The following is a 187,333-nucleotide window of genomic DNA, read 5'->3' on the forward strand; positions in this document are numbered from 1 at the left end:
GTGGTTTCGAAAGATTTACATCTTCCAGGCCGTGCTCCGGATGCTGGAATTTTCGCCATTTCGGGTTCCACCATGACCGAATCCGAACATTGCCGAAAATCAACTGCAGCCCGAGCCGAACCAGACCGGCAGTGACTTGGTCTTTTTTGCGCCATGGAGTCAATCCCAGCAGTGGCTGTACTTGCTCACCGCAATAGGTTGCCAGCAATTGCGGCAGGCGTGACTTGCTGAGAAAACCTTCTTCAGACTCGAACTGCATCCAGACTGCCCGAACCTTGCGTCCTTTCAGAAAGCGGGCAAGACATACGGTGCTCCGGTAGCGAACCCATTGCCATTTCCCGTAGAGGAAATCCCGCTGCCGGTGTTCAGGGAGCAGAGCAACCCGTGCTGCTGTATAGCGATCCCCGTATTTCCGTGGCCGCCCCCTACCGCGTTTTGGTGTTGGAGCATCATACAGAGCGGTATCCCGTCGGACCTGGCCGATGGAATGAAATCCGAGCGTCTCTGCCTGATCGAGATACAAACGCTTCATGTACCAGGAATCCACCAGTGTACAGGCTTTGACACTGTTGAAAACCGGGGCGACAATTTTCAGCAGCAGTACGGCGGCATCGAGTTTGGTCCGGGTTGTACCGGGCCGCATCAAGCGTGACAACAGGGGAACCGCCGCATGCGTCATGCCGCAACCGATAGACGGTGCCATACTGACCCAGCATTGTCCCCGGGCATACTTCGGACGATTGGTCTTGGCGCCATGCTGCCTGTAGATCGCACTGCCGGGTGCCTTCTTCGAGGCCCGGTAGACGAGTGTGTCGTCAAAGATCAGGTACCAGACAGGTTGCGGGAAAAATGTCACAACCAATCCGGCCAATTGCACCCCAAGTGCAACCCACGACCATTTCCCCTGCTGAAGCCACTTGTAGTAGGCGGTCCAGCTACGCAGGGGTTTGATCGCCAGCCAGGCTTCGGTAACAAAGCCGGCTGGGGTAATCATCGCTCCGACCAGCAGTTCGATAAAGGTCGGAACGGAACGAATCGGTAGAGCCCTGGCGAGAAATGTGATACTTTCAAGCAGGGTTCTGGGGATAGTCGCGTATTCCTTGTCGCCCATAGCGGCCTCCGGAAGAAGTGGTTGATCTTTTCTTCTAGAGGCCGCGCTTTCTCAGCGAATTCTGCCGAGAAAGCGCGGCTGCCGCCGATCTGTTGTCATGTCAATAGCTTATTTGTGTGTTTATACGTTTTTACCGCGTTTTGATTTTGCGGGGTTTAAAAACGTAGTTTCTGAAACTCTAAACTCCAGTGATTAGAGATAGGATGTCTATGATTGTGGACACTCAAAATCACGGATCCGCGAGATGCACCCATTCATCCTTTTCCGTTCCATTTTATCCTTGAAAACTCCTTTTGTTTTGAGTAACTAAATACTGGCCAGTCGGTATTGGTCGGCAGGCCATGATGGACCTCGGGAGCATGAGGCCAAACCCATGTAGCCATGAAGGAGCGGGATTTCATGACACCAGAGAGAGCGAACGTGATCACCATCACCCGCCAGTTGGGAAGCGGCGGGACCTCCTTGGGCCAGCGCGTCGCCCGGCAATTGGGATATGCTTACGCGGATCGCCAAATCCTTAAGCTGGCCGCGGAGAAATTGGAAGTCGACATCGAGGATTTGACTTACCGGGACGAACAGGTGCAAAGCTATTGGGACCGGCTGTTTCAGATTTTCTCCGTGGGAACCCCCGAATGCCCTTACACGCCGCCACCGCTCCGGGTGGTCTCCGACGAGCAACTGCTGGCTACCGAGCAGCGCATCATCAAGGACCTTGCCGGCCGCGGCTGCTGCGTGATTATCGGGCATGGGGCCTTTCACTTGCTCAAAGGCCAGGCGGGGGTATTGAACGTGTTCGTACATGCCGCGATGGATTTCCGTGTGGCGCGCGTCATGAAACTGTACCGGATGTCCTCGCGTGATGAAGCGCGCCAAGTTATTGAGCGCGCCGATCGCGAACGCGAAAAGTATATCCGCATCACTTCCGGTTGCAACTGGTTCGATGCCCGCAATTACCATTTGACCATGGATTTTGAGCGGATTGGATTTGAGGACGCGGAACGGCTTATTGAGTCGATCGCCATCCCCTCCGGCGCCGGGGCGCCGTTATCCGATCCCGCAGCCCTCCTTGAAGACACGGAACCTTGATCAAACAGGAGCCAGGATATGCAAGTTTTGGACGATCAGAAAAAAGAAACGATATTGGCGGCGGCGGCAAAACTGTTTGCCTCCGAACCTTTTCACAAGGTGCACTTGAGCGACGTCGCTAAAGCGGCAAAAGTCGGCAAAGGAACCCTTTATACCTATTTCAAAAATAAGGAAGACTTGTATCTGGCCGTGATTTCCCAGGGATTCGCGCATTTGTTGACCCGTCTGCGCGAACGGATCGTAAAGGATGCCCAGGACGCCCTGGGGGACCTTGCGATTTTGATTGAGGAATACGTAAATTTTGCCTTTAAGAATCCCTATTTTTCCGAGTTGATGCGTACGGTGCCGGAGATGACCTTCGGCCGCCCCCAAAGCGAGAAAAACGGTCAGGAACTAAGTCGACTGATTGAGTCACTGATCCGGCAGGGTATCGCTACCGGCCAATTCACGGATCCTCATCCGGAACTGACCACGAAATACCTTCAGGGCCTGCTGCGTTCTGTTTTTACGGGCGGCATGAATAAAGTCGAGCGGAAGGTTGTGACGGAACACATCACTCAATTTATCCGCAAGGGATTGAGCCGTAAGGATTCCTGATCCAAAGGAATGCTACGCGGGTCGCTTGCCGTTTTTATCGCCACAATATACCTTTCTTAAAGGAGTAGCTGTTGATCCATGACGCCCACACAAACTGAAACCTCCCCGCCGAGTCGGGAATCATCGGAGTCCTTCCCGGCGGCGCCACCCCACCACGACAAACCGCGCAAATTTCGCCAGATAATGCTGAAAGCGGTCATGGTCCTGATCGTTGTTGCTGGATGCGTGATCGGCATTCATTTTTATCTCCATGCCCGCGGCCATGAGTCCACCGATGACGCTTACATTGCCGGCCATATTATCGCGATCAGTCCCCGCGTCGCCACCCATGTGGCCAAGGTGCATGTGGATGACAATGAATGGGTCAAGGCCGGGGATTTGCTCGTGGAGTTGGCGCCGGAAGATTTTGCGGCTCGCTTGGGAGCCGCGCAGGCCGCTCTCGAGGCCGCACAGGCAACCTTTCAATCCAGCCGAATCGACGTGGATTTGACCACCGTCACGGCCACTTCGGCCAATGACGAAGCGGGGGCCAACGTCGAAACGGCACGAGCGCTGCTGGAAACCGCTCAGGCGCTGGCTGCCGCAAGTGCCAGTCAGCGCGATCAAGCCCGGGCGCAGATTGAATCGGCCACGGCCGCCCTGGCCCAGGCCGAGGCAGAAGTTGACGCAGCCAAGGCGCAGCAGCAGCGGGACGCGCTGGATCTTGGCCGCAATCGGAAACTGGCGGGTTCAGGAGCGGTCAGTCAGCAGGAGTTGGATCATGCCCTGGCCAGCGAACGGATGTCATCGGCGAACTTGGCCGCGGCTGAGAAGAAGGTGCAGACGCAACGGGCCATGGTCCGGCAAGCCGAAGCCAGCCTGAAGGCGGCCGAGGACAACATGCGCCAGGCGGGCGCGCAAGTGTCCGCGCGCAAGGCACAATTGGGCGAATCCCAAGCCCGGCTGAAAGGGGCGCGCACGGCCACGCAACAGGTGGCCAAAAGCCAGTCGCAGACGAAGGTTACCCAGGCGGAGATCGACAAGGCGCGGGCCGAGGTGGAGCAGGCCCGGCTGAATCTCTCCTACACACGCATTTATGCCCCCACGGACGGCTTTGTCACCGCCAAAGCGGTGAAACCGGGATCGTATGTCCAGGTGGGCCAGTCGCTGCTGGCGATTGTGCCGCATGAGCTGTGGGTCGTGGCCAACTTCAAGGAGACCCAACTGACGCGCATGCGTCCCGGCCAACCGGTGACCATCACCGTGGATGCTTACCCGGGCGTTCCCTTCTCGGGTCATGTCGATAGCGTCCAGCACGGCACGGGGGCGGCCTTCAGCCTGTTGCCGCCGGAAAACGCCACGGGTAATTTTGTCAAGGTGGTTCAGCGGGTGCCGGTCAAGATCGCCTTTGACCCGTCGGGCCAATCCCAGCGTTATTTGCTGGTGCCGGGCATGTCCGTGGTGCCCGAGGTGAATATCGCCGCCCCAGCCCGGCAAGCGGGGGACCGGTTGAACGCCCAAGTGGTTCCCAACCTGGCGACCCCGGTCCGTGAGCGGGCATGGCCGAGCGTCGGAGCCGGCAAAGCTGTCTCGCGATGAAAGATCCCGCCACTTTGAGTTCATCGTCCATCGGAGACATGAACGGCCCTTCCCACCGCTGGCTCATTACGCTCACGGTCATGACGGGCACGATCATGAGTTCGCTCGATACCAGCATTGTCAACGTGGCGTTGCCTTACATGCAAGGCAACTTTGGCGCTTCGGTGAGCGAAATCGCCTGGGTGGCGACCGCCTACATCCTCGCCAATGTCATCACCATGCCGATCATTGCGATGATCAGCGCGCGTTTCGGCCGCAAGAACTTTTACATGTTCAGCGTGATTCTCTTTGTGACCAGTTCGATGCTCTGCGGTTTGGCCTGGAACCTGCCTTCCATGGTGGTGTTCCGGATTCTGCAAGGCATCGGCGGCGGGACGCTCATTCCAGTTTCGCAGGCGGTCTTGCGCGAAACCTTTCCGCCCAAAGAACAGGGCATGGCCATGGGGATTTACGGTCTGGGCGTGGTTCTGGGGCCAGCCTGCGGCCCGGTGCTGGGCGGCTGGCTGACCGACAATTTTTCTTGGCCCTGGATCTTTTTTATCAATGTTCCCATCGGGATCGTCAATATCCTGATGGTCATGCGTTTCATTCAAGATCCGCCTTACTTAAAACGGGAGAAGGGCGGCCTGGACTGGTCCGGGCTGATCTGTATGGTAGTCGGCCTGGGTGCGCTGCAACTGATGCTGGAGAAAGGCGAGGAGAAGGATTGGTTCGAATCCCGCTTCATCGTCACCTTGGCGGTATCCGCCACAGTCGGCCTGCTCCTTTTCGTCTGGCGCGAATTGACCGCCGACAAGCCGGCGGTGGATCTGCGCATCCTGCGCAACATTCCCTTCGCTTCCGGCACGGCCATCGGCGGAATACTGGGCATGGGCCTCAATAGCAGCTTGTTTCTGATGCCACTCTTCTTACAGCAGCTTTTGGGCTACCCGGCGCTGGACGCCGGCTTGGCGCTCATGCCGCGCAGTCTGGCCATGGCCATCATTTTCCCCGTCGCCGGCCGGTTATATAACCGGCTCGGTCCCCGCCCGCTCATCGGTGGCGGCTTGCTGGTCAGCATCTATTCGTTTCTGGCATTGTCGTGGTTGTCATTGGACGTTAGTTTCTGGGACATTTTCATGCCGCAATTCATGCAAGGGATCGGCTTTGGACTAATCTTCGTGGCCCTGAGCACGGCCGCCCTCTCCTCCATCGAAAGACCCAAACTGACCGCCGCCACTGGTTTGTATAACGTCATTCGCCAAGTTTGCGGCAGCATCGGAATCGCCGTTTTTGCCACGCAACTGACGTCGGGCGCGACGCGCAATCGCGCCATGCTGGTCGGCCATATTTCCAATTTCAACCCGGTCAGCGTCAGCCATTTTGATTTGTTTCATGCCGCCATCGCCACCCGCCACGGGTCCGATCCGGTTGCCGCCCAGCTGGTGGCGATGAAGCTCATGGATCTGCAACTCACGCGGCAGGCCAGCATGCTCTCCTACAATCGAGTCTTTTTCCTCATGGCCGTTTGTTTCGTGTTGATCTTCCCGCTGATCCTGCTGCTGCGTGGCGGGCGCGGCACCCACGGCTCCCCCAAATCGAGGTGATAGAGCCGGGGAAACCGGCACTCCTCGAAACTCAGCTCCGCGACATTCTTCTCGAACAAGCGGCTCTGGCTGCGGCGGAAACGGTCTTCCGTCAGCTTCGGCCCCTGGAGGATGACGCCGGGGGTGCGCTGGACCTCGAACAGGTCATCCGGGAACACCAGCACGGTGTCCGGGTGGATGGCCTGCTTGGCCAGGCGGATCAGGGTTTCTGTGACGGTCTGTATCGTGCTCAAGGGACGTCTCCGTTTTCTGCCTGGTTACTTACCGGAAGCGCTGGCGATGTGTCGGAGGCTCAAAGCGCGGAGCGGATCGCCTCGCGATAGTTCTGGAGGATCTGCTCGCGGTACTTCTCCATCACCGGATGCAGAAAGGGTCTGGCGGGGATGATGATGGTCGCGCCGTTCGGATGTTTGATGGTGGCCCCGTACTCCATGACGGCACCGATGTTCACCATGTCTTCCCCGTCCTTGTTGACGGTGCCGCGCAGCAGGCCGACGAACGCCTTGTCGGCCATGATCTTCTGGGTGATGGGGTGTAGATTATCTCCCTCCAGTCCCTGAAATTCAGCCGAAATTCTCAAGTACCGTTACCTAATACGAGAAAGCCAAGACCAATGAAAATGAGAAGAACACGTATCCAGCCGAGCGGTGTGGGGTGGATAGCAGGAACCGCCCAATGCCTGGGATTCCTCCTCTCCCCCTTCGGGGGGGATAAGAGGGGGGATAGTGGTATAAATAGTATTTTCGCGAATAGTATCAACCACAACCAACCCCTCTTATGATGATCAGCCTATTAGAAATCGACAATTCACGCAAGCAAGAACCGTCAATTCGCTGCCCTCACTGCGCAACGAACTGTATTACCCGTTACGGAAGTTACCCAAGAGCTCATCCCAAGTTATCTTTTTTACAACGAATTCCACGATTTCGCTGTAAATCGCCAACCTGTCCCTGGAAGACCTTCTCGGTCTTGCCGCACCCGTTTTTACCGATTGTTCGTCATTTTTCGGAAACTATCCGGCGCTGTATGTCGGCCATCAGAGAGCAAAGCCAAGCGAGATGTACTCGGATCTTCGGTCTAAGCCGCGGGGTTGTCAAACGTCTGGTCGCTCTGGGAGCCAAGTTTCTGCCATGGTTCGACCATGAAAAGAAGATCGCCGGCCGGGGACCTGATCCTGACGCAATTCTACTCCTCTCATGGCCTGATTTCACCAGGGATTTCTCGCAAAGCTTGTACCCGAAGAGGTGGCTGATGCACGCGCCAACACAATAATTACCTATCTGTTTTCAGTAAGATATGGTGTCATAGCCGGGTTTTTCAACCTTTAACCCGGAGACATCCATGACAACAGAAAAAACAGACCAAGCCGTATGGCGATACGGCATCATCAGCCGTCTTCTTCACCCGAATGAAGAGGATGCAACCCTGCAAAACGAGCTCACCCGACTTGCCTCACGATCCTTTCGCAAACCGGACGGGAGAACTGTAACCTTTTCACCGGAGACCCTTCGGAAATGGCTCTATCGCTACCGACACGGAGGTCTTCCTGCACTGGAGGATTCGCCAAGGAAAAACCTCGGCAGCCACAACTCCGTTCCGAAAAAACTCGAAGACCGCCTTTTCGAGTTACGCGGAGAGCATCCACGATGGACTCTGGCCCGTCTTCTCAGTCAACTGATCAACGAGAAGCTTTGGGATATGGTAAATCCCTCCCGTGCAACCCTCTACCGCTTCGCGGCGACCGCAAATCTGCACCGTGACCCGCATCTCGAAACCGACCCGCCGGCAAGGGCCTTTGCCCATCAGGATTTTGGCCAGCTCTGGACCGCCGATTTCCTCCATGGTCCAAAGATCAGGGTGAATGGTCAGAAACGCAAAACCCACCTCACAATATAATAATTGACATTTTCTGGTCTCGATGGTTAATTGCTGTGTAATTTCAGGTGACTACATATCGAGAATACTATGCGCCCAAAATTCATACCTGCCAATAGAGATCAACAGCTCCTCTTCCCTCCATCGATCCAGGATTGGCTTCCGGAACAGCATCTGGCCAGATTTGTTGTCGATATCGTGTCACAGCTTAATTTGCAGCCTCTTGCGGAAACCTATGAGGGCAAGGGATTCAAGGCATACCATCCCGAAATCCTCTTGTCATTGTTGTTCTATGGCTATGCCACCGGAGTCTTTTCCAGCCGCAAGATTGAACAAGCAACCTATGATTCCGTGGCCTTTCGCTTTATCTCCGCCAACACCCATCCCGATCACGATACCATTGCCACGTTCCGCAAACGGTTTCTCGGACAACTCAAACCGCTTTTCGTCCAGATCCTGCTGCTTGCCCGGGAAATGGGACTGCTGAAAGTGGGGAAAATCAGCCTCGACGGGACCAAGGTAAAAGCCAATGCCTCCAAACATCATGCCTTGAGTTGGGAACATGCCTGCAAAATCGAGCAACAACTGCGGACCGAAGTCGAAGAGCTTATCCGTCTCGGCGAAGAAGCCGATTCCGAAAAAATTCCTGACGGGATGGATATCCCGGAAGAACTGTGCCGGCGTCAAGACCGGTTGCAAGCCATAGCGGCAGCGAAGGCGAAAATTGAGGAGCGGGCAGCCCAAAGATACGCCCAGGAGCAAAAAGAACACGAGGAGAAAATCGCTGCACGTCAGGTAAAGGCTGACAAGACCGGCAAGAAACCTCGCGGCCGGGGGTCCCAGACCGCCACCCCCGGGACCCAGGAAAAATGATCAGGTCAATTTGACTGACGAAGAGTCCCGCATCATGCCCTCTTCGGACAAAGGTTTTGTTCGGGCTTATAACGGCCAGGCAGCGGTTGACGTTGACACGATGTGTATTGTCGAAGCTCATATAAGCCAGGCTACGAACGACAAGCAGGAGATTGCCACAACCCTGGCATCCCTGAACGAGTTGCCGGAAAAAGTCGGCAAGGTTGACACCATGCTGGCTGATGCCGGCTATTACAGTGATGCCAATGTGGCATCCTGCGAGAAATCCGGAATTGAATGAACCGTTTATTCCCCCGAATCGGGACAAGCATAACCAGCCTCTTGCCGGTCGATTTTCTCATCCTGATCCTCTGCCGGAAGATGCGGAGCCGATAGACAAAATGAGGTACAAACTCGCGACCGTTGAGGGACGCAAGGTGTATGCGCAACGCAAGAGCACGGTTGAACCGGTATTCGGAATTATCAAACATGTCTTGGGCTTCCGACAATTCTTCTTGCGAGGCCTGGAGGCAGTCTCCGGCGAATGGACACTCGTGTCCATTGCCTGGAATTTGAAACGGATGTTTGCTCTGAAGAGCTAAAATATGTCAAAGAACAGGGCGACCTGAGAGTATTTCAAGCCAGGTTGGTAACGTATGGCCAGATAAATGACATATATTATCAAGTAGCTGAATTTATCAATCCATCCGGTTAGGATGGAATTGGCAGCGATAAGTCAAATCCGACAGACTCCTAGAGGCCGCGCTTTCTCGGCAGAATTCTGCCGAGAAAGCGCGGCTGCCGCCGATCTGTTGTCATGTCTATAGCTTATTTGTGTGTTTATACGTTTTTATGTTTGTACGTTTATATGTTTTTACCGCGTTTCGATTTTGCTGGGTTTAAAAACGTGATGGTTTCGTAAAAAGCCCATTTTAAGAAAGCAGCACCTAATAAATTCAATATGTTGCGATATCAAAATGGCCATTTTGAGACTTTTTACGAGATCATCATACTTGTACGTCAAGCAGCATTGACGTACTGGAATCAATGGATTCCTGACGACAGGATCGTGTATTTATAATTTAAACCATATAGTTAACTTATAAATCGCTCCGTATTTTTAAGTACGTATTACGTAGAATTTTTGACTGTCGAGAGATTATTCTAGTCGTTTTTTACCCACCAATTGGCTTCATTACGAGGATCGATACGTTGAACAACAAGATTTTCCTTATCATTCCGGCATTACCGAGCTTTCTCCCCTGTATCTGGCGCCTGTTCCGGCATGGATTGAACGAACCGGCCGGACTGCTGTCCGACGCCGCCATCGGTCTCGCCGTCTACCTGCTCGCCATCGCCAGCCCCCGCCTGGCCCGCTTCTTCCTGCTCCTGCTCTGGGCCCTCTTCCAGGCCGGATCACAGGAACTGTATGCGGCGATGCAGCGGCTTCCCTCGTGGCAGGATCTGCAGTACCTCGCCGATCCGGACTTCATCGGCAACAGCGCCGCCGGCATGCACCTGGCCTATCCGTTTTTCACCGCTATGCTGATCGGCGGCGCCATTCTCGCCGGCCTGATCAAGGTCCGCCGACCACGCCGGGCCGCCCTGGTGCTGGGGGCAGTGACCGTCGCCCTGCTGCTGGTCACCCAGGGCTATCTCAGCCGGCAGCTCTACGACAGGAGCATCGCCGCCCGATTCAATCCCCTGCACTGGTTCATCAGCGACACCGCCGCGACCTCTCTTCTCCCGAAGGAGGCGGAGCTGACGGTCGCCGACCTGCCCCCTTCCCTCCGCCAGATCGATCTCTCCGGCACCTTGCTGCTGGCCGGCCGCGGCAAGGCCAGAAACGTCCTGATCATCGCCCTCGAGGGAATTCCCGGCCTGTACCTGCCGGCGATCCGCGAGGCCTTCGACGTCCCGGCCGGACCATACCAGATGGAAGGTCTGGCGGCCGCCACCGCCGACGCCACCCTCGTCCCGGACTTCGTCGCCCACAGCCACCAGACCATCCGCGGCCTCTATTCGATGCTCTGCGGCGATTTCAGCAAATTTTCCTATGACATGTCGAAGGCCTTCGAGCTCCAGTTCAACCCCCAGCGGGCCCGGGAATGCCTACCGGCCCAGATGGCCGCCAACGGCTGGGATACCCACTACCTCCAGGCGGCGGGGCTGGCGTTCATGGGCAAGGACCAGGTCATGCCGAATGTCGGGTTCCAACAGGTCCACGGCAACGAATGGTTCACCGAGCCGGACCCCTACCCCTTCATGTGGGGCAAGACCGACCCGGTCTTCTTCCGCGGCGCCAGGCAGTATATCGCCGACCTGCGGGCCACGGACAAGCCCTGGCTCCTCACCCTGCTGACGGTCGGCACCCACCAGCCCTATGCGGTGCCGGATGACATCGCCGCCAAATACCCCAATCGGATGATCGCCACCGTCGCCATCCTCGACCAGGCGGTGGCCGATTTTCTCAAGGGGATCCGGGCGGACGGGGTCCTCGACGACACACTGGTGATCATCACCTCCGACGAGTCACACGGCGACGATATCGGCGAATGGGCGAGCAGCTGGGGGCTGATGGCGATCCTCGCCCCGGAAGGCCGGGATCTGCCCAGGATCAAGGGGGGCGGCTACGGTCTGGTCGACATCGAGGCCTCGGTCCTCGACTACCTCGGCCTTCATGCTCCGGCCTCGATCATCGGCCGCAGCATGTTCCGCGAGTATCGGCAGCCCCGGGAGATGGCCTCCTACACCAACAACAAGCTGCGCTGGCAGACCAGCGACGGGAGGCGGTTCGAGTGCTACCAGAACGGCAGCTGCGGCGTCGGCACTGCCACCAGCCTCATCGGCCCGCTGCCGCAGGATTTCAGTCGCGACGATCACAAAAACGCCCCGCGGCTGTATGCCCTCGCCACCGTCCTCGACCACAAGCTCGCCAGCCGGGAGAAATCGCAGGTTCTGCGCTTCGCCAACGGCGAGATCCGCCGGTTGCCGGAAAAAATCGTCAATGACTGGACCGACAATCTCGCCGGGGCCCAGTATCTCGATTTCCCGGCGGGATCGAAGGTCCATGTGTCGATCAGGATCAAGGCCCTCAAGGCCTCGGCCGAGGGGATCCGCCTCAAGCTGTTGATGCGTCAGTATGAATACGAGGTCGGCGGCATCGACCATCCCCCCTTTCCCGTGCTCCATGCCGGCGAGGAGGGGAGGATCGAATTCGACTTCGACAACCCCATTGCCAAACAGAAATTCTCCTTCCATCTCGTCGGCGAGGGCAAGGACGCCGAGATCAGGCTCGAGGAATTCGACGTGACGATCAATCGCGGCAAGGGGTGATAGTCGGGCGGGTTCTCCGACCGCTGTTGATGACGGCGATACCGGCCGCGATCAGGGCGATGGCGGCGATGATGTGCGGCGTCAGCGGTTCGTCGAGGAGAACAACGCCGAAGAACACCCCGGAGATCGGCATCACCAAAACGAAGGAGTTGAGGGCGGTGGCGCCGTATCGCCGAACCAGCGTGTTCCAGGCGATGAAACCGAAGGAGGCGGTGACCAGGGCCTGATACAGCAGGGCCAGGACGATCCCGGCATCGATCCGGCGGATCATACCGTCGTCCCACAAGGCCCCGGCGAGCAGGAAGATCGGCACTGCCGGCAGCATCGGATAGAGCGAGATCATCACCGGGTTGACCGTCGAACTGAGCCGTTTGGCATAGACCGCGCTCATCCCCCAGATAATCACCGCGCCGAGGATGAACAGGTCGCCGGCCTGGAGGTCGGCGGACATGCCCTGGCGGTCGAGGACCACCAGCAGGACGCCGATAAAGCCGCAGACGATGCCGGCCAGTTTGCGCCAGGTGATCCGGTCGCCGGGGATGTACCAGTGGGCAAACAGCAGGACCACAAAGGGCATGAGATTGCTGATCAAAACGCAATGGGAGGCGGTTGTCTGCGTCAATCCCAGGTAAAACAGGGCGATCTGGGACATGAAGAGCAGCGCCAGGATGGCGAGCCGTCCAGCCTGCCTTCGGTCGACCCCCAGGGGCTGGCCGGCGACGACGGCCCACAGCGAGATGGCGATGGCGGCGATCAGAAAACGCAGCCCGGCGGTGGTCAAGGCCCCCATCCCCTCGAGGCTGAACTTGATCGCCACGGCATTGCCGCCGAAGAGAATATTGAGGAATACCGAAAATACGGCCGGGACAATCGGCAGTTCCTGGTCGGCGGCCTGCTGGCCGCCGGACATCTCCACCATGCGCAACTCCTTTGAGATCATACAGGCACACGCCACCGCCCTGGTCGGCAGCGGCGACATGGAAACCGAATCGACGGGGCGGTCGTGCAATACCGGTACCATGGCCGGCCCGCCTGTGATACAATGCAGCAGCATGCCGTTCCCCACTCCTTTGCCAAGGACCTACGATGAACATCCTCGCCTTTCTCGCCGAACAGAAGATCCTCCAGGCCATGGAGGAGCGCGATCTCAGCGACTCGAAGTACAAGTACAAGCCGCTGCCGCTGGAGGACGACAGCTTCGTCCCGGCCGAGCTGAAAATCGCCTACAAGATCCTCAAGAACGGCGGCTTCCTGCCGCCGGAGGTGGAGGAACGCAAGGAGATCAAGCGCCTTGAGGACCTGATCACCTCCACCGAGGACGAGCACGAACGCCTGCGTCAGATGAAAAAGCTCGAGGTCCTGATGATGAAGATCGACGCGAAGCGCTCTTTTACCACCTCGATCAACAGCCAGCATGAGTATTATCGCAATATCGTCGAGCGGATCACGGTCAAGAGCAAAACGCCGCAGGACAAGGAATCGACCGGCAACGAGCGGTGAACGGCGCTGGAGATCCATCCTTCCCCTCCTCCCCGTCCCGGCGGACCGGCCGGTTCAATCCCGGGCATAGGCTTGACCCCAGTCGCACATCAATTCCAGGATGGGGTGAATGCTTCTGCCCTTTTCGGTCAAAGAATACTCGACCTTCGGCGGTACCTGGCGGAACACCTCGCGATGGACAAGGCCGTCGGCCTCGAGCTCACGCAGCTGCTGGGTCAGCATCTTGCGGGTGATGTCGGGAAACCGGCGCTGCAACTCGGAGAACCGCATCGTCTGCTGGGCTAGATGCCACAGTATCGAGGCCTTCCATTTGCCGCCGACCACCGCCAGGGTGACATCGATCCCGCACCGGTACTCCTTCTGCCGATACACCATGCGCTCGGCCATCCCCTGATCTGGTTGCATAACCGATCCCGCCTTTCTTAGTTCCAAAAAAGATACTACGTGCTTATTTTGATACTACGTTACAATTAAGTTCGTTCTTGACCTTTCGGCACATATGTTCAATCATAGTGCAAATGCAGGCAAAAGTACAGCCTGTTCACATGATATCAACAGGAGGAAATATGAAGACGGTAGCATTCAACGGCAGTCCCAACAAGAACGGCAATACCTTCCATGCCATCCGGATGGTGGCCGACGAACTGGAGAAGGCCGGGATCGAGACCGAGGTCGTTCACGTCGGCAACAAGGCGATCAGAGGCTGCCTCGCCTGCGGCCAGTGCTTCAAGAACAAAAACGAGCGCTGCATCCAGGACGACGAGGTCAATGACTGGATCCAGAAGATGAAGGGGGCCGACGGCATCATCCTCGGTTCCCCGGTCCATTTCTCGGCCATCGGCGGAACGATGAAATCGTTTCTCGACCGGGCCTTCTACGTCACCGGGGTCAACGGCAGCATGCTGCGCCACAAGGTCGGGGCGGCGGTGGTGGCCGTGCGACGGTCCGGCGGCCTGCCGGCCTTCAACCAGCTGAACAATTTCCTCTGCTACACCGAGATGCTGCTGCCGACCTCCAATTACTGGAACGTCATCCACGGCGCCCGCCCCGGCGAGGTGGCCAAGGACGAGGAAGGGCGCCAGATCATGCAGGTCCTCGGCCGCAACATGGCCTGGCTGCTGAAGCTGGTCGAGCATGGCCGCGATGCGATCCCGGAGCCGGAGATGGAGAACAAGATCTACATGAACTTTATCCGCTGAACCGCACCGCGCCACCGGCACCACATCCTGGCCGGCGATCGGAAGTGGCGAGACCCCCTGCACGATCGGGGATTCTTGCCGCTTCCGATGTCACGGTGCTGCCGCGGGCGATCCGTCTATTTCACGACATCGAACACCGCGGCGAAATCGTCATCCGCCAGCCCCGCCGCGCAGGCGCGTTTGAAGGTCTCGTTGGCGATCGCGCCGCCGGGCAGCGGCTGCTTCAGCTCGTCGCCGAGCAACAGGGCCAGGCGCAGGTCCTTCTGCATGTATTTGAGCGGAAAACTGACCGGGTACCCCTCCTGCAGCAGCATCGGCCCCTTGCCCCGGAACATCGGGTTGGCCATCGCCCCCTCGTCGAGGACCTCGAGGATCTGCTGACCGTCGAGACCGGCCTTGCGGCCCAGGGCCATCCCCTCACAGAAGGCCGTCATCATCCCGCCCATGATCATGTTGACGACCAGCTTCATCCGCGCCCCCTGGCCGACCGCCCCGAGATAGTGGCTCTTCTTGCCCATGACCTCGAGGGCCGGGAGGGCCTCCTCGAACAGATCCTCATCGCCGCCGGCAAGGAAGATCAGGGTCCCGTCCTCGGCCGGTTTTTTGGTCCCCGACACCGGGGCCTCGAGAAACCGGCCGCCACGCTCGGCCACCGCCGCGGCGATCCGGCGGGCGGTATGGTCGTCGACGGTCGAGACATCTACATAGCCGCGACCGCCGCCGATCCCTTCCACCACCCCGCCCGAGCCGAAGCAGACCTCGATCGAGGCGGCCGGATCGGAGAGCATGGCGAAGGTGATATCGCAGGCGGCGGCGACCGCCGCCGGGCTCTTCCCCTGCCTGGCCCCCAGCGCCACCAGGGGGGCGCACCGCTCGGGGTTGCGGTTCCAGACCGTCACCTCGAACCCCGCCCGTACCAGATTGGCCGCCATGGCCCCGCCCATGATGCCGAGGCCGAGAAAACCGTATTTTGCCATAGTGAAACCCTCCTCTGTCATTGCAGTAATGGTTGATGAACCCGTCCGCTTCACCGGTAACCGGAGATGCCCCGCGAACGGTTTCGCACCGGGTCTGTCGCCGCAACCCTCCGCTCAGGGCAACAGGATCGTGCTGCCGGTGGTCTTTCGCGCCTCGAGATCGCGATGGGCCCGGGCCGCATCCTGCAGCCGGTATTCCTGGCCGATACGGATTTTGACCGCCCCGGCGACGACCACCTCGAACAGGTCGCGGGCATGGGCCAGCAGGTCCTCCCGCCGGGCGGTGTAGTGCATCAGGCTCGGCCGGGTGAGAAACAGCGAGCCACGGGCCGCCAGCACCCCGAGGTCGAGCGGCGGCACCGGTCCCGACGACTGGCCGAACGAGACCATCGTCCCCAGCGGCCGCAGGCAGTCGAGCGACTGCATGAAAGTGGCCTGGCCGACCGAGTCGTAGACCACGTCCACCCCCTGGCCGCCGGTGATCTCCCGTACCGCCCCGACGAAATCGGTGTCGCGGTAGAGGATGGGATGGGTGCAGCCGCAGTTCCTGGCCTCTTCCGCCTTTTCCCGGCTGCCGACCGTGCCGATGATCGTCGCCCCGATATGCTTGGCCCACTGGCAGACGATCGATCCGACCCCGCCGGCCGCGGCATGGATCAGGATGGTATCGCCGGCCTTGACGGTGAAGCAGCCCTTGAGCAGATAGCGGGCGGTCATCCCCCGGAGCATCATCGCCGCCGCCTGGCGGCAGGCGATCTCATCCGGCAGCCGCACCAGCCGGTGCGCCGGCATGCACCGCACCTCGGCATAGGCACCGAGGGGAACGCCGGCATAGGCCACCCGGTCGCCGCGGGCGAATTCCGTCACCCCGGCGCCGACCATGTCGACGATCCCCGCCCCCTCGAGCCCGGGGACCACGGGCAGCGCCGGCACCGGATACAGGCCGGTGCGGTGGTAGACATCGATGAAATTGAGGCCGATCGCCTCGTGGACGACCCGCACCTCGCCCGGTCCCGGGTCGCCCGGATCGTACTCCTGCCAACGGAGGACCTCCGGTCCCCCGGTCGTCTCCATCCTGATCGCATGTGCCATGACATTCCTCCACGGTTGACTTTGATCCCGGCCACATCGCCTCCCCCGGCGCCACGCCGACAATATAGTCACGAATCAACCCGGCGCCCGCGACAATCTCGCCCTTTTCCCACTTTCCCCCGCCGCCCGGTTCGGCACCCCGATCATTCCAGCCTTGCGCTGATGCTCCGAATTATAGTAGTTTCTCGGGGAAAAACCGATACCGCGGCAACCATCCATCTCAAACTTCCAGCAAAGGCAGAGAACCATGAACGAACGCAACTACCTCGACCAGACCAATGCGCTGTTCGAGCAGATCAAACGCGGGGCCTTTCTCACCGTCAAGGCCGGCGACGCCATCAACACCATGACCATCGGCTGGGCCACCATCGGCTGGATCTGGCAGCGGCCGGTCCTGATGGTCGCAGTCCGCGATTCCCGCCACACCTTCACCCTGCTCGAAAAGACCGACAATTTCACCATCACGGTGCCGATGGGATCCGGATCCGCCAAGGCCCTGACGCTGTGCGGGACCAAATCGGGGCGAGACATGGACAAATTCGCCGAGTCCGGCCTGCAGCCGAAGCCGGCCCGCACCACCGAATCGCCGGTTATCGACGTGCCGGGGGTCCACTACGAGTGCCGCATCGTCTACAAATCGGCGATGGACAGCGCCTTCCTTGATCCGGCGCTCGACAAGCTCTACCCGCAGAAGGATTTCCATACCCTGTACTTCGGCGAAATCCTCAGCTGTTACGAGACAGAATGATCATATCGAGTCGATGTTTCGTGATATTCAGCCAGCGACAACCGGCCGCCGGCCATTGTCCATCATCGGTGCAACCATGAAACGACTGCTTTTTCTGGTCATGACCCTCCTCGCCGCCATCCCTGTCTCGGCGGCAGAACCGCTGAAACTCGGCCTGCTGCAGATCGAGGATTCGGCCCCCTTCCATGTCGCCGAGCAGGAACGGCTCTACGCCCGCGAGGGGCTGGAGGTCGAGCTGGTTCCCTTTCTGAGCGCCATCGAACGAGACAGCGCCCTGGCCGCCGGGGCGATCGACGGGGCGATCGACGATCCGATCGGCGCCATCCTCTTCGACCAGGGGCGGGGCCGGCTGAAGATCACCGCCCTCTGCCTCGGCGACCGGCCGGCCGAGGGGGTCTTCGCCATCCTCGCCTCGCCGAAATCCGGCCTTGCGACTGCAGCCGACCTGAAAGGGGTCGAGATCGCGGTCTCCAGCTCGACGATCATCGAATACGTCACCGACCGGATGCTGGAACAGCAGGGATTCGCGCCCGGGGAGGTAAAGAAGATCGAGGTGGCGAAGATGCCGATCCGGATGCAGATGCTGCTGTCCGATTCGGTCAAGGCCGCCACCCTGCCCGAGCCGCTGGCCTCGATCGCCGTCGGCAAGGGGGCCAGGGTCCTCGTCACCGATGCCGCCGGCGACGAGAGCCTGTCGCAGACGGTGATCGTCTTCCGGCCCGAGGTCCTCACCACCCGGCGGGCCGAGGTCGCCGCCTTCTTCCGGGCTTATGCCGGGGCGGTGGCCGCCATCAACGCCGCACCGGAGAAATACCGGGCGCTGGTGGTGGAAACGGGCCGGATCCCGTCGGACCTCGCGAAGGCCTACCCGATTCCCCGCTATCCCTCGCCGGCCCCGTTCCGTCCCGCCCTCTACACCCCGATCATGAGCTGGCTGGCCGCCAAGGAGCTGACGGCGCCGATCCCGTATGACAAGATGGTCGCCACCGATTTCATGGAACCGGACAACTGAGCATGATCAGGGTCGACGCGGTCAGCCTCTCCTTCACCCATGAAGGGGAGGTCAGCCAGGTGCTGCAGGGGATCTCGTTTGCGGTCGAGGATCAGGGGAGCTGCGCCATCATCGGCCCCTCCGGCTGCGGCAAGACCTCGCTGCTGTTCCTGCTGGCCGGGCTGCTGCAGCCGGACGCGGGGACGATCACGATCGAGGGCCGCCCCCGCACCGGCACGATCCTGCAGAATTACGGCCTCTTCCCGTGGAAAACGGTGATCGACAACATCGGCCTCGGCCTCGCCCTCAAAGGGGCGCCGAAGGCCCGCATCCGCACCAGGGTCGAGGGCCTGCTGGCGGAGATGGGGCTTGCCGGCTTCGGCCGTCACTACCCGGCCCAGCTTTCCGGCGGGATGCAGCAACGGGTGGCGATGGCCCGGGCCCTGGCGATCGAGCCCCAGATCCTGTTCATGGACGAACCGCTGTCGTCGCTCGATGCCCTGAGCCGGGAGCGGCTGCAGAACCTGATCCTCGAAGTCTGGCGCGACAAGCGGATCACCACGATCCTCGTCACCCACTCGATCGAGGAGGCGGTCTATCTCGGCCGGCGGATCATCGTCCTCAGCCGGCGGCCCGGCCGGATCCTCGAGATCGTCGACAACCCCGGGGCCGGCGATCGGGAATACCGTCAAACCGAGCAATTTTTCCGCCACTGCAACCAGTTGCGCCGGATATTGAAAGAGGAAGATGATGGGCCGCAAGCGTGATATCCTGATCGCCGCCCTGATCCTTCTCGCGCTGTGGCAGGCCGCGGCCCTGCTCCTCGATTCGATGGCCCTGCCCCAACCGTGGATCGTGCTGGTCGACATCGGCAGCAGGATCGCCGACGGCAGCCTCCTCGACGATCTCGCCATCAGCACCTTCCGGGCCCTGTGCGGCATCGGCCTCGCCCTGGCCGCCGCCGTGCCGCTCGGTCTCGCCGTCGGGGCCGAGGCATCGCTGGGCCGGCGGCTGTCGCCCTTCATCTACCTGCTCTACCCGATCCCGCATGTGGTGCTGCTGCCGCTGATCATCATCCTCTTCGGGATCGGCAACTTCTCCAAGATCTTCCTCATCGCCCTGATCGTCTTTTTCCAGATCCTGGTGACGACCCGCGACGCCGCCCGCACCATCCACCGCAACTACTTCCATGCGATGCAGACCCTGGGAGCGACCCGGCTGCAGATCTACCGCCACGTCATCCTCCCCGCCTCGCTGCCGAAGATCCTGACGGCGCTGCGGATCTCGATCGGCACGGCGGTGGCCATCCTCTTCTTCGTCGAATCCTTCGCCACCACCACGGGCCTCGGCTACATCATCATGGACTCCTGGGGCCGGGCCGACTATGTCGCCCTCTACACCGGCATCTCCTGCATGGCCCTGCTCGGCTTCGCCCTCTACCTCCTCCTCGACCGCCTCGAACGCCGGCTCTGCGCCTGGACCCGGAGCAATTGACGTCCAAACAGGAATTTTTCTCTATCAAATTGATCCGGTAGTCATCTCTGTCGCCCAACAAGGTGGTTGCAACGCCAGGGCCTTCTCCTTGCAGAAGGAGCCGAACAGCTCGCTTTCGATCAGCTCGGCCGGCAGGGCGGCGCAGTTGACCCGGATGATCGGCTTGTCTTTCCTCGCCCCCTGATAATGGATGGTCGAGGCGATCAGCTCCTTGCCGGTGCCGGATTCGCCGAGGATAAGGACGGTGGAATCGGTCCGGCTCACCTTGTCGAGAATGGCGAAGACCGCCTGCATCGCCTTGCTCTCGCCGATGATATTCGGGGCCCCGTAGTAGCGGTGCAGCTCCTTCTTGAGGCGGATATTTTCCTCGGTGAGGATCTGGATCTCCAGGGCCTTGTGCACGGTGACCAGCATCTCGTCGAGATCGAACGGTTTGGTGATATAATCGAAGGCGCCGCAGCGCATGGCCTCCACGGCATCCTTGATGGTGGCGTAGGCCGTCATCATGATCACCGGGATGATCGGCAACTCGCTCAGGGATTTCCGCAGCACCTCGGCCCCGCCCGCCCCCGGCAGGCGGATGTCGGTGATGACCAGGGAAAACTCGCCCTGCTCCAGGGCCGCCAGCGCCGCGTCGCCATCGGCCACGGCCAGCACGCTGTACCCTTCGCCCTTCAGCGCATCGGTCAGCGAAATGCGCAGGATCTTTTCGTCTTCGACGATGAGAATGCTCTTGCTCATGTTGCCTCCGGAATGATGAAAGAGACCCTGGTGCCGATCCCCTCCTGGCTGTCCAGTTCGATCTGTCCCCGGTATTTCTTGACCAGTTCATAGGTCATCCACATCCCCAACCCTGTCCCCTCCCCGGCCTTCTTGGTCGAATAGAACAGGTCGAAGACATTGTCCAGCCGGCCCCGGGGAATGCCGGTGCCGGTATCCCCAATCGTGATCCGCACGGCCTTGTCGCCCCGTTCGGCCGTCACCTTCAGCGTTCCCCCCGTTTCCATCGCCTGGATGGCGTTGATCATGGTATTGAGGAACATCTCCTCGAGATCGTGGGGCGCCACCGGGACCACCAGCATCGGATCGACCTCCTGGCGATAGGAAATCTCCTGCCTCTTCATGCGGTAATCGAGATATTTCAACACCCGGGAAAGCACCGTCGCCACTTCGGACCGTTTCTCCTCGCCCTCCCTCCGCCCAGCCGTCCACAGCAGTTGACTGACGGTTTTTTCTATGCTTTCCAGTCCTTCGAGGATGAGTTCGAGATAATTGCGGCGAAAATCAGCATCAGCCCCTGCCGCTGCAGCAGCCGCACACAGTTGAACAAGCCGCCCAGGGGATTGTTGATCCGATGGGCGACACTGGAGGCCAGGACCCCAAGGGTGGCGAGTTTTTCCGACTGCAGCAGCTTCTCGTGGGCCAGCTTCATCTCCTCGTTGGCGGCGCGGATCCGGCGCACCATCTCGTTGTAGCTTTCGGCCAGGCGCGACAACTCGTCACTGCCGGCCACCGGCATGGTCTTCTCGCCCATCTCCACCTCGACCTCTCCCATCGCCTGCGCCAGATCGATGACCGGCTTGATGAAGCGGCGGCTGAGGAAATAGATCGGGATGGAGAGAAAGAACAGCGCCAGCAGCGACAGCGAGACGATCTGCATGGCGATCGATCTGATCGCCTCCTCGACATTGTCGAGGGAGAGGGAAAACAGCAGCAGCCCCCAGTGCTTGCCCTCGATCGACAACGGGGCGGCGAATTCCAGGTCGTGGATCCCCCCCGACTCGCCGGTGGTCTTGCGTATCAGGACCGTCTCGGACCGACAGGCCTCTTCGATGAACGGGTTGCCGTACTGCTTGCCGAACTCGCCGAAATCGCTGTGCGAGATGACATGCAGCGAGTTGTCGAGCACCGCCACGTAGCGCAGGGCGAGATCCCGGCGCTGGTACAGTTCCCGGACATAGTTGTCGATCAGGCCGCCTTCCTCGATCAGGCCGAGCTTTTCATAGATCAGCTCATTGATGATCAGGGCGCTGACCGTCCTGGCCAGCATCAGACCCTGTTTTTCCGAGGCGGCGAGGAGGGCCGAGCGGGTCTTGGCCACGGCCAGGATGGTGATGACGGCGGTGAGCGCCAGGACCGACAGGAAGGCGATGATGATGAATTTCTGTTGCAGTGACAGTTTCATCCGAGGCGTATTCAAAATGAGATTTTGGGATGACACTCTTTGCCGCAGGTCCGGGGCACGTCATTGATCATCGTGCGGATATCGGCATAATCGGCGTCCGAGGCGGCGATGAACCCACCCTGGAGATCGGGATCGAGCTTTTCCAGGACCTGCCGTCCCTCCCGGCTGCCCGCCATGTCCAGCAGGGCCTGTGCTGGGTCATCCGGACCGCCGGGTACGGCGTCTTCGGCGACACGACCACCGGCCCGGTGGGGATCGGGTCGGAAGTGGCGATGACCCCGAGGCCATAGGGCAGATACTGCTCGGCAATCGACTGGCTGATCGCCCCGGCGTCAAATTCGCCGCTGATGATCTTTTTGGCGACGGTGTCCTGATAACCGTAGTTGCGGTACTCCCGCAGGTTGTCGAGGTGGATGCCGGACCAGGAGATAGGCGGGGTACAGCCGCCCGGTATTGGATTTCGGATCGGCAAAGACGAACGTCTTGCCCCGCAGGCCCTCGATGTCGGTGATCGGACTGTCCTTGTGGACGATGATATTGGAGTTGTAAAAAACAGTGCCGTTGACCTGCGGGGCCACCAGCAGTTCGGCACCAAATCTGGCCTTGTCGAGAACATAGGGGGAGGAGCAGATGAAGGCGACATCCAATCGCCCCGCTTCGAGCAGGACATCGATCTCGTCGTAGGTGGTCCGATGGATCATTTCCGCCGGCATGCCGAGCTTGCGCCCCAGATACTCGACCACCTGCTGGTAATATTTGACCGTGCTGACCGGCGTGATCATGCTGGCCACCCCGGCCCGGAGACTTTCCCCGGCTACGGCCGGCCGGCTGAGCGCCACCAGCATCAGCAGCAGCCCGGCCAGGGATCTGAGATATATCATACCGCCCCCATGTCTGATTGATTGCTGTGCCGCTGCAATCTTTGCAAGTATCGATCCATCGAGTGGTTTACCCATTATAGCCGGAGATCGGCTGATCTCCAAAAGGGAGATGTTTCGAAAAAGTAACTTTTGCAGAGAGGCGGCGGGAACTGATACGAGATCAAGGCTGGGTCGATCGGATGGGGCCCCCTGCGCGAGGCAGGACAATGACGGCAGCAGTGAGCATCTTCGGGGCTCACGATGATGAATCGGGATCGGGCATTTCCCTTGCCGAGGTGCTGCAGGAGTGTCTGGCCGCAACAGCCGGCGGTCCTGATCGGCCCGACTGTCTTTTACGCGATCTTCGGCAGGATGTTGCGGGCACGAACTTTGGATGATACTTATGGTAATGGAGAAACTATGAGGAGATTCGCCTGGAGATACCGCGATGTGCCGGATGTACCCGGCCGACCCGAAACCGATCTCTTCCTGGCTGGTCCATCGATGTCGGCGGAACGGACCGGCAAGGTGTTTCGTCTGGCCGGGATCGGTGATCCGGTCAACAGCAGCATCAGGTTGACCGCCGCCGCCGCAATTTTCCAGATCATCGACAAAACAGGGATATTCCTATTATAATCAGGATAAGTACATGAAAAGTCTTTTTGCTGTCAGAACCATCAAGATGCTTATCGTCATCGGCTGCCTGTCGCTGCTCTCGGCGACAGGTGACTTCACCACCGCCAACGAAGGTACACCGGAAATCCCCGTTCCCGGGATGGTGACCCTGGCCGAGTTAGGGTCCACAAGCTGTCTGCCCTGCAAGCTGATGTTGCCGATCATGGAGGAACTGGAGACGGAATACAAGGACCGGGTCGCCATCATCCTCGTCGATGTCATGGAACATCCCGGGGCCGCGCAGAAATTCGACATCATGGCGATCCCCACCCAGATCTTCTTTGACGCCGACGGCAAGAAGGTGCTCCGGCACGTCGGTTTCATGGAAAAGGCGGCCATCGTCGCCGAACTGGAGAAACTCGGGATCAGATAGGTGATGGACCGGATGTGCCTCGCCATCACCTTCTGAATGGGCCAGGTCTCCTGCTCGGGATCCTCGACAGCTTTCTCCGGCCCATGGCCGGGCGATCCGCAATACCGCGAACATCGCGCTCGACCTCGGCGGGACCTCAGAGCGTGGGGAGAGAGGTGGTTATGCGGGGAATACGGACTAGAACAACAATCGATGCCGATACTCCTTCGGGGCGTGCGAGCCGAGCGAGGCAATGAGAAAGGCCAGCAACACCGCTCCCTTGGCCGGCAGCAATCCATGGAAGGCCGCCCCCAGAATCACGAGTTTGACGAAGGTGACCACCCCCGACAATTCGCGATGGACCTGCCGGTGGCGCAACCACTCGCTCGCCAGCAACAGGGCGCCGGTCACCAGGGCGATCACGACGTACCGGGGAGGAGGTTCCGGCCGGATATCAACGAGAAAGCCCGCCAGAAAGACCGCCGCTCCCACTTGATGCAGCGCCCTGATCAGGATGGAGAGCGTAAAAATCCAATAGGGGCGATTGCCGATCCGCCCCATCCTGGCGCCATTCTCACAGTTTTTCCGACTTCTCTCATGCATTGCGCGCCCATTTCTCCTATCACAATGTGTTCATAGCTGCCAGCTCGCACATCTTGCGCCTTGTTCAACCATATCGCAAAGCTGGAATTTTTAAAACCTGACAACTAGGGCCTCTTGCAAAATGGATAGTTGCATGTTCCGTCATTTCGACTGCAGGAGAAATCTCATTGTCTTGAAAACCGAGCTCCATCGCTATCGCTTGAAATGACAACATATATTACTTAAATATCAGCAGGTTGAAGTGTCCGGATGGACACTATCCATCCCCTCCGATGCCTGTGCGTGTCCTGAATTCCCATACCGAGAGTATTGGAGTCAGGGCGTCAACCTCGGGTGTGGGGAGAAAGCAATGCTTCCGCGTCATTGCCGCCGCGACCAGCAGCGTCAGTCTCGGGAAGGGGAGAAACGGAATCGGCGGGGTGTATCTGAATCACCTCATCTGCGTCACCCTCCCTGGCCTGTCTGCGCCACCTGCAACAGATATTTTTGTTGGAAATTAGACAAGTGTCACCTTGTTTTCCTCGATCTCGGCGCTGGTTAAACGATTCTCACTTAAACAATCAGTGACCTGAAACGATCTCGTATGAGTAGTTTACGAGCTTCCAAGAAATCATCGTATCGTTCCATTTGCCAAAGCGAGGGTTCTTGCGGTATGAGATGGAGTTCCAGGTACTCTTTGGGCTTGCCAGAAAACCAATCAGCAGGCAGTGTATCACTTTTACATCCTGCCCCGTTTTCCTCTCTGGTAAGAAGCATGCAATTGGCGAGCTGATTTCTGGCATCTTCACGATATTTCATCACCTGTCGGCCGGTTTCAGGGTTGAGTACCTTAATTTGTTCCAGTCGGCTTCTCGGAAAAATATGATCGATCTGAGGCAAGTTATTGTCATAAGCAGGCACATGTGTGAAAGTCGGATACCAGATGTTGAACAGAAGGTGGATAGTTTTTGAACCATATCCCATTTGCCAGAAACGATCTTCAGTTAGTTCTAGACTACGCCCTTGAGAACGAATCACTGCAAAGGCTTCCGAACTATCGAATCCTTGTAGCTCGCGGTGCTTTTTGACCAAGGCATCAATGAGATTATCTGACTGACCACTGAAAGCCCCTGCCAACAATGATCTCAGCAAATATTGATCGACTTCTTTTGCTTTTTTCCAAGCTTCAACAAAATGGTATCTCACATAAACCAAGGGGATAAGTGCTAAGTATGACGGTAGGGCTTTATCGCATTGAATATATGTTTTACTACGCACAAAATCTGATATATCCCGAATAGCAGCAGAAATGTTCTCCCATTGTGCCTCTATGTTTTCGCGGACCCCTTTTTTACGGAATTTTGATACTTCGTAGCGTGCACCATGATCTAACAAAACTAGGCACGTTTTCAACACAAAATCCCTATCAAAAGCAAAGCCATGTTTGTTAAGGCTATCAAGTAAATCTTCCATTTTTTGATCGGCAACTTCCCAGCTTGCATTGAGTAACGAAAAGAGCAAATCGGATTTCCCAAGCTTAGTCCCTCCAGAATTAGCACGGATGAAAACTTCTACGACATCGTCTTCAGAATATAGATTAGGATTGTCAATACTATCAAGCTCTTGGTATGTGACTGCTTCATCCATTTTGAAGGTTCGATCAACCAGATCAAGATGGTCACCAATTTTGTCTTCCTCGTTTGAAGTTAACTCTCGTCCAGCTTGCAGTTTAATGGTGTCAAGAACTTCACGTTTCTTGCGCGTTGTGAAAATCAAATCCTTAAATCGCACATATGGAAATAAAGCTGTTGACGATTTAAGGAAGCTGAATTTGTACTTGATATCATCGGGTGAAGCAACTTCGCCACTAAGTAAATCGAAATACAGTTCCTTTCCTTCGTAACTGCCACACAAGCCGATAAAAAGGCTTTGTAAGCGCTGTTGACCATCTAAAACAAGATTCTTCTTTCTATTGTCTTCCGGCACATAAAAATCGCTGAGGCGCAATGTATCTTTCCAGTTATCAATAAATTTTCGACGTCGTATAGCACTTGTGGTTTTCCAAACCAACAAGGTGCTTATAGGATATTCACGCAAAATGGAATCGAATAGACGACAGATCTGTTCTTCACTCCAAACGAATGGCCGTTGGATATTGGGAAGCCAGAAACCGCCGTCCTCTTCAACATTATTAAGAAATCCAACCAACTTTCTGATAGTTTGTTTCTGGTTTTTCATCGTTCTCTCACTTCGTATTTATTTTTGCTCAACAAGTAATTCGACAGATCTTCACATCTCGCCATTTGTGATGTTATACAGAAAGCCAGTGTGTTGGGCAACTTGAAAGATACCACGATGGTATAGATCAAGCTTTGATTGAAGATTTGCCCCTGCTAACTTAGTGCTTATCCGTAAATAATGCCTACCTTTCGGAAGGCAATGATCGCCGCGGCCATATGCAGCAAGGCCGTATAGGTGTCCGCTCGCTTCTCGTAGCGGACCAAGATCTTTCGGAAGCGGTTGAACCATGAATGGCTCACCTCAACCACCCACCGCCTGGCTTTCCAAGCGGGATTGTTGCTTTTCTCTTGTATCTCCTCCCCGCGTGCTTTCACGTGAGGGATGTACTCATGGGATACAATTATTTGCTTGGCCGGATTGCCATCGTAGGCTTTATCGGCACACAGGTGCTGCTCAATATCTTTGGGACGCTCGATGACGATCTCCACCAACACAAGTTCCAATTGGGTCACATCATGCCGGTTGGCTCCGGTCACGACGAGCGATAACGGGACACCACGGCCGTCCACTAACAGGTGTCGTTTGGTTCCTTTTTTTTCCCCTGTCGGTCGGGTTCCGACCAACCGCTTCCTGCGCCAGGGGAGCCTTGACCATGGCTCCGTCAATGCTTTGCCAACTCCAGGCGATACCCTCCATTTCATCATATTCGGCAAGTCCGGCTCGCCAGAGTGCGAGAAAAAACCCAGCTTCCATCCATCGCATGAAATGAGCATGGATCGCACTGGGGCTGCCGTAAATCTCTTTGGGCAATGCCTTCCATTGGCAGCCAGTTCGCAACACATACACGATCGCTTCAAAGATACGACGCGGGAGCATCGGCTTTCTGCCCCCGCCCGGCTTGCGCTTGTAGGTCAGGTTCGGATCGCGTTGCGGCTTTGGAATAAGCGGCTCAACTCTTTCCCAAAACGAATCGGATACTTCCCACGACTTGATTTTTGCCATATTGTCTCCGTGATAGGGGTTCGTTATGGCTACCAGCATAGCAAAAATTATGAGGAAAGTATATTTTATTTACGGATAAGCACTTAATGTATTTTGTTGTTTCAGACCTCGAGAATCGAGAAGGCAAGGCAGCCCTGCAGCCCTTTAATCCCGACAATTCGCGGTAGAATTGGACATCTGTCTCGCTTATCTAACAAAAATAAATATTAGACGTCAACATTGTCTAAGACAATACTAATAAATATAAAAATTGATTAATTCGTCGAATTTATATTTAAAAGACACCTTTTCCGGGGTAAAACACACCAGTACCAATACAGAAGAAAAGGGGTTCACATGCAACAGATCGTGCTTTTCAAGGACGAAAAGAAAAATAACAACATTGATCTTGGCTTAGGCTTGACCCTCGAATTTGTAGGTGGACAAGGAAAACAAGCCAAGAAAATCATCCTTTACCGGCAAGGAGTTAACGTTAGCACACTTGATCCGTCGGATAAAGTGGCGAAACGACTTTTTGTGGTGGAAGTGATAGAAATGGGTGCCGGCAAGTCGGATTTAGCCACGGCACTGGCAATTAGTCGCCAAACCATCCACAACTGGATGGAGATCAAAAAGCATTTCGGTCGCGAAGGTTTGATTCAGGGCTATAACGTTGGAATGAGCAGGAGCCGGCGCAAACAACGTGAATTGCATCAAGAGGAGCTGTCTTGCGGCAACAAATCAGAACAGGTTGCGAAAATTCGGGCTCAGGAGCGCCAAGAACGCGAGGCAAAGCAACAGGAGCAAGAAGCGAGGCAGCAGAAGATAGATTTCGGTTTTTCAAAAGTTGGAAGTAATCCTGCTGAGCCAATAGAGCCGGAAGTTCAACCTTTCAGCGAGGAGCATGGCTGGGAGAAGACGCGCTATGCCGGGACGTTTCTTTATCTGATGCCCCTGATACAACAATGGAATTGGCTGGACCTGGTAATCGGCTATTTTGGTTCGGCTTATAAGATTTTCATGGTTTTCGTCTTGATGGCGGCAGGCAATATCCGTTCGATAGAGCAACTGAAGAATATTCGTGTCCGTGAAGCAGGTCTGGTGCTTGGAATAAGGCGCATTGCCTCCAAGCCGATAATTTGGGAATGGTTTTATAGCGCGGCACAGCTCCAGGTCTCGAAGTTGCTGCTAGCGGATTTTTTTCGATATCAGATTCGAACTGGCCTTGCAGGGATCTGGCTGTGGTTTTGCGACGGCCATCTTTTGCCGTACACCGGCAAGCATCAAGTCCGTTCGGCCTACAATACGCAACGACGCATGGCGGTTCCCGGTCGGACCAATATGGTGACCCGTGATAGTAGCGGCCGGGTAGTAGATTTTGAAATACAGGAAGGCAAGGGGGATCTTCGCGCACATATAGTGGCGTTAGGGAAGAAATGGGCTGGCCAGGTGCCGCGCCAGCCAGTCATGGTATTTGACCGAGAGGGCAGTGGAGAGGATTTTTTTGCAAGCCTTGTCAAAGAGGGGATTCCTTTTGTAACCTGGGAAAAACATGCCGATGCCGACAAACTTGCTGCCCTGGAAAAGAGCAAATTTGTCACGGAGTTTATCTTCAATGACAAGCAGTACGGTGCCTTTGAGGGGGAAAAGACTTTCACCGTCGCACCGGAGTCCGGCACGCAGAGGTATAATGTGACTCTGAGGCGTATCTATCTGTGGAACAAGACGAGCAAAAAGAGAGTAAGCGGACTTGCCTGGACTGGCGATATGAATATGAGCACGCAAGAGTGCGCCCAAGCTATCCTGCACCGCTGGGGGGCATCCGAAAATACATTCAAGCATCTTAACGATCGCCACCCGTTCCATTATCATCCTGGCTTCAAGTTGGTCGAAAGTGACCGGCAGGACATTGCCAATCCTGAAATAAAAAGGCAGACGAGCCTTATCTCTGCGATGAAAACCGAACTCAACAAGCTTTACAAAAAGTTGGCCAATGCGAAGGCTGCCACTAAAAAAGACGGCTCTCTCCGCCAGAATAGCGTCAAGGGGCGGCTTGAAAGCACCATCACCGAACAAGAGCTTGCGCTGGCAACTGCCCGGGAAGAGAAGAAACTGCTGCCGGAGCGTGTGAATGTCTCTGACCTTGAGAGTTACAAATCGATCAAGCGGGTTGACGATGAAGGGAAGTATTTGTTTGATTTTGTAACATCTTCTGTTTGGAATGCGCGAAAGCAAATGGTGGACTGGCTTCGACCTCATTTCAATGAGGAGAATGAGCTGGTGGATCTATTTTATGCAATCACAAGCTGCCAAGGCTGGATCAAGTCAACCAAGACAGATGTCACGGTTAGGCTTGAACCCCTGCAACAAACCAGCCGTCGAATTGCCCAAGAGCAACTTTGTCGTAAGCTGACAAATCTCGGGGCGCGTACCCCAACCGGCAAATGGCTTGTAGTTGAGGTCGGTGAAGAACCGATAAAACCGATAAAAAATGTCCAAAAAAATGATTGATTTTCTACCTCCATTTACGAGGTCTGTACTTTGAATATTGGAACAGCAAATTGAGAAAATGATGCACCTTGGTGAACCGCGAGCAGAAAAGCTACCCGCCTGAAAGGCGGGAGATTTTAACCTTTTCCAAGTACAACTAATATGATATTTCATCCAGTTATCTTTCAGATTAAAACTAAGCACCATAAAAATTGAAACCTACTACGATGAAGGAGAACAACGTAATGAATGATATGCCAAAGCAGAGAAGACAACGACTGGCTAGTAACAAAGAGTTTTTAAAAAATTTGGTATCGGTTCTTAGAAAAGAATGTCTCACAAAAGATCAACTTGCCGAAAAATTAGAAATCTCTGATGCAAAAAAACTGACAGACAGCGTGTTTCTCGCTGCCGTCAAATTGGAAGGCAACAGTATTTTCCTGGATAATTTGGTTGAGAAGACTGTTGGCAGGGTGAAAAAGGGCCCACAATATTCGGCCAAAAGAGGGCTGACTGTTCCTTCCTGGATGTTTGAAGGCAAGAATGTGGCTGATGGACAGAAATACACTCTGAAATATGGCATCAGGACAGGCGTCGTCACTCTCACACCCACTACGACTGAAGATATTGATGTCGGAGATGACGAATAGGGACTTATCCATTGTAAATATGGTGATCAATCTTCAGCACTTTTTAACACCTGTCATGTGATGGCGATCACCAAATCGATCTATTATCGTTACATGACAGGTAACCTTAGATAAAATCGATAAAACACGATAATAAGGTCAAAAAAGCCTTACAACCTCAGGTGATCGGTTCATGTCTCTTTTGTGTGAGGATGAAGCGGGAGAAGGTCTGTATGAAAAATTTCAGCGACGTTCCGGAAGACCCGGATACTACCATCTTGGCTCAGGCAGAAGTTGAAATTGGTGACCTTCCGGCCCTTTATCAATCGTGGTCATGGGAAGGAATCCTGGCTGAGTCAGTAATCTTTCACAGTGGCGATGTTGCCGGCGTCAGTGATGAAGCTTTGCTGCAGATGGTTCAAGATAGCTATACCATTCTGGAGGACAAATTCACGATCAAACGGGGTTCAGAGGGCTATGTCTTTGTGAACTTCAATTTTCGCCTTCATGAGGATTTGCTCGATTCCGAGAGCGCTGGTGATCTAAAACAATCATGAGTGGTAGAAATTCGAGGCGATAATCCCTGGCATTTAACAACTGAAGCAGTTTTTCCGTTTGGCCGCTCGAAAACAGTACACGAAGCATCTTTGGCAAAGCATTGGCGTGATTAACAGGTTGCGAATGGCTTGCAATAACCGACCAATTCCACTACGGTAATTGACGGTTTTAGACACCTTCGGCAGGGCGATGGGGGTTGGAAATCCGTTCGATAGGGCTATATCTGCCGAAGATGCCCCGGACTATCTGCAAGTTCTCCATAATGAGGCGTCGCAGACGGGATACCCCCACACATTGGGCGCTGATTGCCTCTCCCACCACCTCCCGGCAAAACCCAACCACGAAGGACTGGAATGAACGTCATCTTCGGGCTTGATCTCGACGGATACACGTCACCCCGGCCGGCCACTGCTGCCGGTCATCTGATGACCGGTCCCAAAGGACTGTTGAACCTGCTCGAAACGAGACTCGGCCTGCGCGGCCGCTATCCTCACGACTCTCTGCGCGTGATCGAATACCTTGATTGTTTACGGCACTGCGATACCGGAACGCGATTCTACAGCCGCTCGCTGGCCGTCGATGAACTAGCGGTGGCCCAGACCCTGCTTGACTGGCGCGACACCTGGATCGAAGCCGGCTGGCGGGGGACTACCGCCGGCTCGGCCAGTCAGCGGCTGTCCGACCTGGCGGTAGTCGAGCAAGAGGCCCGGCAACTTCTTTCACCGGGATTGGCCGATCGCCTCCGAAGCATTGCCAAGCACCTCCGGGAATCCGGCGACATCGGCATCACCCTTACCTTGATTGACGACCCGACGGACCTGTCCTTCGCCTGGCGGGAGATAATCGGCCATCTGCCCACCACGCAGCTTGACGCACCGTTTCTTCCTGATCCGTTGCCCGAATCAAGCGGAGATCTGGCGGCACTGCAAGAGTCGCTATTGCACAATAGCCCCTGCCGTCTGCACGGTGACGGCTCTGTCCAACTCCTGACCGCAGCTAACGAGACCATGCTGGCCGACGGTCTCGTCTCTCTTTTGGCCGATGAGTCCCTGCGGGCCGAAACGACGGTTATTCGCGGCAACCGTTCGCACGTGCTCGATCTTGCTTTTTCCGGCCACAACCTGCCGATCACCGGAAGTGCGGCCCCTTCTCCCTGGCGGCCCCATCTGCAGATCCTGCCGCTCGCTCTGAGTCTCATCTGGCGGCCACTCGACCCCTATCGGCTGCTCGAGTTCCTCGCCAACCCGGTATCACCGTTGCCGTCATTCTGCCGGCAGCGCCTGGCCAAGGTGGTTGCCGAATACCCCGGCATCGGCGGCGACCGGTGGCACAGCGCTATCGAAGAGATCAAGGCACGGGCGGTCGAACGTGCCGACGGCGATACAATGGAGGCGAAACGAATCGAAGAGTTGATCGCCCAATGGCTGACCACCGCTGTCTATGATCCAGACCAGGGGGCGCCGCCAGAAGTGCTGGCTGACACCTGCGCTTTAATCGCCCAATGGGCGGTCGCCCGTGCCATCACCCTGGAAGAGGAAAAACCGGCCGAGGCCATCCTCTACTCCGCGGCCGGCGCCCAGGCCCGGCTTGCCGGGCAACTGCTGAAACAACTGGCAACGAGCCAGCGCGACCGGATCGGCCGGTTACAACTCAACCGCCTGATCGATCAGGTCACCGCCGAGGGGACCCGCCGTACCGACCAGTATCCCGAATGCGGCCATGTCCACATCGTCCATGCACCCGGCGCCTGTCGGGAGCGCAACGGCACCGTCTGCTGGTATCACTTCACCGCACCGAATCTGCCGGCCCGCTGGCCGTGGGACGAGCGGGAATTACGAGTGCTGGCCGAAAACGGGGCCGATCTCCCTGCCGCCGAACGGCTTCTGCAACGGGAGGCGGCGAAGTGGTTGCTGCCGGCCCGGGCGGCGAGCGACCGTCTCATCTTTCTGCAGCCATGCAGCAGCGGTGGCGAACCCACCGTTGCCCACCCGCTCTGGCAGCGCATTGCCGCACTGACCGACGACACCGTGCCGCGGGTCAATCTCGATACAGTGCTGGCAAACAACTGCGACACAGGACGGCTCAACATTGCGGTGGAACCGATCAGGCCCCTGCCGCTGGCCCGTCCGAAACGGTGGTGGCAGCTCGGTTCTCCCGCGCTGCTGACCTGCCGCGAGCAGGAATCGTTCTCCAGCCTCAAGGCCTTTCTGGAAAGTCCCTACCAGTGGGTGCTCCGATACCATGCCCGCATCAGGCCGGGTAGCCTGGCCGAAATCATCGACGGCAATCGCCAGTCCGGCACACTGCTGCATCACCTACTGGAACGCCTCTTCCAACCTGGCGGTTTTGACTGGCAGCAGGCCTCGAATGCTGCCCTGACGGATTGGGTCGAGCAGACCTTCACCGACCTGCTGCACACCGAAGGGGCTAATTTTCTCCTCCCCGGCCGGACTCCGGAGCGTGAGAACCTGCACGATATGGCGCTTCACGCCTGTACCGACCTGATCGGCCAACTCCGTGCCGCCGGCGTCGTATCGGTCTGTATGGAGCAACAGGTACAGGGCAGTTTTCTCGGCGGCCGGGTCGCCGGGTTCATCGACATGCTGGTGACCAACCGGAAGGGCCGGGAGGCCTTGATCGACCTCAAACTCGGCGGCGGCTCCTATCGGGCCGATGAGCTCAAGGAGAACCGCCACCTGCAGCTGGCCATTTATTCGTGGTTGCGCCGTGGTGAAACGGCCATGCTGCCCGAGCCGGCGTATTACATATTCTCGGAAAGACGGCTGCTGGCGCAGAACACCGATTTCTTCCCGGGCGCCGAGGTGTTCGCCCCTGATGACGAGCAAGGCGCTGCAGCCCTCTGGGCCGCCTTCGAGAGCACCTGGCGCTGGCGCCGGCAGCAACTGGATCAGGGACAGATCGAGGTGACCGTTACCGGCACCGAGAGTGACGGGAGATCGCTCGCCCCTGAAGGTGGCCTGGCCATCGACGAACATAACGATCGGTTCAATGAATATGCCACCCTGACCGGGTGGTCGGAGGACGCATGACTCGCTCCATTCGCTTCATCAGCGCCGGTGCCGGGAGCGGCAAGACCTACCGCCTGACCGATTTTCTGAACAACCAGTTGGCCGCCGGCACCGTTCGCCCCCAGGCGGTAATCGCCACCACCTTCACCAAAAAGGCAGCCACCGAATTGCTCGAGCGGGTCCGCCAAGGTCTGGTCAAGGCGGGCCGCGTCGAAGAAAGCATTATCATCGACCAGGCGTTGATCGGGACCGTGAACAGCGTCTGCGGCCGATTGCTGGTGCGCTACGCGTTCGAGGCCGGTTTGTCGCCGAAACTGGAGGTCATTGAACAGGAACGCGCCGCGGCACTGTTCGGCCAGGCGTTTGAACAGGCCGTCCACCTTGACGAAACCTCGCGGATGCTGAACCGTACCGGCCGGCTGTCCCTGTCGGACTGGCGGGAAGCGGTGCGGCATATAGTCGACATGGCCCGGGCCAACGATATCGATGCCGCGGATCTGCCGGCGATGGCAAAGACGAGCTGCGAGGAACTGCTCGCCTTTTTCCCGTCGCCCTACACCTCCGGCGACGAGCTGAACAGTCGCCTCCGCAAGGCGCTGCTCGACTGCCGCCAGGCCATACAAGACAGCGGCGATGCGACGAAGAAGACCGCCGAATACCTGACACTGGTCAACGCTGCGCTGCGTGCTCTGAAGGACAATCGGCTGACCTGGGCGAACTGGGTCAAACTGAGCAAGGCAGAGCCGGGGAAACGCTGCCGCCCCGCCGCTGAAAAGGTCCAGGAGGCGGCACAGGCCTACGATAGCCACCCGCTGCTGCACGAAGACCTGCGCGTCTGTGTCTCCACCGTCTTCGATCTGGCCGCCCGGGCGATGGACACCTATCGAAGCTTCAAGGAGGAGCGCGGCCTGATGGATTTCATCGATCAGGAAAAACAGGTCCTCGACCTGCTCGATCGTGAAGAGGTGACCTCCTCCCTGACCCAGGAGCTGGATCTGTTGCTGGTCGACGAATTTCAGGATACCAGCCCTATTCAGCTGGCGGTGTTTCTCAAGCTGGCCGCCCTGGCGAAGCAGACGGTCTGGGTCGGTGATATCAAGCAGGCCATTTACGGGTTTCGCGGCAGCGATCCGGAACTCATGAACGGAGTGGTCAGGCGGTTGTCCGAGTCCGGCACCGATATTGAGATACTCCCGAAATCATGGCGTTCCCGGCCGCAACTTGTCCAACTGGCCAACCAGCTTTTCACTCCGGCCTTCGCCGGCATTCTGGCAAAAGAACAGGTAGTCCTCGAACCGGCCTACCCGGAACAATCGAGCGCTGCCGCCCTGCAGTGGTGGACGCTGGATGGTAACAACCTGAACCTACAGGCTACCGCCCTTGCCCAGGGAGTAGCGGATCTGCTGGCTGATCCGCCCATGGTCGTCGACAAGGACAGCCGAATCCTCCGGCCGCTGACGGCCGGTGATATTGCCGTCCTCAGCCGAACCCATGACAAAGCTGCCGGTTACGCCGGCGCTCTTGCCACCCGGGGGATCCCCGTGAGCCTGAGCCGCACCGGGCTGCTGGCCACCCCGGAGGCCTGCCTGGCCCTGGCCTGCCTGCGGTATCTGATCGATGCAGACGACACGCTGGCCGCCACCGAAATAGTCGCTCTCAAGGAGGTCACCGAGCCCGAGATCTGGCTTGAGAGTCGCTTGCAGGCCTTGGCCGACGGCCTGCCGGAGAGCCGCTGGGGTCTCGAAGGGACGTTTGTCAGCGAGACGCTGACGGCCCTCGATGGGCAGCGTCGGCAGTTGGCCGTCCTGTCGCCGCTGGAGGCGCTGGAGCTGGCCCTGCACCTGGGAGACGTGGAACGGACGGCGCTGGCCTGGGGGCCGAACGATTCCCGAGCGGCCCAGCGATTGGCCAATATCGAAAAACTCAGAGCTTACGCGACCCAATACGAGGATGAATGCGCCAAGGAGCGCAGCGCCGCCACCGCCGGCGGCCTGCTGCTGTGGTTGCGGAGCCTGGCCGACAGCAAACTGGACAGCCGTGGGATCGATACCGGCGTCGAAGCGGTTCAGGTCTTGACGCACCACGCCGCCAAGGGACTGGAATGGCCGGCGGTGATCTGCACCGATCTCGATACGGACGTACGGTCGGGCTATTGGGGCCAGTCTATCGTCAGCGAAATGGACAAGACGGATATGGAACACCCCCTGGCCAACCGGCGGATCAGGTATTGGGTGAAACCCTTCGGCAAACAAGCGGCCGGTATCGACGTCTACGAGAGGATCTCGGAGAGCCGGATCGGCACGGAGGATCTTCGCCGGCAACAGGCCGAGGCGATCAGGCTGCTGTATGTCAGCTTTACCCGTGCCCGCGACCTGCTCGTGCTCCCTTTACCCGGCAAGAAAAAAGCCTTTCCCTGGCTGGCGCTGCTGGAAGCCGACTGGTTCACACCGACCGATGGGGTCATGCAATTACCGGACGGACGGCAGATTGACGTGCTCCATCGGCTACTGCAGGCAAACGAGTCTCCCCCGGTTCCGGATTCGTCCCTTCCCCGTCTCTGGTTTCCGCCGCGCCGCCCCGCCGAATTCAGGCCGCCGGCGTTGTTGTCGCCCAGTGCTTTTCCGCCGGTTGCCGGCGCCACGGTCGCCTCGACAGCCGCCATCGGTCCGCGGCTCAGCCTGCTCGGAGGTGCCGACATGCAGGCAGTGGGCGATGCCCTGCACGCCATCATCGCCGCCTCTTTTTTTATCATGGATGAAGCCTCTCGTCTCCAGATGATCAAAGAGACGCTGCAACGGTTCCAGGCCGACCGCCATCTGCAACCCGGAGAAGTCGCCATGATGGTGCAGGGATTGCACCAGTGGTTACAAGCCACCCACGGCGCGTACGAGGCCTTTCCCGAATGGCCGATCCATCAAGTCCAGGCAAACGGCCAACTGCTTAGCGGTTGGATCGATCTGGCGGTAAGGACCGAACGGGGCTGGCTCCTGATCGATCACAAATCTTTCCCCGGAGCCCATGACGACATGCTGGAACGGGCGCTCGGGTACAGCGGCCAGCTGGCGGCGTACGCGCACGCCCTGCAAGAGGCCACCGGCGTACCGGTCATGAGCCAATATATTCATTTCGCGGTTGCCGGCACCATGGTCACTGTAGCTGACAACCACCAAAATTAAAAAGTTGGGAAAACGAACAGATTGAAGACAGGCAACCATACACGGTATGTGGTATCTGGTACGAATGGGAAGACGGCTGTCAGTGCCGTCGTTTTGGTGCCTGGAGACCAATCACCCAGAACAGCATAGGCGGAGTAATCGCCGGCTACCTTGGCGGAGGAGGCTACACCTATGAACAGTTTTACGCGGAATTTTCCGGTAAAAAACTGACGTCACTTCGTATGTGGGACCGGGACTACGCCACCGATGAGGAAATTGAATTTGAAGAACTGGACGAATCGATTCAAGATATCTGTTATGAAGCGGTGCAGAAGGAGCTTTGGGAATGGTGCAGCCTCGACCAGTTCGATGAGGATGATTCACTCTGGCTTCGCCCGGACAAAGTGGAGGAATTGCATCGGGTTGGTAAGATAGAAATCGAGACCGAAGAAAATGAAGAAGGAGATATTTCTCAAACAAAAGTCCTCATTCTCGGAGAAGAACATTTAAGGCTTGCTGCTAAAATCAGCAGCTATATCGGAATTTGAGTTAGCAAGAACTTGAGAAGTAGATGGTACAAAACTGGCAAAGAAAATTGACAAAGTATTACAAACGATCAAGAGGATTAAAAAATGAAATCACAATCAAACAGCAGCGATGAAAAAAAGGTCTACAAATGCAATCTTGAAGTGACCAAAGAAGCTATGTACCAACTCCAGTGGCTCAATCAGTAATGTCCGGTTAAGGACTTGCATAGGTTTTTTGGGTTAAAGCGTTGCCTTGGCTTTCCATATCAGAGTCGTGCAATTCAGCGGTCCTCGATTCATTGTGGATTTTGTTTCGCAGCTGCCGAACTCTTTTGATGCTGACTGATTCTCCATGCTCCTCATAACAATAGATGGCGAGCAAAAGATAGGTGATCAGCCCGACAAGCATCTGGATCATCAATCCATGCGGGCTTCTTGAAATAAGATGATACACTTTGAGATGTCGTTTCCACCAGGCAAAGAATGTCTCAATATCCCAACGAAGCTTGTATATGAAGGCAATTTGCTCAGCGGTCAGATCGAAACGATCTGAGGCAACCCAGTATCGTATGCCGTCAATCTCATACCCGACGAGTCGCAATGGTTTTTCAGTCTGACTGATGCCTTGCTGGCCGAGAAGAACCTTTGCGTCATAGAAGACAATAGAATCTTTTAATAAAGGGATCTTTTCCAAGCATGTTTTTGTGGTATTTGCTTTGATACGGCAAACGAAGTGTTTTCCTTCTGACTGGAGAAGGTCGAAATTTTTGTGCTGCTGATATCCTCGATCAAGGATCCCGGTTTCGCCCGGCAGCAGTATTCTGCTGACAAATGGCCGCTCACCGTCGTTGCCGGCGGTAAGGAATATTTTCCGCGGGATGCCACGATTGATGTCAAACCCGATGTGGGTTTTTGCTTTTTTGGCACCACCTCGATAATCGGCCCAGGTCATGGAAAGGACAGAGTCAATCAAGGAGCCATCAATTGCCACCAATTGGCCGAGTTCGGGAAATTTTTGCGGCAAGACTGTACGCGCCTGTTCTTGCAGAGCATTGAAGACATAAAGAAATTGTTCAAGACCTCTGTCATTCATAGCCTCAAAGAATGAACTCTTGGAAATACCTTTTTCCGGGGCAATATGTTCTCTTGCAAAGTCATCCTCCTTCAGATTCTGGATGAGATGCCTACCGGAGGTATGCTCTTCTAGATGAAAGAAGATGAGAGCATTGAGTTGGTCGTTAAAATCCATTTGTAGAGGCCTGTTGCACCTGGATTCAAGCTGTGGGGCTTTTTTCAGGATCTTTTTTAAAGGGCGCTTCAGTTTTTTGAAGGAGACGGTCGAATATTTTGCTTTCGTTGGCAGTAATCGCGGCATTTTCATAACTCATTGAATTAATAGGATAACTATGAAAATAATCGCGACCCGCTTTCATTGATTTGTCAAGTTAAATATTCGTTTTATTTATATTTTTCGTATTTTTTTAACTGCAATTTTCTAACCGGACATTACTGTATATTACTTAAATATCAGCAGGTTGAAGTGTCCGGATGGACACTATCCATCCCCTCCGATGCCTGTGCGTGTCCTGAATTCCCATACCGAGAGTATTGGAGTCAGGGCGTCAACCTCGGGTGTGGGGAGAAAGCAATGCTTCCGCGTCATTGCCGCCGCGACCAGCAGCGTCAGTCTCGGGAAGGGGAGAAACGGAATCGGCGAGGTGTATCTGAATCACCTCATCTGCGTCACCCTCCCTGGCCTGTCTGCGCCACCTGCAACAGATATTTTTGATCCAACAGACCGCACTGTTCAGTGATCGGACAGGCGGTCTGTAGTGGAGTTTTGAAGACTGGGCCGGTTATTTCGGCACATCCACCGCCTTGGAAGCCAGTTTGTACTCGATCCCCTGGTCCGGGGGAGATGCCAGTTTTACCACCTTTATAAATCCATAGCCCATACCGGCATGACAGTCATTGCATGACGCAATGACGGCGTTGTATTCCTTGGTGAAGGTCGCCATGTCCTGTGCCGCGATGGCGTTGTTGACCGGGGCAAACTCTTCCTTATAGAATGCCGCCCAGTCTGGATACTCCTTCGGCTTGGTGATCTTGGCCGGATTCATCGCCTTGTCCATATACTTGGACATATACGAAGCCAGAGCCCAGTTCCCACCCTCGGCGGCATAAAACATGTTCTGGAATCTGTCCCCCACCTCACGCATCGGCACGGCGAATTTCGGCAATGCGCTCATAATGCCATCGATTTGACCCTGCGTCTCCTCTCCAGCCGCGCTCACAGCCAAACTGCTCCCAGTGACGATCAGGCATGTCACCGCCAGTACGTGCACGCTCTTTTTCAACATAGTGATATCTCCTGTTCTGGTTTTGCGATTCATCCACATTCAAGGACCAAATCGCTCAAATACTGCATGCCTTCAGTCAATCTTTAACGAAAAGAAGGAGGCCGGCTGACCTCCTCCATGCGCTGCCTTTTCGCAGCAACGGTCGGCCTGGCATCCATTGACCCACCATAACCGGCAAGCCCGCCGGGGTGTGTTCCTGCGGGTTTGCCGTACTGCACCACCGAGGATGACCTATTTGGTCTCACTCGTTGTCGTCGTGGTGGTCTTCTTTTCGATTGTGGGCGTTTCGGTCGAGGTCGTGGTTCTACGAACCACTACTTTGGTCGCGACCATTCGATCGCCTTCCTGGGTGTAATATACCGTCACCGGCATGCCTGATCTAACCGTCTCCATGGAGACGGGGACACCTGCATCATCAACATAAGTCGTGCTCTTGGTGTAGGTGTAGTTCATCGGCGATGAACCGGTTTCCGACCGGATGATCAGGGTGTCGGGATTGATCTCGCTGATAGTCCCGGCGGATTCGGTGGTGACCGTTCTGACGGACACGTTCTGTTGGGCAAATACTGCGCCCGGTGCTGCCAGGAGTGCTAAGGCAAATACGAACGACATCGTTTTTTTCATGGAAATCCTCTTTTGGGTTAAGTTGAGGCACATCGGGTATGAGGCTTCGTTTCTTCCTGCCGCAATCTGCCGGCAGTTTTTGGCAGGGAAGGACGCCTCACCTGGCTGAACAAGCCCTCCGTCCTCTCGGCGGCATTCCTCTCTTTGGGGTTCCCCTTTCGCGGGGAGTGTCAGAGAGTGGCAAAAATGACGCTTGAGCCCACGGCGGCACTTGACTGAAAATCGGCAATCTGGTCGCAACCCGCAGGACTGCTCACCGCAGGCTGTTGAACGTTGAACGGACCGGCACCTATTGACTCTCGGTAGTCGTCGTCGTGGTCCTCCTCTCCTGGCTCATAGGCGTTTGGGTCGTCGTGGTGGTCTTCTGAATCACCTCTTCCGTCGTCTGCTGTCTTGGCTCCGATGCACAGGCTGCCATTGTGGCGACAAAGAGAAAAAGACCGGCATACGAGATAATGACATTTCTTGTTTTCATTGCAATTCATCCTCTCCACAAAATTGTGGCAATAATTTGGACACGGGATCAAACAGAGCGATAGGCTCACCAGCCACGTTGATGGACGTTTCTTGTTCAGCTGTCCAGAGAGTTCCAATTATTGTGCCAGGTTGTCCGTATGTCGTTTATCGATTTTATGTAGCTGTATTATATGAATAAAATATAGCAAATAGCCTCGTCTGGCCATCGTCGTTACCCCTGTGAAATAGGTTGCATTCAACCTCTGACCATATCTGACCCTTTCCGGACCGCTGGCAATCGGGGTGGCATTGCGCGCAACAGCGACAGGTGCGAGGGAGAGCTGGCGAGGGTCATATATCGCCACCGGTGACATGTGACCGTTTTCAGCCTCCTGCTCGTGGCCACGATGGAGTTTTTGCTCGATGCTTTATCCCTTCAAATCGGGATGATGGCAACTTTCTGCCACAGGTTGAAGTGCTGGCACAATGTTTGCAAATTCAAGGTTATCGAGTAATTGCAGATACATTCTCATTAAGTGCCAGTGGAAGTTCATTGTCAGAGGGAGAATGAGGAGGAATCGCGCGTTGTACGTTTTGGCCCCCGGAAAAGATATTCCATCAATGTTGACGAAATGGACCTCGGAGAAAGGAGCACTACGCCATGAGAAAACCAACCCTTCGTCTGGATCTGATAGAATCTGTGGCTGCATTGTTTTCCCTCAATCGCCCTCTGTCTGCACCCAGGCCGCATGACTACATTGAAGCAACTGCCAGAAAATCCTATGTTTTCAAGTCCTTTCTCAAAGGCGATGACATCCATATGCTGTACGAGCATGGTGTCGTCACCTTGACCGGGACGGTTACGGACGAATCCCACAAAGTACTGGCCCGGGAAACAGTTGCCAGCCTGCCGGGCGTCCAACAGGTTGAAATCAGACTGAAAGAACATGGACAGATCCCTGAACAGCATTCCGATGCCCGGCTCGTTTCCCGGGTGAAATCGATACTGTGGTTTCATCAGAACATCGATGCCGATGCGATCGAGATCAGCGCCAGGGATAGCACCGTGACCCTGCGTGGAGCGGCCGCCAGTGCGGCCCAGAAGAAATTGATCTGCAAGTATGCCCGGGACGTTCAAGGTGTCAGAAAGGTGATCAATGAAATTTCGGTGCTCACCACCACCCCCAAGGCAGACCACAAACCTATGGCCTGGACGCCAATGGCCGTTGGAGAGGCCATCGATGATGCCTCCATCACTGCCCTGGTCAAGACGACACTGCTGTATCATCACTCGACGAGCGCACTCGATATCGGCGTCGAAACGAAAGACGGCGTGGTCAAACTGGAAGGCAAGGCCAGGAATTGGCCTGAAAAATACCTGATAACACAACTGGTGATCGACGTTCACGGGGTCAAGATGGTGTTCAACAACATGACCGTCGAAAGAACCGTGTTCCACGACCAATGAAAATAGAAACCTGTTGCCACCTGCGTGGCGGTCCTCCGACAGATCTCGGAAGATCCTCCATTTACCTTACTCAACCTCAACCCAGAAGGAGAATAGGCGATGAAACCAGGAAAGAAGGGCAAAGTAAAAGACAAAGTCCACCAAGTCAAGGGCAATCTCGAAGCGACCATGGCCAAAAAAGTCATGGAGAGCGGTTCAGACATCCAAGCCACGGTCGAAGATGTCAATGTAACCGATGCAGGCAAACATGGTCATGCCGAGGTTGTTGATAAAAAATAGGGTGCTGGATGGGTTGAGGACGATACATTGCACAGTGTATCGTCCGACAAGGCTGGCCTCGGACCGAGAGACAGAGCCCGTCTCTTATGCGCCGAATGGGCTCTGTCTCTTCCGGGTTTTTTTACGTAGTACTCTTTTCTCGCTTAGAACTGGAAGCGCAGGCCCACGCCCAGACGGCTCGCATCGCTGGAAATCAGTTCTTCGGCATAGCAGCGTCCTTCGACAAAGAGCGAGGTCTTCATGCCGGCTGCTGTCTCGTGAATCAGGTATCCCATGTTGAGAATCAGATCGATCTCGCCATCGTTTCCGGACCAGAAACCGAGCCCGCCACCCATGTACAGCTTGTCGTTGAAGTAGTAATTGAGCAGGGCATCGGCAATGAAGGCAGCGTCTTCGCCATCGTCGCCCTCAAAACGGGCAAACCCTCCGACCATTCCCAGCACGGAGAGTTTTTCCGTCAAGGGATACTCATAGCCGACTCGGGCGAAGACATAGTTGGCCGGATCGAACTGATGGGCGTAGCCGATATCGACCACCGGTCCTCCCTTGCGTTCCGCGACCTGCATGGTCTGCCGACAATCGGCCGGCCTTGATTCGGCACCGGTATTGTCGATCACCACAGCGGTGACCGTATACTGGGAAGACTCACAGGGGATGGTAAACTCCTGGACATAGGGGGCTTCCGTGTCGATTTTCTCGCTCACCACCTGGTCGGAGGCATCCAGCAGGCGGAAGACCACCCTGGCGATGGTGCCATCGGCATCGGTAGAACCGCTCGCGTCGACAGTGACCACCTGGCCGCATTTGAACTCGGTGGTGGACAGGTTCATGGTGCAGACCGGGCTCTGGTTGTCAGGCTGCGGAATCGCCTCGACATTGCTCAGGGTGACGTTGCCGCAGACTGCGGGAACGATGAACTGGTACCGCTGGCCATCCTTGTCGATGTAGAACCTGTAGGCATCGAAGGCTGCCTCGCCCTCCCAGGTCACATCCTTGATTGCCGTGACCGGACCGGTGCCGTTTTTCTTGAAGAGCATCCAGTCGAACCGTTCCCCGGGGGCAATCTGGATGGTTTCAATCTTGGCCGTCGGGAACTGACGCTTGAACTCCGGATACAATTCCGGGTTACCGGCCTTGACAAACCCGGACTCCAGATCGGCGCCGTTCTGATCAACCATGGTCCGAAGGTCTGCCTCCGAGGTCATGGTCTGACGATAAAACGGGTGATCCCCCAGTCGTTTCAGCGATACGGCAGCAAAGGCGGACGACGAGCACGCCACGACCAGAAATATCCCCACTGCCAGCAATACGTGTTTCTTCATCTCTCTTTTCTCCTTGTGTGGTGGGTTGGTATCCTGACTTCTCTCTATGCCCGTCATCGGGCACAACCACATGCCTGCCAGCCCCAGACCAGAGCCGTCATGCAATAATGATCAACGTCCTGCACTATACCAGGCCGGCTGAAAACTTCGGACGGGGTGTTTGCGGAAGCCTGGTTTCACCAGTTATTCCGGTTGCCATCGCCGGAGTCGGGATAGCGCTCTCCTCTGTAATCCTGCCGGTCATCCCGGTATCTCTCGTTGTATTGGCGATCTCTGTGCCGCTCCTGTCCGCAGGGCACATTGCTCTGGCAGACCCGGTAGCGGCCGCCGGAGGCATCGTCGCAATAGGTGGCGAAACGCTGGCCGCGCTGACAGGTCGGTTGATTGGTGTTCAGGCCGATGGCGGCGCAGACACCGCCACTTCCGGGTTTATAATTCGGCAGGACCTGCCATGACCCGGAACATTCGGCGGCATAGGCCGCTGGAACCTGGAACAGCAAGGCGCCGGCAACAACGAGAGCGGCGCAGATTGCATTTTTCATAAACATACCCCCTTATCTGAGATCGGCCGGTGCCGGGTCCACGGTGTCATACCCGCGAAAAATTGATGCTGTCTTTTTCAAATTCTGAAATCATCTCAGCACTTAAAGACGGAAGAACCTTTGGTGCGAGGTCAATGAAGGTGGCCGCGGTCACCAGGTAATCATTGCGGCTGGCAAGTTCCTGCTCGAAGGCAGCAAGGGCCACCTGCTGGAAGAGATACTGGATATCGGCAGGAGTGAAGCCGATGGTCAACTCGACCAGGAGATCGAGATCGATCCGGCCGGTATTGAGTGTGGCGAGATAGTGTTCGAGGATGGTTGCCCGCCCCTCCCTGTCCAGGCCCCCGACCGGAATGATGCAGTCGAACCTTCCCGGACGCAGCATGGCGGCATCGAGGTCGCGGATGTAATTGGTGGCGCAGACGAGCAATATCTTGTTCGGCTGGCTCTTGAAGAGAGGAATCTGCTTCAGGAACTCGTTGGTAATCGACTTGTCGATACGGTCGGCCGTGTCACGACTGCCGGCGATCTCATCGAACTCATCGATGAACAGGACGACTTCATCGAGATTCCGTGCCTCTTCCATGACGGCCCGCAGGTTGGCGCCGATCTTCTCCACCCCGTCGGTCATCAGCATGCTGGGGACGATCTCGATGTAGCGCCAGGACAGGACGCCGGCTATCGCCTTGGCGAAATGGGTCTTGCCGGTGCCGGGGGGGCCGAAAAAAACGATGGCCTTGGGGGGCACAACCCCGTGTTTGCTGGCCAGGTTCTGCTCGAGAAGGGGCAGGATGATCCTTCGCTGGATCAGCCGCTTTGGGGGTTGCGAATCGGCGATGGTATCCCACATATCGCGGCCGATGGTCTGGGCTCCCATTTCATCGAGAATAGTCTTCCGCTGATAGCTCAGGTACTCTTCCGGGGCCTGCTCCGTGTTTTCGAGGAAATCGATGCAGGCCGTCCGCAGTCCGACGTCCCTGCCCAGCTTTTCCGAGAGAAGCCACTTGTGCTTCGATATCCTGGCCCACAGGTCAGCGGCGACAGCCGGTTCAACTTCGACTCCGCTGAGCTCGAATATGGTTTTGGTACACTCTTCCGGAGTCAGGAGTGAAGGTGGGTGGGTATCGTTCATGAAATTCCTTGCATATGGGTTTGGCCGTCATCGGGTCCATGCACTGCTGCACGCGAATCCATGGGCTCTATGAGACGCACAAATGGCAGCCGCGACCTACGCGCCAATCACCATCTGCCGACGACGCCGTCACGCCGAAAGTTTGCTTTTCGGCTGCTTGTCGACCTTGTCTTTGTCTTTCTGTTTTTGCTTTTTATCGCTTTGTTTCTGACTTTTATCCTTGCCCTTCTTGCCGCCTTTGTCTCCCATGGTTGATGCTCCTTCTCCATAATTGTCCTTCGATTTTCATGCGGCCGGTTGCGGTTGTGAAACACCCCCGGTGCCTGCTATTCGCTGCATCATGTCGGGATGCCGAAACCACAGAGGCAGGCCCCCCCCGGCCGCAGTGTCCCGATGCTACTTTTCCACTACCTTTTTGATCTCGCCGACCTTCTCCTGGACCTTCCCGTCCAGATTTTCGACCTTGCCTTCGATTTCCAGTTCCTTATTATCGGTCGCTTTGCCGATTGCCTCTTTGATCGCGCCTTTCACCTGATGTACCTTGCCTTCAACTTTGTCCTGTGTGCCTGATTTCATTTGATCCTCCATGTTGGCGTGTTGGTTGCTGCACTGCGCCGGTAACGCTCAACCGCCGGACTGAACGGACTGCGCCGCCGCGTCGGGGACAACAATTCAGGTGTGATCACTCCTTAAACGTAGTGACTGTATTCTGCAGGGTAGACTGCAACTCGCCCCAGATGTTTTCCACGCCGTCCTTGAGCAGATGCCACCCGTCGTCATCTGCCTCAGCCAGTTCCTTGAGTTTGGCCTTGGTCGCGTCGGCCATCTTCTGCAAGGCCTCAATCTGCCTGGCATGTTCGCGTTGTGCATCGGCTGCAAGCTTCCTTTCCCGAGCCTTCAACGCGTCTAATCTGGCCTGTACCAATTCCAGTTCGGCATCAATCTTCTCGGTGAATTCATCTTTCTCGCTCATACGGGGTGTCTCCTGTGCTCATCAATCCGGAAAATTCGGCCTGCCTGCAGAGATAAACGGCACAATGCATTTCAGGAGAGGCAAAACCTCCACCTTCGAATCGGCAACAGCCAGTGTCGACAATGCGAGCCGGGATGAATCGCGGCTAACTCTTCCTGGTGGCAGCGATCAGCAGCCCGCCGCCGATCACTATTGCCCCCGCACTGGCCCAGACCGGCACCTTGACCGTTTGCTTTTCCTGGACGGACAGCTCAATCGGTCCCAGTTTTGCCTCCCGGGTCTGCCTGGTGTAGTCGAAACCGCCATACAGCAAACCGAGGAAGCCGGACACCACCAGTACCATTGCCCCCATCTTGATTGCGTTCATCCCATCTCCTTTGCTGAATCGAACTCCGGGAAGACCTTCATCGACTCAATTCCGGGATTTCCGGCCATCATTGATGGCACGGGAACCCAGGCAATCCTGGCGCTCGAATCCGCCGCCCATAATGTCCTAAACACGTCGGCCTTGAATGACGCGCACCAGGATCACCACGATAGCGATAACCAGGAGAAGATGAATAAGCCCTCCCATGGTGTAGGAGGAAACGAGCCCTAAAACCCAGAGGATAACCAGTATGACTGCAAGTGTTTCAAGCATTGGAGTTCTCCTTTTGCGATAGGTCAGCCGCTCGTCCCTCTCCGCTTATTCGTGGAAGGTATGAGCGACCAGCGACCGGTGGGGATGCGGACCGAAGCAAGATATGGGACTTTTTCATGGCCGTTGTTTCGGCGTCCGATTGCAGCCCTCGCTCCGAGGAGTGCAGGGTCCCGGAGCGAAGCGCCATCACTTGAGTCGCATGTCATTCTTGACCGATTTCACCCCATTGATCCCCCGGGCAAGTTCGGTAGCCTTGTTGATATCGGACTGGGAACTGACGAAGCCGCTTAACTGCACCACCCCCTTGAATGTTTCGACATTGATCTCAGTCACTTTCAGGGAATTGTCACCCATGATTGCAGATTTGACCTTGGCGGTGATGACCGTATCGTCGACATACTCTCCGGTCCCCTCCTGTTTCTGCGTGGCGGCACAGCCCAGGAAAATGGTCAACAGGATGATTGACAGAAAAGCTGAAAAAATCTTTGGTCTGTTCATGACTAACCTCTCATAATAGTGGTGATAATCTGTACTCCACAAGGTTGCTCTCTCATTGGAGTTCCTGTGACGATCGTTGTCACGATAGCACTCTCTTCACCTTCAGAAGTGACAGCGGAATGGTTAGACACCGTTCATCTGATGAACCGGGTCACGTATCAGCACCATCACTGAAGTTCCTTTTCAGCATGGAGAGAATTGAACGCATACGGCGTACGGTGTGGCAGTAACGAAGGGTTGGACAGCAAAGAGAGCATCATCCTTCCCTACGCTGTATAAAGCAATCTCCGTGCCGTGCTGTCATCTCCAGCGCACTACAAGGTATGGCATTGTTGTTATGGGATATATCTGATGCTGGCGAATCCTTTTCCGTCAGGATCGACATGGCATACAGGGTCATATCCGACCAGTGGCCATATATGACCTCTACATCGGATATCCTGGCCGTTATCGGTTCACAGGCAATGAGAGCCTGGTTGTACGAGGTGATGCCGGATGAAGCAGTGGTTTAACGGCTGTGCTATGCTTCTTTTTTGAGTTAGGCAGAGAAGGTTTTTGATATTCAATTACAGAGAGAGTTGCAGTTCTTGTGCCGAACGGTTGTTTATGTTTTCAGGACACCTATGTAGCAGGTACTAAAGGATGTGCGGTAAAGGGAAGTGCGGCAAGAGCAAACCATTCTTCCGGCTTCACTACAAATAGTTGGGATGTGCCTTGGCGAACACAGCGACTTCGACACTGCGCGATCGGAAAGATATTCAAAAAGGAAAGGCCCCCTTCCACCAGTGCCGATATTTTCGACGACGGTTCAGCAGAGAGCCTTCCCTCTTTTTGACCGGGAAGCAGTCCGGCTGTTTCAATTCAGCCGCACGGACAGCGCCGGTCCGTTTCCATCTCGATGATTCACGCGTTCTGATTTTTCAGTGCTTACCGGGTCTTCCCTGTGCCTTATTCCCTTCTTGCTCCAACGCTTTCTGCAGTCTGATTTGTTCTAATTCTTCCTCGGTCAGTTCCCTTTGCTGCTGTTTTTTGCCGGGAGCTTTACCCGTTTGCTGCCCTGCCGGCTGTTTACCCTGCCGTGGTTGTTCCACTGCCTTGCCTGCGGGTTGTCGGTTCTGCCGTGGTTGTTCCACTGCCTTGCCTGCGGGTTGTCGGTTCTGCCGTGGTTGTTCCACTGCCTTGCCTGCGGGTTGTCGGTTCTGCCGTGGTTGCTCCACTGCCTTGCCTGCGGGTTGTCGGTTCTGCCGTGGTTGCTCCACTGCCTGCCGTGGTTGTCTATTCTGCCGTGGTTGTTCCACTGCCTTGCCTGCGGGTTGTCGGTTCTGCCGTGGTTGCTCCACTGCCTTGCCTGCGGGTTGTCGGTTCTGCCGTGGTTGTTCCACTGCCTTGCCTGCGGGTTGGACGTTCTTTGATTTCTCGCCGAGTTCCCTCTTCTGCGGCTGAACCCACGGCTGTTCGACTTCCTGCCGGGGTTGTCGGCCCTGCCGGGGTTGGTCTACAGTGTTTTTGCCGGGTTGCATTTTCCTGGAGGGTGCCGTCGGACCTTTTCCCTGCTGCTGGAGCCTCGGGTTTTCTATCGCGTGCCGCGATGGCGTGCCCTGGTTGGATTCCGCCGGCGCCATGCGCTCAGGTCTGGCGACAGGCTCTTCAGGCTGCGTCGATCGTGCAGGGCGCACCGGTCTCTGCTCTGCCGATTGATCTGACTTTGCTCCGGCCTTGATTTTCCTCTGTTGCAACCTCATTTCCGATGCCGGCCGGTCGACCTCACTCGCCGGCACGATATAGTTCGTGCTGATTGGCGCTTCGATACGGCTGTCGCGGTTGACATGTCCTTCTTTCATATTCCTGACCTGTTTCCGGACCGTGACAGAGTCATCTTTCTTCCCACGCCGTATAACGGTTGCGTTGTTTTCGATCCGCCCGAGCACCGAAACGTGAGGCTTGGCCTTTACCGCTCTGCTGGTCAAGGTGTGCCGCCGGGCGTCCGTCTGATAATTGTTGATCACAGTGTTGTTGACCACCGGTGCCGCGCTGTAGGTGTTGATGATCGTGGTCGAGTTGATATCGCGCACCCGGACACCACTGTAATCATCCACCCGGTAGAAATTGTCGCGAGGGACGATGATGGCCCGGCCGGCATAGGCATAACTATCGATATCGAGATTGATCCGGGCGATGTCGTCGGTATACAGCCTGTCATGGGCGCCTCCCCAGCGGCGGTGACTGTAGTAGGTCTCGCGTGGCCCCAATGGCACCCACCCGACATACCTGTCATGGTGAATCCACGACACTCTTCCGGGAGACCAGAAAAAACCGATGTCCAGCAGGGAAAGCCCCGCCCGTCTGCCTGCCACCGGCGGTGCCCAATACCACGAATCCTCGACATACATCCAGTTGCCGTAATGATGCGTGACGTAACCGAAAGGCTCTGCCGGAATCCACACCTGGTCTCCATGCCAGTCGGTCCAGCGGCCGGCGGTGAAGGGCGACCACCCGGAGGCGACGGTGGTGGGCCGCCAGAACCAGCGCGATGACCCTTCATAGGGGATGCTTTCCCATCTGCCATTCTCCTCAAGGGCATACGACTCGTCCCGGAGACTGGGGGGAAGATATTCGACCGAGCGCCCCGTCAGCCTCGATTTTTCGGTCCAGAAGCCTTCCCGGGTGACGTTCCACTGGTGCCAGACGGCATCGACAACACCGTCGCCGGAAGCGACCTGACTGGCGTCCGCAAGGATCGATGGGGAATCTGTCGTTACGTCGTAGCGGGCATCCGTTGCCGCGTGGACGAAACTGACCGTCCCCTTCACCGCAACCACTTCGACCGAGTTTTCACCGACGTAATAATCGAAGGCCGATCCCGGATAGGCCATGACGTAGCCGAAGGGGCTGGTGGCCTTGATCACCGTTTCGGAGCCCTTGTTATAGAACCGGGCTACCCCCGATGCCACGTCGACTTCGGACAGATCCGGGTCGAGGGCGATGAACTGGACCTGGGTGCTGGAACCGACTCGCAGCCAGGTGCCGTTGGGGACGTACATTTCCGCCCTCCCCTGGTTGCCTGAGAAGAATGTATCCTCCACACCGAAGGGCGCATCGTTGACCATCGCCACCCAATCCTTGTCTGCAGGGACATAGCGGAGCAGGTCCCCTTCGACTGAGTAGACGCGTCCTATCGTCATGACCGGCGGACTCACAGCCGAAGCCTGCGAAACCATTGCCAGCGCCGCCAGAAACAAACCCACCGTACATTTCAGCCATGTCTTCATCGTTTTTCCCTTGTGTCAGGTGAAAAAGGTTTCAGCCAAGATTTTCTGCGGCGAAATCCCAATTGATCAGCTTGTCCAACACCGCATGGACATAGTCAAGGCGGCGGTTCTGGTAATCCAGGTAGTAGGCGTGTTCCCACACGTCGATGGTGACGAGCGGTTTCCGTCCTGCGGTCATCGGCAACTCGGCATTGGCGGTTTTGACCACCTTGAGCGTGCCGCCATCCAGTACCAGCCAGGCCCAGCCGCTGCCGAACTGGGCCATGGCGGCAGCGGCCAATTCCTCCCTGCAGGCGTCCAGGGTGCCGAAGGAGGCCTCGATCTTTTCTTTCAGCCGGGCCGGCGGTTGGCCACCTCCCGCCGCCCGCAGGCTGTTCCAGTAAAACGTGTGATTCCATATCTGTGCGGCATTGTTGAAAATCGTTTCCTTGTCCGCTTTGCCGGCCGTCTCGCTCATGATTTTGAGCAACGGCAGATCCGCAAATGCCGTTCCCGCCACCAGCTTGTTCAGGTTGTCGACATATCCCCGGTGATGCTTGCCGTAGTGGAAACCGAGGGTATTGGCCGAGATGACGGGGGCAAGGGCATTATCCGGGTAGGGCAGTGGCGGCAGGGCATGGGGAGAAACGGCTGCAGTGTTGTCCTTGTTCATTGTAATCCTCCAGTATATGGGGTGCAGAAGAATCCGGCTTTTTGCCGGCGGGTTGATTTCACCCCTGTTCCAGGGGTTTCGGGTCCACCGGCCGTTGCAATGTCAGGCGGATTGGGGGAAACCGCCTCGACAGGGAAAACAGGACAGGGGAAAAAGGACGCTCACTGTCAATAAAGCAATCCGTATGCCAGGCTGGAGACAGGCGCATTCTCGTCACCTATATTGATGATATTGCGTCAAGAATCTGACTGGGGGGAATGCCCGTGGCGGGTCTCAGGGGCATTGTCACTGGGCCATATGCAACCAGAGGTGAGATATGACCCTGCTCTCGGTTGCGGTCGCCCTCGGCTGCACCGGGATACGGTGGCCGTTGCGCCATCCCGGATGCATTTGCAACACGGCTTATTGCAGGAACGACTTGAGGACTTCCCGCTCAAAGGCGTTGACGGCAGGATCGCTGTCGCTGTCGGCCCGCTTTTCGAGCGGCTCATCCGGCTTTTGATAGGTGATGCGGCTATCGGCGTAGGCGCGGGTAAAGAGATTGTAGCCTGGCCGCCACAGGAGGCTGACTTTCGCCGTCGCATTGGCCTCGGCAGTCCAGTCCGCGAGCGACCTCGATTCGCCGGCACCATCGTCCAGCGCCGCCTTCGTCTCGTATCTGCCGAACATCCTGGCGTCCTGAAAAACCAGCCGCCCGTCATTGCTGATCACCTGGGCGTTGCCGCCATGGTCGAGCCGATGCGCCTCCAGCCGGGTCGAGGTAAAGGTGTGGCTCGTGCCGTTTTTCAGACGCGCGACGATCGTCGTCGGCGGCATGTCGCTCCCGGAGTTGACGGAGCGGCGGAAAAAGATCCTGTCGCCGCTGTCCAGTTGCCCGGCGATGATATGCACGGCCTCCAGCCACCTGGCCTGGGTCCACTGATCTTCCAGCATCGGCACCAGCACGATTTTTTCGACCTTGTGGCGTATCCCGTTGAGATGGCGATTGACCTCGCCGGCACGTTTGCCGAGAGTGGCCAGGACAATTTCCCAGTCGTCGTTCATCGCCTCCTCGTCGCGCCAGGAGAGGCAGATCGTTTCGATCTTGCCGACGTTGGGGATGGCGAGCAGGGTATCGACGTTGTTGAACGGATTCCCGGGGTTGAAAAACGGCATGAAGGTAAATTCAAACTGCCGGCAGCCGCTGTCTTTGACGGCCGCGGCCAGGTTGCCGGCACTGGCGCCGGACAGCCGGCTGAGCCCGACTGCGGCAATGCCCTTGCGTTCCGCCGCCTGGACATTGCCGCACAACAGCAGACCGACAAGAGCGCAGGTGCACCAGGCGATGATGTTCATTTCGTCCTCCATGCATTGAGTAGGGTCAGGCCTCAGTGATGCTTCCTCCTTCTGCCGGCAAGGCGTTCTCACCGTTCTATCCGCTCTCCATAACGGTGTAAGGAAATGTGAGAACGTACGCATCGATGGAACCGCCCTTCGCCTGCCCGCATCACCCGTCGTCGGACAGCTTTTCGTGCAGGGCGATTCGTGCCAGTCGGTCAAGATCTGCGTCCGTTACTGTCGGAAGATAGTGCTTTCGATACAGCTCCTTATGGACAATACTGATTATTGTCACCAGTGGCGCCGCGACCAGCACGCCCAGCACCCCGAAGGCGGCCACGCACAGGAGCATGGAAAAGATCACCGCCAGCGGGTGGAGTTTCATCCTGCGGGCCATGATGAAAGGAAGGATCACATTGTTTTCCAGGGCCTGCACGGCGACGTAGGCGATCAGGACCCACAGCGGGGTCATCCCTCCCTTGCCGAGGGCGAGCAGGATCGCCGGGACGGTGCTGAAGATCGGGCCGAGAAAGGGTATCGCTTCCAGCATCGCCGCCGTCATCCCCAGGACCAGCGCATCCATGATACCGAAGATCGGCCACATCAGCAGGAATACCAGCAGGCCGATGGTCACCATTCCCACCACTGTCGCCCCGGCCCAGGCGGGAACGGATTTGCCGATGCGCTGCATGATGACCAGGGCCCGGCCGTGGTGCCGCTCGGGTAACATGGCGAACATCGCGCCAAAGATCGGGCGGGGATTCATCAGCATGAAAACCACGCCAAAGAACACCGTCACCAGAACGACCAGGATTTGCGCCCCGTTGAAGGCCACGGCGGTGAAACTGCCGAGGGCGCCCTTCAGCATGTCCATCAGACCGGAGCGAAGAGATGGCGACGCTTCGGCGGGTCTGGCCGGGACGGTCTGAGGCAGGCGGGGGTGGGCTTCCAACCTGGCCGCCGCCGGATCGTCCAGGGCGATTTCCGTCCTGACTTCCGCCTGCAGCTTTTTCTCGAACAGCACCGCCTGTTGCTCCATTTTGATCAGCGGCTTCTGCAGGCGTTCCCAGTAACCGGGTACCGCTTCCGAAATGCTGATGATCGAGGCCTTCATCGGAACGAACAAGGCCCAACCCATCAGCGCGATGCCGGCGATCAACCCGGCCATGATCAATCCCGTGGGCAATTTTCTGCCGCCGGTCAAGGCCCGTATCCGGGAAATCACCGGATTGACGGCGAGAGAAATCAGCAGCACCAGCAAAAACGACAACAGGATGGGAGAAAGCAGCGAGAACGTCTGGATGAAGGCCAGCAGCGCCGCGCCCAGGATCACATGGAAGGCAATCGAGCGCGGCGTCTTCTCTGGCCCGGAGTTGGCCGGGATACCGTTTCGGTCGTTGTTGTTCACTTGACCATTGCTCCTTGCGCAAGGCAACCGGAGATCAGATTTACCGTTCCGGCATCTTTTCGGGCAGGATTGCGCCCGGAAGATGCCTTGCCTAGATTCTGCCGAGCAGGAACAGGATCACCAGGATCAGTAGGATCAGGTCGATCCCTCCGCTTGGTGCGTACCCCAGGAGCGGCTATGCGGCCAGACAGGGATGGATCCCACCAGTATCAGTATCAGAATGATCGGTAAAATTGTGCCGATTGACATGATGAATCCTCCTGTTTCCAGCGGATTGATTGTTTTCATGGCGTCGCTCAGCCCGCGCCATGCAGGAAACTGTTGTTCACTGCTTCTATTCCACTTCCCGTGCCAGCTTGATATCCTGCCGCGACTTGCCGGCTATCAATTCGAAATAGAAGAATATTTTACAGTGATGGGATTGGCCCGGCGGCCATCGGCGACTGGAGAAAAATGGTCACTCGTTACCGGTGGTCATATGTGACCAGCCCCCCGGCGGCAGGCCAACCGGCGGCAATGAGGAGCAAAAGCGGCAGCCGTGCCGACCGGCAGGGAGAGAGACCGCATGTCCACCGGTATGCCTGACTGGACACGATCTCGGGTGGAAAAAATGGGCGGGATGGCCGAGGCGGGAAAGCCCCGGCGGCAATCTTCGTCAAGGGATTCAGGCGGCAGCGCCGGTGGGCGTGGGCGCGCCAGATGAAACGGGGAGGATATCAGGATTTATGGATATCGAGCTTGATCATGCGGGCGCGCAGGGTGCTGCGGTCAAGCCCCAGGATCTCGGCAGCGCTGTTCTGGCCGCTCACTTTCCAGTTGGTCTGTTCAAGGACCCGGAGGATGTGGTTTCTCTCGACCGCTTCCAGGGTGTCCGTTCCCGTGGAGAGATAGCGGGGCGGTTTCTTCAGTTGATCGGCAAGGTGCAGCTTGGGACCCGACGTGTTGATCACCGCCCGTTCCAGGACGTTTTCCAGTTCCCGGATGTTGCCCGGCCAGCCATACCCTTGCAGCTCCTTCATGACGCTGGTGGAAATATGGGTAATGGTCTTGCCCATCCGTTTGGCAATCTTGCCGACATAAAATTCCACCAGCAGAGGGATGTCATCCAGGCGGTCCCGCAGCGGCGGCATGGTGATGGGGAAGACGTTCAGCCGGTACCACAGATCCTCGCGGAAGCCGCCCTTGCGGACCTCCTCCTCCAGATTGCGATTGGTGGCGGCAATGATCCGGACATCGACCTTGATGGTGTGGGAACCGCCCAGCCGTTCAAATTCTCCGTCCTGGACCACTCGCAGCAGCTTCGCCTGCAGGTCGAACGGCAACTCTCCGATTTCATCGAGAAAAAGGGTGGCTCCATCGGCGATTTCGAAGCGCCCGAGATGCCTGGACTGGGCGCCGGTGAAGGCGCCCTTCTCGTGACCGAACAACTCGCTTTCGATCAGGTTGGCGGGGAGCGCGGCGCAGTTGACCTTGACCAGAGGCCTGCCTTTGCGCAGGCTCAGGTTGTGGATGGCCCGGGCGACCAGCTCCTTGCCGGTACCGGTCTCGCCCAGGACCAGGACGGTGGTGTCGCTGCTGGCGATCTGCTCGATTTTATAGAGGACGTATTTGACGCCGTCACTCTGGCCGATGATCTTCTCGTGGTTGTGCTCCAGTTTGATCTCATCCCGCAGATAGGCCGTTTCCGCTTCCAGCAGGGCCTTCAGCGTCTTGATTTCATCAAGGGCCTTCTCGGCCGCGTCTTTTCTTTTCTCAGCCTCTTCCTTGGCGACGATGAGTTCGGTCGTCCGCCTGGCGACCAGCTCCTCAAGATCCCTTTTCTGATCTTCCCGCTCGGTCACATCTTCGATGGCCAGGAGGATCAGTTCGGGCCGGCCGGATTTCTGATAGATTCGCCTGGCATTCAGGTGCATGATCTTGCGGCCGATGGTCTCGAAGGTATGCTCCACTTCCAGATCGTCGAAGACCGAATTCTGCGGCAGGATCTCTTCCAGCAATTCTCTGAGCTTGGGGATGTTCCATTGCCGGTTGCCAAGATCGAAGATCAACACCCCCTCGGTCTCTTCCGGCTTGACATCGAAGGTCTGGTAAAAGGATCGATTGGCCTTGACCACATGCAGATAAGGATCAAGGAAGACCAGTGGTTCACGGATCGAATCGAGGATGTTGCCGAAGACCTTGAAAACCGTCTGCAATCGTGCCGATCCGCCTTCAATTTTCCTGATGACATTGTCCATTTTTCCAGAGGGCTGATTGCTTTTCATGGGGTAACAGCACGACACGATCCGCAGCGATGTGCAGATATGCCGGAAAAAAGAAGATATCCTACAGTATCACATGATACTGCTGAATTTAAGGGTGCCTTGAAAAAAACCTCATGCCCGCGCCGCCGGGATCAGCACCGCTGGCGATCCTTGCGCCACCGCAGCACCACCCGCAATCCTTCCCGGGCGACCCGCTTGCCCTCGAGTTCGCAGGAGATGGCAAAATTCAAGGCGTTGATCACATCGATACTGAGATTGTTGGTACTGGCAAAAGGTCCGGCCGCAAATATTTCCTGGAAGACAGCCCTGAATTCGGCGAGCCGCTGTTTGCCGAACAGCTGCTTCAGCGACTTGCCCCCTGTTTCTTCGGCCTTCAGTTCGCCGAGACGCTTGTCGATATACATGATCGTTCTCGGCGTCACCTCCACCCCCAGGATCTCCTGCAGATCGGCAGCGATCGCCGGCGTTGCATCGGTCCCGGCGAAATCCTCCGTGGTCATGGAGGGGGAAGCCGGTGAATCGCCACGGCGGGTCGGCTGATTGTCCCCAGGGTCAGGATGCCTGACCCGGTTGAACGCCTCCGCCGAACGGCAGAGGTACTCGGCCTGCAGGGCGGCGACCTGGAGGAAGGCGCTCAGGTTATTGAAACCGGTATGGATATGCTCCGGCAGGTGAACGCCGCTGCGGCTGCGCACGTATCTGTACTTGTGATCGATCTCGCTCCACGCCTCCTCGAGAATCGTCCGCAGTTGCAGCTCGAACTGGAGGTTGAGCAGATCCGGAGGGGCGTTGGCGTTTTCCCCCAACTGCATCCGATAATTGATCGAGGAGTAACCGGTATACCGCAGGTCCGTGCCTTCGGGGATGAACTCGCCGAAGTCGAGAGGGATAACGAAGGTGTTTTTCTGCTCCGGTCCCTTGACGAAACGGATGATTTTTTCCTTGGCCAGCAGATTGAGATACCCCTCAATCTTGCCGACATCGGAAAGGCGCAGGCAGATGATCCGGACTCCCAGCAGATCGGGGATCCCGGCCTGATAATTTTTTTCGGTGATGCTCTCTTTTTCGGACTCGACCCTGCTGTTCAGCTTAGGGGCCGTTACGAAATAACCGTTACATTTTTCACCATTTCGTTACGGCCCCTTATGCCGGAAAGGTATTTCTGTGTAACGGTTATTGTTTGACGACGGCTTATCGATCTTCTCGATCAGCCGTGATTCATCCTTGATCCGATAGATGATGGTATGCAGGCTTTCTCCCGGCGCCGAAGGGTCGTCCCGGATCAGATCGACAATAAACTCGGCCAGGCGCTTATATTTTTCTTTTTCCTTGAGAAAGGAGAGCGGAATCGCCTCTTTCCGGTGCTTCTTCTTCTCTTTTTTCTCCTCGGGATGCCTCGGGCGCGGGGCGCTATCCCCTCCGGTTCAAACGGTCTTCGGGACCGCACCACTCATAACCCGGCAGATGACAGCCCGCAGCACCTCCATCGAATAGGGCTTGTGTAGAAAGGCGTGCGGCTGCTCGACATATTCGCCGTCCATCGCCTGGGCTTCGTCGTAGCCGCTCGACAGGATCGCCGGCAGGTCGGGCCGGATCCGACGGAGGGCGGCAAGGGTGTCCCAACCGTCCATGCCCGGCATACACAGATCGGTAAGGACACAGTCGATACTGCCCGGATTTTTCTCGAGCAAGGTTGCCGCCTCGCCGCCACCGGAAGCCGCCAGAACGGTAAGCCCGAGACGTTGGAGCAGGGCCCCCGTTATGTCGCGGACGATGGCATCGTCGTCGACCAGCAGCACGGTCCAGCCCGCCACCAGGTCGCACGGTCCTGCCGGTACCTCCGGTTGCCGGGGGACCATACCCGTGGCCAGTGGCAGAAACACCTGCAGGGTGCTTCCCTGGCCAACCGTACTGGCGACACCGATCATGCCGTTCCAGGCCTTTGCCAGGCCGGTGACGACTGCCAGGCCCAGTCCTCGGCCGGTTAATTTGGTCGAGAAAAACGGATCGAAGCTTCTGTCCATCTCCTCTTCGGTCATGCCGCAGCCTGAATCCGTCACCTCCAGACAGGCAAAGGTCTCGGCGGAGGTCTGCCAATCGGTGGGCGCGATGTGCACTCTCGGGATGTCCGCCGTCGGGACGGTTCTGGTTGCCACCGAAATCCGGCCGGCATTATCGCCGATGGCCTCCCAGCCGTTGGTGATCAGGTTGGTCAGAACCTGCTGGACCTGGTTGGCGTTGGCAAGCACGATCGGGCCCGGGGAGAGAAAATCCGTCTCGAGGGCAATGGCTGCCGGCAATTCAGCCTGGATTCCCGGGAGATTGTCGCGGCAGAACACCGAGAGATCAAGGGGCTCCAGTCTGGAGGGGCTTTGGCCGAGATAGGTCAGGAGCAGGCCGCTGACCTCTGATGACCGGCGGACTGCCCGCATGGCATTGACGACGTATTGATGGGGCAAGGCATCGCCCTGGGTGTCGGAGATCGTCATCTCGAGGTTGCCCAGTATGACACTCAACTGGTTGTTGAAGAGATGGGCGATCGCACCGGCCATCCGCTGCAGGCTCTCGGCCTTTTCGATCTTCCGGGTCTGTGCTTCAAGTTCGATCTGCCGGGCCTCCGCCTGCTTGCGTTCGGAGATATCGCTCAACACCAGCCTGAACTCGAAATTATGGCGGTCGTCATGAACTGCGGTCACTTTCAGGCTCACCCAGAAGACTGTGCCGTCGGATTTCTTCATCCGCAATTCGGTGACACGCGGTTCGGGGGATTCATTGAGGGGCGGCGGGGCGGCGCCCCGCCGGGGGGCAGCGTCGTTGCCAACAAGCCGATGGATCAGCAGGTAGTAACCGTCCTGGTCCTCTTTGACGATAAACCGGGATATCGGCTGTTTGACCAGCGCGCTCCGGGCCACTCCCAGCAGGGATGCGGCGGTGAGATTGGCCTCCTTGATCAGCCCCTTGGCACTGAGGGCGCAATAGCCGACCGGCGCCAGATCATACAGGTCGAAATAGCGCGCCCGGGACAGGTCAAGTTCCACCTGGGTCCGGTGCAGTTCCTCGTTCTGCATTTCAAGCTCGATCTGGTGCACCTGCAGCTCATGGAAGGCCTTGCGGATTTCCTCCAGGGACAAGGCCTCCAGGGTTTCCGGTTGCATGACCTTCTTTTGCCGCAGGATTTTCTCGGCCTGGCGGCGCAGGTCATCTCCGGAGGCGACCCCGGACGGCCCTGCCGCTGAAACAATGACGTCTTGTGCCGTGTTGCTGTGCTTCGCTTTCCTGGTTATGTCGGTCATGTCCTGCACCTCATGGATGTTGTCGAGCGGTCTCTCTGTCTGCGGATCATCCGGTCGACCGGATACTTTCGCCCTCGGATGCTCTCCCCGGATGTCTCCAGGCGGGGACCCTGGACGGGATGGATCGGTGTGCCGCGGGGCGTGCGCATCCGCCTGAGTCAGCGGTCCGCTCGATGCGCCTGGTGCCGACGGTTATTGCGGTCCCCCAAGGGGTTGGCCGATCTTTGCCCCCTTTGCCCTCTCGGTTGTCGCAATCGCGTACACCTGACCTGCTTCATCGATCAGGGCGGTGGACGTCATCAAGATCTCCATGACCATGCCATTCTTGTTGAGCCGTTGGGTGCGGTACGGTTCGAGAATCTCCGCTCCGCTCAACAGATGGATATGGGTCAGGGTTTCCTCGCGCAGCCGTTCCGGGACCAGGTCGCGGATGTTCATCGCCAGCGCCTCGGCCTCGCTCCAGCCGTACATCCTCACCGCCGCGGGATTCCAGGCGATGATGCGGCCATCCAGGTCGAGGACGGTGATGGCGTCATGGGCATCCCGCACGACAACGGCCAGCCGCAGCTGCTCATTGGCCTGGTGCAGCGCGTCCTTCACCTTCTTGGCCTCGGTGATGTCGACAAAGGTGATCACCGCCCCCTCGATCACGTTATCGAGGGTGCGGTAGGGTTGGATCCGCAGGATGTACCACCTGCCATCGGCGGTCTCCACCTCCACTTCCCGGGCAGCCAGGGTATCCAGCACGGCCTGGACGTCTGCCACCAGACGGTCGTAGCCCACCAGATTGGAGACGATATGGCTCACCGGCCGACCGATATCGCTGGTGATCAGGTTGATGATACCGGTTGCGGCCGGGGTAAAACGCAGGATGTGCAGGCTGTGATCGACAAAGACGGTGGCGATGCCGGTGCCGGCCAGCAGATTGTTCATGTCGTTGTTGGCCCGCGACAGGTCGCTCACCTTGTTCTGCAGTTCGGTGTTGATCGTGGCGAGTTCCTCGTTGATCGATTGCAGCTCTTCCTTGGAGGTCTCCAGTTCCTCATTGGTGGATTGCAGTTCCTCGTTGACCGACTGCATTTCCTCGTTGGTGGATTTGAGTTCCTCGTTGGCGGTCTGGAGATATTCCTCCTTGGCCCGGAGCTCCTGCCTCAGCGCAGCGATACGGGCACTGGCCCGGGTCTCGGACGAGCTGTCGGGATCGGCCGCCCCCTCTTTATCGTCCCCGGCGGCGGCCAGTGGTGCCTGGCCGGGATCGAAGGATGCACCTTCTTCGAGAATGACCAGGTAAAGCGACGTCGACAGTGTGGCCGCAGGGTCAGCCATTCCACCGCCGCTCCGGCTGGAATCGGGCCGGGCGGCCAGGGGGCAGACGGTCAGGTTGGTCGGGGTGAAATCGCCGTTGGTCTTGACCAGCAGCCCGATGCGGCGCACCTGCTCCCTGGTTCCGGCAGCCTTGTGCAGGGCGGTGGTCAGTTCGCCGCGCAGCCCTTCCCGGGCCATCTTCAGGATATTGTTGACTCCGGCCTCACCCGGGGCCGGTTCCAGATACATGCCGGTGCGGCCGTGGAGATAGAGGATATCGCCGTGGCCGTTGACCAGGGCGCCGGTCGGGGCGATCTGCCGCAGCAGGGCCTGCTCGATCAGGTCGCGCAGCGACATTTTCCCCGGGGTGGCGCTGTTGCCGAGGTTTTTCGGCTGGGCCGCACCGACCTCCGCGCTTGAGGGCAGGAACCGGCCGAATGCCACGCGCTGTACCCCGTGGATATCCTCCCGGCGTCGGTACAGTTTCAGCTTGCGGTCGAGGGGCGCGAACAGATCGCCGAAGTCGCCGACGGTCTCCGAGGTGCCGAGAAAGAGAAATCCGCCCGGGTTCAGCGCATAATGGAAGAGCGGGATGAGTTTCTTCTGGAGGTCGGCCCCCATGTAGATGAGAAGGTTGCGGCAACTGAGCAGATCGATCCTGGAGAAGGGCGGGTCCTTGATCACGTTTTGTTCGGAAAAGACCAGCATGTCGCGGATGCTCTTATTGATCCGGTAGGCGCTGCCTTCGGCCTCGGCGGTGAAGAAACCGGCCAGCCGCTCGGCGCTGATATCGGCGGCGATGCTGGCCGGATAGAGCCCGGTGCGGGCCGTGGCTATCGCCTGGCTGTCGATATCGGTGGCAAAGATCTGCACGGTATGGCTCCGATGCTGTTTTTCCAGCTGCTCCTGCAGGAGGATGGCGAGTGAAAAAGGCTCTTCGCCGGTGGCGCAGCCGGCAGACCAGACACGGATCACGCTGCCCGCCGGCCTGTCGGCAAAGAGGGCGGGGATGACCTGTTCCTCGAGCTGGCGGAAGGCCTCCGGGTCACGGAAGAAACCGGACACCCCGATCAGCAGGTCGCGAAACAGCGCCTCGACCTCGGCGGGGTTCTGCTGCAGGTACTGCACGTAGTTGTCGATCGATTCAATCTGGTGGATGGCCAGGCGTCGTTCGATACGGCGATTGATGGTGTTCGGCTTGTACTGGGAAAAATCGTGGCCGGTCTGGGCGCGCAGCAGGACGAATATCTTTTTCATGGCGCTGTCGTTTTTCGAGGCCGGGCCGGGAGCAGTCTGGGCGTTCCTGCCGAAGGCGTGGCCGGCGTAAGCCATGAGCTGTTCCGGCATCTCAGCCGGCAGCAGTTCGTAGTCCACCAGGCCGGTGGCGATGGCGCTGCGCGGCATGCCGTCGTACTCGGTCGAATTCGGTCTCTGGGCCATGACCATGCCGCCCTCGGCCTTGATATCCCTCAGTCCCTGGGTTCCGTCACTGCCGGTGCCGGAGAGCACGATGCAGATGGCCCGTTCGTGCTGGTCCTGGGCCAGTGAACGGAAAAAGAAGTCGATCGGCATCCGCCGGCCGCGAGGGGCGGTGGGTTCGAGCAGTTGGAGGCTGCCGTTGAGAAAGGCCATGTCGCGGTTCGGCGGGATGATGTAGGCGCAGTTGGGCCGCACCGCCATCCCGTCCTCGACTTCGAAAACCTGCATGCTGGTGTAGCGCTTGATGAGATCGGTGAGGATGCTCTTGTGATCCGGGGCCAGATGCTGCACCAGGACAAAGGCCATGCCGGGAGGGCAGTCGGTCGGCATGCCGGAGAAAAAGGCTTCAAAGGCCGCCAGCCCCCCGGCGGAGGCGCCGATGCCGACGATCGGGAAGTCGGTCCGCGGTTCGGCCTGCTCCTGCACCTCGTTTTTCTTCCCGGCGTCCTTTCGGGGTCTGGCTTTTTCGGCAGCCGGCATGGTTTTCGCTGCCGATTCCGGGATTTTCCTGCGTGCTGTCATGATGGTCTCCATTGCCGAACATCGACCCCGATACATCTTTGACGCCGGGAACGTCGCTGCCCTCTTTTCCGCCGTTCCGGCAGGCATGGTACAGATCGCGTGAGGGAGGGGTTGGGCCGGGGAACCGTCGCGGCCCGCGCGGTTCCAGCGACTCGTCACATGGTACCCCCTTTGCAGTCTGTAACATTTACAGGTCGGGATGGTCCACCCTATTCAGCTGCAACCACTCGGGTATGCCCGCAAGATGGTGATGGAGTGTTCACCCGGGTGACAATACCTCGGTCTACTGTTGGAAATACCGGGCGATCCTGGCCGCAATCTGCCCGTCCGTCAGCGTGTCGGCTGGCTCGACAGCGGTGATCCGGCCGCTCAACGGACCCTGCTCGATGCGGTTTTGCAACTCGCCTTTGGCCTCGCCCGGCCCGCAGATGTAAATGGCACAGGCGTTGCGCATGCTCAGGATGACCTGGTCGTAATAGCTGTTCAGCTCACCTGTCAGGGCAGCCTGACGGCTGTCATCGGCCGGAACCTGCTGCGCTTCGTAGCGGCCCGTAAGCGGTGAATCGCCTGTCCGGCGAAGCTGTTTTTCCACCCCCGACAGCACTGTCCGGGTTTCCGGTCCCTGCGCCCCAAGATCAACGATGACAGCCTTGCGATGATCAATCCATACACCCATTTTCGTTTCCATCGTTTCCTCCTTGCAGCTGCTCTCGCATCAATGCCGATATACGGCGATCATCATCCGGCCCCATGAATATGGAGATCACAGATCTTGCGGTAATGGTAGCCGTAGATGGACAGTGTTATGGCCGTCGGCACCAGCCTCGGCCTTCGACTCAGGGTCCACAGCAGCAGCCGCCAGTAGTGGAACCGCTCCTTGCCCAGAAAGCCGAGCCGGAACGCGGAGCGAAAAAAGGACAGGAACCGCTGCAGGTTGAGAGGCTGCCTGATTTCAGGCGCCTTCAGCTCCCCGAGCAGGGTTCGGACCCGCCGGTAGTAGTTTTTCGGCGAATAGATCTGTTGCATGATCGACCGGTACCCGTCCAGCAGCAGGTCCAGGCCCATGCGGGGCACGATATTGGTGGTGCCGTCGGCATTGTCGCCGGAAAAGGTGGCGAGGATCCGGCTTTCCCGCTGCAGCCGGTCGAACAGCCGTGTCCCCGGGGGGGCCTGGAGCATGCCGACCATGGCGATGACGATGCCGCTTTGCTGGATGAAATCGATCTGCCGCTGGAAGATGGAAGGCAAGTCGCTGTCGAAGCCGACGATGAAGCCGCCCATCACCTGCATGCCTGAACGGTGGATGCGTTTGACGCACGCCAGGAGGTCGCGGTTCTTGTTCTGGAATTTATGGCATTCCGTCAGACTGACCTCGTCGGGCGACTCGATGCCGATGAACACCGAATCGAACCCGGCCAGCACCATCAGATCCAGCAGTTCGGGATCGTCGGCGAGATTGATCGAGGCCTCGGTGAAGAACACGCATCCTTTTTTATCCCGGCGCCAGGCAATCAGGGCGGGCAGCAGTTCCGTCTTCAGGTAGTCCTTGTTGCCGATGAAATTGTCGTCGACGAAGAAGATGCTGCCGCGCCATCCCGTGGCATAGATGCAATCCAGTTCGGTGATCACCTGCTGTGGCGTCTTGATCCGCGACCGGTGGCCGAACAGCGTCGTCACGTTGCAGAATTCGCAGTTGAACGGGCAGCCCCGGGAGAACTGGATGTTCAGCGAGGCGTAGCGTTTGGTCTTGACCAGGTCCCACGCCGGAACCGGGGTGTCATGGAGGGCGCAGAAACCCGCCGCCCGGTAGATTTTCTGCGGCCGGCCGCTTGCCAGGTCGGCCAGAAAGGCGGGCAGTGTCAATTCCGCCTCGTCGAGCACCAGGTGATCCACCTCGCCGAATTGTTCCGGCTCGGCGGTGAACAGCGGCCCGCCGGCAACGATCCGCACGTTCGCGGCCCGGCAGCGGGCGATGATCTGTCCGGCCGATTGGCGCTGCACCGCCATCCCGCCGACAAAGACCATGTCCGCCCACAGCAGGTCGGTATCCGTCAGGCTGTCGACATTGACGTCGACCAGGCGTTTGCGCCACCCCCGAGGCAGCAGGGCGGCCACGGTAAGCAGTCCGAGCGGCGGGAAGGCCGATTTCTTGCCGATAAAGCTCAAGGCGTAGGTGAAGGACCAGAAGGTATCGGGAAACTTGGGAGAGACAAGGAGGACATTCATAGCGTCAGGCTCCTTCCCCAGTGAATCTGCCAAGAGGAGTCTCTCTTTTCCGTACCGCGTTGACGGCCTCTTTGCCTTCCATATCTGAAACTGTAAATATTCGAATTTTCAACTGTTCTGACAGCAGGCTCCTGGTCCCGAGCAGGACGCTGAACCTTTCGGACGACATATGACGGTTCAGTTGCCGGCGGCTCTGCCATTCCGAGATCAGGCTGAAAATAGTGTTGTCCTCGATATCGCCGAAGATGTCATAGCTCAGGCAGCCATCCATTCCCGGCAGTTCAATCAATGAGAGCAGTGTCTGCAGTACTTCCTTCTGCTTTTCCGGCAGCACATGCAGACGTGTCCTAAGTATGAGTGTCATGTGATGTTCCGCTATCCCCTACGGTGTTTGTCGGCGCGGTCGCTTCGATACGCTCCTCCGTCGACTCAGTTCTTCTTATGACCCTGGTTGCCCGGCTTGGCTTTTTGCTGGTTGCCCTGGCTGTTCAGGTTTTTCCGGGAGTTCTGTGGCTGCATCTGCCGATCAGGCTGACCTGATTGCGGCCGGATCTGTGGGTGCATCTGCCGATCAGGCTGACCTGATTGCGGCCGGATCTGCAGATCCTGAACGCCCCAGGTGTGCTGCTTCTCCCAGTGTCTGTTTTTTTCCCAGCTGCTCCAGTTCTGTTGAACCTGCTGGTGAGGAATCGGTTGGATATCCCATCGATGCCCTCTCCAGCGATGCTCCCGATAGTCGTTGCGCCAGGTTGAAGGGATCTCCCGGTAGAACGTCGGCACGCCGTTATAGTCGCTCCAGCCTGTATCATAGCTGCGCGATCGGTACCAGCGGCCTTCCCATGGACGCCACCACCAACCGTCGTAGAAAAAAACATCCATCTCCAGGTCGGGAACGACGTAGACATAGGTCTCGGGCAGCACGATCAGCTGCGGCGGTTCGGCATAGACGATGGCTGGCGGCAGGGAGACATGAATGTCTCTATCCGTCCTTGCCGTCGTCGGCAAAGGCGATGCCAGGACCAGAACCAGGGCCAATGCGCCCAAGAGGAATCTTTTTGTCGTGTTGTCGGCTGTATGGATCACGGGGAGTCTCCTTTATTTTTTCCTGGTGCCCACAACCAGTACCACAATGCCACCGATAAGGGCGATGGCGCCGATGATCGGCGGCAACGGCAGGGTTCTGGTGGTATCCGCCGTCACCTGGAGCGGACCGATATCGACGACCTTTTCTCTGGTCGTGTAGGTGATGCCCTGGTAGACGAAGGCCACAACCCCTATGGCAATGAGGAAAATGGCTACAATCAGTGTTGCTTTCATCTCGTTCCTCCCTGGTCTTGTCAGTCCGATTGATCGTATTCTGCCATCCCGATTACGCTTCGTCCCCGGTTCATTCCGATCAGCACGGCGAGGACGGCAATCGCCGGCAGCACTTGATTACACCCACCCCATCCTGTAACTGCCCGTAAAGGCCGGCAGCCACAGGAACACCAGTATCACGGCAGTCATCCGCACCATGCATTTCTCCTTCCGAGGGACAGGGGAGATCCGTCCGCTCCCATCCATTCCCGGTCCCGACTGCTAGCGGCGGCGGGATTTTTCTTCCCGCAGGAAAGCGAGGATCTGCTCGGCGACGGCCAGTCCCAGGTTCAGGGTGGAGAGGGTACGGCGCGTCCCCCGGCGGATTTCCTGGATCTCGATATCGACCAGGCGACGATGCAGATCGCAACAGATCGACACGCGATTCTTGGCTTCCCGGATATTTTTCAGTTCTTGGTCGAGAAACATGTGGCGTCCTTTTTCAGCTCGGCCAGACTCTGGTCAAAGGCCAGCGGTTTTCGCTGCAGATGCCGGAGCAGGGTGAGATAGGCTGACGCTCCTGTCAGCATGCTGACTGCCGCCGCGACGATCATCCCGTACAGGCGCCATTCGGGCGGCAGAACATATATCCCGGCCAGGACCAGCAGCAGCAACCCGAGCAGGGAAAAGACCACGGCCATGCAGACCAGCAGCACCGCCTGGATGAAACGGATCTTGGCCTCTCGCAGTTCCAGGGCCAGGAGTTCCAGGCGATCCTGCAGGATCTCGCTCGCTGCCCCGCCAAGGCGGCCTGCCGCACCAGTGATTCCGGAGATGAACATCGGCAGCCGGTCCATGCTATTTCCTGGACATGAACCAGCCGAGGAACAGGCCGGCAATGAAGGTGCCGCCGATGGCGTAGTATGGTTTGACATGGATGAACTGGTCAGCGCTCTCCACCGTCTCCAGCAGCCGTTCTTCCAGCTCGCCGACCCCGCCCCTGGTCGCCACCAGGCGTTCCTGAAGGGCCGCTCGCGCCGCTTTGATCCGGTCGTCAACTTCTCCTGAGGTGGCGTCCACCAGAGCGCGGGCATGTTCGATGATGGTCTGCATTTCCTGGCTCATTGCCTTGACATTGTCCTGTTTGCTTGCCATGGTGCGATATCTCCTTTGAGGTGGTTGTCAATCCTGTCTTTTTGCCGGCGGTCAATGTGATCCTTCGCCGTCCTTTCCTTGAAACCCCGGCACTGGTCCGGAGAGGTCAGGCGAGAAGAACCGCATGTCACACACTCCTTCCACTCCTCTATAAAGCAAGCGCTGTGCCAATACTGAATGACCTGCGGGAGCCTGTGCCATCGTTCTGATTTTCAGGGATAATAGGGCGGTGAAGGGTTGGGCGGACTGCCATGGTCGGCCGGCCGGACTTGGCCATATTTGACCACTGGTTATATCTGACCCCCTTAGCCGGTGGCCGGACCGGCACGGGGGAATCCGGGCGCAGGCCGTGTCGGCCGGAGAATTGACGGCATGTCCGTCGCCGTCGCCGGGCGGATGCCTGCCGTATCGCCTCCCCGCTGGCCATTCATCTCCGGGCCTTGGCGGGACAGACCGGGCGGTCACACCCTCTCTCGGTATTCCCCGGTTGCAGGCATTGTCACGGCGGCCCGATCGCGTCGTGTATCCGGCCGGGTGTCGGTGCCTGGCTTTGCATGAAAATTGCAACATCATGGCGAGGGAAGCGCTCTTCGACAACCTGCTTCTCCGGTTTTACCATCCATCCCTCAGTCTCCTCCCCTGGAACAGTCTGCACGGTTCCTACCCGGATCCTGCCACCAGATGCACTTACCGATGATGGCCGGAGATCCGGATAACGCAGTTTGATAAAGGATACATGTGGGCTCAGCCGTTCTTATCGGGTATTTCACACAGCAGGAGGAAGGTCGCGAAGCCCTCCGGGAACTGATACGGCAGGGATACAGCCGTACCGCCCTGGTGCATAAGGGCCTGGCCGGCGATATTCATGTCACCGACCCCTTCCGCCGCCGACTTGCCTTCAGGGTTGGCGTGGTTGCCTGCCTGTCCGGGGGGGTGGCGGCGATGGCGCTTCTGGCCCGGTTCGGGCTGTGGTCCCTGCCGGACTGGGGTCTTGCCGTTTCGCTGGCCCTGGTCCTGGCCTGTGCCGCCATGGGGGCCGTGGCGGCGCTGGTCCGGCTGCGGCGCTCCCGGCATGGCGTCGAGTCCGGGATCATCGACGATCACAGCCGCTGGCTGATGCCCGGCGAGTCCGTCCTCATCCTCCAGACGTCCGTTGATTCCCTGCAGCGTCCGATGGCGCTGCTGCGGGAAAGCGGCGAAATTCATCCGGCCCTGTTCGTCATCCATCCCAGGCGCGAGAGGCGAATCAGGGAGCGGGACCGGGCGGTAAACCTGCCCTCGACCCAGATCCAGGAGCATGCCCAGCACCATGCCGGTGAACAGCTGATCGACTCGCGGCCGAATCGTTCCGTCGAACTGCTGCAACGGCTCAGGCGGTCGCGCCTGTGGATACGGCAGGTCTCCGCCGATCTTACCGCTGCCAGCCAACTGGAACAGAAGACCACGCCGGCGGCCGACTGGATCCTCGACAACGAGTACATCCTCGAGGGCAACACCCGCGATGTCCTGGTCAACCTTCCCCGCAGCTATTACCTGCGCCTGCCGGTCCTGGCCTCGGCCAACTACCGGGGGCTGCCGTGCATCTACGGCCTGGCCAAGGATCTTGTCTCCCACACCGACCTGCGTCTCGACCGGGACAATGTCCTGGCTTTTATCGAGGCGTACCAGTCGGTGCGCACGCTGACCATCGGTGAACTATGGGCTATCCCCCAGATGCTGCGCATCGCCCTGATCGAAAACATCCAGAGTTTCGCCGTCACCGCCCTGGAGGACCTGCGTGAACGCCAGCTGGCCGATCTCTGGGCCAACCGGTTGACCGCCGCCAATCGCCGCGGTTCCAACCAGCTCTTCATGATCCTGGCGGAACTGGCCAAGGCCGAGCCGCAGCCCAGCCCTTATTTCGGGGCCCAGCTCGTCAGTCTGCTCTATGACGAGGCCGCGGCCCTGTCGCCGGTCCAGAGCTGGCTCGAGCGAACCTTCAAGGACCCGCTCTACGACCTCATCCTGCGGGAGCAGAACCGGCAGACCAGGGAGCAGCTATCCTGCGGCAACGCCTTTACCAGTTTGCGCCGGCTCGCCCTGCTCGATTGGCGGGAAGTGTTCGAGAACATCAGCCGGGTGGAGCGGATATTGCGCCGCGATCCGTCCGGGGTCTATGCCGGGATGGATTTCGCCACCCGCGACCGCTGCCGGCGGGCGATCGAGGAGCTCGCCCTGGCATCATCCCGCACCGAGGAACAGGTCGCGGAAGAGGTCATCGAGCTGGCGAGCCGGGCCGGCGGCGAGGCCGACGTCGATGACCATCGCAGCCATGTCGGCACCTGGCTGGTCGGCAAGGGCAGGGCCGAACTGGGCCGGCTGCTGGCCTGCCGCGAGGCGCGCCGTTACCGGTTGCTGGCCTGGATCTATGACCACCACACGGTCTTCTATCTGTCAACGGTCGGCGGCTTTTCCCTGCTGCTGGCGGTGCCGATTGCGGCCTTCGCCCTGATCCCCGGGAGCCCTGGCGCCGTATCTCCCGTGCTCCGTGCCTCACTGGTGCTGCTTCTGCTGATCCCGGTCAGCCAGCTGGCGATCGAGGTCGTCAATTACCTGATCTCGCGCCTGCTGCCGCCCCGGACCCTGCCGAAGATGGATTTCGAGGAGAGCGGGATTCCCGACGCCTTCCGCACCCTGGTCGTCGTGCCGATGATGCTGGTGGATACCGCCACGATCCAATCCGAGGTGGAGAAACTGGAAATCCGCTACCTTGCCAACAAGGAGGCGAACCTGTATTTCAGCCTGTTCGCCGATTACATCGACGCCCCGACACCCTCCTGCGAAGAGGACAGCCACCTGCTCGAGACGGCGACTGCACTCATGGCAGAGCTCAACCGCCGCCATGACGGCGAGCGCTTCTTCCTGTTTCACCGGCCCCGCACCTGGAGCGAATCCGAGCAGCAATTCATCGGCTGGGAACGCAAACGGGGCAAGCTGGAGGAGCTGAACCGCCTGATCGACGGGACCCGGCCCGAGACGGCCGCCTCCCTGGTCCTGGTCGGCGACCAGCAGCGGCTGGCCGACGTCCGTTTCGTCATCACCCTCGACAGCGATACCCAGCTGCCGCACGGGACGGCCCGGCGACTGGTCGAGACCCTGGCCCACCCCCTCAACCAGCCGCGTTTCGATGCGGCAGGGCACATCGTCGCCGGCACCTACACCATCATCCAGCCGCGGGTGAGTCCGACCCTGGCCAGCACCAGCGTCTCGATCTTCAGCCGGCTGTTTGCCGATGCCATCGGTGTCGACCCCTATACCGAGGCGGTCTCCGATGTCTACCAGGACCTGAGCGGCGAAGGCTCCTACCAGGGCAAGGGAATCTACGACGTTCATGCCTTCAGCCGGTTGCTGTCGGAGCGATTTCCGGAAGGGTGGGTGCTGAGCCACGATCTGATCGAAGGTGCCCATGTGCGGGTCGGGCTGGCCAGCGATATCGAACTGTTCGATGATTTCCCGCAGGGCTACCAGGGCTACTCCAGCCGGACCCATCGCTGGATCCGCGGCGACTGGCAGATCGCCGCCTGGCTGCTGCCATGGGTGCCGCAGCCGGCCGGCGGTTGGGGAACCAATCCGCTGTCGCTGCTCAATCGCTGGAAAATCCTCGACAACCTGCGCCGCAGTCTGCTGCCCGTTACCAGCCTGGGACTGCTGCTTCTCTCCTGGTTCATCTCACCCAAGGTCGGCGGCATCGCCGGTCTGGTGGTCGGTCTGCAGCTCCTGATTCACCCCCTGGCCCAGCCCCTGACCATGGCCACCAGCCGCGGCGGCCTCAAGTATCTCGAGCTGTCCAAGGTGCTGCACGATCTGTTGCGGGCGACGGCCGATGCCGCGCTGCTGCCGCACCAGGCGGCGGTGGCCGTGGATGCCATTTGCCGCGTCTGGTACCGCTGCCTGATCTCGCGGCGCCTTCTGCTGGAGTGGAAGGCCCAGGCGACACACTGGAGTTCCTCCCGACGGCGGCCTCTGTTCGTCGCCGGTCTGACCCTGGCGACACTCTTCAGTGCCGCGGTCGGCCTGGTACTCTGGCGCGTCATCCCCGCCAGCCTGCCGCAGGCCGCACCGTGGCTGGTTCTGTGGCTGGTGTCGCCGCTGCTCGGCTGGATGCTGAACCTGCCGCCAGGTGAGAGGCGGCGGGTACAGCCGCTGCCGGCAGAGGACCGCCTCCTGCTCCGCCAGGTGGCCCGCCGGACCTGGCGCTATTTTTCGGCCTTTGTCAGCGCCGACACCTGCTGGCTGCCGCCCGACAACTACCAGGTCTCCCACCAGACCCGCCTGGCGATGCGCACCAGTCCCACCAATATCGGGCTGTGGCTGACCAGCGCCCTCGGTGCCAGTGACTGCGGCTACCTGACCGTCAACCAGGTCGTCGACAGGCTGAGTGCCAGCATGGCCAGCATTGCCCGCCTGGAGCGTCACCAGGGGCATCTGCTCAACTGGTATGACATCGGCACCCTGGCCCCGCTCGAACCACGTTACGTCTCCACCGTCGACAGCGGCAATTTCCTGGGTGCCCTGTGGGTTCTCGAACAGGGCCTGGGCGAGCTGCTGCACCAGCCTGTTCTCAGCGGCAGGGCCTTCACCGGCCTGGCCGACACCGGTGAAATCCTCAAACTCGCCCTGATCCAGCCGGGGCCCGGCGACGCCTGCCTGCCGGTCCTCGAGGCCCTGTTGCGCGACTGGCACAGTCCCCCGACAGCCGTCGTCGACCAGCTCGGCCTGCAGCGCCGGATGGCGATCGATCTCAACACCGTTGTGACGACCGCGGGGCCCATTCCCTGGGCTGGAGAGCTGGCGGAGCAGGGATCTGCCTGGCTGGCGATCTCGGAGCGTTATCTCATCTGGATCGAGATCCTGGCCGAGAAAAGCGACGCGGAGCTGGCCCCGCTGGGGGAAGCGGTCCTCGCCGCCATCCGTCAGGACCTGTCCCGGGCCCCCTCGCTCGCCGACCTTGCCCACGGGCGGATAGAGGCGATGACGACTCTCAGGCGGATCCGGGAGCAGTCCCTGCCGGCCCATTCGCTGCTGCAGCCCTGGCTCGACCGGGTCCTGACCGCCTTTGCCACCGCCCAATGGCTGGCCGGTGAAACCCTGGCGCTGGCCGAACAGCTGATCATAGATGTCCATGACCTGTCGGCGGGCATGGACATGGGCTTTCTCTATGAGCCCAAACGCAAGCTGTTCTCCATCGGCTACAACGTCTCGATGAACCGGCTGGACGGCTCCAATTACGACCTGCTGGCCAGCGAGGCCCGGCTCGGCAGTTTTCTCGCCATCGCCCGGGGGGATGTGCCCATGGAGCACTGGTTCTCGATGAGCCGGCCCTACGGCGCCGTCGGCCGGCGCCGGGTACTGCTCAGCTGGACCGGGACCATGTTTGAATACCTGATGCCGCTGCTGTTCCAGCGCTCCTTCGACCATTCGCTCCTCGACAAGGCGGCCGGGGAAGCGGTGGCGGTGCAGATTGAGTACGGCCACAGCCATCGTGTGCCGTGGGGCATTTCCGAATCGGCCTTTGCCGACCTCGACCTGGAGAAGACCTATCAGTACAAGGCCTTCGGCGTGCCGATCCTTGGCCTGAAACGCGGCCTCGAGGAAAAACTGGTGGTCGCTCCCTATGCCACCCTGCTCGCCCTGAACATCGCCCCGGTCGAGGCCGTGCACAACCTCAAGCGACTGGCGGGGCTGGGTATGATGGCCGAATACGGCTATTTCGAGGCGATGGATTTCAGCCGGCAGGCCCAGCGTGATCCTGCCGTCCGGGATCTCAAGCGCGGAGTGATCATCGAGGCCTATATGGCCCATCACCAGGGCATGGCCTTCCTGGCGCTGACCAATTTCCTGCACGACAACCCGTTCCCCCGCCGCTTCCACAGCGACCCGCGGGTGCGGGCGTTCGAGGCCCTGCTGCAGGAGCGGATCCCGACCCTGCCACCGCTGCACCTGATCTCGACCCGGCACAGCGAGCCGGTACTCCTGAGCGGAGATCTGATTGCCCCGATGGCGAGTTCCTGTACCACCCCCCATACGGTCACGCCGATGACGCTCTTGTTGTCCAACGGTCGCTATGATCTGATGATCACCAACAGCGGCGGCGGCTACAGCGGCTGGAAAGGCCGGGAGATCAGCCGCTGGCGGTCGGACCAGACCTGCGATGCCATGGGAACCTTCTGCTATTTCCATGATAAGGAAGGGGATCGTCTCTGGTCAGCCGCCTATCACCCGGTCGGCGGCAGGCCTGAAAGGTATTCGGTGGATTTCACCCTGGATCGGGCCATCTTCCGCCGCAGCGATAACGGTATCGACACCGAAACAGAGGTCAGCGTCTCGCCGGAAGACGATGTGGAGGTGCGCCGGATTACCCTGGTGAACCACTCCAGCCGCGTCCGTCATCTCAGCGTCACCAGCTACATCGAGCTGTCCATGGCCGCTCACAACGCCGATCGCCAGCACCCGGCCTTCAACAAGCTGTTCATCCAGACCGAGGCCCTTGCCGACAGCCAGGTGCTCCTCGCCTCCCGGCGACCGCGGAGTGAAGACGATCCGCCGCTGTATGTCGCCCACCGCCTCACCACCGGCCCCGCCGGCACCGGCTCAGCAGTCGGCGAGGGGTGGCAGTTCGAGACCGACCGGGCCCGATTTATCGGCCGCGGGCGGAATCTGGCCCGGCCGATGGGGGCGGTACAGGGGCTCGGCAACAGCCAGGGGTTCGTCCTTGATCCGATTCTCAGCCTGCGGCAGGATCTGACCCTGGAACCGGGGCAGCGGCTCCAGGTCTCCCTGGTGCTTGCCGCCGGGGCCAGCCGCGACCAGGTCCTCCTACTGATGGACAAGTACAGCGATCCCCACGCCGTCGGGCGGGCCATGGATTTCGCCTGGCACTCGGCCCAGCAGCAGCTGCAGATGCTGCGCATCCAGCCCGACGAGGCCCGTCGTTTCCAGCAACTGGCCAGTCACCTGCTGTTCCCCAACACCCTGTTGCGCGCCTCCGCCAGACGCCTGGAAGACAACCGCAAGGGGCAGGCCGGCCTGTGGCCGTACGGCATCTCGGGCGATCTGCCCCTTGTCCTGATCACCATCGGTGAGACCCGGGAGGTCGCCCTGGTCCGCCAGGTGCTCCAGGCCCGCACCTTCTGGCAGATGCATGGGCTGTCGGTCGATCTGGTGATCCTCAACGAGGAGGCCGGGGGTTATGAACAGCCGCTCCAGGAACGGCTGGAGCAGCTGATCCAGGTCCATTCGCTGACGGCCGCAACCGACCGGGCCGGGGCGGTCTTCCTGAAGAGCGCGAACCAGATTCCGGAAGAGGATCTGAAACTCCTCATGGCTGCCGCCAGCGTCGTCCTGGTCGCGGCCCGCGGGACACTGTCCCAGCAGCTGCGGGTGCCGGTAGAAGCCACCGAGCCGCCGGCCAGAATGGCGACAAAGCCTGCTCCGATGGAACCTTCGGCCCCCCTGCCCTTCATGGAGCTGGCCTATTTCAACAGTCTTGGCGGTTTCACCCCGGACGGACGGGAATATGCGATCTATCTCGGTCCCGATACCAACACCCCGGCGCCATGGGTCAATGTCATCGCCAACCCGAACTTCGGCACCCTGGTCAGTGAAACCGGGGCCGGCTTCACCTGGTACGGCAACAGCCAGCGTAACCGCCTCACCGCCTGGTCCAACGACCCGGTCCTCGACCCGGCCTCGGAAGCCCTCTATATCCGCGACGAGGACAGCGGCATCTTCTGGTCGCCGACCGCGGCGCCGATCCGCGAAGCAACGGCCTATCGGGCCCGGCATGGGGCGGGGTATTCCGTCTTCGAACATAACAGCCATGGCATCGAACAGGAACTGACGGTCTTCGTCCCTGTCGATGACAGCGGCGGACAAGCGGTCAAGCTGCAACGTCTGCGGCTGACCAATGCAACCCAGAGAAGGCGCAGGATCTCGGTTACCTGGTATGTCGAATTGACCCTTGGCGAAAACCGCGAAACCTCCCGGATGCATGTTATCACTCGCCGGGATGAAGAAACCCGGGCCCTTTTCGCACAAAATCGCTACCACCCTGACTATGGCGAGCGGGTGACGTTTGTCGCTCTCACTCCGCCGCCCGAGTCGTATGGTGGTGATCGCACCTCCTTCATCGGCCGCAACCGCTCCCTGGCTCAGCCGATCGCCATGGAACTGCCCCGGTTGTCGCAGCGGATCGGCGCGGGGCTTGATCCCTGCGCGGCGCTCCGGATTGCCGTTGACCTGGCGCCGGGCGAACGTCGTGATATCATCTGCATGCTGGGCCAGGCCGAGTCGGCTGACCAGGCCCGGGACCTGGTACTCGGCTTCCATGACGAGCATGCGGTGGAGGATGCTCTCGGCCGGACCAGGGCCTGGTGGGATGATCTCCTGGGAACAATCGAGGTCCATACCCCCGAACTGGCCGCCGATCTCCTGATCAACCGCTGGCTGCGCTACCAGTCCCTGAGCAGCCGCATCTGGGGTCGATCCGGTTTTTACCAGTCAAGCGGTGCCTATGGTTTTCGCGACCAGCTGCAGGACAGCATGGCGTTCTGCGCCACTAGACCTAACCTGGCCCGAGAACAGATCCTGCTGGCCGCCGGCCGTCAGTTCCAGGAGGGGGATGTCCAGCACTGGTGGCATCCGCCGGGCGGTGCCGGGATCCGTTCCCGCATCTCCGACGACCTGCTGTGGCTGCCGCATGTGGTGGCCCACTACGTCCGGACCACAGGCGATGCGGCCATCCTGGGAACGGAAATTCCCTTCCTTCATGCCCCGGTGCTGGCCGATGACCAGCATGAGCTGTATGCCATACCGGAGGTCTCCTTCGAGCGGGCCACACTGTTCGAGCACTGCCGACGGGCGGTGGCTCGGGGCCGGACGGCCGGGGTCCACGGCCTGCCCCTGATCGGCACCGGCGACTGGAACGACGGGATGAACCTGGTGGGGGCCGGGGGCAAGGGAGAGAGCGTCTGGCTGGCCTGGTTCCTCTGTGATGTGCTGCAGGGAATGGGCGAACTGGCGGACATCCTCGGGCAGCCGGAACTGAGCCGGGGCTACCGGCAGGACAGGGAGACTCTGATCCAGCGGATCGAAGTGGCCGGCTGGGACGGCGAGTGGTATCTGCGGGGGACCTTTGATGATGGCAGCCTGATCGGCTCGGCCTCCTGCTCCGAGGCACGAATCGATTCCCTGCCCCAGTCGTGGGCCTGGTTGACCGGGGCGGCAGAACCGGCCCGGGCCGCCCAGGCCCTGGAATCGGCCTGGCGGCATCTCGTCTGCGAGGATGAGGGGCTGGTGCTGCTCTTCACGCCGCCCTTCGACACCTCCGAGCCCTCACCCGGCTATATCAAGGGGTATCCTCCGGGAGTGCGCGAAAATGGCGGGCAGTACACCCACGCCGCCCTGTGGCTGGCCATGGCCATGGCCCGCAGCGGCGACGGGGGACGGGCGGTGCAGCTGCTGCGGATGCTCAACCCGATCGAACACGCCCGCGATGCGGCAACGGCCTGGCGATACGGCATTGAACCCTACGTGGTGGCGGCCGACGTCTACCGCCTGCCCGGCAGGATCGGCCAGGGGGGATGGTCCTGGTACACCGGCTCGGCGGCGTGGATGTATCGGGCCTGGGTCGAAGAGGTCCTGGGGGTGCAGGTGCGTGGCGACCAGATGCACATCGATCCGGTCATCCCGGCAACCTGGCCTGGTTTCAGCCTCCGCTATCGCCATGGCGAAGCAATCTATGCGATCGAAGTCGAGAACCCGGATGGGTGCGAACACGGGATTGCCTGGCTTGAGATGGATGGCCAGCGTCTTGTCGGTAATCTGGTCCCCCTGGAACGACACCTGGTCATCCATCAGGTGCGGGTGCGAATGGGAATTGCCGAAGAGTAATGCAACGGGCTCTCATTAATGGTCATTTGTGCCCATTGCCAAAGATCATGATTATCGACAAATTCGGCCAACAAGCTTTTTCAGGCGAACATGGGCTGCATCGATTTCGGCGAGACTGGCAAAGGCCTTGACCGCTTCAGCTCGGGCCGGATCAAAACCGCTGTGTAAAGGGTGACGACCGAGCAGCGCGGTGATGAAGGCGCGTTCCAGTCGATCGCCCGGCTCATCCGACTGGTTTGTCTCGGCCAGATCATACCAGGCACGAAACCGGGGCTTCTCCAGGGACTGCCGCGCCTCCTGCTGAAGTCCCAGGGTCGCAGCAAAACCGTGCCGGAACAGATCGGTTATGCTCCAGACTTCCAGCAGATCGGCCGCCTTGGCGGCTGCGCCGTCCGGCGGGCAGTTTTCCTCCCGGACCAGCAGCGCTTCCATCCCCAGGGAAATGGTGTCCCGCACCCGCTCGGCAATATCTGTTATCTGTTGTATATCACGGGCATGCTCTCCATAGGCGATGATCGCGCTGTTGATGGCCCAGACTATTTCCTGCTCCAGGCCTGACAACCGTTCCTTATCGGTAATCTGGGACAGGGCCTGCTGCAACAGGGAGGTTCCGACCAAAGGACCGGCATACACGGACGGCAGCCGGGAGATAGCGCTGTCCGTCGGTTTCCGGGGCCGGGGCAAGGGTTGACGAATGGCCGGGCGGGAGAAGAGGACAGCGGCCTCCTCTGGCGGCGCAAAGCCGATATCCTGCATACGGCCGTTACGGAAGTGCAAGGCCTCTTCTTCGATCTGGGTCGGCAGATCCACCCGGGAAGCGCTCAGCAGTTGATGGGATGCGGCAGGATCGTATTGGTACAGGGCGTCCAGCAACGAAAAAGGATGGGTCTTCAGCGCCACCTCATCCTTTACATCGAGGAGAAAAAAACCGTCCGGGGTCGCGGCACGGGGCGTGTCTTTCTCTTTGTCCTCTTCAGGAACCTGATCGGTATCAGGATCATACACCGTGACGGTCTTGGCCAGATAAAGGAGCTGCACCACATAGTCCAGGGAGAAAAAAGCCATGGCCAGGGCTTCGGGACCGGCCAGCGCAAAGGCCGTCAGCCATTCATCAAGATTGTCGACGGCAAAGTCGTAACGATCCCAGCAATCCAGATCGATGCAGGCCTCCAGTTGTTCCTGACTCAACTCGAGAAGGATGGGCAGGGCCTGGTCCAGACCGATCTCTCTGGCAATATAATAGGCCTCCAAAGGTTCGAGGGCTGCAACTTCCTCGGCCAGGTCGGCGGCAGCCAGAATCCGCTCGCCCCGGCGGGACAGGGAACGGATCAGATCGGCACGGAACGGGGTTAATTCTACACTCTTGTTATCGGTCATGTTTTTCTTGTCAGTCAGAACTGATTGAAGATATTCGCCGCGGGGCACGGGGGAATCAGCGAAAAATACCCAAAGGGGATCAAGCCAGGTGCGACAAATGAATGTCCCCTTGTAAAAGGAAAACATCCCTTTGGCATAGACTATCTCTTCTTAATACTCTACGTTCCATGAAAATGCCAACCATCGAAATGGTGTTGTCTCTGCAACCGTTTAGGGGCCGTTACGAAATAACCATTACATATTCATCCATTTCGTTACGGCCCCTTATGCCGGTAACGACGATCCACTGTTACGGTTATTTTAAACAACGGCTTACCGATACCCCCGGCCAGCAGCCAGGTTTGCTGCTCACCGAGGGGAGGTCGGTTATCATGCTGCCCCCCTTGGTCACCGAAAGAATCAAAGATCGCGAGAAAATCGTCCGATGAAAGTTGTTATTGCCGAAAAGCCGTCCGTGGCCCGCGATATTGCCAAGGTTCTCAATATTACCGCCAGGAAGACAGGGTATATCGAGGGCCGCGGCTGCGCGGTCACCTGGGCCTTCGGGCATCTGGTAACCCTTCAGGAACCGGGCGAATATGATCCGGCGCTCAAGCGCTGGTCGCTCGACACCCTCCCCTTTGTGCCCGACGAATTCAAGCTCACCCTGATCAAAAACCACGGCGTGGCGGAGCAGTTCCAGCTGATCAGGACCTTGTGCGAACAGGCCGAGGAAATCGTCTGCGCCACTGATGCCGGTCGGGAAGGAGAACTGATCTTCCGCTACATTCTGGCGCTGTGCCGCTGCGAAGACAAACCGATTCGCCGGCTCTGGCTCAACTCGCTGACCCCCGAGGCCATTCAGGCGGCGTTCAAGGACCTCAAGGACGGCCACGACTACGACGCGCTCTATGCCGCCGCCCGCTGCCGCAGCGAGTCCGACTGGATTGTCGGCCTCAACGCCACTCGCTACTACACCGTCCGCCACGGCCAGATCGGCGGCAGCGACCGCGTCCTCTGGAGTATCGGCCGGGTGCAGACGCCGGTGCTGGCCATGATCGTCGAACGTGACGATACCATTCTCCAATTCCGTCCCCAGCCATTCTGGGAACTCACTACCCGCTATCGCGAGGTGGTGTTCAAGTACAGCGGCCAGCGCTTCGAACAACCGGAGAAGGCCCGGGCCCTGCTCGACACCATAACCGGCCAGCCCTTTGTTATCAGCGGCAGCGCCGGAAAAGAGCACAAGGAGCAACCGCCGCAGCTCTTCGACCTTACCACCCTGCAGCGCGAGGTCAACAAGCAGCACGGCCTGTCGGCGGCCGACACCCTCGCCGCCGCCCAGAATCTGTATGAGGCCAAACTCGTTACCTATCCGCGTACCGATTCACGTTATCTGAGCAAAGATCTGCAACCGGGCGTTGCCAGGATCATGGAGAAGCTCATGGCCATCCGAGCCGAACAGATCGCGCCGCTCGACCTCGCCAGACTGCCGTTCACCCCTCGGATCATCGACGACACCAAGGTGACCGACCATCACGCCATCATTCCCACCGGCGTCAGACCGCGTAACCTGGGCGACAATGATCAGCTCGTCTATGACGCAATCACCACCCAGTTCATCGCCGCCTTCTATCCTGTCTGCCTCAAACAGGTGACCACGGTTGACGGCGTCAGCCGGCAGGTACCATTTCAGGCCAAAGGAACGCGGATTATCGAGCCAGGCTGGACCATCCTCTTCCCGAAAAAGAAGTTGAGCCAGGACGCTGCCGACGACCAGGCCCTGCCGGCCTTCAGCAAAGGGGAAAGCGGCCCGCATGAGCCGTCCCTGCGCGAAGGCAGGACCAAACCGCCCGGTCACTTCACCGAAAACTCGCTGCTCGGCGCCATGGAGGCCGCCGGCAAGTTTGTCGAAGACGACACCCTGCGTGAGGCGCTCAAGGAGCGCGGCATCGGCACGCCCGCCACCCGCGCCGCCATCATCGAAACCCTGCTCCGCCGCGACTATATCCAGCGCGAGAAAAAACAACTGCGCTGCACCGACATGGGCCGCTGCCTGATCGCCCTCATCCAGGACCCCCTGCTCAAATCGCCGGAGATGACCGGGGAGTGGGAGGAAAACCTGAAAAAAATCGAGCGCGGCCAACTGGCCCCCGATATCTTCATGGCCGGGATCAGCGGCTACATCCGCAGCCTGATCGAACACAGCTCCGCTCGGCGGCTCGACCCCGCCCGCTGGGGCAGCTGCCCTCTCTGCGGCAAGGAGGTTATCAAGGGGAAACGGGCCTACGGCTGCTCCGGCTGGGAAGAAGGTTGTCCTTTTGTGCTTGAAGCGGAGCACAGAGGGGTAACGCTCACGCCCAGGCGGATTCAGGCCCTGCTGCAACTGCGCATCCTGCCGCAGCCGGTCAGGATCGATGACGAACCGCGCATCCTCATCCTCTCCACCCGGGGTCTGATCATGGACCTGCGGCTGCCCTCCGCCGACCGGCAAAAAACCCTCGTCAAAGAAGATCGTCCTGCCAAACCCCTGGTCCGGGATAACGAATAGCTGGCGGCCACCACCTCCCTTCCCGATTTTCCGGCTCCAGACTGTCTAAATGGCATACGGTTCTCTTTTCCTTGCCTTCCTGTATGCTGACATCAAGGCCTCGATTGTCGACATGTTTGCCAAACTTGAGGTTACCACGGCGGTTACCCCGGAAAAGGCGGAGAAGATCTCAGAAGGCCATTGCAAGGCAACGCGTCACGCAACGCGGCGGGCAACGCTGAAAAAGAGGATAGCACAAAAATGGTTAGCTTCTCGGTTAGCCCTACAACGACACATATGACTTATCTGTCGGCATCCGTAACCTCTTTTTCCGATGTGAAAGGTAAGCCCGATGGTTCCGCACCTGAACCCACTGTACCAGAGCGATGGCCATATCGATGTCAAACACACGCAAGGGCAATATTGCCTTGAGTAAAACCCTCAGTTGCGATGGCGTAATAACTGGTACTTTTTTTTCCCAACCGGATCTTGAGATGCCAGAGAAAGTAATGACTCAGCATGCATGTCAGCATATGGTGGTGCCAGCCTGGAAATTTGCGCACCTCATACTGGTCCATGCCAAGTTCGGTTTTGGTTTCTTCGAAGCATTGCTCGATCGCCCAGCGCAGCCCGCTCAGCCATACAAGTTTGGCCAAAGGAACACTGAGCGGTGCATTGGAAATAAAATAGGAATACGTCGGTTCAGGCTCAAGCGTTCTACGAATCAACAGCCAGACTGTTTTCCACGGCATCCCATGCCGAGAGATGGTCACCCGTCGCTTGGTGAACTCATACTCGATCGGTCCCTTGGTGCCCTCGGAGACTTTTCGCCGGTACCAGAAGAAATCGTTGATCCGCGCGGCAAAGGATTTAACGGAAATCGATGCTTTGACCTGGTCGGAAACCAGCTCTTTCGTATGCTGTTGCCCGCCGTATTGATAGGTCTTTCGAATTACGACCGGGTGCTTGAGCCAGCATAACGTGTCTTCCGGTATTTGCAGGAGATATGTGACCCCGGTCAGAACCTCGATGGCGTCTATGAACTCGCTGCTGTTGGCATAGACGGAATCGGCAAGGACATAACGGAACGGCAGTATGCCTTGGTCGGAGATCTCCGAGAGCATGTCGACAGCAAGCTGTGGCTTGGTGCGAAAGAGTACGTCAGTCGGCAGTTTGCATTTGTCCCGTTTAGCACGATAGGCATCGGAGAACCACTTCTCGGGAACATAGAGCCGTTTATCGATAAGAGTGTAGCCATGCCGCGAAGCATAGGCAGCGAAAACGCCGACCTGGCAATTGTCGACCTTGCCGATGGTACCGCAGTATTGGCGGCCGACGCCGATAGAGTCGTTGCCTTTTTTGACGAAACCGCTCTCGTCGAAAATAATGGCTCCATCGGGATGCCCCAGGTCATCGTTAACAAGACTACGATAGATATCTATGATCCTGGCATCATCCCACGGCGCGTCGGAAACAAAGCGTTGCATCGCTCGGACTTTGCCGCCTTCCGTAGCAATGGCAATCGGCTCGATTGACTTGCGCTCGAGGTGGCTGAATTGACCGGTCATGTACCGATAGAAATTGTCACGGGATTCGCTGCGCTGAAAACACTCTGCGAAGTTCTCGTGGAACCCTTTGAGTTCGTAGGCCATATTTACTATATCATCGCGATCCAACTGAAACTGAGGTATTTGATAGAGATAGTCCGATTGTCGAATATCTGGTAACATGGCTCCACCTCCTTGTAGGTGTTTTTATTTCACCATACCAGAAGGGCCTGACAAACATCAAGATAAAATTGATTAAATTGCGTTGTAGGGCTAACCATTGACTAGGTTTAAGACCTTGCGAATAGCTGAAAAGCAATCTGGACACATTGCGGTTCTTGAGATCGGCAGGCGACAAAGCAATAAGCTTTTTCTGGATGCAGTCATAGCCCTCCAGGATTTTCAAATTTCCTGCCTGAACAAGCACTGCGCGCCGCTGTTCCTCGCTCTGGCTTTGCAGAATTTCCCTGGCAATATCTCGGCAATGTTTGATCGTCTCCTGGTCGTCCTGCCTTTCATAGTTGATGATCAGCTCATGCAGTTTTTTTAGAAGAGCAAGGGCGCTGTCGAGCGTAAGTTTTGCCGTCCCTGCGGCTTCTGGCGCATCAAATTCACCGGCAAGGATCAGCACCGAAGAAACCTCGTTTTGGAGTTGCTGAACCACTGCAGGCACATCCTGCTTGATCGGGTATCTATTCTTTGCGTGAATGAAGGCCACAAACTCTTGCACTTTGCCGCGATATTGCCGAAGCTCGGTGCCAAGACCGCCAAAGGCACGTTTATAGATTTTCTGCAGACAGGCCTGTAACTCTCCCGTATTGAGAAATGGCCTGACAGAATCATCGGCAAGGAAGGCGAGCAGGTAGTCCAGGCATCCCTGGTCGGCAAAAACGCGGTGTGCATCCAGCTGCAGCAGGCTGAGCAGATCTTTTACCTCCCACTGTGGCAGTGACAGAGAGGCATGGAGGTGTGGGGCTCCCTTGAGTAATGGGACGACATTCTGTTTTTCAAAAAAAACCAGTTCAGGAAAAGTCGCCCACGGTCTGTCCGGGATCGAAGCAGGCGGTTCGGGTAAGAGGCGCATGGTCTGATCCGGAGAGATGAGCCCCCATTCCTTGCCTTTCCTGGTGAGTCGGCAAACCCAGGAGTGCTGGGCGCAAATTACTCTGCGGTATTGTCTGAAGGTCTGTGAATCCGACAACCCCTGACTCAGATGCCAACGGTCATCGGCTGATAATCTTGTTCTGCCCACAAACCCTGCCAGTGAAGGAAGAATCAGCGGCAAGGTTCCTTGCCGAGCGAGCCTGCGGTTCCACAAATTTCGCAGCTCTGCCTCATTAGCCGGAGGGGCTGAATGCTCGGGCAATCCACCCTCGTCCTGAAACCCTTCGATATCGGCACGGCCGGCATCAACGAAGAAGTATCCGTGCAGAGTCAAGCGAAACGTCCTGTTACCACCGCATCGTTTGGTTTCGTTTCTCTTCTCGCCGATGGGAAGAAAAACCGCCCAGTTGATGATGAAACGCCCTGCTCCCCTTTCATCCGACGATGAGAAAACAGCAGTGCAATGTCCTTGAGCCTTGTCGGGGGCCTCCTCGCTCTCGCCGGACTCATTTCGAACGAAGGTCTTCGGCCAGAGCGTTGAGTGTTTGAGAGCTAGAAACTCAGGCGTTGCGACCAACCGCTCATGGCCGGTATAGGAAGTGAGACTCTTCTTTACTTCTTCCCGGCGCGAATAAATTGCGGCACCCCACATCTCCCTGCCTGTATGTGCCTGTTCCAAGTCACGACTGATCCGCTTTGAACGTGGATCGAGCATTACCTCAAAAACAGGGTCAGCGGCTCCATCCCAAAACCGTATTTGGGTAATCCGTCGTAGCAGCGGCATTAGCGAGGCTATCCTTTGAGGAAGATCCGGCTCATGGAGAAAATCGAGATGGGTAGGAGTATCGCCTGGGAATTCGTTGATGATGCTGCCAACAGTCTTCCCGTCTTTGGTGTGGAGATGTTCCTTTTTCCGTAATGGTAGCCAAAGGAGAAAAAAGGTGTTGCGCGCCAGGTCCATGGCATCCAGCACAGCGCGCACCTGATTGATGATCAGCTCGCCATCCGTGGAAGAAAAATTGTCCCAATCCACATGGTGGGAGACGAATTCCTCGTTGCTCGACCAGGGATTGAGGATTTCCGCATACTCTTTCTCCCGATTCCGGGCCAGGAAAAAAAGGCCTCGCAGAAGTGAAAGACACTCTTCATGCCGAGGCCGAATTTGCCGATGGAAGACTGCTCAACAGCTTTACGGTTTAAGGCAAATGACCGGATAGCCCGATCGTCGGAATCCTTGAAGTCTCCGCTATTAATGAAATACAGGCCCGGACCTTTCAGGAGTGGGTGCTGCGCCGCGGGGATTCCAGGTGACAACCCAAATTCAAGCTGAATCGACTCGTCAGCAGTGCCGGCATCGTCAGCATTCTGGATAATTTCTTTGAGAACTGGAAATCCGCTTTGGTAGCGGTCGCGCAGGTTGTCCGCAATGAGATTGATAATCTGCAGAGGGTCATGAATATATCCAGCCATTTACCCATCCTCCTCCCCTTTTCTACCAGCGAGAGCTCCCCGCTCATTGGGGTAGAAGAGCTTTCGCATTTGAGGGAGTTGTGTTATAATTTCAACATGAAAAGAACATCTCTCCTTACAACGAACAGCTATCTGAAAGACCACAGCACCCGGGACCGGCTGCTGCGCCGTACCATTCTGTCCTCCAGCGCCGTCGAAGGGGCGGGCAAGCCCGCTGCCAGAGCGCTGGGCTTCGACAACACTCGGACTTCTACTCCCCCCGCCGAAGTGTCCCCGCCAAAACGGCCCTGAAAATATCTTCCATGGGCCGGTAATTGTAGTCCAGCCCCGCCTGCACCGCGGCGAAATACTGCTGCCGGGTTTTTCCCGTGATGACGCTGAAATCAAAGGGTGGGAAATCGGCCTGCAACCCCATCAGAACGGCGAGCATCCTGGCCAGCCGACCGTTCCCTTCCCTGAAAGGATGAATGAGCACAAGTTCGGTGTGGACGACGGCAATGGCGTGGATCGCCTCTTCCTGCACTGGTGACAGACACGGCGTGAATTCTCTGAGTGGCCCCTGCTCGAGTTGCTCCATAAGCGTGGGTACCTGACGAGCCATGGCGAAGGTAAAATTGCTCTTGCTGATATTGACCTGGCGATATTTTCCTGCCCATTCATAAATGTCTCCCAGCCAGGCCTCGTGCATCCGGCAGATGTCCGCTGCGGTAAAACAGTGCTCCCGGTCGTAGATTTCGAGAAATCCATTGAGGGCGCGGAGCTGCTCACGGGCCTCGAGTTCATCCATGGCCCGCTTGCCGGTGATCCCCAGCTTATTCAACAGCACCCGCCCCCGCGATCCCGGCTGGAAGCTGTCTTCGATAAGTCCACTGGTCTTGTACCGGCCGCCTTTTTTCATCCCGCAAACCTCCGCTCAAACTCGGCCCAGACCACTTCATAATCTTTTTCCCGGTCGCAGCGGTCGAAGGGGGCGGTATAGGTGATAGTTCGCTCCACCGGGCCGCCGGGCATGGTGTCGTCGAGAACGATACGGGAGAAGGTTCCTGATGGCTTGTCTTTGATTTCATACCATTCTGGACGAGTGAAACCAACACCGGTCAACCCCTTGGAATTGGTGAAAACAATTCGGCCGTTTTGGTCATACCAGGTGTCAGCTTCATTTTCGCGTAAAATTGGAAAATGTATACGATATACCAAACACAATTCATTTAAATCTAAGCCAAGTGCCATAGCAGCAAGAACATCAATTTCAATTAGCGCCTGTCTCCTGCTGAAAGCCATTCTTAAACCGCAGTTTCTGGTCCACATGGAAGATAATTGAAAACAAGATTTTACGAATTTTCCCGAATGCCTCTTCAACTAATTTATCATCATCCTTCTCAAGATTCTTGTGACCCTTTTGAATCTTAGCAATTTTTTTATCTGATTCAATTTTAACAACAACCAATTGTTCGTCCATACTCTGTTCGTCCATGCTAGTCACCATCTATTTGTTATCATTGATTATTAATTGAATAAACCCATATTAAATCGATTTCAAGGAATACTTGCCTCCTACAAAAAGCATGATACACAGTACCAAACATGAATCTAAAAATCAAAAAATCGCACATTTGCCTATATTGCGATTTTCTTTTATAGAAATAGCATAGAAATCAATATCAAAAACAAAAAAGCACTTATCGAATTAACGATAAGTGCTTGATTTTATTGGAGCCAATATGCGGATTCGAACCGCAGACCTACTGATTACGAATCTCGGAGTCAGCATATTTACCGTCAATGATGAATCATTATACATATTGACAAAACAATCATTTACATATACTCTGACCTTGATGGAGGATGACTAAAAACAGTAAAAATCGACCTAGAAAGTAGCACCGGGGTAGCACCGAAATAGCACCTGAACGACCCACTGACAGAAATCTGCCCCCCGGCCTTGGTGCTACCATGGTGCTACCTTTTTACGAACAGAGGCTCAAGATGACTCAAGAAAAGGTGAATTTCACTAAGGCGGCAATCGAGAGAATGGTATCACCGGAGAGCGGGCGCCTGTACGTTTACGACGAAAAAGAATCCGGCCTATTACTTCAAATCACCCCCAACGGCCGGCGGACCTTCCAGCTATATCGTAAATTTCAAGGCCGTCCTGTACGTGTGACCATTGGCACTTACCCGGAATACACAGTGGAACAGGCACGGAAGAAGGCGCGGGAAATCAAGACCGATATGGGCGCCGGCAAGAACCCGAACGACACCCTTCGTTCTCAGCGGGAAGAGATGACCTTTGGCGGGCTATTTGAGCAGTATATGACCCGCCATGCAAAAGTGAATAAAAGATCCTGGCGAGAAGATCAGCGACAGTATGACCAGTATCTCGGAAAGTTTGCCAACAAACGCCTAAGTGACATCACCAAGAAGGATATTGCTGCACTCCATTCCAAGGTCGGCAAGGAAGCGAAAACGGCAGCAAACCGCCTTCTCTCCCTTCTGTCATCCGTTTTCGGCAGAGGGATTGAGTTTGGACTATGGGAAGGCACGAATCCCTGTATCGGCATCCGGCGATTCACCGAACAATCACGAGACAGGTTTTTAAGCGGTGATGAACTGAGGCGATTCTTTGAAGCATTGGCGCAAGAGCCAAGCGGCACCGCCCGCGATTTTTTCCTTGTGAGTTTGTTCACCGGAGCCCGCCGGGCAAATGTCCTTTCAATGCAATGGTCCGATATCGACCTTGACGCGGCATCCTGGCGTATCGGCAGGACCAAGAATGGCACTCCACAGACTGTCGCCTTGGTGGAACCAGTAATGGAGATCCTTCAGGACCGCCGGAAACGTATTTCCTCGCTCTTCGTTTTTCCGGGCCGGGCTCGGGAAGGGGAAACGTTGAAGAGCGGACACTTTGTCGAACCACGGAAGGCATGGGTGCGTATCTGCAAGGCAGCCGGGATCGAGGGCGCACGAATCCACGACCTGAGGCGGACGATGGGATCATGGCAAGCCATGACCGGGGCCTCTCTTCCTGTCATCGGCAAGAGCCTGAACCACAAGAGCGCTTCCACAACACAAATCTATGCACGTCTCGACCTCGACCCGGTACGGTCTTCGATGGAGAAGGCAGCGTCGGCGATGATGTCGGCAGCGACTGCGCCAGCAAAGGTTGTCAAGTTGCGCCGGGCGGCCAGCGGCAAAGAGTAGCTGAGAAGTTTGTCACCGGGATAGGATGGCCCCCGAAAAGCCGTAAACCCTGACGGCCTGCCCGGTGATTGTTTCCAGGGATTATTTGTGAGGGTGCAAAAATGGCGAAACCAAGGCTAAAATGGTACACGGCTGATCAACTCGCAAAAGAATGGGAGAAGTACTCGATTCGACAAGAAGAAATCAACCATTACCTTGAAAATGGCCAACTGAAGAGGTGGAAGAAGTTTGCTTCAAACACTACCGGTAAAGACGTATTCCTTGAGGCGCCCCCTTTTAGTTGGACAGAGGAGAACGAAGATTTGATGCTGCTAAATGGCCGCCGTGACCTGTGTGTAGTTTTGGATAATCTCAAGCGACCAGACTATATCATGCTGGAAGAGGTTGAGCGTTTCGAAAAAGAGCACGGCCTGCTTGTAGACGGCAATATGGTCTGGTCCGAGACAAAGAAGCAGGTTGACCAACTGATCGGAACAACTTTCCGCACCGGACGAAAAGAAATTATGGAGGCGCTTAAAGTGGCCTCATGGGACACGGTCGTGAGTTATCGGGACGACAGAGGCCTTATCATCGTCACAAATCCAGCCGGTAAGCCAGTAACCACCGACGAGGAAATCGCCCGCTGGCAAACGTCCAAAAAGAAAAAATAACTCCTCCCTTTTTACCCCCCTTTTTACCCCCCTTTTACCCTCTTTTTACCCTCTTTTTACCCCCCTGCCATACTCTTTAACTATATGAAATTGCATTGTTTTTCATAAAAAGAGACGTATAATCATAGGCATCAACAAACCCTAATTGGAGGTGCCTAATGGAAACGATCAAAAACGCAAGAGCTACCGACAAACTTCTAACTCAGGAACAAGCGGCGGAATTGCTTGGAGTCCTTCCCAAGACCTTGCAGGCATGGCGGACGACGCAACGCTATCCGTTGAAATTCGTCAAGGTGGGTCGGTGTGTTCGTTACAGACTCCAGGACCTTGCAGATTTTATCGAGAAGCGAACCTTTACAGGAATGTGAGGGGGCGCCGATGGCAAAAAACAAAACGCCGGTCTCCTGCCCCCAGAAGGTCGGCGTCAAAACCAAACACAATCGACACCCACAATGTAGCACATCTTTCCCCGTATGGCAACGATCCATCCGCCGGTGGATCAATCGGGTGCTGGTTCGCATGGCGGTCCTCGGATTGCTTCCGATCCCCCTGGTCGAGGCGATCCTCGGGAGGTGGCGGAATGACTAAAGCGATGAACTCCGATGCGCTGAAATTCTGTTCCGGATTCGGACAATTTCACACAAACAAGCCCTCGCCTAATCAGCAGGCGTACACTGGTATCAGTCTTCAAGAAATCGAGGCGATGGTTCTGGACCCCCAGAGTGTGCCTAAACCGGAAGCAAGGTGGGCTATTCCCTCGACCGAGAAAACCAGGAACTATGCGGCTCAGCAGGAAAACGGCCAATTCGGTTTTGTATGGGCGGACCTCGACTATGTCCAATGCAATATCGAATGTGTGGCCAAAACATTGCGGGAGATACTGCCGCCGGGAACGAAATTTTTCGTCTATACGTCAAGAAGTGCCACCCCAGAAAATCAGCGATGCCGCGTAATAGTTGAGTATGCCAATCTGTTGGCTTGGCAAGATCACGAATCGGCAGCGCAGATCCTCAACGACCGGCTGGAAAAAGCAGGTATAAAGCCTGACCACAAGAGCGAGTTGTCGGGCCAGTTATGCTACTTGCCGAACCGCGGTGAGTTTTACGACTATCACATTGAACATGGCGAGACTCTTGACCCCATAAGGGCTTTTGGCGACGAATTTACCGCGAAGCGAACCCTTCGTATCGAGGAAGAACAGAGTCGCCGGCGGCAACGAGAGGAAGCCCGACGAAAAGCAGAAGAGCGTCGTGCATCTGGATTCGAAAGCCCGATACAGGCATACAACATGGCCAATCCGCTTGAAGATGTCCTTGAACTCTACGGATACCAGAAAGTCAGGGGCCGTTATCTTTCACCGAACTCTGGGAGCGGATCCCCCGGCGTATCAATCAAAGAAGATGGCCGGTGGGTTTCTTCTCATGAATCCGACGCGGCAACAGTAGGAAAATTCGGCGATACCTTCGACCTGTTCTGTTACTACGAGCATCACGGCAATCGAGACGCAGCGCTGAAGGCGGCGAGAGAAAAGTATTGCCAGCCTGGTTCGTCTTCCTCAAGTGCTGGTGTCGAGTTTGGACCGGATTTTTTCGAGAATTCAGGACAAGCAACTGTAGCAACTGTAGCAAGTGTAGCAGTAGCAAAATGGCCGGAGCCAATTTCTTTGGTTGTGAATCAACGACCTGATCCTTATCCCCTTGAAGCATTACCGGGGGTCATCGGAGAGGCCGTCAAGGAAGTTGTGGGTTTCGTGCAGTGCCCAGTTGCATTGGCGGCTTGTTCCGCCCTGTCTGCGGTCTCCACCGTTGTCCAAGGTTTAGCCGATATTCGACGATCAGAACGGCTGGAAGGACCAACAAGCCTTTACTGTCTGGCGATTGCCGATAGCGGAGAACGGAAATCCACAGTCGATGATTTTTTTTCAAGACCCATTCGGGATTGGGAGACGCAAAAAGCCGATGAAATGAAGGTCGACCTGAAGCGATTCGCGGCAGAAAATCAAACATGGGAGGCAAGGAAGGCCGGAATCTTAACGGCGATCAAGGATACTGCGAAGAATGGAAAAGATACTGAGACCCTCGAAACAAATCTGACAGACCTTGAAGCAAATCAACCCGAGGGACCGACTATACCACGCGTCTTGTTTGGCGATGCCACTCCCGAGGCCTTGGCCTTCAGGCTGGCGCATGGCTGGCCTGTTGGCGGGGTACTGTCATCAGAGGCCGGAATCGTCTTTGGTGGGCACGCTATGGGTAAAGATTCAGCCATGCGGAACATGGCCCTTCTCAATTCACTGTGGGGGGCCGAGAGAGTGACGATAGACCGAAAAACTGGTCCTTCCTTTGTAATTCAGGGTGCAAGGCTAACGATGGGCCTAGCAGTTCAAAGCGAGACAGTGAGGGCCTTCCTTGATTCCTCCAAAGGGTTGGCAAGAGGGATAGGATGGCTTGCTCGGTTTCTAATTGCATGGCCGGAATCCACCCAAGGCACCAGGTTGTTTAGAGATCCGCCCCATCACTGGCCACATCTGGAGAAATTCCATAGGCGGCTCGGATCGCTACTGGATTCTCCCCTGTCGTTTGATGAGTTCGGTAACTTGTCCCCAGATATGCTTGAGCTTTCCCCGGAGGCAAAGGCGGCATGGGTTGCCTTTCACGATGAGGTGGAAGCAGAGCTGAGGCCGGGTAGGGATATGGCTGAAACTCGTGATGTAGCGAGCAAGGCGGCTGACAATGCCGCACGATTGGCGGGGCTGTTCCATGTTTTCGAGAATGGACCTGCCGGGCATGTCGGGATCGATCACATGGAAGCAGCGGCAAGTGTTATCACCTGGCATTTGTACGAGGCCCGGCGGTTCTTGGGTGAAATCGCCCTGCCGGTTGCGATGACAAACGCCCTGAAGCTTGATGAATGGATACTTCGGTACTGTCGAGAGAACGGGGTTTCAAGGATATCTACCAGGAACATTCAGCAATGGGGACCGGGATGCACCAGAGATAGAAAGGCTCTCCAGTCAGCACTGGAGGAACTTGTTGATGCGGCTCGGGTTCGGGTTGTGAAGGATGGTCGGCGGATACTGGTAGAGGTGAACCCGGCATTACTGGAGAAATAACATGTCACTCAGAGACCGAGTAAAAAATCAGTTTGAACGTTTTGCTACTGCTACACTTGCTACTCTTGCTACACATCCACCGACAGAACCTGAAAATGTAGCAACTGTAGCAGAAGTAGCAGTAGCAACCAGTGATGATAGAAATACCAGGGTGAATGTCCCGACCCCATGCCGGGACTGTAAACGGTTGGAGGTGATCGAGATCATGAACGAGCTGGTGCCGGGTTGTCTCTATCAGGCGGAAGGTGAGTTTCCGGAAGGCTGGCGACGTATAGCGGCAGGGCCGGCACGGTGTATCTGGCCCCCTGCCGCGATGGGTCGGCAGACATCGGCAGACATTAACCAAGACTTACCCACTACCCCAGAGGAGACCACACCATGTCGAAACTAAACCCCCTATTAGCGTGACCGACGAAGAATTGAAGAGGATCAGTTGCCGGGCTGTCGTGGCGCTTAAATCCGCAACTTCGGAGCAGTTGCAGGTTGAGATACTCAGGCTTGCCATGACCCTGGTGACCGCAACCGTTGACACCAACGTGAACACCCAACTGGCCATAGCCCTTGAGATCGTCCGACATGACCTGGCGACCGAAAAAGGACGGGAACTCGATCAAAATCTTGTCATACACTGAGAGGCCCACCGATGAAGGACATGAACGAGTTTCGATTTTCCGGCACGGTCGAGAGGTTCGACCGAATACAGACCAAGACCGGCACCCCGATGGTTGCCTTCACGGTGATGTGCTGGCGGGAGCGTATCCGGACCGTTGCTTTCAAGAGCATTGCAGAACAGACCACCCTCAATCCTGGCGACCGGGTCGAGTGCCGCGGCCATATCCAGGCGACCTCATGGACCGACCAGAACGGGCAGCAGCGGACCGGCTGGCAGGTTGTTGCGCATGAGATCCACCGGGCCGACGACACCGACCGGCAGCAGGACCAACCACAACCACCGGCACGGCAGCAGCCGGCACATCAACCGGAACTATTACCGGATCGGCGACCCGACACCGGCGAGCAGTTCAAATACACTGATGGGCCGTTCTGATGACACCAACACAGCGAACACTCCGAGCTTTGCGGGACCGGGGGGCCTGGTTGCAGCTGTCGTTGAAAGTGGAACGCATACGCCGGGCATCATGGTCTTCGGCAGGACCTGTTCGTCATTATCGATGTGCTGGCCCTCGATATGCGTACATCTTCATTGAGGAGGAAGAAAATGACTGAAAATTCAGGGCAGGTACAGGCGGGGCGGTTTAGGCCAGGACAGTCCGGCAACCCGGCGGGGAAGCCAAAAGGCGCAAAAAATAGGGCCACGATATTGGCCCAAGCCCTGTTCGACAACGAAGCCGAGGTGTTGGTTCGGACGATCATCGAACTTGCTAAGGCAGGAGACATGCAGGCCCTGAAGGTATGTATTGACCGCCTCTGTCCTCCGATAAAAGCACAGTCGGCACCAATACAAGTGGAGATACCGGTGACGGATAGCATGAGCGACCTCGCCAATACCTTCATCAAGGCCGCAGCTGATGGAAGATTATCTCCGGATGTGGCGGCGCAGATGGTGTCCGCAGTCGGCACTCTTGCCCGGGTGGTGGAGATCGACGAATTGAAAGAAAGGTTAATAGCACTCGAAGCCGCGGTGATCCGCAAATAGGAGGCATCATGGATATATCGAAGAAAATCTATCAGGACCTGGGAGCAAAAGAGAGAGCCGTGGCCAGCATCGCCGCGATAAACAGAGGAGATCAAGAAGAGATATACCGCCTGGCGGAGAATGCTACCAAAGATCATGAAAACAAAAAAGCCGCTCTCGCTATAAATCAGGCATTGAATATTTACAATCATTTCATGTTCGAGGCGATAAAGGATTTCCTAGGAGGCTGTCCGAGAATGCCCTTGGTGAGATGTTCGGGTTAGCATGACGGTTCGAGCTCAATGGATACAGCTTAAATAAAGTGCCTGTTTTTATGTCATAACATGATGTAATTTCAGTGTAATTGTTTGTTTTTCTCTGTTTTTATGGTAAATTGCCTCTATTCAAATAAGAGAGAGGTTTTCCATGTCGATTCCCTTCAAGAAAAGTCCGATAGAGTTCAATCAGCGACTGCTGTTTCCAAGCAATATTTTTGATCTGCTACCTGATGATCATGAATGCTACCTGTATAAAGACATATTCAAACAGCTTGACACCACCAGTTTGGAAAGTCAGTACAGCCAGAAAGGGCAAAATGCCTATCATCCCCTGTTGATTATCTCGATCCTGGTATATGCCTATAATCACGGCGTTTTTAGCTCAAGACAAATAGAGAGAAGATGTAATGAAGACCTGTCTTTTATGTATATCAGCGAGATGAATTGCCCCAATTTCCGGGTGATAAGCGATTTCAGGAAAAACAACGCCGCTTATTTCAATGAATGCTTTAAGCAAAGTGTTCTGTTGGCAATGGAATTGGGGCTTGCATCTCTTGGCCATGTGAGCTTGGACGGCTCAAAATTCAAGGCCAATTCCTCTAAACATAAAGCTATGAGCTACAATCGTCTCAAAGAAAAAGAGAAGGAATTAATGGCGGAAGTAGACTCCCTTATCGAAAAAGCCAATAGGTGCGATGAGGAAGAAGACAAGGAATATAAAGAACAAACCGGCTATGAAATTCCTGAAGATTTAAAGCATAAAGAAGAGAGACTCAAGCAAATACAAGCAGCCAAGGAAGCTTTGGAGAAACGCGAAGCATCAATCCATCCCGGCCAAGAAATTGAGGGCAAGAAGCAAATCAGTTTTGCAGATAAAGAAGCTCGCATAATGGGCAAAAATGGCAGCTTTGATTATCAGTACAATGGGCAGATCTGTGTAGACGAAGACAACCAGATTATTGTTGCGCAACATCTCAGCCTGAATGCGAACGACAAAAATGAGGTTGAGCCTGCCCTGAGAAATATGCAGGAAACAACCGGCACTCTGCCATCCAAACTGAGTGCTGATAATGGCTATATGTCAGGAGATAATCTTGAGGCCTTAACCGTCCCTGAGCTTGATGCATATGTTGCTACCGACAAAGGAGAGAAGAAGAACAAGGTCTCCTTGGACGACTCGAACCGTAACCTCACAAAAGCAGATTTTATCTATAATGCACAGGATGACTGCTTTACATGTCCCGGTGGGCAAATCCTGGAGCTTAAAAATGAATCTAAAGCCGGCAAAAAGACATACCAGGGTTCCCCAGATGTTTGTGCCGATTGTGACTATAAAAGCAGGTGTTGTAAATCAGCCAAAGGCGAAGCCAGAACCATAAACACGGACGACAAAGAGCCGTTACGTCAACAGATGAATGCCAAAATGGAGGAAAAATCCTCCAAAGAAATTTACAAGAAACGAAAAGTAATTGTGGAGCCGGTGTTCGGCCAGATAAAGAACACCGGCTTCCGAGGATTCAGCGTCAGAGGGCATGGAAAAACAAGTGGTGAATTCTCCCTCGTGTGTACTGTACATAACCTTAAAAAGATAATGAAAGCCATTTTGAGAGGAGTGGTACGTTCGGAATCAGGGAATTTAGTGGCAAATATGGCATAATGAGTTGGAATTGACCGAGATTTAGGCGAAAATCTCTTCCATGAGATTTTGTATGTGCATATTCCTCTTAATCTCTCTTGGCGGCATTCTACGCTACTCTTTTTATGGTTAGGCTGCGCAACGGACTCTGCTTTAAGTCGTTATTCTCGGACAAGCTCCTAGTCACGACGGTGAAATCAAGCGCAGCATGTGCCTTTTGTAAAGGTTGGCTTGCCGCAGGTGGTTCACATGAAAATCTTGATTATCAAAAGAAAAAATCTACAGCGGAAGCATTAACCATGCTGAGCGGAGATATGGTTAGTGAGATTGAGATGATACGGCAGGCGGCAAAAATATGGTGCAAAAAAAATAATATTCCATTGAGCCTTTTCTCAGGCCCACTATGCGTCCAACCCCTCGATGAGAGTGATGAAATAGATAATGAAATCAAGCCGCAAGATAATAGTGAGACCTCTAAAATAATCATGTCGATGTTTGACAATATTGAATTGCCTCGATAGTGGCGACTCGAACATTATCGCCTATCACAAAGTGGTATTCTGTTCACGAAAACTGGAAGAAAACCTCCTTGAGTACAAACAATCCTTGATTTCATTGTTTTTCAGCAGTTAGTTGAAGAATCTACTAATATTACAACTGATCGAGGATTTAGGGGGAAAATGATCCGTCTCGAAGACCTGAAACCCAATGCCGCCGTACGTGGCCTGCTGCCCGACAGCCTGGTCACCGTCGTCAATGTCCAGTGGTTCGGGTCCGAGGCCCTGGAACTGACCTACAAGGCCCCCAACGGCAAGGTCGCCAACGAGTTGCTGTATCGCAGTGATGAGCCTCGACTTGAACTGGTCGAGCAGGGCCGTCCCTGGAGTTTCGATGGGGACGGGGCCATGTTCCGCCTCGTCTCCGAAGCACACCGCATCCATCTCGCCCACCTGTTCGATCCGGTCCTTGCCGTCCATACCTCCTTGGTCGATCCCCTGCCCCATCAGATCACCGCGGTGTATGAATCAATGCTGCCGCGGCAACCGCTCCGCTTCCTACTGGCTGACGATCCTGGTGCCGGCAAGACGATCATGGCCGGCCTGTTTATCAAGGAGCTTATTGCCCGAGGTGACCTCCAGCGCTGCCTGATCGTCTGCCCTGGGAGTCTTGCTGAACAGTGGCAGGATGAGCTCTATCGCCGCTTCTCCCTGCCGTTTGAGATCCTCACCAATGATAAACTCGAAGCCGCCCGGACCGGCAACTGGTTCCTCGAGACGAACCTGATCATCGCCCGCCTGGATAAGCTCTCGCGCAATGAGGAGGTGCAGCACAAACTGCAGGCCCCGGACTGCCGCTGGGACCTGATCGTCTGTGACGAGGCCCATAAGATGTCGGCGACCGTCTTCGGCACCGAGGCCAAATACACCAAACGCTACCGGCTTGGTCAACTCCTCTCGACCCTCACCCGGCACTTCCTGCTCATGACAGCGACGCCGCACAACGGCAAGGAGACTGATTTCCAGCTCTTCATGGCCCTGCTCGATGGAGACCGCTTTGAAGGACGTTTCCGGGATGGCGTCCATTCTGCCGACGTCTCCGACCTGATGCGCCGTATGGTCAAGGAGAACCTGCTCAAGTTTGACGGCACCCCCCTGTTCCCCGAGCGTATCGCCTATACCGTACCGTATAAGCTCTCACTGGACGAAGCCCGTCTGTATAAGGCGGTGACCGACTACGTTCGCGAGGAGTTCAACCGGGCCGAGGCCCTGGAGAATGACAAGCGCGCCGGGACAGTCGGTTTCGCCCTGACCATCCTGCAGAGACGCCTCGCCTCCTCTCCCGAGGCCATCTATCAGTCACTCCGCCGCCGGAGGGAACGGCTGGAGAGTCGCCTGCGGGAACTGGAGGTGCTGCAGCGTGGCGGCCAGTTACCTTTCATCCTTTCCTCTCATTTGCCGATTTTGGATGCTGAAGATGTCGAGGACCTCGAAGATGCACCGGATAATGAGATCGCGACCGCCGAAGGGGAAATCCTTGACCAGGCCACGGCTGCTCGCTCTCTCCAGGAACTGAAGGCCGAGATCGAGACCCTGAAGGGACTTGAGGCTATCGCCCTCAGCGTGCGAAATGCCGGCACCGATACCAAGTGGTGTCAGCTGGCAAGCCTGCTCAACGAGATCTTCACCTCCACCCCTGCAGCCAATTCTGTCGCGGAACCGGTCATTCCCTATGGGGCCGGCAAGATTCCGCCACACAAGCCGTCCGTCCACCAAAAACTGGTAATCTTCACCGAGCACCGCGACACCCTCAACTATCTGGAGAATAGGATAACGACCCTGCTGGGGCGGAAATCGGCTGTGGTGGTTATCCATGGCGCCATTGGCCGTGAGGATCGACTGAAGACCCAGGAGACCTTCAAGCATGACCCTGAGGTCCAGGTCCTGTTGGCCACCGATGCCGCCGGCGAGGGTATCAATCTGCAGCGCGCCCATCTCATGGTCAACTACGATCTGCCCTGGAACCCCAATCGTCTCGAACAGCGTTTCGGCCGGATCCACCGTATCGGTCAGACCGAGGTCTGTCACCTGTGGAACCTCGTAGCCGAAGAGACCCGGGAAGGTGATGTCTACCGCAAACTGCTCGATAAGCTGGAGCAGGCCCGGCAGTCCCTCGGCGGCCAGGTTTTTGATGTCCTCGGCAAGCTCCAGTTTGAGGGCAAAGCACTGCGCGACCTGCTCATCCAGGCCATCCGTTATGGCGAACAGCCCGAGGTCAAGGCCTATCTCACCACCGTCCTTGACCAGGCCCTCGACAGGGACCAGCTACGCGACCTGCTCGAAGACCATGCCCTGGCCCATGATGCGATGGATGCCAGCAGAATTCGCACCATCCGTGAAGACATGGAGCGTGCCGATGCTAAACGACTGCAGCCCCACTATATCGAGTCTTTTTTTCGGGAGGCCTTTCAGAAACTCGGGGGTACTGATAGAAAAAGAGAGCCCAGACGTTATGAGATCACTCATGTGCCTGCTCCCATCAGAAACCGTGACCGGTTGATCGGTATCGGAGAGCCGGTCCTTCCCCGCTACGAGCGTATCACCTTCGAGAAAGACCTCGTCAACCCTCAGGGCCAGCCTCTTGCCGCCTTTGTCTGCCCCGGCCACCCGCTGCTCGACTCGGTGATCGACCTGACCCTGGAGAGGCATCGCGATCTGCTCAAAAGGGGTTCCGTTCTGGTCGATGAGCGCGACCATGGCACCCAGCCCCGGGTGCTCTTTTATCTCGAACATGCCATCCAGGATGCCGGCATCACCAGGACAGGGGAAAGACGCGTCATCTCCAAACGGATGATGTACGTAGAGCTTGATAAGGACGGTACAAGCCGGCATGTACATTACGCCCCGTATCTCGATTACCGACCGTTACACGCTTCCGAACCGCAGATTGAGCAGATTCTCGCCAGACCAGAGTGCAGCTGGATCGGCCGGGAACTGGAACAGCAGGCCCAAGGGTATGCGATTGCCCACGTAGTGCCTGAGCACCTTGCGGAGGTGCGTGACGGTCGCCTTAACCTGATCAGCAAAACCGAGGCCGCTGTCAAAGAGCGCCTCACCAAGGAGATTACCTACTGGGACCATCGCGCCGAGCAACTCAAGCTGCTGGAGCAGGCCGGCAAGGTCAATGCCCGGCTCAACTCCGGCGAGGCCAGAAAACGGGCTGATGGCCTGCAGGCCCGTCTGCAGAAACGACTTGAAGACCTCAAGCTCGAGGCCCAGATATCCCCGCTGCCGCCGGTCGTGATAGGAGGCCTCCTGGTCGTCCCTATCGGACTCATCAATCTCATGGCAGGGAGAACTGAAGGATCGCCGCCCCAGTCACATGACACCCAGGCTGCCGCAGCTGCAGCAAGAGCTGTAATCATGGAGGTCGAACGCAGTCTCGGATATGAGCCGACTGATCGTGAATTAGAAAAACTCGGCTATGACATTGAAAGTCGTATCCCCAATACCGGTCGGTTGAGATTTGTTGAAGTCAAAGGCCGTATCTCCGGCGCCCAAACCCTTACCGTCACCCGCAACGAGATCCTCTACTCCCTGAACAAGCCTGACGATTTCATCCTGGCCATTGTCGAGTTCCTCGGCGATAACGAGCACAAGGTCCATTATCTGCGTAACCCCTTCCGCAGGGAACCTGATTTTGGAGTGACCAGTGTCAACTATGACTTCGCCGAGCTGTTGGCCAGGGCCGGGGAGGCATCATAAATATGCCATCCGAACTATAGCGGAGTAATTAAGCTAAAAATCAGAATATTATGAAAACGTAAAAGGAAGCCCCAGAACAGCAATCAAGCGGATACAAAAACAGATCCAGTGAAAGATCGACAAAATCATGAAAGAGGCCAACTTCGAAATTCCCGCTTATGAAGCGGAGATCGAAATGGAAAATCATCCCGGTAAAAATGATATGGGATTTTGCCACACCTTCTGGACAGTCAGGAAAAGAATCCTCAGAGAGGAGTACAATATTGAATGGCAGTCTCCAGCGGAGAGGAATCTTGGAATTATATATGACTGAGGATATCTGGCAAGGCCAATGCATGTCCCTCTTCATCCTCTCTTGGGTAGAATAAATTGTTAAACCTCTTTGCCCTTACCCATAGGAATTCCATGCACAGCAAAGAACACCTCATTCGGTATTTGGAGTCCCTCATTCATGAACTGAGGGAGAACGAAAGTCGCGAGGATGCCTATAGAGCCATCCGTAGGTTCAGAATTTTCTACCCGTTCTCGGATGAGAAATTCAAGTATCGTTTACGCAGCATCGAACACAAGATTGATAGTCTGCTTGACCGACCAGTTGACTTATGCCGCATGGCCAATTCGGATGGCGACAATATAAGTTTAATGACGGGACGCGGCACCTCGGAAAGAGCAAAAGGAGTCAAGTACCTTTCTGATTGGATGGGTAACCCAAACGAAATCACTATTGCGGACCCGTTTTTCATAAAGAATTCCGGGGTAATTTCCGAGGTCGACTACAAAAACTCACTTCAAAGGCTTCTTCCGCAGTCATTAAAGAAGATTGAGCTATTTATCGGACTTAGAACACAAAAGTATCAAAAGGCCAGCATTGCCAGGTGGTTCAATCAACTTTGCGCAACGCGCGACATCCAACTCGAAGTTTTCCATCAGGAAGAAGTACATGACCGTGTCTGGTTGAAGAATGGAAATGATGCATTAGTAGTGGGCACCTCGTTCAACGGCCTTGGAAACAAGTGCGCATTTTTGCTTAATCTCGACGCAACAGATACTGCCAGCTTCAATGCTGAGTTGCGCCGAATTCGTGTTGCGTACAGATGCAGTGCCCAAGTTTAACCACTCATTCCATCCGACCTGCACTGCAAGCCGCACAGGATAGTGAATTCAAACAGTAGCAAGCAATGAAGAAAAATTCATTGAACCCAGTGACAAACTGAACTGATAATGCTATTGTACCGATACATATCACCGAACAACACCCGCCACGCCTCTGCAGGTGCAAACCTGCATGCGCACCCCGGCGGGTTACTTTTTTGGAGAGTTTGAGTGAAGTACGGCAAACCTCCCCTTTCCATCGATCAACAGATTGTCCTTCTTCTCTCCCGAGGCATGATCGTCGCGGATCGTGCTCGGGCTGCCCGCTATCTCTCCAATATCAGTTATTTCCGATTGCGCGGCTACTGGATCCCCTTCGAAGTCCCGGAACCGGCTGGAGCGGACCACCGCTTTCAACCCGGTACCACCTTTAACGATGTACTCGATCTCTATGTCTTCGACCGAAAGTTCCGGCTTCTTATCTTGGAGGCCATCGAGCGCATCGAGGTTTCTTTTCGCGCCCATTTTGCCAACGAGTTGGGGATCCGTTACGGGAGTCATTTCTATCTGGATGCGGCCCATTTTTTCCGAAACGATATCCACCGGCAGCTTCTGGAGAGCCTGGAGCAGGAGGTCGCCCGCAGCAAGGAGCCCTTCATCGAGCACTACCGGGCTACCTATACCAAGCCAGAACTACCTCCGATCTGGGCGGTCAGTGAAGTGATGTCCTTCGGTCAGCTCTCCCATTGGTACAAGAACCTCAAGAAACGTGGCGACCGCCAAACGCTTGCCCGAGTGTATAACCTCGACGAGGCCATCCTGCAGTCATTCATGCATCATCTCACCCATGTCCGTAACATCACCGCCCATCATGGCCGGTTGTGGAACCGGCGACTGACTATCACTATGTCCCAACCCAGGCAGCCGAAGGAACTGGCTCTGATGTTCAATACCCGGCGTGACCGGTACATCGCCAATACAGTGATCATGCTGGGGTACCTACTGAAATTGATCAGCCCCGGAACCACATGGCCAGAACGATTGCGGCATCTCATCGAAGACGCAACCCGGATCGATCCCGTGGCTATGGGCTTTGCCACCGATTGGCGGGAACTACCGCTGTGGCGCCGATAATCATAAAAAACACCCTGTAACGAAAAAGGATAAAAGAGGATATCGATGGATAAAAGGAAGAAGAAACTCATCGAGGTCGCTTTGCCTCTTGTCGCGATTAATACAGCCGCTGCCCGGGAGAAATCGATCCGCCATGGCCATCCCAGCACCCTGCATCTCTGGTGGGCGCGGCGACCGCTGGCGGCGGCACGTGCGGTCATCTTTGCACAGATGGTGGACGACCCGTCGGCCTACCCGGACCTTTTCCCAACAGAAAAGGCCCAGGAGAAGGAACGTCAGCGGCTCTTCAAGATCATTGAGGATCTGGTGCAGTGGGAGAACACCACCAACGAGGTGGTCATACAGAGGGCGCGAGACGAGATCTGGCAGAGCTGGCGGCGAGCCTGTGCCGAGAACGCCGATCATCCCAGAGCCAAGGAACTCTTTGATCGGCATAAGCTGCCCGCCTTTCATGATCCCTTTGCAGGTGGCGGCGCCCTCCCGCTGGAAGCACAACGCCTAGGGCTGGAAAGCTATGCCTCGGACCTCAATCCGGTGGCTGTGCTGATCAACAAGGCGATGATTGAGATCCCGCCGAAGTTTGCCGGCATACCGCCGGTGAATCCCGACTGGCAGGGTACATCTTCGGCGGAGCAGTCGTTGAGAAAATGGGGTGGGGCGCAGGGCCTAGCCGAAGATGTGCGGTACTATGGGCAGTTGATGCGCGATGAGGCCGAGAAACGCATCGGGCATCTCTACCCCAAGATTGAGGTCACTGCGGCAATTGTACAGGAACGGCCGGACCTGAAGAAATATGTTGGGCAGAAGCTCACTGTTATCGCCTGGATCTGGGCACGGACCGTCAAGAGTCCCAATCCGGCCTTTGCCGATGTGGATGTACCGCTGGCCTCGAACTTTATGCTCTCGACCAAGGCTGGCAAGGAGGCATATGTTGAGCCGGTGATCGAGGACGGCGGCTACCGATTTACTGTAAAGGTAGGCAAGCCCAAAAATGTGGAAGTGGTGAAGAGAGGTAGTAAGTCCGGAGGAAGTCACAGCTGCTTTCTCTGCTTGATGTCGGAAACCCCTATGCCATTTGATTATCTTCGCGCAGAAGGCAGAGCCGGACGCATAGGCAATCGGTTGATGGCCATTGTCGCTGAAGGGGAACGTGGACGTGTCTACCTGCCGCCAACGGAGGATATCGAATCCATAGCAGATTCTGCAAAACCATTGTGGAGGCCGGAGGTCGACATTTGTCACTGGCCAGGCCGTACTAATGTGGTCGAGTACGGGATGACGAAATTTGGCGACCTCTTTACCCCGCGCCAACTTGTGGCACTTGCGACCTTCTCCGACCTGGTGCAGGAAATGCGAGAGCGGGTGAGAAACGACGCCATAAAAGCCGGCCTGCCTGATGATGGCAAAACTCTTTGTGAAGGAGGCACTAATGCCACGGCGTATGCCGATTCGGCAGGGGTGTACTTAGCGTTTCTAGTGAATCAGGTTGCAAACCACTCGTCATCTGTATGCGGATGGAATTCTGCAAATGCCCAAATGCGTGCTGTCTTTGCTCGACAAGCAATTCCAATGGTATGGGATTATGCAGAGAGCAATCCCTTTTGTTATTCCTCTGGAAGTTTCAACAACCTGTCTGAACGACAAGTCAAGGGATTCGAGGCACTAGGTAATGGACTGCCTGGATTCGCGAATCAGGCTGATGCAAACTGCCAGACGATATCCTCTCATAAGGTTGTCTCCACTGATCCTCCCTACTATGACAATATTGGCTACGCAGATCTTTCAGATTTCTTCTATGTCTGGCTACGCCGATCATTGAAGCTCGTTTTCCCAGAACTCTTCGCCACCCTCGCAGTGCCCAAAGCCGAGGAACTGATCGCCTCACCATACCGGCATGGTGGTAAAATGAAGGCAGAAGCCTTCTTCCTCTCCGGCATGACGCAGGCGATGCACCGTCTGGTCGAGCAGACAAATCCGACCTTTCCGGTCACCATCTATTATGCCTTCAAACAGGCAGAGGATGACGGAGTGGACGGTACAACCAATACCGGCTGGGACACCTTCTTGGCCGCCATCATAGAGGCAGGATTTGCTATAAGTGGTACATGGCCTCTGCGAACAGAAAAACAAGGCCGGGTAATAGGCAATGACTCCAATGCGCTCGCTTCTAGCATTGTCATCGTCTGCAACAAACGCACCACCAACATGCTAATTGTTACCCGTCGTGAGTTTCTCACCACACTGAAAACAGAGTTACCAAAAGCCCTGACACATCTACAGCGTGGCAATATTGCGCCAGTGGACTTAGCCCAGGCAGCCATTGGCCCGGGCATGGCAGTCTATACCCGATACACCAAAGTCCTCGACGCCGAGGGTAGGGCCCTCACCGTGCGCGAAGCCCTCTCTCTTATCAACCAGACACTTGACGAGGCCCTGGCCGAGCAGGAAGGCGACTTCGATGCCGACAGCCGCTGGGCGCTCACCTGGTTCGAGCAGGTCGGTTTTGCAGAGGGTGAGTACGGGGTGGCTGAGCAGCTCTCTGTTTCTAGGAATACCGCCGTGGCCGGCCTTGTCGAAGCCGGGATTGTGGTATCTAAAGCCGGCAAGGTACGTTTGTTAAAACCAGCCGAACTACCCGCCGACTGGGATCCCGGAACCGACACCCGCCTCACCGTCTGGGAGATGGTCCACCAGTTGATCCGCGCCCTCGAAGTCGGGGGTGAAGGCGCTGCCGCAGTTCTGGTCGCAAGACTCGGCAGCCAGGCCGAAACCGCCCGTGAACTCTGCTACCGTCTCTACACCCTCTGTGAGCGCAAGAAGCGCACCAGCGAGGCCATGTCTTATAACGGCCTGGTACAGAGCTGGCCAGAGATCACTCGGCTTGCCGGCGAAGAAAAGGCGAATACACCCAAAAAACCTGAACAACCCAATCTGTTTTAACAGGAGCAGACATGGCTATCACCAACCACGAGCGGGTCGGCAAGGCGCTGGAATTTCTCAAGCACGGCCTCGGGCCTTTTGCCGAACGCGAGTACAGGAATATCTACAAGGACAGGGCAGCGGAGGAGATCCGGAAATTTGTCGGCGACGATCGCATTAATGTCGATAAACCAATGGCCGAGTGGGACGTGGCGGTCTTGCTAAAACTGATGTGGGATTCCTGGAATACTGTCTTTCGTCTCACTCTTGGGCATACGGAAAGGAGCCTGGTCAGTGAGCTGCGTGATTATCGCAATAAATGGGCGCACCAGGAATCCTTCACCAGCGACAACACCTATCGGGCCCTGGATTCGGCCTCAAGGCTGCTGGCGGCCGTTTCCGCTCCCCAAGCCGACGAGATCGAGAAGATGAAGATGGAACTGCTGCGCCTGCGGTTTGATGAGCAGGTGCGCAGTGAGAAACGTAAAACCGCCGGCACGGCTATCGAGAGCGCGGCTACGGGGAATCTCAAGCCCTGGCGGGAGGTCGTTACTCCCCATAAGGATGTGGCCAGTGGTAAGTACCAACAGGCCGAGTTTGCCGCTGACCTCTGGCAGGTTCATCTTGGTGAGGGGACCGATGAGTACCGCAACCCGGTGGAGTTCTTCCGTCGCACCTATCTCACCGAGAGTCTCAAAGGGATGCTGGTGGGTGGCGTTCGACGCATCACCGGCCAGGGCGGCGACCCCGTGGTCCAGCTGCAGACGAATTTCGGCGGCGGCAAGACCCATTCGATGCTGGCCCTCTATCACCTCTTTTCCGGCATCAGTCCCAATGAACTGCCCGGGATCGATGCGGTGATGCACGAGGCGGAAGCGACCTCGGTACCGTCGGCCCGTCGGGTAGTCCTGGTCGGCAACAAGATTTCCCCCGGCAATCCCTCGACCAAACCGGACGGCACGGTCGTGCATACCCTCTGGGGTGAAATGGCCTGGCAGCTTGGCGGGAAGAAGGCCTATGCCCGCATCCAGAAGGATGACGAGAAGGCCACCAGCCCAGGCGATGTCCTACGCGAACTGTTCAACGAATACGGCCCCTGCCTGATCCTGATCGACGAGTGGGTCGCCTATGCCCGGCAGCTGCACGACCAGAGTGATCTGCCGGCCGGTGGATTCGAGACCCAGTTCACCTTTGCCCAGGTATTGACCGAATCAGCCAAGCTGGCCGGGAACTGCCTACTAGTGATCAGTCTTCCTGCCTCCGATACCTCTGGTTCACCCCATACACAGGCTGATGATGTCGAGGTTGGGGGTCAGCGAGGTCGGGAGGCCCTTGACCGCCTGCGCAACGTCGTCGGCCGGATCGAATCGTCGTGGCGGCCTGCCAGTGCCGAGGAAGGATTCGAGATTGTCCGGCGCCGGCTGTTTGAGCCGCTGGCTAATCCTGCCCAATTCATTGATCGTGATGTGGTGGCCCGGGGCTTTGCCGAACTCTACCGCACCCAGTCGGCGGAGTTTCCCCCGGAATGCCGGGACTCTGAATATGAAAAACGGATCAAAGCCGCCTACCCGATCCATCCTGAGATTTTTGACCGGCTCTATACCGACTGGTCGACCCTGGTGAAGTTTCAGCGGACCCGAGGGGTACTGCGTCTGATGGCGGCCGTTATTCACAGCCTGTGGGAAAAGGGTGATAAGAACCCGCTGATCATGCCGGCAAATATCTCTATCGATGACCCCAGGGTGCAATTCGAATTGACCCGGTATTTGACTGACAACTGGGTACCGGTCATCGAAAAGGATGTGGATGGCCCAAATTCTCTGCCCCTGCGGGTGGATGGCGAGGTGCCGAATCTCGGCAAGTTTGCGGCCTGCCGGCGGGTTGCCCGGACCATCTATATGGGCTCGGCGCCACTCACCCAGGCCGCACACCGGGGTATTGAAGATAGAAGAGTCAAGCTGGGATGTGTCATTCCAGGCGAATCACCTGCGATTTTTGGCGATGCTCTCCGGCGCCTGGCGGGAGTGGCCACCTACCTCTACCAGGATGGTCCACGCTACTGGTACTCAACCCAGCCCACGGTCACCAAGCTTGCTGATGATCGGGCCGAACAACTCAAGCGCGATACGGATAAGATCGTCCAGGAACTCAACAACCGCCTCCGGGAAAATCTGCGGGAAATGGGCGATTTCAGCCGTATCCATCCCATGCCGCATTCCGGCCAGGAGGTTCCCGATGATACCGATGCCCGGCTGGTGGTGCTCGGGATCGACTATCCGTACAGTAAAGAACAGTCTAGCCCGGCAGAGCTTGCCGCCAAGGCGATATTCGAATCCCGTGGCAATACACCGAGACTCTATCGGAATACGCTGATCTTCCTCGCCGCCGATAAAACCCGATTGCAGGATCTCGATGAAGCAGTCCGGAAGTATCTCGCCTGGGACTCGATCCTGGCCGAGAAGGTCACCCCCCTCAATCTCGACCCGCAGCAGGTGAAACAGGCAGAGACTCAGAAATCCATGGCCGACGGAGCGGTCAAGGCCCGTTTGCCCGAAACCTATCAATGGCTGCTGGTGCCGACTCAGAAGACCCCTGCGGCGGCCGTCGAGTGGCAGGCATTCCGTCTCACCGGCCAGGACGCTCTTGCGGTCAGGGCCAGCAAGAAACTCAAGAACGATGAGCTGATGATCACGAGCTTTGCCCCCACATTACTGCGGATGGAACTGGACCGAATACCTCTATGGCGAGGGAATAATGTCCCCGTCAGGCAGGTTGTCGAGGATTTCGCCCGCTACCCCTATCTACCGCGCTTGAAAAGCCCGGGAGTACTGATTTCGGCGATTCAATCCGGCTTGGTGTTGATGACCTGGGAGAAAGATTCCTTTGCCTATGCTGAGAGCTTTGATGAGGTTGAACAGCGATATCGCGGTTTACGGACGATGCAGTTAATACCGCTGACGAGCAATGATATCCAGGGATTGCTGGTAAAACCTGAGATAGCGTTAAAACAGATAGAGGCAGAGAGGATACCTCCACCACCCCCACCTCCAGAGGACGAAAAAGACAGAGAAAGGCCACCCGGCCCAGGCCCTGACCCGGTTACCCCTCCAAATCCCAAGAAGCCCTCGCCACGACGTTTTTATGGCACAGTCGACCTAGATGCCACCAGGGTCGGTCGTGATGCTGGAAAGGTCGCTGAGGAGGTTATAGCCCACCTCTCCGGCCTGGTCGGGGCCAGAGTCACAGTGACCCTGGAGATATCCGCTGAGATTCCTGCTGGGGTTCCAGACAATGTGGTCCGTATCGTCACCGAAAACAGCCGAACGCTGAAGTTCACCAGTCAGGGATTTGAGAAGGAGTAGGGATGATATAGTGGAAATATGTTGCCTTTAGAAAGACCTCGGCCAAGGTCTCCAATCTTTTGAGGAATCCATGAAAGTATTCGTTAGTCACAGCAGCGCAGACAAGCTCATTGCAGAGGCATTTATAGACCTTTTGCGAGCCTCCCTTCCCCTATCCGCAAAAGATATCCGTTGCACAAGCGTTGACGGCTATAAACTCCCAGCGGGAACGAATTCTGACGAACAACTTAGGCAAGAAGTATTTGAGGCAAAGGCATTTATAGCGCTACTGAGTCCTCAGAGCATCCGATCTATGTATGTGATGTTTGAATTAGGTGCGAGGTGGGGAGCAAAGCGCTATTTTGCGCCGGTGATGGTCTCGGGCTTGACACCAAGCGCAATCAAGGCCCCACTTTCTGCAATTCATGCCGTAACTGGTACCTCCGAGGGTGATGTCCATCAGCTCATTGAAACACTCTCCGAGCGCCTTGAAATCGAGTCTGAGAAGCCAGCAGCTTACGGCAAGGCATTGAAAGCGTTTGTCACGGCATCAAATCCTGACGTTAACATCCGAGACGGAAACGAGGAATCATCATACGAACCTCTCGTACTCAGCAAATTAGTTCACCCTGGCCTGATGACTCCCGCCCACAACAATTGTGTCATCAGAGGACGACTTTTCAACAAGTCCAAACAAAAGGGGGTAATCGACAAATTACAAGCATATGATCGCAATGGCGCACATTTGATTGTCACATGGTCAAATCGAATCGACCAATATGGAAACCCGGAAAATCCATGCGAATTAATCGGTATCGTTGATAGTGAAGATATCTTTGTCAGACAGAATAATGGAGAGGAAATCGAATATTGCAAATTGGAAGTTTACCACTCTCTCTCTGATGGGCCACTCATAGGTGTGTTTGATGAATACGAAGACTGGATCGACCAACAATCAAATTCAGCGGGCCCCAAAAACCGGGATTCTGATTAAACCGTTACACAACTTTGTTGCGCAGAAATAAAGGAATAACACATGGCCAATATGCTTGATTGGAATACCCTGGATCATAAAGTGAAAGCCTATCTTGATCCTGATAATGGAATCGACACTTCTCAAAAGGCATTCCCAATATTGATGGTCTCTTCCATACTAGTATATAGTACAGTTTAAAGTTTCGGATATAACCGTTTCAGTTTGATGCGAGCGTCAACAGTTTTGAAATGCCAGTCCACCTTTGTTTGCCGGTTGTTTCGGTCATTATTCCAGGCCGTCACCTTTGCTCGCATTTTTTCAATACAATCGATTCGAACTGCAAGACACTGTCGCTTTAACACACTGAGTTCAATCTCAGCGATATTGAGCCAGCTTCCATGCTTCGGTGTGTAATGTATTTCCAATCGATTCGCTAAATCCCTGGCCTCTTCAGGAGGAAAAGCGCAGTACAATGAGGATATTGCATGAGTATTGAGATTGTCCATGATGAGGACCACCTTTTCAGCGTCCCGATACCGCTCTTCAAGCATTTCCCTGATGAAGTATGCCCAGTCAACTTGGGTCCGACGCTCGGTAATTTTTACATTTCGCTTCCCTCCGAGCGGTTCAACCTCCATAAATATGTTGGCAACTCCATTGCGAACATATTCGTCGTCCATAAGAACAGGATGACCTGGCGCTGCAGGAATCGGTTGCTGCACTTCCCCGATCAGTTGCATGCTCGATTCGTCCATACACACCACCGGAAATCTGGGATCATACGAGCGCGCATAAACTTCAAGAACATCTTCCATCGCTGCTATAAAGCTTGCGTTTTGGTCCGGCGGGATTTTCCAATACTTGCTTTGGTGAGGTTTAAGTTCATTTTTTTTAAAGTGTTACATACGGTCATCGGAGAAACACTCGGTACAATATTTAGCTCGACCATCTTTTCAGCCAAAAGCCGAACTGTCCACCGACTTCTACCTTCAGGTGCCTGTGAACAGGCCAAGGCCAAAAGTTTTGCTTCAAAATCACCGCCAAATTGGATCTCGCGTGGAGGAGTCTGCCGTTCTTTACGCTCAATGGCAGCAGAAAGACCTTGTTCGACGAACCGTTTTTTTAAATGTTCGAGGCTCCGAGAGGTAATCCCCAGAGCTTCTGCAACCCTTTCGACTAACCACTTGGGACCGTATTCTCCTGCGTCAAGTAACAGTAATGCCCGAGAATATAATACTGTGCGAGCAGCTCTTTTGCCCTTAGTTGATATGGCCTCTAACTCATGCCGCTCTTCTTTGGTCAAGGTTACCCTGTATCGTGGTGCCATGTCGTCCTCCTTGTATGGGATATATGAACGACAATAACACATATTGCATTACATGCGAATGTTTATGATGTACATTGTACTAGGCGTTTCTGATGAAGAAGCGGAGGACGCTATTACCGATGGAGGAATGGATAGAGGGTGTGACGCTGTTTTTGTCGATGATCGTGGAGGTAGAAATTCTATTCATGTCTTTCAGTTTAAATATGTAAACACCTTTGAGAACACAAAGAAAAACTTCCCAGGAGGTGAAATAGACAAGCTTGTATCATTTTTCGATGATGTCCTCGATGAAAATAAGGACCTTGAAAAAACTTGCAATCCTCTTCTTTGGAATAAAGTAAAGGAGATCTGGGCGTCCTTAAATAAGCCAAATCCTAGTATTGAGGTTCATTTCTGTGGAAACACTGAAAATATGGCTCCAGCAGAATTAGAAAGAGCCAACAATGCACTAGGTAAATACAAATATTTTCATGTCAATCATCATAGTCTCGACACACTTGTTGATCTTTTTGTAGATAAAAAAGCAGTTGCTATCGACAACCAGATACAGGTTGTTGATAAGGATTATTTCGATCGAACAGATGGTAGCATCCGTGGTTTGATATGCACCGTTGAGGCTTCTGAAATTGTAAGAATTATTAGCGATCCAGAAGATCCTGATGTTGTCCAGAAAGAAATTTTCAACGACAACGTTAGAGTTTACCTGAGCAGAACAAACAAAATTAATCGTAAAATTATTGAAACAGCATTGTCAGAAAATAATCCTTTATTTTGGTATCTCAACAATGGAATCACTATTACTTGTGATTCATTTTCTTACCCGAAAGGTAAGCGTGCACCTATAATTGAATTAAAAAATATTCAAATAGTTAATGGTGGCCAGACTTCAAACGCTCTTTTCGAAGCCAGCAAGGTCGATCCTGACAAGCTTGCAGATGTTCTTGTTTTAGTTCGGATTATTGAGACTAAATCACAGCCTGTAAGCTTAGCGATTGCTGAATCTACGAACAGCCAGACACCTATAAAATCAAGAGACCTTCGTTCAAATGACGATACACAGAAAAAAATTGAAGAAGCCTTTGAGGGTATGGGACTATTTTACGAAAGAAAAGAAAAACAGTACTCCAATAAATCTAAAGCCCACCGTGTTGATGCTCTTACTGCTGGACAAGCTCATTTAGCTTACGGGTTGGAATTACCAGAGGTTGCAAAAAAAGATAGAGGTAGAATTTTTTCTGACCTATATGATCAAGTATTTAGTGAAGATCTCTTGGTTGATGAACTTCTTGTTTCGCTTCGTTTGCTATCAAAAATTGAGAGTGAAAAACGCAAGATCCAAGAGAGCATTCGAAATCAAGCTGATTTTGATGCATCCAAAATATTCTTAATTGATGGTGCTTACCATGTTTTATTTGCAATTGGGCACATCGCGGACAAAATGAGCATCTCAAGACTTGATTTGGAGGTTGCAATAAATTTGATACCGACTGCAATCGATCTAATATCTGATATGGTAGCTGTTGAGCAAGAAACCGATGCATCATTTTCGTTCAATAGATATTTCAAGGATTCAAAAACAAAGACAAAAATAGCAGCTCGTATTGAGAATCATAATTTTGCTTTGCAACCATGAACGTTTTAGGAACCTGATACAGAATTCCAACAATGAGCAAATAAATGCTCCAGAAAAGCTGGTGATTTTACCGTTACAAAAAGTCAACATAACTCTGATCAACCTGCAGTGGAAATATCTTGACTGGCAATGAAATCTGTCGGAGGAATCGATGAATAGTCTGGCAATTTGGTATAAAGGCTGCGAACCTGAAAAAGAAATAGATGTTCATTTAAATTTATGGAAGTTACCTTCGACTGAAAGAGAAGGTCGCTTCCTCGATATCGGACTAAATTTACATAATTCCACATCGATTGATGAAATATTTATCTATATTCCCTTTGCAGCTAATTCTAAAAATATTTATGACTTGGGCAGGACTATAGGGTCAAGCTCTCCGAGGCTACTAACCGCGATATTTAACGAGGATTACCGTATTACTGCTTCAACTAGCTCTGATTACTTCCCTGTAAAAGACAAGCATGACAATGAAGTATTCAATGTCTATGCAATGGACGAAACAAACTATAAATTAGAAGAAAAACATAATGGTACGATTATAAAAATTACACTTCCGCAGGCAGTAATCCGCCAAAAGAAGACTTATTTACGGTTTAGAATAACTGGCCCAAACTTAACTCACTTTAGTCGAATTGAAAGAGATGTGTCATCAATACTCAGTAATGCTTTTAATAAAAATGAGATATTAGATTTTCGTGTAAATTCTGCCAGACATTTACCAAATAAACTACTTGAAGAGATTGCCCAAGATAAAACTTTTAATATCAAAAAGATTCATTTCTTTTATATTTGTAGTTATTGCGAGGATTACACATTATCACATCAACCATTTCATTCCGTTCGTAAATTAGAAGATGGGGTTTGGGGTGATTACATTCAAGTAACCGAAAATTTGCGCAATTTAAACCCCAAAGAGACATTTATCGCATATCATTGGAAAGACAAGGAAACTGACAGCAAAAAAGTTGATGACTTTAACGTTTTCCTGAAAACTAACTTTAGGGATAAAAATTGGACAACAATCGGAAAGTACATGCTGTATTTGATTTTGTTTGCAGTTTGCACAGGCCTCCTCTCCAACTACATCTTTTCTAAAATTCAAAATTTTAAAGTCCAAACCGAAACTGTTAATAATAAACTTGGTATGTCCAAAAAGAAAAAGAGCGTTCAACTGGAGGAGGTATTGTCTTGGAAAAATTCTGGAGAAGTTGATGCATCTGCTGCGAAACCTGGTGCAAAGGAATAAACGCTTATCTTGGGTCTTAGGTTGTTAAAGTATGCGATTTCTGCTTGATACCAATATCCTCATCCCACTTGAGGATTCACAAAGACCGCTTTCCGAAAGTCTTGCTAATTTTGTTCGGCTAGCCAATGAAAATGGTCATCAGCTTGTTTATCATCCGTCAAGCGAAGATGATATTAATAGGGACACTGATACTGCAAGGAGAAATCAAACTTTAGAAAGGTTGCGACAGTACTCTCGACTGGAGACCTCTGCCCTTTGCCCATGGAATACCCCTGGCACATCTCTTAATGATATTGCTGACAATGAGATTCTTTACGCATTAAATTGTGCCGCAGCTCACGCTTTGGTCACCGAAGATCAAGGGATACATAGAAAGGCTAGGTGGTTGGGGCTTTCAGATAGTGTTTACACCATCCAAACAGCAGAGGATTGGTTGCGGCGGTTGTATGAGCGGACCTCTGTACGTCTACCGAATATTGAGAATGTACATTTATATAACCTTACCCCCTCACTTGGAGATAGTTTCTTTGACAGTCTTCGCATAGGCTACCCCGAGTTTGACGAGTGGTTCCGTAGAAAGGCTCGGGAAAACAATAAAGCCTGGATTGTCCGTCATGGTGCCGATATTGATGCAATATGTATATATACCCAACAGGATAATGAGACCATAACAGAGGAAGGATTAACACTGCCTGGCCCAGCATTAAAACTAAGTACTTTTAAAGTCGGGTCTGCTGTGCGAGGAAGAAAGATTGGTGAGTTATTCCTAAAAGCTGCATTTAGATATTCAACCATTAATCATATTGAAAATATTTTTATACATGGCCACGAGGGAGAGCAGCAATTTTTATTTGAAATGCTGATCGACTTTGGTTTTCAGAGGGTGGGAACACACCCCGGTTCAGGAGGAAGGGATGTTGTTTACTTAAAGAGGCACCCGCTGACCCCCCCGCCAAATGGACTTAACCCATTTGAATATGCACTAAAATATTTTCCACATTTTCGTCACGATGGCTTTACAAAGAAATATATAGTTCCAATTAAACCACGTTATCATAAAATACTATTTCCTGACTATGATTCCCCGGCCGATAGACAGCTTTCCTTATTTTCTTCTGTTTCTCGAAATGACGTAGGGAATGCTATTAAACTTGCCTATCTTTGTCATTCGCAAAGACAAAGGATTAGTCCGGGGGACATTGTGTTGTTTTACCGATCAACGGATGAAAAGGCTTTGACAAGCATTGGTGTGGTAGAAAGCTATGATACGATGCAAGACCCTGATATTATTGCTCGTAGAGTAAAGCGGAGGACAGTATATTCAATGGAGGAAATTCAAGCGATGGCAACTCGACCAACTAGGGTTATGTTATTCCGTTTGGTTGACCATTTCAACCATCCATTATCAATAGATTGGTTGGTGGCAAGAGGTTTTCTTAATAGCCATCCGCAAAGTATTACTCAGATAAATGATAACGCTTTTGAGGTCGTTTTAGCAAATGGAAGATAGAGCGGTATTAATTTCTATAAACCCTGAGTATGCGGAGAAGATTCTCTCTGGAGAAAAGAAGCTAGAATTTAGGCGAAGTTGGGGAGAGAATCAAGTCAAACATATGGTAATCTACGCAACTTCACCACATCAGAAGATTGTAGCTGTCGCTGAAATTAAGGAAGTGCATAGGGGTAGCCGACAACACTTCTGGAAACTGGCAAAAGAAAAGGGGGGAGGGATCAGCAGAAGAAGACTGTTTAACTACCTAAAGGGCTCTAAAAATCCTGTAGCAATTGAACTAACCAATGTCAGAAAATTGGAAAAAGGGTTAGACCCGAAAATTGTATTTGGTGTTAATTTTCGGCCACCCCAATCATTCAACTATCTTAATAAAGAATATATGAACCGTATTAATAATATGCTTTAATGGATAGACAAAGCCTACTGAAACGGGAAGTATACAGATTCGCTTTTTGCATTATCCCATAGTTAAGATATCTCCTATTTATTTATCTTTTAATGATTACTTAGAATTCGGATAATAAACCAACATGAAACACTTTGGTGATGTAGTTTGCGCAATAATTGAACAAGATGACTACTTCTTAATAGTTCAACGCCCGCCTGGACACCCTCTTGAATTAAAATGCGAATTCCCTGAGAGTAAGGTTGCACCAGGCGAGTCTGCAGAGAATGCAATTAAGCGTGAAATTTTCGAAGAGCTTAATGCTGTCATCAAAATTGAAACTTCCCTTAGTCCTTATGAGCACTCATACGAGCACCTCTCTCTAAACCTCATCCCATTTTGCTGTTCTATCTTTGAGGGCTCTCCCGAACCTCTCGAACATCACGCAAATACTCAGATTAGCCAGTTAGAAATTGCCTTGCATTGATATTTTGAGGATATCAATAAAGGTGGGCGGCTGGATATATCCTGAAAACTAGATAATAAATTGTTAAGATATGAATAAAAATATATATAAATATTCTAGTCCTGACATCATAGATAAGATGTTTACTGATGAATTGGTAAATCTCAAATGTACTTTTCCCAAAGATTATAATGACCCATATGAATTATTTTTAAGTATCAATCCTCATGGTATTGATCTCAAATACATAGCCTATTATCAAGAAATTTTATCAGATATACCACAGTTACCTACCACATGCTTTTCCCATAGTCCTATTGTCGTTCCAATGTGGGCACATTACGCAAGAGATCATTCTGGTTTCGTTATTGAGGTAGATGAAGAAAAACTTGCTGCCGCATTTCCTGAATCTACAATTCAAGATATAGCTTATAGTGCGCAGACAGGTACTGTAGATTTGGAGGTTGTTAAGTATGCTTGTATCACAGCTAAACCGCGCCATACTTATCGTGTAATTCACATGGCTTTTAACAATGCATATTTTACAAAAAATGAGTGTTGGGGCTACGAAAAAGAAAGAAGAGTTGTTCTAAATAAAGGAATAGTTCTTGGAGCCGACAATATCATGTTGATGCAAATACCTAGTAACATAATTTCTTCAATCATTCTTGGGCCAAAAGCAAATAGCACACTAATTAACAATGCCAATTCAATATCCAAGAACATTGGCTGCAAATTGTATCGCATGGCAGTCGGAAGAAGTTCATGCATTCCATATTTCTTTAATAAAGAAAATAAATCTTATGTATTTGATGGTGAAAAAATATCACCATCTGAGAGATTTTGCATTGACTGTAAAGAACCAATATATGAGGCAAGCACTATAAATAAATGTCATTGGTGTTCAGTAGATGAAGTTTTGCAATATTATGCATCCTCAAGAAATCCTTTAAGAATGCTACACAATATTGGCATGCTAGAAGATTATATAAATATGGGGAAATAATTGAATTTATAAATCTTAATCGGGTAGCCGGGGGAATCTCTCCCCCAGCCCCCCACACCGCCTGGCATGAGTCCGCACCAGGCGGTTCCCAAGAGCTACCGAGCCGTAGCCGTGTAATGGATGTTTACCCACAGATCTTTGACAGACAGCAAACCTTGACACTTGAGCCATTGATTGGTCATGCCCGACTGGGTGGCCAGCGTATGTGAGAGTCTCCAGGGGCCCTTTCGGCTCATGCCGGCCGATATAGCTGTGCGCAGGAAAGTTCCGAGCTTTGTCAGCTCGAGAACCTTGGTGCGGCAGTAGCGCCATTGCTTCCAATAGCACATGCGTACCCTGCGGCGCAGCCAATGGTCAATTTCTGGGATAGGTGCGTAGTACTCGGATATCCCGAAATAGCCCATCCAGCCGCGCAGATATTCAGCCAGTTTTGTGAAACGGAATTCCATGAAAACGCCCCAACTCCGACCGGTCAGCTCCTTCAGCCGTTGCTTGAACTTGGCAAAGGCCTTGTCCGACCAGCGAATGCTGACTCCATTAAAGGCAAAACCGAGAAAGGTGATCTCATTGGTATGAGCCACCTTGCTCTTTTCCTGATTGAACTTGAGTTTGAGCTTTTGTTCGAGGAACAGAGTGATGCTTGGACTCTTCACCAAAATGACAAAGTCGTCGGCGTAGCGGGCGAAACGATGGTTGCGAGTTGCGGCCCTCCAGCTCCTTGTCAAGATATCATCCAGGAGGATATTACTCAGCAGGGGTGAAAGCGGATCACCGTGAGGAACGCCCCTTCGGCTTTCCTCACGGCGGCCGTTGACCATCACGCCGGTCCGCAGATACTTGCCGATCAGTTTGAGGACGCGCTTATCGCGCACCTTTTTGCTGCCCCGGCACATAAGGAAGTCATGCTTCACGGTGTCGAAGAATTTCGCCAGGTCGGCGTCATCAGCCACACGGTATCCCTTGCGGATATAGTCGCGCACTTGGTAAACGGCATCATGAGCCGAGAGGCCCATCCGGAAACCGAAGCCCGCTTCCGAAAAATCCGATCGAAGATCGGAAACAGTACCTGGGCAATGGCTTGTTGGATCAAGCGGTCAAGCACGGTGGGAATCCCAAGGGGACGCGTGCCTCCAGTTGCTTTAGGGATCTCCACCCTTTTGACCGGCATAGGTTTATAAATGCCTGCAAAGATGGATGAACGGGTCTCTATCCAGTGCTCATGAGCAAAGGCCATGAAGTCGTCAATCGGCATGTTGTCTACGCCCGGCGCCCCACGATTGGCCTTGACCCGTTTCCAAGCCTGACTCAGATTTTAGCAATTTTTTCAAGAGTATTTTTCGAAATTGGTACACAGCCTTAATTTCTTAGGCTAACAAGTCAAAGAGCCTGAGTTTGTGGACATAGGACAACATGCAACACTCCCTGCAAATCGAGGTGATATACAGATCAGCAGAATTCGTTGTTGGAACCAAATACAAGATGATGGAGACCAAATGAAACCCGGATGGACGAAGGAAAGCTGTATCAGTCTGATAAGGCTTATGAAAACCAGATGGACGAAGGAAAGCTGTATAAGTCTGATAACGGTTATGAAAACCGGATGGACGAAGGAAAGCTGCATCAGTCTGATAACGCTTATTGTCTATATAGCTGGTGCAGTGATTGCCGGCATGGCTCTCAATGTCTATATCAATCAGGCAGAAGAACTGAAAAAGCAAAGCAAAATTCAGATAGAGTTATCACTGAGAACCGCAGAAAACGCCGTCTATGAAATGACAGCAAAAGAGGAATACTTGATGGCATTCTTTGCAGATCCTCCCGATAAAGATTTCTCTTTTGCCGACGCCCAAAAATACGTCAATCTCTTTCTGGAAAAGAACAGTTTTGATGGTTGGAATAATGCTGAAGAGCTTCTAAACCGCTTATATGATCCAAACGATAATTTTCATGACCCAAACAAGGTCAGGCTGCGTAAGGCGTTCGATCTAGCCGAACATTTACTTTATCTGCTGCAAGATGCTCATTCTTCCTATCAGGCAAATATTCTCTGTGAAGCACAATATGAGACTTGGATAGCCTATGTAGATGACATGGGGTTTAACCCCCTATTCCTAGCGGCTCTGTATTTTGGCCATTCAAGCGGATACATATCGAAAGACTTTGCCATCCATATTAAAGAACGTTTACTACGAAATGATGTTAATAAACAATCAGCTGGTATCATTTACAAAAAACTGCTGCAAGAAGATTGGATCGATGGACTTGGTAAGAGAGGATATAACGACCATATGAAAATCAGTTCCAAGAATTAGGTACACTATTTCCTTTTTATGAAATTGTCCAACATCTATATGGCCTCCTGTTGTCAAGAATTAACTTCCCAAAAAGATAGGAAAAAGAGAAAACGAACACAATAATTCCATCTCAGAAAACAGATTTCTTGACAAACGATTCGTAGGTTCCGGCTTGCGTCTACAGTCGTGGATTTCAGCGCGTTCCGGTAACGCGTCTGCACCAAACATCTAACGGGATTAACTGATTCGCCAAAAAGGCTCTTTGACAATCAGCGTGCTGCCGTCCGGCTGCATCAGATGTATATCGAACCCTTGTCCCGGCGCAGTCAAAACAAGCGGATTGATTGATTGTGGCGACCATCCAGTTAGGGTGTCACTCGGGCAAGGGGCAGAACACGACCATCACTCCGCAAAATATCTGTATGGTGATTTGGAGTTGGAAGGTGCCGCCAATCAAGACCCCTGAACTTCGGGCATCGTTGTTAATGGCAAAGGAAAAATGTACCAGTTATGGCAATCCAAAAGTGTACCACCCTTGTAAAGGGGAATAGCCCCGAAGGGGCCCACCCTGGCCTCGTAAAAGTTGTACAATTTTACTGAACCGGATTATCCGGTTGATTTTTAATCTGTTCCTTGAAAATTAGTTTAGCCAGCCAATGGCCTCTGAGCCGATAGCTGTGGCCCCTGATATTGACCACCTTGCTGTGATGCAACAGTCGGTCGAGGATAGCGGTGGCTATCACCGGATCACCGAACAGCCCCTGCCAGTCGCCGAAGCTTTTGTTGGAGGTGACGATGGTCGAGTTCCGCTCGTAGGGATGGGAGACGAACTGGAAAAGCAGATACGCCTCCTGGGTGGTTACCGGCAGATAGCCGACCTCGTCAACCACCACCAGGCTGGAACGGAGATAGGCCTTCTGTCTGGTCGCCCCCTCCTTGAGTTTTTTGATCAAGGTGTCCATGGTGGTGAAGTAGACCTTGAAACCATGGTGACAGGCCTTGATGGCCAGGGATATGGCGAGATGGGTCTTGCCGACTCCCGGAGGACCGAGGAACAGCACGTTTTCTTTTCTGGAGATGAAGGTCAGGTCGAACAGTTCCATGACCGCCCCCCGATCCAGATGGGGATTAAAGGAGAAATCGTATTCCTCGATGGTCTTCGCCGCCGGCAAGCCCGCGGTTTTCATCGCGGTCTGGATGCGTCGTCCTTCCTTGACCGCCACTTCTTCCTCGAGCAGATGATCAAGGAAACCGAGGTAGGAGGTCTTGTGGGAAAGAGAGCAAGGAGCAACCGCCGCAGCTCTTCGAGCTTACCACCCTGCAGCGCGAGGTCAACAAGCAGCACGGCCTGTCGGCGGCCGACACCCTCGCCGCCGCCCAGACTCTGTATGAGGCCAAACTCGTTACCTATCCCCGAACCGATTCGCGTTATCTCAGCAAAGATATGAAAACGAGCGTTCCCCGGATCATGGAACAGCTCATGGCCATCCGGGCCGAACAGATCGCGCCGCTCAACCTCGCCAAACTGCCGTTCACCACCCGAATCATCGACGACACCAAGGTCACCGACCATCACGCCATCATCCCCACCGGCGTCAGGCCGCGTAACCTGGGCGTCAATGACCAGCTCGTCTATGACGCAATCACCACCCAGTTCATCGCCGCCTTCTATCCCGTCTGCATCAAACAGGTGACCACGGTTGACGGCGTCAGCCGGCAGGTACAATTTCAGGCCAAAGGAACGCAGATTATTGAGCCAGGCTGGACCATCCTCTTCCCGAAAAAGAAGCTGAGCCAGGAAGCTGCCGACGACCAGGCCCTGCCGGCCTTCAGCAAAGGGGAAAGCGGCCCGCATGAGCCGTCCCTGCGCGAAGGCAGGACCAAACCTCCCGGTCACTTCACCGAAAACTCGCTGCTCGGCGCCATGGAGGCCGCCGGCAGGTTTGTCGAAGACGACACCCTGCGTGAGGCGCTGAAAGAACGCGGCATCGGCACGCCCGCCACCCGTGCCGCCATCATCGAAACCCTGCTCCGCCGCGGCTATATCCAGCGCGAGAAAAAACAACTGCGCTGCACCGACATGGGCCGCTGCCTGATCGCCCTCATCCAGGACCCCCTGCTCAAATCGCCGGAGATGACTGGCGAGTGGGAGGAAAAACTTAAAAAAATCGAGCGCAGCCAACTCGCCCCCGATATCTTCATGGCCGGGATCAGCGGCTACATCCGCAGCCTGATCGAGCACAGCTCCGCCCGGCGGCTTGACCCCGCACGCTGGGGCAGCTGCCCGCTCTGCGGCAAGGAGGTTATCAAGGGGAAACGGGCCTACGGCTGCTCCGGCTGGCAGGAAGGTTGTCCCTTTGTGCTTGCAACGGAGCACAAAGGGGTGACGCTTACGCCCAGGCAGATCCAGACCCTGCTGCAACTGCGCATCCTGCCGCAGCCGGTCAGGATCGATGACGAGCCGCGCATCATCATCCTCTCCACCCAGGGTCTGATCATGGACCTGCGGCTGCCCTCCGCCGACCGGCAAAAAAACCTCGTCAGGGAAGATCGTCCTGCCAAGTCCCAGGTCAGCAAGAACGACTAGCTGACATCCACCACCTCCCTCCCGATTTTCCGGCTCCAGACTGTCTACATGGCGTACGGTTCTCTTTTCTCTGCCTTCCTGCATGCTGACACTAAGGCCTCGATTGTCGGCTTGTTTGCCAAAATTGAGGTTACCACGCTGGTTACCCCGGAAAAGGCGGAGAAGATCTCAGAAGGCCTTTGCAACGTAGCGCGCCACGCAACGCGGCGGGCAACGCTGAAAAGAGGATAGTGCAAAAATTGGTAGCGTCTCGGTTAGCGGCAAAAGAAACATAACCATACAGCTACCCTCTCACCAACACATATCGAGTTTGAGCAGTTCTGAAAAGCAGGTATAGACATCTCAATGAGTAATCGATGCGTTGGGGCCACCGGCAATGAGAAAGGCACCGACCAGGCCATCATCACCCAGGGTGCCGAACAGTGTGATGGCAATGGATCGGACGACAACTTGGTGCGGCGCCGGCGGGCGAACCGTAAAGGAATCCTGAACAGTTGGAAGTAGAAGCTTCTGGTGGTGAGTTGTTAAGGAATCCTTTACAACTGAAACTTGGAGAGTCGTCTAAAATCAACCAACAGTCAATCAATATTAAATAGGAAAAACAGCAATATACGTAAGATCTTCAGCTAAATTCTTCTGCTAAGTCGTCTAAATCAAATGAGGTTAGCAATAAACCAGCTGATCCCTTTGCCGACAATAAAGTCTTCATCACGGCAACCAGGAAGACCGCCACGGGCAGAATTACGACCATTGCACAGTATTCGGAAGCTACAGTAGCGCTGGTTCTCTCCATGCTCTGATCCAGTCGAGGACGGCAAAATACCTTTCAATCCTTTCCCCATCTGGCGGGTTGTACATCTCCACCATTATTGCGATGGCTGCGGGTCTGTCCAGATCCATCACTTCATAAATCGAGTAGTCGCCATAGAGATCATGGACAGCATCGATCAATTCCTCAAGCTCTTCCTTCATATCCTCCCCCTTGGATGGAATCGAGAAGGATACCAGCGATTCTGACAGATCGATTACAGTAGGCCCCTGGCAAGAAGCCGACCATATGATGACCCGATTTTGGGTTGTCCGCCGGCGGAGAGCGAAAAAACTTCATAGGGTATTTTTTTCCAGGGTAGCACCGGGGTAGCACCAAAAAAAAGAGGTCACATCGTGTTGATGTAACCTCTTGATATTTGGAGCCAATATGCGGAATCGAACCGCAGACCTACTGATTACGAATCAGTTGCTCTACCAGCTGAGCTATATTGGCCTATGATAGTGACGCCTATATAGCAGGTAACGATTGAAAATTCAACCTTTATGAAATATAACAAAAGTCTCGGCAGTAGAGGTCTTCGTGTTATTTTTTTTAAACACATCGGAAACTTATTCAATTCATCCAAATCCACTCACCACTTGTCGAACGCCAACCGGATCACCTTGACGCTGTCCCTGATGGGTGTTGCACTCCTGCTGATCAGCAGCGGCGAGGCCTTCTCTGCCTCCGTTAACGCCAAGGGCTGCATTGTCTGCCATGCCGTCAGACTGGACCGCAACCATTCCCTGGCCTGCACCACCTGCCACAGGGGCAACGACAGCACCGGAGAAAAAAGCGAGGCACATGCCAACCTGATCGCCCAGCCGGCCCACCCGGAGGCGATGGCCGCGACCTGCGGTCCATGCCATCCCCGCCAGGTCGATGGAATCGGCGCAGCATCCCATTTTACTCTGAAAAATCTCGTCAACCTCGTTCGCCGTGCCTTTGGCGCCACGACTGATCTGCAGTCGATGGTCGAGATCCCCGAATCCGACTCCCCCAGGGATGCGCTGGCCCTCGCCGACGATCTCCTCCGCCGCCGTTGCCTGCGCTGCCATCTCTACTACAAGGGCGACGATTACCCGGCCGTCACCCACGGCACCGGCTGTGCCGCCTGCCATCTCGAGTTTCAAAACGGCAGGCTGGCGTCACACGCATTTCTGGCCGCGCCGGGCGACAGGCAATGCCTCTCATGCCATTACGGCAACAGGGTCGGCTTCGACTTCCATGGCCGGTTCGAGCACGACCTGAACGTCGAATATCGCACCCCGTACACAACAAAGGATGAACACTTTCGCCCTTTTGGCGTCGAGTATCATGAACTGGCGGCGGATATCCATCAACAGCGCGGTCTCGTCTGTATCGATTGTCACCCCGGCAGTCAATTGATGGCGGCTGGAAAACCCGGCCCTTCCTGTGCCGACTGTCATGACGCCGATCTCCTCGACAAAAACCTGCCCGACCGGGTCCGTAAATCAGGCCCCGGATACATATTTCTTGCCGGCACAGAGAGAAAGCAGCACACCCTGCCGATCATGACCGATCCGGCCCATGCAACGCACGGCGGGAAGATCTCCTGCCAGGTATGCCATGCCCAGTGGAGTTTTGCCGATTCCGGCAAGCATCTCCTGCGTTCGGATTACGACGAGTTTGACCAATGGGACAGGCTGACTACCCAGGGAAGTTCTGAGGTAACAAAACTTCTTGAAAATAATATAGATTTTTCGAAAAATGAAATTATTCCGGCCATGAAGGACAAAATTTACTTCAGAGATCGGCCAGGAGTATGGTATAAGGGATATGGTATGCGGCGTTGGGAGACAATCTTCCTTGAAAAAAATGAGAAAGGTGAGATCTCCGTAGTCCGGCCGCTGCTTGATTATTTTCTTTCCTGGCAGGATGGGAACGGGCTGGTTCATATTGATTCCCATCCATCGGAGGCCGGCAATAACGGTCTCCACCGCTACACCCCGCACACGACAGGAAAAGCCGGGTTGTTTTACCGGCAACGTCTCGAAAACCTCCATTTCGCTGAAGCCGCAAAGGAGAACAAGCAGGGGGACTGAGAAGCAACAGTCCTTATAATCATTCAACATCACATACGACTGCCGCCTATGATCAGTTGCACAACAACGACCACCAGCAGCCGCTCCATGCCCGGAGTTTCTGACGACACCACCTCGAAAGGGGCCGCCACTCTCCACCGTCTCGCGCTCTTTGTTTTTTTCCTGTTTCTTCTGACTGCCCGCCCACCCGGATCGGCTGTCGCCTCATATGACAGGAACTCGCATTCCAAGTCAGCATTCTCCTTGGATCAGAAGGGTCTGCGAACTCATTCTGCGAAGGACGGCTACTCCGAAACCGGTCTCGCCTCCTGGTATGGCAAATCTTTCCAGGGAAAACGCACTTCGAGCGGCGAACGTTTCGATATGCATTCAATGACCGCCGCGCACAAAGAGCTGCCGATGAACACTCTGTTAAAGGTGAAAAACCTGGAAAACGGCAGGGAAACAATCGTGCGCGTCAATGACAGAGGACCGTATTCCGGCAAACGGATCATCGATCTGAGCCATTCCGCCGCCAAGACCTTGAAACTGGCTAGAAAAGGGACAGCCAAGGTCGAGATCACGGTCCTCAATGCGTCCGAACAGAACAAGGCGGATGACCTGCAGATTGAGGGAGATTCCAGCCACCCCTCAAATGCGTTCTATGTCCAGGTAGCCGCCTTCACCAACGAATCGAACGCCAAGCGCATGCTGGAACGATTCACCGAGAGTGGCCAGACTGCCATCATCCGCCAGGTCAACGGCCGAAAATCGACCATCTACAGGGTGCTGATCGCCGCCGGCAACGACCGTGACAAGGCACTCGTCACGGAACAGAGAATGCGGGACAGGGGATACAGAAAGGCATTGGTCGTCGTACGATAGCCTGTCAGCCGATTCTGGCGAGATCCACTTTCCAGACCGCATCCAGCAGCAATCTCAGTTTGTCGTAGTCCTTCAGACCGGGACGGATCTCCACGCCCGAATTGACATCAATGGCAAAGGGGCGCACTGTGTCGATTGCCTCGGCCACGTTTTCCGGGGTCAGTCCACCGGCGAGGATTATCGGCCGCTGCAACGTCAGGGATTCAATCATATCCCAATTGAAGGTGCTTCCGGTCCCCCCGGCCTGTTCTGCAACATAGGTGTCGAGCAGGAATCCCTGAACCACATCTTGATAGGGTTGGAAATCTTCAGGTGTTGCGCTGTCATTGATCCTGAATGCCTTGATCAACTTACAGGGCGACGCGGCGTACGCCAGCTGGCTGCAGTATTCGGGCGTTTCGCTGCCATGCAGCTGCACGTAGGAAAGACCGCAGTAATCGACAATTTCCTGGACTTCGACGTTATCCCGGTCGATAAATACCCCGACCAGATCAACAAAGGGTGAGATGTTTGCCGCGATCTCCTTGGCCTTTTCCGGCTCGATGTATCGCGGACTTTCTTCCACAAAGATAAATCCAAGGGCGTCGACTCCCGCCCGTATGCCCTCCTCCGCATCTTCCATGTTTGTAATTCCGCACATTTTTATGCGCGTTCGCCGGTGCATCACTCCTCCATTTTCATATTTATCGTATTACCGCAGCCCCCGGAGTACGTCCCCGGGAGATCCGGCCCGCATCAAGGTCTCACCGATGAGGGCGGCAGTCACTCCTGCCTCCGCCAATCGTTTGATATCCTCTTGATCCCGCAGGCCCGACTCGCTGACGACGGGGATATCCGTCGGGATCATCTTTTTCAGGCGGAAGGTGGTATTGATATCCACCGAGAAATCTTTCAGGTTCCGGTTGTTGATGCCGATCAGCCGACTGTCGGCGGCAAGTGCCATCTCGACTTCCCTCTCGTCGTGGACCTCGACCAGGACGTCCATCCCGAGCTCACCGGCGCAGACCTGGTACTCCCTGAGCTGATACGGGGCGAGAATCGCCACGATCAACAGGATGGCATCAGCCCCATGCATTGCGGCCTCCCGGATCTGCAGCTCGTCGATGATGAAATCCTTGCGCAGGACCGGCAGGCTTACCGCTTCGCGAACCTGCATCAGGTAGAGCAGGCTGCCCTGGAAAAATCGACTGTCGGTCAGCACCGAAATCGCCTGCGCCCCGGATTTCTGGTAATTGCCGGCGATCCGCACCGGGTCGAAGTCTTCGCAGATGACCCCCTTGGAGGGGGATGCCTTTTTCACCTCGGCGATGATCGAGACCCCCGGATACTCCACCAGGGCCTTGCGGAACCCGCGCGGCGGGTCGAACTTTTCCCCCAGCCAGGAAGGCGGCAATGCGATCCCGGCATTTTTCAGCCGCGCAATCTCGAGACGTTTCTGTGCTACTATTCTATCTAATATCATTATCCTGATCACGGCTCAAATACTGCAGCCGAAAAAGCCCTGCCGATTTGCCGGGTACCCCGGGTTTGCTACGCCTTCTGCGCATCGAATGCGGCGCAGAATTGAACCAGTTCATCGAGCTTGGCCACCGCCTTGCCGGAATCGATGATCTCGGCCGCCTTGGCGATACCTTCGGCGATGGTGGATGTCATCCCCGCCGCCATGAAGGCCGCGCCGCTGTTGAGCAGGACCATGTCCCGTTTCGGACCCTGCCGCCCGGTGAGGATGGACCGCATGTCGACCGCCGCCAGCTGCGGGGTCGCCGCCCCGGCCAGCTCCTCGAGCCGGGCCCGCTTGAGCCCCAACTCCTCCGGGGCAACGGTATAGGTGTGCACCCTGCCGTCCGCCACTTCCGATATTCTGGTCGTCCCGGTCACCGTCAGTTCATCGAGATTGCCCTCGCCATAGACGACCAGCGACCGTTTCGTTCCCAGCCGCAGCAGAACATTGGCGACGAGTTCGGTCAATCCGGCATCGAAGACGCCGAGCACCTGGACGTTGGCCCCGGCGGGGTTGGTCATCGGTCCGAGGATATTGAAGATCGACCGGATGCCGATCTCCCGGCGCGGGCCGATGGCATACTTCATCGCCTTGTGCAGGGCCGGAGCGAAAAGGAAACCGATACCGACGGTGCGAACGCATTGTCCGATCTGATCGGGGGGCAGATTGAGATTGACCCCGGCGGCCTCGAGGACGTCGGCGCTGCCGCAACGCGACGAAACCGCCCGATTTCCATGCTTGGCGACCGGAATACCGGCCGCGGCAACGACAAAGGACGAAGTCGTCGAGACATTGAAGGTGCCCGAACAGTCGCCTCCGGTGCCGACGATGTCCACCAGGACCTCGCCTTGTGCGGTCGCCACGCCCGTATCGATCGGCGTCGCCTTTTCCCGCATGACCCGGACGGCGCCGGTGATCTCCTCGACCGTCTCCCCTTTCATCCGCAATGCGGTGATGAAGGAGCCGATCTGGGCTGGAGTGGCATCGCCGCTCATGATCACCAGCATCACCTCGTACATGTCCTTTTCCGAGAGATCGTGACCGATCACCAGCTGACCTATCGCTTCCTGTATCTTCATCTGTTCAACCTCTTCTACTGGATTACCGCGAATCAGCCCATTACCAGCCGCTGATAATCGGGGCTCATGAAATTCTGCAGGAGCCGGATCCCGGCCGGGGTCATGATCGATTCCGGGTGGAACTGCACTCCCTCCACCGGCAAGGTCTTGTGGCGGATCGCCATCAATTCCCCCTCGTCGGTCCTCGCCGTGATGGCCAGACAGTCGGGCAGCGTCTCCTCGTCAACGATCAGTGAATGATAGCGCATGCCGGCGAAGGGATTGGGCAGGCCGGCGAAGATCCCCTTGCCGTCATGATGGATCGGGCTGGTCTTGCCATGCATGATCCGCCGCGCCCGGACGGTCCGACCGCCAAAGGCCTCGCCCATCGACTGGTGGCCCAGGCAGACGCCCAGGACCGGCAGCTTGTCGCTGAAGTAGCGGATGGCCGCAATCGATATTCCGGCCTCCTGCGGCGAACAGGGCCCGGGCGAAACCAGCAGCCGGTCCGGCCGCATCGCCTCGATCTCGGCGATGCTGATCCTGTCGTTGCGATAGACCCGGATATCCGCCTCCCTCCCCTCCTTCCGGGCGTTGCCGGCGATGGTCTGAACGATATTGTAGGTGAAGGAATCGTAATTATCGATAATGACCAGCATCGTCTAAAATCCTCTTTCGACGAGTTCCACTGCCCGGCGCAGTCCCATGGATTTATTGATGGTCTCCTCGAATTCCCGCGCCGGGTCGGAATCGGCGACGATCCCGGCGCCGGCCTGAATCCAGAGATTTCTGCCCTGCATGATGAAGGTCCGGATCGTGATGCAGAAATCCATGTTCCCGGAAAAACCGAAGTAGCCGACTGAACCGGCATACGGTCCCCGCCTGTCGGGTTCGAGTTCGTCGATGATCTCCATCGCCCGGATCTTCGGGGCGCCGCTGACGGTGCCGGCCGGAAAACAGGCGGAGATGACGTCGAACTGGTCCAGCCCCGGTCGGATCTCACCGTGCACTCCCGACACGATGTGCATGACATGGCTGTAGCGTTCGATCACCAGCAGGTCCCGGACCTCGACCGACCCGTCCCTGGCGACCCGGCCGACGTCATTGCGGCCGAGATCGACCAGCATCAGGTGCTCGGCACGCTCCTTCGGGTCGGCAAGCAGTTCCTGCTCCAGCCGCTGGTCCTCTTCCATGGTCGCCCCGCGCGGCCGGGTACCGGCGATCGGCCGCAGTTCGATCATCCGGTCTTCCTTGCGGACCAGGATCTCGGGCGAGGAACCGATCTGAACGAGATCGCCGAATTTCAGGAAGAAGAGGTACGGACTGGGGTTGATATGACGCAGGGCCCGATAGAGTACGGTCGGTTCGATCTCGGTTTCGGTGTGGAATCTCTGGGACAGCACGACCTGGATGATATCGCCGGCGACGATATAGTCCTTCGCCCGCTCGACCATCGCCCGGAACCTCTCCGGCTCCATGTTCGAGGTGAAGACATGGGGATTGGGGAAGCCGCGCATGCTGTCATGGGCCGCCGCCGGCACCGGTCCCTTCAGAATGGCGATGATGTCCTCGATCCGCCGCACCGCGTCGTTATACAGAGCGGTTCCGTCAACCCCTTCCTCCGTCCTGACCCAGCAGACCACCGTCACGGTCTGCCGCACGCTGTCATGGACCAGGACGATGCGCGGCACCATGAAGGCCGACTCCGGAAGATCGAGACTGGGCCTCGAGTCGGGAAGTTCCTCCATGAACCGCACCATATCGTAGCCGAGAAAACCGACGGCGCCGCCACAGAATTTGGGCAGGCCATCAATCTCGGCGGCGGCGAGTCGCTTGACCAGGGCCCTGATCGCCTGCAGGGGATTGGTCTGCAACCGCTCCTCTTCCCTCTTCCCGCCGTGAACTTCGGTTATGCGAACCTCGTCCCGCCTGGATTCGAAGGTAACGAGCGGATCGAAGCCGATGAAGGAATATCGTCCCCATTTTTCTCCGCCTTCCATGCTCTCGAACAGAAAGATATGGCTATGGGCGTCGGCTATTTTGGCAAACAGGGTGAGAGGGGTATCGAGATCGGCGATGATCTCGGTGCAGACCGGAATGAGTTTTGAGGTTGCAAGATATCCGGCAAAACTCTGCGGCGGAGGGTAGTAGGCTCGCTGGGACATGGTTTAAAAATATCTTAGAAACTTCAATGCACTACAGAAAGGAATCAATGATAATTCAGGAAGAATACCAGCTATCGATCCCTGTTGTCCAGCATCTTCACCGCCGGACAATGAAAAAAGGACCATGGAATCGAGGGATTCCATGGTCCTTGTGCTGTTCATGCGAGCGCCGCCGACCCGGCTATGGCTCGACGAACGACAGAAACGGCGGATCAGGCTGCCGATCCGACCTTGTTGACACTTACGGTCAGACGGGAAATCTTGCGTGAAGCCGCATTCTTATGAATGGTGCCCTTCGACGCCGTCTTGGCAATGACCGGTATGGCGAGCCGCAGGGCCTCTTTGGCCGCATCCTCGGCCCCGGTTGCCACTGCCTCGTTCACCTTGCGGATTGCGTTCTTCATCTGCGACTTGTTGGTCCTGTTGCGCAGACGACGGGCCTGGGACTGCCGATTCCTTTTTTCAGCCGATTTATGATTTGCCACGAATTAATTCCTCCTGTTGATGACACTCGTATATGGCACCGAATTCTCGGTTGGATAGGTTGTCTGAAACTCAACTCCAGACCTGTATTTCCATCGCAAAAAGAAAGGAATGTTTACTGGATCCGGAAGATAAAGTCAACAAATACCCTTAGCACAGGATGTTTTTCCCCGCAAGGAGAAAAAAATTCCATCAATTGACACAGTCAGTGATGATCGGATAACGTATCCATCATGAACAAACAGTCTCACCCTTCTTTTCCCCACATCTGAAATTTTCAGGACGTCACATGGGCTTTCCAAAAGTGGTCTTCAAAATAATAGAATGCCGGAGTTGTCCGCTCTATGAGTACAACGACAGTTTCCAACTGACGGGAATCGCCATCCCGATCAATAATGACGCCGAGAACACCTTCATCACCACCGCCATCATCAGCTTCCCGATAAATAAAAAGGTATGCAAGATCCTGTACGGTGATCTGAGCAGGATCATCATCCAGTACGAACGGGGCGACAAGATCCCGGTCTGCATGATCGGCTGCAGCGGCTGCACCGGTTCGATCAAACTCGAGCACACCAGGGACGGTGATATGGCGGCCGCCTATGACCCCGACGGCTATTCCAACGAGCTTGCCTCCATGATGCACGTCCTCAGCGGCTTCGCCTTCTTCAAGAACATCGACGATAAACACCTCGACAACGTCATCCAGTTCTTCAAGCTGAGCAAATACGACAAGGGAATCATCATCAGGAAAGGCGATCCGGGCGAGAATTTTTATATCATCGTCTCCGGGGTCGTCAACGTCCTCAATGACGCCGGGATCAAGATCGCGACGCTCGGCAAGGGTGATGTCTTCGGCGAAATGAGCCTGATCTGCAACGAGGTCGTCAGTGCCACCATCCAGGTAGTGGAACCGACGTCGATCCTCTACATCGACCGCCATGATTTCCGGAAGATCCTTGAGCACTATCCGGGCACCCAGCTCTATTTCTCCCGCCTGATGGCCGAACGCCTCAATAAATCGAATAAGATCAGGTCCGAGGACCTTTCATCGGGAATGACCGGCAACCTTTCGGAGATCCCTGCGGAGGCACTGTTCCAGACCCTGAACATGAACAGCAAGACCGGCATCCTCACCATCAGCCAGCTGACCAAGGGGACCGCCAGGTTCTCGTTCCGGCAAGGGAGTCTGATCAAGGCCAAGTATGCCGAGTACGTCGGCGATGTGGCGTTCTACCAGATCCTGAAGGAACAGTCGGGCTGGTTCCGCTTCACCCCGGGGATCCCGTCCGAGGATTTTGAAACGCCGGAAATCGGTTTCTTCATGAAACTGCTGATGGAAGGCATGCGCCGTCTCGATGAGGGGCGCGGCAGGAAGACCAATTAGCGGCCTACTCGAGCCGGCCGAGATAGTTGAAGGTCGGCAGTCTGGTGTGACGGCCGGTTCCGGTCAGCCGTTCCTGCAGCTCCTTGAGCAGCCGGCTGTCCGCCTGCTCGCCGCGGATATCGACGATGGCATGGTCGAGCCCCAGGGCCTTGAGTTCCGCCAGATAGGGCAGCAGCGAAAACGGACGGGGCGAATGGGTCTCGGTGTACCCCTCCTTCTTCCGGATGACCAGGGATTCGCCTTTCGGGCTGAGCAGGGGCCGGTCGTAAGTGAAATGGGGGGCGGCAAGGCGGGCGGTGAACAACGGCGGCGAGCCGTAGACCGTCAACCCCAGCCGCGGGCCGCGTCGCTCCCCTTCCCTGCCTGCCCCCCCCGTCATCTTCCTGCATCCCTGGATCAGTTCGGTAAGGCTCTGCCGATCGGTCTCGATACACAGCTGCACCGATTCCAGTCCCATCGCCGCCATCGCGGCAACCGCCTGGCTGTTCAGCAGGTTGAGGGTATAGTCGCCATGCAGATGCACCCGCTCGCCGGCGAAGAAGTCGATCTGGCCGATATGACTGATCTGGAACGATTTGAAGCCGGATCGCAGCAGGTTGCCGATCTGTTTATGGACCCTCGTCAGATCCAGTTCCTGGATCACCGGGGGCAGTCCCCAGATCACATCCCGGGCGCGGTTGCCCAGCAGTCGCCGGATCTGACCCGCCTGGCTGACCAGCCCCTTGTCGAAGGACAGCAGGAACCGATCCGGTGCAAACGGCAGCCTGGTCTGCAATACCTTGAACGAATCGGTCTGCAGCCACCATTCGAGCGCGGTCCTGCCGGCCGGTCCGCCCTTGCCGCGGCGCGCCGGAACCGGAGCGCCCGGCGTCCGTCGCTCGCCCCTGCCGCGCCGATCATCGGTTTTGGACTCATCATAGTCCCAGACCCGCCGCGCGATATCCCCTATCCTGCGGACCACCTTCGGCCGATAGCCGGCAAGAGCGGTCTTCACCTCGGCGACGGCCAGTCTTGGCATCGCCGCCGCTCCGCCCCCGGCCGTATCGACCTTGTAGAGATCGAGATGCTGCCCCTGCTGAGGAGTGCAGGCCGCCGGCAGGGCAACGCGGACCGTCGTGGCCGCCTCGGCCGCCTCGACCGCCAGGCGGTCGAGGTACAGCTCCTTAACGGTAAAGGCCAGCCTTTCCCCTGAAGGTTCGAGATGGAGCCGGAGCCGGTCGCCCACCGCCAGATCCTCTTTCAAGGTCACCGTGCAGTACCGTCCTTCTCCAATCGCCTTGATCTTTTCCGCCCGCCCCAGATGCAGGCCGATATTGCCGGAATGATGGGGGGTGATGGCCTCCTGCGGCTGGGGCGAGAAAAAATAGCCGGGGGTGACCTTGCGGCTCATCGCCCGCCGCACCCTCGCCCCCGCCTCGATCAGGACGGTTTCGAGCTCCGGGGGCGCTGCGTCGATGACCATGCGGTAGGCCCCGACCACGGTATGGACGTAGTGGGCCGACCGCAGCCGTCCTTCGATCTTCAGCGCGGCGATGCCGATCTCCCGCAGGGCCGGGACGGCCTCCAGGCCGGAGAGATCATTCATTGAAAAAAGGTAGGACCCGCCTTTCCCCCCGCTCCCGCCTTTGCCTTTCCCGGTTGATGTATAGGCCCGCCGGCAGGGCTGGACGCAGCGGCCGCGCAGGCCGCTCTTGCCGCCGAGAAAGGATGAGAACAGACAGAGCCCGGAATAGGAGAAGCACATCGCGCCGTGGATGAAGACCTCGAGCTCGACCTCGGTCCGGGCCCGGATAGCGGCAATCTCCCTGACCGTCAGTTCGCGGGCCAGGACCACCCGTTCACAGCCGAGACCGGCCAGGGCACTGACTGCCGGCGAATTATGGGCCGTCATCAGGGTCGAGGCGTGGAGGCGCAGTTGCGGAAAATAGCGACGGATCAGCCGGATCAGTCCCAGATCCTGGACGATCAGGGCATCCGGCATGAGGAACTCGAGCTGAGCCAGCGTCTCGACGACAAGAGGCAATTCGCGCTCGAGAATAAGGCTGTTGGCGGCGACATAGAGCTTTTTGCCGCGGTCGCGGCAGAAGCGGATCATCGCCCCGATCTCTTCCAGTCGGAGGTCACGGGCGAGGTTTCGGGCATTGAATCCCGGAGCGCCGACATAGACGGCATCGGCGCCGGCCTCGATTGCCGCGTGGAAGGTTTCGATGGTGCCCGCCGGGGCCAGGAGTTCCATAACCGGGATCAGCTCTCGATCACGACTTCATCCCGGCCGCCATGCTCGTCGAGCCGGACCTGGATCCGCTGGTTCGGCAGGACGGTGGTGCACATCCCGGTGAAATCGGGCTGGATCGGCAGCTCCCGGCCGCCGCGGTCGACCAGCACCGCCAGCTGGACGGTATGGGGGCGGCCGAAATCCATGATCGCATCCATCGCCGCCCGGATCGTCCGCCCGGAAAAGATGACATCGTCGACCAGTACCAGGTTGGCATTGTCGACATCGAAGCGGATATCGGTCGTCCGGACCACCGGATTCTGGTTGATCAGGCTCCAGTCGTCGCGATAGAGGTTGATGTCGAGACTGCCGGCCGGGATATCCCGACCGGTCTGCTGGCGCAGGATGGCGCCGATCCGCTCGGCCAGATAGACGCCGCAGGTATGGATGCCGACGATCGCCATATCGACGAGATCGGTATTTTTTTCCAGGATCTGCAGGGCGATCCGCTTCAACGCCAGATCGATCTCCTGGCGGTTCATGATGACACGTGTTTCGCCTTTCACTTTCCCACCCGCCTCCAGAAATAATCCACGCCCCTGGCATCGACCAGGTTGATCGCCTCGGGAAAGGCCTCGCACTCGATGGCAAAGACCCTGGCGGCGATATCGTCGATGCTGTCCCGATCGTCGAGGGCGACGCACTTCTGCAGGATAATCGGCCCCTCGTCGTAGCGTTCGTCGGCAAAATGGACGGTGCAGCCGCTGACCGTGCAGCCCCGGTCCTTGACCGCCTGGTGCACATGGTGGCCGTAGTAGCCGGGGCCGCAGAAGGACGGGATCAGCGAGGGATGGATATTGATCACCGATCGGGCGAGCTGCGGGGGCGGCGCATAGAGCTTGAGGTACCCGGCCAGGCAGACGATATCGACATCATAGCGGGCCAGGATCCGGTTCGTGGTCTCGCTGTCATCGGCATGGAAGGCGGGATAGCCGTAGCGTTCGGCCTTGTCCAGACCGAGGGCGGTGGGAACGTTGGAGACTACCACCTGGATCGCACCGGCCATGCTGCCGTTGCGGCTCCGTTCGTGAAAATTGTCCAGGGTCCGGCCACTGCCGGAGAGCAGGACTGCCATCTTCAGCATCGTTCATTCTCCTGCGAAATAGGCGTTGCGGTCGACGTCGATCCGGTTCAGCCACCTGGAGATGGCGGTATCGTAGCGCGAGGTGAGGTCGAAGACCTTGACCGCGAGGCGAAACCGGGTCTTCAGGGTGGTGTTGCCGGTGGCGGTGATCTCGGCCAGCACCTGGGGGTAATCGGCCGGGTCGACGATGACGGTGACATCCTGAAAATTCTTGGCCGAGGCCCTCAGCAGGGTCGGGCCGCCGATATCGATATTCTCGATGGCATCGGCAAGGCTGCATCGGGGATCGGCGACGGTCTTCTCGAAGGCGTAGAGATTGACGGCGACGAGGTCGATATTCTTCAGGCCGTGTTCGGCACACTGCCGCTGGTGCGCGGCGTTGGCCCGCTGGTTGAGGATGCCGCCATGGACCTTGGGGTGGAGGGTCTTGACCCGGCCGTCGAGCATCTCCGGGAAACCGGTGAACTCCGCCACATCGGTCACCGTGATGCCGGCCGACCGGATCTTATGGGCCGTCCCGCCGGTGGAAAGTATCTCGATCCCCAGTCGGGCCAGTTCCGCCGCGAAGTGTTCGATCCCCGACTTGTCGGTCAGGCTGATCAAGGCTCTCTCTATCCTGCGCATCTGTTTTCAATCCTTTCGTATGAATGATTTGATCTTGCGGCGGTCGCGCTTGTCCGGCCGCCTTGGCGGGGTCATGCCGCCGGCATGGAGGAGCCGTCGCATCTCCCGCTCCTCTTCCCTCCTGCGGACACTCTCCTCTCTCTCCTCGTACAGGAGCCTCGCCTCACTGGCCGGCCTCCGGGTCCCGGAAACGGCCAGCACCGTGACCCGGAATTCCTCGTGACCGGTGTTGATGATCAGCTCGTCGCCGACGGCGACGTTTTTCGCCGCCCTGGTCCGGGCATCGTTGTAACGGACCTTGCCGCCGTTGACGGCGTGGGTGGCCATCGACCGGGTCTTGAAAAACCGGGCGGCCCAGAGCCATTTGTCTAACCGGACAGCGGAGAGGGCGGATTCCATCGAGGCACCTTGGCACCAATTGTTGTCTGTGGAGGAAGAGAGGTAGACTACACTGATTCAACTGGAAGCGCATGGAAAAATACAGGAGTCCAACCATTCGGAAAAGCCCCTTGTCGGCGATCGGCAAAAAGTGTATCTACAGGGGTGTCGTCACCGACGATGCGGCTCATGGACGACGGGGCCCTCGACGACATGGACTGCCGCAAACGCCTGGTGCGCAGGCGCCATTATCAATACGTGCTCTCATGCTTATTCACTCGGTCGGTATCAAAGACATCCAGACCCCGGTCAAGGTCCTCGAAAAAGGAGGCGGACTGCAGGCCACCATCGCCACGATCAGCATCCAGGCGAGCATGCCGACGGCCAATCCCCCCAGCAGCTGCGTCGATGCCTTCACCTCTGCCCTGAACGGTTCCCTCGGAAAAATCAGCGTCACTTCGTTCTCCAAGATCCTCGCCGATGTCCAGGAACGGCTGCAGGCCAGAAGTGCCCGCCTGGAGATGAGTTTTCCCTTCTTCATCGAGAAAAAGGCGCCGGTCACCAGGACCCGCAGCCTGATGGAATACGAATGCACCTTCTCCGGCGGGATCGGCGACGACGAGGACTTCATCCTCAGCGTCCGGGTGCCGGTGACGACGCTCTGCCCCTGCTCGAAGGAGATCAGTGCCGACGGGGCTCACAACCAGCGGGCGGAGGTCGACATGCGGGTCAAGTTCGACAACTTCATCTGGATCGAGGACCTGATCGTCATGGTCGAGCAATCGGCCTCCTGCGAGCTGTATGCCCTGCTCAAGCGGCCGGATGAGAAATTTGTCACCGAGAAGGCCTTCCACAACCCGATGTTCGTCGAGGACGTGGTACGCAAGGTGGCCCTGGCGGCCCTTGCCCATCCCGATATCACCTGGTTCGCCGCCGGCGTCGAAAGCTTCGAATCGATCCACAAGCACAGCGCCTACGCCTACGTCGACAGCGACGAGATCCGCTGACAAGCCGGATCCGCCGGAACCCGCCGTCCGACAGGCATCTCGCCCTCTCCGCCGTTATTTTCTGAACAGCCACAAGATCAGGGTAATGACGATGCTGATCAGGATGCAGGTCGTCAGCGGGAAGAAGAACTGAAACCCCTCCCGTTTGATGAGGATATCCCCCGGCAGGCGGCCGAAGGGCAGTTTCTGCAGCCACGGCCAGGCCAGGCCGATCACCACCAGAACCACCCCCAGCACGACGAGTATCCGTCCCATTTCCTCCTCCTGCGATAATCTGTCGATGGCCGGGCGCGGGGTCAGACCAGATCGCAGGCATCAGGCGGCATCCAATGCCTGTCCTTGCCTTCCCACTTGATATTGCAGCCGATCGGGTTGGTCAGGGAGATGGAGACCGGCCGACCGGAAGTCACCTCCTCGAGGACCCGATCAAGGTCGTTGACGGTCATCCGGCCGACATCGCGGGGATTGTCGACGCCCCGGCCGGAGTAGACCAGTTTCCGTCCGTCATCGAAGACGAAGAAGTGCGGGGTGCGCAGGGCGCCGTAGGCCAGGGCGACCGCCTGGGTCTCGTCGTACAGGTATTTCCAGGGAAACCTCTGCTCCGCCATCCGTGCCACCATGTGAGCGAAATCGTCCTCGATATAGGTATTTTTGCTGTTCGAGTTGATGGCGACAAATCCGACCCCGCGGGCGGCGAATTTTTCCGCGGTCTCGCGGGTGGTTTCGTCGGAGCCGAGGACATAGGGGCAGTGGTTGCAGGTGAAAAAGACCACCAGCACCCTGGCGTCGGCGAAGCTCGCGAGCGAACAGGTGGTGCCGTCGGTGGCGAGAAGGCTGAAATCAGGGGGACTGCTCCCCAGCGGCAGGGTAAACGGCATGTGCTTCCTCCATTTTCAATGGGCGAGGGGCGGCTGCGGCAATCTCTCCGCCTGCTGCGGCACCGTGGTCCTCGACGGGTCGACCATGGGCGCCGACGACAACCGCCGCCACCATCACTTTTTCACCGAGAACAATGAGCGGCCACGGGACAGGCCCGACTCCTTTTCGCCATCGAGCATCTTCCGCAGCATCCGCAGTTCCGCCCTCGCCACGCGCAACTCCTCCTCCAGGGGGGCAGGCTCTCGAGGCAGCGCCGCCGCCAGGGCCTTCTCCAGCTTATCTACCTTCTGCTGCGCCCGGTACAGATCAAGGGCAAGGTGTCGAATGGACATATGGTGCGGACTCCTTCTCATCGCAGTTGACGATCACGGCGGATGACGCATCCACCGTCGATTCATCGAAACTATAGACTCAAACCCGGGGATGGCAAGAGCCGCCAATCACCTGCCGACCACCGGCGGCCTCCTTTTCTCCGCAGCGATGGTCACACCGGGGTGAGGGAACCCACCCGATTGACATGGAGATTGTCGCGCTGGACGGTCCTGTAGTACGTGACCGCCGGCCTGCCGAAGACCATCATGTAGCCGACCTCGTGCGATTCCGGCACCCCGAGCCGGCCCAGGAGTTCCGGCACGACTCTGGTCAGGGCCCATTGCGCCAGCCCCGACCACAGGGTGCCCAGCCCCATGGCCGCCGCCAGCAATTCGAAATAGCTGAGGGCGATATGGCAATCGACTCCCGCTGACGGACAGTCGGCAGGAGCCGACACGATCAGCAGGTGCGGCGCGCCGCGAAAGATGCTGTCCTTGCCGTTTTTGACGGCGTCGGTGATCATCGCGGCAAAAAAATCCATCCCCGGGGGTATTTTTCCTGTCCTGATCATAGTCTCGAGGGTGCTGTAGGTGGTTCGGCGCAGATCTTCCATGACCCGAGGATCATCGATCACGGTGAACAGGACCTGCCGGTTGTTGACCCCGGTCGGGGCATGAGCGACGGTGTCGAGCAGAAAAGCTATCTCTTTGCCGGATACCGGCTCCCCGGTGTAGCGACGGACCGAACGACGCCCCTGCATCAGCGCGGCGAGCCGTTGCGCCTCCGGCAGATTTCCCGCCAGGGGGATGGATCGGCCGGGGTCGAGGCCACGGATGCTCAAGGCCCCTGTGCTGCAGACCGCCAGGCAATGCTGACAACCGATGCACCGCTGCTGCCGGTCTTCGACCATCGACGGTCGCTCATCCTGCATTTCGATGATGCCGTAGGGGCAGTCGGCGGCGCACTCGCCACAGCCGATGCATTTCTCCGCATCCACGGAAAATTGCAGATCCATCACATCCTCCGATACTGTCATTGAGAAATCGCCTTCACGGGACCCACTTTGATGGGATTCAATGCAAAGATATGGTTTCTTCTCCACCCTTATGTTACCAATTGGAAAAAGGTTATGCCAGTACCGGGGAGTGACTCGACCGCCTCATCATCGAACCCGGTGTCGACCTGCCGGCTGGAAACGTGTAGGAGAGCGCTCAGCATTTTTTCTATCTTCGTATCTTCCAACCCGAAATACCATGGTCTCACGGATATCGATTCTCATCCTGCTTTCCTTGCTGCTGTTCGGCTGTACCGCAACCCGGGATATGAAACGGCAGCTCGCCGCAATGACGACCCACAACCAGGAGCTGCAGGAGCAAAACCGGAAATTGACGGACGAACTGGCCGAACAGAAGCAGACGGCCGCCCGGCTGCAGCTGGAAATGGTGGAAAAACAGGTTGAAATCGATAAGGCCTGGGTCGTCCGGAAAAAAATCCGGGACGAGGTCGAATTCCCCCGCACCAGGGTCATGACGGCAGGATCGCGGGCAGAGGCCGCAACCTGCCTGGCCGAGGTGGAAATAGAGGCCAACGCCACCAGCAAGGCCTCCCTGACCGACGAGGGGAAAAAGAAATTTTCCAGGGTGGAGGAGCTGCTCGAACAGAGCCGGGCCGCTCTGGACCAGGAACGATACGACGGGGCCTGCGCGCTCGCCTATCAGGCGCTGGCACTGATTGACGAGATCCAGTTCCAGTCAGCCCCGGTCCGGAAGGCGAAGGCCAGCGCCTATGCCGAGTTTCTGGAACCGCTGCAGCTGCGGACGGTAAAAAAAAGCAATGTCCGTTCACGTCCGAGCATATACAGTGCGATCATGGAAACCCTTGCCGCCGAATCGACGATCACCGCCCATGGGTTCCGGGGCAACTGGGTCAAGGTGACGACCGCTTCAGAGAAAACCGGCTGGATCTATTATCCTCTGCTGGCGGTGCCCTCTTCCGGGGAGGAAAAGGTACATCCCTGAACTCCCATTCTCACCCTTACGTTTCTCCACCCCGGAGCGATCCCTCTCACCCCAGTACCACCCGATTGCGCCCGCCGGTCTTGGCCTCGTACAGCGCCTTGTCGGCACGATCGATCAGATCGGTGCTGCCGTCTTCCGCCCGCATGCCTGTCACCCCGACACTGATTGTCGCCCGCAGCGACAGGTTTTCATGGACAAAGACATGCTGGGCGACACTCAGCCGCAGGCGCTCGGCAACCTGCACGGCCTGATGGCTTTCCGTCTTTCCCAGGATGACAAGGAACTCCTCGCCCCCGTATCGGCCGGCGCAATCCAGAATCCGCAGGGTGTCCCGGAAAATCTGGGCCAGCTGGACCAGGACGGCGTCGCCGGCAAGATGGCCATAACTGTCGTTGACCTGTTTGAAGTAATCGATGTCCATCATCAATATGGAGAAATCGGTACCATAACGACGGTGGTATTCGCGATGGAAGGCGAGATCGGCCATGATCTGCTTGCGATTGGCCAGTCCGGTCAGCGGGTCGGTCGTTGCCAGCTGCTCGAGCTTGGCCTGATTGTCCTTCAGTCTGCCCACCATTTCATTGAACATGCCGCTGACAAGGCCCAACTCGTCTTTTCGGTGTACCGGCACGGCAACATCGAGGTCGCCGTCGGCTACCCGAAGCACACCGTCGGTCAGGGACTCGAGCGGGATAATGATCTGGCCGGCCATGATCATGGCCGTGCCGCCGATGGCAATGGTCAGCAGCACGGTGATGAGGATGATCCGGTTTCGCGCCTGCAACAGGCCGGCGAATACATCATCGGCATTCTCGGCGATTACAAGCTGCCAGGGAAGCTCGCTGAAGCGGCTTACCAGGCCGACCAGCCGCACCTGGTCGCCATTGACGATCCTGCCGAGCCGGCGGGGAGTCTCAGCCAGCTTTGCAACCTGCGACAGGGTGATCGATTGGCCCGCCCCTCCCTCGGGCGAAGCGGCGGCCTGGACCGTCCGTCCATCCATGGTCAGCAGCGCGACAATCCCCTGCACCCCGCTCGTCAGCGGTACTGCGGCACGCAACAACGGCTGCAGGTTTCCCAGTTCCACTTCGACCACCAGAAACCCAAGATGGACGGATTTATCCGGCGCGTACAGCGGGATACCGACAGGCAGCAGGGGGATGGCATCATCGCCGGCAAACACCACCTCGCCAGATACGTAGTGCGACCGGTCAACCTGACCCTGCCAGTCATCCGGCAGCACTATCGAGCGATCCGAATCCTGAGAATCCGAGGCCGCCAGCATCCTCCCATCCCGATCCAGCACGACAAGACGACGATAGGCCGGAAACTGTCCCTTAATCAAGGTCAGGTACGTTACGATATTTTGCAGATGCGGATCTTCCCGCTTCTCGCCTGCGGGATCGGTCTTGCCGCTGTCAACATAATATGCCTGCAGATTGTCGAGGACGATAAAGGAATTGGCGAACACCCGCAGATCGTACCGGCACTCCTTCAGCCAGAGGCTGATCTCGCGCTCAACGATTGCGGCCAAGTCGACGAATTTCTGTTCGATCTTCTCGGTGGTGGCACGGTGGGTCATGTCATACCAGAACCAGCCCATGCCGATCGAGGGAACCAGCGTCACCAGGATCGAAAAAATCAGGATCCGGTTCCGAATAGACCGTAATCCATTAATGTTCCGTCCATTTTCCATAGGCTGCGGCAAGGTGTTCATCTTCCCCGTTGCAAGAATCGACGATCCGAATATTCAGGCAGGAATATCCCGATCGACACAGGACGGTCGCCGGTTGACACCCTGCCAGGATAACGATTCTGCCGATGGTTGCAGATCGTCCGGGCAGGCAACACGGATGGGCAATGGAGTCAGGTCGAACGGTGGGGTTCCCGGTTCCTCAATGCTGACCTCCCGGCAGCAGATTGTAGCAAATAATCTGCACAAGTTCAAGCAGGTAGGATACGACATCGATACAGCCGGGCCGATGCCGGACAACTGTTCCCATTGTTTTTCCATGAAGTGCCTCCTTACATTTGGTTAATGTTGAAACAACGGAAAAATTAACCTCCCTCCTTGCCAAAAGACAAAAATTAAAACGATATCGTTAGCTTGACAAGAACCCATCGTTGAGGAACGTATTCAGGACTGCTGGGATCCAGGGTCTGAAATTGAAATGCCTCATCAAACAGATTTCTTACTTCCAGACCGAGCATTCCATACCGCCTCGGCAGCCGGTATCGAAGCGATGCGTCAACAACCCAAAAATTATCCCCTCCATTTACCGACTGATAGCTCAGCGGATTGGGATCGAACTCCCCTGCCTGATCGACGTAGGTGGCATTCACCGTACATCTCATCGGTCTCGTAGTGCATTCCTCCGACACTGCCGGACACTTTATTCCACAAGCCGGACACCACAACCTCATCACCCCAGGTATCCCTTCCTCCAGCCAGTCCCGATGCCGACAGGGTCATCTGGTTACGATTGAACAGCGGTGTGTATTCGTTGAATGTGGGCCCGGACAAACCGGCGTCACGGAAGATATTCAGGTCGTTCTGAGCCGCCTGGGGATGAAGAGGATTGCCGTTGAGAGGCTGCAGCAGTTGAGATTGCAACAGTTCGCTGACGCGAGCTATTTCATGGCGGGATTGTGAGGCATAGATATCGGATAAAAAGCGATGGGCCGAATAATTGGAAGGGTCGTTAGTGCTTGATTTCGCCCCATCGACCAGGGCCATCTTTTCAAATCCCAGATCGCTGTAGATACTGGACAGGCTGACGCTGCGCACCGCCAGGTCCTTGTCAAGCAGCATTCTTGACCGATAGACGGCGCGGTTGTCGTTGAGCGCAATCGATCTCTGCAGATCGTGCAGGGCCGCCACCAGCCCGGTTGAGGCTCTGCTTGCGCAGGGCGTCGTAGAACCCAGGGGGTGGGGTCGTCCGGGTCGAGGTTTCTGGCGATATCGTACTGCCGCCGGGCCTGGCTGTCCCGCTTCTCCTCGTAGTAGGCCTTGCCGAGGTAGCTGCGGATCAGGGCGTTGCCGGGATCGAGGGCGGCGGCGATCTCGATTTCCGCCCGCCCTGCCTCCAGCTCACCCTCCCGGATCAGCGCCAGTCCCAGTCCGAGACGGGCAAGGGGTTGGGCGGGATCAAGGACAATGTCCAGTGCACGGCATCCCGGGGCCGGACGACGGTGATATACTGCGGCGCCATCCCCCTCTCGGCCACTATCGCCTGACCGCTGGCCACCTCCAGCCGCCCCTGGCCGTTGACGGCACTCACCTTGCCTTCGAAGACGATGATGACCGTCTTCTCCGGTTCGGCCCGCACGAGAAACTCCGTGCCTTCAACCGCCCCGCTTACATAGGGCGTTTCGATTTTCAGCGCGTTCGGACGGTGGCTGAAGATATGCAGAACTCCCTGCATGAGCTTGAGCAGGCTGGATTTTCCGGTGGTTGTTGAACCGATGGAGAGCGTGCCGTTCTGGTCGATCCGGAGGATGGATTCATTGGCCAGGGCCACCGCCGCCCGCCCGCCACCGCCGCCCGCCCGCCGTCGCCGACCCGCAGGCCGTCGCCGGGACAGAGACTGTCGTCAATCCGGACCGCAACCCACGTTTGCTGCCCGCTGCTCTGGACCTGGACCTGGCCCTGAACGGAAACGAGACGGCCGGCCGGCTCCCGGCATTGCCCGTCGGCAGCGGCGATAGAACTGAAGAAATGAAGGCAGATCCAAATCAACAACGGAACCGGTATTGCACGTACGCCAATGCTCATAGCTCTCTCCAGAAACTATGGATTCCTACGGCCTTGCTTTCCTGCTGTCCCTTTGCTGCGGAATGACTGTTCAGGGCGTAAACGCGGAAGCCGGCCACCTGTGCCGAAGTCCTTCGATACTACCCGGCGCTGTTCAATCCCCCCGCCTTGATATATCGTCGATTGGATGTAGCCGATTGCGATCAGCCGACAATATTGAAAACGCTATCGTCTTTGTCAGGCAATAACAATCTGTTTTTAGATTTTTCAGGATGATCTCTCATCTTGAGAGAAAGAGGAAAATGGCAGAATATGAGTGATCGGTTCTGAAGGCCCGGTTCCGGATAGAGAAGACGACATCCGGATCATCCCTCCAATTCATCGAAACCGAAATAGCCTTGCTCGAACCGCTTCCTGCCGGATAGGAGAAATTGTTCGAAGTCCCATGGGACATCGGTCAGCAGATGCCGGAATTCGGGACGGAAGATATAGGTCATGACCGTTCTGGCAGCTCCACCTTCGAGCGTGACCACCACCTCCCGCCGATCGTACATCCCGCCCTCGAAGGCATCGAGACGGCACGTGGCCGCATCGGACAGATCGAGATAGAGAATACCTTCCACCATATTTTCTCCATCCTCGGCAATACCGGGATAGACCTCATGCCGCACCAGCGTCCGCCGATATCCGGCCAGGGCAGCCCGGACCGGGGCCAGCCGGCAACCCGCCACTTTTTCCATGATGTCGGGGGACATCAGCGTCCCGTAGGTAAAAAGATCCATCTTCTCTGGTACTCCGGTGGTAAAAACAGAAGATCGAACATCCTTTCCAGCGCCGAACGTCATCCGCGCTACACCGGACAGGAACTTCAACAACGCGCCGGTCCTTCCGGGTGCGGAGTTTTTTCTGTGATCGCCGCAACATCGGCTTGAATTTATCCCACTGCTCTTCTATGATCAACAGCATAAGCGATCGAATCTTTCCCATCTCATCATCAACGGAGGTTGAAATGGCCCGGAAGAACATCCTGATGCTGGTCGGCGATTTCGTCGAGGATTATGAAGCGATGGTACCACTGCAGATGCTGCTGATGGTCGGGCACGCAGTCGACACGGTCTGCCCGGGCAAAAAGGCGGGAGAGACGGTGAAGACCGCGATCCACGATTTCGAGGGCGACCAGACTTATTCCGAAAAACCGGGCCATAAATTCATGATCACCGCCGATTTCGATGCGGTTGCGGCGACACAGTACGACGCCCTGGTCATCCCCGGCGGACGGGCCCCGGAATACCTGCGTCTCAATCCCAGGGTCCTGGACCTGACCCGCGCCTTCAATGACGCCGGCAAACCGATCGCCGCCATCTGCCATGGTCCGCAGATCCTCGTGGCCGCCGGGGTGCTGCGGGGCCGATCCTGCTCCGCCTACCCGGCCTGCGGCCCGGATGTCGAGGTGGCGGGCGGCACGTGGGTTGCCAACAACGACACCTTCTCCAACGCCCATATCGATGGCAACCTGGTCACTGCCCCGGCCTGGCCGGCCCATCCCGAATGGATCCGCAAATTCCTCTCGGTGCTGGGAACGATCATTGATCCGTGAAAACGACCACGTCGGCAGCTGCCGGCGAGTGCCGGCTGCCGCTGCACCTTCACCGCCACCGGCCATGATCCGGATCCTTCTCCCCTTCATCCTCACCCTGCTGCTCGCCTCGTGCGGCCAGAAAGAAGTGGCCTACCGCGATGCGGGCGGGGCCGCCCTGGCCGACAGCGGCCGGGTCAAGCAGGCCTTGCGGACCCATTACCAGAAATGGCAGGGAACACCCTACCGCGCCGGGGGGATTTCATCGGCAGGCGTCGATTGTTCAGGGTTTATCCAGCTCACCTACAGCCAGCTTTTCGGCCTCAATCCCGGCCGCTCGACCGAGGACCAGTTGAACCGGGGCCGAACCGTGCCGCGTCGCGACCTCCGCCCGGGAGATCTGGTCTTCTTCCGCACCGGTTGGTTCAAAAAACATGTCGGCATCTATTTCGATGACGGCTGGTTCGTCCATGCCTCGGCGACCAAGGGGGTGACCGTCTCGTCCCTGAAGCTGGCCTACTGGGACAGGGCCTTTTCCACCGCCCGCCGATACTGACACCGTTGCCCCCCCTTGCATTCTACCATCACCTGGCGTAAACCATATATAGTCTCCATCCGGAGAAACGAAATATTTTTCCATGAATCGAGGCGCTCGACGAATGTAACCGCAGGCATATGCTTGATATCTCCGAGTCTCGCATCTCGCTTATCGGAAGATTAAATTCTGAAAGCAACGAAGTGTCAGGGAAAAAGAGCTGTTTCCGGACGGACACTCAATAGCTTCTCCGACAATTTTACCTGTACTGCGCGGCGAACCAACGTCGACTGAGACGTTCATCAGACAGGACGAACATGTGCCCGCCCCATGTGTCGGGAACAAAATCTTGAGGGACCAACGCCGATGCCAGATCAGGCCCCGATCACTCCAACCGCCACCGGCGCGGATCCCGGTGTGACTCCGGCGGCCGCGCCGACCATGCCCATCGGTGTGGTCGACGCCGTGCACGGACCGGTGATCAACATCAGCACCCAATACCTGCCCCCCATCAACCAGGCCCTGGTCGTTGCCGATCACGACGGCCCCGTTCTGCTCGAGGTCTACCAGCACCTGAACCCCCAGCGTATCAGCGCCATCGCCCTGCACGGCACGGCGGGGATATGGCGAGGCATGCCGGTCTATGATTCCGGCGCCCCGCTGCATGTCCCCGTCGCCCCCGACTGCCTTGGCCGGATGCTCAATATGTTCGGCGAGCCACTCGACCTGCTCGAACCCTTTAGCCCCAAGGGGTACCGCAACATTCTCGCCCAACCACCCGCCCTGAGCGACACCGTGCCGGCGAGCACGGTGCTGGCCACCGGCATCAAGGTCATCGACCTCCTCTGCCCGTTCGTCCGCGGCGGCAAGACCGGGCTGTTCGGCGGTGCCGGTGTCGGCAAGACGGTGCTGATGATGGAATTCATGCATGCGGTCAGTTCCCTGTACCAGGGCGTGTCGGTGTTTGCCGGTGTTGGCGAGCGTATGCGCGAGGGCCATGAACTGTGGCACGAGATGCGGGATTCCGACGTGTTACCCCGCGCCCTGCTGGTCTTCGGCCAGATGGACGAGTCGCCGGGAGTGCGGTTCCATGTCGGTTTTTCCGCCCTGACATATGCCGAATACCTGCGCGACACCATGAAGACCGAGGTGCTGTTCCTGATGGACAACATGTTCCGTTTTGTCCAGGCGGGAAGCGAGATCTCCGGCCTGCTCGGCCGAATGCCGGCCACCGTCGGCTACCAGCCGACCCTGGCCACCGAGGTCGCCGCGCTGGAAGAGCGGATTCTCTCGACCAGGACCGGTTCGATCACCTCGGTACAGGCGGTCTACGTCCCGGCCGACGACATGTCCGATCCGGCGGTCTCGGCGATCATGAACCATCTCGACACCAAGGTGATCCTGTCGCGCCAGCAGGCGGCGAAAGGCATTTATCCCTCCGTCGACCCCCTCCAGTCAGCCAGCCGGATGATGGACCGTCACATCCTCGGCGACCGCCATTACGCCGTCGCCATGGCGGTGCGGGAACATCTCGCCCGCTTCCGCGAACTGGAGGATATCATCACCATCCTCGGCATCGAGGAACTGTCGAACGCGGACCGGAAGGTCGTCGAACGCGCCCGCCGGCTGCAGCGCTACCTGACCCAACCGTTTGCCGTCGTCGCCGACCATACCGGGATCGCCGGGGTCAGTGTCCCTCTCGACGACCTGCTGGCCGATTGCGAGGGGTTTCTCGACGGCCGCTTCGACATCCTGAGCGAATCGGACTGCTACATGCGGGGGAGCATGCCGCGATGACACCGTTTACCATCATCCTGCAGGACATGAGCCACGAATGGCACAGCGACACCGCCCTTAGCTTCATCGGCCGCGATATGAGCGGCAGCTTCGGCCTCCAGGCCAACCACGAGACGCTCGTTACCGCCCTGGTGCCCGGTCTGGCACGGTTCCGCTGCCGGGAGGACCAGCGCTGGCTGTTCATCGCCCAGCCCGGCTCCGTCGTCCAGTTTTTCGGCAACACGCTGCGGCTGGCCACCACCCAGTTCCTCCTCGGCGACAACCATGACCTCCTGCTCCGCCAGATGGATGCCGCCTGGCAGGCGGCCGAACAGACACTGCGTTCCACCAGGCGCAGCTACGTCCAGGTCGAACAGGCCTTGGCCCGCAAGATCTGGGAAATAAGCCGTCAAGGAGGACATTTTGACGCGGCAGGATGACTTCAGGAAATCGGTGCAGCGCGACAGCGAGCGGCACCGGAAAGGGGAAGAGCACCAGGCCGGCTTCTTCGGCCTGCTGTTCTACGGTGGAACCCTGGGGTTGCTGTTGGTTCTGCCGATCGTCGGTGGCGCCTACCTCGGCCGCTGGCTGGATTCGCTGATCCCGGGCTACGCCACTCGCTGGACCGTCAGCTGCATCGTCCTCGGGATCGCGGCGGGGGTGTGGAACGTCATCTGGTATCTGCGAGGCCGACCATGAACGAAACGCCCCTGTTCCTCGGTCATTTCTCCCTCAGCCAGTCCCTCGTCACCACCTGGGCGATGATGGCGGTGCTGCTGGCAGCAAGCTGGCTGCTCGCCCGGCAGCTTGGGAAGCCGTCGAGTCTCGGGCGGGTGGCGGCGGAAACAGTCTACACGATGATGGAAAACGCGGTCCGCGATGTGGTGCCGCACTCGTATGTCGAGGTCACCCCTTTCATCGCCACCCTGTGGATATTCCTGTTTACCGCCAACCTGACGGGACTGATCCCCGGCCTTCATTCCCCGACCGCCGACCTCTCGGTCACGGCAGCGCTGGCGGTGGTGGTGTTTCTCTCCGTCCACTGGTTCGCTATCCGCAGCCTGGGCCTCAGAGCCCATCTGCGCCACTATCTGTCCCCCAGCCCCATTCTCCTGCCGTTCCACCTTATCAGCGAGATCACCCGTACCCTGGCGCTGGCGATAAGGCTGTTCGGCAATATCATGAGCCTGGAGATGGCGGCTCTGCTGGTGCTGCTGGTGGCCGGCTTTCTCGTCCCCGTGCCGCTGCTGATGCTCCACGTCGTCGAGGCACTGATCCAGGCGTACATCTTCGGCGTACTGGCGCTGCTCTATATCGGCAGCGGTCTGGAAAGCCTGGAAAAACAGAAGAGCGATCAACGTAATCCATCCTGAACGACGGCGCATCTTGCCGCTGCGCCGATCGCCGAGCCGCGGGAATATCATCACGGGAGGATCCGCACCATGAACGACCTGCATCTGTTCAGCATCATTTCGACGGTGGTTGCCGCCATCACCATCGCCCTCGGCACCGCTTTGCCGGCACAGGCCATGGGTAAGGCCGTCAGCCAGGCCCTCGATGCCCTGGCGCGACAACCGGAGGCCGAGAAATCCTTGACACGCACCCTGTTCATCGGGCTGGCAATGATCGAATCCCTGGCCATTTACACCCTGGTGATTGTCCTGATCATCCTGTTCCGCAATCCCCTGCTCGAATACATGCTGCGCTGAAGAATACGGCCATGACTATCGATCCCTTGACCTTCATTCTCGAGATCGTCAATTTCCTGGTGCTGCTGTGGCTGCTCAAGCGTTTCCTCTACGCCCCGATCAGAGACGCCATTACCCTGCGGCAGCAGACGCTCAACCATGGCCTCCAGGAGGCGGAGACCCGCGAACTCGAAGCCAGGGACACGATCGAAGCCTACCGCCGCCACCTCGACGACTGGAACGCCGAAAAAGCCGGCCGGCACCACGAACTGAACCAGGAGCTGGCAAAGGAGCGGGACGCGGCACTGGCCAGAACCAGGGAGCTTGCCGAGGCTGAACGCCTGCGCCTGCATTCCCTGCTGCAGCAGGAACTGGACAGTGAGAAGCAGGCCGCCAGGGATCTGTCCGGCCGAACCGCCTTGGCGATGACGCGTCTGATGCTGGAACGCCTGGCCGGCAGCGAACTCGATCAGGCCCTGCTGCGGATGCTGATCGACGACCTGGGGCAGCTGGCGGAACCGGAACTCGCAGCTCTGCAGACCGCAGCGGTCAACCACCAGGGGCGATGCCTGGTCGCCAGCGCCCGGCCACTCGGTGACGCCCGGCTGTACGACCTGCAATCGGCCCTTTCCCGGCTCGTAGGGATGGAGGTCAGCTGCACGCCAACGGTCGAGCCGCAGCTGCTCAGCGGCGTCCGGCTCACCCTCGGCGACCGGGTACTGCATGCCAATCTCGGCGATGAACTGGCGTTTTTCGAGAGGAGCATGACCGGTGGCAACTGATTCCTTCAATTTCCAGCCCCCGGAAAACTACCGTTTCGGCCTGCGCATCAGCGAACAGGGGACTGTGGCCAGCATCGGCGACGGCATTGTCTGGGTGCAGGGCTTGCCTTCGGCGACCATGGACGAGGTCCTCCATCTTGAGGACGGGAGCACCGCCCTGGTGTTCCTGCTGGAACCGCAGCGGATCGGCGCCATCCTGCTGCACCAGAAGCCCGGGCTCAGTTCCGGCATCCGCGCCTGGCGCAGCGGCCGGAGGCTGGAGATCGGCGTCGACGACAGCCTGCTGGGCCGGATCATCGACCCCTTCGGCAATGCCCTTGACGGCCGCCCTACCCCGGAGAGCCGGAGAAAATGGATGCTCGAGGCCCCTTCGCCGGCCATCATGTCCCGGGATTTCGTCAGCCGTCCCCTTTATACCGGCAACCGTATCATCGACACCATGATTCCCATCGGCAAGGGTCAACGGCAGTTGATCATCGGCGACAGCGGCCTGGGCAAGACATCGCTGGCGATCGACGCCATCCTCCGGCAGCGGGGCGAAGCGGTGTTGTGCGTCTACGTCGCCATCGGTCAGACCCGCAGCAGCGTCGCCACCGTCATCGACACCCTGCAACGCCATGACGCCCTGCCGTATACGGTGCTGGTGGTGGCCGAGGCCAATGAGCTGTCCAGCTGCAGCTACCTGGCCCCGTTCGCCGGCTGTGCCATCGCCGAGGCCTGGATGCAAAGCGGCCGGGACACCCTGATCGTCTACGACGACCTCAGCCAGCACGCCCAGTCATACCGGGAGCTTTCCCTCCTCCTCCACCGGCCGCCCGGCCGCGAGGCCTATCCCGGCGACATCTTCTATCTCCATTCGCGGCTACTGGAACGCTCTACTGTGCTGGCGCCGCGGCTTGGCGGCGGCTCGATGACGGCTCTACCCATCGTCGAGACCAAGCAGGGGGAGATCTCCTCCTATATACCCACCAACCTCATCTCCATCACCGACGGCCAGATCTACCTGGATCAGAAGCTGTTCTCCGCCGGCGTGCTGCCTGCCATCGACATCACCCGGTCGGTCTCCCGCATCGGCGGCAAGGCCCAGCATCCGGCGATCAAGAACGAGGTCGGCAGCATCCGTCTCGAATACCTCCAGTTCCTCGAACTGGAAGCATTCACGCGATTCGGCACCCGGCTGGAGCAGTCCATGGAGGACAAACTGACGCGCGGCAGGATACTGCGGACCCTGCTGGCCCAGGAACGACTCAGCCCGGTCATCTCCGAAGCACAGTTGGCATGGCTGATTGCCTACAACGAGCGCCTGCTGGACGACGTGCCGCCGGACGACCTGCAGCGGGTCCTGCACCGTCTGGAACAGCGGGTCGACGCGAGCGACCTGACCCTGGACAGCCCCCGCGACCGCTGGCGCGAAAAAATACCGCTGTGGAAGAGGTTCCCGTGAGCCGCCAGAGCGAGCTCCGGGCCCACCTGGGACTGCTCGGCGAGTTGAGCAGTATCGTCGGTGCGATGAAGAACATGGCGCAGGTGGAGGTGCATCGCACCGAACGGATCGAGCAGGTCCAAGGCGAGGCCCTCGCTACCGTCACCGGCAGCATGGCCCTGTTCCACCAGGTCAATCCCGGGATGATCGCCGACCGGCTGCCGGGCCAGTCCGTGATGGTGCTGATCGGCTCCGAGCGGGGATTCTGCGGCGGTTTCAACAACCAGGTGGCCCGTTCCTTCACGTCCCAGGCGGAGGGGCACGACACGGTCCTGGTGGTCGGCGGCCGTCTCGCCGGGAAAATGACCATCGACGACAGGACGACCTGCATACCCGGCCCGGCCACCATCGACGAGGTCCCCGTCCGTGGCCAGGAACTGACCGATCACCTGCTGCGCCTGACCCCGCCGGTCAGCCGCCTGACCTTGATCCATCACGGCGCGCACGGCGTTGCCCCCACCGTGGTCTTCCCCTGGCCGGAGGTGGGCGGCATCGACACCGCCTCCTCCCTCTGTTTCAACATGCCACCGCCGTTGCTGCTGCGGGAGTTGCAGTGGCACTGCCTGCAGCAGGGGCTGCTACACGCTGTGCTGTTGTCGCTGGCCGTCGAAAACCGTATGCGGATGCAGCAGATGGAGCGGGCGATGGACCATCTGGACGAACTGACCCGTACCCTCCGGCTGCGCCAGAACACTTTGCGCCAACAGGAGATCATCGAGGAAATCGAGATGATGCTGACCGAGCGGAGCGACTGAACCGGCTATCCGCCTTTTCCCGCCGCCGGTTGGCTGACGCCGGTCTCCAACCGGAAGACAGAGACGCTGCGCGCCGCCACATCGACCACGATAGCGATCTTGCAGCAAAGACCGGCGGACGTCAGTTGTCGTTTCACCCACCGATCGACAGGACGATCTTCGCATCAGGCAGGACGCTTCGCCGGTACCGACGATATCACCCGAAAGCAATGAACCACCCCTCACCGCTGGGAACTCCGCTATGACCGACCCCCTGCAAACGTACTGGAGCAAACGGATCGAACGCTGCCGGGCGGCGTTGGCCAAGAATAATTTCGCGGTCTATGTGGCGGAAAATACCGCCGACGCCGGCCGTCTGATCCTGAGCGAAATCCTGCCGGGAACCGCCGCCCGCAGCGTTTCCTGGGGCGACTCGATGACCCTGCAGGCCACCGGGGTCCTGGATGAACTGGGGAAAGACGATACGCTCCGGATCATCCGGACCTTCGAAACCGGTATACCGCGCCAGGAGATCATCGAGCGGCGGCGCCAGGCCCTGCTGGTCGATGTGTTCTTCACCGGGAGCAACGCCCTGACCGAATCGGGCCAGCTGGTCAATCTCGACATGGTCGGCAATCGGGTCGCCGCCATCGTCTTCGGCCCCCGCCACGTCGTCATCACCGTCGGCCGGAACAAGATCGTCCCCGGGGTCGAGGCGGCGATGCAGCGGATCAAAGACTACGCCGCCCCTCTCAACGCCATCCGCCATGCCGGCTGGAGTACGCCCTGCATCAGGACCGCCCGATGCAGCGATTGCCGCAGCCCCGACCGGATCTGCAATGTCTGGTCGATCACCGAAAAATCGTACCCCAGGGGCAGGATCAAGGTGGTGCTCATCAACCAGGATCTCGGCCTGTAGCGGCAATGGCCGATCGCATCGCGGCATTCACTTGCCGCCAAGTCGGCGAGGCTTGAGAGCGGGGACTGACAGGCGCCCGGAAGCGGCTCAGCGATAGGTCCGGCTATTATGACGGAGCCAGCCCGCCGGGTGACGGCCCTCGGGGTCGTGGTGGGTCCAGTGGAGGACGCCGCCCCGGGGATTCCATTCGTACTCGCCGGCGAAGTCGACCTCATCCCCGCGCCCGAGCGCTTCAAGACGCGGCGCCAGATCGATATTGTGGGCGACCAGCAGGGTCCGGCCCGTGGCCAGCCGCAGGATGAAGCGCTGGTGGCGGCTGCCGTCGCTGTCGTCGGGCAGGATAGTGTCAACCACGCCCCGCCCCTCGACCTGCAGATTGCTCAGTTTGTCGGCGAAGGCCCGGGCGAGGAGGGCATCGGTCTGCTCCTGGCGGTCCGCCGTTGCCGGCGGCGCCTGACTCTGCTGCCGGTACCGGGTGAAGGCGGTGTAGCCGCCCAGGATGAGCACCAGGCTGATGAAGAGGGCCAGCCTTCGGTTCATGCCATCCTCCGGCGGATCTCATCCTGTTCCAGGGCCGCCTTGGCGATCCGGTACAGTTCCCTGTAGTACGTCCGATTGCGGCTGCGCACATACTGGTGGGCGGCGTTGCGTGCCCCCACCTCGTCGAAACCGGGATACTGCCGCCGCGCCGCTTCGATGACCGGACTCGGCCAGCCCGGCTCCCAGTCGCGCTGCTGCTGCCGGCACCGCTCCTGGTCGGCCATCGCCTCGTTGATGATCGCATCGCGCAGGTGTTCCGCCTCGTGCTCCAGCTGGATAATCTTCTGCTGCGAACCCTTGCGCTGCTGAAGAAAGTCATAGACGGCATCGAGCGAATCCTCACGCATGATCTTGGCCAGATGCTTGATCTGCCGTTTGCGGGCCCCGCCCTTGAGATCACGGATGGAGAGAATCTCCCGCTTGATCTCGTCGCTGCCGGGGAAGACCTTGAGGTCGTTGTTGGTGAGGTCGGCCAGTTCGGCGGCGGTATCCTCGATCCGCTTCAGGCGGCGTTTCTGCTCCGACCTGCTGATGGTGTCTGTCATGGGGCCCCCGTTGGGTTGATGGTGAACGGCATGCGTTACGGTTGCAGCCGGACCAGCGACGGATCGTAGATCTCCGGCGCCCGGTAGCCGAGCAGGTTGCAGATGGTGGCGGCGACGTTCGACAGCCCGGGCTCGGCGCAGCCACTGGCGGCAAAGGCGTTGCTGCCGCTGTAATCGACGATGATGCAGGGGACGGGATTGAGGGTGTGGGCGACCATCGGCGTCCGCCGGCCCTTCTTTTCGGTCCACATGCAGTCGGCGTTGCCGTGATCGGCGGTCACCAGGGCGATGCCGCCGGCCTTCTCGACCGCGGCGAGGATCCGCCTGAGGCAGAGATCGACGGTCTCGACGGCGATCCGGACCGCCGGTTCAATCCCGGTATGGCCGACCATGTCGCCGTTGGCGAGGTTGAGACGGATGAATTTGTAGCGGCCGCCGGCGACGGCCCCAATCACCCGGTCGGTGATCTCCGCCGCCTTCATCCACGGGCGGAGGTCGAAGGTGATCCGATCCGAGGGCACCTCGTCGTAGGTCTCCAGTTCCCTGTCGATATAGCCCGACTTGTTGCCGTTCCAGAAGTAGGTGACATGGCCGAATTTCTGGGTCTCGGAGATGGCATAGGAGGTCACCCCGGCGGCACAGAGGTACTCGCCCAGGGTCCGGTCGATGGCCGGCGGCTCGACCAGGTACCGCTTCGGGATCAGGGCATCGCCATCGTACTGCATCATCCCGGCGTAGAGCACGTCGGGCCGGCGGACGCGGTCGAACTCGGTGAAAACGTCCTCCTCGAAGGCCCGGGAGATCTCGATGGCCCGGTCGCCGCGGAAATTGAAGAAGATCACCGCGTCGCCATCCTTGATCGTCCCGACCGGCACCCCGCCCTCGGCAACCACGAAACTGACCATGTACTGGTCGGTCATCGCCGGGTCTTCCGCATAGTAGGCGGCAACGGCCTCGGAGGCGGCGGCGAACCGGCGCCCTTCCCCGAGGACATGGGCCTTCCAGCCGTTCTCCACCACCTGCCAGTTGGCGTTGTAGCGGTCCATCGTAGTCACCATCCGGCCGCCGCCGGAGGCGATCCGGTAATCGAGCCCGCAGCCGGAGATCGCGGCCAACCGCTGCTCCAGCGGCACGATGTACTCGAGGGCGCTCTTCTCGCCGACATCCCGGCCGTCGATCAGGGCATGGACCCGCACCCGTTTGACCTTTTCGGCGGCACAGCGGTCGACGAGGGCGTACAGCTGATCGATGTGGCTGTGGACATTGCCGTCGGAAACCAGCCCGATGAAATGGACCGTGCCGCCCTTCCCCGCCCGTTCCATCACCTCTCTCCAGGTCCGGCCGGCAAAGAGGGTGCCGCCGGCGATGGCCGCGTTGACCAGCTTCGCCCCCTGGGCGAAGACCCGGCCGGCCCCGAGGGCGTTGTGGCCGACCTCGGAATTGCCCATGTCGCCGTCGGAGGGGAGACCGACCGCCTTGCCGTGGGCCTTGAGGCGGAACATCAGCTTGTCCTGGAACAGGTGGTCGAGGGTGGGGGTATAGGCAACATGCACTCCATCGCTCGCATCCTGGGGTCCGAGACCGATTCCGTCCATGATGACGGCCACCACCGGTCCCGGGAAGGCGGAATAGCCGGGAAGCGGCTGCAAGGTCAGTTCTGTCATTCTTCCTCCTTTAACGGTAGTCCTTGGAGACCATTACCGTTTTTTCACATTTATTTCAGGAGCTTTTTATGATATACTTCATCAAATTTCAAAAATCGCAGGAACTCCGCGACCGTATTGCAGGGTACGCCATACCGGATAAACCTGCAACCGGCTTGTTCCTGCCCCAGGTGATTATGAACAGCGTTTCCGACCTTCCCCGCCTCGAGTTGCATGTCGCCCCCGAGAATCTCCCGCTCTACACCACCGTCCTCCAGGGAGGCGTTCTGATCGAGGCCCGGGCCGGCATGTCCCTCGGCTCCTTTCTCGACGCCCTGCCCGGTTTCGACCATGACTATATCGTCAACGAGATCCAGACAATTTTCCTCAACGGCACGGCCATCGACGATCTCGAGACACCGCTCGAGGGCGATCATCCGATCCTCGCCCTGTCGGCGGCGATGCCTGGTCTGGCCGGGGCCATCCTGCGTCGCAACAGCTTCCATGCCGCACTCCGCACCACGGTGACGGAACGGCGGGATCACCATCACCAGGGCAGCATCACCATCACCCTCAAGCTCTTCAACAGCATCGCCCGGGACTGCGGCCCGGCCCTGCTGGCCGAGGGCATCCGCCTCGACAGCGGGGTGCTGCGGGTCTTCCGCACTACCCACCCGACCCTTGCCGCCGGACTCGGGCAGATCGTCCTCGATGGTCGGCCCATCACCGCCGCCACGCTGTCCACCTGGCTCGATCACGACAGGATCATCGTCCTGATCGTCAGAGAGGCGGCCAATGACTGATACCACCCGCGACATGCTGGGCCGATCCGGCCTGATTGCGGTCGATGAGGCCAGGCAATTTCTCCTCGACCGCCTCCGAAACCATACCCCGGACCAGCAGACCATCCCGCTGTCCCAGGCCCTCGACCGCGTCCTGGCGGCGCCGGTCTTCGCCCCCGAGGACCTGCCCGCCCATCCCCGGTCGACGATGGACGGCTTCGCCGTCCGGGCCGCCGACACCTTCGGGGCGAGCGAATCGATGCCCGGCTACCTGCGGATCGCCGGCGAAATAAGCATGGGCGAGGCCGCCGCCGGCACGGTGACGGCCGGGACCTGCCATCGCATTCCGACCGGAGGTCTGCTGCCCGACGGCGCCGATGCCGTCGTCATGTTCGAACATACGGTACCGGTGGACGACACCATGGTCGAGGTGGTCAAGGGAGTCGGACCGGGCGTCAATACCCTCGGCCGCGGTGAGGATATCGCCCGCGGCCAGCTGGCCCTGCCGGCCGGACAGCTGCTGCGGCCGCAAGACCTCGGCCTGCTGGCCGGCCTCGGCATCCATGAGGTGACCGTGACCCGGAGAGTGTCGGTCGGTATCATCTCCACCGGCGACGAGATCGTGCCCTTCACCGAGACCCCGGCTCCGGGGAAGATCCGGGACATCAACAAGATCGCCCTCGGCGGCCAGGTCCGGCGGGCCGGGGCGGCGGTCGTCGACTACGGCATCGTCTCCGACCGCCGGGAGATCTTCCTGCCGGTGCTCCAGCAGGCAGTGGAGGAAAACGATGTCGTCCTCTTTTCCGGCGGCAGTTCCGTCGGCATGCGCGACCTCGGCGAACAGGCCATCGCCGAACTCGGCCCGCCCGGCATCCTGGTCCACGGCGTCGCCCTCAAACCGGGAAAACCGGTGATCATCGGCCTGAGCGGGCACAAACCGGTGTTCGGTCTGCCCGGCCATCCGGTCTCGGCCATGGTCTGCTTCGATCTCTTCGTCCGGCCGGCCATCGACCGGCTTGCCGGGAGGACGACCGACCAACTGCCGGAGGCGGCGATCACCGCCCGGCTCGACCGCAACATCAATTCGGCCGCCGGCCGCCGCGATATCGTCCGGGTCAGGCTGGTGCGCGAGGACAATGGCTGGGCCGCCGAACCGGTGCTGGGCAAATCCGGCGCCATTTCGTCGCTGTCGCGGGCCCACGGCTATTTTATCATCCCCGAGAGCAGCCAGGGGATGTTGCAGGGAACCCTTATCACCGTCCATCTCTATTCATGAAACGTAATATCTACCTCGACAACAAACCCCTGGACGAGGCCAGGGCCATCTGGCACCAGGCCCTTACCGATGCCGGTTTCTTCGACCGCCGGCCGGAGGAGAAGATCGCGGTCGACGACTGTCTCGGCCGGATCCTGGCCCGCCCGGTCTCCGCCCTGCGGTCGTCGCCCTCCTACAACGCCGCGGCGATGGACGGGATCGCCATCCATTTCCTCGATCTCGCCAATGCCAGCGAGAGCAACCCGGTCCGCCTCGGCCGCGCCCGCTTCACCCCGGTCAACACCGGCAACGCCATCCCGGAGGGGTGCAACGCCGTGGTGATGATCGAGGATGTCCATTACGTCAGCGACGACGAGGTCGAGCTGATCCTGCCGGCCACCCCGTGGCAGCATGTCCGCACCATCGGCGAGGACATCGTCGCCACCGAGCTGATCCTGCCGGAAGGGCACCAGGTGCGGCCGATCGACCAGGGGGCGATGCTGGCCACCGGCGTCACGAAGGTCTGGGTCCAGTGCCCGCCGAAGGCGATCGCCATCCCCACCGGCAGCGAACTGATCCAGCCGGGCCAGATCGGCCAGCCGGGCCAGATCATCGAATTCAACTCGCGGATCCTGGCCGGGTACCTCAACGAATGGGGGGCCGTGGCCACACGCGGCACCCCGGTGCCCGACGATCCGGTCAGGCTCAGAGAGGCCATCCTGGCGGCCGTGGCCGGCAACGACATCGTCATCCTCAACGCCGGGGCCTCGGCCGGCACCCGCGACTATACCTCCCAGGTCCTCGCCGAGGTCGGGAAGGTCATCGTCCACGGAGTGGCGATCAAACCCGGGAAACCGGTGATCCTGGCGATGGTCGGGGATGTCCCGGTCATCGGCCTGCCCGGTTATCCGGTCTCGGCGGTGCTGACGATGCGTCTGTTCCTCCGCGACATGATCACCGCCTTCCTCGGCCGGGACAAGACCACGCCGCCGGTCGTCGAGGCCACCCTCTCGCGGCCGTTCCACTCGAACATGGGGGTCGACGAGTTCGTCCGGGTAACCCTCGGCCGGGTCGGCGACACCCTGATGGCCACCCCGGTCGGCAAGGGGGCGGGAGCCGTGATGTCGCTGGTGCGGGCCGACGGCCTGCTGACCATCGCCGCCGGCAAGGAGGGGATCGGCGCCGGCGAGAAGGTCGTCATCGAACTGCTGCGGCCCCAGGCCGAGGTCGACGCCACCCTCGTCTGCATCGGCAGCCACGACAACATCATCGACCTGCTGGCCAACCAGCTCCACACCCAGCGGCCGCTGATCCGGATATCCAGCGCCCATGTCGGCTCGATGGGCGGCATCATGGCGATCAAGCGCGGCGAGGCCCATCTCGCCGGCACCCACCTGCTCGACGAGACCACCGGTGAATACAATGTATCCTTCATCAAGCGCTTTCTGGCCGATGTGCCGCTGCAGTTGATCAATCTCTGCCACCGCGAACAGGGCCTGCTGGTGGCCAGGGGCAACCCCAGGAATATTCAGGGCTTTGCCGACATCGCCGAACACGGCCACCTGTTCATCAATCGCCAGGGCGGCGCCGGCACCCGGTTGCTGACCGACAAATGCCTCGCCGACCTGAAGATCGGCCGGGAAAGGATCCAGGGCTATCAGCGCGAGGAATACACCCATATGGGCGTCGCCGCCGCCATCGCCAGCGGCAGTGCCGACGCCGGCATGGGTATCCGCGCCGCCGCCGTGGCCCTTGATCTCGATTTCGTCCCGGTGGCCGAGGAACGCTACGACCTGATCATCCCGAAAAAATTCCTTCATGATGACAAGATCGCCAGGGTCCTCGACCTGATCCGGACCAACCGGACCTTCCAGCAACGGATCCTCGCCCTCGGCGGCTACGAACTGCGGGATTCCGGCAAGGTCATGTACGACCAGGGCTGACACTATCGTTTCACGATACAACAGAATTTTTTCCAACCCATCCCCTCGCGGGATGGACTTTTCAACCATGATCACCAAGGGGAACACCATGACAGATAAAATTTTTCGCGTCAACATGACCGATCTCACCACCAGCATCGAAGAAGTCCCGGCCGCCTGGGCCGGACACGGCGGCCGCGGCCTGACCTCGACGATCGTCGCCGCCGAGGTCGAACCGACCTGCCACCCGCTCGGGCCCAAGAACAAGCTGGTCTTCGCCCCCGGCCTGCTGTCCGGCACCCTCGCCGCCAACTCCGGCCGCCTCTCGGCCGGGGCCAAGAGCCCGCTGACCGGCACCATCAAGGAGGCCAACGCCGGCGGTTCCGGCGCCCAGTTTCTCGCCCGCTGCGGCTGCAAGGCCCTGATCATCGAGGGCCAGCCCCAGGACGATCGCTGGTACAGCCTGATGATCTCCCCCGAGGGGGTTGTCATCAACGAGGAAAAAGAGCTGATCGGCCTCGGCAACTTCGCCGTGGCCGAGGCCCTGGCCGCCCGGCTGCCGGGCAAGCCGGGCGTCATCACCATCGGCCCGGCCGGCGAGATGCGGATGGCCGCCGCCAATATCTCGGTCAAGGACCCCGACGGCGGCATGCGTTCCTGCGGTCGCGGCGGCCTCGGGGCGGTGATGGGCTCGAAACGGGTCAAATTCATCGCCATCGACCCCAAGAACGGCAAGGTCGACATCGCCGATCAGGCCAGATTCCGGGACGCCAACCGCGCCTTCGCCAAGGCCCTGGTCGATCACCCGGTGTCCAAGGCCCTCGGCCAGTACGGCACCAACGTCCTCGTCAACATCATCAACGAGGCCGGCGCCCTGCCGACCAGGAACTTCACCTCCGGCCAGTTCGAGGGCCATGACAAGATCTCCGGCGAGACGATGCACGACACCATCGTCGCCCGGGGCGGCAAGCCGAAGCACAACTGCCATCCCGGCTGCGTCATCCAGTGCTCGCAGATCTACAACGACGCCGACGGCAAAAAGCTCACCTCCGGCTTCGAGTACGAGTCGATCTGGGCGATGGGCGCCGACTGCTGCGTCGACAATCTCGACCATATCGCCGAGGCCGACCAGATCATGGACGACATCGGTATCGATTCGATCGAGACCGCGGTGGCGATGGCCGTGGCGATGGAGGCCGGGGTGCTGCCCTTCGGCGATGGTGCCGGGATCTGCCGGATCCTGAGAGACGATGTGGCCAAGGGGACTGCCCTCGGCCGGATCATCGGCGGCGGCGCCGGCTCCGTCGGCCGGGCCTTCGGCATCACCCGGGTGCCTGTGGTCAAGAACCAGGCCATCCCGGCCTACGACCCGCGGGCGATCAAGGGCATCGGCATCACCTACGCCACCTCGACCCAGGGCGCCGACCACACCATGGGCTACACCATCGCCACCAACATCCTCGGAGTCGGCGGCAAGATCGATCCGCTGACCAAGGAGGGCCAGGTCGAGCTGTCGCGCAACCTCCAGATCGCCACGGCGGCCATCGATTCGACCGGGATGTGCCTGTTCATCGCCTTTGCCGCCCTCGACGACCAGACCTGCCTGCCGGCCCTGATCGATTTGATCAACGCCCGATTCGGCACCTCGCTGGTCGGTGACGACGTCGTCAACCTCGGCAAGTCGATCCTCAAGACCGAACGGGCCTTCAACATCGCCGCCGGGTTCACCAACGTCGACGACCGGCTGCCGGAGTTCTTCTATACCGAGAAGTTGCCGCCGCACAACGTGGTCTTCGACTTCAGCGGTGAAGAAATCGACACCTTCTGGAACTTCTGATGCAAGTTACGGTCAAACTCTTTGCCTTCTTCCGCGATGGCCGGTTCAAGGAAGAGGGCGGGGAGTATCCGGCAGGGACGGTGGTCGGTGATATCGTCGACGGGCTCGGCATCGGCCGTGACGAGGTCGGGGTAGTGATGATCAACTCGCTGCAGCACAGCCTGCAGTCGCCGATCGCCGATGGCGATATCGTCGCCATCTTTCCGGTGATCGGCGGAGGCTGAGGTTGAACCGGCTGCACGATTTCATCCGCCAGAGAGCAGCCGCTTCCGGCAGCATCTCCCTGGCCGATGCCGGGGAGGCGGCGACGGCGTTTCACCGCTCGCTGATGGAGGTCGAGGAACAGGCCCTGCTCCTCGACATCATGCCGCTGCGCTATCTCCGCAACGGCCTTCGCTGCCGGGAGCAGCTCAGGCTGCTGCAGGCCCGGGTCGCGGTCATCGGCTGCGGCGGGCTCGGCGGCTCGGTCGCTGCGCTGCTGGCCCGGCTCGGCATCGGCCGGCTGCGGCTGGTCGATCCCGACCGCTTCGAGGAACACAACCTCAACCGCCAGCAGTTCGCCACCGTCGACTCCCTCGGTCGACCGAAGACCGAGACCGCCCGGACGGCAATCCGGTCGATCAATCCCGCCATCGAGGTCGAAGCGATCGTACGCCCCTTCGCTGAAGCCGATATCGAGGCCATCGACATCGTCGTCGACGGTCTCGACGATGGCGGCAAGCGTCTCGAGCTTGCGGCATACTGCAACAAACTGGCCCGGCCGCTGGTCCATGGCGCCGTCCGTGAATGGCACGGCCAGGCCGGCATCGCCACCGCCCGGAACAGACTCCTGGCTTCCCTGTATCCCAATGTAGGCCAAGGCTCGGACAGCAAACCGCCCATGAATGTTGTCGCCCCGACCGTGACCCTGATCGCCGCCATCCAGGCGGCGGAGACCTGCAAATTGATCCTCGGCATCGACTCGCCGCTGGCGAGGAGCTGGATGCTCTGCAATCTGCTCGACAACGTCTTCGAACACATCCCCGCCTGACATTTTCGCCCGATACATTCCTGTTGCCCCGATTTTGCTGTTTCTGGTAGAGTTGGTATGATAAGCTTTTGATTTTGTATTCACACTCAGCCAGGGGGGCTTATGGATACATTGCGGGCGGCCATCGTCGACGGCAGAAGCTCAGCCACCGACGACGATCAGTTTATCGAAAGACTGAATCAACTCCAGCACGAGCAGGGACCGATGATCTGTCGCTCCATCTTCCAGACCCTGGCCGGTGTCGATATCCCCCGCGACACCGCCGTCGACTGCTGGCGACAGGTGGTCGAACATCGACGGCAGCTCGGCCGGGTTCTGGGCCGGAATGTCGACCTGATGACCGCGATGTGCGATTTCCTCTGCTCGGAAACCAGGTATCTGGCCCATCCCCGGCTCGTCGAGGTCAACACCTTTGAGCGGATCGTCTACGAATCGATGTATGACAGCCTCACCGGGCTCTTCAACCGACTCTATTTCGACGAGGCATTCGAACATCAGATATCGCTGGCCAAGCGGTACGGCACCGATCTCTCGGTCCTCTTTCTCGATGTCGACGACTTCAAGGAGATCAACGACACCCACGGCCATATCGTCGGCGACGTCGCCCTGAAAAAGATCGGCACCATCATCAAGGACTCGAAGCGCGACAGCGATCTCGCCGCCCGCTACGGCGGCGAGGAGTTCGTTCTGCTGATGCCGCATACCGAAAACATCAACGCCTTCATCCTCGCCGACCGGATCCGACAAGAAGTGGAGAAGGAAGTGTTCACGGCCAATGGCCTCACCTACAGACTGACCATCAGCGGCGGTCTGGCCTCATTCCCCCTCAATGCCACCGAACCGGCCGAACTCCTGCAGATGGCCGACAGCGCCACCTATATGGCCAAAGGATCGGGAAAAAACACCATCTGCCTGTTCAAGAAGGACAAGCGGCGGTACCTCCGGGTCAAGTTGACCCAGCCCGTTCTCATCAAGGAACTGGGATTCAACAATTCCAAGACCTACGAGGGAACGAGCAAGGATATCTGCATCGGCGGCATCCTGTTCGAGAACGACACCCCGCTGCCGATCGGCGCCCATGTCCAGGTGAGCATCACCGTCAAGGATAACGCCCCTCTCCTCCTCATCGGCACGATCGTCAGGATCGAGTCGTTCGGTGAGAAAAGTTACGATATCGGCATGACGTTCTCATTCAAGGAAATGGAGAAGATCGCCAACTTCGAGATCGCCCAGTTCCTCAAAGAGGGCTCCTGAGCCCATACCTGCCTTGCGGGTAGCAGCGGCAATGGCCGCCGGCAGGATTTTTCTGTTTTTCCCGTTCGCAGCCGATTTTTCCTGTTTTTTCCCATTGGCAGCTGATAGCATACTATTGCAGGACAGGCTCGCAGTGCATCGTTTTTCCAACTTCGACAAGGAGGGACAACCATGGCAACAAGCGTCTACAAGATTATCGAACTCGTTGGAACCAGTGACAAATCATGGGATGATGCAGCCCGCAACGCCGTTGAGACCGCCGCCAAGTCGCTGGAGGATCTGCGCATCGCCGAGGTCGGCAAACTCGACATGCAGATCGACAACGGCAAGGTCGTCTCCTATCGAGCCAGGGTCATGGTCTCCTTCAAGTACAAGAAGGACTGAGCGCCGCCCTCTATCCAACCACGGAAAAACGAAGGCCAGTCCGTTTTTGGACTGGCCTTCTCTCGTTCAGATGGTACTCTACGACAATATTCTGGAAGAGAAGTCTGCGGCATTGTTCCTGAAAGAGGATTGAAGGGTATGAAAACCGTACAGGTTCGGATCGAAGGCCGGGTCCAGGGAGTCTACTTCCGCGATTATACCCGGCGCGAGGCCCTGCAACAGGGGGTCGACGGCTGGGTCCGCAACCTGCCCGACGGCAGTGTCGAGGCGGTCATCAGCGGCTCCGACAAGGCGGTCGAGGCAATGCTCGACTGGTTCCAGATCGGTTCCCCCCATGCGGTGGTCCGGGCGGTGAAGGTCAAGGACATTGTCCCGCCCCGGGAATATCCCGGCTTCGATATCCGTTTCTGAGCCCCGATGCTGCTGCAGATCGACAATCTCTCGACCTGGATCGATATCGAGACGGAAGAGGGAATCAGCCGCCGCCGGATCCTGAGCGACGTCTCGCTTTCCCTTGACCGCGGGATGACCTGCGCCCTGGTCGGCGAATCGGGCTCCGGCAAGTCGGTCACCGCCCTGTCGATCCTCCGCCTGCTGGAGGACAGCTGCCGGACCGAAACCAGGGGCCGCGTCCTGTTCGAGGACCGCGACCTGCTCACCCTCGGCCGCGACGAGATCAGGGCCGTGCGCGGCAATCGCATCGCGATGATCTTCCAGGAACCGATGACCTCGCTCAACCCGGTCTACACCGTCGGCAGCCAGCTCCTCGAACCGCTGCTGCTGCATCGGCGGATGAATAGGAAGGAGGCCGAACAGGAGGCGGTGCGGCTGCTGCAGCGCACCGGCATCGACGATCCCGAGGCCCGGATGCGGGTCTATCCCCATCAGCTGTCCGGTGGTCAGCGGCAGCGGGTGATGATCGCCATGGCCCTGGCCTGCCGGCCGGCCCTGCTGATCGCCGACGAACCGACCACCGCCCTCGACGTCACCATCCAGTCCCAGATCCTCGACCTGATCGGCGACATCCAGCAGGAATTCGGCATGGGGCTGCTGCTCATCACCCATGACCTGGCGATGGTGCGCCGGATCGCCGACACCATCTCCATCATGAAGGACGGCCGGATCGTCGAAGACGGCCCGACCGAACGGGTCTTCAACCAGCCGGGTGACAGCTACACCCGCCACCTGATGTCCTCCATCCCCCAGCCGATCCCGGAAACCAAGGAGGAAGGGCCGGTTTTGCTCCAGCTCGAGGGGCTGAACTGCCAGTTCCGGCTGCCGGCCGGCTGGCAGGGATTGCTGCGGCGCCGGACCAAGGTCATCCAGGCGGTTGACGACGTCAGTCTCGAGGTGCGGCAGGGGACGACCTGCGGCATCGTCGGCGAGTCCGGCTCCGGCAAGACCACGCTGGCGATGGCGGTGCTCAAGCTGGTGGCCAGCCGTGGTGTCATCCGCTTCGCCGGCGTCGACCTGCAGCCGCTGTCGACCGGGAGGATGCGGCCGCTGCGCCGCGACATCCAGGTCGTCTTCCAGGACCCCTATTCATCGCTCTCGCCCCGCCTGACCGTGCAGGAAATCATCGAGGAGGGGTTGAAGGTCCACCGCCTCGGCGGCACCCGGGAAGAACGATTCCAGTTGGTCGCCTCGGCCCTGGCCGACGTCGAACTGGAACCGGAGATGGCCCACCGCTACCCCCACGAGTTCTCCGGCGGGCAGCGCCAGCGCATCGCCATCGCCCGGGCCATCGTCCTCCGGCCGCAGCTGCTGATCCTCGACGAACCGACCTCGGCCCTCGACATGACCATCCAGGCCCAGATCATCACCCTGCTCCGCGATCTCCAGCGCAAGTACAAGATGACCTACCTCTTCATCTCCCATGACCTGCGGGTGGTGCGGGCCCTGGCCGACCACGTGGTGGTGATGCAGCACGGCCGGATCGTCGAGGCCGGACCGGCCCGGCAGGTCTTCACCTCGCCGAGCCAGCCCTACACCCGGACCCTGTTCAGGGCTGCACTGCTGCCGTAGCCGGACAGGCGGCAGCCTTGGGCCGCACCTTGTCGCCGGCGATATCGTCCTTGAACAGGGCGTGGCCCCGCTCCATCGCGCAGAAATCACCGCACATCGTACAGGTGACCTCGTTTTCCGGCATCCGGCTGCGCCGGATCTGCAGGGCCTTCTCGGGGAACATCAACAGGCTGAAATGTTCCTTCCAATCGCTGTCGCGGCGGGCCAGGGCCACCCGCTTCTCGTGGTCGCGCCGGTCCGGGTACTTGGCGATATCGCCGATCCGGGCGGCGAGCCGGGTCGCCCGCACCCCCTCCCGGACATCGTCGACGTTGGGCAGGGCCAGGTGCTCGGCCGGTGTGATGTAGCAGATCAGATCGGCGCCGTGCCGGGCCGAGTTGGCCGCCCCGATCGCCGCGGTGATGTGGTCGTAGCCGGCGCCGGAATCGGCCGGCAGCGGGCCGAGGACATAGTAGGGGGCGCCGCCGCTCATCCGCTTTTCGAGCATGATGTTGCCCTCGATCTCGTCGAGCGGCACATGGCCCGGCCCCTCGACCATCATCTGGCAGCCCATGTCGCGGCCAAGCTCGGCCAGTTCGCAGTTGATGATCATCTCGGCCATCTGGGCCCGGTCGTGGCTGTCGTGGATCGCCCCGGCGCGGATGCCGTTGCCGAGCGACAGCACCGCGTCATACTTCTTCATCAAGGCGCAGACCCGGTCGAACTGCTCGTAGAGCGGGTTCTCGCGGTTGTTGTACTCCATCCACGACACCATGAAGGTCCCGCCCTTGGAGACCAGGCCGCCGTAGCGGAAGCCCTGCTTGCGCAGCCGCTCGATCGAGAAGCGGTTGATGCCGCAGTGGATGGCCATGAACGAGATGCCGTCGCTCAACTGGCGCTCGATGATCTCGAACAGGTATTCGGCATCGAGCAGGTTTGGGTTGCGCTGGCGCCGCGCCGTCTCGGCAAAGGCCTGGTAGAGCGGCACGGTGCCGACCGGCAGGCTGCAGCCGGCGAGGACCTCGCGCCGGACCCGGTCGAGATCGCCGCCGGTGGACAACTCCATCAGCGTGTCCGCCCCCTCCTCTTCCGCCGCCTTGGCCTTGGCCAGTTCCAGGCCGATATCGCTGATGTCGGACGAGGTGCCGATCGAGGCGTTGACCTTGGTGCGCAGGCCGCGGCCGATGCCCACCGCCTTCTGCCGGCGGTTGGGGTTGGAGGGGATGACGATGTGACCGTCGGCCACCGTCTGCCGGATGACCTCGGGTGGAAAATTCTCGGCTGCCGCCACCTGCTGCATCGCTTCGGTGACCACCCCCTGCCGTGCCAATTCGATCTGGGTCTGCATACTGTCTCCTTCTGAAAATTGCTGCGGTCCGGCGGGCAAAAAAAAGTCCGTGCGGCATCACCTCGATGCGGCACGGACTTTTTACGGACGGAAAAGTCGTTATCTTTCTGGCAGGTCTTCTGACTCGCGGCTCATCCTCAGACCGCGCCTTCCCGGGCATTTCCCGAATTCGGGAGGTATCCCCAGTGGCACCTTGCGGCCCTCGTCCCCGCTCACAGCGCTGGCCCAACGTTACGGATTCGCACCGTATTCCCTTTTCACCGCTGCCTTCCCGGAAGGAGGGCAGGCGACACCAGAAGAGATCAGTAAGCGATGACTCTACTCAAAAGAGCCGGTTCTGTAAAGCAGGAGCAGAACCCCCGGGGCGAGATTCATCCATGACCCGGCTCCGTCCCGTTGGATTTTCAACTCTCGAGGTCTTTCTTTATCTGTTCATACTCTTCTTTGCTGATTTCGCCTCCGGCGTAGCGTTTCTTGAGTATATCGATCGCCGATTCCACCTCTCGACCATGCGGATAACGCTTGTCGGCATCTCCCCCCCAGGGCGGTCTGGAGCCTGCCCGTCCGAATATGAGATAGAGTACGATCAATACGACGATCACCATGATGACAGGCATCATCATCGGCAATCCCCACCACCCGCCATGCCAGTAATATTCCGGTCGCATCTGTTGGTCCTCCTGTCGTGAGCAGTTTTGCCAGCCGTTCGAATCAGTCTACCGCAAAAAAACGGTAAACACCAATTGCCGCCGGACCAAAGGCCACACGATGCCGCGGAATGATCCGGCGTTGATATACTTTACCGGAGGTCATGCTTATGTTCTGTATACATACCCTCCCGGCGAACAATGACTCGAGGACGGGAGGGAAAAAATCCGTTGATCGGCGGAGGTTGATCATGGCGGACGCCGCTGCTCCCAGACATCTCAGGCTCGGACGGCTCACCCTGTTGTGCGCTCTTCTCGCGTTGCTGGCGCCGGGCGCCCCGCTCCAGCCAGGGTCCGCCGCCGGTCAAACCCCGCCGCCTGTCGTAGTCCTTGAAATCAAGGGGGTCATCGGTCCCGCCGTCAGCGACTACATCCGGAAGGGCCTGAAGACCGCGGCCAGGGAGCAGGCCCCGGCGGTCGTGCTGCAGATCGATACCCCGGGGGGCCTGGATCATGCGATGCGGGACATCATCCAGGCCATGCTCCGATCCCCCGTCCCGGTCCTGACCTACGTCGCCCCGGCCGGGGCCCGGGCGGCCAGCGCCGGCACCTACATGCTCTATGCCAGCCATATCGCCGCCATGGCACCGACCAGCAACCTCGGGGCGGCCACCCCGATCCAGATCGGCGGCCTCCCGACCTCGCCGGAATCCCCGCAAAAATCGGAAGAAAAATCACAGGAAGAGAAGAAGGAGCCGAGCGGCAGCGCCCTGGAGCGCAAGATGGTCAATGACGCCGCCGCCTATATCCGGTCCCTGGCCGAGCGCCACGGCCGCAACGGCGACTGGGCCGAAAAGGCGGTGCGCGAGGCGGTGAGCCTGACCGCCAGCGAGGCCCTGGCGCTCAAGGTCATCGATATCGTCGCCGCCGACGTGGACGACCTGCTCCGGCAGGCCGACGGCAGGAAGGTGGTCATGGATTCCGGCACCGTGCAGGTGAAAACCGCCGGCCGGGCAACGGTCCACATCCTGCCGACCTGGCAGAACAGGCTACTGGCGGTGATCAGCGACCCCAACGTCACCTACCTCCTGCTGCTGCTGGGGATGTACGGCCTCATCTATGAACTGGCCAACCCGGGGGTGTTCTTCCCCGGCGTGGTCGGTGCCATCGCCCTGCTGCTGGCCCTGTACGGCTTTCAGGTGCTGCCGATCAACTACAGCGGCCTGGCCCTGATCCTGCTCGGCATCGCGCTGGTCGCCGCCGAGGCGTTCATCCCCAGTTTCGGCTCGCTCGGCATCGGCGGCATCGTCGCCTTTGCCATCGGCTCCCTCATCCTGCTGGACGAAGACAGCCTGCGGATCTCCCTGACCCTGATCGCCGGCACCACTCTGGTCTCCGCCGCCTTCGTGCTGTGGTTGATGGGGCGGATGGCCGGCCTTCGCCGCCGGCCCGTCAGGACCGGGATCGAGGCGCTCATCGGGATGACCGGTGAGGTCCGCGAGGATTTCAGCAGTGAAGGCAGGATCTGGCTGATGGGCGAATCCTGGCAGGCAAAGGCTGCGGAAAAGCTGCACAGAGGCGAAAAAGTCACGGTCACGGCCAAGGAGGGACTGGTGCTGACCGTGGAAAAGATCAAGGAGGAACACTGAGATGATTTCACCCAATCTACTGCAGTATCTTGCCCCGCTGGCCCTGATCATCGGCCTGATTGCCGTCTCGTTCAGGATCGTCGCCGAATACGAGCGACTGGTGGTCCTCTTTCTCGGCCGGTTCCAGACTGTCAAACAGCCCGGGCTGCGGATCATCATCCCCGGGGTGCAGCGGGCCTTCAAGGTCGATCTGCGGGTCGTGACGATGGACGTGCCGCCCCAGGATGTCATCTCCCGCGACAATGTCACGGTACGGGTCAACGCCGTCCTCTATTTCCGGGTGGTCGACCCGGAAAAGGCGATCATCCAGGTCGAGGATTTCATGAACGCCATCAACCAGTTGTCCCAGACGACCCTGCGCTCCGTGCTCGGCCAGCACGAACTTGACGAGATGCTGGCGGAGCGGGAGAAACTGAACAACGACATCCAGGAGATCATCGACATGCGGGCCGACGCCTGGGGCATCAAGGTGATCAACGTCGAGATCAAGCATATCGACCTCAACGAGTCGATGATCCGGGCCATCGCCCGGCAGGCCGAGGCGGAACGGGAACGGCGGGCCAAGGTCATCAACGCCGAGGGCGAATTCGAGGCCTCGGAAAAGCTGCTGTCGGCGGCCGAGGTCATCTCCCGCAACCCCCAGGCCCTGCAGCTCCGCTATCTCCAGACCCTGGCCGACATCTCGACGAAGAACACCTCGAACACCATTATCTTCCCCATCCCGATGGAGATGATGACCTCGTTCATGAAGACGGCGGCCGACAGGGACGGCCGGGCGGAATCGTAAACGGCCGGGGAGTCGTGCCGTCTTTTTTTCAATTGACCACGCCATTGCCATCCGGTAGGCTGTGGCCATGTCAAGGATTTCACGGATCATCGCCCCGGGTCCGCCGTCCGGCTTCGCCCGGCGGGGCCCCAGCCGCTCGCCGGCCTGTTCTGCCGAAGCCGAGCGCCGGCCCTGCCGCAACATGCTGACCTTTACCGCCACCCGCCCCCGGTAGGCTATTTTTTCCTGATGTTTCCCGCCGATATTCTCCAGTCCGTGTCTCATGCCCCCGGTGTCTACCTGATGCTGGACGGCAAAGCGACCGTCCTCTACGTCGGCAAGGCCAAGGACCTGTTCAAGCGGCTGTCGTCCTACGCCCATCATGGCGGTGCCGAGCACAACAAAACGACGGTCATGCTGGCCCGGGTGGCCAGCGTCGATACCATCATCACCGCCACCGAGAAGGAGGCCCTGATCCTCGAGGCCTCGCTGATCAAGAAGCATCGTCCCCGCTACAACATCATCCTGCGCGACGACAAGAACTATCCCCTGATCAAGGTCACCACCCAGGAGGAGTGGCCGCGGGTGATGATGACCAGACGCCGCCAGAAGGATAAGGCCCGCTATTTCGGCCCCTATTCCTCGGCGACGGCGATGTGGGCGACGCTGAAGCTGATCACCGGCCTGTTCCCGCTGCGTCGCTGCTCCGGCAGTTCGATCCGGCCGCGCCGGCGGCCCTGCCTCAACCACCAGATGGGACGCTGCCTCGCCCCCTGCGCCGGGCTCGCCGACCGCCGGACCTACGATGAACATGTGCGGCGGATCATCATGGTGCTGGAAGGCCGCAACCGGGAGTTGATCGCCGCGCTGACGTCGCAGATGGAGGCGGCCGCGGCGGCGATGGAATTCGAGCGGGCGGCCCTGCTCCGCGACCAGATCCAGGCCCTGGCCCAGACCCTGGAGAAACAGGTGATTGCGGCCGAACACGGCCAGGATCGGGATGTCTTCGGTTTCGCGAGGCAGGATGCGGCGATCGCCGTCACCGTGCTCTTCGTCCGCGGCGGGCTGATCGGCGGCAGCCGCAGTTTCTTCCTGGCCGATCCCTACGGCGACGACCCGGCCATCCTCGCCCAGGTGCTGCACCAGTTCTACGACCGGCAGACACCGATCCCCCACGAGATCCTGCTGCCCTTCCTGCCCGACGATTCCGACCTGCTGGTCGAGCGCTTCAGCGACCTCGGCGGCCGTGCCGTGTCGATGTCGGTGCCGAGCCGGGGTGACCGGCTGCGCCTGATGACCATGGCCGCGACCAACGCCCGTCAGGTCTTCGCCGAACGGGAGCGGAAGCGGGAATCGTGGCAGACGCTGGCCGAGGCGATGCAGCAGAGACTGCATCTGCTGCGGCCGCCGAACCGGATCGAATGCCTGGATATCTCCAATATCAGCGGCCGACTGGCGGTCGGCTCGCTGGTCTGCTTCAGCGACGGCGACCCGGAGCCAAAGAGCTATCGGCACTACCGGATCCGCACCGTGGAGGGCCCTGATGATTACGCGATGATGGCGGAGGTGCTCGAACGCCGCCTCAGTCGGGCGGTCGCCGAACAGACCCTGCCCGATCTCTTTGTCGTCGACGGCGGCCGGGGCCAGCTGGCGATGGCGATGCGGGTCGCCGACGACCTCGGCATCGCCGCCGACCTCGACTGGATCGGCATCGCCAAGGAGCATGAGGACGAGGGGGAGAAACTGTTCAAACCGGGGCGGAAAAACCCGATCGTCCTGCCGGCCCACAGCCCGGTGCTGCTGTACCTGATGCGGATCCGCGACGAGGCCCACCGCTACGGCATCACGCTGCACCGGCGGCTGCGCAACGCCTCATCCCTCGCCTCCCGGCTCGACCGGATCCCCGGCATCGGCGACGACCGTAAGAAACGACTGCTCAAAGGCCTGGGCAGTCTCCGTCGGGTTGAGGCGGCGACGGTGGAACAGCTGGCGGCGGTCAAGGGCATCGGCCCGGAGCTGGCCAGGACGATCCACGCCTTCTTCCATCCAGCCGCAACCCCGGAGCATCCCGCCGGCGCTGCCGTTGAACAACATGACAGCCGATGAATACCGATACGCCGCATAACCGGCCGACCCTGAAGAAACTGCAGGCATCGAACAGCGACAGCGCCTTCGCCCGGTATCGAGCCCTGGCGGTGGGCCGGCAGGGGACCACCGCCGCCCTGCTCCTGTTCGAGCTGATCACCACCTGCATATTGCCCCTGCCGGGCGGGTTCGGCCGATGGGCGCGCAACCTCCTCCTGCCGCTGGTTGGCGCCGGAATCGGCAGAAATGTACGTATCGGCAGGGACTGTACCATCAGGAATCCCGCCGCCATCGCGATCGGCGACGGTTCAGTCATCGATGACCGGGTCTGCCTCGATGTCAAACCGGATGCCGAGCGGCTGATCATCGGCAGCGATGTATTTATCGGCCAAGGCACCATCTGCAACTGCGCCGGGGCCACCCTCGAGATCGGAGCCGGCAGCCGAATCGCCGCGGCCTGCCGGCTCGGTTCGAAATTGGGACTGCGTATCGGCCGCAACTGCCGCATCGGCGTCGAGGCCTGCTGTTCCGGTGCCGCCCATGCCTACGCCGACCGGAGCATCCCCATCGCCCTCCAGCCCGTGACCTGCAAGGGGCCGACGGTGATCGGCGACAATGTCGTCATCGGCGACCGGGCCTCGATCCTTGACGGGGTAACCATCGGCGATCATGTCCATATCGCGGCCGATTCCCTGGTTAACAGCGATATTCCCGAAAACACGACTGTTGCCGGAGTACCGGGGCGCATCCGGGGCCGAGTGCAATGACTGCCATGCCGACCATGCTCTATCGTTTTCTCCGCTGGTGTCCCGGCATCCTCGGTCTTCTCCTGCGCCAGAGGCTTTACCCCTACCTGTTCGGCCATTGCGGTCGCGGCGTTTTGATCGGTCGCCATGTCGATCTGATCAATCCCGGCGCTATCGCCCTCGGTGATCAGGTGATCGTCAATGACGGCGCCCGCCTCGACGGGGGCGGGTATGCCGGCCCCGAGGCAGCGATCGTGGTGGCGAAGGGGGTGTTCATCGGCGCCGACACCATCCTCGCCGCCGGTCCCGGTCGACTGTCCATCGATGAGGGGAGCAATATCGGCAGCCGGTGCACGATCTCCGCAGTCGGGGATATCGTTCTCGGCCACCATTCGCTGCTGGCCGGGTACTGTACGATCGGAGACCTCTCCGGTGGACCTGCAGCGGCAGGAAGGGCCTCGACCGTCATCAACTCCGGATGCTGGCTCGGTCTGCGCTGCCATGTGGCAGCAGGAGTCACTATCGGCGAAGGAACCATCGTCGGAGCCCATGCCGTCGTCGACGCTCCGCTCCCCGAGTATGTGATCGCCGTCGGCCGCCCCGCCACCATAAACCGCAGGCGGCCATAAACCCGAGAACGCATGAAATCCAGTCACCTGATCGTCATGCCGCTGCTGGCCCTGGTCTTTATCCTCTTCCTCTATTGGCTGGCGGTGCAGAACGCACCGCCGAAATCGATGAGGAAGACCCCGATCGCCATAGCAGCGCTGGAGATTGTCGCCGCCGACGATTCGAAGACGAGGGAACTGGTGCTGGCCGGGCGTTTCGACCGCTCATCCGCGAGCGCCGCAACAACCGGGACGGATGATTCCGTCAGGAAGGTCACCAACCTCGAAACCGCGATGTACAACGCGAAACCCTTTGTCACGGAACAGGACACGTTTCTCCCCTCGGACCGGATCTATATCGTCCTGGAACTCCACGACCTCGACAAGGGGCAGCACCGACTGTCAGCCTCGTGGATCGATCCGGAAGGCAAGACCATCAACACCTCCGAGCATACGATCCTGCTGGATGCCCCCGAATTGACGCACCGGTCCTATTTCTGGCTGGAGCTGATGAAGAACGGCCCCTTCACCGAACTGGTGACCGGCCGGGAATTCAAGGGCAACGTATATGGGCGCTGGCAGGTCCAGATTCACCTGAATGGCCATCCGGTCGACAAGAGGGAATTCAGTATTCAGGACACCTGATCAGGCTATGGTGAGATATGAGTCAAGGTTGTTTGACACCTGCTGTTCGTGACGTATTTACAACGACATAGGTATCTTTCTTGAAGTTTTTGCGCAGACTACCTTCTCCACAGCTGAAAATATGATTTTTTACCATAGCCGGTTGGTTCCGGCATCACGACAGAATACCTTGATTTTGATTACCATCCTCCTGTTTCCACGATCTTTTTCTGGCGCTGATCGACTTCAAAACATGGCTGGAAATCCTGCCGCTGCGCCGTGCTCCCCTGTTCCATTGCGATTGCACCGACAATAACGGCGGCCGGCTGGCGGCCAGGATGCCTCTGCCGAGGTCGGCATCACGCCGCCTACCGACACAACATTTCCCGTATCGCTGAAACCCGCGCATGCAGGGCGACCACGGCGGTATCGACCTTGAGGATTCTTTCCCCCATCGAACAGCAGCAAAATCCCTGCGCCTCGAACCGATCCACCTCGAAGTCAACCCAACCGCCCTCGGGCCCTACGGCAAGAAGGATACGTCCCGGACCGGGACCGAGATATCCTGCCAGGGTGGAAGTCCCATACGGGTGGGCGAGGATCCTGAAGCGGTAATCGTCTTTGATCCGGGGCAGAAAATCCTCGGCAAAGGGCTTGAATCGCTTGAATATCTGGACTTGGGGGAGCCGCGTATCGACCGCCTGTTCCAGTCCATGGCGGAGATGCTCGAGGTACTCGTGCTGCTCCAGGAGACTTGAATCCCAGAAACTCTTTTCCACCCGGTTGGCCTGAATGATGAACAGCGTCCCGATGCCGAGCGCGGCGACCTGCCCGAGGATGCGCCTGAGCATGATCGGCCGCGGCAGGGCCAGGATAATATCGAGCTCCGGCTGATGGGCCGGATGCTCGCTCAGTTCCACCACCAGTTCGACCCGGGTTGGTCGCCCCTTGACGACCGCGGTGAGCACCCCGCTGCCCATCGGACCGTTAACCAGCCCGACCCGGACCCGATCGCCGACCGTAGCCCGCAGGACCTTCTGGATATGGACCGCCCGACGATCATCGAGGACGACCCGTCCCCCATGGATCTCCCGTTCCTCTAACAGGATGATGTTCATTCTCTGCCTCCAGGCTGCATCTCCCCGGTTTTCCCGACCTTCGATCCCGGACTTTCCATCTCCGACCGTCTATGGTAGATTCCTGAAATTCTAAGGAGAAAAATTATCAATGGTACCAATCTACAATCTCTGCCAGTTTCTCATCCTGGTTATTGCCTGGCCAATTCTTGCCCTGCTGGTCCTGCTCCGGCCCAAATACCGGACAACCTTGCTGTCCCGCTTGGGAATCGGCCTGCAACGCCGGCTCCCATCGACGCCGGCAACCGGCAAAACGGTCTGGGTTCACGCCCTGTCGATGGGTGAAGTTTCATCGGCCCGTCCTCTCGTCCTTGGCCTCCGCAAGGAGTTTCCCGATGCCCGCATCGTCTGTTCGACAACGACCGCGACAGGACTCCTTCTCGCGAAAACCCTGCTGAAGGATCAGGTCGACGCCATCTTCCCGTCACCGTTGGATATCGGACCGGTCATCGCCGTGTTTCTTCGCCTGATCCGACCGGATCTCTACATCCTCGTCGAGACTGATTTCTGGCCTAACCTGCTGACCGCCCTCAACAAAAACACTATTCCGGCAATCCTGGTCAACGGCAGGATCTCTGAACGGTCATTCCATCGTTACCAGCGGGCCGGTTTTTTTTTCCGTCCCCTTTTCCGATCGTTCGACCATCTCTGCCTGCAGACCGATACGGACAGGATCAATATGGAACGGCTCGGCGTCGATCCCCTCAAGCTGCACCGTCTCGGCAATCTCAAATTCGACACGCTGATCACCTCGCCTGCCGGGCGTCGGGCCTGTCCCTCAATGCACCTCCCGGACAACTGTCTGATATTTGTCGCCGGTTCCACCCACGAAGGCGAGGAGGATATCATCTTTTCGGTCTATGCTGAACTGAAAAAGCACCATCCCGGCCTCCGCCTCATCCTCGCCCCCCGCAATCCCGACCGCTGCCCGGCGATTGCTCAGATCGCCGGCCGCCACCACCTTGCCGTGACGATGCGCTCACAGGAACCGGAAAAAACGACGGAGGTCCTGCTGGTCGACAGCATTGGAGAGCTGCCATGGCTGTATGCCCTGGCCGACATCGCCTTTGTCGGTGGCAGCATCGTGGCGGAAGGCGGCCACAATCCCATCGAACCGGCCGCCCTTGGGGTTCCGGTCCTCTTCGGCAGGCATATGGAGGACTTCGCCGAAATCAGTCATGATCTGGTTGCCGCCGGCGGGGCCTTGACGGTCACCGACGGAAAGTCGCTCGCCGATACCCTGAAGGCCCTGTTATCCGCCGAAGACCGGCGAAAAACCATCGGCCGTCTCGCCCGCGAATGGATCGAGCGGCAGCAAGGCGTGGTCGCGCGCCATCTGACAATCATCCGTCCCTACCTGTGACCTTCATCGCCCATCTTCTCTCATCATATCTTCTGACCACCGTCATCCTCGGCTTTACCGGCGGGATCGGCTTATCCGCTCTGCTGCCGATCCAATCGTCGCTGCTCGTCGCGCTCATCACCGGAACGATGATCGGCACCCTGGTGCTCTACCTCCGGCACCGGACCTGCGCCGCCCACCTCTCTCTCCTCAACCTCTTTCTGCTTCTCGGCGTCCTGCACGGCATCTCCGCCGACCGGCCGCCCTCATCGCCCGACCATATCTTCAACCTCATTCAGGACAAGCGCGAGGCCATCGTCATTGCCACCCTGACCTCGATGGCAACCTACGATCGCACGACAGGCCAGGCGACAGTCGAGCTTGAATCGGTCCGCTTTGCCGACCAGCCTCAATTTCAGGCGGCCGAGGGCCGGGTGCTGGTCAGAACCATGGAGCCATGGCCCGATTTCACTGTCCCGGGAACGGTACTGGCCCTGCGGCTGACGCTGCAGCGGCCGTCGCGCTTCAACACCCCGGGGACCTTCAACTACCCGGCCCACCTCGCCCGGCAAGGGATCCGGGTCACCGGCTACCTCTCTTCAGCGGCGTATATCAGCCGAATACAGGCGCCTCAGCCGTTCCTCCACCGGCTCCGGTTTATGCCGGAACGGCTGCGCCGGCAAATCGGCACCGCCATTGACGATTCGATCCCGGCGCCGCTGAACGGCATTTATCGCGCCCTGGTCATCGGCGATCAGACCCGGGTCGATGATGCCACCAGGAATCTCTTCCGCGACAGCGGCACGATGCACATCCTCTCTATCTCCGGCCTGCATTTCGCCATCATCGCCACCATGCTCTTCGGGCTGACCTTCTGGCTGCTGCGCCGATCGACCCGGCTGATCCTCCACACCAATGTCCGGAAAACAGCGATGCTGGCCTGTCTGCCGCCTCTTCTCTTCTATGCCTTTCTGGCGGGGATGAACGTCCCGGTCCTGCGCTCCCTGGTCATGAGCTGCATCGCCATTGTCGCCCTGTGCACCGATCGGCGGAAATCGATCTCCACCCTCCTCGCCGCTGCCGCCCTGCTGATCCTGCTCATCCAGCCGCAGGCCCTGTTCACCGCGTCGTTCCAGCTGTCGTTTGCCGCCGTGGCCTCGATTGCGCTGACGGCACCGGCAGTGCGGCGATTGACCGGCGGCAACAAAGACCAGGGATCTGCCGCTCGATCCTATCTCCACCGTTTCCGGCGCTGGCTCGCCGCCGCCCTCCTCGTCTCCGTCGCCGCCACCCTGGGCACCGCCCCGTTGCTGCTCTACCACTTCAACCACCTGTCGTTGATCGCCCCCCTGACCAATCTCCTCGTCGAACCCCTGATCTGTCTCTGGAGCCTCCCCTTGGCCCTGCTCTCCTGCCTGGCGTTGCCCATTGCACCGGACCTGGCGGCAGCCCTGCTCCGCATCGGCGCCCCCGGGCTGACGCTGTCGCTGGAGACCATGAACATATTCACGCTGCTGCCCTGCTCCGGCGCCTGGCTGCCGACTCCCAGCATATGGTTGATCTTCTCGTACTACGCCGTCCTGCTCCTGCTGCTCTGCCACCGGCGGAAAAACAGCACGCTGTTCATCGCCGCCGCGGCGGTTTTCGCCTGCATCCTCGTTCTTTTTATCCTCCCTCCCTATGAGTTGACGAAAAGGTTCAAAAAGGACCTCACGGTCAGTTTTCTCGATGTCGGCCAGGGCAGCGCGACCCTGCTGGAATTTCCCGGCGGCTACCGGGTCCTGATCGATGGCGGCGGCTCGTCGTCATCTTCGCGAACCGTCGGCGAAACCGTCATCGCCCCGTTCCTGTGGCATAAGGGGATCACCCGTCTCGATCATATCGTCGTCACCCACCCCGACTCGGATCACTATAATGGTCTGCCGTTTATCCTCGAGCGTTTTTCTCCGGCCGTTTTCTGGACCAACAGCCTGGCGGCACACGATCGCCCCTACGCTGAACTCCTGGAGCAGGCCCGGCGGCAGCGGCTGCAGGTAAGGATGCCGACCGAAGGGGAACGTTTCGGCATCGGCCGCGGCCGGCTCAGGTGCATCCGCAACCTGTCTGCCGGCTCCGGAGAAAGACCGGGAAAAGGGGAACAAAGAAATGACAGCGGGCTGGTGATCCAGGCCCGCCTGGGCCGCTTCGCGCTGCTGTTTCCCGGGGACATCGGCCGCTCGATCGAGCGAGGACTGACGGATATGAACGAGGACCTGGCGGCGACGATTCTCCTCGCGCCCCATCATGGATCGAAGACGTCCAATTCGCAAACCTTTCTCGCGGCGGTCGCCCCCGAATATCTCATCGTTTCCGCCGGTAGCCGCCAGCCCGGTCATTTCCCGCACCCGGGGCTGGAACGGCAGTGTGAGGAACTGGGGATCACGATGTTGACGACCGGCCGCGACGGCACCATTGTCACGGCGACGGACGGCAGCCGATTCACCGTCTCAACATCGAGAAATATCAGCGACGACAGGCGCGCCGCCGGCCAGAACGGAACCGAGCAGGCGGTGAAGAGCAGGGTGGCGGAATCGCCACCCTGACCAATCCCTTTGGAGAGATCAGACCTCGGTAAAATCGGATGGCGGGTTGCGGAGGAATTTGAGAAATTTCGATTTCTCGACCGCATTCGAGTAAGCGTCGTCCGGACTGATCATCTTTTTCTCCAGATATTCCATAATGGCGTCGTCCAGGGTCTGCATGCCGAATTTTTTCCCCGTCTGCATCGACGACAGGATCTGGTAGGTCTTGGCCTCACGGATCAGGTTGCGCACGGCGGGCGTCGCAATGAGAATCTCGAGCGCGGCACAGCGGCCCTTGACATCGACTCGTTTGAACAGGGTCTGGGAGACAACGGCCTTCAAGGCATCGGCCAGGGTTGAACGGACCTGACCCTGCTGGCTTGCCGGAAAGATCTCGATGACGCGGTCCACGGTCTTCATCGCGTTGATCGTGTGCAGCGTGCCAAAGACCAGATGCCCGGTCATGGCCGCCTCCATCGCCAGGGATATCGTCTCCAGGTCCCGCATCTCACCAACCATGATGATGTCCGGATCCTCACGCAGGGCCCCGCGCAGGGCCGCGGAAAACGACCGGGTGTGGCTCCCCACCTCGCGGTGGTTGATGATGCATTTCTGACTCTTGTGCACGAACTCGATCGGGTCCTCGATGGTCAGGATATGGTCCTTCCGCGTCTTGTTCGCCTCATCGACGATCGCCGCCAGAGTTGTCGACTTGCCGGAGCCGGTCGGTCCGGTCACCAGGACCAGGCCTTTCGGCAGATGCGCCAGGCGGGCGATGACCTTCGGCAGTCCGAGTTGCTCGCAGGTCATGATCTCGCTGGGGATTTCGCGGAATACCGCCCCAATCCCGTATCTCTGCTGAAAGAAATTACAGCGGTAACGGGCCAGACCGGGGATTTCATAGCCGAAATCAATATCACCGGTCTCCTCGAACAGCTTGATCTTTTCCTCAGGGCAGATCTCGTACAGCATGGCCCGCAGTTCTTCATTCCCCATCTTCTTGAACTTGACCCGCTCCACATCCCCCCGGATACGAAGCAATGGCTGTTGCTCCGCGACCATATGAAGATCGGAGGCCCCTTCATCATTCATCAGCTTGAAAAATGCGTCAATCTGCGCCATTCCGTTTCTCTCCTCGATTTCTTATCAGCAGAATTCAACCGGCCTGCCGACTGCTTTCAGCCGGCTGCAGCGATGTTTATGCGATTACACTATCACCGTCTTCCTGATGAAACTGATGACATCCTCCACCTCATCAAGCACCTTGATCAACAGCATGTCTTCCTCGTCGATATTTCCTGCCGTCAGGAGTGTATCCCTGATCCAGTCAACAAGTCCAGCCCAGAAACTGCTGCCGACCAGCACTATCGGAAAAGGCTTGATCCGCTGAGTCTGGATCAGGGTCATCGACTCGAAAAGTTCATCGAGCGAGCCGAACCCGCCCGGCATGCAGACGAAGGCCATCGAATATTTCATGAACATTACTTTTCGTACAAAAAAGTATTTGAAATGCAAAGGGAAATTCGTATACAAATTCGGTGCCTGCTCGTGTGGCAGACTGATGTTGAGTCCGATCGATACCCCGCCAGCCTCCGTGGCCCCCTTGTTGGCGGCCTCCATGATGCCGGGACCGCCTCCGGTAATGATCGCATACCCTGCTTCGGCAAGACCTGCGGCAATCTGCTCGGCCAGTTGGTAATACTTGTGATCTTTCGGAGTCCTGGCTGATCCATAGATCGTCACCCCAGGCAGATCCACGGCCGACATCGCATCGAAGCCATCCACAAATTCAGACATGATCCGGAACATCCGCCAGGAATCGCCGATGACGGTGTTATCCAGGCAATACTTCGGCTCCCTTCTGATTCTTCTCCGCTCCCGGAATTCCATAACGCTCCTTACCCTCAATTTCGCATCAGATCCCGTGCCATACCTGCCAGCTCAGGGGAAAGATCATGTTTCTGCAAGACCTTGGCAAACCATCGATCCGCCCGCCTTTTCCTGCCGAGTTTCAACCACAGCTGTCCAAGGCAGATCTGGAATTCCGGCATATTTCTCTTTTGGCCACGGCATTGCATCAGGTTCCGCCGGGCTTCGACCAGCAGTCCGCAGGCGATCTGCACCTTGGCCAGCCTCAGCCTGGATGCCGCATTGTCGGGATTCAGTTCGACCCCCTTGTCGCATAGAGCCAAGGCGATCTGATGGCCCTCCCCCTCCTCCATATAGACAAGCCCGAGCAGGCTCAATGCCTCGGGATCAAGCTCATTGAACCGCAACGCTTTCTGGAGCCAGACCTTGGCTTCATCCTTCCGCCCCAGACCATAACAGGCCTCACCGAGGTACTTCAAGGCCGGCCCGGACTGCTGCAAGCCGGTCGCCGTGTCGTGCCATTCCATCAGCAGAGGGTAGGCCCGGTCGAACATGCCGAGCCGGCAATACAGCTTTCCCAACTGTAGTTGCAGATCTTTTCTTGTCTCGAGGCCATCATCCTCGCAACAGACCTCCAGCGCCCGTTCGAAGTGCTTCAGACTTCCATGCAGATCACCGCGCCGGACCTCATCCAGCCCAAGGTTGTACAATGCCATGAAATTATCCGATTCCACGGCAAGCACCTTCCTGAAGCTCTCTCTGGCGAAGGAATGTCGGCCCAGCATGGCATAGGTGACGCCCAGACTGTTGAGCAGATTGACGTTGTCCGGATCGCAGACGAGACCGCGTCTGTATTCCGCCAATGCCCGCGACAGATCGCCATCTCCATAAAACATGTCGCCGCTGATATTGAGACTCACGGCATCAAATTCGACGATTGACCCGGGGCCGAAGAACGCTGCATGCAGCAGGGCCTTGCGACAGTTCGCCAGAATCTCGCCCTTGTGAAAGTCGGCGAACGGGAAGGAGCCGATCCCGGCGGAAACCCGGCATTCGCAACCGGTTTCTCGATCGAGCATCCGCAGGAGTCTGGCCACCTGCTGATGGGCATCCCGGCCTGTAGCTCCGTCAAGAAACAGCACGACGGATGCCGCATCAGCAAAGGAGCGATCCGGGGCGAAATGCCTGCCGACCAGCTCGGCGAGTCGATCTCCCGTCCACCCTTCCTTTGCCAGTTCAACCAAACAAAATTTCCCTGATCTCGAATATTGCCTCCTGACCCTGCGGATCAGGCCCTCGCTCAAGGGAAAGAGTGGATGTCGCTCCGGATGGGCAAGGACCCTGTAGTCACAGAAGGTGAATGGTCCACGTCGCTCGGCGGTCTGCAGGGCAGCCCAGGCCTCGGACATGAGACGATCCCGTTCTTCTGTGAGCACCGCTTCCGGCAATGATTCTCCCCTGCCGCTGCTGGATCCGACATGGACCCTATAGAAGCCATCTCTCTTCAGCAGAGCGACGAGCTTTGAGCCATATCGCTCGGAGAATTCATCCTCCTGCAGATCCCGGAGAAAAATGGCGAATATGCACTGCCCAAGATGATGGACAATTCCGCTGTCGCCAACAAAACCCTGCAGGACAATAGCCGCCCTTCGTGCATTCTGAAATGCATCCCGTGATGACCTGGTTCGCGGCTGGAGTTCGATCAGTACCAGATGAACGGGACCAGCCTCAGACGGGGTTTCAAGGAGGGCATACAGGTGGGAAATATTGCACAGACCGCTTGCAGCCTCCACTCTGGTTTGTTTGACGGAGAGAAAATCACGGAATGCCGCCGCCTGCACCTCCGCAAGCCAATCCTTCGCCACTCTCTCGACGACGAGAGGATCAAGGCCGGACAGACAGGCAACCACCACCCGGCCCTTGCCGGTGACAAACGGCAGCAGGATACCGCCCGGCGCGAATATGACAGGCTCGCGGTCAGCCACATCCAGGGCGAAGAGATCTGCCGCCTTCGCCCTGACATGACTGTCCGGCAGAACCGTCTCCAACCGCTTCAAGTCGGTGTAAAAGGTGACAGAGGCCGCCGTCGGTATCCTTTTCCGCAGTATCCCGGAATATTCCTGTGAAAAGCGGATGAAATCATGATTCTCGACAGTCCAATGAACTGCCGGGAGGGGGAATCTTTCCATCACGATACTGGCCCCTTGCCAAAGTAGCCTGAGAGGATGTCGGCAACCATGACGATCTCATCCTCCTGTATCGTTCTCATATCCAATACAAATTTGTCATGTTCTATTCTGCCGACAAGAGGCACCGGCAACTGGCGAAAGTCCGTCTCCAGCGAATTCAGACTGATATCATGTGGCTCGAGAGCAACCGCCCAGGTAGGGAGACTATATTCCGGCATGGCGCCTCCACCGACCCGGGATACGGTCGGCATCAACGACATGACACAACGATCGGCTATATATTTACTGGTGCGCCGAAGCAGCGCCCGGGCACGTTTTTTTATCTTTTCCGAAGAAACGGTCAGCATGGCCAATGTCGGGATATTCTGCAGGGCGGCGTTGGAGTCGAAATATTCGCGCAGGATCATCTCCAGTGAGGACAGGGTGAACTTGTCAATTCTGAGCGCCCGGTTCAAGGGGTTTTTCTTCACCCTTTCGATCACGTCCCGCTTGCCGACAATAATCCCGGCCTGTGGTCCGCCAAGCAGTTTATCGCCGCTGAAGGTGACGATATCGACACCGGCCTTGACGATTTCCTGCACCGTTGGTTCCTTGGGCAGGCCGAACCTGGAAAGATCGACCAGGCAGCCGCTTCCCAGGTCTTCCATCACGAGCAATCCGTGTCGTTGGGCCAGGCAGACCATTTCTTCAGCTGAAATCTCTGAAGTAAAGCCGATGATTCTGAAGTTGGAGGTATGCACCTTGAGCAGCATCGACGTTTCCGGGGTAATCGCCCGTTCGTAGTCGAACAGATGGGTCCGGTTGGTGGCTCCGACTTCAATCAGCCGGGCACCGCTCTTGGCCATGACATCGGGAATACGGAACGATCCGCCGATCTCCACCAGCTGTCCCCGCGACACTATGACCTCGGTCCCCCGGGCAAGCGTTTCAAGAACCAGCAGGACAGCGGCTGCATTATTGTTGACGACCAGGGCTGCTTCGGCCCCGGTCAGATCACAGATGATCTTCTCA

Annotated in this window: 166 protein-coding genes, 2 tRNA genes, 6 pseudogenes and 1 riboswitch (2 of these 175 running past the window's edge); of the genes and pseudogenes, 87 read left to right on the forward strand and 87 right to left on the reverse strand. The window is 57.6% G+C overall.

Translation table 11 applies throughout. The features are described from left to right. A protein-coding gene (locus ACWGKN_RS07385) for an IS701 family transposase (protein ID WP_424255516.1) crosses the window boundary here: on the reverse strand, positions 1-1,111 show its 5' portion. The gene continues 74 nt to the left of window position 1, outside the view; the window shows 1,111 of its 1,185 coding nt (coding positions 1-1,111); it begins with the start codon at positions 1,109-1,111; the stop codon falls past the left edge of the window. 399 nt (positions 1,112-1,510) lie between these two features. Between ACWGKN_RS07385 and ACWGKN_RS07390 the strand changes: the two genes are divergently transcribed. From ACWGKN_RS07390 to ACWGKN_RS07405, 4 genes are all read left to right on the forward strand, one after another. Next, positions 1,511-2,197 (forward strand): cytidylate kinase-like family protein, encoded by a 687-nt coding sequence (locus ACWGKN_RS07390; protein WP_424255514.1) that lies wholly within the window; start codon positions 1,511-1,513, stop codon positions 2,195-2,197. Positions 2,198-2,215: 18 nt separating this feature from the next. After that, the gene (locus ACWGKN_RS07395; RefSeq protein WP_052160315.1) at positions 2,216-2,794 is read left to right on the forward strand and encodes a TetR/AcrR family transcriptional regulator; all 579 of its coding nucleotides are present in this window, start codon (positions 2,216-2,218) and stop codon (positions 2,792-2,794) included. Between the two features lie 183 nt (positions 2,795-2,977). After that, positions 2,978-4,372: an efflux RND transporter periplasmic adaptor subunit gene (locus tag ACWGKN_RS07400; RefSeq protein WP_424255512.1), complete on the forward strand. Its 1,395-nt coding sequence runs from the start codon at positions 2,978-2,980 to the stop codon at positions 4,370-4,372. Further along, on the forward strand, positions 4,369-5,958 hold the full coding sequence (locus ACWGKN_RS07405) for a DHA2 family efflux MFS transporter permease subunit (RefSeq protein WP_424255510.1): 1,590 nt from the start codon (positions 4,369-4,371) through the stop codon (positions 5,956-5,958). Before ACWGKN_RS07400 ends, ACWGKN_RS07405 begins: the two co-directional genes overlap by 4 nt. Here the strand turns inward: ACWGKN_RS07405 and ACWGKN_RS07410 are convergent. Further along, positions 5,850-6,191, reverse strand: a complete 342-nt coding sequence (locus tag ACWGKN_RS07410) for a hypothetical protein (protein ID WP_424255508.1) — start codon at positions 6,189-6,191, stop codon at positions 5,850-5,852. The genes ACWGKN_RS07405 and ACWGKN_RS07410 overlap by 109 nt on opposite strands. Before the next feature lie 59 nt (positions 6,192-6,250). Then, positions 6,251-6,538, reverse strand: a complete 288-nt coding sequence (locus tag ACWGKN_RS07415; protein WP_424255506.1) for a hypothetical protein — start codon at positions 6,536-6,538, stop codon at positions 6,251-6,253. Between the two features lie 761 nt (positions 6,539-7,299). Here ACWGKN_RS07415 and ACWGKN_RS07420 point away from each other — a divergent pair. The 3 genes and pseudogenes from ACWGKN_RS07420 (at position 7,300) to ACWGKN_RS07430 (ending at position 12,021) form a co-directional block, all read left to right on the forward strand. After that, positions 7,300-7,854, forward strand: coding sequence for a helix-turn-helix domain-containing protein (locus ACWGKN_RS07420; protein WP_035233406.1), 555 nt, complete (start codon positions 7,300-7,302; stop codon positions 7,852-7,854). Positions 7,855-7,923: 69 nt separating this feature from the next. Then, positions 7,924-9,287, forward strand: a pseudogene (locus ACWGKN_RS07425) (IS1182 family transposase). Positions 9,288-9,897: 610 nt separating this feature from the next. Then, positions 9,898-12,021: a sulfatase-like hydrolase/transferase gene (locus ACWGKN_RS07430; RefSeq protein WP_052160314.1), complete on the forward strand. Its 2,124-nt coding sequence runs from the start codon at positions 9,898-9,900 to the stop codon at positions 12,019-12,021. On the opposite strand, the gene ACWGKN_RS07435 is transcribed toward ACWGKN_RS07430, so the two are convergent. Further along, positions 12,002-13,075 carry a DMT family transporter gene (locus ACWGKN_RS07435; RefSeq protein ID WP_052160313.1) on the reverse strand — a complete coding sequence of 358 codons (1,074 nt, stop codon included), beginning with the start codon at positions 13,073-13,075 and terminating at the stop codon, positions 12,002-12,004. The genes ACWGKN_RS07430 and ACWGKN_RS07435 overlap by 20 nt on opposite strands. Positions 13,076-13,107: 32 nt before the next feature. On the opposite strand from ACWGKN_RS07435, the gene ACWGKN_RS07440 reads away from it, so the two are divergent. Continuing rightward, a complete protein-coding gene (locus tag ACWGKN_RS07440; protein ID WP_035233405.1) occupies positions 13,108-13,521 on the forward strand; it encodes a DnaJ family domain-containing protein in 414 nt (137 codons plus the stop codon). 54 nt (positions 13,522-13,575) lie between these two features. On the opposite strand, the gene ACWGKN_RS07445 is transcribed toward ACWGKN_RS07440, so the two are convergent. Then, positions 13,576-13,908 (reverse strand): winged helix-turn-helix transcriptional regulator, encoded by a 333-nt coding sequence (locus ACWGKN_RS07445; RefSeq protein WP_035233404.1) that lies wholly within the window; start codon positions 13,906-13,908, stop codon positions 13,576-13,578. A 179-nt stretch (positions 13,909-14,087) separates the two neighbouring features. On the opposite strand from ACWGKN_RS07445, the gene ACWGKN_RS07450 reads away from it, so the two are divergent. Then, complete coding sequence (locus ACWGKN_RS07450) at positions 14,088-14,720, forward strand: flavodoxin family protein (protein WP_035233403.1); 633 nt, start codon at positions 14,088-14,090, stop codon at positions 14,718-14,720. A gap of 116 nt (positions 14,721-14,836) precedes the next feature. Here ACWGKN_RS07450 and ACWGKN_RS07455 read toward each other — a convergent pair whose 3' ends face one another. Next, complete coding sequence (locus tag ACWGKN_RS07455; protein WP_035233402.1) at positions 14,837-15,697, reverse strand: NAD(P)-dependent oxidoreductase; 861 nt, start codon at positions 15,695-15,697, stop codon at positions 14,837-14,839. Between the two features lie 114 nt (positions 15,698-15,811). Beyond that, the gene (locus ACWGKN_RS07460; RefSeq protein ID WP_035233401.1) at positions 15,812-16,789 is read right to left on the reverse strand and encodes a quinone oxidoreductase family protein; all 978 of its coding nucleotides are present in this window, start codon (positions 16,787-16,789) and stop codon (positions 15,812-15,814) included. Between the two features lie 247 nt (positions 16,790-17,036). On the opposite strand from ACWGKN_RS07460, the gene ACWGKN_RS07465 reads away from it, so the two are divergent. The 4 genes from ACWGKN_RS07465 (at position 17,037) to ACWGKN_RS07480 (ending at position 20,022) form a co-directional block, all read left to right on the forward strand. Beyond that, the gene (locus ACWGKN_RS07465; RefSeq protein WP_035233400.1) at positions 17,037-17,537 is read left to right on the forward strand and encodes a flavin reductase family protein; all 501 of its coding nucleotides are present in this window, start codon (positions 17,037-17,039) and stop codon (positions 17,535-17,537) included. Positions 17,538-17,613: 76 nt separating this feature from the next. Next, positions 17,614-18,549: a MetQ/NlpA family ABC transporter substrate-binding protein gene (locus tag ACWGKN_RS07470; protein ID WP_452094963.1), complete on the forward strand. Its 936-nt coding sequence runs from the start codon at positions 17,614-17,616 to the stop codon at positions 18,547-18,549. A 2-nt stretch (positions 18,550-18,551) separates the two neighbouring features. Continuing rightward, positions 18,552-19,295 (forward strand): ABC transporter ATP-binding protein, encoded by a 744-nt coding sequence (locus ACWGKN_RS07475; protein ID WP_035233398.1) that lies wholly within the window; start codon positions 18,552-18,554, stop codon positions 19,293-19,295. Then, positions 19,276-20,022, forward strand: coding sequence for an ABC transporter permease (locus ACWGKN_RS07480; RefSeq protein ID WP_035233397.1), 747 nt, complete (start codon positions 19,276-19,278; stop codon positions 20,020-20,022). The genes ACWGKN_RS07475 and ACWGKN_RS07480 overlap by 20 nt, the downstream gene beginning before the upstream one ends. Before the next feature lie 24 nt (positions 20,023-20,046). Here ACWGKN_RS07480 and ACWGKN_RS07485 read toward each other — a convergent pair whose 3' ends face one another. The 4 genes and pseudogenes from ACWGKN_RS07485 to ACWGKN_RS07500 form a co-directional block, all read right to left on the reverse strand. Continuing rightward, the gene (locus tag ACWGKN_RS07485; protein WP_452094964.1) at positions 20,047-20,763 is read right to left on the reverse strand and encodes a sigma-54-dependent transcriptional regulator; all 717 of its coding nucleotides are present in this window, start codon (positions 20,761-20,763) and stop codon (positions 20,047-20,049) included. Next, a complete protein-coding gene (locus ACWGKN_RS07490) occupies positions 20,760-21,191 on the reverse strand; it encodes a sensor histidine kinase (RefSeq protein WP_452094965.1) in 432 nt (143 codons plus the stop codon). Before ACWGKN_RS07490 ends, ACWGKN_RS07485 begins: the two co-directional genes overlap by 4 nt. Before the next feature lie 65 nt (positions 21,192-21,256). Next, positions 21,257-22,207: a HAMP domain-containing protein gene (locus ACWGKN_RS07495; protein ID WP_452094966.1), complete on the reverse strand. Its 951-nt coding sequence runs from the start codon at positions 22,205-22,207 to the stop codon at positions 21,257-21,259. A gap of 67 nt (positions 22,208-22,274) precedes the next feature. After that, positions 22,275-23,163 (reverse strand): annotated as a pseudogene (locus ACWGKN_RS07500) (PhnD/SsuA/transferrin family substrate-binding protein). Positions 23,164-23,487: 324 nt separating this feature from the next. Between ACWGKN_RS07500 and ACWGKN_RS07505 the strand changes: the two are divergent. Further along, positions 23,488-23,703 (forward strand): hypothetical protein, encoded by a 216-nt coding sequence (locus ACWGKN_RS07505; protein ID WP_035233394.1) that lies wholly within the window; start codon positions 23,488-23,490, stop codon positions 23,701-23,703. A 13-nt stretch (positions 23,704-23,716) separates the two neighbouring features. Then, positions 23,717-24,115 carry a thioredoxin family protein gene (locus tag ACWGKN_RS07510; protein ID WP_035233393.1) on the forward strand — a complete coding sequence of 133 codons (399 nt, stop codon included), beginning with the start codon at positions 23,717-23,719 and terminating at the stop codon, positions 24,113-24,115. A 177-nt stretch (positions 24,116-24,292) separates the two neighbouring features. Here the strand turns inward: ACWGKN_RS07510 and ACWGKN_RS07515 are convergent, their stop codons facing one another. The 3 genes from ACWGKN_RS07515 to ACWGKN_RS07525 form a co-directional block, all read right to left on the reverse strand. Next, positions 24,293-24,697: a hypothetical protein gene (locus tag ACWGKN_RS07515; protein WP_035233392.1), complete on the reverse strand. Its 405-nt coding sequence runs from the start codon at positions 24,695-24,697 to the stop codon at positions 24,293-24,295. Positions 24,698-25,249: 552 nt separating this feature from the next. Further along, positions 25,250-26,914 carry a DUF262 domain-containing protein gene (locus tag ACWGKN_RS07520; RefSeq protein ID WP_452094967.1) on the reverse strand — a complete coding sequence of 555 codons (1,665 nt, stop codon included), beginning with the start codon at positions 26,912-26,914 and terminating at the stop codon, positions 25,250-25,252. A gap of 167 nt (positions 26,915-27,081) precedes the next feature. Further along, a protein-coding gene (locus ACWGKN_RS07525) for an IS5 family transposase (RefSeq protein ID WP_424255536.1) occupies positions 27,082-27,919 on the reverse strand; the annotation gives its coding sequence in 2 pieces (ribosomal slippage) (positions 27,082-27,508 and positions 27,507-27,919; 840 coding nt in all). 336 nt (positions 27,920-28,255) lie between these two features. Here ACWGKN_RS07525 and ACWGKN_RS07530 point away from each other — a divergent pair. The 6 genes from ACWGKN_RS07530 to ACWGKN_RS07555 all read left to right on the forward strand — a co-directional run bounded on the left by ACWGKN_RS07530 (position 28,256) and on the right by ACWGKN_RS07555 (position 38,307). Continuing rightward, positions 28,256-30,409: a hypothetical protein gene (locus tag ACWGKN_RS07530; RefSeq protein ID WP_452094968.1), complete on the forward strand. Its 2,154-nt coding sequence runs from the start codon at positions 28,256-28,258 to the stop codon at positions 30,407-30,409. Positions 30,410-30,633: 224 nt separating this feature from the next. Then, a complete protein-coding gene (locus ACWGKN_RS07535; protein WP_452094969.1) occupies positions 30,634-31,038 on the forward strand; it encodes a hypothetical protein in 405 nt (134 codons plus the stop codon). A 212-nt stretch (positions 31,039-31,250) separates the two neighbouring features. After that, on the forward strand, positions 31,251-31,574 hold the full coding sequence (locus tag ACWGKN_RS07540) for a hypothetical protein (protein ID WP_452094970.1): 324 nt from the start codon (positions 31,251-31,253) through the stop codon (positions 31,572-31,574). A 354-nt stretch (positions 31,575-31,928) separates the two neighbouring features. Continuing rightward, positions 31,929-34,625 carry a PD-(D/E)XK nuclease family protein gene (locus tag ACWGKN_RS07545; RefSeq protein ID WP_452094971.1) on the forward strand — a complete coding sequence of 899 codons (2,697 nt, stop codon included), beginning with the start codon at positions 31,929-31,931 and terminating at the stop codon, positions 34,623-34,625. After that, positions 34,622-37,780: a UvrD-helicase domain-containing protein gene (locus ACWGKN_RS07550; RefSeq protein WP_452094972.1), complete on the forward strand. Its 3,159-nt coding sequence runs from the start codon at positions 34,622-34,624 to the stop codon at positions 37,778-37,780. The genes ACWGKN_RS07545 and ACWGKN_RS07550 overlap by 4 nt, the downstream gene beginning before the upstream one ends. A 221-nt stretch (positions 37,781-38,001) precedes the next feature. Next, the gene (locus ACWGKN_RS07555; RefSeq protein WP_452094973.1) at positions 38,002-38,307 is read left to right on the forward strand and encodes a hypothetical protein; all 306 of its coding nucleotides are present in this window, start codon (positions 38,002-38,004) and stop codon (positions 38,305-38,307) included. 193 nt (positions 38,308-38,500) lie between these two features. Here the strand turns inward: ACWGKN_RS07555 and ACWGKN_RS07560 are convergent, their stop codons facing one another. The 4 genes from ACWGKN_RS07560 to ACWGKN_RS07575 all read right to left on the reverse strand — a co-directional run bounded on the left by ACWGKN_RS07560 (position 38,501) and on the right by ACWGKN_RS07575 (position 41,755). Continuing rightward, positions 38,501-39,661 (reverse strand): IS4 family transposase, encoded by a 1,161-nt coding sequence (locus ACWGKN_RS07560; RefSeq protein WP_452094974.1) that lies wholly within the window; start codon positions 39,659-39,661, stop codon positions 38,501-38,503. A 481-nt stretch (positions 39,662-40,142) separates the two neighbouring features. After that, positions 40,143-40,646 (reverse strand): hypothetical protein, encoded by a 504-nt coding sequence (locus ACWGKN_RS07565; RefSeq protein ID WP_035233391.1) that lies wholly within the window; start codon positions 40,644-40,646, stop codon positions 40,143-40,145. A 231-nt stretch (positions 40,647-40,877) separates the two neighbouring features. Then, positions 40,878-41,270 (reverse strand): hypothetical protein, encoded by a 393-nt coding sequence (locus ACWGKN_RS07570; RefSeq protein ID WP_424252675.1) that lies wholly within the window; start codon positions 41,268-41,270, stop codon positions 40,878-40,880. A gap of 170 nt (positions 41,271-41,440) precedes the next feature. Then, positions 41,441-41,755, reverse strand: coding sequence for a hypothetical protein (locus ACWGKN_RS07575; RefSeq protein ID WP_452094975.1), 315 nt, complete (start codon positions 41,753-41,755; stop codon positions 41,441-41,443). A 632-nt stretch (positions 41,756-42,387) separates the two neighbouring features. Between ACWGKN_RS07575 and ACWGKN_RS07580 the strand changes: the two genes are divergently transcribed. Together ACWGKN_RS07580 and ACWGKN_RS07585 are read left to right on the forward strand one after the other, a co-directional pair. After that, positions 42,388-43,194, forward strand: a complete 807-nt coding sequence (locus ACWGKN_RS07580) for a BON domain-containing protein (RefSeq protein WP_035233383.1) — start codon at positions 42,388-42,390, stop codon at positions 43,192-43,194. Positions 43,195-43,293: 99 nt separating this feature from the next. Further along, positions 43,294-43,473, forward strand: a complete 180-nt coding sequence (locus ACWGKN_RS07585) for a hypothetical protein (RefSeq protein WP_452094976.1) — start codon at positions 43,294-43,296, stop codon at positions 43,471-43,473. Positions 43,474-43,616: 143 nt separating this feature from the next. Here the strand turns inward: ACWGKN_RS07585 and ACWGKN_RS07590 are convergent, their stop codons facing one another. From ACWGKN_RS07590 to ACWGKN_RS07650, 13 genes and pseudogenes are all read right to left on the reverse strand, one after another. Continuing rightward, a complete protein-coding gene (locus ACWGKN_RS07590; protein ID WP_452094977.1) occupies positions 43,617-44,795 on the reverse strand; it encodes a hypothetical protein in 1,179 nt (392 codons plus the stop codon). Between the two features lie 176 nt (positions 44,796-44,971). Next, on the reverse strand, positions 44,972-45,337 hold the full coding sequence (locus ACWGKN_RS07595) for a hypothetical protein (RefSeq protein ID WP_452094978.1): 366 nt from the start codon (positions 45,335-45,337) through the stop codon (positions 44,972-44,974). 46 nt (positions 45,338-45,383) lie between these two features. Then, the gene (locus tag ACWGKN_RS07600; protein WP_035233373.1) at positions 45,384-46,469 is read right to left on the reverse strand and encodes an ATP-binding protein; all 1,086 of its coding nucleotides are present in this window, start codon (positions 46,467-46,469) and stop codon (positions 45,384-45,386) included. Between the two features lie 396 nt (positions 46,470-46,865). Beyond that, the gene (locus ACWGKN_RS07605) at positions 46,866-47,045 is read right to left on the reverse strand and encodes a CsbD family protein (RefSeq protein ID WP_035233371.1); all 180 of its coding nucleotides are present in this window, start codon (positions 47,043-47,045) and stop codon (positions 46,866-46,868) included. 106 nt (positions 47,046-47,151) lie between these two features. Then, complete coding sequence (locus ACWGKN_RS07610; protein WP_035233369.1) at positions 47,152-47,442, reverse strand: sll1863 family stress response protein; 291 nt, start codon at positions 47,440-47,442, stop codon at positions 47,152-47,154. Between the two features lie 145 nt (positions 47,443-47,587). Beyond that, positions 47,588-47,809 carry a hypothetical protein gene (locus tag ACWGKN_RS07615; RefSeq protein ID WP_035233367.1) on the reverse strand — a complete coding sequence of 74 codons (222 nt, stop codon included), beginning with the start codon at positions 47,807-47,809 and terminating at the stop codon, positions 47,588-47,590. Positions 47,810-47,935: 126 nt separating this feature from the next. Further along, the gene (locus ACWGKN_RS07620; protein ID WP_424252677.1) at positions 47,936-48,082 is read right to left on the reverse strand and encodes a lmo0937 family membrane protein; all 147 of its coding nucleotides are present in this window, start codon (positions 48,080-48,082) and stop codon (positions 47,936-47,938) included. Between the two features lie 186 nt (positions 48,083-48,268). Beyond that, positions 48,269-48,580, reverse strand: coding sequence for a BON domain-containing protein (locus ACWGKN_RS07625; protein WP_424252678.1), 312 nt, complete (start codon positions 48,578-48,580; stop codon positions 48,269-48,271). Between the two features lie 920 nt (positions 48,581-49,500). After that, on the reverse strand, positions 49,501-51,849 hold the full coding sequence (locus ACWGKN_RS07630) for a DUF6600 domain-containing protein (protein ID WP_452094979.1): 2,349 nt from the start codon (positions 51,847-51,849) through the stop codon (positions 49,501-49,503). 31 nt (positions 51,850-51,880) lie between these two features. Further along, a complete protein-coding gene (locus ACWGKN_RS07635) occupies positions 51,881-52,501 on the reverse strand; it encodes a superoxide dismutase (protein ID WP_452094980.1) in 621 nt (206 codons plus the stop codon). Between the two features lie 402 nt (positions 52,502-52,903). Next, positions 52,904-53,836 carry a hypothetical protein gene (locus tag ACWGKN_RS07640; protein WP_452094981.1) on the reverse strand — a complete coding sequence of 311 codons (933 nt, stop codon included), beginning with the start codon at positions 53,834-53,836 and terminating at the stop codon, positions 52,904-52,906. 151 nt (positions 53,837-53,987) lie between these two features. Further along, positions 53,988-55,226 (reverse strand): AI-2E family transporter, encoded by a 1,239-nt coding sequence (locus ACWGKN_RS07645; RefSeq protein WP_424252939.1) that lies wholly within the window; start codon positions 55,224-55,226, stop codon positions 53,988-53,990. 91 nt (positions 55,227-55,317) lie between these two features. Further along, positions 55,318-55,475 (reverse strand): annotated as a pseudogene (locus ACWGKN_RS07650) (DUF3309 family protein). On the opposite strand from ACWGKN_RS07650, the gene ACWGKN_RS07655 reads away from it, so the two are divergent. After that, positions 55,447-55,710: a hypothetical protein gene (locus ACWGKN_RS07655; protein WP_452095335.1), complete on the forward strand. Its 264-nt coding sequence runs from the start codon at positions 55,447-55,449 to the stop codon at positions 55,708-55,710. The pseudogene ACWGKN_RS07650 and the gene ACWGKN_RS07655 sit on opposite strands and share 29 nt — an antisense overlap. A 232-nt stretch (positions 55,711-55,942) precedes the next feature. Here the strand turns inward: ACWGKN_RS07655 and ACWGKN_RS07660 are convergent, their stop codons facing one another. From ACWGKN_RS07660 to ACWGKN_RS07715, 12 genes are all read right to left on the reverse strand, one after another. Further along, positions 55,943-57,463: a sigma-54 interaction domain-containing protein gene (locus ACWGKN_RS07660; protein ID WP_452095318.1), complete on the reverse strand. Its 1,521-nt coding sequence runs from the start codon at positions 57,461-57,463 to the stop codon at positions 55,943-55,945. A gap of 158 nt (positions 57,464-57,621) precedes the next feature. Continuing rightward, positions 57,622-58,578 (reverse strand): GTP pyrophosphokinase, encoded by a 957-nt coding sequence (locus ACWGKN_RS07665; RefSeq protein ID WP_452095319.1) that lies wholly within the window; start codon positions 58,576-58,578, stop codon positions 57,622-57,624. A 336-nt stretch (positions 58,579-58,914) separates the two neighbouring features. After that, on the reverse strand, positions 58,915-60,783 hold the full coding sequence (locus tag ACWGKN_RS07670) for a hybrid sensor histidine kinase/response regulator (protein ID WP_452094982.1): 1,869 nt from the start codon (positions 60,781-60,783) through the stop codon (positions 58,915-58,917). 192 nt (positions 60,784-60,975) lie between these two features. Next, positions 60,976-64,089 (reverse strand): chemotaxis protein CheB, encoded by a 3,114-nt coding sequence (locus ACWGKN_RS07675; protein ID WP_452094983.1) that lies wholly within the window; start codon positions 64,087-64,089, stop codon positions 60,976-60,978. 283 nt (positions 64,090-64,372) lie between these two features. Further along, positions 64,373-64,777 carry a hypothetical protein gene (locus ACWGKN_RS07680; protein ID WP_035233578.1) on the reverse strand — a complete coding sequence of 135 codons (405 nt, stop codon included), beginning with the start codon at positions 64,775-64,777 and terminating at the stop codon, positions 64,373-64,375. A 50-nt stretch (positions 64,778-64,827) separates the two neighbouring features. Next, positions 64,828-66,315 (reverse strand): B12-binding domain-containing radical SAM protein, encoded by a 1,488-nt coding sequence (locus ACWGKN_RS07685; protein ID WP_035233576.1) that lies wholly within the window; start codon positions 66,313-66,315, stop codon positions 64,828-64,830. Between the two features lie 4 nt (positions 66,316-66,319). Then, positions 66,320-66,679 (reverse strand): putative quinol monooxygenase, encoded by a 360-nt coding sequence (locus tag ACWGKN_RS07690; protein ID WP_035233574.1) that lies wholly within the window; start codon positions 66,677-66,679, stop codon positions 66,320-66,322. A 65-nt stretch (positions 66,680-66,744) separates the two neighbouring features. Continuing rightward, positions 66,745-67,398, reverse strand: a complete 654-nt coding sequence (locus ACWGKN_RS07695) for a hypothetical protein (RefSeq protein ID WP_035233571.1) — start codon at positions 67,396-67,398, stop codon at positions 66,745-66,747. Between the two features lie 12 nt (positions 67,399-67,410). Beyond that, positions 67,411-67,632, reverse strand: a complete 222-nt coding sequence (locus ACWGKN_RS07700) for a hypothetical protein (protein ID WP_035233570.1) — start codon at positions 67,630-67,632, stop codon at positions 67,411-67,413. A 261-nt stretch (positions 67,633-67,893) separates the two neighbouring features. Next, the gene (locus ACWGKN_RS07705) at positions 67,894-68,100 is read right to left on the reverse strand and encodes a hypothetical protein (RefSeq protein WP_035233568.1); all 207 of its coding nucleotides are present in this window, start codon (positions 68,098-68,100) and stop codon (positions 67,894-67,896) included. Then, complete coding sequence (locus tag ACWGKN_RS07710) at positions 68,079-68,468, reverse strand: phage holin family protein (RefSeq protein ID WP_035233566.1); 390 nt, start codon at positions 68,466-68,468, stop codon at positions 68,079-68,081. The genes ACWGKN_RS07705 and ACWGKN_RS07710 overlap by 22 nt, the downstream gene beginning before the upstream one ends. 1 nt (position 68,469) lies before the next feature. Then, positions 68,470-68,766 carry a DUF883 family protein gene (locus tag ACWGKN_RS07715; protein WP_035233563.1) on the reverse strand — a complete coding sequence of 99 codons (297 nt, stop codon included), beginning with the start codon at positions 68,764-68,766 and terminating at the stop codon, positions 68,470-68,472. A gap of 738 nt (positions 68,767-69,504) precedes the next feature. On the opposite strand from ACWGKN_RS07715, the gene ACWGKN_RS07720 reads away from it, so the two are divergent. Beyond that, a complete protein-coding gene (locus ACWGKN_RS07720; RefSeq protein ID WP_452094984.1) occupies positions 69,505-78,696 on the forward strand; it encodes a GH36-type glycosyl hydrolase domain-containing protein in 9,192 nt (3,063 codons plus the stop codon). A gap of 51 nt (positions 78,697-78,747) precedes the next feature. Here the strand turns inward: ACWGKN_RS07720 and ACWGKN_RS07725 are convergent, their stop codons facing one another. Further along, a complete protein-coding gene (locus ACWGKN_RS07725; RefSeq protein WP_452094985.1) occupies positions 78,748-80,073 on the reverse strand; it encodes a DUF6178 family protein in 1,326 nt (441 codons plus the stop codon). A 424-nt stretch (positions 80,074-80,497) separates the two neighbouring features. Between ACWGKN_RS07725 and ACWGKN_RS07730 the strand changes: the two genes are divergently transcribed. Further along, entirely contained in the window at positions 80,498-82,603 is a 2,106-nt protein-coding gene (locus ACWGKN_RS07730; RefSeq protein WP_452094986.1) for a DNA topoisomerase 3, read from the forward strand. Positions 82,604-82,983: 380 nt separating this feature from the next. Here the strand turns inward: ACWGKN_RS07730 and ACWGKN_RS07735 are convergent, their stop codons facing one another. The 7 genes from ACWGKN_RS07735 to ACWGKN_RS07765 form a co-directional block, all read right to left on the reverse strand. Then, positions 82,984-84,234, reverse strand: a complete 1,251-nt coding sequence (locus tag ACWGKN_RS07735) for an IS701 family transposase (RefSeq protein ID WP_452094987.1) — start codon at positions 84,232-84,234, stop codon at positions 82,984-82,986. A 10-nt stretch (positions 84,235-84,244) separates the two neighbouring features. After that, positions 84,245-86,266, reverse strand: a complete 2,022-nt coding sequence (locus ACWGKN_RS07740; RefSeq protein ID WP_452094988.1) for a hypothetical protein — start codon at positions 86,264-86,266, stop codon at positions 84,245-84,247. Further along, positions 86,227-86,703, reverse strand: a complete 477-nt coding sequence (locus ACWGKN_RS07745) for a sacsin N-terminal ATP-binding-like domain-containing protein (RefSeq protein ID WP_452094989.1) — start codon at positions 86,701-86,703, stop codon at positions 86,227-86,229. The genes ACWGKN_RS07740 and ACWGKN_RS07745 overlap by 40 nt, the downstream gene beginning before the upstream one ends. A gap of 250 nt (positions 86,704-86,953) precedes the next feature. Further along, positions 86,954-87,601 (reverse strand): Fic/DOC family protein, encoded by a 648-nt coding sequence (locus ACWGKN_RS07750; RefSeq protein ID WP_452094990.1) that lies wholly within the window; start codon positions 87,599-87,601, stop codon positions 86,954-86,956. After that, positions 87,598-87,984: a hypothetical protein gene (locus tag ACWGKN_RS07755; RefSeq protein ID WP_452094991.1), complete on the reverse strand. Its 387-nt coding sequence runs from the start codon at positions 87,982-87,984 to the stop codon at positions 87,598-87,600. The genes ACWGKN_RS07750 and ACWGKN_RS07755 overlap by 4 nt, the downstream gene beginning before the upstream one ends. Continuing rightward, positions 87,953-88,177 (reverse strand): hypothetical protein, encoded by a 225-nt coding sequence (locus tag ACWGKN_RS07760; RefSeq protein WP_452094992.1) that lies wholly within the window; start codon positions 88,175-88,177, stop codon positions 87,953-87,955. Before ACWGKN_RS07760 ends, ACWGKN_RS07755 begins: the two co-directional genes overlap by 32 nt. Positions 88,178-88,414: 237 nt before the next feature. Continuing rightward, positions 88,415-88,510 (reverse strand) — tRNA-OTHER (locus tag ACWGKN_RS07765). A 179-nt stretch (positions 88,511-88,689) separates the two neighbouring features. Between ACWGKN_RS07765 and ACWGKN_RS07770 the strand changes: the two genes are divergently transcribed. From ACWGKN_RS07770 to ACWGKN_RS07850, 17 genes are all read left to right on the forward strand, one after another. Beyond that, positions 88,690-89,904: a tyrosine-type recombinase/integrase gene (locus ACWGKN_RS07770; protein ID WP_452094993.1), complete on the forward strand. Its 1,215-nt coding sequence runs from the start codon at positions 88,690-88,692 to the stop codon at positions 89,902-89,904. A gap of 101 nt (positions 89,905-90,005) precedes the next feature. Next, complete coding sequence (locus ACWGKN_RS07775) at positions 90,006-90,554, forward strand: hypothetical protein (RefSeq protein WP_452094994.1); 549 nt, start codon at positions 90,006-90,008, stop codon at positions 90,552-90,554. Between the two features lie 158 nt (positions 90,555-90,712). After that, positions 90,713-90,922 carry a helix-turn-helix domain-containing protein gene (locus tag ACWGKN_RS07780; RefSeq protein WP_035227341.1) on the forward strand — a complete coding sequence of 70 codons (210 nt, stop codon included), beginning with the start codon at positions 90,713-90,715 and terminating at the stop codon, positions 90,920-90,922. Positions 90,923-91,134: 212 nt separating this feature from the next. Next, a complete protein-coding gene (locus tag ACWGKN_RS07785; protein WP_452094995.1) occupies positions 91,135-93,666 on the forward strand; it encodes a YfjI family protein in 2,532 nt (843 codons plus the stop codon). 404 nt (positions 93,667-94,070) lie between these two features. Next, positions 94,071-94,298: a hypothetical protein gene (locus ACWGKN_RS07790; protein ID WP_452094996.1), complete on the forward strand. Its 228-nt coding sequence runs from the start codon at positions 94,071-94,073 to the stop codon at positions 94,296-94,298. 11 nt (positions 94,299-94,309) lie between these two features. Next, on the forward strand, positions 94,310-94,714 hold the full coding sequence (locus tag ACWGKN_RS07795) for a single-stranded DNA-binding protein (protein ID WP_452094997.1): 405 nt from the start codon (positions 94,310-94,312) through the stop codon (positions 94,712-94,714). Between the two features lie 171 nt (positions 94,715-94,885). Next, positions 94,886-95,323: a DUF5681 domain-containing protein gene (locus ACWGKN_RS07800; RefSeq protein WP_452094998.1), complete on the forward strand. Its 438-nt coding sequence runs from the start codon at positions 94,886-94,888 to the stop codon at positions 95,321-95,323. Positions 95,324-95,331: 8 nt separating this feature from the next. Next, positions 95,332-95,586: a hypothetical protein gene (locus ACWGKN_RS07805; RefSeq protein WP_452094999.1), complete on the forward strand. Its 255-nt coding sequence runs from the start codon at positions 95,332-95,334 to the stop codon at positions 95,584-95,586. A gap of 142 nt (positions 95,587-95,728) precedes the next feature. Then, positions 95,729-97,237, forward strand: coding sequence for an IS1182 family transposase (locus tag ACWGKN_RS07810; RefSeq protein WP_452095000.1), 1,509 nt, complete (start codon positions 95,729-95,731; stop codon positions 97,235-97,237). 170 nt (positions 97,238-97,407) lie between these two features. Beyond that, positions 97,408-97,737, forward strand: coding sequence for a hypothetical protein (locus ACWGKN_RS07815; protein ID WP_452095001.1), 330 nt, complete (start codon positions 97,408-97,410; stop codon positions 97,735-97,737). 159 nt (positions 97,738-97,896) lie between these two features. Beyond that, positions 97,897-101,478, forward strand: a complete 3,582-nt coding sequence (locus tag ACWGKN_RS07820) for a helicase-related protein (RefSeq protein WP_452095002.1) — start codon at positions 97,897-97,899, stop codon at positions 101,476-101,478. Between the two features lie 127 nt (positions 101,479-101,605). Continuing rightward, the gene (locus ACWGKN_RS07825) at positions 101,606-101,791 is read left to right on the forward strand and encodes a hypothetical protein (RefSeq protein WP_452095003.1); all 186 of its coding nucleotides are present in this window, start codon (positions 101,606-101,608) and stop codon (positions 101,789-101,791) included. 92 nt (positions 101,792-101,883) lie between these two features. Next, positions 101,884-102,591 carry a hypothetical protein gene (locus ACWGKN_RS07830; RefSeq protein WP_452095004.1) on the forward strand — a complete coding sequence of 236 codons (708 nt, stop codon included), beginning with the start codon at positions 101,884-101,886 and terminating at the stop codon, positions 102,589-102,591. A gap of 210 nt (positions 102,592-102,801) precedes the next feature. After that, positions 102,802-103,704: an Abi family protein gene (locus ACWGKN_RS07835; protein ID WP_452095005.1), complete on the forward strand. Its 903-nt coding sequence runs from the start codon at positions 102,802-102,804 to the stop codon at positions 103,702-103,704. A gap of 45 nt (positions 103,705-103,749) precedes the next feature. Next, complete coding sequence (locus ACWGKN_RS07840) at positions 103,750-106,644, forward strand: DUF1156 domain-containing protein (protein WP_452095006.1); 2,895 nt, start codon at positions 103,750-103,752, stop codon at positions 106,642-106,644. 11 nt (positions 106,645-106,655) lie between these two features. Then, on the forward strand, positions 106,656-109,985 hold the full coding sequence (locus ACWGKN_RS07845; RefSeq protein ID WP_452095007.1) for a Swt1 family HEPN domain-containing protein: 3,330 nt from the start codon (positions 106,656-106,658) through the stop codon (positions 109,983-109,985). A gap of 70 nt (positions 109,986-110,055) precedes the next feature. Beyond that, complete coding sequence (locus tag ACWGKN_RS07850) at positions 110,056-110,958, forward strand: toll/interleukin-1 receptor domain-containing protein (protein ID WP_452095008.1); 903 nt, start codon at positions 110,056-110,058, stop codon at positions 110,956-110,958. Between the two features lie 176 nt (positions 110,959-111,134). Here the strand turns inward: ACWGKN_RS07850 and ACWGKN_RS07855 are convergent. Continuing rightward, a protein-coding gene (locus tag ACWGKN_RS07855; RefSeq protein WP_424254284.1) for an IS630 family transposase occupies positions 111,135-112,267 on the reverse strand; the annotation gives its coding sequence in 2 pieces (ribosomal slippage) (positions 111,135-111,838 and positions 111,838-112,267; 1,134 coding nt in all). A gap of 64 nt (positions 112,268-112,331) precedes the next feature. Here ACWGKN_RS07855 and ACWGKN_RS07860 point away from each other — a divergent pair. The 6 genes from ACWGKN_RS07860 to ACWGKN_RS07885 all read left to right on the forward strand — a co-directional run bounded on the left by ACWGKN_RS07860 (position 112,332) and on the right by ACWGKN_RS07885 (position 118,516). Beyond that, complete coding sequence (locus ACWGKN_RS07860) at positions 112,332-113,900, forward strand: AIPR family protein (protein ID WP_452095009.1); 1,569 nt, start codon at positions 112,332-112,334, stop codon at positions 113,898-113,900. Positions 113,901-114,051: 151 nt separating this feature from the next. Continuing rightward, positions 114,052-115,146 carry a hypothetical protein gene (locus tag ACWGKN_RS07865; RefSeq protein ID WP_452095010.1) on the forward strand — a complete coding sequence of 365 codons (1,095 nt, stop codon included), beginning with the start codon at positions 114,052-114,054 and terminating at the stop codon, positions 115,144-115,146. A 31-nt stretch (positions 115,147-115,177) separates the two neighbouring features. After that, positions 115,178-116,656 carry a GNAT family N-acetyltransferase gene (locus ACWGKN_RS07870; RefSeq protein WP_452095011.1) on the forward strand — a complete coding sequence of 493 codons (1,479 nt, stop codon included), beginning with the start codon at positions 115,178-115,180 and terminating at the stop codon, positions 116,654-116,656. Beyond that, positions 116,646-117,065 (forward strand): ASCH domain-containing protein, encoded by a 420-nt coding sequence (locus ACWGKN_RS07875; protein WP_452095012.1) that lies wholly within the window; start codon positions 116,646-116,648, stop codon positions 117,063-117,065. The genes ACWGKN_RS07870 and ACWGKN_RS07875 overlap by 11 nt, the downstream gene beginning before the upstream one ends. 124 nt (positions 117,066-117,189) lie before the next feature. Next, complete coding sequence (locus ACWGKN_RS07880; protein WP_452095013.1) at positions 117,190-117,531, forward strand: NUDIX domain-containing protein; 342 nt, start codon at positions 117,190-117,192, stop codon at positions 117,529-117,531. A gap of 70 nt (positions 117,532-117,601) precedes the next feature. After that, positions 117,602-118,516, forward strand: a complete 915-nt coding sequence (locus ACWGKN_RS07885) for a DUF2971 domain-containing protein (RefSeq protein ID WP_452095014.1) — start codon at positions 117,602-117,604, stop codon at positions 118,514-118,516. A 95-nt stretch (positions 118,517-118,611) separates the two neighbouring features. Here ACWGKN_RS07885 and ACWGKN_RS07890 read toward each other — a convergent pair whose 3' ends face one another. Both ACWGKN_RS07890 and ACWGKN_RS07895 read right to left on the reverse strand, forming a co-directional pair. Further along, positions 118,612-119,529, reverse strand: a complete 918-nt coding sequence (locus tag ACWGKN_RS07890) for a reverse transcriptase domain-containing protein (protein ID WP_452095015.1) — start codon at positions 119,527-119,529, stop codon at positions 118,612-118,614. Further along, positions 119,424-119,768 carry a hypothetical protein gene (locus ACWGKN_RS07895; protein WP_452095336.1) on the reverse strand — a complete coding sequence of 115 codons (345 nt, stop codon included), beginning with the start codon at positions 119,766-119,768 and terminating at the stop codon, positions 119,424-119,426. The genes ACWGKN_RS07890 and ACWGKN_RS07895 overlap by 106 nt, the downstream gene beginning before the upstream one ends. Positions 119,769-120,105: 337 nt before the next feature. On the opposite strand from ACWGKN_RS07895, the gene ACWGKN_RS07900 reads away from it, so the two are divergent. Continuing rightward, positions 120,106-120,828 carry a hypothetical protein gene (locus ACWGKN_RS07900; RefSeq protein ID WP_452095016.1) on the forward strand — a complete coding sequence of 241 codons (723 nt, stop codon included), beginning with the start codon at positions 120,106-120,108 and terminating at the stop codon, positions 120,826-120,828. A gap of 575 nt (positions 120,829-121,403) precedes the next feature. Here the strand turns inward: ACWGKN_RS07900 and istB are convergent. Further along, positions 121,404-122,057, reverse strand: a pseudogene (gene istB / locus ACWGKN_RS07905) (IS21-like element helper ATPase IstB); the annotation flags it as partial. A 38-nt stretch (positions 122,058-122,095) separates the two neighbouring features. Here istB and ACWGKN_RS07910 point away from each other — a divergent pair. Then, positions 122,096-123,397, forward strand: a pseudogene (locus ACWGKN_RS07910) (DNA topoisomerase); the annotation flags it as partial. A gap of 345 nt (positions 123,398-123,742) precedes the next feature. Further along, a complete protein-coding gene (locus ACWGKN_RS07915; protein WP_452095017.1) occupies positions 123,743-123,901 on the forward strand; it encodes a hypothetical protein in 159 nt (52 codons plus the stop codon). A gap of 264 nt (positions 123,902-124,165) precedes the next feature. On the opposite strand, the gene ACWGKN_RS07920 is transcribed toward ACWGKN_RS07915, so the two are convergent. Beyond that, on the reverse strand, positions 124,166-124,369 hold the full coding sequence (locus tag ACWGKN_RS07920) for a hypothetical protein (protein ID WP_452095018.1): 204 nt from the start codon (positions 124,367-124,369) through the stop codon (positions 124,166-124,168). Positions 124,370-124,585: 216 nt separating this feature from the next. Further along, positions 124,586-124,661: transfer RNA gene (locus ACWGKN_RS07925), tRNA-Thr, on the reverse strand. Positions 124,662-124,846: 185 nt separating this feature from the next. Between ACWGKN_RS07925 and ACWGKN_RS07930 the strand changes: the two genes are divergently transcribed. Together ACWGKN_RS07930 and ACWGKN_RS07935 are read left to right on the forward strand one after the other, a co-directional pair. Further along, complete coding sequence (locus ACWGKN_RS07930) at positions 124,847-126,274, forward strand: hypothetical protein (protein WP_424254370.1); 1,428 nt, start codon at positions 124,847-124,849, stop codon at positions 126,272-126,274. An 87-nt stretch (positions 126,275-126,361) separates the two neighbouring features. Further along, positions 126,362-127,138 (forward strand): septal ring lytic transglycosylase RlpA family protein, encoded by a 777-nt coding sequence (locus ACWGKN_RS07935; protein WP_452095019.1) that lies wholly within the window; start codon positions 126,362-126,364, stop codon positions 127,136-127,138. Between the two features lie 4 nt (positions 127,139-127,142). On the opposite strand, the gene ACWGKN_RS07940 is transcribed toward ACWGKN_RS07935, so the two are convergent. From ACWGKN_RS07940 to rpsT, 6 genes are all read right to left on the reverse strand, one after another. Then, positions 127,143-127,802 (reverse strand): phosphoribosylanthranilate isomerase, encoded by a 660-nt coding sequence (locus ACWGKN_RS07940; RefSeq protein ID WP_035227370.1) that lies wholly within the window; start codon positions 127,800-127,802, stop codon positions 127,143-127,145. Between the two features lie 27 nt (positions 127,803-127,829). Further along, the gene (gene trpC / locus ACWGKN_RS07945) at positions 127,830-128,600 is read right to left on the reverse strand and encodes an indole-3-glycerol phosphate synthase TrpC (protein WP_035227371.1); all 771 of its coding nucleotides are present in this window, start codon (positions 128,598-128,600) and stop codon (positions 127,830-127,832) included. Positions 128,601-128,668: 68 nt separating this feature from the next. Then, complete coding sequence (trpD, locus tag ACWGKN_RS07950) at positions 128,669-129,718, reverse strand: anthranilate phosphoribosyltransferase (RefSeq protein WP_035227374.1); 1,050 nt, start codon at positions 129,716-129,718, stop codon at positions 128,669-128,671. Between the two features lie 32 nt (positions 129,719-129,750). After that, on the reverse strand, positions 129,751-130,356 hold the full coding sequence (locus tag ACWGKN_RS07955; protein ID WP_035227376.1) for an anthranilate synthase component II: 606 nt from the start codon (positions 130,354-130,356) through the stop codon (positions 129,751-129,753). A gap of 3 nt (positions 130,357-130,359) precedes the next feature. After that, positions 130,360-131,862 (reverse strand): anthranilate synthase component I, encoded by a 1,503-nt coding sequence (gene trpE / locus ACWGKN_RS07960; protein ID WP_035227378.1) that lies wholly within the window; start codon positions 131,860-131,862, stop codon positions 130,360-130,362. Positions 131,863-132,074: 212 nt separating this feature from the next. Then, positions 132,075-132,347 (reverse strand): 30S ribosomal protein S20, encoded by a 273-nt coding sequence (gene rpsT, locus ACWGKN_RS07965; RefSeq protein WP_035227381.1) that lies wholly within the window; start codon positions 132,345-132,347, stop codon positions 132,075-132,077. 287 nt (positions 132,348-132,634) lie between these two features. Here rpsT and ACWGKN_RS07970 point away from each other — a divergent pair, with 287 nt between their 5' ends. Beyond that, entirely contained in the window at positions 132,635-133,732 is a 1,098-nt protein-coding gene (locus ACWGKN_RS07970) for a cyclic nucleotide-binding domain-containing protein (RefSeq protein WP_035227382.1), read from the forward strand. Positions 133,733-133,736: 4 nt separating this feature from the next. Here the strand turns inward: ACWGKN_RS07970 and ACWGKN_RS07975 are convergent, their stop codons facing one another. The 5 genes and pseudogenes from ACWGKN_RS07975 to ACWGKN_RS07995 form a co-directional block, all read right to left on the reverse strand. Next, positions 133,737-135,968: a peptidase U32 family protein gene (locus tag ACWGKN_RS07975; RefSeq protein WP_052159729.1), complete on the reverse strand. Its 2,232-nt coding sequence runs from the start codon at positions 135,966-135,968 to the stop codon at positions 133,737-133,739. Positions 135,969-135,976: 8 nt separating this feature from the next. Next, a complete protein-coding gene (pyrR, locus tag ACWGKN_RS07980) occupies positions 135,977-136,513 on the reverse strand; it encodes a bifunctional pyr operon transcriptional regulator/uracil phosphoribosyltransferase PyrR (protein ID WP_424254657.1) in 537 nt (178 codons plus the stop codon). Next, positions 136,510-137,091 (reverse strand): phosphoribosylglycinamide formyltransferase, encoded by a 582-nt coding sequence (gene purN / locus ACWGKN_RS07985; RefSeq protein WP_035227384.1) that lies wholly within the window; start codon positions 137,089-137,091, stop codon positions 136,510-136,512. Before purN ends, pyrR begins: the two co-directional genes overlap by 4 nt. Before the next feature lie 48 nt (positions 137,092-137,139). Then, positions 137,140-137,715, reverse strand: a pseudogene (locus ACWGKN_RS07990) (IMP cyclohydrolase); the annotation flags it as partial. 6 nt (positions 137,716-137,721) lie between these two features. Further along, on the reverse strand, positions 137,722-138,114 hold the full coding sequence (locus ACWGKN_RS07995) for an RNA-binding S4 domain-containing protein (RefSeq protein ID WP_035227388.1): 393 nt from the start codon (positions 138,112-138,114) through the stop codon (positions 137,722-137,724). Positions 138,115-138,359: 245 nt separating this feature from the next. Here ACWGKN_RS07995 and folE2 point away from each other — a divergent pair, with 245 nt between their 5' ends. After that, positions 138,360-139,100, forward strand: a complete 741-nt coding sequence (gene folE2 / locus ACWGKN_RS08000) for a GTP cyclohydrolase FolE2 (RefSeq protein ID WP_052159730.1) — start codon at positions 138,360-138,362, stop codon at positions 139,098-139,100. 54 nt (positions 139,101-139,154) lie between these two features. Here folE2 and ACWGKN_RS08005 read toward each other — a convergent pair whose 3' ends face one another. From ACWGKN_RS08005 to ACWGKN_RS08020, 4 genes are all read right to left on the reverse strand, one after another. Beyond that, positions 139,155-139,355: a DUF2905 domain-containing protein gene (locus tag ACWGKN_RS08005; protein WP_035227390.1), complete on the reverse strand. Its 201-nt coding sequence runs from the start codon at positions 139,353-139,355 to the stop codon at positions 139,155-139,157. 41 nt (positions 139,356-139,396) lie between these two features. Continuing rightward, entirely contained in the window at positions 139,397-139,978 is a 582-nt protein-coding gene (locus ACWGKN_RS08010; protein WP_035227392.1) for a thioredoxin family protein, read from the reverse strand. A gap of 114 nt (positions 139,979-140,092) precedes the next feature. Beyond that, on the reverse strand, positions 140,093-140,311 hold the full coding sequence (locus ACWGKN_RS08015) for a hypothetical protein (RefSeq protein ID WP_035227394.1): 219 nt from the start codon (positions 140,309-140,311) through the stop codon (positions 140,093-140,095). 152 nt (positions 140,312-140,463) lie between these two features. After that, positions 140,464-141,306: a nitroreductase family protein gene (locus tag ACWGKN_RS08020; protein ID WP_035227417.1), complete on the reverse strand. Its 843-nt coding sequence runs from the start codon at positions 141,304-141,306 to the stop codon at positions 140,464-140,466. A 238-nt stretch (positions 141,307-141,544) separates the two neighbouring features. On the opposite strand from ACWGKN_RS08020, the gene ACWGKN_RS08025 reads away from it, so the two are divergent. After that, positions 141,545-142,309, forward strand: a complete 765-nt coding sequence (locus ACWGKN_RS08025; RefSeq protein WP_035227397.1) for an SH3 domain-containing protein — start codon at positions 141,545-141,547, stop codon at positions 142,307-142,309. A gap of 46 nt (positions 142,310-142,355) precedes the next feature. Here ACWGKN_RS08025 and ACWGKN_RS08030 read toward each other — a convergent pair whose 3' ends face one another. The 4 genes from ACWGKN_RS08030 to ACWGKN_RS08045 form a co-directional block, all read right to left on the reverse strand. Next, on the reverse strand, positions 142,356-143,936 hold the full coding sequence (locus tag ACWGKN_RS08030; RefSeq protein WP_424254662.1) for a sensor domain-containing diguanylate cyclase: 1,581 nt from the start codon (positions 143,934-143,936) through the stop codon (positions 142,356-142,358). A 636-nt stretch (positions 143,937-144,572) separates the two neighbouring features. Beyond that, the gene (locus tag ACWGKN_RS08035) at positions 144,573-145,190 is read right to left on the reverse strand and encodes a hypothetical protein (RefSeq protein ID WP_035227400.1); all 618 of its coding nucleotides are present in this window, start codon (positions 145,188-145,190) and stop codon (positions 144,573-144,575) included. A gap of 223 nt (positions 145,191-145,413) precedes the next feature. Continuing rightward, complete coding sequence (locus tag ACWGKN_RS08040; protein ID WP_452095320.1) at positions 145,414-145,893, reverse strand: FecR domain-containing protein; 480 nt, start codon at positions 145,891-145,893, stop codon at positions 145,414-145,416. 535 nt (positions 145,894-146,428) lie between these two features. Next, a complete protein-coding gene (locus ACWGKN_RS08045) occupies positions 146,429-146,845 on the reverse strand; it encodes a gamma-glutamylcyclotransferase family protein (protein ID WP_035228970.1) in 417 nt (138 codons plus the stop codon). Between the two features lie 227 nt (positions 146,846-147,072). Here ACWGKN_RS08045 and ACWGKN_RS08050 point away from each other — a divergent pair, with 227 nt between their 5' ends. From ACWGKN_RS08050 to ACWGKN_RS08095, 10 genes are all read left to right on the forward strand, one after another. Then, complete coding sequence (locus ACWGKN_RS08050; protein WP_035228968.1) at positions 147,073-147,660, forward strand: DJ-1/PfpI family protein; 588 nt, start codon at positions 147,073-147,075, stop codon at positions 147,658-147,660. After that, complete coding sequence (locus ACWGKN_RS08055; protein WP_424252632.1) at positions 147,650-148,195, forward strand: C40 family peptidase; 546 nt, start codon at positions 147,650-147,652, stop codon at positions 148,193-148,195. The genes ACWGKN_RS08050 and ACWGKN_RS08055 overlap by 11 nt, the downstream gene beginning before the upstream one ends. Before the next feature lie 420 nt (positions 148,196-148,615). After that, a complete protein-coding gene (gene atpD / locus ACWGKN_RS08060; protein WP_035228981.1) occupies positions 148,616-149,971 on the forward strand; it encodes a F0F1 ATP synthase subunit beta in 1,356 nt (451 codons plus the stop codon). Then, positions 149,968-150,390 (forward strand): F0F1 ATP synthase subunit epsilon, encoded by a 423-nt coding sequence (locus tag ACWGKN_RS08065; protein ID WP_035228964.1) that lies wholly within the window; start codon positions 149,968-149,970, stop codon positions 150,388-150,390. Before atpD ends, ACWGKN_RS08065 begins: the two co-directional genes overlap by 4 nt. Beyond that, the gene (locus tag ACWGKN_RS08070) at positions 150,374-150,649 is read left to right on the forward strand and encodes an AtpZ/AtpI family protein (RefSeq protein WP_035228962.1); all 276 of its coding nucleotides are present in this window, start codon (positions 150,374-150,376) and stop codon (positions 150,647-150,649) included. The genes ACWGKN_RS08065 and ACWGKN_RS08070 overlap by 17 nt, the downstream gene beginning before the upstream one ends. Continuing rightward, entirely contained in the window at positions 150,646-151,323 is a 678-nt protein-coding gene (locus tag ACWGKN_RS08075) for a F0F1 ATP synthase subunit A (RefSeq protein ID WP_035228957.1), read from the forward strand. Before ACWGKN_RS08070 ends, ACWGKN_RS08075 begins: the two co-directional genes overlap by 4 nt. A gap of 69 nt (positions 151,324-151,392) precedes the next feature. Next, the gene (atpE, locus tag ACWGKN_RS08080; RefSeq protein ID WP_035228956.1) at positions 151,393-151,659 is read left to right on the forward strand and encodes an ATP synthase F0 subunit C; all 267 of its coding nucleotides are present in this window, start codon (positions 151,393-151,395) and stop codon (positions 151,657-151,659) included. An 11-nt stretch (positions 151,660-151,670) separates the two neighbouring features. Continuing rightward, entirely contained in the window at positions 151,671-152,420 is a 750-nt protein-coding gene (locus ACWGKN_RS08085) for a F0F1 ATP synthase subunit delta (RefSeq protein ID WP_052159886.1), read from the forward strand. Next, entirely contained in the window at positions 152,410-153,864 is a 1,455-nt protein-coding gene (locus ACWGKN_RS08090) for a F0F1 ATP synthase subunit alpha (RefSeq protein WP_035228953.1), read from the forward strand. Before ACWGKN_RS08085 ends, ACWGKN_RS08090 begins: the two co-directional genes overlap by 11 nt. Then, the gene (locus ACWGKN_RS08095; protein ID WP_035228952.1) at positions 153,861-154,658 is read left to right on the forward strand and encodes a F0F1 ATP synthase subunit gamma; all 798 of its coding nucleotides are present in this window, start codon (positions 153,861-153,863) and stop codon (positions 154,656-154,658) included. Before ACWGKN_RS08090 ends, ACWGKN_RS08095 begins: the two co-directional genes overlap by 4 nt. 5 nt (positions 154,659-154,663) lie before the next feature. Here the strand turns inward: ACWGKN_RS08095 and ACWGKN_RS08100 are convergent, their stop codons facing one another. Continuing rightward, positions 154,664-154,795 carry a hypothetical protein gene (locus ACWGKN_RS08100; protein WP_424252633.1) on the reverse strand — a complete coding sequence of 44 codons (132 nt, stop codon included), beginning with the start codon at positions 154,793-154,795 and terminating at the stop codon, positions 154,664-154,666. Between the two features lie 104 nt (positions 154,796-154,899). Between ACWGKN_RS08100 and ACWGKN_RS08105 the strand changes: the two genes are divergently transcribed. Then, entirely contained in the window at positions 154,900-155,556 is a 657-nt protein-coding gene (locus ACWGKN_RS08105; RefSeq protein ID WP_424252634.1) for a lactate utilization protein, read from the forward strand. 87 nt (positions 155,557-155,643) lie between these two features. Here the strand turns inward: ACWGKN_RS08105 and ACWGKN_RS08110 are convergent, their stop codons facing one another. Genes ACWGKN_RS08110 through gpmI form a run of 3 tightly spaced genes read right to left on the reverse strand, consistent with a single transcriptional unit; the run spans position 155,644 to position 158,305 of the window. Then, entirely contained in the window at positions 155,644-156,096 is a 453-nt protein-coding gene (locus tag ACWGKN_RS08110; protein ID WP_035228949.1) for a DUF3465 domain-containing protein, read from the reverse strand. Further along, entirely contained in the window at positions 156,093-156,641 is a 549-nt protein-coding gene (locus tag ACWGKN_RS08115; protein WP_035228948.1) for a DarP family protein, read from the reverse strand. Before ACWGKN_RS08115 ends, ACWGKN_RS08110 begins: the two co-directional genes overlap by 4 nt. A gap of 35 nt (positions 156,642-156,676) precedes the next feature. Further along, the gene (gene gpmI, locus ACWGKN_RS08120; RefSeq protein ID WP_424252635.1) at positions 156,677-158,305 is read right to left on the reverse strand and encodes a 2,3-bisphosphoglycerate-independent phosphoglycerate mutase; all 1,629 of its coding nucleotides are present in this window, start codon (positions 158,303-158,305) and stop codon (positions 156,677-156,679) included. Positions 158,306-158,373: 68 nt separating this feature from the next. Between gpmI and ACWGKN_RS08125 the strand changes: the two genes are divergently transcribed. The 10 genes from ACWGKN_RS08125 (at position 158,374) to ACWGKN_RS08170 (ending at position 168,773) form a co-directional block, all read left to right on the forward strand. After that, complete coding sequence (locus tag ACWGKN_RS08125) at positions 158,374-159,087, forward strand: hypothetical protein (protein ID WP_052159885.1); 714 nt, start codon at positions 158,374-158,376, stop codon at positions 159,085-159,087. Then, entirely contained in the window at positions 159,080-160,342 is a 1,263-nt protein-coding gene (locus ACWGKN_RS08130) for a molybdopterin molybdotransferase MoeA (protein ID WP_052159884.1), read from the forward strand. Before ACWGKN_RS08125 ends, ACWGKN_RS08130 begins: the two co-directional genes overlap by 8 nt. Continuing rightward, complete coding sequence (locus ACWGKN_RS08135; protein WP_452095020.1) at positions 160,339-162,264, forward strand: molybdopterin biosynthesis protein; 1,926 nt, start codon at positions 160,339-160,341, stop codon at positions 162,262-162,264. The genes ACWGKN_RS08130 and ACWGKN_RS08135 overlap by 4 nt, the downstream gene beginning before the upstream one ends. An 88-nt stretch (positions 162,265-162,352) precedes the next feature. Further along, positions 162,353-164,080, forward strand: coding sequence for an aldehyde ferredoxin oxidoreductase family protein (locus tag ACWGKN_RS08140; RefSeq protein ID WP_452095021.1), 1,728 nt, complete (start codon positions 162,353-162,355; stop codon positions 164,078-164,080). Continuing rightward, positions 164,080-164,304: a MoaD/ThiS family protein gene (locus ACWGKN_RS08145; protein ID WP_035228945.1), complete on the forward strand. Its 225-nt coding sequence runs from the start codon at positions 164,080-164,082 to the stop codon at positions 164,302-164,304. Before ACWGKN_RS08140 ends, ACWGKN_RS08145 begins: the two co-directional genes overlap by 1 nt. Before the next feature lie 2 nt (positions 164,305-164,306). Next, the gene (locus ACWGKN_RS08150) at positions 164,307-165,110 is read left to right on the forward strand and encodes a HesA/MoeB/ThiF family protein (RefSeq protein WP_452095022.1); all 804 of its coding nucleotides are present in this window, start codon (positions 164,307-164,309) and stop codon (positions 165,108-165,110) included. 102 nt (positions 165,111-165,212) lie between these two features. Further along, positions 165,213-166,364: a diguanylate cyclase gene (locus ACWGKN_RS08155; RefSeq protein WP_035228942.1), complete on the forward strand. Its 1,152-nt coding sequence runs from the start codon at positions 165,213-165,215 to the stop codon at positions 166,362-166,364. 171 nt (positions 166,365-166,535) lie between these two features. Continuing rightward, positions 166,536-166,748, forward strand: a complete 213-nt coding sequence (locus tag ACWGKN_RS08160) for a dodecin family protein (protein WP_035228940.1) — start codon at positions 166,536-166,538, stop codon at positions 166,746-166,748. A gap of 138 nt (positions 166,749-166,886) precedes the next feature. Continuing rightward, the gene (locus ACWGKN_RS08165; RefSeq protein WP_452095023.1) at positions 166,887-167,159 is read left to right on the forward strand and encodes an acylphosphatase; all 273 of its coding nucleotides are present in this window, start codon (positions 166,887-166,889) and stop codon (positions 167,157-167,159) included. Between the two features lie 6 nt (positions 167,160-167,165). Next, positions 167,166-168,773, forward strand: coding sequence for an ABC transporter ATP-binding protein (locus ACWGKN_RS08170; protein ID WP_452095024.1), 1,608 nt, complete (start codon positions 167,166-167,168; stop codon positions 168,771-168,773). On the opposite strand, the gene thiC is transcribed toward ACWGKN_RS08170, so the two are convergent. After that, positions 168,751-170,100, reverse strand: coding sequence for a phosphomethylpyrimidine synthase ThiC (gene thiC / locus ACWGKN_RS08175; protein WP_052159883.1), 1,350 nt, complete (start codon positions 170,098-170,100; stop codon positions 168,751-168,753). The two genes, ACWGKN_RS08170 and thiC, sit on opposite strands and share 23 nt — an antisense overlap. Before the next feature lie 91 nt (positions 170,101-170,191). Beyond that, positions 170,192-170,412: riboswitch (cobalamin riboswitch) on the reverse strand. Positions 170,413-170,504: 92 nt separating this feature from the next. Further along, positions 170,505-170,768, reverse strand: coding sequence for an SHOCT domain-containing protein (locus ACWGKN_RS08180; protein WP_424252638.1), 264 nt, complete (start codon positions 170,766-170,768; stop codon positions 170,505-170,507). Positions 170,769-170,998: 230 nt separating this feature from the next. On the opposite strand from ACWGKN_RS08180, the gene ACWGKN_RS08185 reads away from it, so the two are divergent. The 7 genes from ACWGKN_RS08185 to ACWGKN_RS08215 all read left to right on the forward strand — a co-directional run bounded on the left by ACWGKN_RS08185 (position 170,999) and on the right by ACWGKN_RS08215 (position 177,246). After that, the gene (locus ACWGKN_RS08185) at positions 170,999-172,396 is read left to right on the forward strand and encodes an NfeD family protein (protein ID WP_035228936.1); all 1,398 of its coding nucleotides are present in this window, start codon (positions 170,999-171,001) and stop codon (positions 172,394-172,396) included. 1 nt (position 172,397) lies between these two features. Next, a complete protein-coding gene (locus ACWGKN_RS08190; RefSeq protein ID WP_035228935.1) occupies positions 172,398-173,183 on the forward strand; it encodes a slipin family protein in 786 nt (261 codons plus the stop codon). Positions 173,184-173,250: 67 nt separating this feature from the next. Beyond that, positions 173,251-173,397 (forward strand): hypothetical protein, encoded by a 147-nt coding sequence (locus tag ACWGKN_RS08195; RefSeq protein WP_424252640.1) that lies wholly within the window; start codon positions 173,251-173,253, stop codon positions 173,395-173,397. A gap of 14 nt (positions 173,398-173,411) precedes the next feature. Beyond that, the gene (gene uvrC / locus ACWGKN_RS08200) at positions 173,412-175,268 is read left to right on the forward strand and encodes an excinuclease ABC subunit UvrC (RefSeq protein WP_424252641.1); all 1,857 of its coding nucleotides are present in this window, start codon (positions 173,412-173,414) and stop codon (positions 175,266-175,268) included. Beyond that, complete coding sequence (locus ACWGKN_RS08205; protein ID WP_452095025.1) at positions 175,265-176,014, forward strand: acyltransferase; 750 nt, start codon at positions 175,265-175,267, stop codon at positions 176,012-176,014. Before uvrC ends, ACWGKN_RS08205 begins: the two co-directional genes overlap by 4 nt. Next, entirely contained in the window at positions 176,011-176,622 is a 612-nt protein-coding gene (locus ACWGKN_RS08210; RefSeq protein ID WP_035228933.1) for an acyltransferase, read from the forward strand. Before ACWGKN_RS08205 ends, ACWGKN_RS08210 begins: the two co-directional genes overlap by 4 nt. Positions 176,623-176,634: 12 nt before the next feature. Further along, on the forward strand, positions 176,635-177,246 hold the full coding sequence (locus tag ACWGKN_RS08215) for a hypothetical protein (RefSeq protein ID WP_035228932.1): 612 nt from the start codon (positions 176,635-176,637) through the stop codon (positions 177,244-177,246). A 347-nt stretch (positions 177,247-177,593) separates the two neighbouring features. Here ACWGKN_RS08215 and ACWGKN_RS08220 read toward each other — a convergent pair whose 3' ends face one another. Further along, positions 177,594-178,343: a 16S rRNA (uracil(1498)-N(3))-methyltransferase gene (locus ACWGKN_RS08220; protein ID WP_452095026.1), complete on the reverse strand. Its 750-nt coding sequence runs from the start codon at positions 178,341-178,343 to the stop codon at positions 177,594-177,596. A 109-nt stretch (positions 178,344-178,452) separates the two neighbouring features. On the opposite strand from ACWGKN_RS08220, the gene ACWGKN_RS08225 reads away from it, so the two are divergent. Further along, positions 178,453-179,724 (forward strand): 3-deoxy-D-manno-octulosonic acid transferase, encoded by a 1,272-nt coding sequence (locus ACWGKN_RS08225; RefSeq protein ID WP_452095027.1) that lies wholly within the window; start codon positions 178,453-178,455, stop codon positions 179,722-179,724. Further along, on the forward strand, positions 179,721-182,285 hold the full coding sequence (locus ACWGKN_RS08230) for a DNA internalization-related competence protein ComEC/Rec2 (protein WP_035228926.1): 2,565 nt from the start codon (positions 179,721-179,723) through the stop codon (positions 182,283-182,285). Before ACWGKN_RS08225 ends, ACWGKN_RS08230 begins: the two co-directional genes overlap by 4 nt. Positions 182,286-182,303: 18 nt before the next feature. On the opposite strand, the gene ACWGKN_RS08235 is transcribed toward ACWGKN_RS08230, so the two are convergent. From ACWGKN_RS08235 to selA, 4 genes are all read right to left on the reverse strand, one after another. Next, positions 182,304-183,386 carry a type IV pilus twitching motility protein PilT gene (locus tag ACWGKN_RS08235; RefSeq protein ID WP_035228925.1) on the reverse strand — a complete coding sequence of 361 codons (1,083 nt, stop codon included), beginning with the start codon at positions 183,384-183,386 and terminating at the stop codon, positions 182,304-182,306. 84 nt (positions 183,387-183,470) lie between these two features. Beyond that, on the reverse strand, positions 183,471-184,154 hold the full coding sequence (locus ACWGKN_RS08240; protein ID WP_052159880.1) for an LOG family protein: 684 nt from the start codon (positions 184,152-184,154) through the stop codon (positions 183,471-183,473). A 14-nt stretch (positions 184,155-184,168) separates the two neighbouring features. Beyond that, positions 184,169-186,322, reverse strand: coding sequence for a tetratricopeptide repeat protein (locus ACWGKN_RS08245; RefSeq protein WP_035228924.1), 2,154 nt, complete (start codon positions 186,320-186,322; stop codon positions 184,169-184,171). Further along, positions 186,322-187,333, reverse strand: partial view of an L-seryl-tRNA(Sec) selenium transferase gene (gene selA / locus ACWGKN_RS08250; RefSeq protein WP_035228923.1) — the 3' portion only. Its footprint extends 398 nt past the window's final position; only the last 1,012 of its 1,410 coding nucleotides appear in the window; its start codon lies beyond the right edge, outside the window — the gene reads right to left on this strand; the stop codon is at positions 186,322-186,324. The genes ACWGKN_RS08245 and selA overlap by 1 nt, the downstream gene beginning before the upstream one ends.

It is taken from the genome of Desulfoprunum sp., assembly GCF_053613775.1.

What these genes read in the sequence shown, in the direction of transcription:
- ACWGKN_RS07390 (WP_424255514.1), top strand. Translation starts at nt 1,511, where the DNA reads ATGACACCAGAGAGAGCGAACGTGATCACCATCACCCGCCAGTTGGGA.
- ACWGKN_RS07395 (WP_052160315.1), top strand. Translation starts at nt 2,216, where the DNA reads ATGCAAGTTTTGGACGATCAGAAAAAAGAAACGATATTGGCGGCGGCG.
- ACWGKN_RS07400 (WP_424255512.1), top strand. Translation starts at nt 2,978, where the DNA reads ATGCTGAAAGCGGTCATGGTCCTGATCGTTGTTGCTGGATGCGTGATC.
- ACWGKN_RS07405 (WP_424255510.1), top strand. Translation starts at nt 4,369, where the DNA reads ATGAAAGATCCCGCCACTTTGAGTTCATCGTCCATCGGAGACATGAAC.
- ACWGKN_RS07420 (WP_035233406.1), top strand. Translation starts at nt 7,300, where the DNA reads ATGACAACAGAAAAAACAGACCAAGCCGTATGGCGATACGGCATCATC.
- ACWGKN_RS07435 (WP_052160313.1), bottom strand. Translation starts at nt 13,075, where the DNA reads ATGCTGCTGCATTGTATCACAGGCGGGCCGGCCATGGTACCGGTATTG.
- ACWGKN_RS07440 (WP_035233405.1), top strand. Translation starts at nt 13,108, where the DNA reads ATGAACATCCTCGCCTTTCTCGCCGAACAGAAGATCCTCCAGGCCATG.
- ACWGKN_RS07445 (WP_035233404.1), bottom strand. Translation starts at nt 13,908, where the DNA reads ATGGCCGAGCGCATGGTGTATCGGCAGAAGGAGTACCGGTGCGGGATC.
- ACWGKN_RS07450 (WP_035233403.1), top strand. Translation starts at nt 14,088, where the DNA reads ATGAAGACGGTAGCATTCAACGGCAGTCCCAACAAGAACGGCAATACC.
- ACWGKN_RS07455 (WP_035233402.1), bottom strand. Translation starts at nt 15,697, where the DNA reads ATGGCAAAATACGGTTTTCTCGGCCTCGGCATCATGGGCGGGGCCATG.
- ACWGKN_RS07460 (WP_035233401.1), bottom strand. Translation starts at nt 16,789, where the DNA reads ATGGCACATGCGATCAGGATGGAGACGACCGGGGGACCGGAGGTCCTC.
- ACWGKN_RS07465 (WP_035233400.1), top strand. Translation starts at nt 17,037, where the DNA reads ATGAACGAACGCAACTACCTCGACCAGACCAATGCGCTGTTCGAGCAG.
- ACWGKN_RS07470 (WP_452094963.1), top strand. Translation starts at nt 17,614, where the DNA reads ATGAAACGACTGCTTTTTCTGGTCATGACCCTCCTCGCCGCCATCCCT.
- ACWGKN_RS07475 (WP_035233398.1), top strand. Translation starts at nt 18,552, where the DNA reads ATGATCAGGGTCGACGCGGTCAGCCTCTCCTTCACCCATGAAGGGGAG.
- ACWGKN_RS07480 (WP_035233397.1), top strand. Translation starts at nt 19,276, where the DNA reads ATGATGGGCCGCAAGCGTGATATCCTGATCGCCGCCCTGATCCTTCTC.
- ACWGKN_RS07485 (WP_452094964.1), bottom strand. Translation starts at nt 20,763, where the DNA reads ATGAGCAAGAGCATTCTCATCGTCGAAGACGAAAAGATCCTGCGCATT.
- ACWGKN_RS07495 (WP_452094966.1), bottom strand. Translation starts at nt 22,207, where the DNA reads ATGAAACTGTCACTGCAACAGAAATTCATCATCATCGCCTTCCTGTCG.
- ACWGKN_RS07505 (WP_035233394.1), top strand. Translation starts at nt 23,488, where the DNA reads ATGAGGAGATTCGCCTGGAGATACCGCGATGTGCCGGATGTACCCGGC.
- ACWGKN_RS07510 (WP_035233393.1), top strand. Translation starts at nt 23,717, where the DNA reads ATGAAAAGTCTTTTTGCTGTCAGAACCATCAAGATGCTTATCGTCATC.
- ACWGKN_RS07515 (WP_035233392.1), bottom strand. Translation starts at nt 24,697, where the DNA reads ATGCATGAGAGAAGTCGGAAAAACTGTGAGAATGGCGCCAGGATGGGG.
- ACWGKN_RS07520 (WP_452094967.1), bottom strand. Translation starts at nt 26,914, where the DNA reads ATGAAAAACCAGAAACAAACTATCAGAAAGTTGGTTGGATTTCTTAAT.
- ACWGKN_RS07530 (WP_452094968.1), top strand. Translation starts at nt 28,256, where the DNA reads ATGCAACAGATCGTGCTTTTCAAGGACGAAAAGAAAAATAACAACATT.
- ACWGKN_RS07535 (WP_452094969.1), top strand. Translation starts at nt 30,634, where the DNA reads ATGAATGATATGCCAAAGCAGAGAAGACAACGACTGGCTAGTAACAAA.
- ACWGKN_RS07540 (WP_452094970.1), top strand. Translation starts at nt 31,251, where the DNA reads ATGAAAAATTTCAGCGACGTTCCGGAAGACCCGGATACTACCATCTTG.
- ACWGKN_RS07545 (WP_452094971.1), top strand. Translation starts at nt 31,929, where the DNA reads ATGAACGTCATCTTCGGGCTTGATCTCGACGGATACACGTCACCCCGG.
- ACWGKN_RS07550 (WP_452094972.1), top strand. Translation starts at nt 34,622, where the DNA reads ATGACTCGCTCCATTCGCTTCATCAGCGCCGGTGCCGGGAGCGGCAAG.
- ACWGKN_RS07555 (WP_452094973.1), top strand. Translation starts at nt 38,002, where the DNA reads ATGTGGGACCGGGACTACGCCACCGATGAGGAAATTGAATTTGAAGAA.
- ACWGKN_RS07560 (WP_452094974.1), bottom strand. Translation starts at nt 39,661, where the DNA reads ATGCCGCGATTACTGCCAACGAAAGCAAAATATTCGACCGTCTCCTTC.
- ACWGKN_RS07565 (WP_035233391.1), bottom strand. Translation starts at nt 40,646, where the DNA reads ATGTTGAAAAAGAGCGTGCACGTACTGGCGGTGACATGCCTGATCGTC.
- ACWGKN_RS07570 (WP_424252675.1), bottom strand. Translation starts at nt 41,270, where the DNA reads ATGAAAAAAACGATGTCGTTCGTATTTGCCTTAGCACTCCTGGCAGCA.
- ACWGKN_RS07575 (WP_452094975.1), bottom strand. Translation starts at nt 41,755, where the DNA reads ATGAATTGCAATGAAAACAAGAAATGTCATTATCTCGTATGCCGGTCT.
- ACWGKN_RS07580 (WP_035233383.1), top strand. Translation starts at nt 42,388, where the DNA reads ATGAGAAAACCAACCCTTCGTCTGGATCTGATAGAATCTGTGGCTGCA.
- ACWGKN_RS07585 (WP_452094976.1), top strand. Translation starts at nt 43,294, where the DNA reads ATGAAACCAGGAAAGAAGGGCAAAGTAAAAGACAAAGTCCACCAAGTC.
- ACWGKN_RS07590 (WP_452094977.1), bottom strand. Translation starts at nt 44,795, where the DNA reads ATGAAGAAACACGTATTGCTGGCAGTGGGGATATTTCTGGTCGTGGCG.
- ACWGKN_RS07595 (WP_452094978.1), bottom strand. Translation starts at nt 45,337, where the DNA reads ATGAAAAATGCAATCTGCGCCGCTCTCGTTGTTGCCGGCGCCTTGCTG.
- ACWGKN_RS07600 (WP_035233373.1), bottom strand. Translation starts at nt 46,469, where the DNA reads ATGAACGATACCCACCCACCTTCACTCCTGACTCCGGAAGAGTGTACC.
- ACWGKN_RS07605 (WP_035233371.1), bottom strand. Translation starts at nt 47,045, where the DNA reads ATGAAATCAGGCACACAGGACAAAGTTGAAGGCAAGGTACATCAGGTG.
- ACWGKN_RS07610 (WP_035233369.1), bottom strand. Translation starts at nt 47,442, where the DNA reads ATGAGCGAGAAAGATGAATTCACCGAGAAGATTGATGCCGAACTGGAA.
- ACWGKN_RS07615 (WP_035233367.1), bottom strand. Translation starts at nt 47,809, where the DNA reads ATGAACGCAATCAAGATGGGGGCAATGGTACTGGTGGTGTCCGGCTTC.
- ACWGKN_RS07620 (WP_424252677.1), bottom strand. Translation starts at nt 48,082, where the DNA reads ATGCTTGAAACACTTGCAGTCATACTGGTTATCCTCTGGGTTTTAGGG.
- ACWGKN_RS07625 (WP_424252678.1), bottom strand. Translation starts at nt 48,580, where the DNA reads ATGAACAGACCAAAGATTTTTTCAGCTTTTCTGTCAATCATCCTGTTG.
- ACWGKN_RS07630 (WP_452094979.1), bottom strand. Translation starts at nt 51,849, where the DNA reads ATGAAGACATGGCTGAAATGTACGGTGGGTTTGTTTCTGGCGGCGCTG.
- ACWGKN_RS07635 (WP_452094980.1), bottom strand. Translation starts at nt 52,501, where the DNA reads ATGAACAAGGACAACACTGCAGCCGTTTCTCCCCATGCCCTGCCGCCA.
- ACWGKN_RS07640 (WP_452094981.1), bottom strand. Translation starts at nt 53,836, where the DNA reads ATGAACATCATCGCCTGGTGCACCTGCGCTCTTGTCGGTCTGCTGTTG.
- ACWGKN_RS07655 (WP_452095335.1), top strand. Translation starts at nt 55,447, where the DNA reads ATGATCGGTAAAATTGTGCCGATTGACATGATGAATCCTCCTGTTTCC.
- ACWGKN_RS07660 (WP_452095318.1), bottom strand. Translation starts at nt 57,463, where the DNA reads ATGGACAATGTCATCAGGAAAATTGAAGGCGGATCGGCACGATTGCAG.
- ACWGKN_RS07670 (WP_452094982.1), bottom strand. Translation starts at nt 60,783, where the DNA reads ATGACCGACATAACCAGGAAAGCGAAGCACAGCAACACGGCACAAGAC.
- ACWGKN_RS07675 (WP_452094983.1), bottom strand. Translation starts at nt 64,089, where the DNA reads ATGACAGCACGCAGGAAAATCCCGGAATCGGCAGCGAAAACCATGCCG.
- ACWGKN_RS07680 (WP_035233578.1), bottom strand. Translation starts at nt 64,777, where the DNA reads ATGGAAACGAAAATGGGTGTATGGATTGATCATCGCAAGGCTGTCATC.
- ACWGKN_RS07685 (WP_035233576.1), bottom strand. Translation starts at nt 66,315, where the DNA reads ATGAATGTCCTCCTTGTCTCTCCCAAGTTTCCCGATACCTTCTGGTCC.
- ACWGKN_RS07690 (WP_035233574.1), bottom strand. Translation starts at nt 66,679, where the DNA reads ATGACACTCATACTTAGGACACGTCTGCATGTGCTGCCGGAAAAGCAG.
- ACWGKN_RS07700 (WP_035233570.1), bottom strand. Translation starts at nt 67,632, where the DNA reads ATGAAAGCAACACTGATTGTAGCCATTTTCCTCATTGCCATAGGGGTT.
- ACWGKN_RS07705 (WP_035233568.1), bottom strand. Translation starts at nt 68,100, where the DNA reads ATGTTTCTCGACCAAGAACTGAAAAATATCCGGGAAGCCAAGAATCGC.
- ACWGKN_RS07710 (WP_035233566.1), bottom strand. Translation starts at nt 68,468, where the DNA reads ATGGACCGGCTGCCGATGTTCATCTCCGGAATCACTGGTGCGGCAGGC.
- ACWGKN_RS07715 (WP_035233563.1), bottom strand. Translation starts at nt 68,766, where the DNA reads ATGGCAAGCAAACAGGACAATGTCAAGGCAATGAGCCAGGAAATGCAG.
- ACWGKN_RS07725 (WP_452094985.1), bottom strand. Translation starts at nt 80,073, where the DNA reads ATGACCGATAACAAGAGTGTAGAATTAACCCCGTTCCGTGCCGATCTG.
- ACWGKN_RS07730 (WP_452094986.1), top strand. Translation starts at nt 80,498, where the DNA reads ATGAAAGTTGTTATTGCCGAAAAGCCGTCCGTGGCCCGCGATATTGCC.
- ACWGKN_RS07735 (WP_452094987.1), bottom strand. Translation starts at nt 84,234, where the DNA reads ATGGCCTACGAACTCAAAGGGTTCCACGAGAACTTCGCAGAGTGTTTT.
- ACWGKN_RS07745 (WP_452094989.1), bottom strand. Translation starts at nt 86,703, where the DNA reads ATGGCTGGATATATTCATGACCCTCTGCAGATTATCAATCTCATTGCG.
- ACWGKN_RS07750 (WP_452094990.1), bottom strand. Translation starts at nt 87,601, where the DNA reads ATGAAAAAAGGCGGCCGGTACAAGACCAGTGGACTTATCGAAGACAGC.
- ACWGKN_RS07755 (WP_452094991.1), bottom strand. Translation starts at nt 87,984, where the DNA reads ATGGCTTTCAGCAGGAGACAGGCGCTAATTGAAATTGATGTTCTTGCT.
- ACWGKN_RS07760 (WP_452094992.1), bottom strand. Translation starts at nt 88,177, where the DNA reads ATGGACGAACAGAGTATGGACGAACAATTGGTTGTTGTTAAAATTGAA.
- ACWGKN_RS07770 (WP_452094993.1), top strand. Translation starts at nt 88,690, where the DNA reads ATGACTCAAGAAAAGGTGAATTTCACTAAGGCGGCAATCGAGAGAATG.
- ACWGKN_RS07775 (WP_452094994.1), top strand. Translation starts at nt 90,006, where the DNA reads ATGGCGAAACCAAGGCTAAAATGGTACACGGCTGATCAACTCGCAAAA.
- ACWGKN_RS07780 (WP_035227341.1), top strand. Translation starts at nt 90,713, where the DNA reads ATGGAAACGATCAAAAACGCAAGAGCTACCGACAAACTTCTAACTCAG.
- ACWGKN_RS07785 (WP_452094995.1), top strand. Translation starts at nt 91,135, where the DNA reads ATGACTAAAGCGATGAACTCCGATGCGCTGAAATTCTGTTCCGGATTC.
- ACWGKN_RS07795 (WP_452094997.1), top strand. Translation starts at nt 94,310, where the DNA reads ATGAAGGACATGAACGAGTTTCGATTTTCCGGCACGGTCGAGAGGTTC.
- ACWGKN_RS07800 (WP_452094998.1), top strand. Translation starts at nt 94,886, where the DNA reads ATGACTGAAAATTCAGGGCAGGTACAGGCGGGGCGGTTTAGGCCAGGA.
- ACWGKN_RS07805 (WP_452094999.1), top strand. Translation starts at nt 95,332, where the DNA reads ATGGATATATCGAAGAAAATCTATCAGGACCTGGGAGCAAAAGAGAGA.
- ACWGKN_RS07810 (WP_452095000.1), top strand. Translation starts at nt 95,729, where the DNA reads ATGTCGATTCCCTTCAAGAAAAGTCCGATAGAGTTCAATCAGCGACTG.
- ACWGKN_RS07820 (WP_452095002.1), top strand. Translation starts at nt 97,897, where the DNA reads ATGATCCGTCTCGAAGACCTGAAACCCAATGCCGCCGTACGTGGCCTG.
- ACWGKN_RS07825 (WP_452095003.1), top strand. Translation starts at nt 101,606, where the DNA reads ATGAAAGAGGCCAACTTCGAAATTCCCGCTTATGAAGCGGAGATCGAA.
- ACWGKN_RS07830 (WP_452095004.1), top strand. Translation starts at nt 101,884, where the DNA reads ATGCACAGCAAAGAACACCTCATTCGGTATTTGGAGTCCCTCATTCAT.
- ACWGKN_RS07840 (WP_452095006.1), top strand. Translation starts at nt 103,750, where the DNA reads ATGGATAAAAGGAAGAAGAAACTCATCGAGGTCGCTTTGCCTCTTGTC.
- ACWGKN_RS07845 (WP_452095007.1), top strand. Translation starts at nt 106,656, where the DNA reads ATGGCTATCACCAACCACGAGCGGGTCGGCAAGGCGCTGGAATTTCTC.
- ACWGKN_RS07850 (WP_452095008.1), top strand. Translation starts at nt 110,056, where the DNA reads ATGAAAGTATTCGTTAGTCACAGCAGCGCAGACAAGCTCATTGCAGAG.
- ACWGKN_RS07860 (WP_452095009.1), top strand. Translation starts at nt 112,332, where the DNA reads ATGATGTACATTGTACTAGGCGTTTCTGATGAAGAAGCGGAGGACGCT.
- ACWGKN_RS07865 (WP_452095010.1), top strand. Translation starts at nt 114,052, where the DNA reads ATGAATAGTCTGGCAATTTGGTATAAAGGCTGCGAACCTGAAAAAGAA.
- ACWGKN_RS07870 (WP_452095011.1), top strand. Translation starts at nt 115,178, where the DNA reads ATGCGATTTCTGCTTGATACCAATATCCTCATCCCACTTGAGGATTCA.
- ACWGKN_RS07875 (WP_452095012.1), top strand. Translation starts at nt 116,646, where the DNA reads ATGGAAGATAGAGCGGTATTAATTTCTATAAACCCTGAGTATGCGGAG.
- ACWGKN_RS07880 (WP_452095013.1), top strand. Translation starts at nt 117,190, where the DNA reads ATGAAACACTTTGGTGATGTAGTTTGCGCAATAATTGAACAAGATGAC.
- ACWGKN_RS07885 (WP_452095014.1), top strand. Translation starts at nt 117,602, where the DNA reads ATGAATAAAAATATATATAAATATTCTAGTCCTGACATCATAGATAAG.
- ACWGKN_RS07890 (WP_452095015.1), bottom strand. Translation starts at nt 119,529, where the DNA reads ATGGGCCTCTCGGCTCATGATGCCGTTTACCAAGTGCGCGACTATATC.
- ACWGKN_RS07895 (WP_452095336.1), bottom strand. Translation starts at nt 119,768, where the DNA reads ATGCCGATTGACGACTTCATGGCCTTTGCTCATGAGCACTGGATAGAG.
- ACWGKN_RS07900 (WP_452095016.1), top strand. Translation starts at nt 120,106, where the DNA reads ATGAAAACCGGATGGACGAAGGAAAGCTGCATCAGTCTGATAACGCTT.
- ACWGKN_RS07915 (WP_452095017.1), top strand. Translation starts at nt 123,743, where the DNA reads ATGAGTAATCGATGCGTTGGGGCCACCGGCAATGAGAAAGGCACCGAC.
- ACWGKN_RS07920 (WP_452095018.1), bottom strand. Translation starts at nt 124,369, where the DNA reads ATGAAGGAAGAGCTTGAGGAATTGATCGATGCTGTCCATGATCTCTAT.
- ACWGKN_RS07930 (WP_424254370.1), top strand. Translation starts at nt 124,847, where the DNA reads ATGGGTGTTGCACTCCTGCTGATCAGCAGCGGCGAGGCCTTCTCTGCC.
- ACWGKN_RS07935 (WP_452095019.1), top strand. Translation starts at nt 126,362, where the DNA reads ATGCCCGGAGTTTCTGACGACACCACCTCGAAAGGGGCCGCCACTCTC.
- ACWGKN_RS07940 (WP_035227370.1), bottom strand. Translation starts at nt 127,802, where the DNA reads ATGCACCGGCGAACGCGCATAAAAATGTGCGGAATTACAAACATGGAA.
- trpC (WP_035227371.1), bottom strand. Translation starts at nt 128,600, where the DNA reads ATGATATTAGATAGAATAGTAGCACAGAAACGTCTCGAGATTGCGCGG.
- trpD (WP_035227374.1), bottom strand. Translation starts at nt 129,718, where the DNA reads ATGAAGATACAGGAAGCGATAGGTCAGCTGGTGATCGGTCACGATCTC.
- ACWGKN_RS07955 (WP_035227376.1), bottom strand. Translation starts at nt 130,356, where the DNA reads ATGCTGGTCATTATCGATAATTACGATTCCTTCACCTACAATATCGTT.
- trpE (WP_035227378.1), bottom strand. Translation starts at nt 131,862, where the DNA reads ATGTCCCAGCGAGCCTACTACCCTCCGCCGCAGAGTTTTGCCGGATAT.
- ACWGKN_RS07970 (WP_035227382.1), top strand. Translation starts at nt 132,635, where the DNA reads ATGGGCTTTCCAAAAGTGGTCTTCAAAATAATAGAATGCCGGAGTTGT.
- ACWGKN_RS07975 (WP_052159729.1), bottom strand. Translation starts at nt 135,968, where the DNA reads ATGGAACTCCTGGCCCCGGCGGGCACCATCGAAACCTTCCACGCGGCA.
- purN (WP_035227384.1), bottom strand. Translation starts at nt 137,091, where the DNA reads ATGCTGAAGATGGCAGTCCTGCTCTCCGGCAGTGGCCGGACCCTGGAC.
- ACWGKN_RS07995 (WP_035227388.1), bottom strand. Translation starts at nt 138,114, where the DNA reads ATGGAATCCGCCCTCTCCGCTGTCCGGTTAGACAAATGGCTCTGGGCC.
- folE2 (WP_052159730.1), top strand. Translation starts at nt 138,360, where the DNA reads ATGCTTATTCACTCGGTCGGTATCAAAGACATCCAGACCCCGGTCAAG.
- ACWGKN_RS08005 (WP_035227390.1), bottom strand. Translation starts at nt 139,355, where the DNA reads ATGGGACGGATACTCGTCGTGCTGGGGGTGGTTCTGGTGGTGATCGGC.
- ACWGKN_RS08010 (WP_035227392.1), bottom strand. Translation starts at nt 139,978, where the DNA reads ATGCCGTTTACCCTGCCGCTGGGGAGCAGTCCCCCTGATTTCAGCCTT.
- ACWGKN_RS08015 (WP_035227394.1), bottom strand. Translation starts at nt 140,311, where the DNA reads ATGTCCATTCGACACCTTGCCCTTGATCTGTACCGGGCGCAGCAGAAG.
- ACWGKN_RS08020 (WP_035227417.1), bottom strand. Translation starts at nt 141,306, where the DNA reads ATGGATCTGCAATTTTCCGTGGATGCGGAGAAATGCATCGGCTGTGGC.
- ACWGKN_RS08025 (WP_035227397.1), top strand. Translation starts at nt 141,545, where the DNA reads ATGGTCTCACGGATATCGATTCTCATCCTGCTTTCCTTGCTGCTGTTC.
- ACWGKN_RS08045 (WP_035228970.1), bottom strand. Translation starts at nt 146,845, where the DNA reads ATGGATCTTTTTACCTACGGGACGCTGATGTCCCCCGACATCATGGAA.
- ACWGKN_RS08050 (WP_035228968.1), top strand. Translation starts at nt 147,073, where the DNA reads ATGGCCCGGAAGAACATCCTGATGCTGGTCGGCGATTTCGTCGAGGAT.
- atpD (WP_035228981.1), top strand. Translation starts at nt 148,616, where the DNA reads ATGCCCATCGGTGTGGTCGACGCCGTGCACGGACCGGTGATCAACATC.
- ACWGKN_RS08065 (WP_035228964.1), top strand. Translation starts at nt 149,968, where the DNA reads ATGACACCGTTTACCATCATCCTGCAGGACATGAGCCACGAATGGCAC.
- ACWGKN_RS08075 (WP_035228957.1), top strand. Translation starts at nt 150,646, where the DNA reads ATGAACGAAACGCCCCTGTTCCTCGGTCATTTCTCCCTCAGCCAGTCC.
- atpE (WP_035228956.1), top strand. Translation starts at nt 151,393, where the DNA reads ATGAACGACCTGCATCTGTTCAGCATCATTTCGACGGTGGTTGCCGCC.
- ACWGKN_RS08085 (WP_052159886.1), top strand. Translation starts at nt 151,671, where the DNA reads ATGACTATCGATCCCTTGACCTTCATTCTCGAGATCGTCAATTTCCTG.
- ACWGKN_RS08105 (WP_424252634.1), top strand. Translation starts at nt 154,900, where the DNA reads ATGACCGACCCCCTGCAAACGTACTGGAGCAAACGGATCGAACGCTGC.
- ACWGKN_RS08110 (WP_035228949.1), bottom strand. Translation starts at nt 156,096, where the DNA reads ATGAACCGAAGGCTGGCCCTCTTCATCAGCCTGGTGCTCATCCTGGGC.
- ACWGKN_RS08115 (WP_035228948.1), bottom strand. Translation starts at nt 156,641, where the DNA reads ATGACAGACACCATCAGCAGGTCGGAGCAGAAACGCCGCCTGAAGCGG.
- gpmI (WP_424252635.1), bottom strand. Translation starts at nt 158,305, where the DNA reads ATGACAGAACTGACCTTGCAGCCGCTTCCCGGCTATTCCGCCTTCCCG.
- ACWGKN_RS08125 (WP_052159885.1), top strand. Translation starts at nt 158,374, where the DNA reads ATGATATACTTCATCAAATTTCAAAAATCGCAGGAACTCCGCGACCGT.
- ACWGKN_RS08130 (WP_052159884.1), top strand. Translation starts at nt 159,080, where the DNA reads ATGACTGATACCACCCGCGACATGCTGGGCCGATCCGGCCTGATTGCG.
- ACWGKN_RS08135 (WP_452095020.1), top strand. Translation starts at nt 160,339, where the DNA reads ATGAAACGTAATATCTACCTCGACAACAAACCCCTGGACGAGGCCAGG.
- ACWGKN_RS08140 (WP_452095021.1), top strand. Translation starts at nt 162,353, where the DNA reads ATGACAGATAAAATTTTTCGCGTCAACATGACCGATCTCACCACCAGC.
- ACWGKN_RS08145 (WP_035228945.1), top strand. Translation starts at nt 164,080, where the DNA reads ATGCAAGTTACGGTCAAACTCTTTGCCTTCTTCCGCGATGGCCGGTTC.
- ACWGKN_RS08155 (WP_035228942.1), top strand. Translation starts at nt 165,213, where the DNA reads ATGGATACATTGCGGGCGGCCATCGTCGACGGCAGAAGCTCAGCCACC.
- ACWGKN_RS08160 (WP_035228940.1), top strand. Translation starts at nt 166,536, where the DNA reads ATGGCAACAAGCGTCTACAAGATTATCGAACTCGTTGGAACCAGTGAC.
- ACWGKN_RS08165 (WP_452095023.1), top strand. Translation starts at nt 166,887, where the DNA reads ATGAAAACCGTACAGGTTCGGATCGAAGGCCGGGTCCAGGGAGTCTAC.
- ACWGKN_RS08170 (WP_452095024.1), top strand. Translation starts at nt 167,166, where the DNA reads ATGCTGCTGCAGATCGACAATCTCTCGACCTGGATCGATATCGAGACG.
- thiC (WP_052159883.1), bottom strand. Translation starts at nt 170,100, where the DNA reads ATGCAGACCCAGATCGAATTGGCACGGCAGGGGGTGGTCACCGAAGCG.
- ACWGKN_RS08180 (WP_424252638.1), bottom strand. Translation starts at nt 170,768, where the DNA reads ATGCGACCGGAATATTACTGGCATGGCGGGTGGTGGGGATTGCCGATG.
- ACWGKN_RS08185 (WP_035228936.1), top strand. Translation starts at nt 170,999, where the DNA reads ATGGCGGACGCCGCTGCTCCCAGACATCTCAGGCTCGGACGGCTCACC.
- ACWGKN_RS08190 (WP_035228935.1), top strand. Translation starts at nt 172,398, where the DNA reads ATGATTTCACCCAATCTACTGCAGTATCTTGCCCCGCTGGCCCTGATC.
- ACWGKN_RS08195 (WP_424252640.1), top strand. Translation starts at nt 173,251, where the DNA reads ATGTCAAGGATTTCACGGATCATCGCCCCGGGTCCGCCGTCCGGCTTC.
- uvrC (WP_424252641.1), top strand. Translation starts at nt 173,412, where the DNA reads ATGTTTCCCGCCGATATTCTCCAGTCCGTGTCTCATGCCCCCGGTGTC.
- ACWGKN_RS08205 (WP_452095025.1), top strand. Translation starts at nt 175,265, where the DNA reads ATGAATACCGATACGCCGCATAACCGGCCGACCCTGAAGAAACTGCAG.
- ACWGKN_RS08210 (WP_035228933.1), top strand. Translation starts at nt 176,011, where the DNA reads ATGACTGCCATGCCGACCATGCTCTATCGTTTTCTCCGCTGGTGTCCC.
- ACWGKN_RS08215 (WP_035228932.1), top strand. Translation starts at nt 176,635, where the DNA reads ATGAAATCCAGTCACCTGATCGTCATGCCGCTGCTGGCCCTGGTCTTT.
- ACWGKN_RS08220 (WP_452095026.1), bottom strand. Translation starts at nt 178,343, where the DNA reads ATGAACATCATCCTGTTAGAGGAACGGGAGATCCATGGGGGACGGGTC.
- ACWGKN_RS08225 (WP_452095027.1), top strand. Translation starts at nt 178,453, where the DNA reads ATGGTACCAATCTACAATCTCTGCCAGTTTCTCATCCTGGTTATTGCC.
- ACWGKN_RS08235 (WP_035228925.1), bottom strand. Translation starts at nt 183,386, where the DNA reads ATGGCGCAGATTGACGCATTTTTCAAGCTGATGAATGATGAAGGGGCC.
- ACWGKN_RS08240 (WP_052159880.1), bottom strand. Translation starts at nt 184,154, where the DNA reads ATGGAATTCCGGGAGCGGAGAAGAATCAGAAGGGAGCCGAAGTATTGC.
- ACWGKN_RS08245 (WP_035228924.1), bottom strand. Translation starts at nt 186,322, where the DNA reads ATGGAAAGATTCCCCCTCCCGGCAGTTCATTGGACTGTCGAGAATCAT.